Origin of the sequence: Catellatospora sp. NPDC049111 (genome assembly GCF_040648615.1) — a bacterium.
In the GTDB taxonomy this organism is placed as follows: Bacteria; Actinomycetota; Actinomycetes; order Mycobacteriales; family Micromonosporaceae; genus Catellatospora; species Catellatospora aurea.
This window is the reverse complement of the sequence record NZ_JBEZEB010000012.1, coordinates 1-223,157: the sequence shown is the minus strand read 5'-3', so window position 1 is coordinate 223,157 and position 223,157 is coordinate 1. Positions and strand designations below refer to the sequence as shown.

Annotated in this window: 210 protein-coding genes, 1 tRNA gene, 7 pseudogenes and 2 riboswitches; of the genes and pseudogenes, 93 read left to right on the top strand and 125 right to left on the bottom strand. The window is 70.4% G+C overall.

The window, feature by feature from the left end; all coding sequences use genetic code 11:
* Window positions 1-87: 87 nt before the first annotated feature.
* Together AB0B66_RS19750 and AB0B66_RS19745 are read right to left on the bottom strand one after the other, a co-directional pair.
* Window positions 88-504: a hypothetical protein gene (locus tag AB0B66_RS19750; protein WP_360531384.1), complete on the bottom strand. Its 417-nt coding sequence runs from the start codon at window positions 502-504 to the stop codon at window positions 88-90.
* 64 nt (window positions 505-568) lie between these two features.
* Entirely contained in the window at window positions 569-1,840 is a 1,272-nt protein-coding gene (locus AB0B66_RS19745) for a trypsin-like peptidase domain-containing protein (RefSeq protein WP_203691226.1), read from the bottom strand.
* An 81-nt stretch (window positions 1,841-1,921) separates the two neighbouring features.
* On the opposite strand from AB0B66_RS19745, the gene AB0B66_RS19740 reads away from it, so the two are divergent.
* Window positions 1,922-2,536, top strand: a complete 615-nt coding sequence (locus AB0B66_RS19740; protein WP_360531380.1) for an O-methyltransferase — start codon at window positions 1,922-1,924, stop codon at window positions 2,534-2,536.
* A gap of 134 nt (window positions 2,537-2,670) precedes the next feature.
* On the opposite strand, the gene AB0B66_RS19735 is transcribed toward AB0B66_RS19740, so the two are convergent.
* The gene (locus AB0B66_RS19735) at window positions 2,671-4,125 is read right to left on the bottom strand and encodes a leucyl aminopeptidase family protein (RefSeq protein ID WP_360531377.1); all 1,455 of its coding nucleotides are present in this window, start codon (window positions 4,123-4,125) and stop codon (window positions 2,671-2,673) included.
* A gap of 281 nt (window positions 4,126-4,406) precedes the next feature.
* Window positions 4,407-4,574, bottom strand: a complete 168-nt coding sequence (locus tag AB0B66_RS19730) for a DUF3117 domain-containing protein (RefSeq protein ID WP_120317235.1) — start codon at window positions 4,572-4,574, stop codon at window positions 4,407-4,409.
* A 288-nt stretch (window positions 4,575-4,862) separates the two neighbouring features.
* Between AB0B66_RS19730 and AB0B66_RS19725 the strand changes: the two genes are divergently transcribed.
* Together AB0B66_RS19725 and AB0B66_RS19720 are read left to right on the top strand one after the other, a co-directional pair.
* Window positions 4,863-5,654 carry a PaaX family transcriptional regulator C-terminal domain-containing protein gene (locus AB0B66_RS19725; RefSeq protein ID WP_360531374.1) on the top strand — a complete coding sequence of 264 codons (792 nt, stop codon included), beginning with the start codon at window positions 4,863-4,865 and terminating at the stop codon, window positions 5,652-5,654.
* Window positions 5,654-6,439 carry an enoyl-CoA hydratase-related protein gene (locus AB0B66_RS19720; RefSeq protein WP_360531371.1) on the top strand — a complete coding sequence of 262 codons (786 nt, stop codon included), beginning with the start codon at window positions 5,654-5,656 and terminating at the stop codon, window positions 6,437-6,439. Before AB0B66_RS19725 ends, AB0B66_RS19720 begins: the two co-directional genes overlap by 1 nt.
* Here AB0B66_RS19720 and AB0B66_RS19715 read toward each other — a convergent pair.
* Window positions 6,436-6,624 (bottom strand): annotated as a pseudogene (locus AB0B66_RS19715) (hypothetical protein); the annotation flags it as partial. The gene AB0B66_RS19720 and the pseudogene AB0B66_RS19715 sit on opposite strands and share 4 nt — an antisense overlap.
* 24 nt (window positions 6,625-6,648) lie before the next feature.
* The gene (locus AB0B66_RS19710) at window positions 6,649-7,230 is read right to left on the bottom strand and encodes a DNA-3-methyladenine glycosylase I (protein ID WP_360531368.1); all 582 of its coding nucleotides are present in this window, start codon (window positions 7,228-7,230) and stop codon (window positions 6,649-6,651) included.
* A 42-nt stretch (window positions 7,231-7,272) separates the two neighbouring features.
* On the opposite strand from AB0B66_RS19710, the gene AB0B66_RS19705 reads away from it, so the two are divergent.
* Complete coding sequence (locus tag AB0B66_RS19705) at window positions 7,273-8,166, top strand: sterol desaturase family protein (protein WP_360531365.1); 894 nt, start codon at window positions 7,273-7,275, stop codon at window positions 8,164-8,166.
* Between the two features lie 92 nt (window positions 8,167-8,258).
* Here the strand turns inward: AB0B66_RS19705 and AB0B66_RS19700 are convergent, their stop codons facing one another.
* The 3 genes from AB0B66_RS19700 to AB0B66_RS19690 form a co-directional block, all read right to left on the bottom strand.
* Window positions 8,259-8,735 (bottom strand): SRPBCC family protein, encoded by a 477-nt coding sequence (locus tag AB0B66_RS19700; RefSeq protein WP_360531363.1) that lies wholly within the window; start codon window positions 8,733-8,735, stop codon window positions 8,259-8,261.
* Window positions 8,732-9,289: a DivIVA domain-containing protein gene (locus tag AB0B66_RS19695; RefSeq protein ID WP_360531360.1), complete on the bottom strand. Its 558-nt coding sequence runs from the start codon at window positions 9,287-9,289 to the stop codon at window positions 8,732-8,734. The genes AB0B66_RS19700 and AB0B66_RS19695 overlap by 4 nt, the downstream gene beginning before the upstream one ends.
* A 139-nt stretch (window positions 9,290-9,428) precedes the next feature.
* A complete protein-coding gene (locus tag AB0B66_RS19690) occupies window positions 9,429-9,800 on the bottom strand; it encodes an NADH-quinone oxidoreductase subunit A (RefSeq protein WP_360531357.1) in 372 nt (123 codons plus the stop codon).
* 81 nt (window positions 9,801-9,881) lie between these two features.
* Here AB0B66_RS19690 and AB0B66_RS19685 point away from each other — a divergent pair, with 81 nt between their 5' ends.
* The 3 genes from AB0B66_RS19685 (at window position 9,882) to AB0B66_RS19675 (ending at window position 14,753) form a co-directional block, all read left to right on the top strand.
* Entirely contained in the window at window positions 9,882-11,639 is a 1,758-nt protein-coding gene (locus AB0B66_RS19685; protein WP_360531354.1) for a SigE family RNA polymerase sigma factor, read from the top strand.
* A gap of 257 nt (window positions 11,640-11,896) precedes the next feature.
* Window positions 11,897-13,729 (top strand): 2-oxoacid:acceptor oxidoreductase subunit alpha, encoded by a 1,833-nt coding sequence (locus AB0B66_RS19680; RefSeq protein WP_203691330.1) that lies wholly within the window; start codon window positions 11,897-11,899, stop codon window positions 13,727-13,729.
* The gene (locus tag AB0B66_RS19675; RefSeq protein WP_360531351.1) at window positions 13,722-14,753 is read left to right on the top strand and encodes a 2-oxoacid:ferredoxin oxidoreductase subunit beta; all 1,032 of its coding nucleotides are present in this window, start codon (window positions 13,722-13,724) and stop codon (window positions 14,751-14,753) included. Before AB0B66_RS19680 ends, AB0B66_RS19675 begins: the two co-directional genes overlap by 8 nt.
* Before the next feature lie 63 nt (window positions 14,754-14,816).
* On the opposite strand, the gene AB0B66_RS19670 is transcribed toward AB0B66_RS19675, so the two are convergent.
* Window positions 14,817-16,106 carry a hypothetical protein gene (locus tag AB0B66_RS19670; RefSeq protein ID WP_360531348.1) on the bottom strand — a complete coding sequence of 430 codons (1,290 nt, stop codon included), beginning with the start codon at window positions 16,104-16,106 and terminating at the stop codon, window positions 14,817-14,819.
* A gap of 160 nt (window positions 16,107-16,266) precedes the next feature.
* On the opposite strand from AB0B66_RS19670, the gene AB0B66_RS19665 reads away from it, so the two are divergent.
* Complete coding sequence (locus AB0B66_RS19665) at window positions 16,267-17,910, top strand: family 10 glycosylhydrolase (RefSeq protein WP_360531345.1); 1,644 nt, start codon at window positions 16,267-16,269, stop codon at window positions 17,908-17,910.
* Between the two features lie 85 nt (window positions 17,911-17,995).
* On the opposite strand, the gene AB0B66_RS19660 is transcribed toward AB0B66_RS19665, so the two are convergent.
* Together AB0B66_RS19660 and AB0B66_RS19655 are read right to left on the bottom strand one after the other, a co-directional pair.
* Entirely contained in the window at window positions 17,996-18,766 is a 771-nt protein-coding gene (locus AB0B66_RS19660; RefSeq protein ID WP_360531342.1) for a hypothetical protein, read from the bottom strand.
* Window positions 18,763-19,263 (bottom strand): SigE family RNA polymerase sigma factor, encoded by a 501-nt coding sequence (locus AB0B66_RS19655; RefSeq protein ID WP_360531339.1) that lies wholly within the window; start codon window positions 19,261-19,263, stop codon window positions 18,763-18,765. The genes AB0B66_RS19660 and AB0B66_RS19655 overlap by 4 nt, the downstream gene beginning before the upstream one ends.
* A gap of 196 nt (window positions 19,264-19,459) precedes the next feature.
* Here AB0B66_RS19655 and AB0B66_RS19650 point away from each other — a divergent pair, with 196 nt between their 5' ends.
* Window positions 19,460-19,993: a phospholipase gene (locus tag AB0B66_RS19650; RefSeq protein ID WP_360531336.1), complete on the top strand. Its 534-nt coding sequence runs from the start codon at window positions 19,460-19,462 to the stop codon at window positions 19,991-19,993.
* 85 nt (window positions 19,994-20,078) lie between these two features.
* Here AB0B66_RS19650 and AB0B66_RS19645 read toward each other — a convergent pair whose 3' ends face one another.
* Window positions 20,079-22,772 (bottom strand): adenylate/guanylate cyclase domain-containing protein, encoded by a 2,694-nt coding sequence (locus tag AB0B66_RS19645; RefSeq protein WP_360531333.1) that lies wholly within the window; start codon window positions 22,770-22,772, stop codon window positions 20,079-20,081.
* Window positions 22,773-23,200: 428 nt separating this feature from the next.
* Here AB0B66_RS19645 and AB0B66_RS19640 point away from each other — a divergent pair, with 428 nt between their 5' ends.
* The 4 genes from AB0B66_RS19640 to AB0B66_RS19625 all read left to right on the top strand — a co-directional run bounded on the left by AB0B66_RS19640 (window position 23,201) and on the right by AB0B66_RS19625 (window position 26,421).
* Window positions 23,201-24,145, top strand: coding sequence for a lytic murein transglycosylase (locus tag AB0B66_RS19640; RefSeq protein WP_360531330.1), 945 nt, complete (start codon window positions 23,201-23,203; stop codon window positions 24,143-24,145).
* Between the two features lie 101 nt (window positions 24,146-24,246).
* A complete protein-coding gene (locus AB0B66_RS19635) occupies window positions 24,247-25,323 on the top strand; it encodes a GNAT family N-acetyltransferase (protein WP_360531327.1) in 1,077 nt (358 codons plus the stop codon).
* 4 nt (window positions 25,324-25,327) lie between these two features.
* Window positions 25,328-25,543 carry a zinc ribbon domain-containing protein gene (locus AB0B66_RS19630; protein WP_191842465.1) on the top strand — a complete coding sequence of 72 codons (216 nt, stop codon included), beginning with the start codon at window positions 25,328-25,330 and terminating at the stop codon, window positions 25,541-25,543.
* Between the two features lie 389 nt (window positions 25,544-25,932).
* A complete protein-coding gene (locus AB0B66_RS19625; RefSeq protein WP_360531324.1) occupies window positions 25,933-26,421 on the top strand; it encodes a helix-turn-helix transcriptional regulator in 489 nt (162 codons plus the stop codon).
* Here AB0B66_RS19625 and hemB read toward each other — a convergent pair.
* The 8 genes and pseudogenes from hemB to AB0B66_RS19585 form a co-directional block, all read right to left on the bottom strand.
* A complete protein-coding gene (gene hemB, locus AB0B66_RS19620; protein WP_360531321.1) occupies window positions 26,418-27,401 on the bottom strand; it encodes a porphobilinogen synthase in 984 nt (327 codons plus the stop codon). The genes AB0B66_RS19625 and hemB overlap by 4 nt on opposite strands.
* A gap of 88 nt (window positions 27,402-27,489) precedes the next feature.
* Entirely contained in the window at window positions 27,490-29,070 is a 1,581-nt protein-coding gene (locus AB0B66_RS19615; RefSeq protein WP_360531318.1) for a uroporphyrinogen-III synthase, read from the bottom strand.
* Complete coding sequence (gene hemC / locus AB0B66_RS19610) at window positions 29,067-29,987, bottom strand: hydroxymethylbilane synthase (protein ID WP_360531315.1); 921 nt, start codon at window positions 29,985-29,987, stop codon at window positions 29,067-29,069. The genes AB0B66_RS19615 and hemC overlap by 4 nt, the downstream gene beginning before the upstream one ends.
* Entirely contained in the window at window positions 29,987-31,321 is a 1,335-nt protein-coding gene (locus tag AB0B66_RS19605) for a glutamyl-tRNA reductase (RefSeq protein WP_360531312.1), read from the bottom strand. The genes hemC and AB0B66_RS19605 overlap by 1 nt, the downstream gene beginning before the upstream one ends.
* Window positions 31,322-31,515: 194 nt before the next feature.
* Window positions 31,516-32,229: pseudogene (locus AB0B66_RS19600) on the bottom strand (redox-sensing transcriptional repressor Rex); the annotation flags it as partial.
* A gap of 395 nt (window positions 32,230-32,624) precedes the next feature.
* The gene (locus tag AB0B66_RS19595) at window positions 32,625-33,281 is read right to left on the bottom strand and encodes an HAD hydrolase-like protein (protein ID WP_360531309.1); all 657 of its coding nucleotides are present in this window, start codon (window positions 33,279-33,281) and stop codon (window positions 32,625-32,627) included.
* 56 nt (window positions 33,282-33,337) lie between these two features.
* Window positions 33,338-33,562 (bottom strand): glutaredoxin family protein, encoded by a 225-nt coding sequence (locus AB0B66_RS19590; RefSeq protein WP_360531306.1) that lies wholly within the window; start codon window positions 33,560-33,562, stop codon window positions 33,338-33,340.
* Between the two features lie 31 nt (window positions 33,563-33,593).
* A complete protein-coding gene (locus AB0B66_RS19585; protein WP_360531303.1) occupies window positions 33,594-35,102 on the bottom strand; it encodes an AMP-binding protein in 1,509 nt (502 codons plus the stop codon).
* Window positions 35,103-35,539: 437 nt separating this feature from the next.
* Here AB0B66_RS19585 and AB0B66_RS19580 point away from each other — a divergent pair, with 437 nt between their 5' ends.
* The 4 genes and pseudogenes from AB0B66_RS19580 to AB0B66_RS19565 all read left to right on the top strand — a co-directional run bounded on the left by AB0B66_RS19580 (window position 35,540) and on the right by AB0B66_RS19565 (window position 39,871).
* Window positions 35,540-36,454, top strand: coding sequence for an ECF subfamily RNA polymerase sigma factor, BldN family (locus tag AB0B66_RS19580; RefSeq protein ID WP_360531300.1), 915 nt, complete (start codon window positions 35,540-35,542; stop codon window positions 36,452-36,454).
* Window positions 36,455-36,587: 133 nt separating this feature from the next.
* A pseudogene (locus AB0B66_RS19575) lies at window positions 36,588-37,436 on the top strand (DUF5667 domain-containing protein); the annotation flags it as partial.
* Between the two features lie 432 nt (window positions 37,437-37,868).
* On the top strand, window positions 37,869-38,678 hold the full coding sequence (locus tag AB0B66_RS19570; RefSeq protein WP_360531425.1) for an HAD-IB family hydrolase: 810 nt from the start codon (window positions 37,869-37,871) through the stop codon (window positions 38,676-38,678).
* Window positions 38,675-39,871 carry a hypothetical protein gene (locus tag AB0B66_RS19565; protein ID WP_360531297.1) on the top strand — a complete coding sequence of 399 codons (1,197 nt, stop codon included), beginning with the start codon at window positions 38,675-38,677 and terminating at the stop codon, window positions 39,869-39,871. Before AB0B66_RS19570 ends, AB0B66_RS19565 begins: the two co-directional genes overlap by 4 nt.
* Before the next feature lie 2 nt (window positions 39,872-39,873).
* Here AB0B66_RS19565 and AB0B66_RS19560 read toward each other — a convergent pair whose 3' ends face one another.
* From AB0B66_RS19560 to AB0B66_RS19530, 7 genes are all read right to left on the bottom strand, one after another.
* Complete coding sequence (locus AB0B66_RS19560) at window positions 39,874-40,734, bottom strand: lysophospholipid acyltransferase family protein (RefSeq protein ID WP_360531294.1); 861 nt, start codon at window positions 40,732-40,734, stop codon at window positions 39,874-39,876.
* Complete coding sequence (locus AB0B66_RS19555; RefSeq protein ID WP_360531291.1) at window positions 40,731-41,819, bottom strand: NAD-dependent epimerase/dehydratase family protein; 1,089 nt, start codon at window positions 41,817-41,819, stop codon at window positions 40,731-40,733. The genes AB0B66_RS19560 and AB0B66_RS19555 overlap by 4 nt, the downstream gene beginning before the upstream one ends.
* Before the next feature lie 170 nt (window positions 41,820-41,989).
* A complete protein-coding gene (locus tag AB0B66_RS19550) occupies window positions 41,990-42,091 on the bottom strand; it encodes an AURKAIP1/COX24 domain-containing protein (RefSeq protein WP_007465623.1) in 102 nt (33 codons plus the stop codon).
* A gap of 100 nt (window positions 42,092-42,191) precedes the next feature.
* Entirely contained in the window at window positions 42,192-42,401 is a 210-nt protein-coding gene (locus AB0B66_RS19545; protein WP_120321539.1) for a helix-turn-helix domain-containing protein, read from the bottom strand.
* A gap of 158 nt (window positions 42,402-42,559) precedes the next feature.
* On the bottom strand, window positions 42,560-44,515 hold the full coding sequence (locus tag AB0B66_RS19540) for a hypothetical protein (RefSeq protein WP_360531288.1): 1,956 nt from the start codon (window positions 44,513-44,515) through the stop codon (window positions 42,560-42,562).
* A 128-nt stretch (window positions 44,516-44,643) separates the two neighbouring features.
* Complete coding sequence (locus tag AB0B66_RS19535) at window positions 44,644-46,155, bottom strand: hypothetical protein (RefSeq protein ID WP_360531285.1); 1,512 nt, start codon at window positions 46,153-46,155, stop codon at window positions 44,644-44,646.
* Window positions 46,156-46,204: 49 nt separating this feature from the next.
* On the bottom strand, window positions 46,205-47,158 hold the full coding sequence (locus AB0B66_RS19530) for a proline dehydrogenase family protein (protein ID WP_360531282.1): 954 nt from the start codon (window positions 47,156-47,158) through the stop codon (window positions 46,205-46,207).
* Window positions 47,159-47,278: 120 nt separating this feature from the next.
* On the opposite strand from AB0B66_RS19530, the gene AB0B66_RS19525 reads away from it, so the two are divergent.
* The 3 genes from AB0B66_RS19525 to AB0B66_RS19515 are packed head-to-tail and all read left to right on the top strand — an operon-like array spanning window position 47,279 to window position 49,300.
* Window positions 47,279-47,518, top strand: a complete 240-nt coding sequence (locus AB0B66_RS19525) for a hypothetical protein (RefSeq protein ID WP_230687110.1) — start codon at window positions 47,279-47,281, stop codon at window positions 47,516-47,518.
* Between the two features lie 6 nt (window positions 47,519-47,524).
* The gene (locus AB0B66_RS19520; RefSeq protein ID WP_360531278.1) at window positions 47,525-48,691 is read left to right on the top strand and encodes a glutathionylspermidine synthase family protein; all 1,167 of its coding nucleotides are present in this window, start codon (window positions 47,525-47,527) and stop codon (window positions 48,689-48,691) included.
* A gap of 18 nt (window positions 48,692-48,709) precedes the next feature.
* A complete protein-coding gene (locus AB0B66_RS19515; RefSeq protein WP_360531275.1) occupies window positions 48,710-49,300 on the top strand; it encodes a CGNR zinc finger domain-containing protein in 591 nt (196 codons plus the stop codon).
* A 136-nt stretch (window positions 49,301-49,436) separates the two neighbouring features.
* Here the strand turns inward: AB0B66_RS19515 and AB0B66_RS19510 are convergent, their stop codons facing one another.
* Together AB0B66_RS19510 and AB0B66_RS19505 are read right to left on the bottom strand one after the other, a co-directional pair.
* Window positions 49,437-50,240, bottom strand: coding sequence for a sugar phosphate isomerase/epimerase (locus AB0B66_RS19510; RefSeq protein WP_360531272.1), 804 nt, complete (start codon window positions 50,238-50,240; stop codon window positions 49,437-49,439).
* Window positions 50,241-50,260: 20 nt separating this feature from the next.
* The gene (locus tag AB0B66_RS19505) at window positions 50,261-51,187 is read right to left on the bottom strand and encodes a Ppx/GppA phosphatase family protein (protein WP_360531269.1); all 927 of its coding nucleotides are present in this window, start codon (window positions 51,185-51,187) and stop codon (window positions 50,261-50,263) included.
* Window positions 51,188-51,230: 43 nt separating this feature from the next.
* Between AB0B66_RS19505 and AB0B66_RS19500 the strand changes: the two genes are divergently transcribed.
* From AB0B66_RS19500 to AB0B66_RS19490, 3 genes are read left to right on the top strand one after another with little or no spacing between them, the layout of a single operon-like run.
* Window positions 51,231-52,061, top strand: coding sequence for a hypothetical protein (locus AB0B66_RS19500; protein ID WP_360531266.1), 831 nt, complete (start codon window positions 51,231-51,233; stop codon window positions 52,059-52,061).
* A 17-nt stretch (window positions 52,062-52,078) separates the two neighbouring features.
* Complete coding sequence (locus AB0B66_RS19495; RefSeq protein WP_360531263.1) at window positions 52,079-52,258, top strand: hypothetical protein; 180 nt, start codon at window positions 52,079-52,081, stop codon at window positions 52,256-52,258.
* On the top strand, window positions 52,255-52,638 hold the full coding sequence (locus tag AB0B66_RS19490) for a Fic family protein (protein WP_360531260.1): 384 nt from the start codon (window positions 52,255-52,257) through the stop codon (window positions 52,636-52,638). The genes AB0B66_RS19495 and AB0B66_RS19490 overlap by 4 nt, the downstream gene beginning before the upstream one ends.
* Window positions 52,639-52,661: 23 nt before the next feature.
* Here AB0B66_RS19490 and AB0B66_RS19485 read toward each other — a convergent pair whose 3' ends face one another.
* The 4 genes and pseudogenes from AB0B66_RS19485 to AB0B66_RS19470 form a co-directional block, all read right to left on the bottom strand.
* Entirely contained in the window at window positions 52,662-53,519 is an 858-nt protein-coding gene (locus AB0B66_RS19485; protein WP_360531257.1) for a hypothetical protein, read from the bottom strand.
* Complete coding sequence (locus AB0B66_RS19480) at window positions 53,516-54,040, bottom strand: SigE family RNA polymerase sigma factor (RefSeq protein ID WP_360531254.1); 525 nt, start codon at window positions 54,038-54,040, stop codon at window positions 53,516-53,518. Before AB0B66_RS19480 ends, AB0B66_RS19485 begins: the two co-directional genes overlap by 4 nt.
* Window positions 54,041-54,203: 163 nt before the next feature.
* Window positions 54,204-54,887, bottom strand: coding sequence for a response regulator transcription factor (locus AB0B66_RS19475; RefSeq protein WP_120317276.1), 684 nt, complete (start codon window positions 54,885-54,887; stop codon window positions 54,204-54,206).
* Window positions 54,888-55,005: 118 nt separating this feature from the next.
* Window positions 55,006-56,265 (bottom strand): annotated as a pseudogene (locus AB0B66_RS19470) (ATP-binding protein); the annotation flags it as partial.
* Window positions 56,266-56,494: 229 nt separating this feature from the next.
* On the opposite strand from AB0B66_RS19470, the gene phoU reads away from it, so the two are divergent.
* Window positions 56,495-57,133 (top strand): phosphate signaling complex protein PhoU, encoded by a 639-nt coding sequence (gene phoU, locus AB0B66_RS19465; protein WP_360531251.1) that lies wholly within the window; start codon window positions 56,495-56,497, stop codon window positions 57,131-57,133.
* Window positions 57,134-57,301: 168 nt separating this feature from the next.
* Here the strand turns inward: phoU and AB0B66_RS19460 are convergent, their stop codons facing one another.
* The 8 genes from AB0B66_RS19460 to AB0B66_RS19425 form a co-directional block, all read right to left on the bottom strand.
* Entirely contained in the window at window positions 57,302-58,213 is a 912-nt protein-coding gene (locus AB0B66_RS19460) for a DUF559 domain-containing protein (RefSeq protein WP_360531248.1), read from the bottom strand.
* 214 nt (window positions 58,214-58,427) lie between these two features.
* Window positions 58,428-59,357, bottom strand: a complete 930-nt coding sequence (locus AB0B66_RS19455; protein ID WP_360531245.1) for a carbohydrate ABC transporter permease — start codon at window positions 59,355-59,357, stop codon at window positions 58,428-58,430.
* 12 nt (window positions 59,358-59,369) lie between these two features.
* The gene (locus tag AB0B66_RS19450) at window positions 59,370-60,359 is read right to left on the bottom strand and encodes a sugar ABC transporter permease (protein ID WP_360531242.1); all 990 of its coding nucleotides are present in this window, start codon (window positions 60,357-60,359) and stop codon (window positions 59,370-59,372) included.
* Window positions 60,360-60,499: 140 nt separating this feature from the next.
* Complete coding sequence (gene ngcE, locus AB0B66_RS19445; RefSeq protein ID WP_360531239.1) at window positions 60,500-61,924, bottom strand: N-acetylglucosamine/diacetylchitobiose ABC transporter substrate-binding protein; 1,425 nt, start codon at window positions 61,922-61,924, stop codon at window positions 60,500-60,502.
* Window positions 61,925-62,142: 218 nt separating this feature from the next.
* Window positions 62,143-63,045: a MurR/RpiR family transcriptional regulator gene (locus AB0B66_RS19440; protein ID WP_360531236.1), complete on the bottom strand. Its 903-nt coding sequence runs from the start codon at window positions 63,043-63,045 to the stop codon at window positions 62,143-62,145.
* 220 nt (window positions 63,046-63,265) lie between these two features.
* Entirely contained in the window at window positions 63,266-64,636 is a 1,371-nt protein-coding gene (locus AB0B66_RS19435) for an MFS transporter (protein WP_360531233.1), read from the bottom strand.
* Between the two features lie 8 nt (window positions 64,637-64,644).
* Window positions 64,645-65,859 carry an MFS transporter gene (locus AB0B66_RS19430; protein ID WP_360531422.1) on the bottom strand — a complete coding sequence of 405 codons (1,215 nt, stop codon included), beginning with the start codon at window positions 65,857-65,859 and terminating at the stop codon, window positions 64,645-64,647.
* 19 nt (window positions 65,860-65,878) lie between these two features.
* Complete coding sequence (locus AB0B66_RS19425) at window positions 65,879-67,159, bottom strand: MFS transporter (RefSeq protein WP_360531231.1); 1,281 nt, start codon at window positions 67,157-67,159, stop codon at window positions 65,879-65,881.
* 146 nt (window positions 67,160-67,305) lie between these two features.
* Here AB0B66_RS19425 and AB0B66_RS19420 point away from each other — a divergent pair, with 146 nt between their 5' ends.
* Window positions 67,306-68,052: a phosphoglyceromutase gene (locus AB0B66_RS19420; RefSeq protein ID WP_360531228.1), complete on the top strand. Its 747-nt coding sequence runs from the start codon at window positions 67,306-67,308 to the stop codon at window positions 68,050-68,052.
* Between the two features lie 378 nt (window positions 68,053-68,430).
* On the opposite strand, the gene AB0B66_RS19415 is transcribed toward AB0B66_RS19420, so the two are convergent.
* A complete protein-coding gene (locus AB0B66_RS19415; protein ID WP_360531225.1) occupies window positions 68,431-70,146 on the bottom strand; it encodes a LuxR C-terminal-related transcriptional regulator in 1,716 nt (571 codons plus the stop codon).
* Between the two features lie 154 nt (window positions 70,147-70,300).
* Between AB0B66_RS19415 and AB0B66_RS19410 the strand changes: the two genes are divergently transcribed.
* The 4 genes from AB0B66_RS19410 to AB0B66_RS19395 all read left to right on the top strand — a co-directional run bounded on the left by AB0B66_RS19410 (window position 70,301) and on the right by AB0B66_RS19395 (window position 76,809).
* Entirely contained in the window at window positions 70,301-71,581 is a 1,281-nt protein-coding gene (locus AB0B66_RS19410) for a hypothetical protein (RefSeq protein WP_360531222.1), read from the top strand.
* Between the two features lie 225 nt (window positions 71,582-71,806).
* Window positions 71,807-73,516, top strand: a complete 1,710-nt coding sequence (locus AB0B66_RS19405; protein WP_360531219.1) for an FHA domain-containing protein — start codon at window positions 71,807-71,809, stop codon at window positions 73,514-73,516.
* The gene (locus tag AB0B66_RS19400) at window positions 73,513-75,120 is read left to right on the top strand and encodes a serine/threonine-protein kinase (protein WP_360531216.1); all 1,608 of its coding nucleotides are present in this window, start codon (window positions 73,513-73,515) and stop codon (window positions 75,118-75,120) included. Before AB0B66_RS19405 ends, AB0B66_RS19400 begins: the two co-directional genes overlap by 4 nt.
* A gap of 15 nt (window positions 75,121-75,135) precedes the next feature.
* On the top strand, window positions 75,136-76,809 hold the full coding sequence (locus tag AB0B66_RS19395; RefSeq protein WP_360531214.1) for a hypothetical protein: 1,674 nt from the start codon (window positions 75,136-75,138) through the stop codon (window positions 76,807-76,809).
* Window positions 76,810-76,924: 115 nt separating this feature from the next.
* Here the strand turns inward: AB0B66_RS19395 and AB0B66_RS19390 are convergent, their stop codons facing one another.
* Complete coding sequence (locus AB0B66_RS19390; RefSeq protein ID WP_360531211.1) at window positions 76,925-77,110, bottom strand: hypothetical protein; 186 nt, start codon at window positions 77,108-77,110, stop codon at window positions 76,925-76,927.
* Window positions 77,107-77,331 carry a hypothetical protein gene (locus tag AB0B66_RS19385; RefSeq protein WP_360531208.1) on the bottom strand — a complete coding sequence of 75 codons (225 nt, stop codon included), beginning with the start codon at window positions 77,329-77,331 and terminating at the stop codon, window positions 77,107-77,109. Before AB0B66_RS19385 ends, AB0B66_RS19390 begins: the two co-directional genes overlap by 4 nt.
* 211 nt (window positions 77,332-77,542) lie before the next feature.
* Here AB0B66_RS19385 and AB0B66_RS19380 point away from each other — a divergent pair, with 211 nt between their 5' ends.
* The 3 genes from AB0B66_RS19380 to AB0B66_RS19370 all read left to right on the top strand — a co-directional run bounded on the left by AB0B66_RS19380 (window position 77,543) and on the right by AB0B66_RS19370 (window position 79,182).
* Window positions 77,543-78,373: a helix-turn-helix transcriptional regulator gene (locus AB0B66_RS19380; RefSeq protein WP_360531205.1), complete on the top strand. Its 831-nt coding sequence runs from the start codon at window positions 77,543-77,545 to the stop codon at window positions 78,371-78,373.
* Between the two features lie 71 nt (window positions 78,374-78,444).
* On the top strand, window positions 78,445-78,645 hold the full coding sequence (locus AB0B66_RS19375) for a DUF397 domain-containing protein (protein WP_360531419.1): 201 nt from the start codon (window positions 78,445-78,447) through the stop codon (window positions 78,643-78,645).
* 15 nt (window positions 78,646-78,660) lie between these two features.
* On the top strand, window positions 78,661-79,182 hold the full coding sequence (locus tag AB0B66_RS19370) for an O-acetyl-ADP-ribose deacetylase (protein ID WP_360531202.1): 522 nt from the start codon (window positions 78,661-78,663) through the stop codon (window positions 79,180-79,182).
* A gap of 122 nt (window positions 79,183-79,304) precedes the next feature.
* Here AB0B66_RS19370 and cobC read toward each other — a convergent pair whose 3' ends face one another.
* The 4 genes and pseudogenes from cobC to mshA all read right to left on the bottom strand — a co-directional run bounded on the left by cobC (window position 79,305) and on the right by mshA (window position 83,412).
* On the bottom strand, window positions 79,305-80,333 hold the full coding sequence (cobC, locus tag AB0B66_RS19365; RefSeq protein WP_360531199.1) for an Rv2231c family pyridoxal phosphate-dependent protein CobC: 1,029 nt from the start codon (window positions 80,331-80,333) through the stop codon (window positions 79,305-79,307).
* Between the two features lie 314 nt (window positions 80,334-80,647).
* Window positions 80,648-81,562, bottom strand: a pseudogene (locus AB0B66_RS19360) (cobalamin biosynthesis protein); the annotation flags it as partial.
* The gene (locus AB0B66_RS19355; RefSeq protein ID WP_360531196.1) at window positions 81,559-82,107 is read right to left on the bottom strand and encodes a YbjN domain-containing protein; all 549 of its coding nucleotides are present in this window, start codon (window positions 82,105-82,107) and stop codon (window positions 81,559-81,561) included. The pseudogene AB0B66_RS19360 and the gene AB0B66_RS19355, both read right to left, overlap by 4 nt.
* A 15-nt stretch (window positions 82,108-82,122) precedes the next feature.
* Entirely contained in the window at window positions 82,123-83,412 is a 1,290-nt protein-coding gene (gene mshA, locus AB0B66_RS19350; protein ID WP_360531193.1) for a D-inositol-3-phosphate glycosyltransferase, read from the bottom strand.
* 102 nt (window positions 83,413-83,514) lie between these two features.
* On the opposite strand from mshA, the gene AB0B66_RS19345 reads away from it, so the two are divergent.
* From AB0B66_RS19345 to AB0B66_RS19335, 3 genes are all read left to right on the top strand, one after another.
* Window positions 83,515-84,261 carry an SDR family NAD(P)-dependent oxidoreductase gene (locus AB0B66_RS19345; RefSeq protein WP_360531190.1) on the top strand — a complete coding sequence of 249 codons (747 nt, stop codon included), beginning with the start codon at window positions 83,515-83,517 and terminating at the stop codon, window positions 84,259-84,261.
* A gap of 176 nt (window positions 84,262-84,437) precedes the next feature.
* Window positions 84,438-85,211, top strand: coding sequence for a class I SAM-dependent methyltransferase (locus AB0B66_RS19340; RefSeq protein WP_360531187.1), 774 nt, complete (start codon window positions 84,438-84,440; stop codon window positions 85,209-85,211).
* A gap of 107 nt (window positions 85,212-85,318) precedes the next feature.
* The gene (locus tag AB0B66_RS19335) at window positions 85,319-85,447 is read left to right on the top strand and encodes a hypothetical protein (RefSeq protein ID WP_360531184.1); all 129 of its coding nucleotides are present in this window, start codon (window positions 85,319-85,321) and stop codon (window positions 85,445-85,447) included.
* Between the two features lie 160 nt (window positions 85,448-85,607).
* Here AB0B66_RS19335 and AB0B66_RS19330 read toward each other — a convergent pair whose 3' ends face one another.
* Window positions 85,608-86,663: a UDP-N-acetylmuramate dehydrogenase gene (locus AB0B66_RS19330; RefSeq protein ID WP_360531182.1), complete on the bottom strand. Its 1,056-nt coding sequence runs from the start codon at window positions 86,661-86,663 to the stop codon at window positions 85,608-85,610.
* Between the two features lie 67 nt (window positions 86,664-86,730).
* Here AB0B66_RS19330 and AB0B66_RS19325 point away from each other — a divergent pair, with 67 nt between their 5' ends.
* Together AB0B66_RS19325 and AB0B66_RS19320 are read left to right on the top strand one after the other, a co-directional pair.
* Entirely contained in the window at window positions 86,731-87,489 is a 759-nt protein-coding gene (locus AB0B66_RS19325) for a maleylpyruvate isomerase family mycothiol-dependent enzyme (RefSeq protein WP_360531179.1), read from the top strand.
* Window positions 87,490-87,501: 12 nt separating this feature from the next.
* Entirely contained in the window at window positions 87,502-88,500 is a 999-nt protein-coding gene (locus AB0B66_RS19320; RefSeq protein WP_360531176.1) for a LacI family DNA-binding transcriptional regulator, read from the top strand.
* 168 nt (window positions 88,501-88,668) lie between these two features.
* Here the strand turns inward: AB0B66_RS19320 and AB0B66_RS19315 are convergent, their stop codons facing one another.
* The 10 genes from AB0B66_RS19315 to AB0B66_RS19270 all read right to left on the bottom strand — a co-directional run bounded on the left by AB0B66_RS19315 (window position 88,669) and on the right by AB0B66_RS19270 (window position 97,423).
* Window positions 88,669-90,546 (bottom strand): endonuclease/exonuclease/phosphatase family protein, encoded by a 1,878-nt coding sequence (locus AB0B66_RS19315; protein WP_360531173.1) that lies wholly within the window; start codon window positions 90,544-90,546, stop codon window positions 88,669-88,671.
* A 138-nt stretch (window positions 90,547-90,684) separates the two neighbouring features.
* Complete coding sequence (locus AB0B66_RS19310) at window positions 90,685-91,449, bottom strand: EI24 domain-containing protein (protein WP_360531170.1); 765 nt, start codon at window positions 91,447-91,449, stop codon at window positions 90,685-90,687.
* 81 nt (window positions 91,450-91,530) lie between these two features.
* Entirely contained in the window at window positions 91,531-92,421 is an 891-nt protein-coding gene (locus tag AB0B66_RS19305; RefSeq protein ID WP_360531416.1) for an alpha/beta hydrolase, read from the bottom strand.
* Between the two features lie 7 nt (window positions 92,422-92,428).
* Window positions 92,429-92,713, bottom strand: a complete 285-nt coding sequence (locus tag AB0B66_RS19300; protein WP_360531167.1) for a DUF2516 family protein — start codon at window positions 92,711-92,713, stop codon at window positions 92,429-92,431.
* 110 nt (window positions 92,714-92,823) lie between these two features.
* The gene (locus AB0B66_RS19295; protein WP_360531164.1) at window positions 92,824-93,333 is read right to left on the bottom strand and encodes a hypothetical protein; all 510 of its coding nucleotides are present in this window, start codon (window positions 93,331-93,333) and stop codon (window positions 92,824-92,826) included.
* Entirely contained in the window at window positions 93,330-93,794 is a 465-nt protein-coding gene (locus tag AB0B66_RS19290) for a helix-turn-helix transcriptional regulator (protein WP_360531161.1), read from the bottom strand. Before AB0B66_RS19290 ends, AB0B66_RS19295 begins: the two co-directional genes overlap by 4 nt.
* Before the next feature lie 305 nt (window positions 93,795-94,099).
* Entirely contained in the window at window positions 94,100-95,047 is a 948-nt protein-coding gene (locus tag AB0B66_RS19285; protein ID WP_360531158.1) for an asparaginase, read from the bottom strand.
* A gap of 29 nt (window positions 95,048-95,076) precedes the next feature.
* The gene (locus AB0B66_RS19280; RefSeq protein WP_360531155.1) at window positions 95,077-95,913 is read right to left on the bottom strand and encodes a 3-keto-5-aminohexanoate cleavage protein; all 837 of its coding nucleotides are present in this window, start codon (window positions 95,911-95,913) and stop codon (window positions 95,077-95,079) included.
* A 20-nt stretch (window positions 95,914-95,933) separates the two neighbouring features.
* Window positions 95,934-97,001, bottom strand: coding sequence for a folate-binding protein (locus AB0B66_RS19275; protein WP_360531413.1), 1,068 nt, complete (start codon window positions 96,999-97,001; stop codon window positions 95,934-95,936).
* Window positions 97,001-97,423 (bottom strand): transcriptional repressor, encoded by a 423-nt coding sequence (locus AB0B66_RS19270; protein ID WP_120321549.1) that lies wholly within the window; start codon window positions 97,421-97,423, stop codon window positions 97,001-97,003. The genes AB0B66_RS19275 and AB0B66_RS19270 overlap by 1 nt, the downstream gene beginning before the upstream one ends.
* Before the next feature lie 63 nt (window positions 97,424-97,486).
* Here AB0B66_RS19270 and AB0B66_RS19265 point away from each other — a divergent pair, with 63 nt between their 5' ends.
* The 3 genes from AB0B66_RS19265 to AB0B66_RS19255 are packed head-to-tail and all read left to right on the top strand — an operon-like array spanning window position 97,487 to window position 100,146.
* On the top strand, window positions 97,487-98,368 hold the full coding sequence (locus AB0B66_RS19265) for an aminotransferase class IV (protein WP_360531151.1): 882 nt from the start codon (window positions 97,487-97,489) through the stop codon (window positions 98,366-98,368).
* A gap of 31 nt (window positions 98,369-98,399) precedes the next feature.
* A complete protein-coding gene (locus tag AB0B66_RS19260; RefSeq protein ID WP_360531148.1) occupies window positions 98,400-99,575 on the top strand; it encodes a thiolase family protein in 1,176 nt (391 codons plus the stop codon).
* Entirely contained in the window at window positions 99,565-100,146 is a 582-nt protein-coding gene (locus AB0B66_RS19255; protein ID WP_360531145.1) for an NUDIX hydrolase, read from the top strand. Before AB0B66_RS19260 ends, AB0B66_RS19255 begins: the two co-directional genes overlap by 11 nt.
* A gap of 130 nt (window positions 100,147-100,276) precedes the next feature.
* On the opposite strand, the gene pstB is transcribed toward AB0B66_RS19255, so the two are convergent.
* The 7 genes from pstB to AB0B66_RS19220 form a co-directional block, all read right to left on the bottom strand.
* Window positions 100,277-101,068 carry a phosphate ABC transporter ATP-binding protein PstB gene (gene pstB / locus AB0B66_RS19250; protein WP_360531410.1) on the bottom strand — a complete coding sequence of 264 codons (792 nt, stop codon included), beginning with the start codon at window positions 101,066-101,068 and terminating at the stop codon, window positions 100,277-100,279.
* Window positions 101,069-101,130: 62 nt separating this feature from the next.
* Window positions 101,131-102,042: a phosphate ABC transporter permease PstA gene (pstA, locus tag AB0B66_RS19245; RefSeq protein WP_360531142.1), complete on the bottom strand. Its 912-nt coding sequence runs from the start codon at window positions 102,040-102,042 to the stop codon at window positions 101,131-101,133.
* A 55-nt stretch (window positions 102,043-102,097) separates the two neighbouring features.
* Entirely contained in the window at window positions 102,098-103,084 is a 987-nt protein-coding gene (pstC, locus tag AB0B66_RS19240) for a phosphate ABC transporter permease subunit PstC (RefSeq protein ID WP_360531139.1), read from the bottom strand.
* 89 nt (window positions 103,085-103,173) lie between these two features.
* The gene (gene pstS / locus AB0B66_RS19235; RefSeq protein ID WP_360531136.1) at window positions 103,174-104,220 is read right to left on the bottom strand and encodes a phosphate ABC transporter substrate-binding protein PstS; all 1,047 of its coding nucleotides are present in this window, start codon (window positions 104,218-104,220) and stop codon (window positions 103,174-103,176) included.
* Between the two features lie 193 nt (window positions 104,221-104,413).
* Window positions 104,414-105,979 (bottom strand): hypothetical protein, encoded by a 1,566-nt coding sequence (locus AB0B66_RS19230; protein ID WP_360531134.1) that lies wholly within the window; start codon window positions 105,977-105,979, stop codon window positions 104,414-104,416.
* An 83-nt stretch (window positions 105,980-106,062) separates the two neighbouring features.
* Window positions 106,063-107,004: a mycothiol synthase gene (gene mshD, locus AB0B66_RS19225; RefSeq protein WP_360531131.1), complete on the bottom strand. Its 942-nt coding sequence runs from the start codon at window positions 107,002-107,004 to the stop codon at window positions 106,063-106,065.
* A gap of 124 nt (window positions 107,005-107,128) precedes the next feature.
* Window positions 107,129-107,872, bottom strand: a complete 744-nt coding sequence (locus AB0B66_RS19220; RefSeq protein WP_360531128.1) for a response regulator transcription factor — start codon at window positions 107,870-107,872, stop codon at window positions 107,129-107,131.
* Between the two features lie 465 nt (window positions 107,873-108,337).
* On the opposite strand from AB0B66_RS19220, the gene AB0B66_RS19215 reads away from it, so the two are divergent.
* The 6 genes from AB0B66_RS19215 (at window position 108,338) to AB0B66_RS19190 (ending at window position 112,389) form a co-directional block, all read left to right on the top strand.
* A complete protein-coding gene (locus AB0B66_RS19215) occupies window positions 108,338-109,255 on the top strand; it encodes a hypothetical protein (protein ID WP_360531125.1) in 918 nt (305 codons plus the stop codon).
* Window positions 109,252-109,959, top strand: a complete 708-nt coding sequence (locus AB0B66_RS19210; protein WP_360531122.1) for a DUF2993 domain-containing protein — start codon at window positions 109,252-109,254, stop codon at window positions 109,957-109,959. The genes AB0B66_RS19215 and AB0B66_RS19210 overlap by 4 nt, the downstream gene beginning before the upstream one ends.
* A gap of 105 nt (window positions 109,960-110,064) precedes the next feature.
* On the top strand, window positions 110,065-110,142 hold the full coding sequence (locus AB0B66_RS19205; protein WP_330164811.1) for an Ms5788A family Cys-rich leader peptide: 78 nt from the start codon (window positions 110,065-110,067) through the stop codon (window positions 110,140-110,142).
* 248 nt (window positions 110,143-110,390) lie between these two features.
* A complete protein-coding gene (locus AB0B66_RS19200; RefSeq protein WP_360531119.1) occupies window positions 110,391-111,239 on the top strand; it encodes a sulfurtransferase in 849 nt (282 codons plus the stop codon).
* Window positions 111,240-111,244: 5 nt separating this feature from the next.
* Complete coding sequence (locus AB0B66_RS19195) at window positions 111,245-111,577, top strand: DUF1416 domain-containing protein (RefSeq protein ID WP_360531116.1); 333 nt, start codon at window positions 111,245-111,247, stop codon at window positions 111,575-111,577.
* 293 nt (window positions 111,578-111,870) lie between these two features.
* On the top strand, window positions 111,871-112,389 hold the full coding sequence (locus AB0B66_RS19190) for a hypothetical protein (RefSeq protein WP_360531114.1): 519 nt from the start codon (window positions 111,871-111,873) through the stop codon (window positions 112,387-112,389).
* A 90-nt stretch (window positions 112,390-112,479) separates the two neighbouring features.
* Here AB0B66_RS19190 and AB0B66_RS19185 read toward each other — a convergent pair whose 3' ends face one another.
* The gene (locus AB0B66_RS19185) at window positions 112,480-112,851 is read right to left on the bottom strand and encodes a DsrE family protein (RefSeq protein WP_360531405.1); all 372 of its coding nucleotides are present in this window, start codon (window positions 112,849-112,851) and stop codon (window positions 112,480-112,482) included.
* Window positions 112,852-112,891: 40 nt separating this feature from the next.
* Here AB0B66_RS19185 and mtfM point away from each other — a divergent pair, with 40 nt between their 5' ends.
* From mtfM to AB0B66_RS19170, 3 genes are all read left to right on the top strand, one after another.
* On the top strand, window positions 112,892-112,996 hold the full coding sequence (mtfM, locus tag AB0B66_RS19180) for a small membrane protein MtfM (protein ID WP_269059029.1): 105 nt from the start codon (window positions 112,892-112,894) through the stop codon (window positions 112,994-112,996).
* Between the two features lie 70 nt (window positions 112,997-113,066).
* The gene (locus AB0B66_RS19175) at window positions 113,067-113,660 is read left to right on the top strand and encodes an FABP family protein (RefSeq protein ID WP_360531111.1); all 594 of its coding nucleotides are present in this window, start codon (window positions 113,067-113,069) and stop codon (window positions 113,658-113,660) included.
* A gap of 138 nt (window positions 113,661-113,798) precedes the next feature.
* Window positions 113,799-114,764, top strand: a complete 966-nt coding sequence (locus AB0B66_RS19170; RefSeq protein WP_360531108.1) for a Gfo/Idh/MocA family oxidoreductase — start codon at window positions 113,799-113,801, stop codon at window positions 114,762-114,764.
* A 102-nt stretch (window positions 114,765-114,866) separates the two neighbouring features.
* Here AB0B66_RS19170 and AB0B66_RS19165 read toward each other — a convergent pair whose 3' ends face one another.
* The 4 genes from AB0B66_RS19165 to AB0B66_RS19150 all read right to left on the bottom strand — a co-directional run bounded on the left by AB0B66_RS19165 (window position 114,867) and on the right by AB0B66_RS19150 (window position 118,441).
* A complete protein-coding gene (locus tag AB0B66_RS19165; RefSeq protein ID WP_360531105.1) occupies window positions 114,867-115,919 on the bottom strand; it encodes an inorganic phosphate transporter in 1,053 nt (350 codons plus the stop codon).
* Window positions 115,920-115,952: 33 nt separating this feature from the next.
* Window positions 115,953-116,579 carry a DUF47 family protein gene (locus tag AB0B66_RS19160; RefSeq protein ID WP_360531102.1) on the bottom strand — a complete coding sequence of 209 codons (627 nt, stop codon included), beginning with the start codon at window positions 116,577-116,579 and terminating at the stop codon, window positions 115,953-115,955.
* 117 nt (window positions 116,580-116,696) lie between these two features.
* Window positions 116,697-117,665 carry a PPK2 family polyphosphate kinase gene (locus AB0B66_RS19155; RefSeq protein ID WP_360531099.1) on the bottom strand — a complete coding sequence of 323 codons (969 nt, stop codon included), beginning with the start codon at window positions 117,663-117,665 and terminating at the stop codon, window positions 116,697-116,699.
* A gap of 284 nt (window positions 117,666-117,949) precedes the next feature.
* Complete coding sequence (locus AB0B66_RS19150) at window positions 117,950-118,441, bottom strand: DUF402 domain-containing protein (protein WP_360531096.1); 492 nt, start codon at window positions 118,439-118,441, stop codon at window positions 117,950-117,952.
* Between the two features lie 253 nt (window positions 118,442-118,694).
* Here AB0B66_RS19150 and AB0B66_RS19145 point away from each other — a divergent pair, with 253 nt between their 5' ends.
* Entirely contained in the window at window positions 118,695-120,605 is a 1,911-nt protein-coding gene (locus AB0B66_RS19145) for an ATP-dependent DNA helicase (RefSeq protein WP_360531402.1), read from the top strand.
* Window positions 120,606-120,731: 126 nt separating this feature from the next.
* On the opposite strand, the gene AB0B66_RS19140 is transcribed toward AB0B66_RS19145, so the two are convergent.
* Both AB0B66_RS19140 and AB0B66_RS19135 read right to left on the bottom strand, forming a co-directional pair.
* Window positions 120,732-121,919 (bottom strand): DUF5685 family protein, encoded by a 1,188-nt coding sequence (locus AB0B66_RS19140; protein WP_360531093.1) that lies wholly within the window; start codon window positions 121,917-121,919, stop codon window positions 120,732-120,734.
* Window positions 121,920-122,124: 205 nt separating this feature from the next.
* Window positions 122,125-122,460, bottom strand: a complete 336-nt coding sequence (locus tag AB0B66_RS19135) for a co-chaperone GroES (RefSeq protein WP_360531399.1) — start codon at window positions 122,458-122,460, stop codon at window positions 122,125-122,127.
* Window positions 122,461-122,547: 87 nt separating this feature from the next.
* Here AB0B66_RS19135 and AB0B66_RS19130 point away from each other — a divergent pair, with 87 nt between their 5' ends.
* Window positions 122,548-123,807 carry an AI-2E family transporter gene (locus AB0B66_RS19130; protein ID WP_360531090.1) on the top strand — a complete coding sequence of 420 codons (1,260 nt, stop codon included), beginning with the start codon at window positions 122,548-122,550 and terminating at the stop codon, window positions 123,805-123,807.
* A 63-nt stretch (window positions 123,808-123,870) separates the two neighbouring features.
* Here the strand turns inward: AB0B66_RS19130 and AB0B66_RS19125 are convergent, their stop codons facing one another.
* The gene (locus AB0B66_RS19125) at window positions 123,871-125,352 is read right to left on the bottom strand and encodes a PrsW family intramembrane metalloprotease (RefSeq protein ID WP_360531087.1); all 1,482 of its coding nucleotides are present in this window, start codon (window positions 125,350-125,352) and stop codon (window positions 123,871-123,873) included.
* An 83-nt stretch (window positions 125,353-125,435) separates the two neighbouring features.
* A riboswitch (SAM riboswitch) is annotated at window positions 125,436-125,552 on the top strand.
* A 99-nt stretch (window positions 125,553-125,651) separates the two neighbouring features.
* On the opposite strand from AB0B66_RS19125, the gene AB0B66_RS19120 reads away from it, so the two are divergent.
* A complete protein-coding gene (locus AB0B66_RS19120) occupies window positions 125,652-126,926 on the top strand; it encodes an aminotransferase class V-fold PLP-dependent enzyme (protein ID WP_360531084.1) in 1,275 nt (424 codons plus the stop codon).
* A 68-nt stretch (window positions 126,927-126,994) separates the two neighbouring features.
* On the opposite strand, the gene AB0B66_RS19115 is transcribed toward AB0B66_RS19120, so the two are convergent.
* Both AB0B66_RS19115 and AB0B66_RS19110 read right to left on the bottom strand, forming a co-directional pair.
* On the bottom strand, window positions 126,995-128,608 hold the full coding sequence (locus AB0B66_RS19115) for a hypothetical protein (protein ID WP_360531081.1): 1,614 nt from the start codon (window positions 128,606-128,608) through the stop codon (window positions 126,995-126,997).
* 47 nt (window positions 128,609-128,655) lie between these two features.
* The gene (locus tag AB0B66_RS19110; RefSeq protein ID WP_360531078.1) at window positions 128,656-129,813 is read right to left on the bottom strand and encodes an FUSC family protein; all 1,158 of its coding nucleotides are present in this window, start codon (window positions 129,811-129,813) and stop codon (window positions 128,656-128,658) included.
* Window positions 129,814-129,870: 57 nt separating this feature from the next.
* Between AB0B66_RS19110 and AB0B66_RS19105 the strand changes: the two genes are divergently transcribed.
* A complete protein-coding gene (locus AB0B66_RS19105; protein WP_360531075.1) occupies window positions 129,871-130,500 on the top strand; it encodes a metal-dependent phosphohydrolase in 630 nt (209 codons plus the stop codon).
* A 174-nt stretch (window positions 130,501-130,674) separates the two neighbouring features.
* Here AB0B66_RS19105 and AB0B66_RS19100 read toward each other — a convergent pair whose 3' ends face one another.
* On the bottom strand, window positions 130,675-130,944 hold the full coding sequence (locus AB0B66_RS19100) for a DUF4031 domain-containing protein (RefSeq protein WP_360531072.1): 270 nt from the start codon (window positions 130,942-130,944) through the stop codon (window positions 130,675-130,677).
* A gap of 22 nt (window positions 130,945-130,966) precedes the next feature.
* Between AB0B66_RS19100 and AB0B66_RS19095 the strand changes: the two genes are divergently transcribed.
* Window positions 130,967-132,355, top strand: coding sequence for an FAD-linked oxidase C-terminal domain-containing protein (locus AB0B66_RS19095; protein ID WP_360531069.1), 1,389 nt, complete (start codon window positions 130,967-130,969; stop codon window positions 132,353-132,355).
* A 247-nt stretch (window positions 132,356-132,602) separates the two neighbouring features.
* On the opposite strand, the gene AB0B66_RS19090 is transcribed toward AB0B66_RS19095, so the two are convergent.
* Window positions 132,603-134,405 carry a glycerol-3-phosphate dehydrogenase/oxidase gene (locus tag AB0B66_RS19090; protein WP_360531066.1) on the bottom strand — a complete coding sequence of 601 codons (1,803 nt, stop codon included), beginning with the start codon at window positions 134,403-134,405 and terminating at the stop codon, window positions 132,603-132,605.
* Between the two features lie 70 nt (window positions 134,406-134,475).
* On the opposite strand from AB0B66_RS19090, the gene AB0B66_RS19085 reads away from it, so the two are divergent.
* Genes AB0B66_RS19085 through AB0B66_RS19075 form a run of 3 tightly spaced genes read left to right on the top strand, consistent with a single transcriptional unit; the run spans window position 134,476 to window position 139,451 of the window.
* Window positions 134,476-137,067, top strand: coding sequence for a S8 family serine peptidase (locus tag AB0B66_RS19085; RefSeq protein ID WP_360531063.1), 2,592 nt, complete (start codon window positions 134,476-134,478; stop codon window positions 137,065-137,067).
* An 11-nt stretch (window positions 137,068-137,078) separates the two neighbouring features.
* On the top strand, window positions 137,079-137,972 hold the full coding sequence (locus AB0B66_RS19080) for a GNAT family N-acetyltransferase (RefSeq protein ID WP_360531060.1): 894 nt from the start codon (window positions 137,079-137,081) through the stop codon (window positions 137,970-137,972).
* 57 nt (window positions 137,973-138,029) lie between these two features.
* On the top strand, window positions 138,030-139,451 hold the full coding sequence (locus AB0B66_RS19075; RefSeq protein ID WP_360531057.1) for a sugar porter family MFS transporter: 1,422 nt from the start codon (window positions 138,030-138,032) through the stop codon (window positions 139,449-139,451).
* A 320-nt stretch (window positions 139,452-139,771) separates the two neighbouring features.
* Here the strand turns inward: AB0B66_RS19075 and groL are convergent, their stop codons facing one another.
* The 4 genes from groL to AB0B66_RS19055 form a co-directional block, all read right to left on the bottom strand.
* On the bottom strand, window positions 139,772-141,394 hold the full coding sequence (gene groL / locus AB0B66_RS19070) for a chaperonin GroEL (protein WP_191843964.1): 1,623 nt from the start codon (window positions 141,392-141,394) through the stop codon (window positions 139,772-139,774).
* A gap of 188 nt (window positions 141,395-141,582) precedes the next feature.
* Entirely contained in the window at window positions 141,583-142,446 is an 864-nt protein-coding gene (locus AB0B66_RS19065; RefSeq protein WP_360531053.1) for a hypothetical protein, read from the bottom strand.
* Window positions 142,443-143,432, bottom strand: a complete 990-nt coding sequence (locus AB0B66_RS19060) for a hypothetical protein (protein WP_360531050.1) — start codon at window positions 143,430-143,432, stop codon at window positions 142,443-142,445. The genes AB0B66_RS19065 and AB0B66_RS19060 overlap by 4 nt, the downstream gene beginning before the upstream one ends.
* A gap of 161 nt (window positions 143,433-143,593) precedes the next feature.
* Complete coding sequence (locus AB0B66_RS19055; RefSeq protein WP_033342363.1) at window positions 143,594-143,797, bottom strand: cold-shock protein; 204 nt, start codon at window positions 143,795-143,797, stop codon at window positions 143,594-143,596.
* Window positions 143,798-144,119: 322 nt separating this feature from the next.
* Here AB0B66_RS19055 and AB0B66_RS19050 point away from each other — a divergent pair, with 322 nt between their 5' ends.
* The gene (locus tag AB0B66_RS19050; protein WP_360531047.1) at window positions 144,120-144,890 is read left to right on the top strand and encodes a hypothetical protein; all 771 of its coding nucleotides are present in this window, start codon (window positions 144,120-144,122) and stop codon (window positions 144,888-144,890) included.
* Between the two features lie 90 nt (window positions 144,891-144,980).
* Here AB0B66_RS19050 and paaN read toward each other — a convergent pair whose 3' ends face one another.
* Window positions 144,981-146,645, bottom strand: a complete 1,665-nt coding sequence (paaN, locus tag AB0B66_RS19045; protein WP_360531044.1) for a phenylacetic acid degradation protein PaaN — start codon at window positions 146,643-146,645, stop codon at window positions 144,981-144,983.
* A 98-nt stretch (window positions 146,646-146,743) separates the two neighbouring features.
* Between paaN and AB0B66_RS19040 the strand changes: the two genes are divergently transcribed.
* A complete protein-coding gene (locus tag AB0B66_RS19040; RefSeq protein WP_360531041.1) occupies window positions 146,744-147,193 on the top strand; it encodes a hypothetical protein in 450 nt (149 codons plus the stop codon).
* Between the two features lie 21 nt (window positions 147,194-147,214).
* Window positions 147,215-147,943 (top strand): TetR family transcriptional regulator, encoded by a 729-nt coding sequence (locus AB0B66_RS19035; RefSeq protein WP_360531038.1) that lies wholly within the window; start codon window positions 147,215-147,217, stop codon window positions 147,941-147,943.
* A gap of 4 nt (window positions 147,944-147,947) precedes the next feature.
* Here the strand turns inward: AB0B66_RS19035 and AB0B66_RS19030 are convergent, their stop codons facing one another.
* The 11 genes from AB0B66_RS19030 to AB0B66_RS18980 form a co-directional block, all read right to left on the bottom strand.
* Window positions 147,948-148,739, bottom strand: a complete 792-nt coding sequence (locus AB0B66_RS19030; protein ID WP_360531035.1) for a hypothetical protein — start codon at window positions 148,737-148,739, stop codon at window positions 147,948-147,950.
* Between the two features lie 74 nt (window positions 148,740-148,813).
* Window positions 148,814-149,791, bottom strand: coding sequence for a GNAT family N-acetyltransferase (locus tag AB0B66_RS19025; RefSeq protein WP_360531032.1), 978 nt, complete (start codon window positions 149,789-149,791; stop codon window positions 148,814-148,816).
* 301 nt (window positions 149,792-150,092) lie between these two features.
* Window positions 150,093-151,373 (bottom strand): threonine synthase, encoded by a 1,281-nt coding sequence (gene thrC, locus AB0B66_RS19020; RefSeq protein WP_360531029.1) that lies wholly within the window; start codon window positions 151,371-151,373, stop codon window positions 150,093-150,095.
* Window positions 151,374-151,383: 10 nt separating this feature from the next.
* A riboswitch (SAM riboswitch) is annotated at window positions 151,384-151,497 on the bottom strand.
* A gap of 222 nt (window positions 151,498-151,719) precedes the next feature.
* Entirely contained in the window at window positions 151,720-152,457 is a 738-nt protein-coding gene (locus AB0B66_RS19015; RefSeq protein ID WP_360531026.1) for a hypothetical protein, read from the bottom strand.
* A gap of 1 nt (window position 152,458) precedes the next feature.
* Window positions 152,459-152,743: a hypothetical protein gene (locus AB0B66_RS19010; protein WP_360531023.1), complete on the bottom strand. Its 285-nt coding sequence runs from the start codon at window positions 152,741-152,743 to the stop codon at window positions 152,459-152,461.
* A 251-nt stretch (window positions 152,744-152,994) separates the two neighbouring features.
* Window positions 152,995-153,888 (bottom strand): ABC transporter permease subunit, encoded by an 894-nt coding sequence (locus AB0B66_RS19005; protein WP_360531020.1) that lies wholly within the window; start codon window positions 153,886-153,888, stop codon window positions 152,995-152,997.
* A gap of 46 nt (window positions 153,889-153,934) precedes the next feature.
* On the bottom strand, window positions 153,935-156,775 hold the full coding sequence (locus AB0B66_RS19000) for an alpha/beta fold hydrolase (RefSeq protein WP_360531017.1): 2,841 nt from the start codon (window positions 156,773-156,775) through the stop codon (window positions 153,935-153,937).
* A 99-nt stretch (window positions 156,776-156,874) separates the two neighbouring features.
* Window positions 156,875-157,273 carry a DUF3263 domain-containing protein gene (locus AB0B66_RS18995; RefSeq protein WP_360531014.1) on the bottom strand — a complete coding sequence of 133 codons (399 nt, stop codon included), beginning with the start codon at window positions 157,271-157,273 and terminating at the stop codon, window positions 156,875-156,877.
* 154 nt (window positions 157,274-157,427) lie between these two features.
* Entirely contained in the window at window positions 157,428-158,414 is a 987-nt protein-coding gene (locus AB0B66_RS18990; protein WP_360531012.1) for an ABC transporter permease subunit, read from the bottom strand.
* A gap of 64 nt (window positions 158,415-158,478) precedes the next feature.
* Complete coding sequence (locus AB0B66_RS18985) at window positions 158,479-159,471, bottom strand: ABC transporter ATP-binding protein (RefSeq protein WP_360531009.1); 993 nt, start codon at window positions 159,469-159,471, stop codon at window positions 158,479-158,481.
* Between the two features lie 214 nt (window positions 159,472-159,685).
* Window positions 159,686-160,471: a DeoR/GlpR family DNA-binding transcription regulator gene (locus tag AB0B66_RS18980; protein ID WP_360531006.1), complete on the bottom strand. Its 786-nt coding sequence runs from the start codon at window positions 160,469-160,471 to the stop codon at window positions 159,686-159,688.
* A 187-nt stretch (window positions 160,472-160,658) separates the two neighbouring features.
* On the opposite strand from AB0B66_RS18980, the gene AB0B66_RS18975 reads away from it, so the two are divergent.
* The 5 genes from AB0B66_RS18975 (at window position 160,659) to AB0B66_RS18955 (ending at window position 165,384) form a co-directional block, all read left to right on the top strand.
* Window positions 160,659-161,534, top strand: coding sequence for a sugar isomerase (locus AB0B66_RS18975; protein WP_360531003.1), 876 nt, complete (start codon window positions 160,659-160,661; stop codon window positions 161,532-161,534).
* Between the two features lie 37 nt (window positions 161,535-161,571).
* On the top strand, window positions 161,572-162,513 hold the full coding sequence (locus AB0B66_RS18970; protein WP_360531001.1) for an ROK family protein: 942 nt from the start codon (window positions 161,572-161,574) through the stop codon (window positions 162,511-162,513).
* Complete coding sequence (nagA, locus tag AB0B66_RS18965; RefSeq protein ID WP_360531396.1) at window positions 162,513-163,598, top strand: N-acetylglucosamine-6-phosphate deacetylase; 1,086 nt, start codon at window positions 162,513-162,515, stop codon at window positions 163,596-163,598. The genes AB0B66_RS18970 and nagA overlap by 1 nt, the downstream gene beginning before the upstream one ends.
* A complete protein-coding gene (locus AB0B66_RS18960) occupies window positions 163,598-164,443 on the top strand; it encodes a class II fructose-bisphosphate aldolase (RefSeq protein WP_360530998.1) in 846 nt (281 codons plus the stop codon). Before nagA ends, AB0B66_RS18960 begins: the two co-directional genes overlap by 1 nt.
* 95 nt (window positions 164,444-164,538) lie before the next feature.
* Entirely contained in the window at window positions 164,539-165,384 is an 846-nt protein-coding gene (locus AB0B66_RS18955) for a pyridoxal-phosphate dependent enzyme (RefSeq protein WP_360530995.1), read from the top strand.
* 22 nt (window positions 165,385-165,406) lie between these two features.
* Here the strand turns inward: AB0B66_RS18955 and AB0B66_RS18950 are convergent, their stop codons facing one another.
* The 3 genes from AB0B66_RS18950 to AB0B66_RS18940 all read right to left on the bottom strand — a co-directional run bounded on the left by AB0B66_RS18950 (window position 165,407) and on the right by AB0B66_RS18940 (window position 169,004).
* Window positions 165,407-166,624, bottom strand: a complete 1,218-nt coding sequence (locus AB0B66_RS18950) for an APC family permease (protein WP_360531393.1) — start codon at window positions 166,622-166,624, stop codon at window positions 165,407-165,409.
* 211 nt (window positions 166,625-166,835) lie between these two features.
* A complete protein-coding gene (locus AB0B66_RS18945; RefSeq protein ID WP_360530993.1) occupies window positions 166,836-167,510 on the bottom strand; it encodes a phosphatase PAP2 family protein in 675 nt (224 codons plus the stop codon).
* 156 nt (window positions 167,511-167,666) lie between these two features.
* Window positions 167,667-169,004 carry a serine protease gene (locus tag AB0B66_RS18940; protein WP_360530990.1) on the bottom strand — a complete coding sequence of 446 codons (1,338 nt, stop codon included), beginning with the start codon at window positions 169,002-169,004 and terminating at the stop codon, window positions 167,667-167,669.
* A 122-nt stretch (window positions 169,005-169,126) separates the two neighbouring features.
* Between AB0B66_RS18940 and AB0B66_RS18935 the strand changes: the two are divergent.
* Window positions 169,127-170,332: pseudogene (locus AB0B66_RS18935) on the top strand (DUF4032 domain-containing protein); the annotation flags it as partial.
* A gap of 314 nt (window positions 170,333-170,646) precedes the next feature.
* Complete coding sequence (locus AB0B66_RS18930; protein ID WP_360530987.1) at window positions 170,647-171,411, top strand: phospholipase A2; 765 nt, start codon at window positions 170,647-170,649, stop codon at window positions 171,409-171,411.
* On the opposite strand, the gene AB0B66_RS18925 is transcribed toward AB0B66_RS18930, so the two are convergent.
* Complete coding sequence (locus AB0B66_RS18925; protein WP_360530984.1) at window positions 171,323-173,107, bottom strand: NAD-binding protein; 1,785 nt, start codon at window positions 173,105-173,107, stop codon at window positions 171,323-171,325. The two genes, AB0B66_RS18930 and AB0B66_RS18925, sit on opposite strands and share 89 nt — an antisense overlap.
* Window positions 173,108-173,272: 165 nt before the next feature.
* On the opposite strand from AB0B66_RS18925, the gene AB0B66_RS18920 reads away from it, so the two are divergent.
* A complete protein-coding gene (locus AB0B66_RS18920) occupies window positions 173,273-175,099 on the top strand; it encodes a hypothetical protein (protein ID WP_360530981.1) in 1,827 nt (608 codons plus the stop codon).
* Between the two features lie 66 nt (window positions 175,100-175,165).
* On the opposite strand, the gene AB0B66_RS18915 is transcribed toward AB0B66_RS18920, so the two are convergent.
* The gene (locus AB0B66_RS18915) at window positions 175,166-175,699 is read right to left on the bottom strand and encodes a GNAT family N-acetyltransferase (protein WP_360530978.1); all 534 of its coding nucleotides are present in this window, start codon (window positions 175,697-175,699) and stop codon (window positions 175,166-175,168) included.
* A 263-nt stretch (window positions 175,700-175,962) separates the two neighbouring features.
* Here AB0B66_RS18915 and AB0B66_RS18910 point away from each other — a divergent pair, with 263 nt between their 5' ends.
* Window positions 175,963-176,187 carry a hypothetical protein gene (locus tag AB0B66_RS18910; protein ID WP_360530975.1) on the top strand — a complete coding sequence of 75 codons (225 nt, stop codon included), beginning with the start codon at window positions 175,963-175,965 and terminating at the stop codon, window positions 176,185-176,187.
* Entirely contained in the window at window positions 176,184-176,945 is a 762-nt protein-coding gene (locus AB0B66_RS18905) for a DUF2637 domain-containing protein (RefSeq protein ID WP_360530972.1), read from the top strand. Before AB0B66_RS18910 ends, AB0B66_RS18905 begins: the two co-directional genes overlap by 4 nt.
* A 61-nt stretch (window positions 176,946-177,006) precedes the next feature.
* Here AB0B66_RS18905 and AB0B66_RS18900 read toward each other — a convergent pair whose 3' ends face one another.
* A complete protein-coding gene (locus AB0B66_RS18900) occupies window positions 177,007-177,216 on the bottom strand; it encodes a hypothetical protein (protein WP_360530969.1) in 210 nt (69 codons plus the stop codon).
* 204 nt (window positions 177,217-177,420) lie between these two features.
* Here AB0B66_RS18900 and AB0B66_RS18895 point away from each other — a divergent pair, with 204 nt between their 5' ends.
* Window positions 177,421-177,819 carry a hypothetical protein gene (locus AB0B66_RS18895; protein ID WP_360530966.1) on the top strand — a complete coding sequence of 133 codons (399 nt, stop codon included), beginning with the start codon at window positions 177,421-177,423 and terminating at the stop codon, window positions 177,817-177,819.
* Window positions 177,820-177,853: 34 nt separating this feature from the next.
* On the opposite strand, the gene AB0B66_RS18890 is transcribed toward AB0B66_RS18895, so the two are convergent.
* A complete protein-coding gene (locus tag AB0B66_RS18890; RefSeq protein WP_360531390.1) occupies window positions 177,854-179,092 on the bottom strand; it encodes an IS701 family transposase in 1,239 nt (412 codons plus the stop codon).
* Between the two features lie 167 nt (window positions 179,093-179,259).
* Window positions 179,260-179,856 carry a hypothetical protein gene (locus AB0B66_RS18885; RefSeq protein WP_360530963.1) on the bottom strand — a complete coding sequence of 199 codons (597 nt, stop codon included), beginning with the start codon at window positions 179,854-179,856 and terminating at the stop codon, window positions 179,260-179,262.
* A 346-nt stretch (window positions 179,857-180,202) separates the two neighbouring features.
* Between AB0B66_RS18885 and AB0B66_RS18880 the strand changes: the two genes are divergently transcribed.
* From AB0B66_RS18880 to AB0B66_RS18845, 8 genes are all read left to right on the top strand, one after another.
* A complete protein-coding gene (locus AB0B66_RS18880; RefSeq protein WP_360530960.1) occupies window positions 180,203-180,865 on the top strand; it encodes a hypothetical protein in 663 nt (220 codons plus the stop codon).
* A complete protein-coding gene (locus tag AB0B66_RS18875; protein WP_360530957.1) occupies window positions 180,862-181,431 on the top strand; it encodes a GIY-YIG nuclease family protein in 570 nt (189 codons plus the stop codon). The genes AB0B66_RS18880 and AB0B66_RS18875 overlap by 4 nt, the downstream gene beginning before the upstream one ends.
* A 124-nt stretch (window positions 181,432-181,555) precedes the next feature.
* A complete protein-coding gene (locus AB0B66_RS18870) occupies window positions 181,556-186,376 on the top strand; it encodes a type ISP restriction/modification enzyme (protein ID WP_360530954.1) in 4,821 nt (1,606 codons plus the stop codon).
* Between the two features lie 117 nt (window positions 186,377-186,493).
* Entirely contained in the window at window positions 186,494-186,973 is a 480-nt protein-coding gene (locus AB0B66_RS18865; RefSeq protein WP_360530951.1) for a hypothetical protein, read from the top strand.
* A gap of 361 nt (window positions 186,974-187,334) precedes the next feature.
* The gene (locus AB0B66_RS18860; RefSeq protein WP_360530948.1) at window positions 187,335-187,808 is read left to right on the top strand and encodes a hypothetical protein; all 474 of its coding nucleotides are present in this window, start codon (window positions 187,335-187,337) and stop codon (window positions 187,806-187,808) included.
* 222 nt (window positions 187,809-188,030) lie between these two features.
* The gene (locus tag AB0B66_RS18855; protein ID WP_360530945.1) at window positions 188,031-188,507 is read left to right on the top strand and encodes a macro domain-containing protein; all 477 of its coding nucleotides are present in this window, start codon (window positions 188,031-188,033) and stop codon (window positions 188,505-188,507) included.
* Window positions 188,498-189,157: a hypothetical protein gene (locus AB0B66_RS18850; protein WP_360530942.1), complete on the top strand. Its 660-nt coding sequence runs from the start codon at window positions 188,498-188,500 to the stop codon at window positions 189,155-189,157. Before AB0B66_RS18855 ends, AB0B66_RS18850 begins: the two co-directional genes overlap by 10 nt.
* Window positions 189,158-189,265: 108 nt before the next feature.
* Window positions 189,266-190,165: a hypothetical protein gene (locus AB0B66_RS18845; protein ID WP_360530939.1), complete on the top strand. Its 900-nt coding sequence runs from the start codon at window positions 189,266-189,268 to the stop codon at window positions 190,163-190,165.
* Window positions 190,166-190,460: 295 nt separating this feature from the next.
* On the opposite strand, the gene AB0B66_RS18840 is transcribed toward AB0B66_RS18845, so the two are convergent.
* The 7 genes from AB0B66_RS18840 to AB0B66_RS18810 all read right to left on the bottom strand — a co-directional run bounded on the left by AB0B66_RS18840 (window position 190,461) and on the right by AB0B66_RS18810 (window position 196,488).
* A complete protein-coding gene (locus AB0B66_RS18840) occupies window positions 190,461-190,721 on the bottom strand; it encodes a bZIP transcription factor (protein WP_360530936.1) in 261 nt (86 codons plus the stop codon).
* 171 nt (window positions 190,722-190,892) lie between these two features.
* Window positions 190,893-193,808: a hypothetical protein gene (locus AB0B66_RS18835; protein WP_360530933.1), complete on the bottom strand. Its 2,916-nt coding sequence runs from the start codon at window positions 193,806-193,808 to the stop codon at window positions 190,893-190,895.
* Between the two features lie 396 nt (window positions 193,809-194,204).
* Window positions 194,205-194,717 carry a hypothetical protein gene (locus tag AB0B66_RS18830; protein ID WP_360530930.1) on the bottom strand — a complete coding sequence of 171 codons (513 nt, stop codon included), beginning with the start codon at window positions 194,715-194,717 and terminating at the stop codon, window positions 194,205-194,207.
* 50 nt (window positions 194,718-194,767) lie between these two features.
* Window positions 194,768-195,091 carry a hypothetical protein gene (locus AB0B66_RS18825; RefSeq protein ID WP_360530927.1) on the bottom strand — a complete coding sequence of 108 codons (324 nt, stop codon included), beginning with the start codon at window positions 195,089-195,091 and terminating at the stop codon, window positions 194,768-194,770.
* On the bottom strand, window positions 195,084-195,401 hold the full coding sequence (locus AB0B66_RS18820; protein WP_360530924.1) for a hypothetical protein: 318 nt from the start codon (window positions 195,399-195,401) through the stop codon (window positions 195,084-195,086). The genes AB0B66_RS18825 and AB0B66_RS18820 overlap by 8 nt, the downstream gene beginning before the upstream one ends.
* A gap of 5 nt (window positions 195,402-195,406) precedes the next feature.
* Window positions 195,407-196,144, bottom strand: a complete 738-nt coding sequence (locus AB0B66_RS18815; protein ID WP_360530921.1) for a hypothetical protein — start codon at window positions 196,142-196,144, stop codon at window positions 195,407-195,409.
* On the bottom strand, window positions 196,144-196,488 hold the full coding sequence (locus AB0B66_RS18810) for a type VII secretion target (protein ID WP_360530918.1): 345 nt from the start codon (window positions 196,486-196,488) through the stop codon (window positions 196,144-196,146). Before AB0B66_RS18810 ends, AB0B66_RS18815 begins: the two co-directional genes overlap by 1 nt.
* A 312-nt stretch (window positions 196,489-196,800) precedes the next feature.
* Between AB0B66_RS18810 and AB0B66_RS18805 the strand changes: the two genes are divergently transcribed.
* Entirely contained in the window at window positions 196,801-198,216 is a 1,416-nt protein-coding gene (locus AB0B66_RS18805; protein ID WP_360530915.1) for a HEPN domain-containing protein, read from the top strand.
* Window positions 198,203-198,886, top strand: coding sequence for a hypothetical protein (locus tag AB0B66_RS18800; RefSeq protein ID WP_360530912.1), 684 nt, complete (start codon window positions 198,203-198,205; stop codon window positions 198,884-198,886). The genes AB0B66_RS18805 and AB0B66_RS18800 overlap by 14 nt, the downstream gene beginning before the upstream one ends.
* Here AB0B66_RS18800 and AB0B66_RS18795 read toward each other — a convergent pair.
* Genes AB0B66_RS18795 through AB0B66_RS18785 form a run of 3 tightly spaced genes read right to left on the bottom strand, consistent with a single transcriptional unit; the run spans window position 198,851 to window position 201,605 of the window.
* The gene (locus AB0B66_RS18795) at window positions 198,851-199,915 is read right to left on the bottom strand and encodes a S8 family serine peptidase (protein ID WP_360530910.1); all 1,065 of its coding nucleotides are present in this window, start codon (window positions 199,913-199,915) and stop codon (window positions 198,851-198,853) included. The genes AB0B66_RS18800 and AB0B66_RS18795 overlap by 36 nt on opposite strands.
* 44 nt (window positions 199,916-199,959) lie before the next feature.
* On the bottom strand, window positions 199,960-201,255 hold the full coding sequence (locus AB0B66_RS18790; RefSeq protein ID WP_360530907.1) for a hypothetical protein: 1,296 nt from the start codon (window positions 201,253-201,255) through the stop codon (window positions 199,960-199,962).
* Window positions 201,252-201,605, bottom strand: coding sequence for a hypothetical protein (locus AB0B66_RS18785; RefSeq protein ID WP_360530904.1), 354 nt, complete (start codon window positions 201,603-201,605; stop codon window positions 201,252-201,254). The genes AB0B66_RS18790 and AB0B66_RS18785 overlap by 4 nt, the downstream gene beginning before the upstream one ends.
* 239 nt (window positions 201,606-201,844) lie before the next feature.
* On the opposite strand from AB0B66_RS18785, the gene AB0B66_RS18780 reads away from it, so the two are divergent.
* On the top strand, window positions 201,845-202,702 hold the full coding sequence (locus AB0B66_RS18780) for a hypothetical protein (RefSeq protein ID WP_360530901.1): 858 nt from the start codon (window positions 201,845-201,847) through the stop codon (window positions 202,700-202,702).
* Between the two features lie 48 nt (window positions 202,703-202,750).
* Here AB0B66_RS18780 and AB0B66_RS18775 read toward each other — a convergent pair whose 3' ends face one another.
* Complete coding sequence (locus AB0B66_RS18775; protein WP_360530898.1) at window positions 202,751-203,701, bottom strand: hypothetical protein; 951 nt, start codon at window positions 203,699-203,701, stop codon at window positions 202,751-202,753.
* A 124-nt stretch (window positions 203,702-203,825) separates the two neighbouring features.
* Here AB0B66_RS18775 and AB0B66_RS18770 point away from each other — a divergent pair, with 124 nt between their 5' ends.
* Complete coding sequence (locus AB0B66_RS18770; protein ID WP_360530895.1) at window positions 203,826-204,452, top strand: hypothetical protein; 627 nt, start codon at window positions 203,826-203,828, stop codon at window positions 204,450-204,452.
* Between the two features lie 538 nt (window positions 204,453-204,990).
* Here AB0B66_RS18770 and AB0B66_RS18765 read toward each other — a convergent pair.
* Complete coding sequence (locus AB0B66_RS18765) at window positions 204,991-205,185, bottom strand: hypothetical protein (protein ID WP_360530892.1); 195 nt, start codon at window positions 205,183-205,185, stop codon at window positions 204,991-204,993.
* A 711-nt stretch (window positions 205,186-205,896) separates the two neighbouring features.
* Between AB0B66_RS18765 and AB0B66_RS18760 the strand changes: the two genes are divergently transcribed.
* Window positions 205,897-206,364, top strand: a complete 468-nt coding sequence (locus AB0B66_RS18760; RefSeq protein ID WP_360530889.1) for a hypothetical protein — start codon at window positions 205,897-205,899, stop codon at window positions 206,362-206,364.
* A 531-nt stretch (window positions 206,365-206,895) separates the two neighbouring features.
* Here the strand turns inward: AB0B66_RS18760 and AB0B66_RS18755 are convergent.
* Genes AB0B66_RS18755 through AB0B66_RS18745 form a run of 3 tightly spaced genes read right to left on the bottom strand, consistent with a single transcriptional unit; the run spans window position 206,896 to window position 208,884 of the window.
* Window positions 206,896-207,486, bottom strand: a complete 591-nt coding sequence (locus AB0B66_RS18755; RefSeq protein ID WP_360531387.1) for an HNH endonuclease signature motif containing protein — start codon at window positions 207,484-207,486, stop codon at window positions 206,896-206,898.
* On the bottom strand, window positions 207,486-207,803 hold the full coding sequence (locus AB0B66_RS18750) for a hypothetical protein (protein WP_360530886.1): 318 nt from the start codon (window positions 207,801-207,803) through the stop codon (window positions 207,486-207,488). The genes AB0B66_RS18755 and AB0B66_RS18750 overlap by 1 nt, the downstream gene beginning before the upstream one ends.
* Window positions 207,804-207,816: 13 nt before the next feature.
* Window positions 207,817-208,884, bottom strand: coding sequence for an AAA family ATPase (locus tag AB0B66_RS18745; RefSeq protein ID WP_360530883.1), 1,068 nt, complete (start codon window positions 208,882-208,884; stop codon window positions 207,817-207,819).
* 451 nt (window positions 208,885-209,335) lie between these two features.
* Here AB0B66_RS18745 and AB0B66_RS18740 point away from each other — a divergent pair, with 451 nt between their 5' ends.
* The 4 genes from AB0B66_RS18740 to AB0B66_RS18725 all read left to right on the top strand — a co-directional run bounded on the left by AB0B66_RS18740 (window position 209,336) and on the right by AB0B66_RS18725 (window position 211,346).
* Window positions 209,336-209,566: a hypothetical protein gene (locus AB0B66_RS18740; RefSeq protein WP_360530880.1), complete on the top strand. Its 231-nt coding sequence runs from the start codon at window positions 209,336-209,338 to the stop codon at window positions 209,564-209,566.
* Window positions 209,541-210,062 (top strand): DUF6879 family protein, encoded by a 522-nt coding sequence (locus AB0B66_RS18735; RefSeq protein ID WP_360530877.1) that lies wholly within the window; start codon window positions 209,541-209,543, stop codon window positions 210,060-210,062. Before AB0B66_RS18740 ends, AB0B66_RS18735 begins: the two co-directional genes overlap by 26 nt.
* 2 nt (window positions 210,063-210,064) lie before the next feature.
* On the top strand, window positions 210,065-210,910 hold the full coding sequence (locus AB0B66_RS18730) for a helix-turn-helix transcriptional regulator (protein WP_360530874.1): 846 nt from the start codon (window positions 210,065-210,067) through the stop codon (window positions 210,908-210,910).
* A 214-nt stretch (window positions 210,911-211,124) separates the two neighbouring features.
* A complete protein-coding gene (locus tag AB0B66_RS18725; protein ID WP_360530871.1) occupies window positions 211,125-211,346 on the top strand; it encodes a hypothetical protein in 222 nt (73 codons plus the stop codon).
* 465 nt (window positions 211,347-211,811) lie between these two features.
* On the opposite strand, the gene AB0B66_RS18720 is transcribed toward AB0B66_RS18725, so the two are convergent.
* Entirely contained in the window at window positions 211,812-212,096 is a 285-nt protein-coding gene (locus tag AB0B66_RS18720) for a helix-turn-helix domain-containing protein (protein WP_360530868.1), read from the bottom strand.
* A gap of 153 nt (window positions 212,097-212,249) precedes the next feature.
* Between AB0B66_RS18720 and AB0B66_RS18715 the strand changes: the two genes are divergently transcribed.
* Window positions 212,250-213,449, top strand: coding sequence for a site-specific integrase (locus AB0B66_RS18715; protein ID WP_360530865.1), 1,200 nt, complete (start codon window positions 212,250-212,252; stop codon window positions 213,447-213,449).
* Between the two features lie 59 nt (window positions 213,450-213,508).
* Here the strand turns inward: AB0B66_RS18715 and AB0B66_RS18710 are convergent.
* Window positions 213,509-213,584: transfer RNA gene (locus AB0B66_RS18710), tRNA-Thr, on the bottom strand.
* Window positions 213,585-213,849: 265 nt separating this feature from the next.
* Here AB0B66_RS18710 and ugpC point away from each other — a divergent pair.
* Window positions 213,850-214,941, top strand: a complete 1,092-nt coding sequence (ugpC, locus tag AB0B66_RS18705; protein WP_360530862.1) for a sn-glycerol-3-phosphate ABC transporter ATP-binding protein UgpC — start codon at window positions 213,850-213,852, stop codon at window positions 214,939-214,941.
* A 104-nt stretch (window positions 214,942-215,045) separates the two neighbouring features.
* On the top strand, window positions 215,046-216,437 hold the full coding sequence (locus tag AB0B66_RS18700; RefSeq protein ID WP_360530859.1) for a class II fumarate hydratase: 1,392 nt from the start codon (window positions 215,046-215,048) through the stop codon (window positions 216,435-216,437).
* Window positions 216,438-216,572: 135 nt separating this feature from the next.
* On the opposite strand, the gene rlmB is transcribed toward AB0B66_RS18700, so the two are convergent.
* Genes rlmB through AB0B66_RS18675 form a run of 5 tightly spaced genes read right to left on the bottom strand, consistent with a single transcriptional unit; the run spans window position 216,573 to window position 221,393 of the window.
* Complete coding sequence (gene rlmB, locus AB0B66_RS18695) at window positions 216,573-217,694, bottom strand: 23S rRNA (guanosine(2251)-2'-O)-methyltransferase RlmB (protein ID WP_360530856.1); 1,122 nt, start codon at window positions 217,692-217,694, stop codon at window positions 216,573-216,575.
* On the bottom strand, window positions 217,694-219,109 hold the full coding sequence (cysS, locus tag AB0B66_RS18690) for a cysteine--tRNA ligase (RefSeq protein WP_360530853.1): 1,416 nt from the start codon (window positions 219,107-219,109) through the stop codon (window positions 217,694-217,696). The genes rlmB and cysS overlap by 1 nt, the downstream gene beginning before the upstream one ends.
* 13 nt (window positions 219,110-219,122) lie before the next feature.
* Entirely contained in the window at window positions 219,123-219,929 is an 807-nt protein-coding gene (locus AB0B66_RS18685) for a hypothetical protein (protein ID WP_360530850.1), read from the bottom strand.
* A gap of 44 nt (window positions 219,930-219,973) precedes the next feature.
* Window positions 219,974-220,639, bottom strand: a complete 666-nt coding sequence (locus tag AB0B66_RS18680; RefSeq protein WP_360530847.1) for an HAD family hydrolase — start codon at window positions 220,637-220,639, stop codon at window positions 219,974-219,976.
* Between the two features lie 25 nt (window positions 220,640-220,664).
* Window positions 220,665-221,393, bottom strand: a complete 729-nt coding sequence (locus AB0B66_RS18675) for an HAD family hydrolase (protein ID WP_360530844.1) — start codon at window positions 221,391-221,393, stop codon at window positions 220,665-220,667.
* Window positions 221,394-221,435: 42 nt separating this feature from the next.
* Between AB0B66_RS18675 and AB0B66_RS18670 the strand changes: the two are divergent.
* Together AB0B66_RS18670 and AB0B66_RS18665 are read left to right on the top strand one after the other, a co-directional pair.
* Window positions 221,436-222,053 (top strand): annotated as a pseudogene (locus AB0B66_RS18670) (helix-turn-helix domain-containing protein); the annotation flags it as partial.
* Window positions 222,054-222,195: 142 nt separating this feature from the next.
* Window positions 222,196-223,092 (top strand): hypothetical protein, encoded by an 897-nt coding sequence (locus AB0B66_RS18665; protein WP_360530842.1) that lies wholly within the window; start codon window positions 222,196-222,198, stop codon window positions 223,090-223,092.
* The last annotated feature ends 65 nt before the right edge of the window (window positions 223,093-223,157 follow it).

Here is a 223,157-nt window from a genome sequence, read left to right as displayed (position 1 = left end):
GCCTCAGAAGCTCTCTGAGGCCGCGAGTCTTTAAGAGTTGTCGCAGTAAGGGCGGGGACGTCCCGGCGCCCGGTGGGACGGGGTGGGTCAGGTGGCGTCGTCGAAGCGGGCCGCGATGGGGGTCGCGGGGGTCGAGGATGCGCCGGTGGGGGTGGCGGAGGCCATGGCGTTGACGTTGGCCTTGGTCTCGGCGGCCAGCTTGCCGGCGTTGCTCAGCTCGCCCCGGAGCTCGTCGTACATGCCGGTCAGCGGCTTGCGGAGGGCGGCCTCGTCCTCCTCGCTGAGCAGGTGCTTGCGGACGAAGGCCTTCGGGTTGAGGTCCTCGAGCTTGATGTCGGTGCCGAGTTCCTTGCTCAGGTCGCCGGTGGCGTTGGTCGCCATGGCGCGCAGGCCGCGCAGCATCCGCATGCCGTCACTGATGACCTTGGGCAACCGCTCGCCGAAGATCAACAGCGCGAGCAGCAGGAGCGCAATGAACTCCGGTGTGCCCAGGTTCTCGAACACCGCTACCTCCCGACTGTGGCCGCCGTCGCAAGGGTACGTGTGCGACGGCCGGACAGGCCACCCCTCAGTCGGCGTCAGCGACGAGTGTCACGGCAGCGTTGTGGCTGGTAGAACCCCGTTTGTAGGTCACTTCGACCACCTCACCCGGTGCAGTTTTCCGCACAAGTGCGATGAGGTCCGTGGGCTCGCTGAGCGGCCGGCGGTCGAAGCTGGTCACCACGTCACCCGTGCGCAGGCCCGCCTCGGCGGCCGGTCCGGTGGCCGTGACCTCGCCCAGGCGCACCCCGCCGGCCGGGCCGCGGAACGACTCCTCGACCTCCGCGCCGATCACCGTACGGTGCGCCCGGCCCGCGGAGATGATCTCCTCGGCGACCCGGCGGGCGTGGTTGATCGGGATAGCGAAGGCGAGGCCGATGTTGCCGGCCGACTCCTCGCTGCCCGCCATCGATTTGATCACGGCGTTGATCCCGACGACCTGTCCCGCGGCGTCGACCAGCGGGCCGCCCGAGTTGCCGTGGTTGACCGCGGCGTCGGTCTGGATCGCGGCGTAGTACCTGGTCGTGCCGTTCTCGGCGTCCGTGGCGATGGGGCGGTCCAGCGCGCTGACGATGCCCGCGGTGACGGTGCCGCGCAGCGCCAGCGGTGAGCCGATCGCCACCACGGCGTCGCCCACCGCGACCGCGTCGGAGTCGCCCAGCATCGCCGGGTGCAGCTCCGGCCGCTTGACCTGGAGGACCGCGACGTCCGACTCGGGGTCGGAGCCGATCACCTTCGCCGGAGAGCTGGTGCCGTCGTCGAATATGACGCTCACCACCCCGGAACTGCCGGACACCACGTGGTCGTTGGTGATGATGTGGCCGTCGGCGCTGGCCACGAAGCCCGAGCCGAGCGACACGCTGCCGTCCACCGGCACCCGCACGGTGACCACGCTGGGCAGCAGCAGGCTGGCCACGGCGGCCAGCGACTCGGGGGCGCGCTGCGGCGGGGAGGCGGTCGAACCGAGGATCGAGCGGGCGGTCTGGCGGTCGTCGCTGAAGCGCACGCCCATCGCGCCGCCGAGCACCCCGGCCAGTACGCCCGCGAGGACGGCCGCTCCGGCGACTGTCCACAACGTACGACGTCGGGTATGGTCGGGCTCGGCCAACGGCTCCGGCTCGGGCGCGTGCGCGCGCTCGGCGGGTGGCACGAGCGCCACCGGCGAGTGCGGATCGCGCCACGGATCGTTGAGCGCATCGGACCACCAAAACGACGCCGGAGGTGCGACGGCCGGCGGCGTCTGCTGCGCTGCCGTCCAGTCGTCGTCATCCGGCCGGCGATAACCCCAGCCGTCGGTCACTGAACCAGCCCTCCGTCCCGTTCCCGGTTTCAGGATGGCACGGTTTCAACGTGAAAAATCACTGTTCACGGAAGGTGCCCCATGACGACGCTGCATCGCCAGCCCGGTAGCGCAGGCGACTTCATCGCGTCGTTCGTCCCCGAAGACGTGATCGCGCAGACGGCCCGCGGACTGGCCGTCGAGGTGGGTCTGCAGCCGGTCGCGCCGGCGGTCGGCGCGGCACTGCGCATGCTCGCCGGGGCCTGTGCCGCGAAGGCGGTCGTCGAGATCGGCACCGGCACCGGGGTCAGCGGCCTGTGGCTGCTGCGCGGGATGCGCGCCGACGGCGTGCTGACCACCATCGACCGCGAGTCCGAGCACCAGCGCATGGCGCGGCGGCTGTTCACCGAGGCCGGCTTCTCCGCCTCCCGGGCCCGGGTGATCACCGGCCGGGCGCTGGAGGTGCTCCCCCGGCTCGCCGACGGCGCCTACGACCTGATCTTCGTCGACGCCGACCCGACCGAGTACGCCGCGTTCATGGAGGCCGCCGCCCGGCTGCTGCGTCCCGGCGGCGTGGTGGTCCTGCACGGCGTCCTGACCAGCGGCCGCGACGTCTTCACGGTCCGCGACCTGGCGTACGCCGTCCGCGACAGCGACCTCTGGCACCCCGCCCTGCTCCCCCTGGGCGAGGGCCTCCTCTCCGCCGTCAAGGCCTGACGCCTGACCGACCCGTTTTGCATAGACGTTGGCCTATCACATCGAAAAATCGCTACTCGGATTCGATGTGATAGGCCAACGTCGATCAGAAGCGGGGTGCGGGCGCGGAGCGCGGGCGCGCGGAGCGCGGCGGGTCAGGAGACGGTGGTGAGCCAGCGGACGAGGGTGCGTACGCCCCAGCCGGTCGCGCCCTTGGTGAGTTCGGCGTCCGGGGACGCGGACCAGGCCGGCGACGACATGTCGATGTGCACCCACCGGTCGCGCAGGCTGCCCGCGAACTCGCGCAGGTAGAGCGCGGCCGTGATGGTCCCCGGGTTGCCCGCCGCGTTGTCCAGGTCGGCGATGTCGGACGACACGTCCCCGGCGTACTCCTCCGCCAGCGGCAGCCGCCACACCGGCTCCCCGGCCGCGGCACCGGCCGCGGTGAAGCCGCCGATCAGTTCCTCGTTGGCGCTGAACAGCGCGGCGGTCTTCTTGCCGAGCGCGATCCGGGAGGCCCCGGTCAGCGTGGCGAGGTCGATCAGCAGGTCGGGGCCGAGGTTCTCCACCGCGTAGGCCATGGCGTCGCCGAGCACGACCCGGCCCTCGGCGTCGGTGCTGCGCACCTCGGAGGTGAGCCCGCCGTAGTGGGTGACCACGTCACCGGAGCGCCAGGCGCTGCCGGAGACCATGTTCTCGGCCAGCGGGGCGAGCGCGGTGACGCGCACCGGCAGGCCCAGGTCGGCGACGGCGAGCAGCGCGCCGACGACCGCGGCCGCGCCGCCCATGTCCTTGCGCATCAGCTGCATGGCGTCGTTGGGCTTGATGTCGATGCCACCGGTGTCGTACGTGATGCCCTTGCCGACCAGCACCACGTGAGTCGTCGCGTCCGCGGGCGACCAGCTCAGCTCCAGCAGGCGGGGTTCGTTCACCGAGCCGCCGCCGACGGCGAGGATGCCGCCGAAGCCCTCGGCCTCCAGCTGCTCGCGCTCGCGCACGGTGACCGTCACGCCGTCGCGGGCCCGCTCGCGCACCTGGCGAACGAACCATTCCGGCGTCTTGGTCAGCGACGGGGTGTTGGTGAGGTCCCGGGCGAACCGGGTGTGCCCGGCCACGATGCGGGTGGCCGCGAGCGCGGCCGCCCGCTCGGGGGTGGCCTCGACGGCGACGACGACCTCGGCCAGCTTCGGCGCGGCCTCGGGCTTCTCCGCCGCGACGCGGAACCGGTACGACGCCAGCCACAGGCCTTCGGCCAGGCCGCGCAGCGCCGCGTCGGTCAGGTCGGCGGGAGCGAGCACGGTGAGCACGGACTCCTTGGCTGCGGCACGGGCCAGCGCGGCGCCGGCCGCCCGCCAGCCCGCCTCGTCACCGGAGCCGACCCCGGCCAGCAGCACCTTCGACGGCTCGCGCAGCGGCCGCGGCAGCGTCTGCAGGGCCCCGGCCGAGCCTTTGTGCTCGGTCGCGGCGAGGAATGCGTCCACCTCGGCGGCGACGTCGGAGGGCAGCACCGCGAGCGGTGTGCCCGCCGCGGACTCGCCCTCGGCGGTGCCCACCGGGCACGCGACGGTTCCGGCGAGATCCGCCGCGCCGTCCAGTCGAATCGAGATCATCCCTGCCCCTTCACTGGCTGTGCCGCCGACGCCCCACCGGCCGCCGACCGCCTGACCCTATCGCGCCACCTCCGGCGCCGACCGCGACGGAGGTGCGGCCCGTGCCGCCCCGGTGGAGCCGCGCCGCCGCGCGACATACCGGGGTCCAGGACACGTGCCCGCTGGTCAGGAGTGGGTGATGCAATGGGGGTGTGGTGGCTGCGCACCACGCGCGGGGCGTGGCACGTGATGCCGCGAGGGATGGGTTGGACGGCCGGGGTGGTGCCCGGCCGGTCCCGATGTCAGCCGACGGCCAGTTTGAGGGCCTCGCCGAGAGCGGTGGCCTCGTCTGGTGTCATCTCCACCACAAGCCGCCCGCCGCCTTCCAGCGGCACGCGCATGACGATTCCCCGGCCCTCTTTGGTGACCTCCAGCGGACCGTCGCCCGTCCGCGGCTTCATCGCCGCCATGTGTGTCTCCCCTCAGACTTGCCAGACCTGCACCCGGGTGGAATGCAAGACTTGGCGGGTCTCCCCGCCTGCTCCGCCGACGAAACCTCGCGACGGCTGCCGATGCAGCCTGCCCGCGACGCGCCGTCTTCGTACGCCGTCCGGCACACCGCGTGTGGTTGGGTGGGGCCACACGAACGGGTGCCGACCAATGATTTTCCCTGATGGACTCCGCTAAGCCCAAACCGGGCCGGTCACGGTGTGACATCATCTCGCCAGCACAGTTCACATCTGTCACAATCACCCCTCATGCAGGCCCGTTCCGCACTCTTCGACCTCTACGGCGATCACCTGCGGCAACGTGGTGGCCGGGCCACCATCGCGGCCCTGATCCGGCTGCTCGCGCCGCTGGGAATCGCCGCACCGGCAGTACGTACCGCGGTGTCCCGCATGGTGCGACAAGGATGGCTCGCCCCGGTGCGACTGCCCGCCGGACCGGGCTACCAGCTCACCCCGCGAGCCGTACGCCGCCTCGACGAGGCCGCCGCCCGCATCTACCGGACCGGCCGCAGCTCCTGGGACGGGCATTTCGACCTATTGGTGATCTCCGCCCCGGAAGCACGCACCGAGCGCGACCGCCTCGCCGCCGAGCTGACCTTCCTCGGCTACGGGCGGCTGGAGACCGGCGTCTGGCTGGCCGCCCGGCCCGCGGGCGAGGTCGACCAGTTGCTGGCCGACGCCGGGGTGCGCTTCGAGCGCTTCTCCGCGGCGCACACCGGCGGGGATACCGGCGCCCGCGAGCTGATCATGAGAGCGTGGAACGTGCCGGCCGTGGGCGCCTCGTACGCCGGGTTCGTGGCGCAGCTCACGCCGGTGGTCGGCGCGATCACCCGGCTGGCCGACGACCGCACCGCGTACGCGGCCCGGTGCGCCCTGGTGCACGCCTGGCGCGCGTTCCTGTTCCGCGACCCGCAGCTGCCCGCCTCGCTGCTGCCGCCGGACTGGCCGGGCACCGCCGCGGCCGCCTTCTTCGACCGGCAGGCCGCCCGGCTGCGGCCCGCCGCCGACCGTTTCGTCGACCACTGCCTCAGGGAGAGCTGATGTCCGCACCGCTGCTCGTCGACCGCGCCGAGGGCGTCGTCACCGTCACCATGAACCGCCCCGACTCCCTCAACTCGCTCGACATCGCGCTCAAGGAGGCGCTGCGGGAGACGTTCCTGGAACTGGCCGATGACCCGGCGTGCCGCGCGGTGGTGCTGGCCGGCGCGGGCCGGGGCTTCTGTGTGGGGCAGGACCTGCGTGAGCACATGGCCGCGATGGGCGGCAAGGCTCCCCTGGACACCGTCGAGAAGCATTACAACCCGCTGGCCCTGGCCCTGGCCGAGCTGCCCAAACCGGTGATCGCCGCGGTGCGCGGACCGGCCGCGGGCGCGGGCGCGGGCCTGGCGTTCCTGTCCGACCTGCGCGTCGGCGGCCCGTCGACGTCGTTCCTGATGGCCTTCGCCCGGGTGGGCCTGGCCGCCGACACCGCCGTGTCGTGGACCCTGCCCCGGATGGTCGGCGCGGCCAAGGCCGCCGAGCTGCTGCTGCTCGCCGAGCCGGTGAAGGCCGACGAGGCGCAGCGGCTCGGGCTGCTGACCAGGCTCACCGAGGACGACGAGCAGGTGCTGCCGGTGGCGCAGGAGCTGGCGGCCCGGCTGGCGGCCGGCCCGACGGTGGCGTACGGGCAGATCAAGCGCGAGCTGCTGCACGGCGCGACCGGCACGCTGGCCGACGCCCTGCTGGTCGAGCTGGCGGCGCAGCAGCGCTCGGGCGGCACCGCCGACCACCGCGAGTCCACCGACGCCTTCGTCAACAAGCGCAAGCCGGTGTTCGAGGGCCGCTAGTCCTCTTCAGGGTCGAGGGGGGCGACGCCGTCGGTGACGTACGCCGTCATCTGCAGCTCGTCCCCCGCCGGGGACACGTACGCGGGCAACTCGTCCGGGCCCAGCTCGGTGACATACCGCCAGTACTCCCGGACCGCCTCCTCCGCCGACTCCGCCTCGATCGGCAACGCCACACTGACCAGCCACTTCCCGCTCACCCGCTCATCCCATCACAGCGTTCGCGCGGCGACGTGGCAGCCTGCCAGGTGATCGTCGACCATGCCGGTGGCCTGCATGAGCGCGTACGCGGTAGTGGGTCCGACGAACCGCAGCCCGCGCTTCTTGAGGTCCTTGGCCATCGCCATGGACTCCGCGGAGGTGGCGGGCACGTCGGCCCGTCCGGCGGGGCGGGGGCGGCTGCCGGGCTCCGGGGCGTACGACCACAGCAGCGCGCTCAGGCCGCCAGGCAGCTCCAGCGCGACCCGCGCGTTGTGCAGCGTCGCCTCGATCTTGGACCGGTTGCGCACGATCCCGGCGTCGCCCAGCAGCCGCTCCACGTCGGCCGGCCCGAACGCGGCGACGCTCTCCAGGTGGAACCCGGCGAACGCCGCCCGGAACGCGGGCCGCTTGCGCAGGATCGTGATCCAGGACAGGCCGGATTGGAACGCCTCCAGGCTCACCCGCTCGAACAACGCGTCGTCGCCGCGCAGCGGGGTGCCCCACTCCTGGTCGTGGTAGGCGCGGTACTCCGGCGCTCCGGCCGACCACGCGCAACGCGCCAGCCCGTCCTCGCCCATGATGAGGTCGCTCACCCTCTTGCCCCCTTACTGGAACGCGAATAGCCTTCGGAACCCATGGAGCTCCCGGCCTTCCCACCGGTGGTGCTGTACTCGGTGCCGCTGTTCATTCTGCTCATGGTCCTCGAACGCGTGTCCTACTGGTTCCATCCCGACGACGACGAGGTCGGTTACGGCGGCAAGGACACCGCGACGAGCCTGAGCATGGGCCTGGGCAGCCTCGGCTGGGACGTGCTCTGGGGCATCGGCACCGCCGCCGCGACCAGCGCGATCTACCTGCTCACGCCGCTGCGCATCGAGTTCCACTGGTGGGCGCTGCCGCTGTTCCTCATCGCGCAGGACCTCTGCTACTACTGGTCGCACCGCGGCCACCACATGATCCGCCTGCTGTGGGCCTCGCACGTGGTGCACCACTCGTCGCAGACGTTCAACCTGTCCACCGCGCTGCGCCAGTCGTGGACCGGCTTCACCGGGTTCCTGTTCTACCTGCCGCTGGCCGCGGTCGGGGTCAACCCCGCGATCACCGCTTTCTGCGGCGGCATCAACCTGGTCTACCAGTTCTGGATCCACACCGAGCGCATCGACAAGATGTGGCGGCCGTACGAGTTCGTCTTCAACACCCCGTCGCACCACCGGGTGCACCACGCCTCGCAGGGCGGTTACCTCGACCGCAACTTCGGCGGCATCCTGATCATCTGGGACCGCCTGTTCGGCTCGTTCGCCCCGGAGACCGAGCGCCCGATCTACGGCCTCACCAAGAACATCACGACCTACAACCCGCTGCGCGTCGCCTACCACGAGTACGCCGCCATCTTCCGCGACCTGCGCACCCGCCGCGTACGCGAATGGCTGCCGACCCTGCTCCGCGGCCCCGGCTGGTCCCCCGGCGCGCTGCCCGCCCCGAGGCCCGTCCCCTCCCCGGCCGCCCCACGGGCCGTCCGGATCGAGTGACCTCTCAAGATCGTCCGACTTGCCGGGCAACCGTGCGTATCTTGGACGCCCATTCGCACACCTGCCAGGCAAGTCGGGCGATCATGGAGCCGTCAGGGCAGGCGGCCGGACTCGACCATCTTGGCGAAGCGCTTCAGGGCCTGCTTGAGGCTGACCTTGGAGCCGGGCCACAGCAGCGGCCAGGCCAGTCGGCCCGCGACGCCGCCGGGCAGGTGGAACCACTCGTGCCAGACCACCTGGGTGCGGTCGCCGGCCATCGGGGTGCACCGCATGACCCCGGGGCCCCGCAGCACCTTGCCCTGGTGCACGACCCGCACCTCGTACGGCGGGTCCACTTTGACCACGCGCATCTCGTCGCGCAGCACGGCCGGGCCGGCCACGGTGATCGCCTCGATCACGGTGCCCTCGCCGCCGTCGCCCTCGACCACCCGCACCTTGGTCAGCGGGATCCAGTCGCTCTGCCGCTCCCACGCCATGAACGCGGCGAACACCCGCTCCGCGGGCGCGGCCACGATGATCGTCGCGGTGACCTCACCCGCGCCGGGCGCGGCGGGATCGCCCGCCGTCACCGCCGGACCGGCTCGCCGGCCGGTGCCTCGCCCACCACGGCGGGGGCCGGGTCGGTCTCCTGGTCGACCTCGTCGGCGGGCTCGTCGCCGGTCTGCTCGGCGGTCGCGTCGAGCTCGGCCGGGGCGGCGTCCTCGACGGGGGTCTCGTCGGTGACGTCAATGGTGTTCTCGTCGACGGGGGTCGCGGTGACCACGCCCAGCGCACTGGCGCGGGCGCGGGCCAGCGTGTCGGCGTCCTCGACGCGGCCCTCGCGCAGCGCGGTGACCTCGGCTTCGAGCACCTGGATCAGCTCGCTCTTGTAGCCGATGTCGTACGCCAGCCGGCGCAGCGTCTGGTCGACCTGCGCCATCCGGTATCCGCGCCAGGCCGGGTCGAACGTCGCCCGGGACACGTCGCCCTCGACGAGCGGGCGGTCGGCGGGCAGCGGAGTGGCTCGCTCGTCCGGTTCGGCCGGCGCCAGACCTGGGTCACCCCCGGTGACCAGCGTCATCACCCCGAACACCACGGCGCCCACGGTGAGCGCGACGACGATCAGCAGCAGCACGTTGCCCATGCCCACGATCGTGGCACGAAGGGCGCTCCAGCGCGACCCTGCCACCCGAGCTGTCCGGCCCGTGGCACGGGATCCATCCGGCTCATTACCGGCGGGTAGCGCAGCGCTCGGCCGGGCGGATACCGAAATGCGCACGCGGTCAGAGCCAGCGCAGCGCGTTCTTCCGCCAGGCGTAGAGCAGGCCCAATGCCAGCACGGTCACGAACACGGCCATCTCCAGGACCACCGCGAGCCCCGCCTTGACATAGACGACTGCCCATGGGAACAGGAAGACCGCCTCGACGGCGAACAGCACGTACAGGTACGCGTAGACGTAATAACGAATCTGCATCTGCGCCCAGCCGCCCTCGACCGGGTCGAGGCCGCACTCGTACGTGTCGAGTTTGCCCTCGGCCGCGCTGGGCCGCGACGGGCGCAGCAGCCGGTTCGCCGTGTACGCCCCACCGATGATCAGCACACCGACGAGCAGCAGCAACGCCACCGTCGCGTACGCGTCGAGGTAACCGTTCACGACCGCAGCCTAACGTCTGGCGGTAACAGTTGGGATTCATGCAACCGGGCGGCGGGGCATCGTGTGTGACCCTGCATGACGATGTCCGTCCCGCCCCCGGCGACGCCCGCGCCGCTGTCTGCCCGCACGCCGCGACCCGCTGCCCGGCGTGCCCTCGACGCCGCCGACTTCGACGCCTTCTACCAGGCGCACTACGCCGGCACCGTGGCCGTCGCGTTCGGGCTGACCGGCGACCGGGAGCAGGCACAGGACCTCGCCCAGGAGGCGTACTGCCGCGCCTGGCAGCGCTGGGCCGAGATCTCCCGCTACGACAACCCGCCCGCCTGGGTGTACCGGGTGACCGTCAACCTGGCCCGGTCCCGCTGGCGCCAGCTGAGGGTGGCCGCCGCGCACCTGGTGCGCCAGCGTCCCGCTGAGGTGCCGGCGGCGGATCCGGAGCACGTGGCACTGGTGACCGCGCTGCGCGCGCTGCCGATGGACCAGCGCCAGGCGATCGTGCTGCACCACCTCGTCGACCTGCCGGTGGCCGAGGTGGCCCGGGAGATGGGCGTGCCCGCCGGGACGGTCAAGTCCTGGCTGCACCGCGGGCGCACCGAACTGGCGGCCCTGCTCGGCGAGCACTCGGGCGCCGGCGGCGAGCCCGTGCCCCCGCAGGACGTGCGGCAGCGCGGCGACCGGCAGCGCCGCCGCCGCCGTGGGGCGATCGCGACCGCGACCGCGGCCGCCTGCGCGCTGGTCGCGGTGTTCGCGCTGCAGGTGATCCGGTTCGGCGGGCACCAGCCGCCACCTCCGGCGCAGACCCCGAGCCCGAGCGTGAGCGTGTCCCTGCCCAGCGCGCCGCCGCCGAGCCCGGGACCGGTGCGCCCGGTCGACGCGGGAGACCCGATCCTGGACGTCGACTGGCGCACGGCCGTGGTGACCGTCCCGGCCTCACCCGGGTGCCCCTCCGGGCGGCTGACCTTCCGCGAGGTCGACGGGCGCACCGGGGAACCGGTCATCACCAGCGGCGGCGGCTGGCCGCAGCTTTACCTGGACCGCGAACCGGCCGCCTACGGCGATCTCACCGGGGACGGCGCGGCCGAGGCGGTGCTGCACGCCTACTGCCTGTCGGGCGAGGAGGACAGTGGCGACGGCTCCTCGCGCCTGCTGGTGGTGGAACGGGCGACGGACGGGGCGCTGCGCGCGCTCGGCCTGCCGGGCGAGCGGGGCGCATTGTTCACCAGCGTCTGGGTGGCCGACCAGGTGCTCTACACCGAGATGCACCCGTGGCACACCGGGCCGCGGGACTACCTGATGGGCATGGCATACGGGTTCCGCTGGACCGGCAAGGCGTTCGCCGGGCAGGACGTGTCGAGCCAATACCCGCCGGTCCTGCCGACGGTGGAGGGCCGCCGCCTGGACCTGACCGGCATCGCGGACCAGGTGGACTGCGCCGGGCTGCCCGCGCCCAGCGGGCCGGTGCGGCCGGTGTTCGACGCCGAGGGCATCGCCGCGGCCGGCGACCGCGAGTGGAGCCTGGTGCCCGGCACGCCCTCCAATGGCCCCTACCTGCCGCGGCTGCTGCCGGACCGGCGGCCGTATCTGGTGCTGCTGGTGGCATGCGCGCCCGACGACACGCCGAATGCCACGTCCGACGTGCAGCCGGGGCACAACCTCGTCGTCTTCGACACCGCCCCGGACGGCTGGCTGGCCGTGGCCAGGGTGCCGACCCCCGCCGGGCACACCGTCAGCCACTGGCGGGTGACCGCCGAAGGCCTGCGCGTCTCGTCGGGCCCGGCGTCCGGCGGCGTCGGCACGGACCGGACGTACGCGTGGAATGGCACATTGTTCGCCGAATAGCCGCTGCGATGCCACTCTGTGGGACGGACCAGTGATATGCGCGACCCGTCTCCCAAAGTGCTGTCGTCTTTATCACGTTCCGCATGGATTCACCGGGGGGGCCGTGTCAACGCTATTCCCTACCTCCGACGTAGGCTGACCTTAATCGAGACGTAACAGCACACCACCCCAGCAGGAGGTCGCGTCCAGTGGCCGAACATCGTGAGGGCGCCGGGCAGGCCGGTCAGCTCAGCGAGCACGGGCATCCCGCCAAGGAGATCCACCAGCTCGACCGGGTGGTGATCCGCTTCGCGGGTGACTCGGGCGACGGCATGCAGCTCACCGGCGACAGGTTCACGTCGGAGACCGCCCAGCTCGGCAACGACATCTCGACGTTGCCGAACTTCCCGGCGGAGATCCGCGCGCCCGCCGGCACGCTGCCCGGCGTGTCGAGTTTCCAGGTCGCCTTCGCCGACTACGACATCCTCACGCCCGGCGACGCGCCGAACGTGCTGGTGGCGATGAACCCGGCGGCGCTCAAGGCGAACATCGCCGACCTGCCCAAGGGCGGCACGATCATCGTCAACACCGACGAGTTCACCAAGCGCAACCTGGCCAAGGTCGGCTACGACAGCAACCCGCTGGAGGACGACTCGCTGGCCGGCTGGGACGTGCACAAGGTCGGGCTGACCAGCATGACCGTAGGCGCGCTGGCCGAGCACCCGGTGAGCAAGAAGGACGCCGAGCGGGCCAAGAACATGTTCGCGCTGGGCCTGCTGAGCTGGCTCTACTCGCGGCCGCACGAGTCCACGATGCACTTCCTGGAGCGTAAGTTCGCCGCCCGCCCCGAGCTGGTCGCCGCGAACAAGGCCGCCTTCAACGCGGGCTGGAACTTCGGCGAGACCACCGAGGGCTTCGCGGTGCGCTACGAGGTGCCGCCGGCGCAGATGGCCCCGGGCAACTACCGCAACATCACCGGCAACACCGCGCTCGCCCTGGGCCTGGTCGCCGCGGGCGTGAAGGCGAAGCTGCCGGTGCTGTTGGGGGCTTATCCGATCACCCCGGCGTCGGACATCCTGCACGAGCTGAGCAAGCACAAGAAGCTCGGCGTGACCACGGTGCAGGCCGAGGACGAGATCGCCGCGATCGGCGTCGCGCTGGGCGCGGCGTACGGCGGCGCGCTGGGCATCACCACGACCAGCGGCCCGGGTGTGGCGCTCAAGGGCGAGACGATCTCGCTCGCGGTGGCCCTGGAGCTGCCGCTGGTGATCGTGGACGTGCAGCGGGCCGGCCCGTCGACGGGTCTGCCGACCAAGACCGAGCAGGCCGACCTGAACATGGCGCTGTTCGGCCGGCACGGCGAGGCGCCCGTCGCGGTCGTGGCCGCGCAGTCCCCGGTGGACTGCTTCCACGCCGCGATCGAGGCCTGCCGGATCGCGCTGAAGTACCGCACCCCGGTCATCCTGCTGTCGGACGGCTACGTCGCCAACGGCTCCGAGCCGTGGCTGCTGCCGGAGATCAGCGAGCTGCCCGACCTGCGCGTCGAGTACGCGAGCGGCCCGAACGGCGAGGACGGCAAGTTCTACCCGTACCTGCGCGATCCGGAGACCATGGCGCGGCCGTGGGCCGTGCCGGGCACGCCGGGACTGGAGCACCGCATCGGCGGCCTGGAGAAGGCCGACAAGACCGGTGACATCTCCTACGACCCGGCCAACCACGACTTCATGGTGCGCACCCGGGCCGCCCGCATCGAGGCGATCGACGTGCCGGACATCGAGGTCGAAGACCCGTCCGGCGAGGCGAAGGTACTGGTGCTGGGCTGGGGCTCGACGTACGGCCCGATCGGGGCGGCGTCGCGGGCCCTGCGCCAGCGCGGGGTGAACGTGGCGCAGGCCCACCTGCGGCACCTCAGCCCGCTGCCGAAGAACCTGGGCGAGGTGCTGGCGTCGTACGACAAGGTGGTCATCCCCGAGATGAACCTGGGCCAGCTCGCCCACGTGATCCGGGCGCGCTTCCTGATCGACGTCGTCGGCTACAACCAGGTGCGCGGGCTTCCCTTCACCTCCACCCAGCTGGAGACCATGCTCGAGGAAGTGATCAAGAATGTCTAACGCGGTGCCGGTCCAGCTGTCGGCGAAGGACTTCAAGTCCGACCAGGAGGTGCGCTGGTGCCCGGGTTGCGGCGACTACGCGATCCTGGCCGCGATGCAGACCTTCCTGCCCGAGCTGGGCATCCCTCGCGAGCGCACGGTCTTCGTGTCGGGCATCGGCTGCTCCTCGCGCTTCCCGTACTACCTGAACACGTACGGCATGCACTCGATCCACGGGCGCGCCCCGGCGATCGCCACCGGCCTGTCGGTGTCGCGCCCGGACCTGACCGTGTGGGTGGTGACCGGTGACGGCGACGCGCTGTCCATCGGCGGCAACCACCTGATCCACGCGCTGCGCCGCAACGTCAACATCAAGATCCTGCTGTTCAACAACAAGATCTACGGTCTGACCAAGGGGCAGTACTCGCCCACCAGCGAGATCGGCAAGATCACCAAGTCGACGCCGACCGGCTCCTCGGACGCGCCGTTCAACCCGATCTCGCTGGCGCTGGGCGCGGAGGCCTCGTTCGTCGCCCGCACCATCGACTCCGACCGCAAGCACCTGCAGTCGGTGCTGCGTCAGGCGGCCGAGCACCAGGGTTCGGCGTTCGTGGAGATCTACCAGAACTGCAACATCTTCAACGACGGCGCGTTCGAGGTGCTCAAGGACCCCGAGACGCGCGACGCCTACCTGATCCGGCTGGAGCACGGGCAGCCGATCACGTTCGGCAAGGACGGCTCCCACGTGGTCACGCACCCGGCGGGCAGCTTCGGCCTGGCCGTGAGCGAGGCGGACAAGGTCGACGCGGGCGAGGTGCTCACACACGACGCCCACGCCGAGGACCCGGCGTACGCGTTCGCGCTGTCCCGGCTGGCCGGGCCGGACCTGCGGCACACCCCGGTGGGCGTGTTCCGCTCGGTGCGCCGCCCGTCCTACGACGAGCTGGTGCGCAACCAGCTCGACGCGGCGAAGGCGAAGGCCGGCGAGCCCGAGGCCGACCTGGCCGCCCTGCTCAACTCCGGCGACACCTGGACCATCCTGTAACCGGCTGACATGCGAAAACGCCGCCCGTGACCGATCGCGGGCGGCGTTTTCGTCTGCCGTGGTTCAGGACTCCGGCTCGGTCTTGGTCTCCAGCTGGCCGCGCTCGGCGGCGAACTTGGCCTTCACGTCGGCGACCTTCTTGTCGAAGTACATGATCGATCCCAGGCTGCCCTTGTCGGCCCAGACGCAGATGGCGACCTGGCTGCTGTCCATGGTCAGCGCCGCGCACTTGGCGATGCCGCCCAGCGGGCCTGGCTCGACCGCCACCCACTGCTCGGTGATCTTCGAGCCCTCCGTCATCGACTTGGTGAACTCGTCGAACGCCACGTCCGGCTTCGGGTTGATCATCGCCATGGCGAAGACCATCGCCATGTTCTTGGACTTCACGTCGCCGTAGAAGGCCGCCACGGAGGCGGTCGCCCCGGGCATCTCCTTGGAGATCTGGGTCTTCAGCTCGTCGGCCGCCTTCACCAGGTCGGGCTCGGCGCTCTTCTCCCGCCCGCCGAGCTGCGTCGGCTCCTTCACCGAGATGCTCGCGGCCTGCTCGACCGTGTCCGCGGCCTCGCTGATGAAGTCCTTGAGGAAGAAGTAGCCGCCGCCGGCTCCGCCGCCGCACAGCACCAGCAGCACCACGAGCGTGATCCACAGGCCCTTGCGGGACTTCTTGTACGGCGGATCGGGCTCGTAGCGGCGCTTGCTGCGCGGCTCGTGGCCGGCGAACGGATCGTCGTCGACGCTCACGTCGCCCAGGAAGCCGCCCTGCTGGGCGTAGCCGTCCTGGTAGCCGCCCTGCCCCGCGGGCCTGCCATAGGCCGCGGGCTGACCGTACGACTGCTGCTGGGGATAACCGCCCTGCTGCGGGTAGCCGCCCTGACCGGCCTGTGCACCGTACCCACCCTGCTGTGGATATCCGCCCTGGCCGTACCCACCCTGCTGTGGGTAACCATCACCATGCTGTGGGTAACCGCCGTCCTGGCGACCGTACCCACCCTGCTGTGGATAACCACCCTGGGCACCCGGCCGGTCCTGCTGCGAATAGCCCCCTGCCTGCGGATATCCGCCCTGGGAGGGGTATCCGCCAGGGCCCTGCTGAGCCTGCCCGCCGCCGTAACCGCCGGATCCGGCGTACCCGCCGTCCTGTGGATAACCTCCGGTCGGTGGATAACCCGACTGCTGTGGATAACCACTGTTTTGCTGGGGATAGCCGTATTGCTGGGGATATGTGCCATTGGTGCCGGAGGTCGGGGCCGACGGCGGCTGGCCGTGCCCGTCGTCCCCGCCCGAACGCCGCCACGGGTCCGTCGGGTGACCCTCCGGCTCGTCGCGCCGCGAACCGTAGTCGGAGTAGGACATGTCAACTCCCCACGTGTGGCCGGCGACACGCTGTCACCGTTCGCCAGATGGTAGCGGCAGATGAGAAGTCCTCGGGAACCGTACCCATCGAGCCACTTGCGTTCTTGGCCGGAGAATGAAAGTTTTCTTCGGACTGCACATTGCTACTGGAGGAATTCTCATGCGCATGAGACTGATCGCGGCCGCGGCCGCGACAGCGCTGCTCGGCGCGCTGCTGGTGCCCGGCGGCGCGCAGGCAGACCCGCTGTCCTCTGCGCCGGCGGCCGCGCCGGACGCGACGGAGTGCACGCTCAACCCCGCGCTGCCCAAGCGGCAGTTGCGGGCGATGTGGATCGCCAGCGTGGTCAACATCGACTGGCCGAGCGCCCCCGGCAAGGCCGAGGAGGAGCTCAAGGCCGAGTACCGCGGCTGGCTCGACCTCGCCCAGCGGCTCAACCACAACGCCGTCGTGGTGCAGATCCGCCCCACCGCGGACGCGTTCTGGCCCTCGCCCTACGAGCCCTGGTCGGAGTGGCTGACCGGCAAGCGCGACAACGTCGGGCCGGGCTGGGACCCGCTGGCCTTCCTGGTCGCCGAGTCGCACGCCCGCAACCTGGAGTTCCACGCCTGGTTCAACCCGTACCGCATCTCCATGCCGACCAGCGCCAGCGGTCTGGGCGCGGGCACCGACGTCAACAACCTCGCCCCCGGCCACCCGGCGCGGGTGCACCCGGACTGGGCGCTGGCCTACCCGGTCAACGCGGCCGGCAGCCGGCTCTACTACAACCCGGGCATCCCGGAGGTACGCCAGTACGTGCAGGACGCGATGATGCACGCGGTCGAGAACTACGACATCGACGGCGTGCACTTCGACGACTACTTCTACCCGTACCCGGCGGCCGGCCAGGACTTCCCCGACCAGGCCACCTTCGAGCAGTACGGGGCCGGCTTCGCCAGCAAGGCGGACTGGCGGCGCAACAACATCGATCTGCTGGTGCACGAGATGAGCCAGCGCATCAAGGCCGCCAAGCCGTGGGTGAAGTTCGGGGTCAGCCCGTTCGGCATCTGGCGCAACAAGGCCGCCGACCCGCTGGGCTCGGAGACCAACGGCACCCAGTCCTACGACGCCAACTTCGCCGACACCCGCAAGTGGGTCAAGGAGGGCTGGCTGGACTACATCGTGCCGCAGATCTACTGGAACATCGGGCTGGCCGTGGCCGACTACGCCAAGCTCGTGCCGTGGTGGTCCGACGTGGTCGCGGGCACGAACACGCAGCTCTACATCGGCCAGGCCGATTACAAGATCGCCACGGCCGGGCAGCCGGCCGCCTGGTTCGACCCGACCGAGATGAGCAAGCACCTCACCTTCAACCGCGACTACAACGTCGCCGGAAACGTGCACTTCAGCGCGGTGCAGGTGCGGGCCAACCGGATCGGCGCCACCGACGTGTACGCCGCCGACCACTACAGCAAGCCGGCCCTGGTACCGACCATGTCGCACCTGCCCAGCAAGCCGCTGCTGTTCCCGGTCGTCACCAAGGCCGACCGCGGCGACGCCGGGGTGGCGCTGAAGTGGCAGCCGCTGGCCGACGGGGCGGGCCCGTTCGGCCAGGCCGCGTCGTACGCGGTCTACCGCGTCAACGGCCTGCGGATCCTGCCGAGCGCCTGCGACTTCGCCGACGCGACGAACCTGGTCGCGACGACCCGGGGCACCGAGTTCACGGACACCACCGCGGTGCCCGGCCAGCGCTACACGTACTTCGTCACCTCGCTGGACCGGCTCTACAACGAGAGCCTGCCCAGCCCGGCCCGTTTCGTCCCCTGATCCGGGGGTAGCGCACGCACCCCTTCGCGTGCGCGTCAGTGAAGGGCGCCCGCCGAGACCCGGCGGGCGCCCTTTCCCGTATGGGTCAGAGGTGCAACGCCGGGTCCACCGCCACGGCCTTCCACAGCTCGATCCAGGGCAGCGTGTGCTTCTCCGGGTGCCCGACGAAGAACAGCGTCCCGTCCGGCTTCACCGCCTGCACCACCACCTCGCTGGCCATCACCGCCACGGCCGGCGCGCTGGGCACCCCCGCACCGCCACCGGGCAGTTTGCGCCCCAGCTCGGGCATCAGCTCCGGCTCGCCTGACGGGTCCTCGGCGGGAACCGCACCGACGTGGATGCGCACCGTCGTGGTGACCTCGCCGATGGTGAGCTGCCCCAGCCAGTCGAAGTTCTCCAGGCGCAGCCGGTGCAGCCTGGAATCGGCCGGGCAGGCCGTGTCGAACGTCGCGGCGTCGTAGGGTGCGAGCCTTGCGGGCGGCGTCGCACCCGGGCTGCACACGTGCATCTGCCGGCGCAGCGTCTCCAACCCCGTCACCCCGGGGGCCTCCCGGGTGATCGCCGCCTTGAGCACCTCCAGCAGCCGCTGCGCCCGCTGGTCCGGCATCTCCGCCGACGCGGGTGCGGAGGCTGCCGTGGAGGCCGCCACCGGCAACTGCGGCCCGTGCGCCGCCGGCCCGAGCAGACTGACCGTCGACAGGATCGCCGCCGCGGACAGGAGCAGGCCCCCCGAGGCGGCCGCGATCCGGCGGCCCCGCTGGGCCCGCCTGCCCCGGTGGACCAGGTCGTCGATGTCGATGGCGGTACGCGGGGCGGTGCCCGCGTACTCGTCCAGGGTGTCTCGGTAGTCGTTCATAGCCGTCCCTCTGCATTCGCCTCGATTGCCAGGCCACGCAGGGTCTCGAGCCCCCGAGCCGACTGGCTCTTCACGGTTCCCTCGGAGATGCCGAGCAGGCTCGCGGTCTGCTCGACCGACAGGTCGCAGTAGAAGCGCAGCACCACCACCGCCCGCTGCCGTGGACCGAGCGAGCGCAGCAGCCGGCCGATGCCGCTGCGGTCCCCCGGTTCGTCCGGTGCGGCCGCGACCTCGGGCAGTAACGCCTCCGGCCGCTCGCGCCGCCACGGCCGCCGCCGCTCGTCCAGCCAGGCGTTGGTCAGCATGCCGCGCACGTAGGCGTCGACGTTGTCCGCCCGGCGGACCCGCGACCAGGACCGGTAGAGCTTCAGCAGCACCGTCGACACCAGATCGTCGGCGGCGTGCCAGTCGTGGCAGAGCAGGAACGCGATGCGCCGCAGGCTCTCCAGCCGTGCCGCCACGTACTCCCGGTACTCCGGTTCGTCCTCGCGGTTCACGTCGTCCCTTCCCGTCGTCTCCAGGCAGGGGACGTAAGCGCCGGGCAGCGGGGTTGCATCCCCTTGCAGCGCCTGAAAAATCAACACTTCCGAAACATGGGCGCAACGACTACATTCAGCTCCACCGATGCTCACCCCCGCATCGGGCCACCGGCTCGTTGAACCCCTGACGAACCCTATTCGCCGAGGTGAAGCCATGTCCCGCCTGCGCATGCTGCTCGCCCCCGCAGCCGCGATGATCGCCGTTCTCGCGATCTCCTCGCCGGCCGCGGCGGTCACCCCCGCCGAGAAGCTCTCCGTGATGTCCAGCTGGAGCCAGACCAGCGTCAGCAGCTACAACGCGTGGAACAGCGCGCGGCAGAACCAGGGCGCGTGGGCGGCGTACGCCTTCGACTGGAGCACCGACTACTGCTCCAGCAGCCCGGACAACCCGCTCGGCTTCGACTTCAAGCTGTCCTGCCACCGGCACGACTTCAACTACCGCAACTACAAGGCGATGGGCCAGTTCTCGGCGAACAAGGCCCGCATCGACAGCGCCTTCTACGAGGACCTCAAGCGCAAGTGCGCGACGTACAACGTCGTCGTGCGGCCCGCCTGCACCAGCCTCGCCTGGACCTACTACCAGGCCGTCAAGCAGTTCGGCAGCGTCGGCGCGGTGAGCCAGACCGACATCGCCAAGGCACAGAAGCTCAAGGACGACGCGCTGCGCCGCGCCGCCGAGAACGACTGACGACGCCCGCTCCCGCGGTTCCTGCGCAGGCTTCCCGATCCGTCTCCGGGAAGGCTGCGCAGGACTGCGTCAGGGGTCTGTTTGTTCAGGAGCCGCTGGGCAGCTCGGCGAAGCGGCTGGAGTCCACCGCGAGATCGGGGTGCTCCACGGCCAGCGCCAGCGACGCCGTCTCCCCCAGCGACATCGCCGCGCCGCGGGCGTACGCCTCGTCGAACACCGCGTCGCCGAGCGCGGCCCGGGCGGCCTCCTGCTGCGCGGTCCAGTACGAGGCGAAGATGCCCGGCCCGCAGTGCAGCCGTACCGTCGTCGACTCGGCCGCCCCGAACAGCGTCGCCGCCGTCGTCGCGTCCCCGCCCTGCACACACCGGGCCGCCATCGCCTTGACGGCCACGCAGGCCCGCCCGTGGAAGCCGTACGCCATGCGCGAGCGCAGCGCCACGGTCAGGTGCTCGTGCGCGGCGACCAGGTCGCCCCTGCGCAGCGCCACCATGCCCAGCAGCAGGTCCAGGGTGCGCCGCCCGCGCTCGGCCGGGCGCAGCTGCTCCAGCTGGCGGGAGGCGGCCAGCAGAGTGGCGGCCTCATCGAGCGCGCCGCGCAACCACAGCAGCTCGGCCAGGTTGCACACCGCGAACAGCGCGTCCGGCGCTACGTCGTACCGGGTCGCCCAGGCGAGCACTTCACGGCAGGCCTGCTCGGCGTCGTCGGGCTTGCCCGCGTCGCGCAGCGCGCCCGATCGCCCAGCCAGCACCCGCGCCAGCAGGCCCGGATCCCCGGCCCGCCGGCCGGCGGCCTCGGCCCGGCGGCTGAACCGCAGCTCCTCGACGAACTCTCCGTCGACGGCGGCGTGGCCCGAGTGCGCGTGGTAGGCGCGGGCCAGCTCCGCGTCGGGAACCCGCTCGCCGGTCTCGGACAGGCGGGCGTACAGCCGGAACAGCCACAGCCGGCCTTCCCGGGCCAGCCCTCGCTCCCGCCACCACTGGTCGAGCCCGCAGGAGAGCTGCAGCCCGGAGCGGGCGCTGCCGCCCGTGCCGCACCAGCGCAGCGCGGCGCGCAGCTCGGCGATGAGCGGGTCGATCGAGTACAGCGACAGGGTCACCGGCTGCTCGTCCGGCCCGCGCCCGACCGCCTGCAGCGCGCGCAGCGCCCAGGCGACGTGCCGGTCCCGCGCGGCCGCCTCCTCGCCGTGCGCGGCCAGCCGCCGGGCGGCGTAGCCCCGAATCGGGTCGAGCATGCGGTAGGTCGTGCCGTGCGCGCCCGGCTCGGCCTGCACCAGCGACTTGTCCACCAGCACGGTGAGCGGACCGAGCGGGTCGCCGTCCATCAGCGACTCCACCCCGGCCAGGCCGACCGGCCCGGCGAAGACCGACAGCCAACGCAGCAGCCGCGCCGCGTCGTCCGGCAGGGTGCGGTAGGACCAGGTCACCGTGGCCTGCATGGTGGCGTGCCGGGCGTGCGCGCCCGAGTGCGGCGGCCCGGCGTCCAGGGCCTGCAGCGGGTCGCTCTCCTCCGCGGTCAGCTCGGCGTGCAGCCGGGCCGCCAGCTCACCGCCGGACAGCACCCGCAGCCGGGCCGCGGCCAGCTCGATGGCCAGCGGCAGCCCGTCCAGGCGGGCCGCCACCCGGGCCAGGTCGGCCAGTTCGGCCGGCTCGACCGCGCGCCCACCCCGGGCCGCCGCGGTGCGCTCGGCCAGCAGCGTGACAGCGTCGCTGACGCCACCACCCGCGGCGGGCGCCAGCGACAGCGGCGGGATGCGCCAGACCAGCTCACCCGCGATGCCCAGCGGCTCCCGGCTGGTGGCCAGCACGGTCACCTCGCGCGCGCCGGCCAGCAGCTGGGCCACCAGCGGCGCGACGACGCCCACATGCGCCTCGCAGGTGTCCAGCAGCAGCATCAGGCGGCGGGTCGAGGCATGCTCGACCAGCGTCTCGACGACCGGGCGGCCCGGCTCCGGGCGCAGCCCCAGCACCGTGGCGACGGTGAAGGCGAGCAGTCCCGGATCGGTGACACCGGCGATGTCGACACTCCAGATGCCGTCCGGATAGGACTCGATGAGGTCGTGCGCGACGGCCACGGCCAGCCGCGACTTGCCCGCTCCGCCCGCACCGACCACGGTCACCAGCCGGTGCGCCGACAGCAGGTCGGCCAGTTCGACGCGCTCCGGATGCCGCCCCACGAACGAGGTCAGCGGGCTGGGCAGGTTGTGCGGTGCGGTGCGTTCGGTGCGCGGGCGGGGGAAGTGCTGTTCCAGCTCGGGTGCGACGAGCTGGAACAGGCGCTCGCGGCCGTCGAAGCCGCGCAGCCGGTGCAGGCCCAGGTCCAGCAGCCAGGCCTGGTCGGGCAGGCGGGACGCGGCCTGCGCGGTCGACGCCGACAGCAGGATCTGCCCGCCGTGCGCCGCCGCGGCGACCCGGGCCGCGCGGTGCACCTCGGGGCTGGCGTACTCGCCGCCGTGCGGCTGCGCGAATCCGGTGTGGAGCCCCATCCGCACCTTGGGCTGCGCCTGCGGATCGGACCACGTGTGGGCTTCGAGCGCACGCTGCGCGCAGGCGCACGCCTCCACCGCGGTCGAGGCGTCGGCGAAGGCGAAGAAGTAGGAGTCGCCCTCGGTGAACAGTTCCACACCGCCCGCCGCCGCGAGCACGGCACGCAGCACCCGCCGGTGCTCGTGGAGCACCGGCCGGTAGCCGTCACCGAGCATCTGGGCCAGTCGGGTCGAGCCCTCGATATCGGTGAACAAGAACGTCACCTGCCCACGAGGCAGATGTGTACGCTGCTGCACGCGCGGATAACCTCCGCCCCCCTGGAAGTCGCGGTTCATGCTGCCGTACCCCCACCTGCACAGGACATCGTGAGAACGGGTTGATCGAGCCGTCCGAGGGTGTCGCCGTCCGCGAACGGTGAAGCCGATCAGTGCCGTGTCGAGCTTGCAACCGTCGTAACGACGACACCGCAGGGCGGATGTGGGCCTTGAGGTCACAACCGGATCACCCGAGCCGTCGCCGACGGACACGGCGTGCGCACGACAATGCGGCGCGCGCGAGGCATACTCGACCCGTGCGGGACGGGGAGGACACCACGGAAGCGGCGGCGCGGGCTCGGAAGCCGGCCGCCGAGGATGCTGTCGGCGCAGTGGCGCCGCAGGACGCGGAAACCGTTGCCGCGACAGCGGCCGAAGCCGACGGCGATGCCGTGACCAGGCCGGATACTGTGACCACGCCGGACACCGCGGACGCTGCGACCGCGCCGGACGCGGCGATCGCGCCGGGGGCCGAGGCGGCGCCCGCGATCTCGGTCGGGGTGGCGATGGTGCGGCTGCGTTCGGCGGCGATGGACGCGGGCCGCGTGGTCTGGCGGCAGTCGCGCCGCCCGGTCGGCCGGCTCACCACCACGGGCGTCACCCTCGCATTGCTGGTCGCCGCAGCCGGCGCGTCCGGCGCGCTGCTGATCCCTTCCCTGGTCGGAGCCAAGGCCGCGCCCGCGCCGTCACCTTCGGTATCGAGCGAGGCGCCCGCGAGCGCGACGCCGAGCCCCAGCTTCGAACCGCTCCCCACGGCCACCGCCGCGCCGAGCCCGGTGGCCCGGCCGGCCGCCGCGTTCCGCCGCTGGGCCGAGGCGACCTCGGCCAAGGTGAACGTCCCGGTGACGGCTCTGGAGGCGTATGCGTACGCCGAATGGGTGGTGACGTCGACCCGCCCGTCGTGCAAGCTGCGGTGGACCACCCTCGCCGCGATCGGCAAGATCGAATCTGATCACGGCCGCACCAAGGGCGCGAAGCTCGGCGACGACGCGAAGGCGCTGCCCCCGATCGTCGGGCCCGCCCTGGACGGCACCAAGAACACCAAGAAGATCAACGACACCGACGCCGGCCGGCTCGACCTCGACAAGAAGTGGGACCACGCGGTCGGCCCCATGCAGTTCATCCCGACCACGTGGACGACCTACGGGGTGGACGCCGACAACGACCAGCTCGTCGACCCGCACGACCTCGACGACGCGGCCCTGTCCGCGGCCTACTACCTCTGCGCGCCGAACAAGGACCTGACCGTCGTGGCCAACTGGAAATCGGTGGTCCTGTCGTACAACAACGTCGGGGTGTACCTGCAGAAGGTGTACGACACCGCGCAGGCGTACGGTCGTAGCAGTCAGACCTGATCCACCGGACGTCTCGCACAGTTCAGCGAAACGGCCCATAACACTACCGTCCGCCACTGCCTGCGTCGTTGAACGCCACTCAGAGTAATGGTTTGCATACGATGACAGGTGGGACCCTTCCGTTTCGGGGGCGCAGTGTGCAAGCTGGACAAGTGAAGGTGCGCGAATGGGATCCCCGTACCGCCGCCGCCACTGAGATCACCTCTCTGGTCGCACTCCTCAATGAGGTTTCCGCGGTCGACCTACCTGATGATCCCCTGTGGCAAGACGGCCGGATGCGCGACTACCTGGCGGTCACCATGCCCGGTGAACGCAAGATGATGTGGCTGGTCGAGGAGAACGAGGGCGACGCCGCGCGCGGTGTGGCCCCGCTGGCCGCCGGGAGCATCATCCTGCTGGGCGACATCGGCGTCGTCGAGATCCTGGTCCATCCCAAGGCGCGCCGGCAGGCCATCGGCCGCGCGCTGCTGACCGAGCAGGTGCGGGTCGCCCTGCGCAAGGGCTTCACCACGCTCGGCGTCGAGGTGGCCGGTGCCACGTCCGCCGTCGACTTCTACCAGGCGCACGGCTTCACCCTGGCGTTCACGGAGATCCGCAGCGTGCTGCGGCTCGACACGGTCGACTGGTTCTCCCTCGGCGACATGGCCGCGGGCGTCGGCGCCGGCTACCAGATCGAGTTCTACGCCGACAGGCCGCCCGAGCACCTGATCGCGCCGTACGCGGCCGCCAAGGCCGAGGTGCGTGACGACTACGACCTCGGCGACCTGGAGCTGCGTCCGAGCTCCTACGAGCCGGAGCGGCTGCTGGCCAGCCTGCACACCCTGGCTGCCCGGGGCCTGAAGCTCTACATCGTGGTCGCCGTCCAGGAGAAGACGGGCGAGGTCGCCGGCCTGACCGAGGTCGTGGTGCCCGCCCAGCGCCCCGGCCGTGCCGACCAGTACGACACCGTCGTCGTGCCGCGCCACCGCGGCTACGGCGTGGGCCGTGCCATCAAGGCCCGGATGCTGTTCGAGCTGCGCTCGGCCGAGCCGAACCTGACCGAGGTGCAGACCTGGAACGCGGCGGTCAACGAACCCCTCATCAAGGTCAACCAGGAGCTCGGCTTCGTCGCCGACCGCCAGTGGCTGGAGTACGAGGGCGACGTCGTGGAACTGGCCGCCAACCTCCGCATAAGCTGATCCGATGCCACGCTACGACTTCCGCTGCCGCGCCTGCGGCGACACGTTCGAGGTGAACCGGCCGATGGCGGCTGCGGGTGACCCCGCGCCCTGCCCGGCCGGCCACGACGACACCGTGAAGCTGCTGACCACCGTCGGCCTCTCCGGCCGCGGCGACGCGATCCCCGCGCCGTCCGGCGGTGGCGGCGGCGGCTGCTGCGGTGGCGGCTGCTGCAGCTGACGTCCCGCGCTGTCGGCCTCGGTGCGGGGTCATCATCGCCGTAGGCGTGCAGAACGTGAGGCCGAGCCAGACTTCGTGCCCCCAACTGGCGATCGCCTGTACGTTTCGCCGGTCCGTCCTTCCAGCTCAGGCCTACGCCCCGAACGCATTTGCTCTGCACCCATTTGCTTGCTCTGCACCCACATACGCAACGGGGTCGTCAACTTCCGGCTGTTGCGCCGATGGGTGCAGAGCAAGGCTTTGGGTGCAGAGCAAATGCGTTCGCCAGGGACACCTGAGCTGGGCGGATGAGGAGAACCGAGCCGCGGTTATCCACAGGGCCGGTGTTTGTCCACAGGTTCGGCGATCGGCGGTTGCAAGTCCCCGGTTTGGCGGTGAGGCTGGCGGCTATGCCGCGTCCTCGTAAGGAAAGCCTGCCCGGCACGCCGTTCCCGGTCGTGGGGCTGATCCGGGCCGCCCGCCGCCGCGCCGACCTGAGCCAGCGCGAACTGGCCAAAGGTGCGGGGTTGCACGCTTCGACGGTCGGACGGATCGAGGCCGGCGAGCTGTGGCCGAGCCTCGTCGCCTTCGCCAAGCTCATGGGGGCGACGGCGCACTATCTGACCGTGGTCGACGATGACGGGCACGTGCTGATGCCGATGAGCGACCGGCGGGACCAGGAGCTGCGCGACGGCGCGGAACGCCGCTACCCCTCGCACCTGGACCTGGTCCTCGATCCGCGGCCGGGCGAGTGGTGGGCCGATCAGTACGGGCTGGCCCGGCCGCCGGAGACGTTCCTGCGCGACCGGGCGCGGCGCGACGCGCAGCGGCGGCGCAGCCAGTGGGAGGTCCGGGTGAAGAAGTACCGCAACGACCCGGAGCCGCCCGAGGTGTATTAGAAGTCCGCGCGCAGGCGGCGGGCGGCGTCGGTGGCCCAGTAGGTCAGGATCATCTGCGCGCCGGCGCGGCGGATGGAGTGCAGGGTCTCCATCATGACCCGGTCGCGGTCGATCCAGCCGTTGGCGGCGGCCGCTTCGACCATCGCGTATTCGCCGCTGACCTGGTAGGCGGCGACGGGCACGTCGACCATGTCGCGGACCGCGGCGACCACGTCGAGGTAGGGCAGCGCGGGCTTGACCATGACGATGTCGGCGCCCTCGGCGACGTCGAGCGCGACCTCGCGCAGCGACTCCCGCAGGTTCGCCGGGTCCTGCTGGTAGGTGCGCCGGTCGCCGTCCAGCGACGACTCGACCGCGTCGCGGAACGGGCCGTAGAAGGCGGAGGCGTACTTGGCCGCGTACGCCAGGATCGTGGTGTCGCGGTAGCCGGCCTCGTCGAGGGCCCGGCGGACCACGGCGACCTGGCCGTCCATCATCCCGGAGGGGCCGACCACGTGCACGCCGGCGGCGGCCTGGGCCACCGCCATGCGGGCGTACGCCGCGAGGGTCGCGTCGTTGTCGACCGAGCCGTCGGGGCGCACCAGGCCGCAGTGGCCGTGCGAGGTGAACTCGTCCAGGCACAAGTCGCTCATGACCACGACGCTGTCGCCGACCTCGGCGACGACGTCACGGATCGCGACGTTGAGGATGCCGTTCGGGTCGATGCCGCCGGAGCCGACGGCGTCCTTCTCGGCCGGGATGCCGAACAGCATGACCCCGCCGATGCCGGCCTGCGCCGCCTCGGCGACGGCCTTGCGCAGCGACTCGCGCGAGTGCTGGAGCACGCCGGGCAGCGACTTCACGGGGCGGGGCTCGGCGAGGCCCTCCTTCACGAACAGCGGCAGGATCAGCTCGGCCGGGTGCAGCCGGGTCTCGCTGACCATCCGCCGCATCGCCGCGGTGGTGCGCAGCCGTCGCGGCCGCACGTTCGGGAAGGACATCACGCGCTCCCTGTCTTTGCTGTGATCGAGGTGTCCCCGACGCTGCTACAACGACGTCGAGGACACTTCGATCACGCGGTGCCGCGGCTCAGCGGAAGCGCAGGGCGGTGGGGCCCTGCACCTTCGAGCCGCGGCGCTGCTTGGCCGGCATCGCGGCGAGCCGCTCGCGCAGCTCGACGGCGTACATCGCGAGCGCCTCGACCAGGTCGGGGACGGACGCGTGCTCGGGCTGCACGTCGACGCGCAGACCGAACTCCAGTGCGGTCTCGGCCGTCTTCGGGCCGATCACCGAAACCACCGTACGCTGGTGCGGTTTGCCGGCGATACCGACGAGATTGCGGACTGTGGAGCTTGACGTGAAGAGGACCGCGTCGAAACCACCCGACTTGATGGCGTTGCGGATCTCCTCCGGCGGCGGCGCGGCGCGCACGGTCCGGTAGGCGGTGACGTCGTCGACCTCCCAGCCGCGCTCGGTGAGCCCGGCGGCGAGCGTCTCGGTCGCGATGTCGGCGCGGGGCAGCAGCACCCGGCCCACCGGGTCGAAGATCTCGTCGTACGGCGCGAACTCGGCGAGCAGGCCCTCGCTGGACTGGTCGCCCGCGGGCACCATCTCGGGCTGGATGCCGAAGGAGCGGACCGCCTCGGCGGTCGCCTCGCCGATGCAGGCGATCTTGACGCCGCCGAAGTGCCGGGCGTCGAGGCCGTGCTCGCCGAACTTCTCCCACACCGCGCGCACGGCGTTGGCGCTGGTGAAGATGACCCACGCGTACCGGCCGTCGACCAAGCCCTTGATCGCCCGCTCCATCTGGGCCGGGGTCCGGGGCGGCTCGACCGCGATGGTCGGCACCTCGCACGGGATGGCCCCGTACGCCCGCAGCCGCGCGCTCATCACGCCCGCCTGCTCCTTGGTGCGCGGCACCAGCACGCGCCAGCCGTACAGCGGCCGCCGCTCCCACCAGCCGAGCTTGTCCAGGTGCTGGACGCCGCCGCCGACGGTCACCACGACCCGGCCGGAGAAGCCCAGCGCGGCGGCGACGAAGCTGTCCACCGACGAGGTGGTCGTGTACTGCGTGTCGCCCGTGCCGTCACCGGTGATCGCCACCGGGGCGGTCCCGTCGACGCCCGCGGCCAGCAGGCCGTCGCGCACCGAGGCGAGGTCGCCGGCGTCCACGGCCAGCGCGACCGAGCCGTGCCGCACCGCGGCGGCCAGCCCGTCGAAGTCGAGCGTGGTGACGTCGTCGACGTCGGCGGCGGTGCGTACGCCGGTCAGCGGCACGCCCGCGTAGGTCGCCACACCGGCGGCCTGGGGCACGCCGGGCACGACGGCGAAGCGCACGTTGGTCCGGGCGACCGCCTGGACCTCCTTGACCACGGCGTCGTGGCCGAAGGGGTCACCGGTCACCAGGTGCACCGCGTTGCGGCCCGAACGCGCCTCGGACAGCAGCACCTTGGCCACGTCCCCGGGCACGCCCTCGGCGGGGCTGTATTCGGTCAGGTCGCCGGTCTCGGCCTTGAGCGTGTCAAGCAGCGCGTCGGGCACGCTGCGGTCGTACACGATGTGGTCGGCTTCGAGCAGCGTGTCGTACGCGCGGCGGGTGAGCAGTCCCGGGTCGCCGGGTCCAGCCCCGACGAACGCGACGTGCCCGGCGGGCTTACGGGTGCGGGTCATTCTGCACTCCCAAGTACATTCTCGGCACCGTCTTCGAGCAGGTCGGCGGCCAGGGCCCGCCCGATCTGCTCGGCCTCGGCGAGCGTTCCGGTGCGCGACAGCCGGAGGGCGAACCGCCCGTCCACGCTGATCACCGCACCGCGCAGGTAGATCTCGTCGTCTTCGGTTGTCTCGGCCAGCGCGGCGACGGGTGCGCTGCACCCTGCCTCCAGCGCGGCCAGCAGCGCCCGCTCGGCGGTGACCGCCGCACGGGTCGCCCGGTGGTCGAGGGCCGCGAGGGCCTCGACCAGGTCGGCATCTGCGGACCGGCACTCGACGGCCAGCGCGCCCTGGGCGGGCGCGGGCAGCATCAGCATCGGGTCCAGGATCTCGGTGACCTCACCGGCGCGGCCCAGCCGGGCGAGGCCGGCGCGCGCCAGCACGACCGCGTCGAGCTCGCCGTCGGCGACCTTGCGCAGCCGGGTGTCGACGTTGCCGCGGATCGGCACGGTGGTGACGGGCAGGCCCAGCGCGTTGATCTGCGCGATGCGGCGCAGCGCGCCGGTGCCGATGACGGCGCCGGCGGGCAGCTCGGCCAGGGTCAGCCCGTCCCGGGCGATCAGGGCGTCGCGCGGGTCGGCCCGCTCGGGCACGGCCGCGATGGACAGGCCGTCGGCGGGCGCGGTGGGCAGGTCCTTGTATGAGTGCACCGCGAAGTCGATCTCCTTCGCGGTCAGCGCGTCACGCAGCGCGGACACGAACACGCCCACGCCGAGCTGCTGCACGGGCGCGGACGAGCGGTCGCCCGCCGTCGCGATCTCCACCAGCTCGACCGGCAGCCCGGTCGCCGCGGTCACCAGATCCGCGACGGTCTGCGACTGCGCCATCGCCAGGGCGCTGCCCCGCGTACCCAGCCGGAGCACTCCGGTACGGCTCATCAGGCACCCCCCTTCAAATCTGGCACGTCGGCCACCGTCGTGTGGTCCGGCGATCCGGGGATCACCGACAGGTCGAACAGGTCGCGCAGCAGGCTGGCGTACGCCTCCCCGCCGGGCTCGGCGGCCAGCTGGCGCACCCGCACGGTGGGCTGGTGCAGCAGCCGCTGCACGATCCGGTGCACGGTGTGCGCCACGTCGGCGCGCTGCTCGTCGGTCAGGTCGCTGCGGCGCTGGGCGAGGCGGCGCAGCTCGGCGCTGACCACGTCCTCGGCCCTGGCCCGCAGCGCGGCGACCGTCGGCGCCACCTCGGCGCCCCGCAGCCAGCTCGCGTACGAGTCGACCTCGCCGGCGACGATCTGCTCCACGGCCGCGACCTCGCGGTCGGCGGACGAGCGGGGGCAGACCGGCGCGCCGGACGTGGCCGGGTCGAGCACGGTGCCCAGGCGCGCGACGTCGACGAGCCGCACCCCGGGAAGCTCGGCGACGGCCGGCTCGACATCGCGCGGCATCGCCAGATCGATGATAGTCAGGATCTTGGCGGACCCGGCGCGCGCCGCACCGACGTTGCCCGTGGTGAGTACGTGGCCGGTCGAGGCTGTCGCGGTGATCACGACGTCGGCGTCGACCAGCAGCTCGGGCAGGCGCTGCATCGGGGCGGCGGTGGCGCCGTACGCGTCGGCGAGCCGCTGCGCGCGGTCCAGGCCGCGGTTGACCACGGTGACCGTGCCCGCGCCGCGGCGGGTCAGCTCGGCGACGGCCAGCGCGCCCATCGCCCCGGCCCCCACCACGAGCCAGCGGTGGCAGTCCGCGGAGTTCGCGACGGCGTGGTCCAGCGCGGCGCTGACCATGCTGCGCGGCGCGTGGTCGATGCCGGTCTCGGCGTGCGCCCGCTTGCCGACCCGCAGCGCCTGCTGCAGCAGCTCGTGCAGCACCTTGCCGGCCGCGTCGGCCTCGGTGGCGTGCTGGTATGCCTCGCGGAGCTGGCCGAGGATCTGCGCCTCGCCGGCCACCATCGAGTCGAGCCCGGCGGCGACCCGGAAGACGTGGCGCACCGCGTCCTGGCCATGGTGCACGTACAGGGTGCTCGCGAGCTGCTCGGCGGGCACGCCGGACAGCTCGGACAGCACCTCGCCGAGGTGGCTCAGACCGGCGTGGAACGCGGGCACGGCGGCGTAGACCTCGACCCGGTTGCAGGTGGAGACCACGACCGCCTCGGCCAGCTCACCGCCGGCCAGCAGCCGGGGCAGCGCCTGCGGGCCTTCGACCAGCGACAGCTTCTCCAGCAGTTCCACCGGCGCGGTCCGGTACGACGCGCCGACCACGACGAGGTTCACGCGGCCACCTCTCCTCGTGCGGCCGGGCTGCCGTTCATGGCCCCGCCCGCCTCAGCGATCACACGAGCCACGCGGCCGCGGCCGACGGCGCGGGCCGCCGGGCGGGCCGGTTCGACCCCGTTGAGTGCCGCCGGGGCGGCAGACGCTGCCTGGTCTCCGGCCAGGGCGACCGCCTTGGCCAGTTCGGCCCCGCGGGCCGACTTGCGGTGCTCGTGGAACGAGAGGATCTGCAGCTCCACGGCGAGGTCCACCTTGCGGACGTCGACCTGCTCCGGGAGGTTGAGCACCACCGGGGCGAAGTTCAGGATGCTGGTGACCCCGGCCGCGACCAGCTGATCGGCGACGGCCTGGGCCGCCCCGGCGGGGGTGGCCAGCACGGCGATGGAGATCGCCTCCGACTTGACCACCTCGGGGATGTCGCTGATGTGCCGCACGGCGAGCCCGTTGATCAGCTCGCCGACGCGGGTCAGGTCGGCGTCGAACAGCGCAGCGATGCGGAAGCCGCGGCTGGCGAACCCGGCGTAGCCGGCCAGCGCGTGACCGAGGTTGCCGACGCCGACGAGGGCGACGGCACGGCGCTTGTTCAGGCCGAGGATGTACTCGATCTGGCCGACCAGGGGCTCGATGTCGTAGCCGACGCCGCGGGTGCCGTACGAACCGAGGTGGGAGAGGTCCTTGCGGAGTTTGGCCGAGTTGACGCCGGCAGCGGTGGCCAGGCCCTCACTGGAGACGGTGTCGTGCCCGGTCTCGGCGAGGTGATGCAGAGCACGCAGGTACTCGGGCAGGCGGGCCACCGTGGCCTCGGGCAGGTCCGGGAAATCCGGTTGGCTGCCGAGCGCCGCCGAAGGCGTGACCGCGCCGACACGGCCGGTGATACCGGCTTCGTGACCGGTGCGCTGCTGACTCATGAGACTCCGTGCCGAACAAGGCTTAGACCCCAGATCACATGGCCGTACGGCTCTGTGCTAGCGGGGAACGTCGAGGTAACAGACTAAGCGCTTGTGAACAGGTGCACAAATCGCGATCTTGAAAGCGCGCCCATCCGGGATCGCGAATCGGCCAGAATGCCCCCGCGGCATGTGTGCCCCCACTCTGGCCCGACGCCGCTCCGCCCGTCACGGAGAGTCGCCGAAAAGGCGGTTCGCGACGGACGTCCGGATGGGCGCTGCTCCGCGATTATGTCGCAACAGCGACAATCACTCCCAAAACACGCCCGCCTGATTCGCCTCAAACACACGCAAAAGGAGCTAACCACCCAAAGCGGTTCCCAGTGACTTCGGGTGCCGTCATCCAGAGACGAACGTCACGCCGCGAGCGCGACCGCCTCCAGCAGGCTGTCCGCGACCGGCACTCCATACGTGCGCAGTTTGGCCGGGTCGGTGAAGCCGCCGGTGTAGAGCACGCAACGCGCGCCCACGGACGCCGCCGCGTCGGCGTCGTCGATCGAGTCGCCGATCAGCACCACGTCAGCGCCCTCCAGTCGCAACTCGGCCAGGTGCCGCTTCAGGTGGCCGGCCTTGTGCGCCTGCTCCCCGCCCAGCCGCTCGGGCAGCCCGTCCACCCGGATGAAGTGCGACGTCAGCTCGTACCGGGTGACCGTCGGGACCAGCTCGTCGTGGAACCACATGGACAGCAGCGACTGCGTTCCGGTCCAGCCCCGCAGCGCGTCCCGGGCTCCGGCTGACAGGGCCAGCTCGGCCAGGCCGGTGCGGTAGGCGTTGTGGAAGATCTGGTCCAGCTGGACGAATTCCGCCTCGGTGACCGTGCGGCCCAGCACCGAGCCGTAGTACTCGCTGATAGGGCGGCGGAAGTCGCGGCGGTGCTCGTCTGCGGTGACCTTGACTGACAGGCCGGGCGCGGCCGCCTCGAACGCCACGTTGGTGGAGTTCACGACCAGGTGCAGGTCGTCGACGAGGGTGCCGTTCCAGTCCCAGACAAGGTGCTTCGCGCCGCGCTTCATCGCGCCAGATTACTCGTGTGAGCGCTGCTCAGGGCACCCCGCCCCGGCCGCGGAGATCAGGCCGCGAGGTCGCGGCGCAGCCGCTGCTCCTCCACCCGCCAGTAGCCGTGCTCCCGGCCGTCCAGCATGATCACCGGGATCCGGTCGCCGTACTCGGCCTCCAGCTCGCGGTCGCCCGAGATGTCGACCTCCTCGAACGGCTCGCCGATGCGCTCCAGCACCGCCACCGCGTCCTCACACAGGTGGCAGCCGGGCCGGGTGTACAGGGTCAGTCGGGTCACGGCGTCATTCTCGCGGACCGGGCTCCGCGTATCACAGCAGGCCCTTGCGCACCTTGCCGATGACCGAGTAGGGCAGGGCCTCCGCGAACTCGATCTCGCTCGGGCACTTGAACCTGGCCAGGTTGCGTGCGCAGTGCGCGGCCAGCTCCGCTGCGGTGACCTCGCCCCGCTGGGCGGGCACCACCACCGCGCGGACCTGCTGCCCGGTCATCGGGTGCGGCGCGCCCAGGACGGCCGCCTGGGCCACGCCCGGGTGCGCCAGCAGCACCTGCTCCACCTCGGCCGGGTACACGTTGAAGCCGCTGACCAGGATCAGCTCGCCGAGCCGGTCGACCAGGAACAGGTCCCCGTCGCCGTCGGCGTACGCCACGTCGCGGGTGGGCCACCAGCCGTCGGCGTCCGGGCCGCCCCGGCCGTCGGGCCAGTACCCGGCGAACAGGTTCTCCCCCCGGGCCACCACCTCGCCGGGATCGGTGCCCGGCGAGTCGGGCACGTCGAGGTCCAGGTCGTCCTCCTCGGCCGCGCCGAGCGGCTCCCCGCCCCGCCACACGTCCTCCCCGGCCCGGTTCACCAGGCGCAGCTCGACCCCGGGCAGCGGCCGGCCGATGGAGCCCGGCTTTGCCGACGGGGCCGCGACGGTGGAGGCCAGCACCGGTGCGGTCTCGGTCAGCCCGTAGCCGATCTGCACGGTGTGCCCGGTGAGCGCGGTGAAGCGCGCCGCAGCGGCAGGCTCCAGCGCTGCCGCGCCGCACACCGCCAGCCGCACCGAGCGCAGCCGCTCGCCGATGTCCGGCACCGCGCTCCAGGCCAGGAACATCGGCGGCACGCCGACCAGCACGCTCACCCCGTGCTCGGCGATCAGCGCGGCGGAGGCGGCCGGGTCGAAGTCGGCGAGCAGCACGCCCGCCGCGCCGTGGAACAGCACCGAGCCGAGGCCGGTGTTGAGCCCGTACGCATGGAACAGCGGCAGCGCCAGCAGCACCGTGTCGTCCGGGCCGACCAGCGGCGGCTCCACGGCGGCCAGCTGCCGGTGGTTGGCCAGCAGCGCCGTGTGCGGCAGCATCGCACCCTTGGGCGCGCCCTCCGTGCCCGAGGTGTAGAGCAGCAGTGCCAGGTCGTCGCCGGGGCCCTCAGCGGGCAGGGCGGCGTCGGCCACCGGCACCGTGGTCAGCGGGTGCGCCACCGCACCCTCCACCCCGACCAGCAGCTCCTGCGGTGCGACCAGCACCTGTGCGCCGCTGTCCGCCAGCACGTGGCGCAGCTCGCGCGGGGTGAACCCGGGGTTGCAGGGCACCGCCACCAGGCCGGCACGCAGCACGGCCAACAGGGTCACGGCGAAGTCGAGGCCGTTGGGCAGGGCGATCGCGACACGCGCGGGATGCCCGGCCGAGGCAGCAAGTGCCAGCGCCGCCAGGCCGCACGCGGCGGCGTCGACCCGCGCGTCCCAATCCGCCCAGGTCAGGCTCTCCTCGCCCGCGCGCAGCGCGATGCGGTCCGGGGTCGCGGCGGCGTGCTGGCGCAGCAGTGTGGCGAGGTTCACGGAGGCTGAGTTTTCCACAGCGCGGCCCGCGCGCCCACCCCTCGCGTTCACCGTCCTGACACGACGTCGCCACGGACGTGACATCGGCATCACCCACCCGGGTGAGCGGGTCCGAAACTTTCGGTCAGTACACGGACCAGCGCACAACGTGTGCGACGACACCTACGGGTGCCGGTGCAACATTTCGGTCCGGCGTGTAACTGACTCCACACCGCGGGGTGAGTTGGGGCCTTTATAGTCCTCAGGGTCGGCTCACCCTTTTTGCCATGAGACGACACCCCTCAGCCAGAGGAGGCCTTTGTGCCGTTTATCGCACCGAACGAGTACCTCATGGGTGTTCAGCGGCTTATGGTGGAGATTGCCCGGTATGCCGGAGGTCGTACGCGCCCTCCGCAGCACCGGGACGGATCGGTCTGGGGGCACGCGGAGGTGGCGGGATGAGTTCTGTGTTGTTCGGCGATGATGTGGTCACCAGCGAGGTGGCGGCGGCCCGCCGGGCCCTGGTCGACGGCCTGACGCTGCTCCGTACTTCGCTCAACGACATGCTGGCCACAGCGGTACGTGGCGACGGCGGCACGCAGCGGATCCGCACCCGGCAGAGCAACGACGCCGCGGTCCGCCACCAGCCACCGGGCACCAAACCCGTGGGCGGGCGGGTCAACGGGCGCAGCGCCCCCACCCAGGCCGGCGGCTCCACCGTCGAGAGCGGCGAGACCCAGGTCCTGCCGTCCGTCGAGGAGGGCGGCTCCGGCGGCACCGGCTATCCGGACCGGCCCGATCCCAGCGACGCCGCACACGAGGTGTGGACGCTGGTCGAGCGGGCGCAGCAGGGCGACGCCGAGGCGTTCGGGCTCATCTACGACCGGTACGTCGACACGGTGTTCCGGTTCATCTACTTCCGGGTCGGCAACCGCCCGCTGGCCGAGGACCTGACCTCGGACACCTTCCTGCGCGCGCTCAAGCGCATCAGCAGCTTCACCTGGCAGGGCCGCGACCTGGGCGCGTGGCTGGTCACCATCGCCCGCAACCTGGTCGCCGACCACTTCAAGTCCGGCCGGTACCGGCTGGAGGTCACCACCGGCGACGTGCTGGACGCCGACCGCGAGGACCGCGGCCCCGAGGGCAGCCCCGAGACGGCCGTGGTGGACCACATCACCAACGTGGCGCTGCTGACGGCGGTCAAGCAGCTCAACCCCGAGCAGCAGGAGTGCATCGTGCTGCGGTTCCTCCAGGGCTTCTCGGTGGCGGAGACCGCGCAGGCGATGGGCAAGAACGAGGGCGCGATCAAGGCCCTGCAGTACCGCGCCGTGCGCGCGCTCGCCCGCCTGCTGCCCGAGGGGTTCCAACCGTGAACGTGACTCACCTCACTCCGGGTGCCCCGTCACCCTCGACGGCCGTAACTGATCGTGCCCTGGCCCCGTTTGACCGGGTGCGAGCGGCATTCTCAGCGTTCGCCGTAACCATCACCGCGATCAGCGAAGGGGGGTGCCCGCGGTGAACAACATTTCCCTGTTCGATCGTGGGCGTGCCGAGCGCTTCGCCCAGTTGCTCGACGAGGCCAACGGCGGCCGCCGTCACCACACCCGGTCCCGCCTCGACGGCCAGCTCACAGAGCTGGTCACCGTCGGACAGCAGCTGCGCACCGTGGCCCTGCCCGGCGCGCCCGAGGCCAACTTCAAACGGGATCTGCGCGCTCAGCTGATCGCCACCGCGGAACGCGAGGGCATCGGCGTGACCGCCCGGACCGACGTCGAGGACCAGCGCGCGGCGGCGCCCTGGACCGCTCGCACACCCGGCCGGGCGCGCGCCCGCGGGGCGATCGTCATCGGCATCGCCGCCGGCACGCTGGCACTGTCCGGCGTATCGGTGGCCAGCGGTGAGGCGATCCCCGGCGACGCCCTCTACGGCGTCAAGCGGCAGACCGAGAAGGCGCAGCTCGCGCTGGCCGGCTCGGACCTGTCCCGCGGCCGGCTCTACCTTGAGTTCGCCCGCACCCGCCTGTCGGAGGCGCACGCCGTGCGCACCGACGCCACCGGGTTCGGGGCCGCGCTCACCGACATGGACAGCGACACCACGCAGGGCATCCGGATGCTGATCACGTCCGCCATGGCGCGACGTGACACCTCCGCCCTGGACGCGGTCGACCGCTTCGTCGCCGACCAGCGCATGCTCGTCGGGCAGCTGCTCGACAGCGGCACCGACCGGGAGAAGGTCACCGGCTCGCTGTCCCTGCTGGACCGGATCGAGAAGCGCTCCGCCGCCGCCCGCACGGCGCTGGCCTGCGGCGCGGGTTCCAACGGCAGCGACAAGCTCGGTTCCGTGCCCGGCGCGTGCGCCAACGCGGTCACCCAGCCCTCGCGGCCGGAACAGCAGCAGCAGCAACAACCGGCGGAGACCAAGGAGAACGCCAAGCCGGGCAGCAACGGCACCACCCCCGCTGCCCCGCAGGCGTCGGCCAGCCCGAACGTCTCGGCGTCACCCGCGGCTCCCGACGGCGAGACCGAGCAGGCGCAGGACGACGGCCTGCTCGACGAGCTGGGACGGATCCTCGGCGGCCTGCTGGGCTAGCCCGACAGAGGAAACACGGGGGCGCGGTGCCGGTAACGGCGTCGCGCCCCTACTGTGTGCGGCGGCCTGCGGCGCATACGCTCTAGCGGTCGCGCGCACCGCGATCCGCAGAAGGAGGGCCCGATGGCACGTCGTCGCAGTCCGGCGCAGCCGACCGCCACCACGGCCGGGCCGCTGATACCACCGGCCATCGTGCCGATGCCCCTGACCGAGCCGGCCGCACCGGTCGCCGACCGCACCGGGGCCGCGTTCTTCGACGTCGACAACACGATGATGCAGGGCGCCTCGCTGTACTACTTCGCCCGCGGCCTGGCGTCCCGGCGCTACTTCACCACCATCGACCTGGCCAGGTTCGCCATCAGCCAGGCGAAGTTCCGGCTGCTGGCCGCCGAGCACTCCGGCGACATCGCGCAGGCCCGCGAGGCGGCGCTTGCCTTCATCGAGGGCTGGCAGGTCGACGACGTGCAGCGGCTCAGCGAAGAGATCTTCGACGAGCTGATGGCCGACCGGATCTGGTCCGGCACCCGCGCGCTCGCCGACCAGCACCTGGCCGCCGGTCAGCGGGTCTGGCTGGTCACCGCGGCCCCCGTCGAGCTGGGCCGGGTCATCGCGGCGCGGCTCGGCCTCACCGGCGCGCTGGGCACGGTCGCAGAGATCCGCGACGGGGCGTACACCGGCCGCCTGGTCGGCGAGATGATGCACGGCCCCGCCAAGGCGCACGCCATCGAGGCGCTGGCCGCCGCCGAAGGGCTCGACCTGACCCGGTGCACCGCGTACAGCGACTCGATCAACGACGTGCCGATGCTGACCAGCGTCGGACGCGCGGTCGCCGTCAACCCCGACAGCGCGCTGCGCCGGATGGCCCGTACCCAGGGCTGGGACATCCGGGACTTCCGATCCGGGCGCAAGGCCGCCAAGGTCGCCGTGCCTGTCGCACTCGGCGCAGGCGTGCTGGCCGGCGCGGTCGCGGGCGGCGTGGTGCTGAGCCGCCGCCGGAAGAAGACGTGACGCTGCCCGGACGGCGCACCACCCCACCGCCGGCCGATGACCCGACGACACCCGCCCGCCGCGGCACCTCGCCCGCGGCGGACCCGGAGCCGCCCGGACCGCACCGGCACACCGCCACCCTGCCGGTGCCCCGTGCCGTCGCGCTGCTGCTCGCCCTGGGCGCGGCGGGCTTCATGCTCGCGCTGAGCCCGCGGCAGCCCGCCCCGCCCCGTTCGGCCGAACCGGCGCTCGCGGAGGCGTATCCGGGTGCCGTCGCCCAGGACACCCCCGGCACGCTGGCCGACGGGTCGGCGTACACCCCGGTCTACTTCCTCAGCGCGACCGGGTCCGTCGGCACAGCGCTGTCGCCCGGCGGCGACGACGTGCGGCTGTTGCTGCGTGACCGGGGCGTCGAGCGCGAGCTGCGCCGCATGCCCCAGGACAGTGCCGCCGAGTTCGCCGGGTTCACCAGCGACGGCACGATCGTGGCCTGGGTGGAGCTGAGCAGCGACGCCGACGGCGCGGGCCGCAGCGGCGTCTGGACGGCCCGGCTCGACGGCGGCGCGCCGCACCTGGTCACCGAGGACACCGGCCTGGTGATGCTCTTCGACAAGCAGGGTGACCTGGTCCTGCACGACGGGCAGCTGAGCTGGATGGCCGACGTCGGCAAGCCGGGCGTCTCCGCGATCTACACGGTGCCCGTGGCCGGTGGCAGGCCCGTCGTGCGGGAGCTGACCGGCGGGTACGCCATCAGCGCCTGGCCGTGGCTGGTCAGCGAGCCGGTCGCCGACGCGGGCTCGATCGAGCTGACCAACCCGCAGACGTCCGAACGTGTCCTGGTCGGCGTACAGAGCGGCGAGCTGATGAGCTGCTCGGCGGCCTGGTGCCGGTCACTGATCATCGGCAGCACCGAGGCCTCCACCGTCATCGAGCTGCTACGCCCCGACGGCTCCGAACGCGTGCGCACGGTGACCGGCGCGGTCTCCTCGGCCATCGCCGACGTGGCCGTCCTGGACCGCTTCGAGGTGTACACCCGCTCGGCTCAAGGCCTCACCACCACCCGGGTGATGCTCTACGACCTCAAGACCCGCACCCTGTCCCTGGTCACCGCCAACGCCGGCCGGATCGCCTCGCGCGGCGGCGTTCTCTGGTGGTCCACCGGCGACAACGAAACCCTCACCTGGCACGCCATAGACCTGCGCGAGCTCCCCTGACCTCAGGGGGCGAAGGGGTCGGGGCGCAGTTCGAGGGTTTCGTGGAGCATCGTCTGGATGGTCTCGCGGACCTGGTCGGCGAGGTTGAAGACGACCGCGGGATCGTCGGCGGCGTCGGCGTACGGCGTGGTGTCGATGGGCTCGCCGAAGCGGATCAGCCACTTGCTCGGCAGCGGGATCAGGCCCAGCGGCCCCAGCCACGGGAACGTCGGGGTGACCGGGAAGTACGGCGCGCCGATCAGGCGGGCCAGCGGCTTGATGTTGCCGAGCAGCGGGTAGATCTCCTCCGCCCCGACGATGGCCACCGGCACGATGGGCTTGCCGGTGCGCAGCGCCGCCGACACGAAGCCCCCACGCCCGAAGCGCTGCAGCTTGTACCGGTCGACGAAGCGCTTGCCGACGCCCTTGAACCCCTCCGGGAACACGCCGACCAGCTCCTCGGCCAGCAGCAGCCGCTCCACGTCCGGGTTGCACGCCAGGGTGGCCCCTGACTTACGGGCCAGCTCGGAGACGAACGGCATGCGGAACACGAAGTCGGCCCCGAGCAGCCGCAGGTGGCGGTGGGCCGGGTGCTCGTCGTGGCAGGCCACCGACAGCATCACCGCGTCCAGCGCGACGGTGCCCGAGTGGTTGCCGACGACCAGCGCACCGCCCTCGCCGGGCAGGTTCTTGACGTCGATCACCTCGGTGCGGAACCAGCGGTGGTAGAGCTGCCGCAGCACCGGCTGGAAGACCTGCTCGGTCAGCTCGGGATCGAACCCGAACTCGTCGATCTGATACTGCCCGGACAGCCGGCGGCGCACGAACGCCAGGCTCGCGGCGACGCGCTCGTCGAACTCGTCGTCGTACTCAGGGACGTTCACCGGCCGGCCCTCCGCTGCTTCTCCCGCACCGACCTGATCATGTCGAGCAGCCGCTGCTCGGTCGCGGCCACCCGGGCGGGGGTGATGACCGCGCCGGGCTCCTGCGCTCGTACGAAGTCGTCGAAGGCGTCGGCGGTCGAGCGGGGTGTGAAGCCATACTCCCGCACGAGTTTCGCGGTGTCGACCACGCGGCCGTGCACGAACAGGTCAACCTGGTCCAGGCTCAGCCCGGCCACCCCGCGGCCGAACGAGGCGGCGGCGTGCATGGCGGGCTCCAGCACCGGCAGCGCGACGCGCCCGGACCGGCGCACCGCCTGGGACAGGGTCAGCGTGCCCGGACCAGCCACGTTGAAGGTGCCCTGGTGGTCCTCCAGCACCGAGCGGCGCAAAATCTCCAGCGCGTCGTCGACGTGGATGAACTGCAGGCGCGGGTCCCGCCCGAGCACCGTCGGCACGGCCGGGCGGGCCAGGAACTTCAGCAGCGCCGTGTCGGCCTGCGGGCCGATGAACGGGGCGAAGCGCAGCACGGTGGTGGTGACGTCGGGCCGCCGGCGGCGGAAGCCGCGCACGTACGACTCGATGTCGAGGATGTCGCGCCCGTAGCCGCCGCGCGGGGCGTCCCGGGGTTCGGTGTCCTCGGTGAACACGGCCGGGTCGCGGAACGAGACGCCGTACGCCGCCGTCGAGGAGCGCAGCACGAGCCGGCGCAGCGACGGCATCTGCTGGCAGGCGGCCAGCAGTTGGAGCGTGCCGATGACGTTCTGGTCCTTCATCGCGGCCCGCCCGCCGGCGTCCGGGTCGGGCGAGGAGACCACGGCGAGGTGCACGAGCGCCTCGGCACCGAGCTTGACCAGCGAGGATGCGCCGCCGGTCAGGTCGACCCGGCGCACCGCGACGTCGCTGAGCAGCGGCGCGAGCTCGGCGGGCGGATCCACCCGGTCCACGCCGACGACCTTGCGGACCCGGGGGTCCGCGGCGATCCGGGCGGCGATGGTCGCACCGAGGAACCGGCTGACGCCGGTGACGATGACGACCCGGGGAGCGCGTGCGCGATCGGCGGCGGAGCCGTTGGCGACCGCGGTCATACGCGCCTCCCCGGGGCGGCGAAGAATGAAGAGGAGCACCGCGAACCCCGCGAGCCGTTCGGCCCGCCACAGGGTTTCGCGGGACCACGCCCAGGCCTGAGCCCGTCGTTACGCATCCGCCAGTGGTACGCGGGCGGATCGGACGGTCAGCTCAGCGCCGGGCGCGAGCCTCACTTGCCGAGACGGCGACGCTGGACGCGGGTCTTGCGCAGCAGCTTGCGGTGCTTCTTCTTCGCCATACGCTTGCGGCGCTTCTTGACCACGGAGCCCATACGGCATCCCCTCGAAGTTGACGGTGGTGGAACCCGTTCAGGGTAGCCGAGCAGCCGCGAGCCCGCTGCCAGGGGGCACCGTCAGGGTGAGCCGCGATACCTACTGCTCCGAGAAAGCGCCCCGCAGGTACTCCTGAACCGCCTGCTCAGGGACCCGGAACGAGCGCCCCACCCGGACGGCGGACAACTCCCCCGAGTGAACCAGGCGGTAGACCGTCATCTTCGACACCCGCATCAGGGTCGCCACCTCGGCGACGGTGAGGAATCTGACCTCCGCCAGCCGTGCGTCCTGTCGTGTCGATCCGATCATGAGCAGGCCCACCTCCTCCGGTACAGGCCGCGCCGCGGGGCGGCGGGTCGCGGTCGCGGTAGAGGTCGCGAACGCAAATTCCTGTGTATTGAGTACGGTACCGGGACGGTTGTTACCGATGCGAGCCTTTCCCCAAGATCGGGCTGATCAGGGCATGATCAGCGCACGCTGTCCCGGACGAAGGCGGCGCAGTCGCGCTCCAGGGCGGCCCACTCCACGCCCAGCGTCTCCCGCGCCGCCACGGGCACCGTCACGCCGTCGTGGACCACCCGGTGGAAGAACTCGACCAGCCGGGCCTCGCCGAACCGCTCGGCCATGTGCCGCACGGCCAGCGCGCTCACGCCGTACCGGGCGGAGACGATCCAGCCCTTGGTGCCCTTGGGCGGGTCCTTGAACTCGATGTCGCCGTTCCAGCCGTCCGCGACGAACTGCCGGATGGCGGGCATCCGCAGGTAGTCGCGCACCCGGGCCCCGTCCATCAGGGCGTACTCGGCCAGGCCCTCGTGCAGCCACCACATGGTGTCGCTGTCCTTGAACGGGCCGGCCAGCGACGCCGCGTGGGTCAGCTCGTGGCGCAGCACCCCGCCCAGCACCTCCGGCGTGATGTTGTCGTCGTAGAGCATCAGCTCCCAGCGCTCCACGCTCACCCGCAGCGCCACCCCGGACACGGTGTCCCCGGGATTCCAGGTGAACCAGCGCCGCCACTCCTGCGGCCCCGCGTAGTAGACGACGTACCGCGACGGCGTGGCGCCCGTACGGGCGAACCGGTCGGCGACCTTTGCCGCCTTCTCCGCCTCGGCCAGCAGCTCGGGCAGCTTGCCCGCGAAGTCCGGCGTGGTCGCGACGACGGTGCGCTCCCCCGCGTCGGCGACCAGCTCCGCGACCTGCCACGGGTGCGGTGACGGCTGGGTGGCGACCGGCTGCCACTCGAACAGCCAGGCCCGCCCGTCCCGGATCCGCCACCGGGTCTGCGCCTTCGCGCCGGCCTTCGCGCAGGTCGGCGTCACGAAGCAGGGAGTGCCGCGCAGCTCGGTCGACCACTGCTCGCCGCCGTCGGCGGACACCGGGGTCGGGTTGCTCGGCTCGTCGGTCCACCCCGCGACCCGCATCGCGCGCAGCGACCGGAACTGCGTACGCATGCCGTCCAACACCTGCGGCGCGGCCGGATCGACCACGGACAGATAGGCCGCCTCGTCACCGGCCAGCAGCGCCCGGTGCTGCTCGGTCAGCGCCGTCCCGATCCGGTCCTTGATCCACGCCTGGCGGGCGGCGAACGGGGCGTTCGCTCCCGGGCTCGGCGCGCCGGTCGGTTCCGGGCCGGAGATCCGTTCCTTCAGCCACGGGAACGCCAGCACCGCCAGCCCGCCCGCGACCAGGCACACCACCACCAGCACCACGACGACGAACGCCAGCACGCGCCCCCAGCGCCGCCGGGGCCGCGGCGGCGGCCACCCCGCAGGATGACCGCCCGGCATTCCGGACGCGGGAAACTGCGGATACCCGGCAGGAACGCCCGACACCGGGTATCCGGGCACACCGGACACCGGCGGCACCGGGTGCGTGCCGCCCGGCGCACCGGCGCTCGGGTAGCCGCCCGGCGCACCGGACGCGGGGTAGCCGGCGGGCATCGCCGAAGCCGGGTGGGCGGCGGGGACCGCCGAAGCCGGATGGCCGCCGTGTGCGGCCGAAGCCGGGTATCCGGGAACCGTGGTGGGCGCCTGAGCTGCCGGTGCCGGGTAGCTGGCCGGCGGCATCGGCGCGGGCGGCGGCACGAAGGTCGCGTCCGCCGCCGCCTGCTGGGCGTATCCGGCGTGCGGCAGCGTAGGCGGGTCTGCCGGAGGCCCCGCGAACCCGGCCAGGGCCGCGGTCGGCGGCTCCACCGGGGACGGCGCATACCCGGCCAGCGGCGCGGTCGGCTGCTCGTCGTCGGGCGGCGCGGCGGAGTGCGCGGCCGCGATCACCGCGGCCGGGGTGGGGTCCTCATCGTCGAGCGGCAGAAGGTCGGGAGCGGTCCGCGCCCAGGGGTCGACGGCCCCCGTGCCGGTCTCGTCGGGCGAGCGTCGATCGGCGGGCGGGGGCCAACCGGCGGAAGGGGTCTCGTCCTCGGGGGGCACGGACGTGGAGGCTACCAACGGGTTGCGGCGACGGGTAGGGCTCGCGGCAGTCGAATCCGGTATGAGCGGCATGGGCGATCCAAGCGGTGCGCCCGTTTCACCCTCCTTCGACGTCGTCGGGCCGCCGCTCAGCGGGCGGTGCGCCGCACGTAGTCGACCAGATCCCGTTCCACCGCCGCCCAGCTCACGCCGAGCTGCTCCGGGGCCGCCAGCGCCACCTCCTTCCGCAAGTGCAGCACGGACTTGAAGAACGCCATCGCCTTGGCGAACCCGAACCGGGCGACCAGGCGGTGCACGGCCAGGTAGGCGACGCCGTAACGGCCCGCCACCTCCGACTCCGGGGTCTTCTCGCCGGGCGCGGCCAGCTCGATGTCGCGGTTCCACTTCTTGACGAACCGGCGCACCTCGGCCATCGCCGGGTACGCCGCAGGCTTGGCCCCGTTCGCCCCGGCCTCCTCGGCCAGCCCTTCGACCAGCCACCAGGAGCCGTAGCCGCCGCCGGCCCCGGCCAGCGAGGAGGCGTGCGCCAGCTCGTGCCGCATCAGCTCGCCCAGCCCGGCCTGCGTCAGGTAGGCGCCGTTGAGCACCAGCTCGTAGCGCTCGCGCGTCACCGGGATGGCGACGCCGCCGGCCCAGTCCGGCGGGTGGCCGCCGTACCAGCGCTCCCACTCGCGGCTGTCCGCGTAGTACACCGGGTAGCGGGTGGGCGGGGTGCCGACGGCGTACCGGTCGGCGACCTTCGCGGCCTTCTCGGCCTCGCGGAGCAGCATGGGCAGCTCCCGTTCGAAGACCGGGGTGGTCGCGACCACGGTGCGCGCACCTGCCAGCGCGACCAGCTCGTCGGTCTGCCAGGGCGCGCCGCCGTCCTTGTCGCCCGGCTCCCAGTACAGCAGCACCGCCCGGCCGTTCTCGATGCGCCAGCGCATGAACGACGGCGTCCGGGACTCGTTGCACACCGCGACGACGAAGCACGGCGTGCTGCTCAGCCGCACCTGCCACTCGTCGTTCGGGCTGGGACTCGGCTGGTAGCCGCGGTCGGTCCACGCCGCCACCTGCATCGCCCGCAGCGAGCGGAACTGGATCCGCAGCCGGTCGAGGGCATCGGTGGCGGTCGGTTCGACCACCGACAGGTAGGCCTTCTCGTCCCCGGCGAGCAGGGCCTCGCGCTGCACGGTCAGCGCCGCGTCGATGCGCTCCTTGACCCAGGCCTGGCGCACGCTCAGCTTGTCGTCCGGCCGCGGGCTGGGCGCGGTGCCGGGGGTCTGCGTGCCCGCCGCGGCGAGCTGGTCGAGCACCGGCGGGACCAGCACCACCGCCAGGCCGCCGGCGGTCGCGCAGGCCAGCGTCAGGCCCGTGGCGACCAGCGCGATCACCCGGCCCCAGCGGCGGCGCGGCCGGTGCAGCAGCGCCGGATCCGGCCAGAGCGTGGGGTACGGGTGGAGCGTGGGGTACGGGTGGAGCGTGGGGTACGGGTGGGGCGCCCCGAAACCGGGCGGCGGGCCCGGCACCGGCTGCGGACCCGGGACCGCGTACGACACCGGGTACGGATCCGGCTCGGCGCGCTGCGCCGGAACGAGGTGTGCGGTCGGGACGGGCGGCGAGGATCCGTCGGTGGAATGGGCGGCGTCCTCGGCGATCACGGACGAGGACGCTACCCACCTGAGTGGCCGAGGTGATTCGGCCGGACGGTCACTTCTTCGAGATCAGCGCCCGTCCGAAGAAGGCGAGGTTGGCGGGGCGCTCGGCGAGCCGCCGCATCAGGTAGCCGTACCACTCGGTGCCGTAGGGCACGTAGACGCGCACGGTGTGCCCGGCGCGGGCCAGACGGGTCTGCTCCTCGGGGCGGATGCCGTACAGCATCTGGAACTCGAACTCGTCCGGCGCGCGGTCGAACCAGCGGGCCCGGTCCTGCGCGATGGCGATCAGGCGGGGGTCGTGGGTGGCCAGCATCGGGTAGCCCTCGCCCGCCATGAGGATGTTCATGCACCGCACGTACGACTTGTCCACTTCCAGCGGCGCCTGGTAAGCGACGTGCTCGGGCTCCTTGTACGCCCCCTTGCACAACCGCACCCGGGACCCGGCGGTGGCCAGCTCCCGGCAGTCGCCCTCGGTGCGGCGCAGGTACGCCTGCAGCACCGCGCCGGTGCCCGGGTGGTCGCGGCGCAGCCGGGACAGGATGTCCAAAGTCGAGTCGGTGGTGGTGTGGTCCTCCATGTCCAGGGTGACCGTGGTGCCCAGGGCCGCGGCGGCCTCGCAGATCTCGCGGGCGTTCTTCTCCGCGAGCTGCTCGTCGAAGGCCTGGCCGAGTGCGGACAGCTTCAGGCTGACCTCGGCGGTGGCCACGGTGACCCCGCCGCCGCCCTCCTTCGGTGCGGTCAGCCCGGCGTGGCCGAGCGCGGCGAGCAGCTCCAGGTACGCCTCCTTGGTGGCGTTGGCCTGCTCGGCGGTGAGGGTGTCCTCGCCCAGGTTGTCCAGGGTGATGCAGAGGCCGGCGTCGGCGAGCTGCCGGGTGGCGGCGAGCGCCTCGCCGGTTCCGGAGCCGGCGACGAAACGCTTGACGACGTCCCGGCTGACCGGGGCGGTCTCTACGAGCCGTTCCACCTTCTGGGATCGGGCGGCGGCGAGGATCACGGAGCGAAGCATGATGGCAGCGTAACCCGCCTGCACCGAAGGGCTCACGGGACTCCTGCCCGTTGTATACAAGAACACTGCTCGATATCTCGGTGAAGGGAGGGTTGTGTGCGTCGGCTACAAACTTCAGCTGTGAACTCGAACCCGCTCCGCTCCCCCGCCGTGATCATCGGTGGGGTCGTGCTGCTCGTCGCCGGCCTGGCCTGTGCCCTGGACGACGATGACGACGACTGCTGGGGTCAGCCCGACCCCCAGCAGACCGTGTTCGCCGCCGGCAGCTCCGGCATCCGGCTGGCCGAGCCCCCCGCCCCCACCGAGGCGCTGCCCGATTCGGGCGGTTTCGGCACCCACCTCGCCTCCTGCGGCGGCTGACCGCCGGTGCAGCGTCATCAGATCGAACCGCGCCCGGACTGGCGGGAGAAGGTCCGGGCGCAGGGCATGCTCTACGCCGACACCAAGCTCGACGACGGCGCCACCACCCCGTACTGGGACGAGTCAGCCTGCTACTCGTTCACCCTGGACGAGGTGCTCCGGCTGGAGGAGGCGACCGAGGAGCTGCACCGGATGTCGCTCGCGGCCGCCAAGCACGTCGTCGAGCAGGACCGGTGGGCCGACTTCGGCATCCCGGCCTGGGCCGTGGACGAGGTGCGCCGGGTGTGGCGCGAGCAGCCGCCGACGCTGTACGGCCGGTTCGACCTCTGGTACGACGGCAGCGGCCCGCCGAAGATGCTGGAGTACAACGCGGACACGCCCACGTCGCTGCTGGAGGCGGCGATCATCCAGTGGTTCTGGCTCACCGACACCCGGCCGGACTCCGACCAGTGGAACAGCCTGCACGAGCGCCTGATCGCCGCGTGGCGCCGGCTCGGCCCCCAGTTCGCCGCGGGCCCGGTGCACTTCGCGTGGTCGAACCTGGAGGAGACGTTCGAGGACCTGATGACCGTCGGCTACCTGGCCGACACCGCGCACCAGGCCGGGCTGGACGTGCGGGTCACCCCGATGCTCGACATCGCCTGGGACGGGCGGCGCTTCCGCGACAGCGGCGGCGACCCGATCAGCACGATCTTCAAGCTGTACCCGTGGGAGTGGATGGTCGCCGAGCCGTACGGGCGGCTCGCGCTGGACCCGGGCACCCCGACGACGTGGATCGAGCCGGCCTGGAAGCTGCTGCTGTCGAACAAGGCGCTGCTGGCCGTGCTCTGGGAGCTGTACCCGGACCACGAGCTGCTGCTGCCGGCATACCTGGACGGCCCGCGGGACCTGGCCGAGTACGTGGCCAAGCCGCTGCTCGGCCGCGAGGGAGCCAATGTGCGGATCGTCACTGCCACAGGCGAGCAGGTCACGGACGGTATCTACGACGCCGGCGGCCACTGCTTCCAGGAGTTCCGTGCGCTGCCTTCGTTCCAGGGCAACCACGTGGTGCTGGGTTCGTGGATCGTCGATGGCGAGTCGGCCGGACTGGGACTACGGGAGAGCACCAGTCTGATCACCGACGGTCACGCTCGCTTCATACCCCACTATGTTGACACCCCACGCACGCCGTAGGTGCACTACCTTTGTCGGGTGAACTTCGATGCGTACGCCCGAACGGCTGTTGATCTTGTCAACGCGCCGCTGGACGACCTGAGCCAGCTCCGCGCTGTCCTGCCGGGGCCGGACTGGATGTGCGAGGACGCCACCGAACGCGACCTGCAGGTGTTCCGCAAGGCACAACGGCGGCTGCGCGAGGTGTTCGAACACGGCGCGCACGGCCGCGAACGCGAGGCCGTCGAAGAGCTCAACTCGCTGCTCGAAGCCCATCCGGTGCACCCCCGCATCTCCGGCCATGAGTCCGGGAACTGGCACATCCACGTCACCAGCCGCGGCTCCGCGGTCAGCGCCGAATACCTGGCCGGCGCCGTCTGGGGCCTGTCCGTGTGGCTCTGCGAGTACGGCAGCGCCCGGTTCGGTGTCTGCGCCGACGACCGCTGCGGCAACGTCTACCTCGACACCTCGTCCAACAACTGCCGCCGCTTCTGCTCCGAGCGCTGCGCCACGCGCTCGCACGTGGCGGCCCACCGCGCCCGCAAGAAGGCCGCGGTCACCGAGCTGGCCCACAAGGCCCAGCTCAAGCCCACCGTCCCCCAGCAGCCCAGCCTGACGTCGGTCGGCTGACGCCGCCCCCACCACCAAGGGCCGCTCCCCTCCGGGGAGCGGCCCTCTGCCATGCAAGGAAGGGCACCTTGCAAACCACATACGTAGAGGAAGGGCACCTTCCAAACCGCCGTAGGCCGCGACCAGCGACGGGTGGTTAGGAGCGAGTGGGGGCGACGCCGGCGGCCAGGTGGGTGCGGGCGAACGCCAACGCCTCGGCCAGGTCGGCCTCGCGGGCGGCGCGGCTGCCGGCCTTGCGGGTCGCCACCTCCATCGCCACCGAGCCGGTGAACCCGCGCCGCTCCAGCCCTTCCAGCAGCCGCGCGCACGGCTGGGTGCCGCGGCCGGGCACCAGGTGCTCGTCCCGGCCCTCGCCGGTGCCGTCGCCCAGGTGGATGTGGGCCAGCCCCGGGCCCATCGTGTCGGCCATCTCCAGTGCGTCGGACCGCGACGCCGCGCAGTGCGACAGATCAAGGGTGTACGAGTCGTACCCGGCCTCGGTCGGATCCCAGCCCGGGTGGTACGGCACGACCTGGCGGCGTCCCATCCGCACCGGGTACATGTTCTCCACCGCGATGCGCACCCCGGTGTGCCGGTGCGCCAGCTTGCCCACCGTGTCGGCGAAGCCCCGGGCGTAGTCGCGCTGCCAGGTGAACGGCGGGTGCACCACGACCGTCGGCGCGCTCAGCGTGTCGGCCAGGATCACCGCACGGCGCAGCCGCTCCTTCGGGTCGCTGCTCCAGACCCGCTGGGTGACCAGCAGGCAGGGCGCGTGGATCGACAGCACCGGCACGCCGTAGTGCCGGGACAGCCCGCGCAGCGCGCCGGCGTCCTGGCTCACCGCGTCGGTCCACACCATGACCTCGACCCCGTCGTATCCCAGCGACGCCGCCAGCTCGAACGCTGCGGCGGTGGGCTCGGGAAAGACGGACGAGCTGGACAGGAGCACGGGAACGGACACGTTGTCCAGGGTAGCCCCGGTCACCCCGCGGAGAGCTGATCCAGGCGCGTCAGGATGACGCCCTCCCGCAATGCCCAGGGGCAGATGCGCAGCTCATCGATGCCCAGTCGGCGCATTGCGGCCTCCGCCACAACCGCCCCGGCGAGCAGCTGATGGGCGCGGCTGGCGCTGACTCCGTCCAGTTCGGCCAGACCGGCCGACGGGATGCGCTGGATGAAGCCGCGCACCTGGTGCAGGCCCTGCAGGGTGAGCGCGCGAGGGGCCCAGAGCCCGTCGCCGCTGGGCGCGGCGCCGGCCAGCCGGGCCAGCGAGCGGAACGTCTTCGAGGTCGCCGCGGCGATCTCCCAACCCTTCAGCCCGTCCAGTTCCCGGTGCATGAGCTGCTCGTCCACGTAGGACTGCAGCGCGGCCAGCTCCGCCGCGCCGGGCGGGTCGGCCCGCAGCCAGCGCCGGGTCAGCCGGCCCGCGCCCAGTGGCAGCGACACCGCCACCGTGGGCTCCTCGTCGATGCCCGCCGCGATCTCCAGCGAGCCGCCGCCGATGTCCAGCACCAGCAGCCGGCCCGCCGACCAGCCGAACCACCGGCGTACGGCCAGGAAGGTCATCCGGGCCTCGTCCTCGCCGGAGAGCACCCGCAGCTCGACACCGGTCTCCTCGTACACCCGGCGCAGCACCTGGGCGGAGTTGGTGGCATCGCGGACCGCGGAGGTGGCGAACGCCATCAGCTCCTCCGCGCCCTGCTGCTCGGCCGCGGTCTTGGCCTGCTCGCAGGCCTTCACCAGCGCGTCGGCCCCGGCGATGGTCAGCTCCCCCGCCTCGCCGAGCTGCTCGGCCAGGCGCAGCCGCTCCTTCTGGGAGTGCGCGGGCCACGGGTGCGCACCGCGGTGCGCATCGACCACCAGGAGATGAACTGTATTGGATCCGACATCGAGGACACCAAGCCGCATGCGCCTACGTTATCGGTGCCCGCCGTCGCCGTAGGCTGGGATCGTGGACCATGAGGGCGAGACTTCGCTGGACTTCCCGCGGGAGTGGATCGAGTTCGCTGACCCGGCGGATCCGGCCCACCTGATCCGTGCCGACCTGACCTGGCTGCTGTCGCGCTGGACGTGTGTGTTCGGCAGCGCCTGCCGGGGCATCATCGCCGGGCGGGAGGAGGAGGGCTGCTGCTCGCACGGCGCGTTCTTCACCGACGCCGACGACGTCAAACGGGTCAAGGCCGCGGTCAAGCGCCTGGACAAGGACACCTGGCAGCACCACGTACGCGGCTTCGAGAAGTGGACCGAGCTGGACGAGCTGCACGACGAGAAGCCGGCTCGGCGCACCGCCATCCAGCACGGCCCCGACGGCGAGGAGGGCCCCTGCGTCTTCCTCAACGACGCCGACTTCCCAGGCGGGGGCGGCTGCGCCCTGCACGCCCAGGCGCTGCGCGACGGGGTGCACCCGCTGACCTACAAGCCCGACGTGTGCTGGCAGCTGCCCGTCCGCCGGGACCAGCAGTGGGTCAAGCGCCCCGACGACACCAAGATCCTGGTATCGGTCATCGGCGAGTTCGACCGGCGCGGCTGGGGCGCGGGCGGCCACGACCTGCACTGGTGGTGCACCTCCTCACCGGACGCGCACGTCGGCACGGAACCGATGTACGTCAGCTACGCCCCCGAACTGACCGCGCTGGTCGGCGAGCAGGCGTACGCCCGGCTGGCCGAGATGTGCGCCGAGCGCGACAAGCGCGGGCTGGTCGCCGAGCACCCCGCCACCGTCGAGGCGCGCCGGCGCACGCCGCTCAAACTGATTGCACGCCCGGCTAACCTCGATTCATAAGCGTCAGAGGAGTGGACATGAGCGAGGAGCAGCTGCGCGGGCGGCAGGCCGCCGTCCCGCCCGCGGTCGACCACGAGGAGCGCCTCGCCGCGCTCGACGACGTCGACGAGATCGAGCCCGGCCCGGAGGGCTTCGGCGCGGCCGTCGACGAGATCATCGCTGCGCACACCGACCTGCTCGCCCGGCTCGCCCAGTGAGCGAGGTCTACGTCCCGACGTACGCCGACGTGCTGGCGATCGCGGACCGGCTCGGCGTCGCCGTACGCGATCCCGGGCTGGTCGAGTCGGCGGTGGCCCGCCCGCGCAGCAGCGTTTTCGGCGCGGACGCCTACCCGGACCTGTGGACGAAGGCGGCGGCCCTGCTCCAGTCGCTGACCCGCAACCACCCCTTCGTGGACGGCAACAAGCGCATCGGCTGGATCACGGCCACCGCCTTCCTCACCGTGAACGGCGCGGTGACCCGCCGCCGCCTCGCCGCCCTCGACCAGGACGCGGCGTACGACCTGGTCATCTCGGTGTGCACGGGCGAACTCCGCGACATCGACGAGATCGCGCAGGCGCTGCGCGCGCTCTACTGAGCGCCCGCAGCGCCTGACCGCGCCTACACGGGGCCGTCGACCGGCGGAAGCTCCCGCTGCGTGTACCCGCTCGGAATGGTCACCGCCAGCGGCTTCAGCGACTCCGCGGTGCGCGGCTGCCACGCGAAGTCCATCCGGTTGAGGGCGTCGCCGTCAGGGGTGTGCTTGACCGTCTCCCGGCGGACCGCCCGGTAGGTTTCGGCGTCCACCCACAGTTCGTCCGAGCCGTCCTCGAAATCGAGGCGCAGGTGCAGCACCGCCCGGCCGTCCAGGTCGACGGGGCCGACCAGGGTGTAGCCGTCGCCGCGCCGCAGGGCCGCGCGCAGCTCCTCGGGGGTGCCACCCGCCGGGCCGGCCGGCCGCTCGCCGTTCAGCGCCCGGTCGAGACGCAGGAAGCTCCGGTCCTGGTGGAAGACCTGCGTCATGGTGAGCGTGTCGTCGCGTACCAGCTGCCAGAGGTCCATCGTCGCCGCGCCGCCGGGTGCCGACAGGTGGGTGATGCGCGAGTCCCCGGTCGTCCGGTCGAACCACCACTCGCCGTGCTCGGTGGTGCCGCGGTAGGTGGTGGTCGAGACGATGTGCTGCACGTCGTCACCGGCCAGCGCCGCCACGGCCCGCTCGGACACCATGCCGACGGTCAGCAACTCCGGCGCGGATCGCGGCCCCGGGTCGGCGGTCGGGGCGGCGGGGCTGCCGCCCAGCGCCGTCATCGCGACCGCCACCACGGCCGCCAGGCCGAACACGCCGGTGCCGACCGCCCTACCCGCGGTTCGCCGACGGTTGCGGCGGGCCGCCCGGTCCAGCAGGTCCGGGCTCGGCCGCAGGTCGGCGGTGTGCTCCCGCATCCCGGCCGCCAGCTCGTCTTCCAGTGAGATGTTCATGAAGGTGCTCCGATCCGCAGTGGGGATTCGTCGAGAGCCCAGGCCGCCGTGATCTCGCGCAGCCGGGCCAGGCCGCGCGAGGCGCTCGATTTGACCGTGCCGACCGAGCAGCCGAGCACCGCCGCGGCCTCGGCCTCGCTGAGCTGCTCCCAGTAGCGCAGCACCAGCACCGCCCGCTGCCGGGGCGGCAGCTGCGCCAGCGCCTGCACCAGCGCGTGGCGCAGGGCGAGCCGGTCGGTGCCGTCGGAGTGCGCGGGCGGCTCGACCGTCGCGACGACCTCCCGCCGCCGCAGTCGCAGCCGCCAGCTGTCCACGGCCAGGTGGTACATGGTGCGGCGCAGGTAGCCCTCGGGGTCGCCGTCGATGCGGCGCCAGGCCCGCATCATCCGTTCCAGGGCCGCCTGGAGCAGGTCCTCTCCGGCGGTACGCCCGCCGCTGAGCAGGGTCGCCGTGGCCAGCAGGGCCGGGCCGCGCGAGGCGACCAGGTCCGCCAGTCCGGCGTACGCGTCTCGTGACCGCACAGGCTCTCCTTTCGTCGCCCACCAAGGACGACGCGGTACGGCCGAAGGTTGACAACAACACGAAAGCGCCCGCTCTGCGGCCTTAATCGGCCAGCAACCGCGGGCGCCTTTGTCATCCTGCGCTGCGCTCCGGATGACGGCGGTGGTTCAGTGGTCTGGTCGCCTAGGGCTCGAACTTGTAGCCCAGGCCGCGGACGGTGACGAGGTAGCGGGGCGTGGACGGCTCGGGCTCGATCTTCGAGCGCAGCCGCTTCACGTGCACGTCGAGGGTCTTGGTGTCGCCGACGTAGTCGGCACCCCATACCCGGTCGATCAGCTGGCCGCGGGTCAGCACCCGGCCCGCGTTGCGCAGCAGCAGCTCCAGCAGCTCGAACTCCTTCAGCGGCAGCTGCACCGGCGCGCCGTCGACGGTCACCACGTGCCGCTCGACGTCCATCCGCACCGGGCCGGCGGCCAGCGTGCCGCCCGCCACCTCGACCACGTCGGTGGTCTGCCGGCGCAGCACCGCCCTGATGCGGGCGACCAGTTCGCGCGGGGAGTACGGCTTGGTCACGTAGTCGTCGGCCCCGATCTCCAGGCCGACCACCTTGTCGATCTCGCTGTCCCGCGCGGTGACCATGATGATCGGCACGTGCGAGCGCTGGCGCAGCTGGCGGCAGACCTCGGTGCCGGACATCTCCGGCAGCATCAGGTCGAGCAGCACGATGTCCGCGCCGGTGCGGTCGAACTCGGTGAGCGCGGCGGTGCCGGTGGCCGCGACGGACACCTCGAAGCCTTCCTTGCGCAGCATGTACGACAGCGCGTCCGAGAACGACTCCTCGTCCTCGACGACCAGTACGCGGGACATCACGCCCACCTTTCGCAGTTGCCAGTCAGCCGGTCTGTGCCGGTCGTGCGGGGTTCGCAGCGGCCGCGGGGGTCGCGTCCTGCGCTGCGAGGTTCAGGGGCGCGGGGGCGTCGGGCACCGGCGCCGCATCGATCTCAAAGGAGGCGGGTAGCGGAAGCATCGCCTCCGGTGGTCGGGCAGGTAACCGGAGGGTGAACGTCGAGCCTCCACCCAGGCGGCTGCGCACGTCGACGCGGCCCCCATGGTTGGTGGCGATGTGCTTGACGATGGCCAGGCCGAGGCCGGTGCCGCCGGTCGCCCGCGAGCGGGCCTGGTCGGCCCGGTAGAAGCGCTCGAACACCCGGTCCAGGTCTCCCGGCCCGATGCCGATGCCCTGGTCCGACACACTGATGTCGACCCGATCCCCCTCGGCCAGCGCGCTGACCACGACCGCGGAGTGCTCGTGCGAGTACGCCACGGCGTTCTCGACCAGGTTGCCCAGCGCCGTGGCGAACTGGTTGTCGTTGCCGTACACAGTCAGCCCGCGAGTGCCGACGACGACGAGCTCGATGTGCTTGGCGGCCGCGTTGGTGCGGGCGCGGTCCAGCGCCTCGGCCACCACCGCGTCCACCGCGACCGGCTCGGGGTCGGGCAGCCGCTCGGCGCCCTGCAGCCGGGACAGCTCCAGCAGCTCCGACACCAGCCGGCCGAGCCGGGTGCTCTCGCGCTGTATGCGCTCGGCGAACCGCCGGCTCGCCACCACGTCCTCGGCCGCCTGGGCCGCTGCGGCCTCCGGGTCGGCCGGCTGCTCGTCCGGCGGCTCGGTGGCGTCCAACAGCGCCTCGGCCAGCAGCTGCAACGCACCGATCGGGGTCTTCAGCTCGTGGCTCACGTTCGCCACGAAGTCGCGGCGCACCCGCTCCACCCGGTGCGCGTCGGTGACGTCGGCCGCCTCCACGCAGACCAGCCCGCCGCCGACCGCCACCGCGCGCAGGTGCACGCCCAGCGGCTGCGACTCGCCCAGCTCGCGGCCGCGCGGCAGGTCGAGCTCCACCTCGCGCGGCACGCCCGTGTGGCGCACCTGCCCCGCGAGCGTACGCAGGATCGGGTGGGCGGCGATCGTGCCCGGCACGGCGCTGGCCCGCAGCATGCCCATGGCCCGCGCCGACCGGTTGGCGAGCACGACCTGGTCGGTGCCGTCGAGCAGCACCACGCCCACCCGCAGCGCGTCGAGGCTCTTGCGGCCCAGCCCGGCCAGCGGGTCGCCGACCGGCGGCGCGCCCAGCCCGGACGGCCCCAGCGCGTTCACGGCACGCGCCGCACGCCGGTGCGCCTGGTAGCGGGCCAGCAGGAGGCCCGCGGCGAGGCCGAGCACGACGCCGACGGCGATCGCCAGCATGAGCGTGCCGCCGTCGGGGGGCGCTGCCAGTACCTTCACGTTGCGATCGTAGGTCAGATCATTCAGCCAACGTTCTCGTACAAATCATCTGTAACCTGGCCATATACGGCATTGGTTGCACAGTGTTCACCGTCGCGCCCGCTCCCGTTCACCGGCGTTCACCTTCCGGCCGTGCGCGCCACCTACCGTGGTGCGGACCAGAGCCCCCCATCGTTACTGGAAGTGATCAATGCGCGAGGAGTTCCGTGCCGACCTGCTCGAGGTCGGCCGCCTGCTGGTCTCCATGGCCGAGGCGGTCCGCACCGCGATGAGCGCGGCGACCACCGCCCTGCTCAGCGCCGACAAGGAGGGCGCCGAGCGCGTCATCGCCCGCGACGAGGAGATCAACGCCCTGTTCCGCGCGGTGGAGGAGAAGGTGCTCCGGCTGCTCGCGCAGCAGGCCCCCGTCGCCTCCGACCTGCGCATGGTGATCACGTCGCTGCACATCGGCACCGACCTGGAGCGCATGGGCGACCTGGCCGAGCACGTGGCCAAGTCGGCGCTGCGCCGGCACCCGGCGGTCTGCGTGCCCGCCGAGCTCGCCGGGGTCTTCGGCCAGATGGCCAACATCGCCGACCGCATCGCCGGCAAGATCACGCTGGTGCTCGCGTCCCGCGACATCGAACGCGCCGCCGAACTGGAGCGCGACGACGACGCCATGGACGAGCTGGAGAAGGCGCTGTTCGAGAAACTGCTCAACTCGGAGTGGACGCACGGCGTGGAAGCCGCCGTGGACGCCGCCCTGCTGGCCCGCTTCTACGAGCGCTACGCCGACCACGCCGTCAACGCCGGCCGCCACGTCATCTACCTGGTCACCGGCGAATCCTGACCACCGACCCCCTCCCCTCCGCCAGGCCCCGCTTTACATAGACGTTGGCCTATCTCATCGAATCCGAGCGCCGGATTTTCGATGAGATAGGCCAACGTTTATGAAAGTTGGCGCACCCCGACGCCGTTCGGCGGGTCGCCGGGTGAGTGGGAGTTCGCCGGCAGGGGGTCAGGCGCGTCGCGAACGGTGGGACATCATCTGAGCCACCTCCGCGCGTACGGCATCAGGCTCGCGCCGCAGCCTTGCCCCGGTGAACCGCACGACCGTGAAGCCCAGCGCGGTGAGCGCCGCGTCCCGCCGGAGATCACGCTCCCGGTCGCGGGGTGAGGAGTGGTACGCCGCTCCGTCCAGCTCGATGTCGAGCCCCGTCGCCTCATCGAGAATGTCCAGGTAGACGGCGTGCCCACCCACCATGACCTTGACCTGCCGGCGAAGGCGGGCGAACGCCCGCCCGCCGAACACCCGGTCATGTCCCCACAGCTCGAGCGGACTGCGGCAACCCGCTGCCAACCGCTCCAACAACTGCACCAGATGGCGGCGGCCGGCCAGGCGCGGCGTACGCTCCAGCTCCTCACGAAGCCTGCCCGGCGTGGTCATCCGGTCCGCGACGGCCGTGATCGCCGGGGCCCGCTTGGCGTCGCCGTCGAGCAGCGGCCAGCTGTCCACGATCGCCGTCTCCAGGCGAGTGACCGGGATCCCGGCCCGCGTGACCACGTGTGGCGGCTCAGGAGTGAAGTCCTCCCGGCGGTGAACCCTGACACCGGGCGCACCGCGCAGGTGACGGGATTGACCGGTGAGCAGGTGGATCCACGAGTCGTCCGGCACCGGCAGCCCCCAGATCCGCAGCGCGGAGAGATGGCTCACGGCCACCGGCTGACCCGCGTACGACAGCGCGGCGCGCAGCACGGTGTCCCAGTCGTCCAACACATCCGGCAGCAGAAACGTCCGTGGCAGCGGTCGCGCCAGGTGCCCGGCCTGGACCGCGTACGCGAGCACGTGGTCGGGGACGACGGTGGTCACGCCGGCCCGGTCGGCCAGGCCGCCCCGAGCAGACATCGCGTCACGCAGAGCCGGTCGCATTCCGGCAGCGTCAACGATCACCGAACCCGAATCCACCGGCCCTCGGCCACCTGTGGACGACACGCCCCTTATCCACAGAGCCCCACCCGTCTCCACATACACATTGGCCTATCTCATCGAAAATCCGGCGCTCGGATTCGACGAGATAGGCCAACGTCTACATAAAGCGGGGCGCGGCCGCGGCCGCCGGCGCGGGCCGGTTGGGGTGGGTGGGTTACTTCAGCGTCGCGCCGGTCAGGCCGGACTGGACCTGGCGGTGGAAGCCCAGGTACACGGCCAGGATGGGGAGCATCGCGATGGTCATGCCCGCGAACAGCCGCGCGAAGTCCGTCTCGTAACGGGCGTTCGTCGCCAGCTCCAGCAGACCCTGGGTGAGCATCTTCTTGTCGGAGTCCTTCATCAGCACGGTCGGCAGCAGGAACTGGTTCCACTGCCCGATCACGTTGAAGATGCCGATGCTGATCAGACCCGGCTTCGCCATCGGCATCATGACCTGGAAGAACAGCCGCACGTGCCCGGCCCCGTCCACCGACGCGGCCTCCGCGATGGTGGTCGGCAGCGTCCGGAAGAAGGCGTGCAGGAAGAACACCGTGAAGGGCATGGAGTACGCCACGTACACCAGAATCAGCCCCAGGTGCGTGTTCAGCCCGATGACCTCTTCCAGGCCAAGCGCCTTCGACATGTCCTGCACCAGCAGGAACAGCGGCAGGATGCCCAGGTAGATGGGCAGCGTCAGCCCGGCGACAAACATCCAGTACACGGCCCGGTTGCCCCGGAACGGGTAGCGCGCGAGCACGTACGCCGCCATCGCGCCGAACAGCATGGTCAGCGTCACGCTGCCGAGCAGCACGATGATCGTGTTCAGGAAGAACTCGCCGATGTTGCCCTTGGTCCAGGCGCGGCCGAAGGCGCCGAAGAGCCACTGCTCGGGCAGGCCGAGCGGGTCGTGGATGATCTCGTCGTCGGTCTTGAACGACTGGATCACCGCCCAGATCAGCGGGATGGTGACCAGCAGGCCCCAGACCGCGAGGAAGATGTGGGCGAAGGCGTTGGCGGCGTATCCCTCACGCTGCTTGACCGGCGCGGCGGGCGGCGCGGGGGGCGCGGCCGCGGCGGGGGCGTCTGCGGTAACGGTGGTGGCCATCTCGTATACCTCTCAGAACTCAAGCTTGTCGCGGCTGCGGGTGAGCCGGAACTGCACACCGGCCAGCAGCATCGTCAGCAGGGCGATGGACATGCCCATCGCGCAGGCGAACGCGAAGCCGTCGTAGCGGCTGCTGCGGAAGGCGCTGGTGAGCATCCACGAGCTCATGACCTCGCTGGCGTTGTTCGGGCCGCCACCGCCGGCTCCCGGGGTGAGGCCGATGACCAGCGCGTAGAAGTCGAGTGCGGCGATGCCGAGGTAGATCCAGGCGACGGAGACGTGCTCGCGCAGCAGCGGCAGCGTCACGCGGAAGAAGGTCTGCACGCGGGTCGCGCCGTCGAGGGTGGCGGCCTCGTAGATGTCCTTCGGGATCGACTGCATGGCCGCCGAGAAGAGCACCAGGTAGAAGCCCACGCCGCCCCAGATCGCGACGCCGATGAGGCAGATCAGCACCACGGGCGCATCGAGCGTGAACGCGCCGAGGTGGATCGGGGGGATCACCGAGTCGGATTCGGCGAGGAACAGCAGCGGCTTGTCCTCGTCGACCAGGCCGAGCGACATCAGCACGGCGTTGATCATGCCGCCGTCGTTGCTCTGGAACACGCGGCGCCAGATCACCGCGACGATGGCGATCGACAGCACCTGCGGGAAGAAGAAGATGAACTTGTACAGCGACGAGCCGCGCACGCCCCGGATACCGGCCTTGTCGCCCCGGCCGCCGACGTTGAGCATGAAGGCGAAGAACAGCGCCAGCAGGATCGTCACGATGGGGAACACCGTGAGCACGACCGCGTTGTGGCCGATCGCGCGCAGGTAGACCTCGTCCTTGAGGAGTTCCAGGTAGTTGCCGAGGCCTACGAAGCCGTACTCGGGGCTGAACCCGTTGAAGTCGGTCAGCGAGAAGTAGGCCGTACGCACGTAGGGGATGAGGACGTACACCACGTAGAGCAGGACCGGGGCGAAGAGGAATCCTGCAATGAAAGGCGCTCTGCCGTTCCGCATGATCAAGTTCCTTTGCTGACAGCTGCGAGGGGAACGGGCGGGTTGCCGGGGCAGCCACAGACCAGGTGAGCCGCGTTCCGCGGGGGTGGGGCCGGCCGGGCCGGCCCCACCCGTGATCGGGAGACCCGATCACCGGACGATCAGGCGGTGCGCTTCTGCTTGACGATCTTCTCGTCCTTGGCCACCTCGTCGGCGACCTTCTGCACGGCGGCCATGAAGGCGTCCGGCGTGGACTTGCCCGCCAGCAGGTCGGTGGCAGCGTTGCCCACGGCCGTCACCAGCGGGGCGTACCAGCCCTCGTAGCGCCAGCTGATGACCTCGGGCGCGGCCGCGGCCACCTTCGAGGCGGACGTCAGGGCGTTGGAGATGGTCAGGCCGTCGGCGGCGCCCTTGACGACCGGCAGGGACTTGGTGAGCTCGGCGAACTTGCGCGCCTGCTCCTTGCCCAGCATCATGCGCAGGAACTCCAGGCCGCCGGCCGGGTTCTTGCTCCGGCTCGGGACGATGAAGCCCTCGCCCGGCGCCGCGTGCACGGTGCCGTACTTGCTCTTGTCCGAAGCGGAGATGTTCCACGGCGGAGCCACGGCCAGCTTGACCCCGGCCGGGATGGTCTTGGCCATCTCGCCCTCGAGCCACGAGCCGCACCAGATGAACAGGGCCTTTCCGTCGAGCACGGCCTGCTGCGTGGTGGTGTGGTCCAGACCGGAGGCGCCGGCCTGCACCCAGCCCTTGGCGGCCATCTCGGCGAGGCGCTCGGCGGTCAGCTTGACCGCGTCCTGCTTCCACGCGTTCGGCTCAAGGTTGTCGATCTTCATGAAGGCGTCGAGGCCACCGGCCATCCAGATGAACTCGTTCACCACGTTGAAGATGTACCAGGGGTGGACTCCCTGGAACGTGAAGGCCGCGATCTTGTCGGCCTTCGCCTTCTCCGCCAGCGCCGCGAACTCGTCCCAGTTCTTCGGCACGGTGTAGCCCTTGGTGGCGAACAGCGTCTCGTCGTACCACATGCCATAGATCGAGTACGCGTAGTTCAGGGTGTACGGCTTGCCGTTGAACAGGCCCGACTCGACCGTGCCGGCGACCAGGGTGTCCTTGACCTTGACCTTCGGGTCGTCGTAGCTGGGCGCGTCGAGCAGCTCGGTGAGGTCGCGCAGCTGGTTGCCCTGGATGACCGGGCCGACCGGGATGGTCTCGGGGGACGAGTTGTTCAGCAGGTCCGGCGGGTTGCCGCCGTAGAAGCGCGGCTGGTAGTCGGTGAGGATCAGCTTGGAGAACTTCAGGTCGACCTTGCTGCCCGGCCACTTGGCCTCGTAGGCGGCCACGTCGAACTTGGCGTAGTCCTCGCCGAAGCCGCCGTTGAAGAACGCGACCTCCAGCGGCTGCTTGTCACCGACGCCGAACGGGTTGGCCTCGGTCTTCTCGCCGGTGGTGCCACCGTCGCCGTCCTCGCTGGCGCACGCGGCCAGGGCGCTGATGGCGGGGGCGGCGAGCAGACCGGCGGCAGCGGCCCGGCGCAACACGGTGCGGCGGTTCAGCTCCGACGGGCTGTCGGGGGTTACGGTCATGACAATCTCCTCGTACGAGATATCGCGGCGCGTCGGGCCCATCCGGCGCGTCGCTGCACTTCGATCTGGGGTTGCGCTTCCCCGGGGAGACCGGGAAACGTCACGCCGCGAGGCGTGACCAGATACCGCAGCGGTGCGTCGTTCGACGTCGCCGCGTCTACCGGCACAGATGCGCCGGAGTTCATGTGACGGCCCGGGGCCGTGCGGGTGGACATCGCTCACACCACCTCCCGGAGGCGGTGGCCGGCGACCGCCTGGGCGGTGCGCTGGAACGCCGCGTGCGCACGCTCGTGGGTGCGCTGCGCGACGGCGATGTACAGCAGGTCGAGCACGACCAGCTGTGGGTGCCGGGCCGAGAGCGAATCCGGCCGGAACGTGGTGGCCTGCGTCGCCGTGGTGAGCACGACGTCGGCGACGTCGGCCAGCGGCGAGCGGGGGAAGCTGGTGAGCGCGACCGTGATCGCGCCGCGGCTGCCGGCCTCGGCGACCATCTCGATGGTCTCCCGGGTCTGGCCGGAGTGCGAGATGCCCAGCGCGACGTCACCGGCGCTCAGCAGCGCGGCGCTGGCCAGGCCGTTGTGCACGTCGGGCCAGGACCAGGCGGCGATGCCGATGCGGTGCAACGAGAACTGCATCTCCGCGCCGACCAGGGCGGAGCCGGAGGCCCCGTAGATGTCGACGCGGTCGGCGGCGGCGATGGCGTCGGCGGCGCGCTCGACCTCGACCAGGTCGGTCATCGCGGCGGTGTCCTGCATGGCCCGGGTGTCGGCCGCCATGATCTGGCCGAGCACGCGCTCCAGCGGGTCGCCCGGCTCGATCTCGCGTCCGATGTCGACGACCCAGCCCGCGGAGCGGGCGGCGCGGCCGGTCTCCCCCGCGATGGCCAGCCGCAGATCGGCGTATCCCTCGAAGCCGACCGCCCGGCAGAACCGGGTGATGGTGGCGGGCGAGGTGTGCGAGCGCTCGGCGAGTTCGACGATGGTGGCGCGCGAGGCGCCGGAGGGATCGGTGAGCACCTGTTCGGCGACCCGCCGCAGAGCGCCCGTGAACTCGGGAAGCTTGGCGCGCAAACGGGCGAGCACGCTGTCCGTGCCGGCCGTCGGGTACGCGCCTCGTTCCACGTTCGTCAACCTCTTTTAGGAAGGAGTGTTAACTGTATGTGGAAAGAATTCTTACTTAATTTGGCGCTGTGTCAACAGTCACGTCGGTCGTTTTCAAACCGTTACTTTGCGACATCCTTCGATAGGATGAGCGCACGATCGGCCATTCGGTGGAGTCGATGTCACCCGGTTATCACGCGACTGCGGCTCACGCCGACGGTGCGTCGCGATCCCATGCCGATCAGGCGAAAGCGGGCTCGACCGTCTCTTGTGGGGCGATCTCCGCCGCCCGGATCGACGCGGCCCGCGCCTCGCGCCGGCGGGCCGTCCACAGGTGACCCGCCGCGCCCAGCAGACCCACCGCGCCGCACACCAGCCAGTGCCACGGGCCGAGGTGCTGCAGGCTCCAGCCGCCCACCGACGGCGCGACGAACCCGGCCGCCGGGAACACCAGGAAGAAGACGCCCTGGTAGCGACCACGCAACGCGGTCGGGGCCAGCTCCGCGATGATCGAGGCGTTCGGTGGTGCGGCCAGCATCTGGCCGATCGTCCACACCGAAGCCGCGGCCACGTAAACCCAGAGCCGGTCGGCCAGGAAGACCGTGCTGTATCCCAGCGCGAGCAGCGCGAACGCCGCCGCCAGCACGACCGCGTGCCGGCGTGCCCCGATCAGCCGCGGCACGAACAGCTGCCCCACCACGATCATCGCCCCGCCCAGCGAGACGACCAGTCCGTACGCGGACGGGCGCAGCCCGTCGCCCTCCATCGCCAACTGCAGGATCGACTGCCCCTGCACGGTGAGCAGGGCCAGCAGGAAGGTCAGCCCGACGAAGGTCAGAAACACCCGATCCCGCACCACAACCCCGAGCCCACCCCGCTCACCGAACCGATCCACAGTCCGCGCTCGGCCGATCCGCAGCCGCCAGAACATCGACGTTGGCCTATCACGTCGACTGGGGCCGCCTGATTTTCCATGTGATAGGCCAACGTCTATGACGGGACGGGCGGCGGCCGGACCGGTCGCGACGCGTTCGCGGCGCAGGGTCTCGGGCACCAGCCGCCAGACCAGCAGTGCGGTCACCGCGGTCATGCCCGCGTCGATGAGGAACAGGGCGAGGAAACTGAACTCGGCGATCACCCCGGCCAGCGCCGCGGCGATCGCACCGCCCATGTTGAACGCCCAGAACTGCAGGTTGAAGGCCCGCGAACGGTCGGCCTCGGGCAGCACGTCGACGATGGCGGCGACGGTGGCCGGGCCGGGCAGCGAGTGCGCCAGGCCGACGGCGGCGGCCAGCACCGCGATGAGCCAGATCGGCCGGGCCAGGCCGAGCCCGACCATCAGCGCCGCGGCCGTGGTCGTGCCCGCGAGGTACGTCGCCTTGCGGCCCCACCGGTCGGCCAGCACCCCGCCCAGCAGGGTGCCGCCCGCGCCACCGGCTCCGTACGCGCCGACCACGAGGCCGGCGACGGCGACGGACGCGCCGCGCGCGGTGGTCAGGTAGATCGGGAGCAGCAGCATGCCGAACGCGCCCACCCGGTTGACGAGCATCGCCGAGAAGAGCATCCAGAAGGTGCGCGGCAGCCCGCTCACCGACTCCCGTACGAACCGCATACCCGTCCTCACACCGCCTGGAGCGCCTCGGCCCGCCGCTCGCGGGCCGGGCCCGACCAGAGCTGACCGGCCGCCGCGACGATAGCGATCACACCGCAGCCCAGCCACAGCGCCTCGTCCCCGAGGTGCTGCTGCACGTACCCGCCGAGCACCGGGGCGGCGAATCCGGCCACCGACCAGGACAGCGACATCACACCCTGGTAACGACCCCGCATCGCGGCCGGCGACAGCGCGGCGGTCAGCGTCGAGTTCGACGGGGAGTTCAGCATCTCGCCGACCGTCCAGATCAGCACGGTCAGCGCGTAGAACGCGGCCGAGTCGGCGAACGCGGTCAGCCCGAAACCGACCCCGATGATCAGCGCCGCCACGGCGAGCACCCGCGAGCGGTCGTACGACCTGATCAGTTTGGGGATGAACAGCTGCCCGGCCACGATGAGCACGCCATTGAGCGCGATGACCAGGCCGTACTGCTGCGCGGGGATGCCGTCGCCGGTCATCGCGATGGGCAGCGTGGACAGGTGCTGCATGAACACGAACGAGATCAGCAGGTTCACCGCGACGAAGCCGAGGAACACCCGGTCGCGCAGCACCGTGCCGATACCCGCCCGCTCGACCGGTGCGTGCGGTGCCGCCGCGGGCCGCTCCCGCTTCGGCTCGCGCACCTTGAGCAGGATGAACAGGAACGGCGCGAGCGCGGTCGCGGCGTCCACCAGGAAGATCAGCTTCGGGTCGGCCGCGGCGGCCAGCCCGGCCAGCGTCGCCGCCACGGCGAAGCCCACGTTGACGGCCCAGTAGTTGAGCGTGAACGCGCGCAGCCGGTCCTTCTCGGGCACCACGTCCACCATGAGCGCCTGGAAGGCCGGTCGCGACGCCTCGCCGACGAGCCCGAACAGGAACGTCAGCGGCGCGATCATCCAGAAACCCTGGGCGAAGGCCAACGACACCAGCAGCACCACGCCGCCCAGGTGCGCCACGAGCAGGGTGATCCGCCGCCCGATCCGGTCGGCCGCCACGCCGCCCGCCATGGTGCCGATCGCGCCACCCGCCGCCCACAACCCCAACACCAGGCCGGATTGCGACGGCGAGAAGCCCTGCACGGTGGTCAGGTAGATCGTCAGGTAGACGATGACGAAGCCGCCGGCCCGGTTGATCAGCGACCCGGTCCACAGGTACCAGTACGTGGCGGGCAGCCCGCCCACGGTCTCGGCGAACCAGCGCCGCACCCCACCCGGGCGGTCGGACTCACGCGGCGACGGGGGCAAGGTCCGCTCCTTCCACGGTCGGCTTGGGCTCGGCCAGGGCGCGGGCGCGGCGCTCGCGGACCGGGCCGCTGAGCAGCTGACCGACCGCGACGACGACGCCCAGCAGGGCCAGCACCAGCCACAGCGTGGCGGGCGGGGCGTACTGGAGCAGCGCGCCACCGGCGACCGGGGCGACGAAGTTGGCGGCGGTGAAACCCATCGAGGCGACGCCCTGGTAGCGCCCCCGCATCGCGGGCTGGGACAGGTCGGCGATCAGCGTGCCGTTGACCGGGGCGTTCAGCATCTCGCCCGCGGTCCACACGACGACGGTCAGCATCAGCATGGGCACCGTGCCGGCGATCGCGGTCGCACCCATGCCGAAGCCGACGAGCAGCGCCGACAGCGCCAGCACCCGGCTGCGGTTGCGGCCCGCCAGGAGCTTGGGCACGAACAACTGGAAGGCGACGATCATGATGCCGTTGACGGCGATGACCGTGCCGTAGTCGGCCGCGTCCATGCCCCGCTGGTGCATCGCGATGGGGATCAGCTTGCAGGACTCGATGATGATCCAGAGTCCGAGGTTGAGCAGCACGAAGGTCATGAAGACCCGGTCGCGCAGCACCGTCGCGATGCTGCCCTCGACCGGCACGCGTACGGCCGCGGCCCGCGCCCGACCGCCCGTGCCCGGCAGCGCGGCCTTGACCGGCTGGGTCTCCGGCACCCGCCAGAACACGATCGCGGCCATGGTCAGCTGGGCCGCCGCGTTGAGCAGGAACACGGTCAGGTGCGGGGTGCGCGCCAGCACGCCGGCCAGCACCGCGGCACACGAGAAGCCCAGGTTGATGGCCCAGTAGTTGAGGTTCATGCCGCGCATGCGCAGGCTCGGGCCGAGCACGTCGACCATGGTCGCCGAGAAGGCGGGACGCCCCAGCCCGTTCCAGAAGCCGTACACCGCGGCCAGCGCGGCGACCGCGACCGGCTGGAACACGAAGCCGAGCACCACCGCGGTCGCCGCGAGAGCGACGTTGGACAGCAGCAGCGAGGAGCGGCGGCCCCAACGGTCGGCCAGCACGCCGCCGGCCAGCGAGCCGAGCGCCATGCCGCCGCCGAACAGGCCGAGCACGAGACCGGCGAAGGTCGGCGAGAAGCCGTACTCGACCACCATGTGGATCTCGAGATACAGCATCACGAACGCGCCGGTTCGGTTGATCAGGGTGCCGGTCCACAGATACCAGAAGATCTTCGGCAGTCCGCCCGCCGTCTGCGCCAACCAGCCCCGCACACCGCACCCCTGTAATGCTCGCAACCCCACTCGGTGCCTTACAACCTAGGGCGCGGACACGACGGAAGTCACCTCGGATATCACGTGGTGGTCGTCACGTGGGGCTGGTCACAGGCCCTTGACGCCCATCGGGAAAGATGGCGGGCATGGTTGGAACACTGGTGCTGCTGCGGCACGGCTACAGCGAATGGAACGCCAAGAACCTCTTCACCGGCTGGGTCGACGTGGACCTGAACGCCCAGGGCGAGGCCGAGGCGCGCCGCGGCGGCGAGCTGCTCAAGGAACACGCACTGCTGCCCGACGTGGTGCACACCAGCGTGCTCAAGCGCGCCATCCGGACCTCCGAGATCGCGCTCGGCGCCGCGGACCGGTCCTGGATCCCGGTGTCGCGCAGCTGGCGGCTCAACGAGCGCCACTACGGCGCGCTGCAGGGCAAGGACAAGAAGCAGACCCTCGACACGTACGGCGAGGAGCAGTTCATGCTCTGGCGCCGCTCGTACGACACCCCGCCGCCGCCGATCGCCGACGACGACGAGTTCTCGCAGGTGGCCGACCCGCGCTACGCGCAGCTCCCGGACGAGCTGAAGCCGCGCACGGAGTGCCTCAAGGACGTCGTCGGCCGGATGCTGCCGTACTGGTACGACGCGATCATCCCGGACCTGCGCACGGGCCGCACGGTGCTCGTGGTGGCCCACGGCAACTCGCTGCGCGCCCTGGTCAAGCACCTGGACGGCATCTCCGACGAGGCCATCGCCGCCCTGAACATCCCGACGGGCATCCCGCTGCGCTACGACCTCGACGAGAACCTTCGCCCGATCACCAAGGGCGGCACCTACCTCGACCCCGCCGCGGCCGCCGAAGCCGCCGCCGCCGTCGCCAACCAGGGCCGCTGACCCGCCACCGCGCGGCCGCATGATCGTCGAACTTGCCTGGCACATGGGCGTATTCGCGCTCAACATACGCACACGTGCCAGGCAAGTCGGGCGATCTTGAAGGGGTCGCGGGGCTGGATGTGCCGGTGGCCGGCGGCGACGCTCACCCCCGTTAGCGTCGCCGGCCGGCCGACCGGTCTCAGGTGGCGGCCGTCCCCCAACGGCGTGGTGCCACCCATCCCCCGGCGCATCCGCTCGGCGCCACAACCGATAAATGATCAGCTGGGCCATCCCCCGGGTTTCATCGAGCGATGCGCTTGAAAGAGACGCTACGCCGCTGGTCAAGTGGCCGTCCAGTCATTTGCGAATCTCATTCGTCACACTTGGTAACCGTCGCCTCTACGGTGGGCTACCGTCTCCCCATTTCTTGATCAACTCGATCCGGGTCCGTACCCCGAGCTTGCGGTAGATGCTGGCCAGGTGGGTCTCCACGGTCCGCTCGCCGAGCACGAGGGCGCTCGCGATCTCCTTGGCGGGCGCGCCGCGCAGGGCCCAGGCAAGCACCTCGCGCTCGCGGGCGGTCAACCCGCCCGGCCCGGTGTCCGCGCCGGACCAGTCCCGCAACGCCCGGTCCGCCACCTCGGCCGCGGCCGGGTCGACGAGCCGGCCGGCGGCCAGCGCCCGGTCGGCCGCCGCCGGGTCAGGACGGCCGCGCAGGGCGGCCAGCTCGGCTGCGGCCCGCAGCGCGTACCAGCGCACCAGCGCCGTGGGGCGGCCCTCGCCGAGCGCCGCCGTCTGGGCCAGCAGCGCCGCCGCGCGGGCCTTGTCGCCCCGCCGAAGCGCGTCGGCCGCCGCCAGGTCGTATGCCCTGGCCTGCAGCTCGGCGTCGCCCAGCGCGGCGGCCTCGCGTACCACCTGGTCCAGCCGGTCGCCCACGACCAGCAGCGCCTCCGCGACCGCCCGTGGGTCCCCGCCCGCGCGGGCCAGGTCCAGCGCCCGCCGCGCCAGCTCAGCCTCCCCCAGCTCGTCGGCCAGCCGGGCCATGAGCCGCGCCGCCGCCGAGTGCTGCTCGGGCGGCAACCCCGCAGCGGGCAGCGCCGCACAGGCGTCCCGCAGAACGCCGACCCGCACCACGTCCACCGGCACCGAACCCGGTCCCCCGCCCCCCACCGCGCCCGACGTGCCCGCAGTCGCAGGCGAACCCGTTCCTGCCCGCACCATCCCGGCTCCGGCCAGCGCGCCCGCGCTCGGGCGGGGGCCCAGGCCCAGCGCGGCCGCCGCGATCAGGCCGACGTCGCCCGCGCGTAGGCCCAGCCGCAACGCGCCGGTCAGCGAAGCCCGGCCCGCCTCGCGGGCTGCAATGCTGCCCGCCCCGCGCAGCCGCGCCGTGCCGGAGGCGGCGAGCAGCCGTCCGGCCTGCGCCGGAGTCCACCCGGCCCGGCCCGCGAACAGCGCGGCCTGCGCGTAGTAGCCCGCGGCCAGGTCGTAGGCGCCCTCCTCGTCGGCGGCGGCCGCAGCGGTGGCCGAGGCGGCCACGGCGGCGTCCAGTCGGGCGGCCCCGCCCAGCGCCGCCGCCTCGGCGGTGTGGTGCGCCAGCTCCGGCAGGGTCGCCGCCCGGGTCCCGCCGAGTGCGCCGAGCCTGGTCAGCACCGCCGCGACGCGCTCGTGCAGCGCCGCGCGAGCCCGTGCGCCGAGCGTGTCGTAGCAGACCTCGCGGTCCAGCGCGCGCACGAAGCCGTACACCTGAGGGCCCTGCTCGCGGACCAGCCCGGCTTCGGCGGCGTCGTCCAGGCCGCTCAGGACGTCGACGTCGGGGCAGGCGCCCTCCAGGATGGCCAGGTCGAACTCGCGTCCGATCACGGCGGCCGCGGTCACCGTCTCGCGGGCCTGCGGCGTCAGCGAGCGCAGCGCTGCCCGCACCGGCTCGGCCAGCTCGTCGGGCCAGCGCAGCGGCAGCCGGTGCAGCCCGTCCCCGTCGGTGTCGACCTGGTCGGCGATCGCCGCCAGCACTGTCGGGTCCGCGTCGGTACGCCGCAGCAACTGCTCCACGAGGCGGGGCGCGACGGAGCGGCCGGTGCGCTCCCGCAGCAGCTCGGCGGCCTCTCGTCGGTCCACGACGCCTCCCCTCTCCGGGTCGGTACGCAGGCACCCCCGGTGCAGAAGTTACGTACTCGCCGCGATGTGCGCAGTCCCCTAGCGGACCTAGCGTGAAGTCACCTCGCAACGCCCCCGCCCCGAACGCCCCCCTCCCACCGAAAGGGAGCCTCCGATGTCCCAGTTCCGCGATCTCATCGCCAGGATGGCGGTGGACCCGGAGTTCGCCCGGCACGCACGGGCCAACCCGGACGCCGTCGCCGCGCAGTACGGCCTCGCCCCTGACGAGACCGACCAGCTGCGCGGGCTCGCCGACGCCTCGGCCGGCGCCGGGCCCACCGCGCTCGGCGTACGCCTGTCCAAGTCCGGCATCGGCACCGGCGGCCTCGGCAGCCTGATTTCACCCGCCGACCTGACGCCGGCCATACCCGAGCTGCCGGACCTGCCGGAGCCCCCGGACGACCCGATGCCCCCGCCTCCGCCGCTCACCCCGGTCGACCTGATCCCGATCGCCCCCGAGGACCTCACCCCGGAGCCCGAGGACGAGCCGCTGCCGCCGCCCCCGCTGCCGCTGCCCGACGCCATCCACCTGCCCCCGGACCTCGAACTCACGCCGCTGGAGCCGGACCCGGAGCCGGAGCCGCTCATTCCGCCGATCAAGCTGCCGCCGGACCTGGAGCTGCCGCCCCTGGTGCCGGACCCCGAGCCGGACCCGATCGTGCCGCCGATCATCGAGCTGCCGCCGGACTTCGAGCTGCCGCCGCTGACTCCCGACCCGGACCCCGAGCCGCTGGTGCCGCCGATCATCCACCTTCCGCCGGACTTCGAGCTGCCCCCGCTGACCCCGGACCCCGACCCGGGTCCGTGGATCCCGCCGATCCACCTGCCCCCGGACTTCGACTTCCCGCCGCTGGACCCGGACCCCGAGCCGGAGCCGCCGGGCCCGTGGATCCCGCCCATCCATCTGCCCCCGGACCTCGACCTTTTCCCGGCCGACCCCGACCCGGAACCGGCCGAGCCCGCGGAACCGGCCGAGCCCGCGGAACCGGCGGAACCCGCCGAGCCCGCGCCCGCGCCGGAGCCCGCCCCCGAGCCTGCCCCGGCACCGGAACCGGCTCCCGCGCCCGACCCCGCTCCGGCCCCCGCGCCCGCCGCGGACCCGGTGCCCGCGCCGGTCGAGGAGTCCGGCCCGGTCGTGGTGGTCGTGCAGTCCGGCGACCCGACCGCGACCCCGGGCACCGCCGACCCGGCCCAGCCGGGCTCGGCCGCACCGGCCGTGCCGGCCGATCCGGCGGCCGCCGCGAGCGACAGCTCGGACGGCATCGGCACCGAGGAGCTGCTCATCGGCGGGGCCGGCCTGGCCGCGGGCGCGGTCGCGGGCGGCGTCGCCGGCGCGGTGGCGGGCAAGGTCTTCAAGTCCGACGAGGACGGTACGCAAGCCTCGGCGACCGCCTGACCATCCGCACCAGACACCGGGCAGCAGGGGTGTGCGCCCCCGTCGCACCTCTGCTGCCCGGCAGCCGCTCCACACATAGACGAACCGCCTGAACGGATCACCGTCGTAAAGCAGTCAGCCGAGAGCGTGCGGCCGTTCGGACGCCTATGATTCGGCTCGCCGCACAGCTCCATACCCCGGAAAGACCCCTGGAAAGGCCGAACGATGTTGTGCCACGCCTGCCATGTGCACCTGCGGCGGGACTACCCCTACTGCCTGCACTGCGGCACTCTCCGCAAGGGCGCTGTGGTGGAGTCCTACGCGGCGCCGGAGCTGCGCTGGCACGACGCCGCAGGTGAGCGGGTGCACCCGCTGGTCAAGCCGCACACCACGATCGGCCGGGCCCCCGACAACGACATCGTGCTCGACGACGCCAGCGTCTCGCGCCACCACGCTCGGGTCGTCCGCAACGCCGAGGGCTTCCACCTGGAGGACCTCAACTCGTTCAACGGCACCACGATCGGCCGGCGCACCTTCCACGGCGACTGGGCCCCGCTGCCCGACGAGTCCGAACTGCACATCGGCGACATACCGCTGCGATTCGCGCAGCCGCGCTCGGCGGCGATCGGCTCCAAGACGATGGTGCGCGGCGTCGAGCACAGCATCCTGCTCCCGGCCGGCCAGCCGGAGACCGCGCCGACGGCCACCGGCCCGCTGACGGCCCGGCCGCGGCGGCGCAGCGGCTGGGCCCTCAAGCAGGTGCCGGACATGCGCGGCGACCAGCAGTGGGTGCTGCGCAACACCCGCACCGGGCAGTACTTGCAGCTCGACGAACGCGACGTGTTCCTGTGGCACCAGCTCGACGGCGAGAACACCGTCCGCGACCTGCTCTTCGCGTACGCCCAGCGTTATGGCGAGCTGGCGCTGCCCCGCATCGAGCGCACGCTGCGCACGTTCGCGGCGCTGGAACTGGTGCGCGGCGTGCACGGCCAGCGCGAGGCCGAGAAGCCCCCGCTGCTCAAGCGGTTCGGGCAGGCGGTGCTGAAGCTGCTGCTGCGCACGGAGGTCTCGGTCAAGGGCCTGGACGGGGTGTTCACGAAGATGTACCGGTCGTTCGGCTGGCGCTTCTTCACCCGTACCGGCGTGGCCGGGCTCTGGTTCTGCATCGTCGGCGGCATCTACGCGATGACCGTGGCGAGCGGCAGCCAGAACCTGTTCGACATCAACGGCGCGGGCATCCGGGGCGCGGTGATCATCGCCGCCGGCTACCTGTTCGCGCTGATAGTGCACGAGTCGGCGCACGCGCTGGCGGTGAAGTCCTACGGCCGCACCGTCACCCGGGGCGGCTTCATGCTGATGATGGGCATGCCGTTCGCCTTCGTGGACACCTCGGACATGTGGTTCGGCAGCCGCTGGTCGCGCATCGTGGTGACGCTGTCCGGGCCGCTGTCCACCGCGGCCATCGCCGGGATGCTCGCCGCGGTCGCCGCCTGGGTGCCCGCGCCGCAGGTGTCCGGCATCGCCTACCAGCTCGCCTTCGGCCTCTACCTGAACACGCTGTACAACCTCAACCCGCTGATGCCGCTGGACGGCTACCAGGCGCTCGCGGACGGGCTGCGCCTGCCGCGCCTGCGCGAGGAGGCCTCGGCATACTTCACCAAGGGCATCTGGTCCGACATCAAGGCCGGCCGCAAACCCGGCATCAAGCAGATAGGCATGGCGGCGTACGGCTTCACCGCCGTCGTCGGCACCGGCCTGTTCGTCCTGCTGGGCTTCCTGGCCTGGCGCGACCGGCTCGGCGGGCTCGTCGAGGAGTACCTGCCGCCCGGCATCGACGTGCTGGTCATCGCCCTGGGCATCGGCCTGATCATGTTCCCGATCTGGTACCGGCTGTTCCGCAAGCTGACCGGCTTCATCAAGTCCCGCAAGGCCGCGACCGCGGAGGTGACGGCATGAGTCAGCCGAACATGTGGACTGTGCCCGGATATGTTGAGATCCGCGAGCTGGGCCGCGGCGCGTCCGGGCTGGTGGTGCTCGCCGAGCACGAGGCGACCCAGGTCAAGGTCGCCATCAAGTACCTGGCCGAGCACCTGCGCGACGACGAGAACTTCATCCGCGCGTTCCGGGCCGAGGCCCGGGTCATGTCCGAGGTGGAGTCGCCGCAGGTCGCGCGGCTGTACGAGTACATCGAAGCGCCCGGCGGCGCGGCGATCGTGATGGAGCTGGTCGACGGCGTCGCGCTGCGTGCGATCCTGCGCGAGCAGGGCCCTACCGAGCCCGAGGCCGCCCTGGTGGTGCTCAAGGGCTCGCTGCTCGGCCTGGCCGCCGCCCACGACCGCGGGGTCGTGCACCGCGACTACAAGCCCGAGAACGTGCTCGTCAACGGCGAGGGCCAGAGCAAGCTGGCCGACTTCGGCATCGCCGCGCGCAGCGGCCGCCAGGGCCCGCTCGCGGGCACGCCCTCGTACATGGCCCCCGAGCAGTGGGCCGGCGCCCCCGCCAGCCCGTCCACCGACATCTACGCGGCCACCGCCACGTTCTTCGAGTGCCTGGCCGGGCAGCCGCCGTTCCGCGCCCCCGGCGACATCCAGGGCCTGCGCCGCCAGCACGAGCAAGCGCCCGTCCCGGTGGAGCTGGTGCCCGAGGCGGTACGCGGGCTGGTGCGGCGCGGCCTGGCCAAGGACGCCAAGCAGCGCCCCAAGGACGCCGCGACGTTCCTGCGCGAGCTGGAGGCCGTCGCCGGAGCCGGGTACGGGCCCGAGTGGGAGGAGGAGGGCCGCAGCAAGCTGGCCCGCCGCGCGCTGCTGCTGGCACTGCTGTTCCCGCTGGCCGCGGTGCAGGCCAACGCCACCGCGATCGGCACCACCATCCTCGGCATGTCCCGCAAGGCGTTCACCACGGCCGCCAGCATCACCGCGCTGGTGCTGGTCCTGGGCGGCGCGGGAGCCGCGGCGCTGTGGCCGCCGAGCCCGGCGAGCAACCCGACCGTGCTTCCCAGCGCGACCGCAGGCGAATCCCCGCTGCCCAGCGAGTCGCCGACACCCTCGCCCAGTCCTTCACCCTCGCCGAGCCCGTCGGCGGAACCGTCGCCCTCCCCGTCGGAGGAGCCCGAGCCGAGCCCGAGCAGGAAGCCGTCGCCGTCGCCGTCTACCTCCCCGGCAACCCCGGCCGCGCCGATCGTGGCCTTCCTCCGCCCGAGCACGTGCTGGCTGGTCAAGGGGATCTGCAACGGCACCACCCAGGACAAGGCGGGCAAGGACTCCCGCACCACGGTGATCGTCAACACCGAGAACGCCGGTCGGTACCGCTACACGCTGCGGTTCACCGTGATCAACTACAACAACCAGCCGATCGACAACATCTCGCCGAAGACGTATGTCGTCGAGGGCATCACCGACGGGACCAGCAAGACGGTCTCCACCACCGTCGACATGACCGGCCTGCTCTACTGCAACACCCAGATCCAGGTGACCATCGAGACCACGCGGGGCGGTCCCGCTATTCCCACGAAGGTCTACTCTGCACCCATCATTCAGAACGCCAACTGCATCATCGGCTGAGAAGGACGCGCTGCGGTGACCGACACCATCGGTGGCAAGTACACCCTGCTGGATGCGGGGCGGGCCGGACGGCTCGGCACGTGGCACACGGTGTCCACAGCGGAGGGCAAGCAGCGCGGTGCGCTGCGCATGGAGGACCGGGGTCTGACCGACCCGGCCGCCGCGCGGCGGCTCGCCGACGCGGTCGGCGCCCAGGCCCGCCTGCGCGTGCCCGGCCTGCTCAACGTCATCGACCAGGTGACCGAGGGCCGGCACAGCTGGCTGATCACCAACGCGGCACCGTCGCCGACAGTGGCGCAGGCGCTGGCCGCCGGGGTGACCCTGCCGCCCGCCGTCGCCGCGCTGATCGCCACCGACACCGCGCAGACCCTGCTCAAGCTGCACCAGGGCCAGCTGGCCCACGGCGAGCTGAACGCGCACGGCGTGGTCGTCAGCGCCGGTGGCGCGGCGCTGCTCGCCGAGGCCGGATACGGGCACGCGGTGCTGGGCACGACGCCCGGCCCCGGGCACGACGCGGCCGGCTGGTCCCGGTTGCTGGCCCAGCTCGCCGACGCCTGCCACGACGCCGACACCCAGCAGCTGCTGCGCCAGGCCGGCCAGCAGGCCGAGGCCGTCGGCGGCAGCGCGGGCCTCACCGCCGCGCTGACCACGCTCAGCACCGCAGCCCAGCGCATACCCGGCTTCGGCGACCGCGCCGCGCTGAAGGCGCTCGCCGCGCAGATGCACCCGCTCTCCGCCGCGCCTGTCTCGGCCCCACCGGTATCGGCCCCACCGGTATCGGCTCCGCCCATCTCGGCCCCGCCCGTCTCCGCGCCCCCGGTCTCGGCTCCCCCGGTCTCGGCTCCTCCGGTCTCCGGCGCACCCACCGCGCCCGCACCCGGGTCGCCGACGGCTCCGGCGTTCCCGCCTCAGCAGCCGTGGGCCGCGCCGCCCGGTCATCAGCCCGCCGGTGCTCCCGGTGCCGAGGAGACCGTGCAGCTGGCGGGGGGTTCGCACTCCGGACCGCCGTCGGTGCCGCCGCAGACGCCACGGACCGCGCCGCCCACCGCCGTCATGCCCGTGGTGCCGCCGGACGGCGCGACCCGGCTCGGCAACCGCGCCGCCGAAGAACAGCGCAAGTCCGGCGCGTACCAGGTCGGGCGCGCCGCGCCGCCCGCCGTGCACCAGCCGCAGCCGGACGTGAACCTGCGCTTCGGGCAGGGTGTGCCGCCCGCGCCGCCCGCCTGGCAGATGGCCGCCGCGCAGGCCGCCCCGGCGCGGCCGAAGAAGACGATCGGCAAGCGCATCGCCGCGTTCTTCAGCGCGCTGACCACGGTCGCGCTGCTGGTCATCGCCGGGTACGTCGGCTGGAACTGGTGGCAGGAACGCAACAACGCGGTCCAGGTCACCAAGGTCACCGTCACGCCCGTCGTCCCGCCGGTCACCGCCGAGTGCAACGTCAACGTCGACGTGGTCGGCCTCATCGAGACCGACGGCCAGGCCGGGCTCATCACGTACGAGTGGCTGCGCAACGACGGCGAGACCTCGGGCATGCTGGAGCAGGCCGTCAAGAAGGGCGAGCGCAGTGTGCAGGTGCACCTGTTCTGGCGCTTCCAGGGCAAGGGCAGCCGGGAGGCCGAAGCCACCCTGCGCATCCTGGAGCCGAGCGTGGTCCAGGGCTCGTCGAAGTTCACGTACTCCTGCAAGTGACCTGGATCGACCCCGTCGCCAAGATCGCTCGATTTGCCCGGCACCTGTGCGTATCTTGCGAACGCATACCCACAGGTGCCGGGCAAGTCCGATGACCTTGGGCCGCCGCCGACGGTCAGCGGTCCAGTAGGTCGGCCAGGATGAGCTGCTCTACGGCGTACGCCCACTCGGGGCAACGGCTGCGCCGACAGTGCACGCACATGTCGGTCGCCGGGTCGTCACCGTGGACCACGACGGCCTCCCAGTACCGTCTCGCCAGGTCATCCGGAATCGGGGCGTGGCCCTGCGGAGGACTGCTCACCCGGACACCGCCCCAGCGTCGACCCGGTGCCGGACGGACGGCGGCGGGGTGCGCATGAACTGCTCGCGCATCACCCGGTGCGTGCACGCACCGCAGATCGCGCCGACAGCGCCGCCGCAGTGCGCGCACCAGTTCGCCGCATACCCGCGCAGTGCCCAACCTGCGAGCATGGCCAGGAGAACGACCGCGCCGAGCCCGGCGACGGCCACGTAGACTGCCATCAACCACCTCCTTGTGGAGTTGTGGGGAGGCGGGGCGCGCCGGGACCAACCAGACTGCCCCGCCTCCGGCATTTTCAGCACACCAATTGATGCGCCGTCTGTTGCATGTGGATAGTTAACCTAGTCTTGCGCATGTAATCTGCAGGGGCAACGGGTTGAGCCTTGTTCCTTTACAGACAGTGCATCTTCCCTGCAAAATGTCCTCGTGCCCATGAGTCCGACCGCCATCCGACGACGCGTCGGCTACAGACTGCGCGAGTTGCGCGGCAAGGCAGGGATGACCACGATCGAAGCCGCAGCGGTCATCGGCAGCTCCGACGCCAAGATCAGCCGCCTTGAACGCGGACTGACCCCGGTTCGCCCCGGCGATGTCCAGCTCCTGCTCGATCGATACGGCGGGACTGACCACGCCGAGCGAGATCTGCTCGTGCGGCTCGCGGGCGACTCCGGTCGGCGCGGCTGGTGGCAGGCTTACGAGTTGCCGGAATGGTTCAACCTATACATCGGCCTGGAGAGCGCGGCTTCGTCGATCTGCAACTTTGAGACGCTGCTGATCCCGGGTTTACTTCAGACGGCCGATTACACCCGTGCTCTGGTCCGCCAGGCCCATCCCACCGCAACCGCAGAACGCGTCGAGCGCATGGTGGACGCACGCCTCAAGCGCCAGGATCGGCTGTCCGGCAATGATCCGCTGAAACTCCGCGCAGTGGTGGGTGAAGCAGCCCTGCACTGCACGGTCGGCACGCCGGACGTGATGCGGGCTCAGTTCACCCACCTCGCCCGGATGAGCGAATCGCCGAACATAGAGCTCCGCCTCGTCCCCTTCAGCTCGCTCGCCTACGCACCGCACGGGCGTCCCGTTGTCATACTCGACTTCCCGGAACCAGGCGACCCAGGACTTGTTTACTTCGATCACCTCGGCAAGGGCGTGTACGTTGAAGACGAAGCGCACATCGCCATCCACCGGCAGGCGTTCGAACTACTGGTGGGAGGTGCGTTGACCACGGAGGACTCCGCCCGGCACTTCGCTGATCGAGGATGATGGACGTGTTCGAGAACGTCACTTGGAAGAAGAGCACCCGCAGCGACGGTCAGACCGGCAACTGCCTGGAAATGGCAGTCGCAGACCGCGCGACATGGCGAAAGAGTTCCCGCAGCGACAACAACGGCGGCCAATGCGTTGAGGTCGCGATGGCGGAGGTCGCCGTCGGTGTCCGCGACAGCAAGGACCCGAACGGCGCCGTCCTCGTCTTCACCGCTGACGAGTGGACCGCTTTCCTCTCCGGAGCAAAAGCCGGCGAGTTCGACCGCTGATCTTTGGAGCAAGTCATGCAGGTGAACCTCATCCAGGGGGATATCACCCAGCAGGAAGTGGACGTCATCGTCAACGCGGCCAACTCGTCACTGCTCGGCGGTGGCGGGGTGGACGGGGCGATCCACCGCAAGGGCGGGCCGGAGATCCTCGCCGAGTGCCGGGCGCTGCGCGCGTCCCACTACGGCCGAGGGCTCGCCACCGGCCAGGCCGTCGCCACCACAGCGGGCAAGCTGCCCGCGCGCTGGGTGGTGCACACCGTCGGACCCGTGTACAGCGCCACCGAGGACCGGTCCGAGCTGCTGCGCGACTGCTACCGCAATGCGCTGCGGGTGGCCGGCGAGCTGGGCGCGCGTACCGTCGCTTTCCCGCTCATCTCGTCAGGCGTATACCGCTGGCCGGTCGACGACGCCATCCGCCAGGCCCTGGACGTGCTGTCCTCCGCCGAGACCACGGTCGAGGGGGCGACGCTGGTTCTGTTCGACGATGCCACCCACCGGACCGCCCTCACGGTTCGAGCCGAGGCCTTCCCCTCCTAAGATCCGTTTTTGTGGACGCTGGGTGCCCCTATAGGGGCGTCTATCGTCCACAAAAACAGATCTTGAGGAGTACACAACGGCCGACGCTGCAGCAGCGCCGACTTGCAGCCGCTGGCCGGCGTTCAGGCCACGGTTGCGCGCAGGGCGGTCACGAAGGCGTCGGTGGTGGGCTCGTCGCGGACGGCTACGCGCAGCCAGTCCGGGCCCAGCCCCGGGAAGGTGTCGCCCCGGCGCACGGCGTAGCCCGCGTCGCGCAGGCGGCCGCGTACGCCCAAGCCGTCGTTGACCTTGAGGAGCACGAACGAGCTGGCCGGCGTGCCCGCGACGACCACCGCGGGCAGCCGCCGCAGGGCGCTGAGCAGATGTTCGCGGCGCGCGGCCAGCTCGTGGGCGATGTCTTCCTCGGCGGCGACGGCGTAGGCGGTGGCGCAGGCGGCCGCCGCGGCGAGCGCGGGCGTCGACACCGGCCACAGCGGCTGTACGGCAGCCAGCCGGCGCACCAACTCCGGTGCCGCCAGCAGGTAGCCGACGCGCAGCCCGGCCAGTGCCCAGGTCTTGGTGAGGCTGCGCACCACCACGAGGCCGGGCAGGTCGCGCCGGGCGGCCAGGGAGTGCGGCTCGCCGGGGATCGTGTCGGCGAACGCCTCGTCGACGACGAGCACGCGGCCCGGCCTGGCCAGGCTCGCGACCGCGTCGGCGGGGTGGGCGACCGAGGTCGGGTTGGTGGGATTGCCGAGCAGCACCAGGTCGGCGTCGGCCGGCACGGCGTCCGGGTCGAGGGTGAACGGCGCGGGCAGCAGCACCCGGTCGACCCGGTGCCCGGCGGCCAGCAGCGCCGCCTCCGGCTCGGTGAACTGCGGGTGCACCACGACGGGCCGCCGCGCGTCCCGCAACCCTTGCGCGAGCAGCGTGAACGCCTGCGCCGCACCGGCGGTGAGCAGCACCTCGTCCGGGTCCCGGCGGTGCCTGGCCGCGATCGCGGCACGGGCGGCGGTGCCGTCGGGGTACGCGTCGAGGTGGTGTAGCGAGTCCCGGATCGGTTCGGCGAGCCAGTCCGGGAGCGGAGCCTGGCGTACGTTCACGGCCAGGTCGATCAGCCCCGGGCCGACCTCGACGTCGCCATGGTGCCCGAGGTCGAAGCCGCCCGTCACCGTTTCGACCCGTTTCGCGCCGCCACACTGCGACGCGCCTCCGGATCTAGAAGAGTTGTGGTCGCCCTGGCGACCAGAAATCTTCTAGATCCGCCCGTCCCGGATCCGGAACCGGCCGTCGCGGGGCGGGACGGCCTCGCCGACCCGTCGGCCGCCGCCGGCCCCCACCGCAACCACGAGTCGAACCGGCTGCTCAAGCCACGGCGACCATTATGAAGGTGCCCTTCCTCTACGGATTCCGTTAAGAAGGTGCCCTTCCTTCGCCCGACGCGCCCGACGCGGTCGGGGCGGCCGGGGCGGCCGAAGCGGGTGAGGGCGGCGAGGGTGGCGGTGGCCAGGCCTACGGCGGCGGAGAGGGTGGCGGCGCGGCGGATGTCGCTGGCCAGGGGTCCGGGACCGTCGCCGAGGTGCGGGCGGGTCTCGGAGCGGCCGAAGTAGACGTTGGTCCCGCCGAGGCGTACGCCGAGGGCTCCGGCGAAAGCGGACTCGCACTGCCCGGAGTTGGGGCTCGGGTGGGCGTCACCATCGCGGCGCCAGGTCCGGGCGGTACGCGCGGGCGAGCCCGCCACCAGCGGCGCGGCGGCCACGGCCAGCGCGGCGGTGAGGCGGGACGGGAGCAGGTTCGCGGCGTCGTCGAGGCGCGCCGAAGCCGTGCCGAAGCGGGCGTAGCGCGGCGACCGGTGCCCGACCATGGCGTCCAGCGTGTTCACCGCCCGGTAGCCGACCAGGCCGGGCAGCCCGGCCAGCGCGCCCCAGACCAGCGGCGCGACCTCCGCGTCGGACGAGTTCTCCGCGATCGACTCGACCGTCGCCCGCGCCAGTTCCGGCTCGTCCAGGGTGGACGGGTCACGGCCGCACAGGTGGGACAGGCGGGCGCGGGCCGCGGGCAGGTCGCCGCGTTCCAGCGCCCCGGCCATCAGCCCGCCCTCGCGGCGCAGGCTGCGCCCGCCGAGCACGGCCCAGGTCCCGGCCGCCGTCAGCACGCCCCGCAGCACCGGCCGCTGCCGGGTCGCCCGGTGCGCCAACACCGCCGCCGCCACCGGAACGCCCACGGCCAGCGTGGTGAACAAGGCCCCGGCCCGCCGCGAGTCGGCGTACGTGTACCGCTCCACGACCTTCGCGAAGTTGCCGAACCCGGCGACCGGGTGCAGCCGTCGCGGGTCGCCGAACGCCGCGTCGAGCGCCACTCCGGCGAGCAGGCCGAGCGCGTCGGCGCGCCGGGGGTTCACCGGCCGGGTTCCGGGAGCACGTCGGTCCCGGTGTCGAGAACGGTGTCGTCGGCGGCGGTCTCGTCGTGCATGAGGTGGCGGAAGGCGCGCAGGTTGTCGGTGGGTTCGCCGCGGCTGATCCGCCAGCGCCACTCGCGCTTGATCGCGGTGCTGAAGCCCAGCTCCAGTAGCGTGTCGAAGGACTCGTCGGCGGCGGCCAGCACCGCGCCGAGCAGCCGGTCCAGCTCCTGGGGGTTGACCGCGGCCAGCGGCAGGCGGCCGGTCAGGTACACGTCGCCGACGGCGTCGACGGTGAACGCGACCCCGTACAGCTTGGCGTTGCGGCGCAGCAGCCAGGCCCAGACGGCCTCGCGGTTCTCGTCGGGCTGGCGGACCACGAACGCCTCGATGCGCAGCGCGTGCTCGCCGACGATGAGGTTCACGTTCGTCTTGAGCTTGTGCGTGCCCGGCAGGGTCACCACGTACGAGTTTTCGCCGGTGCGGTCCAGGGGCAGCTCGGCGCAGGCCTGCTCGATGAGTTCGCAGGCCTCGGCGACCGTGGTCATGAGGCTCCTAGCGGGTCACCACCGGGCGCAGCCGGCGAGTTCGAGCTGCCGGCGGGACCGGTGCTCGGTCATCGCCTCACGATAGACGTCGAGCAGCCGGGCGGTCGTGTGGTCCCAGGAGAAGTCGTACGCGTGCTTGACCGCGCCCAGGGCCAGCTCGTCACGACGGCCGGGCTCGGCGAGCAGCCGGTCGAGCACCCGGGCCCAGTCTGCGGCGCCGTGCCCGTCGACGAGCACGCCGCTGACCTCGTCGCGTACCGCGGTGACGAGGCCGCCGACGGCGGCCGCGACGACGGGTGTGCCGCAGGCCTGCGCCTCCAGCGCGACCAGCCCGAACGACTCGTTGTGCGAGGGCACCGCGACTAGGTCGGCGGCCCGGTACACGTCGGCGAGCCGGTCCCCGGACTGCGGCGGCAGGAAGCGCACCCGGTCGCGTACGCCCAGCGACTCGGCCAGTTCGATCAGCGAGGTCGGGCGGTCCAGGCCGGAGCCGCTGGGCCCGCCGACGATCAGCGCGATCGCGTCTGGGTCGCGCAGCTCGGCCAGTGCCCGGATGAGCACGTCGGGGGCCTTCAGCGGCTGGATGCGGCCGACGAAGGCGACGATCTTGGCGGATGGCGGCAGGCCCAGGCGCGCGCGGGCGGCGAGCCGGTCGCCGGGGCGGAAGCGCTCCAGGTCGACGCCGGGCGCCACCACGGCGACACGCTCCAGCGGCGCGTTGTAGAGGTCGATCAGCTCGCGGGCCTCGGTCGGGGTGTTCGCGACGAGCCGGTCCGACTGCTCGACGACCTGCTCCTCCCCCACGACGCGGCCCATCGGCTCGGCCCGGTCGCCCTCGGCGAGCTGCCGGTTCTTGACCTTGGCGAGGGTGTGCGCGGTGTGCACCAGCGGCACGCCCCAGCGGTCCTTGGCCAGCCAGCCGACCTGGCCGGACAGCCAGTAGTGGGAGGCCACCAGGTCGTAGTGACCGGGCGGGCGGGCCGCCTCGATGCCGAGCACGCCGTGCGTGAACGCGCACAACTGCGCGGGCAGGTCCTCCTTGGCCAGGCCCTCGAACGGGCCGGCGCTGATGTGCCGGACGGTCACCCCGGGCGCGAGTTCGGCGCGCGGGGGCAGGTCGCCGCCGGTGGTCCGGGTGAGGACCTCGATCTCGATCCCGGCCTTGGCCAGGCGTTTGGACACCTCGACGATGTACACGTTCATCCCGCCCGCGTCGCCGGTGCCCGGTTGGTGCAGCGGTGACGTGTGCACGGAGAGCGTGGCGATCCGCCTGGGCAGCCCCTGGGGGAGGGAACGAGAGCTCACAGGTCGATCAACATCGCCCGGGCCGGGTGTCTTCCCGACCCGGGGCGTGATGCGCGTCGCAGCCCGGATGATGGGACGTCACGCCGCCTAGGATTACTGCTCATGTCGTACCAGAAGATCGCTGTTGTCTCCGGGGCGTCCAGCGGCATCGGCGCCGCCACCGCCCGACGCCTGGCCGCCGCGGGCTACCACGTGCACGCGCTCGCCCGCCGCACCGAGCGCGTCGAGGCGCTCGCCAAGGAGATCAACGGCACTGCCGTGACCTGCGACGTCACCGACGACTACGCGGTCGCCCAGTACGCGGCGACGGTCGAGCGGGTGGACCTGCTGGTCAACAACGCGGGCGGCGCGGTCGGCGCGGACCCGGTGGCCACCGCGAGCGTCGCCGACTGGCAGGCGATGTACGACGTGAACGTGCTGGGCACCCTGCGCCTGACCAAGGCCCTGCTCCCGGCGCTGATCGCCTCCGGCGCGGGCACCGTGGTCACCATCAGCTCCACCGCCGGGCTCATCGTGTACGAGGGCGGCGGCGGCTACGCGGCGGCCAAGCACGCCCAGACCGCCCTGGTCGAGACCCTGCGCCTGGAGCTGTGCGGCGACCCGGTCCGCGTCGTCGAGATCGACCCCGGCATGGTCAAGACCGACGAGTTCGCCCTCAACCGATTCGCCGGCGACGCCGCCCGGGCCGCCTCCGTCTACGCCGGTGTCGCCGAGCCCCTCACCGCCGACGACATCGCCGAGTGCGTCACCTGGTGCGCCGAACTCCCCCACCACGTCAACATCGACCGCATGGTCGTCCGCCCCCTCGCCCAAGCCGCCCAACACAAGGTCCACCGCGTCGGCGTCTAGCGGCACGCGGCCACACCCCCGCCGTGTTGATCATGAACCTAAGGACGTGTTCGGCGGCGTGCCGCCACCCCAACACCGTGATCGTCGGGCAGCCCGTAGGTGATCACGGCGCCAGGGTGGCGACACGCCGTCCAGCACGTCCTTAAGTTCATGATCAACGCAGAGGGGAGGGGGCGGTGAAGCCGCAGGGGGAGATCACCAGGGGGACCACGAATCCGAACCGGCTGCGGCGGGTGGATCGGTGGATCGGCTGGTGGTGCACTCGCGCGCTGGCCGACGCGACCGATCCGCTGGTGGTGGACCTCGGGTACGGCGCTACGCCGATCACGGCGGTGGAGTTGCGGGCGCGGCTGGCCCGGGTGCGGCCGGACGTGCGGGTGACCGGATTGGAGATCGATCCGGCGCGGGTCGCGGCGGCGCAGGTCGCCGCGGACCCGCCGGGGCTGACCTTCGCGCGGGGCGGGTTCGAGCTGGCCGGGCTGCGGCCCGTCGTGGTCCGGGCCTTCAACGTGCTGCGGCAGTACGACGAGAGCGCCGTCCCCGCCGCCTGGACCACGATCACCGGCAACCTGGCCCCGGGCGGCTGGCTGATCGAGGGCACCTGCGACGAGCTGGGCCGCCTCGGCAGCTGGGCGGCGCTGCCCGCGGGCGCGTCCACCCCGGCCACGCTGACGCTGGCGGCCAAGCTGTCCACCCTGGAGTCCCCGGCGACCTTCGCCGAGCGCCTACCCAAGGCGCTGATCCACCACAACGTGCCGGGCGAGCCGGTGTACGACTTGCTGCGCACGCTCGACGAGGCCTGGCGGCACGCCGCCCCGCTGGCCGTCTTCGGCCCGCGCCAGCGCTGGCTGGATGCGGTGTCCCGGCTCAAGGCGGCGGGCTGGCCGGTCCTGGACCGCTCGGCCCGCTGGCGGCTCGGCGAGGTCACGGTCGCCTGGCCGACCCGCTGACCTGCCTCGGACGCCGGACCGGCGGTGCGCCGCCGTGGGAGCGATGATCCCTTCCGGCGGTGCAGGTCGTTACGTCCGTTATGAACCTTATCGGGGAGTTTCCCGCCTTGCTGGCGCACGGCCAGCAGCTCACCGTTCGCGCCAGCCCGCCGTTCCTGCTCGGCGTCGGGCTGCTGCTGCTCGGCATCGTCATGCTGATCGTGGCGTTCGTGCTGGCCCGACGGTCCGCGGAGTGAACCGCGGCGACCTGATCCGCCTGGTCGTCCTGTTCATCGTGTGCGGCGGCCTCGGCTGGCTGGCGGGCGGCAGGCGCCGCCCGCACCACTGACCCGCACGGGGGGCCGGTCTCGGCTCCGCCGCAGGTTCAGAGTTCGCGCTCGGCTCGGGCCACCGACCTCAGAGTTCGCAGCCGACCAGGACCGGCTCCGGGCGCAGCGTAACCCCGAACCGATCGTGCACCCCGTCCCGGATCTCGGCGGCGAGTTCCAGCAGCTCACCGGTGGTGCCGCCGCCCAGGTGCGTCAGGGCGAGGATGTGCTTGGACGAGATCGCCACCGGCCCGCGCGTGTAGCCGCGGGTGAAGCCGGCCCGCTCGATCAGCCACGCCGCGCTCACCTTCATCACCCCGTCCGCGCCCGGCCAGGCCGGCGGTTCCGCGCCGTCGACCCGCCGTCGCAGTTCCGTGTACGCCGCGGCGCTCAGCACCGGGTTGGTGAAGAACGAGCCGACCGAGTCGGTGTCCGGGTCACCCGGGTCGAGCACCATGCCCTTGCTCCGGCGCAGCTCCAGCACGGCCTCCCGGGCCGCGGCCGACGGCACCCGGTCGTTCTCCCCGACCCCGAGCACGCGGGCCAGCTCGGCGTGCCCCACCGGGCCGGTCAGCCGATCGCGGCGCAACCGGAACGTGACGTCGAGGACGACCCAGCGGTCGCTGTACTTGAACATGCTGTTGCGGTACTCGAAGCGGCAGTCGGCCGGGGTGAACACGTCGATCTCGCCCTCGGTGCGGTCGTACACCGTCACCGACTCGATCGTCTGCGACACATCCTGGCCGTATGCCCCGACGTTCTGGATCGGCGTGGAGCCGGTGGCACCCGGGATGCCGGCCAGGCACTCCATGCCGGAGAGCCCGTCGGCGACCGTCTGAGCGACGCAGTCATCCCACGGATGACCCGCGGCTACGCGCACCGACACGGTGTCGCCGTGCTCGTCGACGACCTCGACCCCGGAGGACCGGATCAGCAGCACGGTGCCGGGGAAGCCGACGTCGCCGATGACGACGTTGCTGCCCCCGCCGAGGACCAGCAGCGGCTCGTCGGCGCGGGCGGCCTCCTGCACGGCCGACACGATGTCGTCCGCGGACTCGGCCGTGACCAGCCGCCCTGCCGGGCCCCCGAGCCCTAGGGTGGTCAGGTCGGCGAGCGCGTGGCGGGCGGGACTATTGTCAGACACGTCACCACACTAGTGCCGCCACTGATCCCGAATGACCAGGTGGGGAAGACGCGATGAGGACGAGGCCATGAGAGCTCACGGCAGCAAGGAACTCTGGCTGGACTCGCTGCGCGCCGACGCGGCCGCGTTCCGTGCCGTGGCGGGCGAGGCCGAACTGACCGCGATCGTGCCCACCTGTCCGGACTGGACCGTGCTGAACCTCGTGCACCACCTGGGCGGGGTGTACCGCTGGGTGCGCAGCTTCGCCAGCCGCGGGATCACCAGCGCGCCCGACCCGGCCGCCCGCCGGCATGACTACCCGGGCGCGGACGAGACGCTGACCTGGTTCGACGAGGAGTGCAAGAGCCTGCTGGAGCTGCTCGACGCCCTCGACCCGCACATGCCGGCCTGGAACTGGGCCCCGCAGGCGAAGACCGCCGACTTCTGGCACCGCCGGATGGCGCATGAGACCGCCGTGCACCGCTGGGACATGCAGATGTCGCAGGGCATGGCCGAGCCGCTGGACGACCGGCTGGCCGTCGACGGCATCACCGAGGTGCTGGACAGCTGGCTGCCCGCGGGCCGCCGCAAGGGCCCCACCGACCGGTACGGCGTCGTGCAGCTCACCGCGCCCGAGGAGGGCCAGGAGTGGTTCGTCCGGCTGCGCGGGGAGGGCATCGCCCTGCTCGACACGGACACCCTGCTCGACGCGGACGGCCCGGACACCCGCGTGCATGCGGCCGGCCCGGCCAGCGATCTCATGCTCGCCCTGTGGGGCCGGATCGGGTTCGACACGCTCGAGGTGAGCGGCGACGAGTCGCTGCTGGCCTGCCTGCGTACCGGCTGAGCGGCGGCGTCGATGCCCCGGCCGACCCTCGAACAGGTCGCGCAGCGGGCCGGGGTGTCCCGGGCCACCGTGTCGCGCGTCGTCAACGACTCCCCCACCGTCGCCGAGTCGATCCGCACCGCGGTCCGCCGCGCCATCGACGAGCTGGGGTACGTGCCCAACCAGGCCGCGCGCAGCCTGGTCACCCAGCGCACCGACTCGTACGCGCTGATCCTGCCGGAGAGCCCGTCCCGGGTGTTCTCCGACGACCAGTTCTTCCCCGGCATCATCCGCGGCGTCAGCCAGGAGCTCGACTCCGCGGACAAGCAGCTCGTGCTGATGGTCGCGGGCTCGCAGGCCAGCCACGACCGCATCGAGCGGTACGCGCTGGCCAGGCACATCGACGGCGTGCTGATCGCCTCGATGCACGGCGCCGACCCGCTGCCCGGCACGCTGGCCCGGATGGGCATCCCGGTGCTGTGCGGCGGCCGCCCGCTCGGGCCGGTGCGCGTGCCGTACGTCGAGGTCGACAACGTCAACGGCGGCCGGATGGCGGTCCGGCACCTGCTGGAGACCGGCCGGACCCGGATCGCCACCATCGCCGGCCCGCAGGACATGGTCGCCGGCATCGACCGGCTCACCGGCTACCGCGAGGAGCTGCGCGGCTCCGACCGGCGCTCGATCGTGGCCGTCGGCGACTTCACCCGCGACTCGGGCGCGGTCGCCATGCGCCAGCTCCTGGAGGACGACCCCGACCTCGACGCCGTCTTCGTCGCCTCCGACCTGATGGCCCACGGTGCCCTCCAGGCCCTGCAGGCCGCCGGCCGCCGCGTGCCCGACGACGTCGCCGTGATCGGCTTCGACGACATCGCCCTGGCCCGCTACACCGAGCCGCCGCTGTCCACGGTCCGCCAGCCCATCGTCGGCCAGGGCCGCGAGATGGCCCGCCAGCTCCTGCGCCTGGCCGCCGGCGAGTCCATCGCCGACAGCGTCATCCTCCCCACCGAACTCGTCATCCGCGGCACCACGTGAGAAAAGAAGGGCACCTTCACAACGCTCCGCGTTGTAGAAGGTGCCCTTCTTAACGCCAAACAGGCCTTGACCAGGAGCGCGAGCATCCGCCCGCAGGCGTTCAACGGGCGCCGCAGCCGGGCGCTGCGGATGCTGTGGCCACCGCAGTTGCAACGGAGGCAGAGCGGGTCAGCGCAGGGTGAGGGTGGCCAGGACCGGGAAGTGGTCGCTGGCGGTGACCTGGTCGAGGACGGCGAAGTCGGTGAAGGCGACCTGCGGGGAGCCGAAGACCCAGTCCACCCGGTTCGTCGGCCGGTCGGTCGGGGAGGTCCAGGCCGCGCCGTGGCCCAGGACGTCCTGCGCCGAGACCCAGCCCGCGCTCGTGAACGAGCGCAGCTCGGGCCAGCTCGGCCAGAAGTTGAAGTCGCCCGCGATCAGCGTCGGAGCCGCCGGGTCGACCTGCGCGAGCAGCCCGTCGATCTGCGCCAGCCGGGTCGGCGTGTTCGGCTTGCGGTGGGTCAGGTGCGCGGTGACCACGTCGAGGCTGCGGCCGCCTTGCAGGGTCACCGTCGCCTTCAGGTACGACCGCCACATCGGCCCCTGCCCGTACGGCAGCCGCCCGGTGCGCACCCCGCTGACCGGCAGCCGGGTCAGCAGCAGGTTGCCGAACTGCCCGTCCGCGGCCGGTGACCACGTGAACGGCATGCCCAGCTCCCGGGACAGGTACTCGGCCACGTCCACTCCGCCGCCGATCGCCCAGCCCCGGCTGACCTCCTGCAGCACCACCACGTCCGGGTCCGCCGCCCGGATCGCCTCGGCGAGCTGCCGCGGGTCCACCTGCCCGGTGGCGTCGTCCCGGCCGTACTTGACGTTCCAGCTCAGCACCCGCAGGCCGGTCGCGCTCGTATCGTCCGCCGGAGCGCTCGGCCGGGTGACGTGCATCAGCGCCGGGACCGCCAGCAGCAGCGCGGCGACCCCGGTGACCAGGGCGGGCCGTGCCACGAGCCCGCGCAGGTCGAAGCGCCAGCCACCCGGGTGGAACGGCCGCCGGCCCATCCCGGCGAGCCCGACGGCGACCGCGAGCGCGATCAGCAGCCACCGGTTGTCGAACGGCAGCGGCATGTCGTAGTGCACCTGGAACAGCAGCACAGGCAGGACCCAGACCAGGCCGTACGCCCAGTCGCCCCGGTCACCGGCGGCCGCGGTGGCTCGCGCGACCGCGATCGTGGCGGACAGTTGCGTCAGCGCGATGCCCAGCAGCACCCATGGTCCGGCACCCCACCAGGCCAGGGCGAGGCCGCCGGCCATCCCGGCGAGCGCCGCCGAGCCCGCGATCCAGTGGTCGGGCTCCGCGATGGCGTTCGTGCCGCCGTGCAGCGTCAGCCGGCGTACCAGCTCGATCGCGACCAGCAGCACCCCGATCAGGGCCGCGAGGCACAGCTGCAGCGCGACCCCTGACTGCGACGCGGCGAAGGCCGCGTTGCCGAGCGTCGTCGTCCACAGCGCGAGGTATCCGCCCAGCGCCCAGGTGCGCCCGTTGGCAGCGGGCGCGACCTCGGGTGTCCGCGGCAGGCACAGCAGCACCAGCGCGGCCAGGATCATGGTCGGCACCAGCAGCCCGGTGAGGTCGCCGCGGTGCCACAGCCCGTCCCAGGTCACCGAGAACGACCGCACCGCCAGGTCGAGCGCCCCACCGGCCAGCAGGCCGACGGTCACCGTCACCGGGTCGCCGAGCCGACGCACCGCACCCGCGAGCGCGACCATCGCGAGCACGGCCCCGAGCGCGACCACGGCCAGCGTCGGCTCCAGGTACGGCTCGCCTCCGCCGACCCGGACCACCGCCAGCAACCCGACCGTGATCGACAGGTACGGCATCCGGCCGGTGCCGGCCCGGCCAGTCACCTTCAGCAGCAGACCCGGCACGGCGAAGATCGCCACCGCGATCAGCGCCGCGTTGACGATGCCGACCGGACCCGCCACCTGGTCGAGCAGCGGCCCGCAGGCGCGCAGCGACTCGGCGGTGACGGCGAACAGCAGCGCGATGATCGCGATCGGCCGCCAGGTCACGAACCCGCCTGCCGGGCCGGTATGCGCGTTCGCCGGGAGCACGCCGGGCGTGGCACCGCGCGGCCTGGGGGTCTCGGAAGCGTCAGCCGGTGCGGCACCGGACGTGGGGCTGTCGGGGAGGGCTCGGCTGGACATGGGCTACTGCTCGATCGAGAGGCCGAGGGAGCGGCGGGCGAGCAGCGTGCCACCGGCGACCGCGGCGGGCATGATCAGCACCGCGCCGAGCGGGATCAGGAAGCAGCAGAACACCGCGACGCCGAAGCCGAGCGCGCTGGCCCGGTGCTTGCGCAGCGCCACCCGGCGGTCGGGCAGCCGCAGCCCGCGCCGGTTGAAGGCGACCGCGACCATCTCCAGCGCCAGGAACCAGCCGCCGACGAACGCGCCCAGCACCGGGATCACCGTCTGGCCGACCACGGGGATGAAGCCACCGGCGAACAGCGGGATCGCGATCATCACGGACACCGCCAGCAGCCGCAGCGCGTCGAAGATGCTGCGCCGCAGCTCCTGGTGCCAGGGCAGGTCGACCGCGTCGGGCACGCCGCCGAAGTCCTCCTCGACCGCCGCGCCGATCGCCTCGTAGAACGGGTCGCCGATCAGCAGCGTCACCGCCGTGTACGACACCACGGCGACCAGCCCGCTCACCCCGACCAGGGCGATCCCGGCGAGCAGGCGCACCGAGTCGCGCAGCCCCTTGGCCCAGTCGTCGGCGAACCAGGTGACCTCGGCCGACAGTTCGTCGAGGTAGACGAACAGCAACGTGAACAGGCCCACGAACAGCAGCAGGCTGAGCACCGCGGGGATCAGCCCCAGCAGGATCAGCTTCGGGCTGCGTACGTAGCGCCCGATGCCCCGCAGGAGCAGCCGTACGCCGACGAAGAATTCTGAGACCGCTCGACCTGCCACGAACCGGGAGCCTAGTGGACGCCGGTGGGAAGTCGTAGGGGTCGGCCGCCCGGCCGGACCGCCGGGACGAGCCGCCGCCGGTCAGCCGTTCAGGAAGCCGGAGATCCGTTCGCGCAGGTCGGCGCGCTCGTGCCAGAGCACCGACGGCCGGTTGTAGATGTGCAGGGTCGCCGTCGGCAGGACGGCCGCCAGCTCCTCGGCGACCGACGCGGGGTGCAGGTCGTCACCGATGCAGCCGATGACCAGCACCTGGGCGCTCACGTCCCGGAGCAGGTTGACGTCCGGGACGGGCACCTGGTCGGGCAGCGTGAGCAGGCCGCTGCTCAGCCCGGTGTTCATGAGCGTGTTGAGGCGCTGGCGCACGTACGCCCAGCCGGACGCCCCGTTGCGGGCCGACGGCGGGATCTCCTCGACCACGGCGTTGGCCACGGTCGGCAGGTCACCGCTGTTGATCGCCTCCAGCAGGTTGACCAGTCGGCGGCGGGCCGCCTCGGGCCGCGGGCGGTCGAGCACGGCGGGCAGGAACAGGACCACCTTCTCGAACCGGTCGGGCGTCTCGGCCAGCAGCCGGCACAGCGCACCCGCGCCCAGGCTGACCCCGAGGGCCCTGGTCGCGCCCGTCATGTCGGCGATGGCGCGCAGGTCACGGGCCAGGTCGCCGTAGTCCCAGGTGCCGCGCGGCGAGCTGGACTCGCCGTGGCCGCGGAACTGGAAGAAGACCCGCTTGCCGGCGACGGCGCTGCCCAGCGGGCGGGTCTCGGCGATGCCGTGGCCGAGCCCGTGCGCGAACACGGTGACCGGCTCGCCGACACCGGTGCTGAGCCGCTCCAGCTGCACGCCGTGCGGGGTGTCGACGATCTCGGTGGGCAGCGCGGGCGGGGCGGGGCGGCCGGTGTTGGGGGCGGAGTTGCGCGGCTTGCCGAGGCGTCGGGGGAATCCGTCCGGCGGGGGCGGCCAGCGCAGATCGTTGATCACCAAATCACCAGGGTCCCTCGGTGGCCTCGCGCAGGCCGCGGCGCAGATCCAGCAGGTAGTACGCGGCGACGCCGGCGCCGACGAAGCCGAACAGGCCGAGACCGGTGAAGTAGGTCAGCACGACCAGCAGCGCGATCACGAGCAGCCAGCCGGCCTTGGGCATGGTGCCGATGGCGGGGAACGCCTCCTTGCGCCGGATCAGGCAGTCGACGAAAGCCCAGAGCAGGATCCCCAGTACGAAGATCGTCAGGATGGCGTCGATCCAGATCCGGACAGTGATGGCAACCATGGCTCACAGCTTAGAACCATCGAGCGCGGCATCCCAGCCGCGACGACGCGGATACGACTCGTCGCGGCGTACCGACCGGTCGATCGGCACGCCGCGACGAGATCGCGCGGTCACTTCGCGGCGCGCGGCGGCTTCTTGGCAGCGGGCTTGGCGGCCGGCGGCACGTCCTCACCCGTCTTGGCCTCGGCCTTCGCCGTGGGCGCGGACGTGCTCTCGGACTTGGCGTCGAAGCCCGGCGTCGCGGGCTGCTCCGTGAACGCCTGCTCGCCGCGGGCGACCAGGGTGTCGTAGAACTTCGTCGCCTTCTCCGCGGCGGTCTGCGTGCCCGCGACGATGCTGTCGCGGATCTGCGCCGCGTCGACCTTCGAGGTGAGCTCGGCGGCCTTGCTGGTGGCGAAGGCGCCGTACTCGTTGGCCTTGGCCTTCCACTGCGGCATGTCGGTCTTGGCGGCCTGGTCGGCGAACTCCGCCGCCTTGTCGCGCAGCTTGTCGGCCAGCTCGGGCAACTTGCGCAGCTGCTCGTACGCCATGTCGCCCACACCCGCCGCAGCGTAGAACGCGCTCGGGTAGGTGCGCTCGTCGGACTTGCCGGACTTGCTCGACGTCTGGGTCATGGTCACTGTTCCTCCTGTGCCTGCTGGCGCACGGCCTTCTTGACCGCCTTCTTGCCCGTCGGCTTCTTCGCCGTGGCAACGGTCGGCTCCGCCGGGGCCGCCGCGGGGGCGGACTCCGGAGTCGCGGTTTCTTCGGCGCGTGCGTTCTCGCGTACGAACGTCTCGTAGATCTGCGTGAGTGATTGTTTCTGCGCGACCGTCAGCAGCGGATCCGCCGCGATCGCGGTCGGCACGCCGTGGTGGTCGTCAGACCCGAGCAGCCCGGCCTTGAGGTACATGGCCGGGGTGGAGACCCGCAGCGCCGCAGCCAGCTGCGCCAGGACCTCGGCGGACGGCTTGCGCAGCCCGCGTTCGATCTGGCTGAGGTACGGATTGCTGATGTTGGCCTGCTCGGCCAGCTGCCGCAGGGAGATGCGGGCGTTCTCCCGCAGATCCTTGATGAAGGCGCCGATGTCGGGACTCTGCACGCCCACCAAGCTACCCACGACCGCTAGCAAGAGCAAGCATATTGCTAACTCTCCGCTAGCGACCTACGCCACGCCACAAACCGCCCCATTCCCGACCCACCCCAGCCCAGCCCCCACCCACCCACCCACCCACCCACGCCGCGTTGATCATGAACTTAAGGACGTGTTGGGCGGCGTGTCGCCACCCCGACACCGTGATCGTCAAAGTGGCGCCCAGTGATCACGGCACCAGGGTTGGGACACACCGCCGAACACGTCCTTAAGTTCATGATCAACGCGGCAAAAAAAGGGGGCGGGGCTTGGGGCTACCAGAGGGGGTGGAGGGCGCCTACGCGGCGGCCGCCGCCGAGGAGGGCGGGTTCGGCGAGGGTGGGGACGGTGACGGGGACGCCGAGGCGGTGCAGGGCCGTGATCATGATGGGGCCGCGGGCTCGGGCGGCGCCGTCATCGATCTTGATGGCTACCGCGCCCTGGCCGGGGACGGCGGCGGCCCAGACGCCTTCCGCGCCGACCTTGCTGACCAGGCCGGGTACGGCGCGCATGAGCTGGGCGTCTTCGCGGTTGGTGCCGCTGACCAGCTCGGGGTACGCCCGCATGGCGTCAGCGACCGAGCGCTCCAGCGACCCGGGCACCCCCTCGGCGAGCCGCCGGAACGCGGTGGCCAGCCCCGTCAGCGACAGCGCGAGCACCGGCGCACCGCACCCGTCGACGCCCATCGCCGCCGCGGACTCGCCCGCGAACTCCTCGATCGTCTCGTTGAGGCGGTGCTGCAGCGGGTGGTCGGGCTGGAAGTAGTCCTCCACGGCCCAGCCGGCGGCGCGGCAGGTGAGCAGCATGCCGGAGTGCTTGCCGGAGCAGTTCATGTAGACGCGCTGCGGGGTGCCGCCGCTGGCGATCTTCGCGGCGTCGTCCAGGGGCAGGTCGGGCGGGCAGCGCAGGGCGGCCTCGGTGAGCCCGCCGCTACGCAGCAGGGCGCGTACCCGGGAGACGTGGAAGTCCTCGCCGTAGTGGCTGGCGGTGACCAGCGCCAGGTCCGCCGGGTCGGCCAGGCGCAGCCCGGCCCGCAGCATGCCGATGGCCTGCATGGGCTTGTTGGACGAGCGCGCGAAGATCGGCCCGGTGACGTCACCGGTGGACGCGACCGGGTTTCCGGCCGCGTCCAGGACGATCACCGACCCGCGGTGCCAGCCCTCGATGAACCCGCTGCGCTCCACCTCGACGAGCGGTACGCCGCCCTCGTAAACCTTGCCCATGGTAAGGAACGCTACCGGGGTTTCACATTTCAGCGCGGCGGGATCCCCAGGAGGTTGCGTGCCTCACCCGGGGTCAGCGGCGGGCGCTGCGCCAACCGGGCGAATGCGGACGCGCGGGCGACCAGTTGGGCGTTGGACTCGACCGGCTGGCCCTTGGCGTAGGTGACCGTGTCCTCCATGCCGACCCGCAGGTGGCCGCCCGAGCCGAGCGAGGTGAGCAGCACCGGCAGGGTGAACCGGCCGATGCCGGTGGCCGAGAACGTGGTGCCCTCGGGCAGCTCGCGCAGGGCCTGCTGGCAGGCGACCAGGGCGGCGGCGGTGCCGGGCATGCCACCGGGCACGCCCATCACGAAGTCGACGTGCACGTGGCCGCCGGCGGGCAGGCCGTACTTGTCGAGCAGGCGCTGCAGGGCCCACAGGTGGCCCAGGTCGAAGATCTCGTACTCCGGCACGACGCCCCGTTCCTGCATCCGGGTGTGCAGGTCGACGATGAACTCCCAGCGGTTCATGAACACGTCGTCGCCGAAGTTGACGGTGCCCATGGTGCAGCTGGCCATGTCCGGGCCGGCGTCGAGCACGGCCAGGCGGGCGGACTCCGGGTCGTGCACCGAGCCGCCGCTGGACAGCTGCACGATCAGGTCGGTGCTCGACCGCAGCGCGGCGACGGTCTCGCGCAGCCGGACCGGGTCCAGGCTCGGCTTGGCCTGGTCGTCGCGGATGTGCACATGGATCACGCTCGCGCCGACGGCCTCGCACTCCTTCGCGGTCGCGACCAGCTCGTCGAGCGTCACCGGCAGGGCGGGGACGTCAGCCTTGGCGGATTCCGCGCCGGTGGGCGCGACGGTGATCAGAGTGCCGTTCGTCATGCGCGCATCCTGTCATATTTCTAGTCAGGGTCGATAGAGGCCGTAGATTCTCCCGCGGTGAGGGGGGTGTCGCCGGAAATATTGCGCTTGAGGACCGCGAGCGCGATCGGTCCGAGTTCCGCATGCCGGGCCGCGGTGCCGATGAATCCGACGGTACGGCCATTCGCCGTGATCTCGGTGCCACGCGCCGGTAGCTCGTCGGTGGCGATGCCGTCCAGGTGCAGCAGGCGCAGCGCACGCGGCGGCTTGCCGAGGTGGTGCACCCGGGCCACCGTCTCCTGACCCCGGTAGCAGCCCTTCTCCAGGTGCACGGCGGCGGCGGTGAGGTCCACCTCCGACGGCAGCGTCCGGTGATCGGTGTCAACGCCGACCCGCGCCTGCTTCGCGGCCGCCCGCACGGCTTCGTACGCCCACAGTCCTGCGGGCGGCAGCTCCAGCCCCGCCAGGGTGGCCCCGGCGGTCTCGGCGGGCAGCAGTAGGTCCAGCACCGGCACGTCGCCGAGGGAGTGCCTGCGGACGAAGCCACCGCCAGGCAGCGCGACCAGGGCGTAAACCGTCGTCGGTCGTGGCAGGACCGCGCCGGTGGCGAACTTGGGCCCCGGCACGTCCAGCACGTCCGGCTCGGCGGGCACGGCCACGCCCAGCTTCGTGGCGGCGGCCAGGGCGCCGGGACCGACCAGGCTGTGTACGACCAGGTCCGCGGGTTTGATCTCGACCTGGGTGAAGAAGCGCATCCGGGTCAGGAAGGTCACCAGGTCGTCGACCGTGCCCGGCTCGACGTCGACCCAGAGCGTGCCGCCGAGCTCGGACACCCACAGCTCGTGCTCGATGTGCCCGTGCGGGGACAGCACCAGCGTGCGGGTGCCCTGGCCGTCGGCCAGCTCGGTCAGGTGCTGCGAGGTGAGGTTGTGCAGGAAGCTCAGCCGCTCGGGGCCGGTCAGCGCCAACACCCCGCGGTGCGAGCGGTCCACCAGCCCGGCCGCGGTGAGCAGGGTCCGCTGCTCGCGGTTCGGGTCGCCGTGGTGCGCCGGGACGGCGGCGTCGGCGGAGTCGGGGTCGAAGTGACCCACCAGCACGGTCGTACCCATCATGCACAGCTCCCGCAGAGTCCGAACAAGGCCACGTGCCCGATGTCCATCCGGAAGCCGCGCTGCGTCAGCAGCCGCTCCGCGAGCGGGGCCAGCTCGCTCTGCTCCAGCTCGGTGACCGTGTCGCAGTTGCGGCACACCAGGTGCACGTGCTGCACGACCGCCGCGTCGTGGTAGGTCGGCGCGCCGTGCGACAGGTGCACGTGGGTCACCAGCCCGAGCTCCTCCAGTAGCTCCAGGGTCCGGTACACGGTGGTGATGTTCACCCCCGAGGCCACCTCGCAGACGGCGGCGTGCACCTGTTCCGGGGTGGCGTGGACGAGCTGGCGCACGGCGTCGAGCACCAGTTGTCGCTGGGGGGTGAGCCGCAGGCCGCGGTCCCGGAGGAGTTCGGCCAGCTCGGCGGAGCCTTGTTCGGGCATCGTCCGATCATAGTTCGCCCCGCCGCAGCGGCTGAGATCTCGGGGCCGCGTAGCATTCCGCCCGTGGTGCAGCCTGTTCTCGTGGTCCAGGGCCTCGGCGTGGTGCCGGCCGACACTCCCGTGCTCCGTGCCGACGACCTCGGCGTGCTGCGCGGCGACGGGGTCTTCGAGACCATGCACGTGCGGCCCGACGGCCGCGGCGGCGTGCAGCCGTGGCTGATCGGCGAGCACCTTGCCCGGATGGTCCGCTCGGCCGCCCGGATGGAGCTGGCCCTACCCGCCGAGTCCGCGCTGCGCGAGCTGGCCGCGACGGCCTGCGCGCAGTGGCCGGCCGAGCTGGAGGGCGCGCTGCGCCTGGTCTGCACCCGCGGCGCGGAGGCGACCGCGGCGACCGGCGGCCCGGTGACCTGCTTCGCCACCGTGAACCCGATCGGCGCGGCGACCCTGGCCGCGCGCCGCGACGGCATCACCGTCACCACGATCTCGCTGGGCTACCCGGCCGACGCGCGCACCTCGGCCCCGTGGCTGCTGGGCGGCGTGAAGTCGCTGTCGTACGCGATCAACATGGCCTCGCAGCGCTGGGCCCTGGCACAGGGCGCCGACGACGCCCTGTGGGTGTCCGCGGACGGCTACGCGCTGGAGGGCCCGACCTCGACGCTGGTCTGGCTGAACGGGGACACGCTGCACACCGTGCCCGCGGAGACCACCGGGATCCTGCCCGGCACGACCGCGCGCCATCTGCTCGACAATGCCGGCGACCTCGGCTGGACCGCCGCCGAGCGCATGGTGACCCCGGCCGAGCTGAGCACCGCCGACGGCGTGTGGCTGCTGTCCAGCGTGCGCGGCGTCGCCGAACTGCGGGCGATCGACGGCATCGCGTTGCCCTCGTCGGCGCACACCGAGAAGCTGCGCGCGTACCTGGGCTTCACGAACCTGGGTTACTGAACGATCACTCAGGTGACGTAGCCTGCGGAGCATGACCTCGCAGGCGTTTCTCATCGACGCGGTCCGCACCCCGTTCGGCCGCCACAAGGGCGGGCTGTCCGGCGTACGCACCGACGACCTCGCGGCCGCGCCCCTGGTCGCGCTGCTCAAGCGGCACCCCGAGCTGGACCCGGCGCTGATCGAGGATGTCATCCTCGGCGACGCCAACGGCGCGGGCGAGGACAACCGCAACGTGGCCCGCATGGCGGCGCTGCTGGCGGGCCTGCCCGTGACCGTGCCGGGCGTGACCGTCAACCGGCTGTGCGCGGCGGGCGCCGAGGCGATCGTGCAGGCCTCCCGGGCCGTCCGCGCGGGCGACAACGACCTGGTCGTCGCGGGCGGCGTGGAGAGCATGAGCCGCGCCCCGTTCGTGATGGCCAAGCCCGACACCGCGTTCCCCGGCGAGGCGAAGCTGTGGAACACCCAGCTCGGCTGGCGCATGGTCAACCCGCTGATGCCCGACGACTGGACCGTTCCGCTGGGCGTGGCAGCCCAGCAGGTCGCGCAGGAGTTCGGCATCGGCCGCGAGGCGCAGGACGCCTGGGCGCTGCGCTCCCAGCAGCGCGCCGCCGCGGCCTGGGCGCAGGGCCGCTTCGACGACCGCGTGGTCGAGGTCGCCGGGGTGACCCGCGACGAGTCGGTGCGCCCCGACACCAGCGCCGCCGCGCTGGCCAAGCTGCGGCCCGCGTTCACGCCGGACGGCACCGTCACCGCCGGCAACTCCTCACCCGTCAACGACGGCGCCGCGGCGACCCTGATCGGCTCCGCCGCGGCGGTCGAGCGCCTCGGCGTGCAGCCGCTCGGGCGCATCGTGGCGAGCACCGTCGCGGGCGTCTCCCCCGAGCGCTTCTCCACCGGCCCGGTCCCCGCGATCCGGGCCCTGCTGGCCAAGGCGAAGCTCGGCTTCGGCGACATCGCCGCCTGGGAGCTGAACGAGGCGTTCGCCGCGATGGTGCTCAGCTGCCTGCACGAGCTGCCGGAGATCGACCCCGAACTGGTCAACGTCGACGGCGGCGCGATCGCGTACGGCCACCCGCTCGGCGCGTCCGCGCCCCGGGTCGTCGTCGACCTGTGCCACACGCTGCGCCGCCGGGGCGGCGGCTACGGCATCGCGGCGGCCTGCATCGGCGTCGGCCAGGGACAGGCGGTGCTGGTCCATGTCGAATAACCCGTTCGACCTGCTGCCGCCCGAGCAGCGGGCCCGCTTCGAGACACTGGCCCGCGAGTTCGCCGAGTCCGGCGCCGAACCCGCGACCCCCCGCGAGGCGTCGACCGTGGTCCTGATCCGCCCCGACCGCACGATCTTCCTGATCCGGCGGATGCGGGCGATGGCGTTCGGCGGCATGTGGGCGTTCCCCGGCGGCTCGCTGGAGGCCGGTGAGACCCCCGCCGACGCGGCGGTACGCGAGATCGAGGAGGAGACCGGGGTGACCCTGCTCCCGGCCGCGCTGACGCCGTGGCACCGCTGGCTGACCCCGGTCTTCGAGCCGCGCCGCTTCGACACGTGGTTCTTCCTGGCCGCCATGCCCGACGGCCAGGAGGCCGCGCTGCCGGAGTTCGAGGCCGACCGGGCCCGCTGGCTGACCCCGGAAGAGGCGATCACCGAACACGAGTCCGGCGACCTACCGATGCTCCCACCGACCCTGGTCACCCTGCGCGAGCTGTCCGCGTACCCCACGGTCGCGGACATGCTCACCACCCACCGCGACGTGAGCACCCCCTACATGCCCACCCTCTGAAAGCGCGCCGGCCCGGCCGTCAAGATCGTTCGACTTGCCAGGCACCTGGGCGTATCGACGCTCAAGATACGCACAGGTGCCAGGCAAGTCCGATGACCTTGGCGGCCGGGCCGCGAGGGGGGCGGGCCGGTCAGCCGAAGCGGCCGGTGATGTAGTCCTCGGTGCGCTTGTCGGTGGGGTTGGTGAAGATGCGGCCGGTGTCGTTGAACTCGACCAGGCGGCCGTGGCGCACGCCCGCCTCGTCCAGCTCCGCGGTGAAGAACGCGGTGTGGTGGCTGACGCGGGCCGCCTGCTGCATGTTGTGGGTGACGATCACGATGGTGTACGTGCCCGCCAGGTCGTGCATCAGGTCCTCGATCTTGCCGGTGGCGATCGGGTCGAGCGCGGAGCACGGCTCGTCCATGAGGATCACCTCGGGCTTGACCGCGATCGCCCGCGCGATGCACAGCCGCTGCTGCTGACCGCCGGACAGGGCCAGGCCGCTGGTCTTCAGCTTGTTCTTGACCTCGTCCCACAGGGCCGCGCCGCGCAGCGCCTGCTCGACGCGGTCGTCCATGTTGTCCTTGATGCCATTGATCTTCAGGCCGTACGCCACGTTCTCGTAGATGGACTTCGGGAACGGGTTCGGCTTCTGGAAGACCATGCCGATGCGGCGGCGCACCTGGATCGGGTCGACGTCCGGGGCGTACAGGTCCTGACCGTGGAACGTGATCTTGCCGGCCACCCGGGCGCCTGCCACCAGGTCGTTCATCCGGTTGAGCGAGCGCAGCACGGTGCTCTTGCCGCAGCCCGACGGACCGATGAGCGCGGTGATCTGGTGCTCGCGGACCGCCATGGTGGTGCCGCGGACGGCCTCGTAGTTGCCGTAGAAGACGCTGACGTTCTCCAGCTGCATCACCGGCGGTGCGGACGCGACGGGCATGGCGGGCACGGCTCCCGGAAGAAGGGTGGACAGGGTGAAGTCGGTGCTCATGGTGGTCATCCTCAACGTTCCTTGATGGCGAAGCGGCTGGAGATCAGGCGGGACGCGACGGTGAACAGGAGCACGATCACCATCAGCGTGAGCGCTGCGCCCCACGCCCGTTCCTGGGCCGCCGGGAACGGCTCTCCGGCGTTCTTGAAGATCTGCGCGGCCAGGGTGGTGTTGGCCCCGTCCAGGCTCCAGTTGGAGGTGAAGATCGTGCCGGCGACCAGCACGACCGGCGCGGTCTCGCCCGCGGCTCGCGCGATGGCCAGCATCACGCCGCTGACGATGCCGGAGATCGCCGCGGGCAGCACCACGGAGATCGTCGTCTTCCAGCGCCGGGCGCCGAGCGCGGCGCTGGCCTGGCGCAGCTCGTCCGGCACCAGCCGGAGCATCTCCTCGGAGCTGCGGATGATCACCGGGAGCATCAGGCAGCCCAGGGCGAGCGCGGCCGCGAAGCCGGACTGCTCCTTGACCACCAGCACGTACGAGACGTAGATGAACAGGCCCATGACGACCGAGGGCACGCCCGTCATGACGTCCGACATCGTCCGGATGAGCCGGGCCAGCGCGTTCTGCTTGCCGTACTCGTTGAGGTAGATCGCACCGAGCACGCCGAGCGGGATCGCCATGGCGGCCGCGGCGCCGGTGATGACCAGCGTGCCGGCGACCGCGGGGCCCATGCCGCCGCCGGCCCGGCGGGCCGAGTTCGGGATGTCCTCGATGAGGAAGTCCCAGCTGATCAGTGCCAGGCCCCGGCTGGCCACGTGGAAGATGACCAGGCCCAGCGGGATCAGCGCGATCATCAGCGCGAGGCCCATGAGCGACTTGCTGAAGCCGTCGGTCAGGCGTCGGCGCAGCGGCAGCGCGGAGCGGCGCAGATCCGCCGGCACCGGAGCGGCTGCCGCGGGACGGGTGGCGGTCGTGGTCATGCCCGGTCCTCGCTTCGTACGTCGGCGCCGCTCACCGGCGCGATCACTTGCCCGCTCATGCCGCGGCCCCCCGCATCCGGATCTCCGCCCGGCGCACCACGAAGCGGGCGATCAGGTTCACCACGACGGTGATGACGAACAGCACCACGCCCATGCCGATCAGGGCGGCGGTGAAGTCGCCGGTGGACTCGCCCCACTGGTCGACGATGATGGCCGGCAGCGCGTAGCCGCCCTCGAACAGGTTCGCGGCGATCTGCACCGAGCTGCCGATGACCAGGGCGACCGCGATGGTCTCGCCCATCGCGCGGCCGAGGCCCAGGATGACCGCGCCGACGACGCCGCCGAAGCTGTGCGGCAGCACCGCACCCTTGATCATCTCCCAGCGGGTGGCGCCGAGCGCCCAGGCCGCCTGCTTGTCGGAGTCGGGCACCGTCGCGAAGACCTCGCGGGCGATCGACGTGATGATCGGGACGATCATGATGGCGAGGATCAGGCCCGCGGTCATGAAGCTGCGGCCGCTGCTGCGCGGCTCGCCGAACAGCGCGCCGAGCACCGGAACCCCGCCGAGCACCTCGTGCAGCCAGTTGTAGACCGGCGTCATGGCCGGCGCGACGACGAGGATGCCCCACAGGCCGAACACCACCGAGGGCACCGCCGCCAGCAGGTCGATGAGCGTGACGATGGCCGACCGGATGCGGCGCGGGGCCAGTTCGGTCAGGAAGAGCGCGATGCCGATCGAGACGGGGACCGCGACGATGACGGCGATGGCGGAGACCACGAGCGTGCCGTACAGAAAGGCGAGGGTGCCGTAGACCGGCTTGGCCGGGCCGTCGCCGTCGGGGTCGTTGGGGATCCAGGTCGAGCTGGTGAAGAACTCGGACGAGAAGGCCGGGTAGGCCTCCTTCACCATGGTGATCAGGATCAACGCCAGGATCACCAGCACCGCGAAGCCCGCGGAGACGCACAAGGCCCAGAAGAGCCGGTCGGCGTGCCTGCCGCGGTCCTTCCGGGTCAGCTGAGCGGATTTGTCTAGGACTGTCATCTCTTCTCCGAGGGGTGGCCTGGCGAGGCCGGTGCGGCGGGTCCGGGGAGGACCCGCCGCACCGGGGTGGTGCTCAGGTCAGATCAGCTTCAGCTGACCTTGTCCAGCTGGGCGAGGGCCTTGGTCTGCAGGTCCGCCGGCAGCACCGCGTAGTTCACCTCGGCCGCGATGGCCGCGCCGTCGGTCAGCAGGTACTTCACGAAGCCCTTGACCAGCTCGGCCTTCTTCGGGTCGTCGTACTTCGGCTTGACCAGCAGGTAGGTCGGGGCGGTGATCGGGTAGGTCGCCGCACCGGCCGCGTTCAGCGGGTTGAAGGTCAGGTCATCCTTGAGCTCGGCACCGGCGAGCGCGGCGGTGGCGCCCTCCAGCGTCGGGAGCACGAACTGGCCGTCCTTGTTCTTGATCGCGGCGAACGGCAGACCCGAGTCCTTGGCGTCGCTCAGGTCGACGTAGCCGATACCGCCGTCGGCGGCCTTGATCAGCTGCGCCACACCGGTGTTCTTGGCACCGGCCTGGGTGTCGGCCGGCCACGCGACGGTGTCGCCGCTGCCCAGCTTCCAGGCGGCGCCCGCGGCGGCGACCAGGTACTTGGTGAAGTTGTTGGTGGTGCCCGAGCCGTCCGAGCGGTGCGCCACGGAGATGGCGGTGGCCGGCAGGGTCACGCCCGGGTTGTCGGCGGCGATCTCCGGCGCGTTCCAGGTCTTGATCTCACGCTGGAAGATCTTGGCAAGGGTGACCGGGCTGAGCTGCAGCTTGTCGACGCCCTTGAGGTTGTACGACACGGTGATCGGCGCGGCGACAGTCGGGATGTAGAGGTAGGAACCGGCCGGCACGCCGTCGGTGTCCTTGACCGTGCTGTCGGTGCCGGCGAAGTCGACCAGGCCGGAGCCGAACTCCTTCTTGCCGGTGCCGGAGCCCACCGAGTTGTAGGTCACCTTGAAGTTCGGAGCGGCATCCTTCAGGGAGAGGATGACCTCCTGGTAGTAGGTGTTCGGGAAGCTGGCGCCCGAGGCCTTCAGCTCACCGGAGAGGGCGGCCACGCCGCTGGCGGCGCTGGCGGAGGGGTCCGCGGTGGTGTCGCCCTTCGAGGAGCAACCGGCAAGAGCAAGCGCAGCGATCGCGACGCCCGCAAGCACGCGCCGAGAGAGCACGTTACGGTTCACTTCAGGGGTGCCTTCCTAGTCAGGGATAACGGCCGTCGCCGGCCTGACCCCGACATTGCACGGCCCAGGTAGACGGTTCTCCCGTCTCAGGTGAACGCAGGGTGAACAGGCAAAACAGGACCGGTGTCGGTCCCCTCAGCAGGATGTGGCCGGAAGGTGAACGGGGTCACACGGCCCCGTCCAGGTCGGCCAGCGACAGCCCGCCACCCGAGGCCACCGTCGCCACCAGCGCGAGGCTGCCGTCGCGTACGTCCCACACCAGCACCCGCTGGTTCACCCCGGGCGTCGCGCCCGATCCGGCGCCGCAGCTCAGCAGCACCCGCCGCCGGTCCAGCCAACCCAGCAGCGTCAGGCCGCCGGTCACGTCGGCGTCCGCCACCAGCAGCCGCCGCACCCGGGCCGCGCCGGGATCCAGCACGGCCACCGCTTCGGCGGGCCGCCAGTCGGCGCGTACCGGCAGCCCCATCGGCTCGCACATCCGCGCGACCAGGTCTCCCCCGCCCGCGACCGCGAACCCTGGGCCGAGGAACCGGCCCAGCCGCCCCGCGCCCGGCCCGGTCACCGCGACCGTGCCCTCGCTGTGGTAACGCCCGTCGAACTCCCAGGTGCGCACCCGCGGCGGAGCCGTGATCGGGTCCCCGGCCGAGAGCAGTTCCAGCACCGTCGACGGCGCGTCCGTCCCGGCCGCGCGGCGGGGGGCGATCGCGTCGCGCGCCCCTGTCGGCACCGGGAGCAGCGCACCGGTGCCGACGTCGAGCAACTGGTCGGCCGCGACCAGCAGGTGCCGCGGCCCTAGCCAGACGACGACGGGCGACTGCGGCACGGCGTCGTACTTCCGCGCCCGGCCGGTGGCCGACTCGACCACCCACAGGTCGTCCGCGGTGACCACGGCCATCCGGGTGCCGTCCGGGGCGAGCGCGCCCGGTGACAGCAGCGCGGCGGCCGCCGCCGGGAGCTTGTCGACCCGGCGCCAGCCGCCGTCCTCGCCCAGCACCAGCAGCGGGCCCGTGGCACCACCGCCGGTCGCGGCGTCGAGCACCGCGAGCGCCCGCGGCGTCGGCCGTGCGCTCAACGCGGGCAGCCGCGCCGGATCACCGGGCGCGAGTTCTCTCGGCAGCTTCGCGACCAGCGCCGCGGGCAGTGTGAGCTGCCGCGCCACCGCCGGCACCTCGTCCACCCCGTCGAGCGGGGCCGGGCCGGTAGGCAGGGCGGGCAGCGGTGCCGGGCCCTCGTCGCGCCCGGTGGTCAGCGCCCTGATGCCGGCCGCGCCCAGCGCCACCGCGCCGACCGCGCCCCCGATCAGCAACCGGCGGCGTGTGGTGGCCCGGCCGCGCTGCCACAGCGCGGCTGCCTCGTCCTCGGCGGTCGTGGGCAGCGCGCGGCCAGGACGGCGGGCGGGCGGGGTGCGGTTCAGGTCCAGCCGCACCCGGTGCTGCGGCATGGCATCGGCGGCCTCCCGCGCGAACAGCCGCTGCAGGAGCCGGTCCGCCGCCGCGCCGGGCGGGGCATGGTGCTCCGCGTCGTTGGCGCGCAGCCTCGGCCAGCGCATCGCGACCAGGCCGAGCAGTTCCCGGGCGAGCGCGGCGGCCTGCGCGTCGTCGCCGGTGAGCTGCCGGGCGGCGTGCTCCAGCGGCGGCAGGCGGCGGGCCACCCAGTCGGTGAAGTCGGCGGGCGCGGCCAGGGCCGGTGCAGGGTCGCGCTGCGACAGCACGTCGGGCGGCTCCTGCTCCATGACGCCGCCTCCCACCCGTCGCCGCCGACCGAGGGCGCACCCTTAGATGGTGATGGATCTCACAGGATTGCGGAAGGGGGTGTTCAGGCCCGCTGGAACAGCACGTCGGTGGACCAGCGGGCGAAGCCCAGCCGCTGGTAGAGCGCTGTCGCGGCGGTGTTCGACTCGTCGACGTACAGCATGACCTGGTCGAGTCCCTGGGCCCGCAGGTGGCGCAGCCCGGCGGCGGTCAGCGCACGGCCCAGGCCGGAGCCGTGCGCCGACGGGTCGACGCCGAGCACGTACACCTCGCCGATCGGGTCGTGGTGGTGCGCGTCCTCGGCGTCGCGGCGCAACTCGCCGTGCACCTTGGTCCAGTGGAACCCGGCCAGCACGCCGTCGCGCTCGGCGAGCAGGAAGCCCGCCGGGTCGAACCACGGCTCGGCCATCCGCACGTGCAGGTCGCGCAGGGTCCACCGGCCCTGTTCCGGGTGGTCGGCGAAGGCCCGCGCGTTGAGCGCCAGCCAGGCCTCGTCGTCCTCGCCCGGCCGGAACGGGCGCAGCAGCACGCCCGCGGGCAGGTCGGGCTGGGGCACCTCGGCGAACAGCGAGCGCCGCATCTGCCACAGCACCCGGGCCCGGCGGAAGCCCAGCGACAGCGCCAGCGCACCGGCCGACGGGTGGTCGCCATGCGCCCACAGCCGCAGCCGGCCCGCGGGGTCGGCCTCGGCCGCCGCCTCGATGGCCGCCTTGACCAGGGCCCGGCCCAGGCCGTGGCGGCGGCGCAGCGGGTGCACGACCAGCTCCGCCGAGGGCCCGTCCACCGCGTCGGTGGTGTCCACGTGGGCGTAGCCGGCGAGTTCGCCGTCGGGGGTGCGGGCGATGAGGTGCACCGCGGGGGCCTCACCGCCGTGCCGCAGGTGCAGCACGGTGTGTTCGGACAGCGGGTATGCGCCGTCGGTGTCCCCCGCCGCGCGTGCCAGCTCGACCACGGCGGCGACCTCGTCCGGCGTGAGCCGGTCGCGCCGCTCGGCATACCCGATCATGGCGTCAGCGTAGCCGGGAGCCTTTAAAACGCTTCATGCCCGCGCTGTGAATCGGGTCGCGGCTCGCGCCGGGCAGCAGATCGCGCCCGTGGCCGGAGCCACGGGCGCGACATGTCGGAGCGGGTCAGATCGAGGGCAGGTCGGCGAGCAGCTGCTCGGCCGCGTCGGTGAGCGGGCGCTCGGCCAGCTGCTGGCGCGAGGACGGCACCACGAACTTGTAGCCGACCTGGCGGACCGTGCCGATCATGGCTTCGTACTCCGAGCCGAGCTTGGCGCGCAGGCGCCGCACGTGCACGTCCACGGTGCGGGTGCCGCCGAAGTAGTCGTAGCCCCACACCTCGCGCAGCAGCTGGTCGCGGGTGAAGACCCGGCCCGGGTGCTGCGCCAGGAACTTCAGCAGCTCGAACTCCTTGTACGTCAGGTCCAGCGGGCGTCCCTTGAGCTTGGCCGCGTAGGTGTCCGGATCGATGGTCAGCTCGCCGCCCCGGATGAGGCCGCCTGCGGCGGCGGTCGCGGAGTTGAGCCGGCCGACCGACACCCGCAGCCGCGCCTCGACCTCGGCGGGACCGGCGGTGGCCAGGATGATGTCGTCCACGCCCCAGTCGGCGTTCATCGCGACCAGGCCCGCCTCGGTGACCACCGCGAGCAGCGGCACGCCGAGACCGGTCGCGTGCAGCATGCGGCAGGTGGCCCGCGCCTCGGACAGTTCGGTGCGCGCGTCGACCAGCACTGCGTCAGGGCTGGGGGCCGACACCAAAGTGCGCACGTCGCGGGGTGCGGTGCGCACGGTGTGTGGGAGCAGGTCGAGCGCGGGAAGCACAACGGATGGTTCGCCGGCGCGTGCGGTCACCAGGAGCAGAATTTCCACGGATCGCCTCCGTCCTCGCGGCTAGGGCCGCGCGAGCAGCACATGGGGGGCGTGGCTGGCCTCACGTCGGTCCCGGCGTCGCTGACGGGCGGGTAAAGCATGAGCATAGTCGAGAACAATAGAAATACCAGCACCTCATGGCTTTGTCACTCACCGGGCGTGATCGCGAGGCAATGTTTCGGTCAGTTTTCGCGCGTGTTTCGCGCGCCGCGCCCGTGCCGCACAGGTTCCCACCCCGGTGAGGTGCGCTCTTGGGGGGTGAGGTGGCACGATCGTTGCGTGCTCGGTTCCCCTCCCGACGACAGCGTCCGTAATCGCAGGTCATCCGGCCCCCAGTTCGACGGGCCGCACCGGCCCGGCCCTGGCCCGGCCGGCCGTGGCCCTGCGCCCGTTCCCGTGCCCGCGAGCCGCGGCGCCGCCGAGCGGGGCGCCGAGCCCGGCGCACGTTCGCGCCGGGACGAGGCGGTGAAGACGAAGGACCGGCGGCGCGCCCGCGGTGGCGACGCCGAACCCGAGGACGACGGCCAGGACGGCCCCGAGGCCGAGATCGTCCCGGTCCGGCGGCTGCTGTCGGCGGCCGTGGCCGGCTTCGCGCTGCTGCTCGGCGTGGGCCTGGTGATGGGCGCGCAGACCGCGGGCGTGGGCACGGGCCGCATCCCGTACGCCGTCGTGATCTTCGGTGCGCAGCTGCTCTACGTCTTCGCCACCACCATGGCGATCCGCCCGCCCGGGGTGAAAGTGGTCGCCACGGTGGGCGTGCTCGCGGCGCTCGCCGCCGACGTCGCCGCGATCGTGAGCGACGTGGCCTCGGTGGCTCCGCTCGGCCTCATCGCGGCAGGCGGCCTGGTCGCCGGCGTCGTGGGCCAGATGGTGCGCCCCGAGGGGCGGATGCACGTCTCGGAGTCGCTCGGCTCGACGGTGGTCATCGTGCTCGGCGTGGTCTCGTTCGCCACGCTCATTGTTTTGACCCGCCTTCCCGCGGGCACACAGGCCATTGTGGTCTGTCTCATCGCCAGCGGCATCGCGTTGGGCGTCGCCCGCCTGACCGACGTGTTCGCGCCGTACCCGCGCCTGGCCGACCAGGTGCCGCGCGGCTCCGCGGGCATCGTCATCGGCGCGATGCTGGGCACCGGCGTGGCCGCCGTGATCGGCCGTTACCTGGTGCCGTTCACTCCCAGCCAGGCGGCGATGATCGGCATGGCCGCGGCCGGGGCCGCCGTGCTGGCCGACCTCACCATCGGCTTCGCCGAGGCGGGCCGGGAGCAGTCCGGCGAGGCGCCAACCATGTGGCTGGCCCGGCACATGCAGGGCCCGCTGGCCGGCTTCGCGCTGGCCGCGCCGGTCGCGTACGTCATCAGCGTGTTCTTCCTGGTGCCCGCATGAAGAAGTTCCTCACGGTCACCGCGGTCCTGCTCGTCGTCCTGGGGGTGCTCGTCGCGGTAGCCGACCGGGCCGGCGCGCACTTCGCGGAACGTGAGATCGCCGCGCGGGTCTCCGCGCGGATGCAGGACCAGGGCATCACCTCGACCCCACCGGAGGTCGAGATCCAGGGCTTCCCGTTCCTGACCCAGGTCGCGGCGGGCCGGTACACCCAGATCGACATCACGATGCGCGACCTCAAGGGCGGCACGCTGCCCCTGCCGCTGCTCAACGTGGCGGCCCACGACGTCGAGGCGGAGCTGTCTCAGCTCATGGACGGCACCGCGCGGCCGGTGGCGGCCCGGGTCGACGGCGACGCGACCGTGTCGTACGCCAGCCTGGTCGAGGCCAGCGGCCTGAGCGGGATCACCCTGACCTCGGCCGGCCCGAACGACGTCCGGGTCAGCGGCAAGGTGCCGCTCATCGGCGAGGTCACCGGCACCGCCGAGGTCACCGTCGTGGACGGCAGCCACGTGCGGCTGCGCGTCACCTCGCTCAAGGGCGCCGCCGGCTCGATCAGCCAGACGATCCTCAACACCTACAAGGACCGGCTCGCGGTGACGCTGACCCTGCCGAAGCTGCCCTTCAACCTGGAGCTGACCGACGTCCAGACCGAGTCGACCGGCCTCGTCGTGTCCTTCACCGCCAAGGACGTCGAGCTGGCCTGACGGCCGAGTGGATCACTTTCCGCGATCTCGGAGGGTGATCCACCGGTCCCGGATGGTGGACGACACATTCCCGAAATCACAGCGCTGCTGGTAGGGTCACCAACTATGAGTCCGCTGCTTACCAAGCGGCGCGCGGTCGACCTGTGCCGCGTGGCCACGTGCCTGTGTTGCCCCGTCCTCTGACGGCGGCACAGTTTGCGCACCTCGATCGCGCTCCCGTGATCGTTTAGCAGCTCTGTCAACTGACTCGCATCGCCCGCTCATCGCAGAGCCGGCCGCCCCCGCAAGTCAGCCAGCCGCCGTCGCCCTGTACCCGGTGAACCCCCTGTGGACCCGTACGCGGCGACGTTTTTCTTTCTCCCGCTCGCGCTCCCGGTGGCGTCACCCGCACCAGACGTTCATCCACCAGCCACATCTCAAGGGAGAACTCCATGAGTCGCGAATCCGCCCTCGTCTCGGCCGACTGGGCCGAGAAGAACATCGCCGCACCCGGCGTCGTGTTCGTCGAGGTCGACGAGGACACCACCGCCTACGACGGTGGCCACATCGCCGGCGCGATCAAGCTGGACTGGCGCCAGGACCTGCAGGACCCGGTGCGCCGTGACTTCGTCAACAAGGAGCAGTTCGAGGCGCTGCTGTCCTCGCGCGGCATCGCCAACGACGACACCGTCGTGCTGTACGGCGGCAACAACAACTGGTTCGCGGCGTACGCGTACTGGTACTTCAAGCTCTACGGCCACGGCGACGTGAAGCTGCTCGACGGCGGCCGCAAGAAGTGGGAGCTCGACGCCCGCCCGCTGTCCAAGGACGAGGTCAAGCGCCCCGCCACCCAGTACGTGGCCCAGGACCAGGACCTGAGCATCCGCGCCTTCCGCGACGACGTCGTCAAGGCGATCGGCGTGCAGAACCTGATCGACGTGCGCTCGCCCGACGAGTACGCGGGCCGCCTGCTCGCCCCCGCCCACCTGCCGCAGGAGCAGGCGCAGCGGGCCGGCCACATCCCCACGGCGCTCAGCGTGCCGTGGTCCAAGGCCGCGAACGAGGACGGCACCTTCAAGTCCGACGCCGAACTGACCGAGCTGTACGCGGCCGCCGGCATCGATGACAGCAAGGACACCATCGCGTACTGCCGCATCGGCGAGCGCTCCTCGCACACCTGGTTCGTGCTGCAGGAGATCCTCGGCAAGGCGAACGTGAAGAACTACGACGGATCCTGGACCGAGTACGGCTCGCTGGTCGGCGTGCCGGTGGCACTGGGCGACGAGCCCGGGAAGGCGTGATCACCATGACCGCACAGACTGCTGCTTCCACTGTCGCGGCCGGTTGCGCCGCCCCCGATCAGGCCGCCCCGCTGCCGCTCAGCGTCGACCTGGAGAAGGAGACCGTCATCACCGGCGTCGTGCAGGCGGCCGGTGACCCGGTCGCCGGGGCGTACGTGCGCCTGCTCGACCGCAGCGGCGAGTTCACCGCCGAGGTCGTGACCTCGCCGGCGGGCCAGTTCCGCTTCTTCGCCGCGCCGGGCACCTGGCAGCTGCGGGCCCTGTCCCGCTTCGGCAACGGCGATGCCACCGTCGACGCCGCCCGCGGCGTCAACGAGGTCTCCCTCGCCGTCGCCTAGCTCGCTCTTGCTCGAAGGAAGGGCACCTTCTTAACGCTCCGCGTTATGGAAGGTGCCCTTCTTAACGCCTGCCGCCTGGCGGCGCAGGCGGAGGCGGGGAGGGGTGTGCGGGTGCGGGTGCGGGTGGCGATCGCTGTTTCGGGGCGTGAAGTGAGGTCTGGCCTGACATTCCGTCCGCAAACGCCGATCTTCGTCCGCGGGCGGCGCCCAGGAGGACCGCCGCCTCGGCCAGGGCTGTGCCTGGGCGGCCACCGCGACACGCCCGCGGGCACACACGTGGCAGCATGAACGGCGTGACCATCGACGCGCCCGCACCCGAGGCCGCCCCGCCGCCCCAGCCGAAGCCGGCCGCCCGCCGCTACCTGTGGCCTACCCTCGTCATCGGTTGGGCGCTGCTGCTCCTGGGTCTTGCCGTCTGGTCCGCCCGCAACGACCCGCCGTCGCTGCGCGACCAGACCACCGCCGCCTCGGCCAAGGCCACCATCGACGAGGTCGTCGGCCAGGTCACGGCACGCGTCCCGGCCGGGGCGACGATCCAGGACAAGGGGTACGCCGAGAAGGCCTGCAGCCTGTCCGCCGCCCGCGACGGCGTCTCGGTGGTCCGCACACTGATCGTCTCCGGCCCGACCGGCGGCGAGTCCGCCATGATCGAGGCGCTGGCGTCGGCGCTGCCCGACGCCGTCACCCGGCCCGCTGACGGCCCCAAGGAGGGCTTCTTCTACGACGCGGGCAACTACGTGGCGGTTCGCGGCAAGGTCTCCGGCGAGGGCATCGTGACCGTCGACCTCAACTCCGGCTGCCGCGTCCCCTGACCGGCCCCCGCCCAGCCCGCCGGCACCGCAGGGTTTGGAAGGGCACCTTCTACAACGCGGAGCGTTGTGAAGGTGCCCTTCCTTCGCTCGCTAGTAGACGAGGGCCTGGGTGTCTTCGGAGAGGGCTTCTTCGACGAAGACGGCGGCGCCGGCGATGCGGATGCCCGGGAGGACGTCGGCAGGGGTGATCTCGCGGCGCGCGGCGCACTGGGTGCACAGGGTGACGGTGCCGGCGGCCAGGATCGCGTCGAGCAGATCGGGCAGCGGCGCGGAGTGCGGCAGGTCGAACTCGGCGGCGCGGCCGGGCAGCGCGAACCAGCTCGCCTCTCCGGTCAGCCACAACGACACCTGCGCACCGGCCGCCGCAGCGGTCGCGGCCACGGTGAACGCCTGCGCACACCGCTCCGGCGCGTCGGCTCCGGCGGTCGTCTTCACGATGAGTTTGCGTGCCACGTCCGACAGCTTATGCACGGCCGCCGGGCGCGCCTCATAGGATCTACCCGTGGTCACCGAGATCGGGTTCGTCAGCCTGCTGGTCGCCGGATTCGGCGCGCTCGCCGGCGGCCTGGCCTATGTGGCCGTCAAAATCTCGCGCGGCCGCTGGTGAGAGTGCCTGCCCGCACCAGGGCCGGGGTCGGCGAGTTCCGCAGTCGTGAACAACGAAGAGGGTTGAAACGGTGAGTACTGAAGAGAATCCGCTGCAGCCGCCGCCGTGGCTGAACGCGCCGCCGGTCGACCCGTACCCCTACGAGGAGACCCACGATCTGCGCACCGGGCCGGACCTGCACCCGGACCTGCTGGACCTGCTGCCCTTCGTCGGGGTGTGGCGGGGCCGCGGCCGGGGCGGCTATCCGTCGATCGAGGACTTCGACTACGCGCAGGAGATCCGGATCAGCCATGACGGCCGGCCCTTCCTGTTCTACGAGTCGAAGGCGTGGATCCTCGACGCGGAGTCCAAGCCGGTGCGGCCGGGTGGGCGCGAGGTCGGCTGGTGGCGTCCGGCGGGCAAGGACGGCGACGAGCTCGAAGCGATCATGACGAACCCGACCGGGATCATGGAGCTGTACCTCGGCAAGGTCGAGGCGAACCCGCCCCGGATCGAGATGGTGACCGACTTCGTGGCGCGTACGTCCACCGCCAAGGAGGTCACCGCAGGGCACCGGCTCTACGGCATCGTCGAGGGCGCGCTGCTGTACGCCCAGGACATGGCCGCGGTCGGCGAGGGCCTGACGCCACACCTCAGCGCACGCCTGATCCGCGTCGGCGGCTGAACTGCGACACGCGGAGCCCGCAACACAACAGGCGGAGCCCGCTCCGCGGCCTTAACCGGTCGTCCATCCTGCGCTGCGCTCCGGATGGACACCGGGCGGCCGCTCCGACGGGCTCCTTAACCGGTGTAGCTTCGGGTCGTGACTGATCAGATTCGTTGGGGCGTTCTCGCCACGGGCGGGATCGCCGCACGCTTCGCACGTGAGCTGGGCCAGGTGCCGGGCACGGAACTGGCGGCGGTGGGCTCGCGGACGGCGTCGTCCGCGCAGGCCTTCGCCGCCGAGCACGGCGCGGCGCGATCCCACGGCTCGTGGGAGGCGCTGGCCGCCGACCCGGACGTGGACATCATCTACATCGCGACCCCGCACTCCCACCACCACGCTGCGGCTTCGCTGTGCCTGCGGGCCGGCAAGCCGCTGCTGGTGGAGAAGGCCTTCACGCTCGACTTAGCGTCGGCCCAGGACCTCGTCACCATCGCCCGGGAACGCGAGCTGTTCCTGATGGAGGCGTTCTGGACGCGTACCCTGCCGTCCACGCTGAAGATCCAGGAGCTGATCGCCGACGGCGCGATCGGCGAGCTGGTCGCGGTCCAGGCCGCGTTCGGCATCGGCCTGGACCCGGACCCCTCGCACCGCCTGCGCAACCCGGAGCTGGGCGGCGGCGCACTGCTGGACCTGGGCGTCTACCCGATCGGCTTCGCGCAGCTCCTGCTCGGCGAGCCGAACCAGGTCCGCGCCTGGGCGCACCTGTTCCCGGAGGGCACCGACGAGCGCACCACCATCTCGCTGGGCTTCCCGTCGGGCGCGGTGGCGTCGCTGTACTGCGGCGTCAACGGCGACGTACGCAACGCCACGATCGTCGGCACCCGGGGCCGCATCGAACTCCCCTGGGGCTTCCACGCCGCCGAGCGCTTCGTCCTGCACCGCCACGGCGCCGACCCGCAGGAGTTCGAGACCGCCCCGTCCGGCCTGCACTTCGAGGCCGCCGAGGCGACCCGCTGCCTGCGCGAGGGCAAGCTCGAATCCGACCTGATCCCCCTGTCCTCCACCCTCTCCGTCATGAGCACCCTGGACGCCGTCCGCGCCCAGATCGGCGTCACCTACTGACACCAAAAGCGACGATCTTGCGCGTACTGCGGGTACGACCCGCCCCTTCCGGGCGTATCACCAACAGTTCGCGCAAGATCGTCGCGATCTTGGCTGGAGAACTCAGAAGATGGGGCGGACCAGGACGTAGGCGATGATGGCGGCCAGGGCCGCGCCGGGGAAGGTGAGGACCCAGGCCATCACGATGTTGCCGGCGACGCCCCAGCGGACGGCCGAGAACTTCTTGGTGGCGCCGACGCCCATGATCGCCGAGGTGATCGTGTGCGTGGTGGAGATGGGCAGGCCGTAGGCCGCGGCGGTGAAGAGCACGCCGCTGGCGACGCTCTCGGCTGCGAACCCGGCCATCGGGTCCAGGTGGATGACCCGGCGGCCCAGGGTGCGGATGATGCGCCAGCCGCCCGCGTACGTGCCGAGCGCCAACACGGTGGCCGAGGTCCAGAACACCCACTCCGGGATGTGCTCGTTCGAGCTCTGGAAGCCGCCCGTGTAGAGCGCCAGCACGATGATGCCCATGGTCTTCGCGGCGTCCTGCATGCCATGGCCGACGGACATGGCGACCGCCGACAGCGACTGCATGATGCGGAAGAACCGGTTGAGCGGGGTGGGGTGGAAGAACCGCCCCGTCTTCTTCTTCGCGGTCGCCTTGGCCAGCAGGTACACCGCCCAGAGCAGGGCCAGCATCAGGAGCGCGCCGAGGATGAAGCCGGTGGCCGGGGACGCGATCATCGGGATGACGACCTTCTCCACGATGCCGCCCCAGAGCACCTCGCCCTGCACGCCGAACGCGATCGCGCCCAGCATCGCACCGACCAGGCCGCCGATCAGGGCGTGCGAGGACGACGAGGGGATGCCGAAATACCAGGTCAGCAGGTTCCAGGCGATGGCCCCGACGACGCCGGCGAACACGATGCCCAGACCGGCCTCGCCCTCGGGCGGGGTGATGATGCCGCTGCCGACGGTCTTGGCCACCTGGGCGCCGAAGTGCGCGCCGACGAAGTTGCCCAGCGCGGCGATGCCCAGCGCGATCCGCGGGGTCAGCGCCCGGGTGGAGACGCTGGTGGCGATGGCGTTCGCGGCATCGTGGAAGCCGTTGGTGTAGTCGAACACCATGGCCGCGATGATGACCGCGAGCACCGGGATGAGGAGTTCGTTCACGTCAGGCTCCCCGGCCGGCGATGAGGCCGCGCATCAGGACTCCTTGACGGCGATGGTCTCGACGGTGTTCGCCACGTGCTCGAAGGCGTCGCAGGCGGCCTCCAGCTCGTCGGCGACCTCCTTCATCTTCAGGACGGTCAGCGCGTCGTACTCACCGCTGAACAGCCGGACCAGCAGCATGCGGTAGGTGCGGTCGCCGTCGTTCTCCAGGCGGTTGCACTCGACCCAGTAGTCCTTGAGGCCCTTCATCTGCTTGAGCCGCGGCATGGCCAGCGCGGTGACCTTGGCCTGCTGGTCCAGCACGTCGATCATCTCGATCATCTCGCGCGGCAGCGCCGGGAGCTTGGTCAGGCCGTACAGGTAGACCAGGTTGCCCACGGCCTCCAGGTGATCCATGACGTCGTCGAGCCCGGAGCCGAGGCGGTAGATGTCCTCGCGGTCGAACGGCGTGATGAAGGTTGAGTTGATCTTGTTGTACAGCTCATGCGTGATCTTGTCGCTGTCGTGCTCGACCTCGGCCAGCCGCTCGCTGATCGACTGCACGTCGGCGCCGGGCAGCGCCAGCTCGGAGAGCAGCTCCGTGCCCCGCACCAGATTCTGGGCGGCACGGGAGAACATCTCGTAGAAGGCGCCCTCTTGGGGGCGGAGTGAAAACTTCACCGCAAGCACCTTTGGTTTGGTGGTGTCATCCGGACGGTCTGGTCGGGGGAATGCTAAGCACTGTTACCCGGCGTTCGTGACCCGGTCACCCAGCGCCTTCTTCCCTTCATGGCCCGTTCACCTGCCGTTCACCTTCGGCGCGCTGCCCGTTTCCTCACGTTCCAGGCGCTTCGTCTCGGCTCGCGGGTCGAAGTCGGCCGGCGGATAGCTCAGATCCAGGCGTTTCAGGGCATCGAGGATGAGGTGTGCCACCGCCCAGTCGCGGTACCACTTCCGGTCCGCCGGGACCACATGCCAGGGGGCGTGATCAGTCCCACACCGCTGGATCGCGTCCTGATAAGCCTGCTGGTACGCGGGCCAGTAGGCGCGGTTGTCGACGTCGTCCGGGTTGTACTTCCAGTACTTCGTGGGGTCCCGCAGGCGTTCCAGCAACCGGCGGCGCTGCTCCTCGTAAGAGATGTGCAGCATCACCTTGACCAGGGAGAACCCGCTGTCGACAAGCTCACGTTCGAAGCTGTTGATCTTCTCGTACCGGGGTTTCCACACCCGGGGCGGCGCCAGCCGGCGCACCCGCACGACCAGCACGTCCTCGTAGTGCGACCGGTTGAAGATGCCCAGGTATCCCGGCAGCGGCAGCGCCCGGCGGATCCGCCACAGGAAGTCGTGCTGCCGCTCCTCCGCCGTCGGCGGGCCGAACGCGGTGATCCGCAGACCCTCGGGGTTCATCGTGCCGGCCACCTTCTTCACGGTGCCGTCCTTGCCCCCGCAGTCCATCGCCTGCAGCACCAGCAGCACCCGCCGCTGATCGGCCGGGTTGACCTTGGCGTTCGCGAACAGCATCTCCTGCTGCCGAGCCAGCTCCTGCCCCAGCGTCACCAGCTCGGCCCGCGCCCACCCCTTCGGATCACGCCGCACACCCTTGCGATCCGGCAACCCAGGCGTCCCCGCCGGATCGATCGCCCCAAGGTCCACCCCCGACCCGACCCGCAGCAATCCGGACACATCCGCCACATCTCGATCATCGCCCAAAACCCACCCCCACACCGCCCATCCCCAACTTCCGCCCACCCCTACCCCGTTGATCATGAACCTAGGGACGTGTTGGACGGCGTGTCGCTACCCCGCCGCCGTGATCAACAATCGCGGGCGGCACGGTGGCACGGCGGCACGGCGAGGTGGCGGCGGGATGACGGCGGAGTGGCACCACGGGGTGGGGGTGCGGCAGAGCCCGGCCGAGCCAGGCAACGCGGTGATGCGGCGAGCGGGGTAGGCCCGCGGGTCATCCGGTGATCACGGCGGCAAGGTGGCGACACGCCGTCGACCACGTCCCTAGGTTCATGATCAACCCGGGAGAGGGGCGGGGTGGGGGGTTAGGGGGAGACGTGGGCTAGCCAGCGGTGGAAGTGGGTGGTGAAGGGTTCCTGGTTGGTGCGGACGGCGTCGAGGAGCCACTGGGCGGCGGCGCGGGCCTGCTGGACGACTTCTTCGGGGTAGCCGAACTTGGTCTGGTGGGCGGCGAACTCGTCCTCATCGACCAGCTGGACCTCGCCGGTCAGGCGGATCTTGCGTACGTCGAGGTCGAGGTCGGTGACGGTGACGGTGTCGTCGTTCCAGGTAGCGGGGGTGGTGATGTCGCAGTAGAGGGAGGTGTTGCGGGGGGCGGCGTTGAACATGGCCGTCCACCAGCCGGTGTGCGGGACGAGGACCACGCCGGGGATCTCGTACACCTTGCCGGTGTCGCTGACCGTGCCGCTCGGGATGCCCAGCCAGGTGCCGTGCTCGTCGCGGCCGAGCAGAGTCGCCGGGAAGGCCCGGTGCGCGCTGCCGTCGAACTTGCGGATCTCGACCCGTACGACGCCCATCGACTACCTCGTTTCACGGCGGTGGCGTACACCCTCGCACCACCGCGCAACGATGCGGGGGTGACGCGGGTCGCGCCCACAATGCGCCATAGTCCCAAATCCGGCGGCGCGGTGGAAGACCGTCGGTGCCAGCCGGTACGGTCAACCGGTGCCGCCGAAGAAGAAGCGAACACGTGACCACAGCGCCCTCGACCTGCTAGAGGCCGCTGTAGGCGCGGTGCCCGGCGGCTCGGCGCGGCCCGGCCAGCAGGCCATGACCGCGGCCATCAGCACGGCCATCGAGTCCGGCGACCACCTGCTGGTGCAGGCCGGCACCGGCACCGGAAAGTCACTGGCCTACCTCGCCCCGGCGCTGACGGTGGACGGACCTGTCGTCATCTCTACGGCCACGCTCGCGCTCCAGTCGCAGCTGGTGGAGAAGGACCTGCCCCGCATCGGCAAGGCGATCTCCCCGCTGCTCGGCCGTGAGCCGACGTTCGCCCTGCTCAAGGGCCGCCACCACTACGTGTGCCTGGCGAAACTGGAGCACTCCGACGAACAGGACCCGCAGGACTCCCTGTTCGACGCGGGCAGCAGCGGCAGCGGGGTGAAGTGGCTCGGCGAGTCCGGCCGGCTGGGCAAGCAGATCGAGCGCATCCGCGACTGGGCGATGGAGAGCGACACCGGCGACCGTGACGAGCTCGACCCGGGCGTCGACGACACCGCCTGGCGTTTGGTGTCGACCCCGGCGCGCGAGTGCGTCGGCGCGGCCCGCTGCCCGTACGGGCCGGACTGCTTCGCGGAGCTGTCGCGCGCCCGCGCCCGCGAGGCCGACGTGGTGGTCACCAACCACTCGCTGCTCTCGGTCGACATGATGGCCGGGCGGCACATCGTGCCCGAGCACAAGCTGCTGATCATCGACGAGGCGCACGAGCTCGCCGACCGGGTGTCCAGCGCGGCCCAGGCCGAGCTGACCCCGGACGCTGTGGACCGCACCGCCCGCGCCGCCCGCCCGTTCGTGGAGGGCGAGGAGTACCAGTCCCTCGTCGAGGCGGCCGACGCGCTGACCGTCGGGCTGGCCGAGACCCAGGCCGGGCGCATCACCGGCAAGCTGCCGACGGGCATCGTCGAGGCGTGCACGCTGCTCGACGGCGCGACCCGCCGTGGCCTGAGCCGAATCGGCGAGATCAAAGCCGAGGACCCCGATCCGGTACGCAAACAGCAGGCCAAGGCGCTGCTCGACGAGGTGTCCAAGACCGCGCAGCGGCTGCTGGAGGACAACGAGCACGACGTCGTCTGGGTGGAGCACGAGCCGCGCCGGGCCCTGGTGGTCGCGCCGCTGTCGGTCGCCGGGCTGCTCGGCGAGAAGCTCTACGAGGACCGCACCGTCGTCGCCACCTCGGCCACGCTTACCCTCGGCGGCAACTTCGACACCCTCGCCCGCTCGCTGGGCCTGCCGGTGAGCGCCAAGGCTCCCGCCAAGCCGGGCACGCAGCCGGAGCCTGCGTCCGGGCCCGGCTGGAAGTCGCTCGACGTCGGCTCCCCGTTCGACTACCCGAAGCAGGGCATCCTCTACGTCGCGGCGCACCTGCCCCGGCCCGCCGCGTCCGGCCTGCCGGATGCCGCCGGGGCGGAGCTGCTGGCGCTGGTCGAGGCGCTCGGCGGGCGTACCCTCGGGCTCTTCTCCTCCCGCAAGGCCGCGCAGCAGGCCGCGGAGCTGCTGCGCGCCAAGACGAACCTGACCGTGCTGCTGCAGGGCGACGAGGCGTTGCCGCTGCTGGTCCGCAAGTTCCGCGAGGACCGCAACAGCTGCCTGCTCGGTGTCATGTCGCTGTGGCAGGGCGTGGACGTGCCCGGGGACGCGTGCCAGCTGGTCGTCATCGACCGGCTGCCGTTCCCCCGCCCGGACGAGCCGCTGGCCTCGGCCCGCTCGGCGGCGGTCGACGCGGGCGGCGGCTCGGGCTTCGCCGCGGTGAGCGTGCCGATCGCGGCCATCCGGCTGGCCCAGGGCGTGGGTCGGCTGATCCGGTCCACCTCGGACAAGGGCGTGGTCGCCGTGCTCGACTCCCGCCTGGAGACCGCCCGCGGCTACGGCTCGTTCCTACGCGCCAGCCTCCCGCCCTTCTGGTACACCACCAAGCAGGAGGTCGTCCTCAAGTCCCTGAAACGCCTCAGCGAGAGCTGACCCGCGCCGCGCCCGGTCGCGTCAAGATCGCTCGACTTGCCTGGCACCTGTGCGAATCACTGCTCAAGATACGCACAAGTGCCAGGCAAGTCCGATGATCGAGGCGCGGCGGGCGGCCGGGCAGCGTCAGCAGTCGCAGGAGCAGTCGCAGCAGTCGCAGTGTTTGCAGATCTTGCAGCAGTTGCAGACGTCGCAGCAACTGCCGCAGTCGCTGCCGCAGTCGCAGTTGGTGCACCAGCCGTCGCGGGGCAGCCCGCTCCACGGACCCGGATAGGGGTCGCGGCAGCAGACCTGGCAGGTGCAGCACATCCAGCTCGCCACCGCGCACCCGAAGATCGGCCCACGGGTGACCGGCGGCAGCTCCACCTGCGGCCACCAGCACGAGCCGCTGCCCGAGGGCTTGGGTGCCTTCGGCCGGCGGCCCTTCTTGCCCGGCTGGACGACCGGCGGGTAGTAGTCCGGGTCGGAGCCGGCGAAGGTGCGCTCGATGGCGTGCTCGACCTCGTGCACCAACAGCCGGTGCACCAGCTTCCGGTCGTCGAAGGCCACCTCGTCCAGGGCCAGCCGGATGCCCGCCGCGGCGTCCCGGGCCAGCACCCCGGCCTGCGCGACCGACGACCCGGTGGCGAGCAGCGGGTTCCACGCCCCGGTGGCCCGGTCGGCGGCGAGGTCCTCGACCGCGTCGAGCAGGTGCGCGATCCGGCCGAAGAAGCGGCCCGCCTCGGCCAGCGGCTCGGCGTTGCCGGGTCGGCCCGCCAGCACCGCCGTGTGCGCGAACGCGGCGGCGGTGGCGAGTTCGGTCGGCTCGGTGACGGTGAGCAGCGATCCGCCGAGGGTGATCGCCCGTTCCACCTCCCGCTGGCCGTGCACGGCGGTCAGCAGCACACCGGTGTCCAGGCCCAGGTCCAGCCCGGACCGGTGGGCCCGGGTGGCCCAGCGCCGCGCGAGCAGGCGGGCTCCGGTGGCGACCGGGCGGCGAGCGTACGCGCCGTCGCCGTCGGCGGCGTGGTCGGACAGCTTGGCCGACGCCAGCACCAGGGAGACCGTCGCGGCCAGCCGCGCACCCACTCCTTCTGCCACCGGTGCGGTGCGCATGCCGCGCAGCGGGCACGGCCCGGCGGTACGCCGGTGCACGGTCGCCTGCTGCGCCTGGGTCAGCACGGAGATGATCAGGCCGTCGTAGTTGGTGACGATGCGGGCCGCCTGGCCGTGCTCGTCCCGCAGGGCCAGGCAGAGCCCGCACAGGTGGCCGAGCCACTCGCTGTGCAGCCGCTCGGACAGGCTGTGCGCGCAGGGTCTGATGATGCCGAACACGCGCGGCAGCCTAGATCACGCTGTCATCCCGTGCCCGGGTCGTGTCGCCGAGCCGACCGATCCCGTCCGGCCGCCACCGGCAGCCGCTTGACGGCACGCTGGCGCTTCGGCGGGGGCGAGGGCGGGCTGGGTCAACCGGGCAGGCCGCCGCCGCGTGGCGCGACAGCGAGGCGGCGGCGCGGCTGGGGTCAGTCGCACGCGAGGGTCAGAGGTAAAGGCCTGTGGCGTCCGGCTCGACGCGGGAGGCGGCGACCGCGTGCACGTCGCGCTCGCGCAGCAGCACGTACGCCTCGCCGTGCAACTCCACCTCGGATCGCTCGTCGGGATCGAACAGCACCCGGTCGCCGACCTGGATCGCGCGCACATGCGGGCCGACGCCGACGGCGGTGGCCCAGGACAGCCGCGTCCCGACCGAGGCGGTGGCCGGGATCACCAGGCCCGCGGACGAGCGCCGCTCCCCCTCGGACGCCTCCTGCTTGACCAGCACCCGGTCGTGCAACAGACGGATCGGCAGGCCGGTCTCGGCGGTGTCTGCGTTCAGTGTCACGCCGGTCAGGGTACTTCCCCGATGGAGCGGTGGCCGCAGGCGACTAACGTGGTGGCGTTGCCTGTCCACGGGAGGACACCAGTGGGTCGTTTGGACAACTTCAAGGCGAATGTGCGGCGGGCCTACGAGGCCAGCCGTGCCAGCGCCCGCGCCAAGCGTGAGCAGGAGGAGCGCGAGCGCCGGGAGGCCGACCAGCCGCTGCCCGAGCCGAGCGAGCCTGAGATGCTGCACCACTCCACGGCCAGCCGCGACGACGTCGACGTGCCGTACGCGTTGCGCATCGGCGGGGCCTGGGCCTGGCGCATCATCGTGCTCGGCTTCGTGCTCGTGTACCTGTTGCAGTTCCTCGGAAAGATCAGCATCGTGGTCGTGCCGGTGCTGATCGCGATGCTGCTGGCCGCCCTGCTGGGCCCCGCGGTGCGTTGGCTCAACCACGTCCGGGTGCCCCGTTCGCTGGCCACCGCGATCGTGGTGGTGGCCGGGCTGGGTGCCGTCGCCGGCACGTTGACCCTGGTCATCAACCAGTTCGTCAACGGCCTGCCGGATCTGACCAAGAACGCCGCGGAGGGCGTGCAGCAGATCCAGACCTGGCTCAAGAACGGCCCGCTGCACCTGACCGACGCGCAGATGAACAGTGCGATCGGCGAGGTCACCAAGACCATCACCACGAACAAGGACGCGCTGACCAGCGGCGCGATCACCACCGCGACCACCGTCTTCGAGGTGCTCAGCGGCCTGTTCCTGGTGATCTTCACGTTGTTCTTCTTCCTGCGGGACGGCCGGGTCATCTGGCGCTTCCTGCTGCGCCTGGTGCCCAACCAGGCCCGCGAGCCGCTGGACCGGGCCGGGGTCGCCGCATGGGCGTCGCTGGGGGCGTACGTGCGGGCCACCGTGCTGGTCGCGTTCATCGACGCGGTCGGCATCGGCATCGCGCTGGCGGTGCTGAAGGTGCCGTTCGCGGTGCCGCTGGCCGCGCTGGTGTTCCTCGGCGCGTTCATCCCGATCGTCGGCGCCACCCTGTCCGGCGCGGTCGCGGTGCTGGTCGCGCTGGTCAACAACGACCCGCTGACGGCGCTGCTGGTGCTCGCCGCGGTCATCGCCGTGCAGCAGATCGAGGGCCACCTGCTCCAGCCGCTGATCATGGGCCGTGCGGTGGCCATCCACCCGCTGGCGGTGATCATCGGCATCGCCGCGGGTGTGGTGCTGGCCGGGATCGTGGGCGCGCTGATCGCCGTACCGCTGATCGCGGTCCTGAACACGGCGGTCCGGTCGCTGGCCGAACGCCCGCAGCCCGAACCGGACTCGGTGATCGTCAAGGCGCCACCCGCGCCCGCCGCCTGAGGCACGAAACGAGAGGGCTCCGCCGGTGTTCCGGCGGAGCCCTTCTTCGTCGCGGCGGTGGCGTCAGGACGCCTGCGGCGGGTGGTACGGCTGCGGCGGATACGGGTACCCGGGCTGCGGGGCGTACACCGGCGGGGGCAGCAGCACCGGGACGGGCACCACTGGCTCCGCGGGCATCGGCACGGTGCGGGCCACACCGTCCGGGAAGGTCATCCGGTACACCGCCCCGTCGAAGAAGGCCGGCGGCACCTGCGGATCGCGGCCCACGAACACCGCCCGCGTGGTGCTGAGCACCTGCAGCAGGTCACGCTCCTCGGTCGCGCTGCGGGCCCGGTCGGCGTCGTACTCGTCGAGGCCGCGGTTCATGCCGTCGCGTACCAGCGCCAGCCGCGTGGCGGCGAACTGGAACTCCTTCATCGCCCGGCGGCCCGGCTCCCCGGCGACCCGCTTCGCCCAGACCCGGGCGGCGTGCCGGCGGGCGAGCGTGCCCATCGCCGCCACCTCGGGCGGGGTGAGCCAGCCTGCCGTGGCGTACGCGGGCAGCACCTGCAACGCCAGCCGGCCCTCGCGGGCGCGCACCCACAGCGCGACGCCGATCATGGACAGGAACACCGGCACCATGACGGCGATGTAGCCGTACAGGAAGAAGTAGGGGCTGATCGAGGCGGACAGCGTGGCCATCAGGTTCCACGAGCCGTGCAGGATCATCGCCAGCAGCAGCCCGCCCACCGGCGCGCACCAGCGCACCCAGCTGCTGGCCGAGCGTGCGGCGATGCCGATGCCGATGCCCGTCATCGAGGTGAACAGCGGGTGGGCGAACCCGGAGATCAGGATGCGGCCCAGGAACATGCCGAAGACCAGCTGCGCCCCGGAGTACGGCCCCCACTGCTCGTTGCCCGCGTAGAAGCCGTGCCCGCCCAGGTAGAGGATGTTCTCCACCATCGCGAAGCCGACCCCGGACAGGCCGCAGTAGACGATGCCGTCGGTGATGCCCGACAGCTCGCGGCGACGCCGCCACAGGATCCACAGCGGGAACGCCGCCTTGCCCAGCTCCTCGATGAACGGCGCGACGACCGTGGCCACCACCGCGTCGGGCAGGGTGACCACGTTCAGCCAGCCGGTGAAGAACGAGTTGACGCCCAGCGCCAGCAGCGTCGCCGGGAACGCGCCCCACAGGAAGCTGATCACCAGCAGTCGCGGCGGTTCCGGCTCGTACCGGTCGAGCCAGAGGAACGCGGCGACGAGCACCGGCACCGGCAGCAGCGCCGCGGACAGGCCGACCGCGAACGCCAGTGGCCCGATCCGCCAGCCCAGGTAGCCGAGCATGGCCAGGGCCGAGCCGCCGACGACGACGATCGCGAGCAGCAGCGGCAGCCAGCGCCGGGGGCGCTTGAGCGGCAGCGACGGCTCCGGCAGCGCGGGCGGCAGGCCGAGCCCGGCCGTGCCGACCGGCAAGGGCTGGGCCGGCGTGGGCGGCGACGGCGCGCTGTAGGGGCCGGCGTCGGCCCTGCCGGGTTCGGTCCCAGGAGTCGGGAGGTCGGACATGGGCGCAGCCTACCTCCGCTATGCTCGGCGAAAGGTCACGAGTGTCAGCCGCTCTCACATTCACCTGCGCCAGCGGGCGAATGTGTCGAAAGATAGAGCAAAGCCCCGGCTTGCTGACCGGCAACCCTCTGTAGTTCGCGGTGGGGTGCCCCGGGTGATGACCGGGCCCAGCCCGTTGTCGTGCTGGGCAAGCGCGGACCTTTGCCTCCGCTTGTGGCTCGTCCCGACGACCCGCCCGAACGGCGGTTCCGAGGACTCCCACCAGCGGTCCAGGGGTCCCCTGACCCCGGAGGTGCCCCATGACCGCGATCGCCCAACGACCCTGTAGCGCCGTCGAGACGGCCGACGTGACAGCCGTCCGCGTGGCCGAGGCCGAGCTGTCCGTGCTCGGCGTGCCCGGCCAGATCAATCTGGACTACGCGGCGACCGCGCCCTGCCTGAAGGCCGCCGCCGACGCGGTCACCGCACTGCTGCCCTGGTACGGCTCGGTGCACCGGGGCGCGGGCGCGCTGTCGCAGCGCTGCACCCTGGAGTACGAGCGCGCCCGGCAGACCGTCGGCGACTTCGTCGGCGCACGCGAGGGCGACCACGTGGTGTTCACCCGCAACACCACCGACGCGCTGAACCTGCTGGCGCACGCGCTGCCCGCGGGCACCACGGTGATCACGTACGCCGGGGAGCACCACGCCAACCTGCTGCCCTGGCCCAACGCGGTGCGCCTGCCGGTGCCGGGCTCGCCCGACGCCGCGGTGCGCTACCTGGCCGCCGCGCTGGCCGAGGTGCGCCGGGGCAACGCCGACGGCGAGGTCCTGGTCGCCGTCACCGGCGCGAGCAACGTCACCGGAGAGCTGTGGCCGGTCGCGCAGCTCGCGCTGATCGCGCACCGGTTCAACGCGCGGGTCGTGCTCGACGCCGCGCAGCTCGCCCCGCACGTGCCGGTCGACGTGTCCACCCTCGACGTCGACTACGTGGCGCTGTCCGGGCACAAGCTCTACGCCCCGTTCGGTGCGGGCGTGCTCGTCGGCCGGGGCGACTGGCTCGACGCCGCGCGGCCGTACCTGGCCGGTGGCGGGGCGACGAGCGGGGTCGGCGACGCCACCCACGACGTACGGTGGACCACCGGCCCGGCCCGGCACGAGGCGGGCACGCCCAACCTGCTCGGTGCGGTGGCGCTGGCGGCGGTGTGCGCCACCCTGGAGGCCGCCGACCGGTACGCGCTGCACGCCGAGGAGCAGCGCCTGCTGGCGAAGCTGCGGGCGGGGCTGGCGGAGCTGCCCGACGTCGCCGAGCTGCGCACCTTCGACGCCGACGCGGCCCGCATCGGCGTGGTGTCCTTCGCCGTACGCGGCCGCGACTCCGCCGAGATCGCCCAGCGGCTGGCCCGGGAGCACCACATCGGCGTACGCGACGGCCTGTTCTGCGCCCACCCGCTGGCCCGCCGCCTGCTCGGCGAGGCCTCGGTGCGGGCGGGCTGGGACGGCGTGCCGGCCACCGCGCTGCGCGCCAGCATCGGCATCGGCACCACGGACAGTGACGTGGACACGTTCCTCGGCGCGCTGCGCGCCGTCGTCTGAGCCCGCGAACGACGACAGCGGCCGGTGACCCCTGACGGGTCACCGGCCGCTTCGTGCTACCTCGACGATCAGGCCTGGGCGTCGTCTCCGACGACCTTGCGACGGCGCGTCACCAGGAACAGCAGCGCACCGAGGACCACGACCCCGCCACCGATGCCGGCGATCAGGGCCACGTTGACACCCGTGACGGGCAGGCCGCCGCCGTTGCCACCGTTGTTGCCGCCGGCCGGCGGAGTTCCGATCTTGATGACGACCTTGGCGGTGTCGTTCTTGGGGTTGGTGTCCTTGCCCACCGACGTGGTCGTCTTTGCGCTGCCGTCGTTGCCGATGGGCGCGGAGTCGATGTGCACCAGCAGTTCACGGGTCAGCGAACGGCCCGGCTGCAACTCCGACTCGAATCCGCAGCTGATCTCGGTCTCGCCGGTGTAGTACGCGGGGATCTGCCCCTTGCCCTCGCACCAACCGACGGACGGCAGCGAGTCGGGCGCGACGAAGGAGGTGCCGGAGGGCGCCTTGATCGAGAAGCCCGGTCCGGTGCTCGCCTTACCGACGTTGCCGACCGAGACCTTGATCTTCACCGTGTCGCCGACCTTGCCGTATGCCGTGGTCACGCTGATGGCCTGGTCGACCGCGACCGGGGCGGCCACGTGCACCGCGAACGAGGCGTCATCGTCGGCCGGGTCGACGTCGCCAGCCTCGCCCGCGTTCGACACCGCATCCTTCAGCAGGCCTTCGACGATCTGCTCGAACTGCTCCTCGGTCACCTTGTCGGCGACCTCGAACCCCTCGACCTTCGTCACGACCCGTCCGGCGGGCTCCTGGGCGGACGTCTTGATGGCCTTGGCGCTCACCAGGCCGCCGGGCAGCGCCCGCGGCCCGTCGACGAAGCCCGGCAGGACGTACAGGTAAGCGAGGGACGTGGGCGTGAAAGCGCCGCCGGGCGGGATCACCAGGTCGGGAGCCGAGCATTTGATCACGGACAGGTCCTGCTCGACACCGCACCACCCGGGGAAGTCTCCGCCGCCGTCGTAGACGGTGTGGGGCGGCAGCGTGATGCTGAACTCCAGGCCGTGCACGTACTGGTCGCCGTTGTTGTGGATGCCCCACGCCAACGGCGCGTTCTCGCCGGGCTTCACCGGAATGACCTTGCCGTCGGCGGTGTAACCGGCGACCACGTCGAACGCGAAGGACATCAGGTCCGCGCCGCTGTCGACGACCTGCACCGGCACGGTCACGCTGTTGTTGGCGGTGTCGACATCACCGGCCGCGGTGAACGACACCGAGAACGAGCCTGCGGCGCCCGCCGTCTTGCCGACGTTACGCAGGTATACCGCATCGATGTAGGACTCACCGGGAGCGAAGCCGTAGAGCCCGCACTTCGCGATCTTCCCAGTGATGTCGCAACCCGACTCCTCCAGGAAGGAAAGGTCGGCGGCGACGAGGGAGCTGGTCAGACCGCTGAAGTCGTAGGTGAGCAGGGCGTCGCCGGACGCGGCGGTGCCGATGTTGGACAGGTCTACTCGGAAGCCCTTGCCCTCGGCCTCGACCGCGATCTTGCTGGCGGGGACGTTCACGGCCAGGTCGATTCCGGTGGCCGCGTGGGCCGGTGTGCCGAGCACAGCGGAGAGCCCGCCGGCGAACAGCAGCGAGGCGCCCGCCGCCAGGGCGGTGCGGATCTTCATTTGTGTTGCCCCCGTGGATTGATGAGGAGTCGATCAACGGAGGGACGTTACCCAGCTTGTTCAGAGCTTCCACCAGCCGAACGGGTGGAACCCGACTGGTCGATCCGACCAACCGCGCGTCTGACCTGGCGTTCTGCGTCCTCCCGGGGCAGGCCGGCGGCCAGCAGCAGGTCCGTCGCGGTCGAGCGCACCTGCGCGAACACCACCTCGCCGGAGAAGTCCAGGCCGGCCTGGTGCGCCTGGCTGGCCTGCCGCACCGCCCGCGCGGCGGCCTCCGCCGCCTGCTCCGGCTCGACCGCGTCGGCCAGCTCCCGGCGCAGCGACGACACCGACTGCGCGAGTGCGTGCACGGCCTCGACCAGGGAGGCGGGCACCGTTTCGCGGTCACGGATCATCGACACGATGCGGCGTACCAGCACCCGGCTGTTACGCAGCGCGCGCGCCAGATGGTCGGCGGCCTCGATGTACGCCTGGAGCAGGCCGTGCTTGCCCCAGTGCAGTGGGGCGATCGTCGCCAGCTCCTTGCTCGCCTTCAGCGACTCGCCGAACGCCCGCAGGTGCGACTCCGCCTCCCGCATACGGTCCAGCGCGTCCTGGGCCGCCGCCGCGTCACCGTGCGCCAGCGCGTCGGCCGCGTGGTTCAGCCCGTCGGCGAGTGAGTCCATCAGCGGCCCGACCGCCCGCTTCACCTCGGTCAGCGGGTTCAGCGGCAGCAGCAGCGCCATCACCAGCAGCGCGATGCCGCCGCCGACGACCGCGTCGACGAAGCGGCTCAGGTAGTAGTCGCTGGTGATCGGCAGCAGCGTGGCGACCAGGATGCCGGACGAGGCCGCCTGGGTCACCAGCGAGGCCGAGCCGCCGATGAAGATGGCCAGGTTGATCGCGAGCAGCACCACCAGCGACACCTGCCAGGCGCCCCGGCCGATGACCAGGATGAGCAGCTCGCCGAGCAGGATGCCGACCGCGTTGCCGGCCACGATCTCCGCCGCGCGCCGCATCCGCTGCCCCACCGAGATCGCCAGCGTGACCACCGCCGCGATGGGCGCGAAGAACGGCTGCACGTGGCCGAGCAGGACGTGCGCCACGTACCAGGCGAGCCCCGCCGCGACCGCGGCCTGCACGGACAGGATGAGGCTGCCGCGCACCCGCCGCACCCGGTCGCGCAGCGTGATCCGCGTGCGTCGGCCCAGCTCGGCGGCGTCCACCACCTAACTGTGGCGCACCCGGCACCGCGCGCCCGTCGGATGCGCCAAGATTTGGCCATGACCAGTCTGCTCACCCCCGACCGGTTCGCCGCCGCCGCGCGGGCCGCCGGAGCCACCGCCCCGGACAGCGTGCTGGCCGAGGTCGGCACCGAGCTGATCAACCGCTGGTCCGAGCCGCAGCGCTTCTACCACACGGTGGAACATCTGGCGGCCTGCCTGGAACTGGTCGGCGACGAGCCGGCGGTCGCGCTGGCGGTCTGGGGCCACGACGCGGTCTACGACCCGACGGCCGCCGACAACGAGGAACGCAGCGCCGTGCTCACCGCCGAACTGCTGACCGAATGCGAGGTGCCGGTCGCGGTCATCGAGGAGGTGACCCGCCTGATCCGCCTCACCGCCGGCCACGCCGTTGCCCCCGGCGACCGCAACGGCGCCCTGCTGGCCGACGCCGACCTGGCCATCCTCGCCGCTCCGTGGCCCGACTACGTCCGCTACGTGGCCGCCGTCCGAGCCGAGTACTCCCACGTCCCCGACGACCTCTGGCGCATCGGCCGCAGCACCGTCCTCCAGTCCCTACTCGCCCTCCCCACCCTCTACCACCACACCCCCGCCCTCGAATCCCCAGCCCGCACCAACCTCCACCGCGAACTCTCCTCCCTCACCCCCACCCCACCCCCGCCGCGTTGATCATGAACCTAAGGACGTGGTGGACGGCGTGTCGCCACCCCACCGCCGTGATCACTCCCGCGGGGCTGATCGATCACGGTGCCAGGGGATGGACACGCCGTCGAACACGTCCTTAGGTTCATGATCAACACGGCGGGGCGGGCCGCAGCCGGTGGAGCCGTGGCGGGGCGGGGGTCAGTGGGGGCGGGTGAGGTGTTTGGGGATGCGGAGGCCGGCGGCGCGGAGCAGGCGGGCAATGTCGCGGGAGGTGGCGTGGTGGGCGCCTAGCCAGCGGGCGACCGGGACGCGCTCGGCGGGGATGTCGTAGTGGTCGCGGTCGAAGCCGCGGCGGGGCGCGCCGAGCAGTTCGGCGAACGCGTGCAGCTCCGCGAGGGACACGTCGCTGACCAGATGCGCCCACAGCCGCCCGTGCGCGGGCCAGACCGGGCTGTCGACATGGATCACGCGTCCACGCTAGCGTGCGAACGTGACCTTCCTCGACGAGCTGACGGCTGCTCTGGGCCCCGACCGCGTGATCACCGATCACGACCTGCTGATCTCGTACCGGCGTGACGAGGCCGACCTCTGCGAGGCGGGTACGCCGCTGGCGGTCGTACGCCCGGAGGAGACCGCGCACGTCGCCGCCGCGGTCGCGATCGCCGCGCGGCACGGGGTGCCGGTGGTGCCGCAAGGCGCGCGGACCGGGCTCGCCGGCGGCGCGAACGCGATCGACGGCTGCCTGGTCGTGTCGATGCTGGCCATGAACCGCATCGTCGACCTCGACACCGCCAACCGGATCGCCACCGTCCAACCGGGAGTCGTCAACGCGGTGCTGGCCCGCGCCGCGCTCGCCGAAGGCCTGCGCTACCCGCCGGATCCGGGCTCGTGGGAGTCGAGCACCATCGGCGGCAACGTCGCCACCAACGCGGGCGGCATGTGCTGCGTCAAGTACGGCGTCACCACCGAGTACGTGCTCGGTCTGGAGGTCGTGCTCGCCGACGGCCGGGTGCTGCGCACCGGTCGCCGCACCCCGAAGGGGGTCGCCGGATACGACCTGACCAGGCTTTTCGTCGGCTCCGAGGGCACCCTCGGGATCATCACGGAGATCACCGTGGCGCTGCGGCCGGCCGCCGAGGAATCGCTGACCATGGTCGCGGTCTTCCCGACCACGGCCGCGGCCGGCGACGCGGTGAACCGGATCTTCGCGGCCGGACTCGCCCCGAGCCTGCTGGAGCTGCTGGACCGGGTGCACCTGGAGGCGCTGGAGGCGTACCGGCCGATGGGGCTGGACACCACTGCCGCCGCACTGCTGCTGGCCGCGGTGGACACCGGGTCGCGGGCTGCCGCCGATCTGGAGGCGATCGCCGAGCTGGCCCGGCAGGCCGGCGCGGGCGAGGTGTGGCAGGCCACCGACGCGATGGAGGCCGCCGAGCTGCTGCAGGCGCGGCGGCTCGCGCACCCGGCGATGGAACACCGGGCCCTTTCGCTGTACGAGCACGGCGGGCTGATCATCGACGACATCGCGGTGCCGCGTACCCGGCTGGCAGAGCTGCTCGACGACATCGTGGAGATCGCCGCCAAGCACGACGTGCCGGTCGGCGTCGTCGGCCACGCGGGCGACGGCAACCTGCACCCGAACATCGTCGTCGACCGCGCCGACCCGGCCAGTGTCGCGGCTGGCCAGCGGGTCTTCGACGAGATCATGGAACGCGGCCTGGCCCTGGGCGGCACCTGCACCGGCGAGCACGGCGTCGGCCTGCTCAAACGCGACTGGCTCGCCACCGAACTCGGCGAGGTGGGCGTCGACGTCCAGCGCGCGATCAAGTCCGCCCTCGACCCCGCCAACCTCCTGAACCCCGGCAAGGTCCTGCGCTGATCCACCGGCCGTGTGGACGCGCCCGCGCGATGATCGCTGTTTCTGGTCATGATCTGCAGTCTGACTGCAGATCATGACCAGAAACGCCGATCATGACCGGCGACCCGGCCGGCCCTGACCGCCGAAACCCGGCCCTGACCGCCGAAACTCGGCCACCCGCCTGGCGCACGGCAGCTCCCGGCCGTGCCGCGTTAAGAAGGTGCCCTTCCTCTACCCAGAGCGATGGGAAGGTGCCCTTCCTTCGCTCTCAGACGGCGGTGAGGCGGGTGGTGTTGGCGGCGGCGTCGTCGGGCATACGCTGGGATTCGCGTTCGGCGTCGACGCGGGCGAGGTAGGTGGTGATCTCGGCTTCTGTGGTGGTGGGAGACCAGCCGAGGGCGGGGGCCATGAGTTCGGCGGTACGGCGGGCGGTCTGGACACCGCGGTGGGCGGTCTCGATGGAGATGCGGGTACGCCGGGCGAGCACGTCGACGACGTGCCGGGCGCCCTCGTGGCGGGCCGCGTAGACGACCTCGGCCGACAGGTGCTCGGGTGCGCCGGGCAGCGGGTCGGCCAGCGAACGGTCCGCGTCGATCAGGGCGAGCAGCTCGGTGGTGAGCGTGCCGTAGCGCTCCAGCAGGTGCTCCACCGCGCCGACGCTCAGCTCGTGGCGGCGGGCCAGGTCGGCGCGGTCGCGCCACATCGCCTCGTAGCCGTCCGCGCCGAGCAGCGGTAGGTCGGCGGTGCCGCTGTGCCGTACTCCCCCAGTGGCTCGTCCCGGCGGCGCGCCAGGACGGCGGACCGCCGAGGACTCCCCACCGGCGACCCCGAGCCGCCGGACCGCCTTGTCGATCACGTCCTGGGCCATCACCCGGTACGTGGTGAACTTGCCTCCCGCGACGAGCAGCAGCCCGAGCAGCGGCTCGACCACGGCGTGCTCGCGGGACAGCGCCGACGTCGAGTCGGACTCGCCGCGCAGCAGCGGCCGCAGTCCCGCGTACACGCCCTCGATGTCGCCGCGCGCCAGTGGCCGGTCGAGCACCTCGTTGACGTGCGACAGCAGGTAGTCGATGTCCTTTGCCGACGCGGCGGGGTGGGCGCGGTCCAGTTCCCAGTCGGTGTCGGTGGTGCCGATGATCCAGTGCCCGCCCCACGGGATGACGAACAGCACGCTGGACGCGGTACGCAGGATCAGGCCGACCTCGCCGGTGATCGCCGAGCGGGGCACCACCAGGTGCACGCCCTTGGAGGCCCGCACCCGGAAGCCGACCCGCGCGTCGGGCAGCCACGACGACACGTCGTCGCTCCACACGCCGGTCGCCGCGACGACGGTCTTCGCGCGTACGTCGAACTCCTCGCCGTCGGCGCTGACGCGCACACCCGTCACCTGGCGCGCCTGCCGCAGCAGGCCGACGGCCTTGGCCCCGGTGACCACGGCCGCGCCGAGGCTGGCCGCGGTGCGGGCCACCGTCACCACGAACCGGGCGTCATCGACCTGCCCATCGTAGTAGCGGATCGCCCCGGCCAGGCCTTCCTCGCGCAGCGACGGGAACAGCCGGCGCGCGCCGGACTGGGTCAGGTGCCGGTGCAGCGGCATGCCCCGCCCGCCCCCGACCAGGCCCGCGAAGGCGTCGTACAGCGCTACGCCGGCCCCGTAGTAGAGCCGGTGCCAGGCTCGCTTGGCCACCCCGACGACGCCGGGCGTCTCGGCCGGCAGCGGCACCAGAAACGGCACCGGCCGCACCAGGTGCGGGGCCAGCCGGGTGGCGAGCAGGCCGCGTTCCCGCAGCGCCTCGTGCACCAGCGGAAACTCCAGCTGCTCCAGGTAGCGCAGGCCGCCGTGGATGAGCTTGGACGAGCGCGAGGACGTGCCCGCGGCGAGGTCGCTCGCCTCGATCAGGGCCACGCGCAGGCCGCGCGAGGCGGCGTCCAGCGCCGCGCCGACACCGGTCACCCCGCCCCCGACGACCAGGACATCGAACTCTTCGTCGCGAAGCCTGCGCAGGTCGGCTGCGCGGCGCTCCGGGGACAGAGCACCTGCGGCGAAGCGGGACACGCTGCGGTCACGCATTCCACCAAGGTACCGTGCGGCTGTGCTCCCACACGGTGACCGCCAGGGTGTTCCACCTCATGTTCCGACCGTGCCCCCATCCGCGCACGCGGATGCCGCACCGCGCTCGCCGGTCGGCGCGATCGTCGCTGCCGTCCTGGTCGGAGTGTGGGCGGTCGTCGTCGCCGTGCTCTCCCAGTACGGCCTCGTGCTCGCCGCGCAGGTGCTGCTCCAGCTCGGTATGCAGCTGCCCGGCTTCCTCTGGCCGCTGGCGGGTCTGGTCGTCGCGCTGCTGGTCGGCCTGCCTGCGCTGCTGCTGGCCCTGCTGCCCAAACACGAGCCGGTACGGGCGACCGGCCGCGCCTTCTTCCTGGGCGCGCTGGCGCTCGGCGGGGGCAGCGCGCTGCGCCTGATCCCGGCCACCTCCAACGAGCTCTACCTGCTGGTGTACGCGCTGCTGGCCGGCGCAGCCGCCTTCCTCCTCTACCGCCGCGCCACCCTCCAAGCCGTACCCATCGAGGCACCCGGCTCCGCGCCCGGCGCCTCGGTCGGCGAGGAAGGCCTCAGCACGGAAGGCCCTGGCGAGGACAGTCCCGGCAAGCAAGGCCTCGGTGCTGTGGCACCCGCGGCGGGCGACCCCGCCTCGCTCGGCTGGGCGGTGATCGCTGGAGTGCTGGTGCTGGTGCCGTACCTGTGGGCGGGTGCGCTGGGCGGGTTCACCGAGTCCATCGCCGCCGCGCTGGCGGCGCTCGCCACGGGCGCGCTGGCCATGGCGATCCTGGGACCGGGCCTGTGGCGGCACTTCACCGACCGCGGGCGGCCGACCCTGGTGCTGTCCGGCGGCCTGGTGGCCGGGGTGGTGCTGGCGCTGCTCGCGGGCGGCGCCGGAGCAGCCGGGGCGCAGGTGCTGCTCCTGCTGGTGCTGCCGCCGCTCGGGTTCGCGGTCGCCGCGCTCGTGCCCGGCTCGCCGCGCGGCTGGACCACGCTGATCATGGTCGCGCTCGCCGCGTTCGGGCCGCTCGGCTACGTCGACCCCGACGAGATGAACCTCGGCCTGATCGGCCGCGACGTGCCGTACTACGCCGTGCTGGCCGCCCTGATCGCCTGGCTGGTGGCGCTGGCGCTCGGCGTCGCGTACGGCGTCGGCCTGCTGCGCACCGTGCGCGACCCGGCCGCCGCGCCGGAGACACTCGGCCCGCCGAACCAGTGGCCCGGCGCCCGGCCGGCCGGGACCACCTGGCCCGGTGCGCAGCAGCCGTGGCCGGGCACTCCCGCCCCGGTTGTCCGCGAGCGCGCGCAGGTCGTGCCGCGTACCGGCGGACGGGCGCTGGCGGCTGGGCTGGCCGCCGCGGTCGCCCTCGGCGCGGGGGTCTACTACCTGACCGCGGGTCAGCCGGGCTTCTTCGGCGACCAGCTGTTCGTGGTGATGAAGGAGCAGGCCCCGCTGGCCGGGCTGCCCACCACGACCGGCCTCGGCACCGGGCGCGATCAGCGGGTGGACGCCGTCTACCGGCGGCTCGTCGAGCACGCCGACCGCACCCAGGGCGCGCTGCGCACCGAGCTGGACCGCTGGAACCTGTCCTACCAGCCGTACTACCTGGTCAATGCGATCCTGGTGAACGGCGGCCCGGAGGCGCGGGTCTGGCTGGAGTCCCGGTCCGACGTGGACCGGGTGCTGACCGACCAGCGGCTGCGCCCGCTGCCCGCCGAGATCCCCATCCAGCGCGGCCCCGTGCGCCAGGCGCCGACCACCGCGCAGTGGAACCTGAAGATGGTCGGCGCGCCGGACCTGTGGCAGCGCGGCGTGACCGGTAAGGGCATCGTGGTCGGGTCTTCCGATTCCGGGGTGGACGGCTCGCATCCCGCGCTGGCGGCGAACTTCCGCGGCGGCGACGACTCCTGGCTCGACCCCTGGTCGGACAGCCGCACGCCGATCGACCACAACGGCCACGGCACGCACACCACCGCCACCGCGGTGGGGCGCGACCTGGTCGGCGTGGCCCCGGACGCCCAGTGGATCGGCTGCGTCAACCTGGAACGCAACATGAGCAGCCCGTCCCTCTACCTGGACTGCATGCAGTTCATGCTCGCGCCATATCCGCACGGCGGGAACCCGTTCACCGACGGCCGCCCGGCCCGCGCCCCGCACGTGCTCAGCAACTCGTGGAGCTGCCCCCCGCTGGAGGGCTGCGACGCCACGGTGCTGCAGCCTGCCACGTCCGCCCTGGCCGCGGCCGGGATCGCGTTCGTCGCGGCGGCGGGCAACAGCGGGCCGCAGTGCGGTTCGCTGGACACCCCGCCGGCCACGGATCCGGCGGCGATCACCATCGCCGCGGTGGACCGGACCCGCCGAATCGCCTCGTTCTCCAGCCGGGGACCGGCCGGCCCGAAACCGGACCTGGCCGGGCCGGGTGAGGCGGTGCTGTCGGCGATGCCCGGCGACACGTACGCCGAGCTCAGCGGCACCTCGATGGCGACGCCGCACGTCGCCGGGGTGATCGCGCTGCTGTGGTCGGCCCGGCCCGAACTGGTCGGCGACCTGCCCCGCACCCAGCAGTTGCTGCGCGACACCGCACAGCCGGCGCTGCTGGCCAACGCCGCGCCCGCCTGCGCGACCGTGGCCGCTCAGGCGGGGGCGGGCATCGTCAACGCGGCCGAGGCGGTCGTCGCCTCCGCCAGGTAGGCTTCCCCTCCATGATCACCCCTTACGAGCCGCTGCACCGGGCCGCCGTGGTCGATCTCCTAGACCGGTCGCTGCTGCCCGAGGACGCGGCCGAGGCGGCCGACATCGTCGAACTGCTGAGCGGATCGGCGGGTTTCGTGGCGATCGACGGCGACGCGATCGACGGTGACGTCGTGGGGGTCGCGCTGGCGTCCACGGGCCGCAAGGACCCGTCGGTCGGCCACCTGGACCTGCTGGTCGTGGATCCCGCGTTCCGGCGGCAGGGCCTGGCCCGCGAGTTGGTCGGCGCCGTCGAGGGGCAGTTGCGGGCGCGCGGGCTGACCGCGGTGCGGGTCGCCGGCAATCCGCCCACGCACGCGTGGCCAGGCGTGGACGTGCGGTACACCCCGGCCGTGTGCGCGCTGACGGCGCTCGGGTACGCCCACGACCGTACGGCCTGGAACATGACCGCGGACCTGGCCGAGGGCTCGCCCGCGCTGCGGGAGACCCGGGCCGCGCAGGAACGGCTGGCCGCCGCGCACGTCGTCGTACGCGCGGCGACGACTGACGACCTGCGGGAGCTGCGGCCGCTGATCGCCGCCGAGTGGGGCCCGGCCTGGGTGGCCGAGGTGGAACGAGCCGTCGGCGGGACCGGTGGCTGCCATGTGGCCATCCGCGACGGGCAGCCGATCGCGTTCGCCGCGTGGGGCGGCTGCCGCCCGAGCTGGTTCGGCCCGATGGGCACCCTGCCCGCCGCGGCGGGCCTGGGCATCGGTGGCGTCCTGCTGCGACGGTGCCTGCGCGACCAGGCCGACCGCGGCATCACCCGAGCGCAGATCGGCTGGGTGGGACCGGTGCCGTTCTACTCCGGAGCGGCCGGCGCGGTCATCGAGCGGGTCTTCTTCCTCTTCCACAAATCGCTATGAGTTGGGCTTTTTTCGCATTTCAGATTAGAACTGGTGGTTTCGGGGCACCATGAGGATGTGGCAGCCCCGACCAGCCCCATAGCCGAACCCCACGAGACCAAGGGCGCGGCGATCATGGTCGCCGCCGCGGCGGCGGTGGGCGGTTTCCTTTTCGGGTACGACACCGCGGTCATCAACGGCACCGTCGACGCTCTGCGCAACACCTTCCACCTGGGCTCGGTGGCGCTCGGCTTCGTCGTGTCGGCGGCTCTGCTGGGCTGTGCCGTCGGCGCCTGGTTCGCCGGCCCCCTGGCCGACCGGCTCGGCCGGGTGCGGGTGATGCTGATCGCCGCGGCGCTCTTCATCGCCAGCTCGATCGGCTCCGGCCTCGCCTTCAGCCCCGTCGACCTGACGTTCTGGCGGATCGTCGGCGGTCTCGGCGTGGGCGCGGCCAGCGTCATCGCGCCCGCGTACATCGCCGAGGTGTCGCCCGCGCACATCCGCGGCCGGCTCGGCTCGCTGCAGCAGCTCGCCATCGTCAGCGGCATCTTCGTCGCCCTGCTGGTCGACTACCTGCTGGCCGACGTGGCGGGCGGTGCGATGGAGGCGGTGCCGTGGGGCGGCGCGGCCTGGCGCTGGATGTTCGCCTCGGCCGCCGTGCCCGCGGTGATCTACGGGGTGCTGGCGCTGCAGATCCCGGAGTCACCCCGCTACCTGGTACGCCGCGGCCGCCTGGCCGAGGCCCGCGACGTGATCAAGCGGCTGATCGGCGGCGACGTCGAGAAACGCATCACCGACATCAAGCGCACGGTGGCGGGCACCACCGAAAAGGTCCATCTGAACGTGCTCAAGGGCCCCAAGTTCGGGCTGCTGCCCATCGTCTGGGTCGGCATCCTGCTCTCGGTGTTCCAGCAGTTCGTCGGCATCAACGTGATCTTCTACTACTCGTCGGCGCTGTGGGCGTCGGTGGGTTTCAGCGAGTCCGACGCACTGCTGATCACGGTCATCACCAGCATCACCAACATCGTCACCACGCTCATCGCGATCGCCCTGGTCGACAAGGTCGGCCGCAAGCCGCTGCTGCTCGTCGGCGCGGCCGGCATGGTGCTCACCCTCGGCACGATGGCCTGGTGCTTCTCCACCGCCGCCCAGACGGTCGGGCCCAACGGCGAGACGCTGACCACGCTCAGCCCCGCGATCGGCAAGGTCGCCCTCGTCGCCGCCAACCTGTACGTGGTCGCCTTCGGCATGAGCTGGGGCCCGGTGGTCTGGGTCCTGCTGGGCGAGATGTTCAACAACAAGATCCGCGCCACCGCGCTGGCCGTCGCCGCCGCCGCGCAGTGGATCGCGAACTGGCTGATCAGCACCACGTTCCCGGCCCTGTCGAACATCGGCCTGACCTTCGCCTACGGCCTGTACGCCCTGTTCGCCCTGCTCGCCTTCGTCTTCGTCTGGAAGGCCGTCCGCGAAACCAAGGGCCGCGAACTCGAAGCCATGTGACCCGCCCACGGCCGGCGCGGCCGGTTCGGTCCGCCCACTCACCATGATCGTTCGACTTGCCCGGCACCTGTGCGTATCTTGAGCCCGCTTTCGCCCACCTGCCTGGCAAGTTGAACGATCATGGCGGCGCGGCACAGCGCGGCACAGCGCGTGGGAGGGCGCGGCACAGCGCGGCGGCGGGGCGGGGCGCGGGGCGGGGCGAAACGGGGCGAAACGGGAAGGCCCCCGAGCCGGAGCTCGGGGGCCTTCGTCGTGTTCAGGTGTTGCGGTGGATCTGATCCGGACGGATCAGCCCTGATACCGCTTCTGATCCTGACGGATCAGAAGTCCATCTCGCCACCGCCGGGGCCGGCCGGCGCAGCGGCGGCCTTCTCCGGCTTGTCGGCCACGACGGCCTCGGTGGTGAGGAACAGGGCCGCGATCGAGGCCGCGTTCTGCAGCGCCGAACGGGTCACCTTGGCGGGGTCGAGGATGCCGGCCTTCAGCAGGTCGACGTACTCGCCGGTCGCAGCGTTGAGGCCCCAGCCGGGCTCCAGGTTGCGCACCTTCTCCACCACGACGCCACCCTCGAGGCCCGCGTTGACGGCGATCTGCCGCAGCGGGGCGTCGAGCGCGACCTTGACGATGTTGGCACCGGTGGCCTCGTCGCCCGAGAGGTCCAGCTTCTCGAACGCGGTCTTGCCGGCCTGCACGAGCGCGACGCCGCCACCGGCGACGATGCCCTCCTCGACGGCCGCCTTCGCGTTGCGAACGGCGTCCTCGATGCGGTGCTTGCGCTCCTTGAGCTCGACCTCGGTGGCCGCGCCGACCTTGATGACCGCGACACCGCCGGCCAGCTTGGCCAGGCGCTCCTGCAGCTTCTCACGGTCGTAGTCGGAGTCCGACTTCTCGATCTCGGCACGGATCTGGTTCACCCGGCCGTTGATCTGGTCGGCGTCACCGGAGCCGTCGACGATCGTGGTCTCGTCCTTGGTGACCACGACCTTGCGGGCGCGGCCCAGCATGTCGAGACCGGTGCTGTCGAGCTTGAGGCCGACCTCCTCGGACACGACCTGGCCACCGGTCAGGATCGCGATGTCCTGCAGCATGGCCTTGCGGCGGTCGCCGAAGCCCGGCGCCTTGACGGCGACGGACTTGAAGGTGCCACGGATCTTGTTGACGATCAGGGTCGCCAGGGCCTCGCCCTCGACGTCCTCGGCGATGATCAGCAGCGGCTTGCCGCTCTGCATGACCTTCTCGAGGATCGGCAGCATGTCCTTGACGTTGCTGATCTTGCCGTTGACGATGAGCAGGTAGGGGTCCTCCAGGACCGCCTCCATGCGCTCAGGGTCGGTGATGAAGTAGGCCGAGTTGAAGCCCTTGTCGAAGCGCATACCCTCGGTGAGCTCCAGCTCCAGCCCGAAAGTGTTGCTCTCCTCGACGGTGATGACGCCTTCCTTGCCGACCTTGTCCATCGCCTCGGCGATGATCTCGCCGACGGTCGGGTCAGCCGCGGAGATCGAGGCGGTGGAGGCGATCTGCTCCTTCGTCTCGACGTCCTTGGCCAGCTTGGAGAGCTCCTCCGCCACCGACGCGACGGCGGCCTCGATGCCCCGCTTCAGGGCCATCGGGTTCGCACCGGCGGCAACGTTGCGCAGGCCCTCGCGGACCAGCGCCTGGGCCAGGACGGTCGCCGTCGTCGTGCCGTCACCGGCGACGTCGTCGGTCTTCTTGGCGACCTCCTTGACCAGCTCAGCGCCGATCTTCTCGTACGGGTCCTCGAGCTCGATCTCCTTGGCGATGCTCACACCATCGTTGGTGATGGTGGGGGCGCCCCACTTCTTCTCGAGCACGACGTTGCGGCCCTTGGGGCCGAGCGTCACCTTTACGGCGTCAGCGAGGACGTTCATTCCCCGCTCGAGGCCGCGGCGAGCCTCCTCGTCGAACGCGATAATCTTGGCCATAACGGCGTTGTCCTCCTGGACAATCCGAGGTCGGAGAGCTGGCCCGCGACGACCGGCTGCCACCATTCGGCAGCCCCGCAACTCCGACTTCTGGTCTCGTATTGGCACTCACGCGAGGAGAGTGCCAATCACCTGTTTAGCACTCTCGCCCCCCGAGTGCAAGCGAACACGGGATGATCACAGGTGGTTCACCAGGTGCGGCCGAGTTCGATGACCACCGGTTCGGAGCCGTCCGGCGCGGGATCGGCGGAGGGCGGGCCGGGCGTCGTCGACAGGGCCACCCGGTGCAGGTAGGCGACCGTGAGCGCGGTCATCGTCACGGCCGACGTCAGCACGCCAAGGATCGAGTCCGCCACCAGCTGCAGGTTCCGCGCCAACATGAACGGCATGTCGACCTGCACCGCCTTGGCCAGCGCGACGCCGGCCAGTTCGTCGGCGGCCCAACCGAACGCCAGCAGCGCGACGATCTGCCCGATCGTCGTCGCACGGCTGTGCGCCAGCAGCCATGCCCGCCCCGGTCCACGCCGTTCGAACAGCACGACCAGCGGCAGCAGCGCGGTGGCGAAGGACAGGTACCAGCCGCCGACGGTCATCACGGTGGAGAAGGTCTCGAACGACGAGATCGAGTACGGGTAGTCCGTGAACCTGTAGAACACGTAGAAGCTGGCCGCGGCACGGATCAGGCCGACTCCGGCCAGCCACAGAGCCAGTCGGCCGCACCGCCGCACCCCCTGTCCCAGTGCCACGCCGACCCGCACCCGGCGGCCCTCGCCGGCCCCGCGGAGCACCTCGACCGCCGCCGCCCACGCCCAGGCGGTGCACGCACCCGACAGCACGGCGGGCAGCACGTAGACGCCGACGATGTAGACGGGTTCGTCCAGATCCAGCCCCGGGCTGGGTCCGAAGGTGGCGAACAGCAGCAGCCCACCGACGGCGAGCAGGGCGACCGCCTCGGTGACGACGCTGATCGCGAGCACTCGCCACCAGCAGGCTCGCAGCAGGTTCAGGGTCTCGCGAAGCCAGGACGACCGGGCCGGGATCTGCTCGATCACCGCGCGGCCAGCTCGTCGACGAGCCGTCGGGTGGAGACGGTGTCCTCGGCCCCGCGACGCTCGGCGTACGTGATGAGGATGCCGCTGAACAGCACCATCGTCAGCGGAATCTCGATGACGGCACCGAGCAGGGTGGTGGCCCCGGTCATCGCCACGGCCATGGCGGTGTCACCCGGCGGCACGACCGCGGTGCCGATCGCGCTGAGCATCCGCTCGATGACAGAGCCGGCGAACAGGGTGAGGCCGAGCAGCAGCAGCCGTCCGGTGGTCGGCCAGAACGCGTTGTGCAGCAGCGTGCTGGACCGGCGCAGCGGGCTGCCGCGCTCGAACAGGAACGCCGGGCCGAGCAGTGCGATCACCAGCATCAGGTATCCGCCGACGAGCAGCACCGGGATCACCCCGATCAGCGAGGCGATCTGGACGCAGCACGCGGCGACGGCGACGACGCCGAGGCCGACGAGCAGGTAGGCCAGCACGTGCCAGAGGGTGAGGCCGAGCATCCGGCGCAGCCCGTAGCGCATCGCCTCGCCGACGGTCACCGGCAGCCCGGCCGCCTGCCGGGTGGCCAGGTGGGTGGCCGCGGCGTAGCCGAGCATCTGCAGCAGCAGCACGACCACCACGTACGCCGCCACGGTCGCCAGCAGCGTGGCGATCAGCTCCTCGGCCATGTCCGAGCGGCCGAGGATGCTCAGGTCGAAGCCGCCGCCCGCGATCACACCGGCGACCAGCAGCACGCCGAACACGACGGTCGGCAGCAGGTGGGTCAGCGCGAAGATGACGAGCAGCTGCGACCACCCGCGCCGCAGCACGCCGCCCACCCGGTAGGTCCACCCGCTGAACCCCTGCACGGCCGGGTTGACCAGCGGGTCGTGCTCCGGACCGAAGTCCGGCGTCGCCACGCGGTATGCCTCGTCGGGCGGCCGGAAACCCTGCTCGGACGGCAGCGGCTCGCCGGCGTCGTAGGGGTTCGGGGTGGACTCGGACATGTGCTGCTCCAGGTCGGAGGGAGGGGCCGCCCAGTGTGGCACGCCCGCGCCCACGCCGCTGTCCCCTGCGGCCCGACGCCGTATCCGGAAAAGGCGGAAGGGCCCCGATCCTGTGGGATCAGAGCCCTTTCCGTATTACTCAAGCTTTGATGGCCAAGCGGTCAGGCGATGACCCGGACCTTCTCAGCCTGGGGGCCCTTCTGGCCCTGGGCGATTTCGAACTCAACGCGCTGACCGTCGTCGAGCGCCTTGTAGCCGTCCATCTCGATCGCGGAGAAGTGGACGAATACGTCCTGCCCTCCGTCGACCGCGATGAAGCCGTAGCCCTTCTCGCTGTTGAACCACTTGACGGTGCCCTGTGCCACGGTGCACTTCCTCACTTCTGTAAAGCTGGGCGGTCCTGTAGCGGGCCACCCCCGGCTGGTGTTGTCAGCCGTCCTCGCACGCTACACGAGCACCGGTACCCTCGCACAGCCCCAAAACGGACCTGTAATGCTCCCATTACAGTTCGACAGTCGGCAATCTGACCATGAGCGCGCTCTATCGCGTGACCGGGCGGGCCACCCGGGGGTTGGGTGGAACGTGGACAACCGCCGCCGCATCCGTTCGCGCCGCATTCCGGCCGCCTTCATGCCCGTCATCGCCACCTCCTTGTGCGCCGTCGCCTTACTCGTCACGGGCGCGGTCATGCAATGGGCACTGCACTACGGAACGAACGCGGCGCCGCGTCCGGGAGCCTCCCGCGACCGCGAATCAGCGTCACCCGCCCGGCTGGAACTTCCCCCCGTACGGCTGGACACCGAGGGATTCGCCAGTTGGGCGATGCTGGACCGGCGCACCGGCCAGATCGCGGGCTCCTCCAACCTGGACGCCCCGAGCGACACCATGTCCCTGGTGAAGGTCTGGCTCGCCGCCGACTTCCTGCGCCGCACCGACTACCCGGACGAGCGCAGCCTGAACCGGCTGATCATCATGATCCGCGACTCGGACAACAAGGCCGCGTACGAGTTCTACGAGCGCAACGGCGGTCGAGCGGGCATCGAGCGCATGGTGCAGATCTGCGGCCTGACCGAGTCGAAGCCGTACAAGATCGACGGCTACTGGTCGAACACCGAGGTGTCCGCGCGCGACGTGGCGCGGCTCGGGGTCTGCCTGGCCGACGGCCGAGCCGCGGGGCCGCACTGGACGGACTGGCTGCTCACCCAGATGCGCCTGGTGCGCGGGGTCGGCGACTTCGGGCCGCGGGCCGCGTTCCCGCCGGAGGTCGCGGCCACCATCGCCATCAAGAACGGCTGGCTGCTGCGCACCGAGGACAAGCTGTGGCACATGGCCTGCCTGGCGGTCACCGAGCACTGGAGCATGAGCGTGCTGCTGCGCTATCCGGCCCGCTACGGCTTCGACCACGGCCGCGACCTCTGCGCGTCCGTCGCCGAACAACTCAAACCCGCCCTCCCCTGAGAGTGAAAGGAAGGGCACCTTCACAACGCTCCGCGTTGTAGAAGGTGCCCTTCTTAACTATCCAGCGCGCTGAGCTGCGCGCCCGTCGCGCTAGGCCGCGGCGACCGGGCGGCGGGACTGCACGATGCGGAAGCGGCTCGCCACGAACGCGCCGTCGGTCAGCGCAGCGTTGGCGGCCGGGTTCGCACCGGAGGCGTGGAAGTCGGAGAAGGCCGCCGACTGGTTGACGAAGATGCCGCCGGTCAGGTTCGCCGACAGGTGCACACCCACCTCCATCGCCGCCTGCTCGACCGCGTCGAGCACGGACTCGTCGGTGCTGTACACCGCCGCCGTGATGGCGCCCTTCTCGCCGACCGTCTCCCGGAAGATGTCGATGCTCTGCGCGGTCGACGCGGTCGGCACCGCGAAGGTCACCGGGCCGAAGCACTCGCTGCCGTAGCCGTCGGTCACCTTCACGATCATCGGGGTGCGCACCACCGCGTCGGCGTACGCCGGGTGGGCCAGCTCGGCCGAGTCGAGCACCACGTCGCCCATCTTGCGGGCGGCCGCGATGCGGTCCACCACGTCGTCGTTGACGATCGCGCCGGTGAACTCGACGGCCTTGGCCGGGTCGGCGGTGATCGCGCGGACCGCGCCGGCGATGCCGTCGACGACCTCGTCAAAGCTCTTGTGCCCGGCCTCGGTCTGGATGCCGCCGGCCGGGATGAGCAGGTTCTGCGGGGTGGTGCACATCTGGCCGCTGTACAGGGTCAGCGAGAAGCCCAGGTTGCGGCACATGCCGGCGAAGTCGTGGGTCGAGTCGACGACGACGGTGTTCACACCGGCCTTCTCGGTGTACACCTGCGCCTGCCGGGCGTTGGCCTCCAGCCAGTCACCGAAGGCGGTGGAGCCGGTGAAGTCGATGAGCCGGATCTCGGGCCGCAGGGCCAGGTCCTTGGCGACCGGCGCCTCGCGGGTGTCGACGGCGAGCTGCACCGTGTTCGGGTCGAGCCCGGCCTCGGCGAGCACCTCGCGGGCGACCTGCACGGTGATGGCCAGCGGCAGCACCGCGCCCGGGTGCGGCTTGACCAGCACCGGGTTGCCGGTGATCAGCGAGGCGAACAGGCCCGGCCAGGAGTTCCAGGTCGGGAAGGTGTTGCAGCCGATGACCAGGCCGATGCCGCGCGGCACCAGGTGGTAGGTCTTGGCCAGCGTGTCGGCCTTCTTGGTCCACACCACGGAGCCGACCTGCCGGGTCTGCTCGGCGTAGCCGTAGGCGACCGCCTCCAGCGCGCGGTCGAGCGCGTGCGGGCCGCCGGCCTGGAAGGCCATCACGAACGCCTGGCCGGTGGTCGCGTGCACCGCGTTGGCCAGCTCGAACACGCGCCTGTGCAGCCGCGACAAAATCTCCAGGCACACCCCGGCGCGCATGCGCGGCCCGGCGTCGCGCCACGAGGGCAGCGCGGCCTTGGCGGCGGCGATGAGGGCGTCCGGGCCGGTGCGGGGGTATCGCACCCCGAGCGGGATGCCGAACGGCGAGCGCTCCGGGCTGACCCACTCGTCGGCGGGCTGGTCCAGCGGGAAGTCCTTGCCCAGCAGGGCAGTGAAGGCGGCCTTGCCGTCGGCGGCGGCGGTCTCGCCGTACACCTTGGGGCTCGGCGACTCCGGATACGCCGACCAGTAGCCGCGCTCGGTGATCGCCCGCAGCGCGCTGTTCAGCAGCTCCTCATGGGTGGCGAAGAGGTCCGTGGTGGTGACAGTCATGCCCCTCATCATGCCCGACGGGGTGAGCGGAGCCACAGTTGAACACGTTCAAGTCTTGTGTCAGCATGAGGAAGTCCGAAAGTTGAACACGTTCAAATCGGAGTTGGGACATGGACCCGAAGCTGGCCGTATACCTGGCCTACGCGGTCGCCACCCTCGCGCTGACCCTCTGGGTCGGCCACACCCTGCAGCGGCACGGGCAGGCGTTCCTGCGCGACGTGCTGCCCACCGGCGAGCTCGCCGCCGCCGTCACGAAGTTCCTCGTCGTCGGCTTCTACCTGCTCAACCTCGGCTACATGGCGATCGCCATGAAGACCTACGACGAGGTGACCGGCCCCGTCGACGCGGTCGAGACGCTCGCCACCAAGATCGGCATCATCACCCTCGCCCTGGTGCTGGTGCACCTCGGCACCGTGCTGCTGCTCGGCCGGCTGCGCCGGCCGATGCAGGGGCAACCGACCAGGGTGTACGCCGTGCCCGCCGCCGCGCTGACCCGGCAGCCCGCCGACACCCCGGCGGACCGGACGGCCGACCCCCGCCACCTGACCCCCGCCGCCTGAGCCGCCGCTAGCGTGGGCAGCGTGACGCACACCGACAACGGCTCGTCCCCCGCCGCTCCGGCGGCCCGGGGACGGGCCGCTGACACGTCCCGGGGCGAGCAGACCCGCCAGGCCATCGTGACCAGCGCGATCCGGCTGTTCGGCGAGGCCGGGTACGAGAAGACGACCATGCGGGCGATCGCCGCCGACGCCGGGGTCTCGGTCGGCAACGCCTACTACTACTTCCCCGCCAAGGAGGCGCTGGTCTCCGAGTTCTACCTGGAACTCCAGCGCGAGCACCTGGCCCGGGTCGAACCGATCCTCAGCAGCGGCACGTCGTTCGGCGACCGGCTCGCCGCCATCCTGCGCGAGGGCATCGAGGTCTGGGCTCCGCACCACGCGTTCGCGGGCCGGTTCATCGGCATCGCGGCGGTGCCCGGCTCGCCGGTGAGCCCGTTCAGCGAGGAGTCGACGCAGGCCCGCGAGCTGGCGACCAGCATCTTCCACCGGCTGGTCGACAGCACGGAGACGAAGATGGACCCGCAGCTGCGGGCGCGGCTGCCGCAACTGCTGTGGCTGGCCCAGCTCGGCCTGGTCGTGTACTGGGTGCACGACACCACGCCGGGCCAGCGCCGCACCCGGGCCGTGGTGGACCTGGCCGTGCCCTACCTGGAGTACCTGGTCGGCGCGTCCCGTATGAAGATCTTCAAGCCGCTGACCACCCGCGGCCTGGCCCTGTTGGAGACCCTCTGGCCGCACGCCGCCCGCTGAGGCTTCAGCACTTGCGCGGCTTGGCCCCGTCGAGCAGCCGGACGTACGCGTGGGACAGGTAGATGCCGTCGCCGACCCGGTTCCACAGGTCGGTCGTGCGTACCGTCCCCTTGACCTTGTCGCCCTTGACCTGGCACCGGATCGGCACCTGGGCGTATTCGCCCGCGCCGCCGCGCAGGGCGGCCTTGACCTTCGGCGCCGAGCGCACCCGCAGCCACTCGCCGTCGTCGGTGTCGACGACGCCCCGGTCGCCCTCGCCCGTCCACAGGAAGGTGACGTGCACCCAGTCGTTGTCGTCGAGGTCGAGGCCGTCCCAGAACGCGCCGTCGGCGATGTCGATGCCGGCCGGGTTGAGCACCTCGCGGCCGAACTCGTCCTCGCCGTCGTTGTGGTCGTCCTGGTACGCCGCCTGCGCCTGGGGCTTGCCGCGCGGCAGCTTCTCCCACATGTGCCGGTCGTCGGCCCAGTAGTCGTCCTTGGTGTTCCACGGGCCGACGTCCCACACCGGCAGGAACACGCACCGGTCGTTGCCGTCGTGGCAAACCCGTACGCTCTTGTCGCCCTCGCCGCGGTCGGACAGCCCGCGCCACGAGGGCAGCGCCGCGAACCAGTCCCGCTTGGTGATTTTGTGGCCGTTGGCGGTCTTCCAGCCGACCAGGCCCTCCCGGGTCGCGAAGACCTTCGTGGTGAGGGTGCCGCCGCCCGGCGGAGCGAGCGCCACGGCGGGGGTGGCGACCAGGGTCGCCGGCACGATGGTGAGGGCTGCGATCAGGGACACGAGCAATCGGGGCCTCATGTCCCTGATCAACGATCACGACACCCGCAGGGTGCCGGGCATACGGCCAGTCCGTTTTAGGCAAATAGACCTTTTTATGCCGCCGGTTCGGCCGGGCCCTCCAGCTCACGCTGCCAGTTCTGGAAAGCGGCGATCCGCCGGAAGCCCATCTGCTCGTTGATGGAGATCATGAAACTGTTCTCCGCCGCGTTAAAGGTGTCGATGACGGTCACCTCAGGCTCCGCGGCCCGGAAGTGGTCCAGGTTCGCCACCTTCACCAGCGCGCCCAGCCGGTGCCCCCGGTGCTTCGGGTCCACGATGGTGATCTGCTGCCAAGCGTGGCCCGGCGTCTCGGCCCCCGTGGAGATGGTGGTCCAGGCGACCAGATCGCCGGTGTCCTCGTGCACCGCCCCGGTGTGGTACAGCCGCCGCCCGCGCCCCGCGAGCACCGCCTCGATCCGGCGCATCCGCGCCACGTCCGGCTGCTCCGGCTCGACCTGCATGTCACCCATCGGCGCATCGGAGATCAGCCGCGAGTCGAGGTAGGCGACCCGCTCGGCCAGCTCCGGCGGGGCACCATCCCGCCACTGCACCACCCGGTATCCGACGGCCTTCTCCCGAGCCGCCGCCGCCATGTCCGTCAGCAAGTCGTCGTCGATGTCCGCGACCACCAGCCGCCGCTGCACCTCCGGCAACGTGCTCGTGAACCCGAGCGCCGCCGCGAACCCCGCCGGCGCCTCATCCGGCGCGGGCAGCCCGTCCTTCGACAGCGAACTCCCGGTCAACAGCACCGTGCGCCCCTGCTCCCCCGCACACTCCAGCACCCTGCCGTACAGCGCCCGCCCCACGCCCCGCCGGCGAAACCGCGGCACGACCTCCAACGTGAAGAACAGAACCTTGAGGTTCTCCTCGGTCATCCACGACGTCTCCAGCCGCCCCACCGGCTGCCCGTCCAGCCACGCCACGTGATGCTCGATCCCCCGCGCCGGGAACGGGTGCCGCAGCATCGCTTCCCCCGCCCGCCGCGTCACCCGCGGGAAATGCGCGAACTCGTGCACCCGCACCTCGTCCATCACCCGCACCCACGCATCGACGGACGCAGGATCGCCAACGCTGACGGGACCGATATGCAGACTCATCCCGCCAGCGTCCCCCTCCCCCACCCCCTCCCGCACCCCCTTTTTTCCGAAGGAAGGGCACCTTCACATCGTTATCGGTAGAGGAAGGGCACCTTCTTAACACGACACCTGCAGTGGCCTGCGCAAACACAACAGCAGCCGAGCATCGGGCATGGCGTGGCGTGGCGCGACGCGAACACGAAAGGCGCCCCGGCCGCGCGAGCGGCCGGAGCGCCCTGACGAGCAGAGCCGGGGATCAGCCCAGCAGACCGGCCTCGCGGGCGGCCTTCAGCGACGGCTTCACCCGGTAGGTCGGGCCGACCAGTTCGGCGACCGCGTCCAGCGTCTTCAGGCCCTCGCCGGTGTTGAAGACGACCGTCTCCAGGTCCGGGTCGAGCTTGCCGGAGGCGACCAGCTTCGCGGTCACCGCGGTGGTCACGCCGCCCGCGGTCTCGGCGAAGACGCCGGTCGTACGCGCCAGCAGCCGGATCGCGTCACGGATCTCGTCGTCGGAGGCGTAGTCCATCCAGCCGCCGGTACGGCGCACCGCCTCCAGCGCGTACAGGCCGGCGGCCGGGTCGCCGATGTTCAGCGACTTCGCGATGCCGGTCGGCTTCACGGGCGTGATCACGTCGGTGCCCGCGTGCAGCGCGGTGGCGATCGGGTTGCAGCCCAGCGACTGCGCGCCGAACACCTTCCAGCCGCCCTCGGGGGCGACGGCCAGGCCCGCCGAGACCAGCTCCTCGAACGCCTTGTCAATCTTGGTGAGCAGCTCGCCGGAGGCCATCGGGATGACCACCTGGGCCGGGATACGCCAGCCGAGCTGCTCGGCGACCTCGTATCCCAGCGTCTTGGAGCCCTCGGCGTAGAACGGCCGCACGTTCACGTTGACGAACGCCGTGTCCTCGAACTCGTCGGTCTCGACCAGCTCCGAGCACAGCCGGTTGACGTCGTCATAGGAGCCCTCGATGGCGACGAGGTCACCGCCGTACACCGCGGTGGTGATGATCTTGCCCGGCTCCAGGTCGTGCGGGATGAACACGATCGAGGGCACACCGGCGCGGGCGGCGTGGGCGGCGACCGAGTTGGCCAGGTTGCCGGTGGAGGCGCAGGCGTAGCGGGTGAAGCCGAGCGCCTTCGCGGCGGTCAGCGCCACCGACACCACGCGGTCCTTGAACGAGTGCGTCGGGTTGGCCGAGTCGTCCTTCACCCACAGGGGAGCCCGCAGGCCGATCTCGGCGGCGAGCGCGTCGGCGCGTACCAGCGGGGTCAGGCCCGGGTTCAGGGTGACCCGGTCGGCGGCCTGCTGGCCGACGGGCAGCAGGCCGGCGTATCGCCAGATGTTCTGCGGACCCGCCTCGATCTGGGCGCGGGTGACCTTGGCCAGCGAGTCCGCGTCGTACCAGACCTCGAGCGGGCCGAAACACTCGTAACAGGCGTGCTGGGCGGCGAGCGGGAAGCGGGCGCCGCAGCCGCGGCACTCCAGGCCGCGAGCGGGGGAATCGACACCGAGGGGCGCGATGACGGCAGACGTCATGAGATGTTTCCTCTCATCTTCCCGGCGTCACCGATCTGGCCCGCCGGACGGAGTTGGCACCTGCCATCGATGGTGGTTGCCGGAGCGTCGTCGGGCCGTGTCCCTCAGCTCCTCTGGATGAGGTATTCAGTTGTGCTTTGCAGTTAATCAGAACCGAGATCGCCGTTTCCAGCGTTCCCAGCGGATGAGATGCACGCCTCACACCCCCTCGCCGCCGAGGCGCCGCGGGCCCGAGCCGGTGGGGAGACCGGTCCGGGCCCGCGGAAGTCCAGCTCACCGCCTTCCGGCGGTTAAGAAGGTGCCCTTCCTCTACGTATGGCGATGGGAAGGTGCCCTTCCTTCGGGCCTAGGGCTTGAGGAGGGTGCGGAGGGCTTTGGCGTCGGCTACGGCGGCGCGCAGGTGGGTGCGGGCGGTGCGGACGTCGGTGCGGGCGGCGGCGGTCTTGGCCTTGATGGCGGCGGCGTCGGGGCCGGGCTGGACGGCGAGCAGGTCGTCGGCGAGGCCGGACAGGGCGGACTCTGTCGCGTCGAGCTCGGACTTCAGGTGTGCCAGCTTCGCCTCGGCGTCGCCGACGTCCTTGCCCGCGGACTTGGCCGCCGCGACGGCCTGGGCGAGCTTGTCGTGCAGGGTACGCAGGCGGGCCAGCGCGGCCGATTCCACGTCGGCCGCGACGGTCAGGTGGACCTGGGGGCGGACCAGCAGGTACACGCGGTAGTCCTCGACCATGCTGCGCGCGTCGGCGCGGACGGCCTCGGCCGTCGTCTCGGTGGCGACCTTGGCGCGCAGCTCGGTGAGACCGGCGATGTCCGCGTCGATGATCTTCTGCAGCGCCGCCTGGTGGGCGTCGGTCAGGCGCGCCGCGTTACGGATCGCGACCCCCTCGGCGCGCAGCAGGGCGAGCCGGCCGTCGATGCGCACGGTCGTCAGCTTCTTCGCGTTGGCCAGGTTCGCGGCCTGGTCCGCCGCCTGCACGGCGACCCCGGCGACGGCAGGCGCGCCCTGCGCGGGCACCCCGGCGGCGGCGGCGAGCGCGGCGGCGGTCAGGGTGGTGGCGGCGAACAGCAGGCCGCGTCGGATCAGCATGTCAGTCCTCATCGTTCGGGCTCTCCTCTGCCTTCTTCAGCTGCCCGTCCAGTTCCGCCAGCAACTTGTCGAGTTCTGCCAGGTCCTTGTCGGCCTGGTTCACCGCGGCGGCCGCGTCCACCGGGGCGGCGGTCTTCGGCGCGGGCGCGGGGGTGGTGGCGACGGTGCTGCTCCCGGTGTCCGTCCCGGCCGGCGGCAGCGCGTCCCGGTTGCCGCCTCCGCGGCACCCGGTCAGCGCGACCCCGAGGGCGACCGCAAGGGCCGTCATGGCGATGGCACGTCTCATGAGGGGCACTCTGCCCACGCCACGTCAGACCGGCGCACCCGCCATGTAAGCGCAACGTCAGGATCCGTCCGCGCAGGCCCGCGCCACGCACGCCACGCGTCCCGCCCGAACCCCCGGCTCAATGGACGTTGGCCTATCACATCGACTCCGGCGCACGGATTTTCGATGAGATAGGCCAACGTCTATGACAAATCGACGTGCCCCGTCCCGCGAGCCACCCTGCGACAGGCAGGGCGACGCGCGGAGCCGGTCTAGGAGACCACGTCCTTGCGGGAGAAGCGGTAGAAGGCCAGGGCGCAGAAGGCGGTGAAGTAGCAGACCGCCGAGATGGTGCCCTTGATGATGTCGTCGAACTGCATCGGTGTGGTGAGCAGGCCCAGATATGCCTGAGCGAAGTGCGTCGGCAGGAAGTTGCGCAGTTCGCCCAGGGCGGTGATCTGGTCCAGGATCGAGGAGACGATGTACAGCAGGACCGCGCCGCCGACCGCGCCGAGCGGGGCGTCGGTGAGCACCGAGAGCAGGAAGGCCAGGCCGGCTACGACCAGCATGTTGATGCCGAGGAAGCCGGCGGTGGCGAGCAGGCGCAGCATGCCCTCGCTGGGCGGGATCTCGGCGGCGATGCCCGACTGGAGCGGGTGCCAGCCGTAGCGCAGCGTGCCCAGCAGCAGCGCCGTGCCGAGCAGGGTCAGGATCGCCAGCGCCGAGTAGCTCAGCGCTACCGCCAGCTTGATACCGAGCAGGCGGGCTCGTGGCACCGGCACCGCCAGCAGGTAGCGCAGGCTGCCCCAGCTCGCCTCGGAGGCGACCGTGTCGCCGTGGAACAGGGCCACGACCACGACCAGCAGGAAGCTCGCCGAGACGAACAGCGCGAACATGGCGAAGTTCAACCCGCCGGAGATCGCCGCGTCGGACAGCTGGGAGAACTGTCCCCGGCCCGAGCGGCCGTCGTCGTCGGATCCGCCCAGCTCGAACGCGAGCAGCAGGATGATCGGCAGCACCACCATGAAACCCAGCGCGAGCTGGGTGCGCTTGCGCCGCCACTGCCGCGCGAACTCGGTGGCATAGGTCAGCGTGCGACCCGCGCGGTATCCCGCAGCCGCCCCGTCGGCCTGTGCCGCACCCCGCTCCACGACTTCCGTACTCATGCCTTCTCCTCGCTACGCTCGTCGGCGGCACGGGTCTCGAACTCGCTCATCGGTCACCACTTCCCGCTGTCGAGTCGCCGACCAGGGCCAGGAACGCGTCCTCCAGGCGTCGCCGGGGGGTGACCCGGTCGATGCCGACCCCGGCCCGGACCAGCGCGGACACCGCATCGGTGCGGCTGACGTCGCCGAGGTCGACGACGAGGGTGCGCTCGCCGTCGACGGCGTACCCGGTGACGCCGTCGATGCGGTCGAGGGTCTTGCTGGCCAGGTCGATGTCAGTGACGTCGAGCAGCGTCGTCGGGCTGTCCCCGACGATCTCGTCGACCCGGCCGGAGGCAACGACCCGTCCCTTGTGCACCACGACCGCGTGGGTGCAGGTCTGCTCCACCTCGGCGAGCAGGTGGCTGGAGACCAGCACCGCCCGGCCGTCGGAGGCGTATCGCTGCAGCACCCGGCGCATCTCGGCGATCTGCGGCGGGTCGAGCCCGTCCGTGGGCTCGTCGAGCACCAGCAGTTCCGGCAAACCGAGCATGGCCTGGGCGACGGCGAGGCGCTGCTTCATACCGTGGCTGTAGTTCTTGACCTTGCGCTTGACCGCGTCGCCGAGGCCCGCGATGGCGAGCGCCTCCTCGAACCGGGCCTCCTCCCACGGCCGCCCGGTGGCCCGCCAGTACGCGGCGAGGTTCTGCTCGCCGGACAGGTGCGGCAGGAAGCCGGGGCCCTCGACGAGCGCGCCGATCCGGGACAGCACCGGCGCGCCCGGGGCCAGCCGGTGCCCGAAGATCAGCACCTCGCCCGCGGTGGCCTGGGTGAGCCCCATCAGCACGCGCAGGCTGGTGGTCTTGCCGGCGCCGTTCGGGCCGAGCAGGCCGACCACCTGCCCGCGCTCGACCGTGAAGTCGATGCTGTCCACGGCCACGAAGTCGCCGTACGTCTTGCGCAGCCCGCGCACCCACAGCGGGGTGTCGGCGTGCTCGGCGGAGACCGAGTGGTCCACCTTCCGGTGCCGCCGCCGGGCCACGAAGATCACGATCGCCAGGCCGACGGCCAGCAGCGCGAGCAGGCCGAGCAGCACGTACAGCCAGAGCGCGTCGGCGGTCGCGATGGGGGTGCCGGGAACCGTGGGCAGGGTGACCGCCCCGCCGCCGGAGGCCGGGCCGACGGCCACGGTGTAGTCCATCGGCGCGGCCAGGCCCAGGTAGGACTGGTCGGCGGTGGCGATGGTGACGCGCACGCGGTGCCCGGCCTCGAACTCGCGCACGATGCCCGGCAGGGTCACCTGCACCGGCTGCGCCTGGTCGATGTTCTTGGGCAGCCCGGTCAGCCGCACCGGCGCGATCAGGCCCATGCTCAGCGCGGCGGAGCCGTTCGGGTCGACGTCGTACAGCTTGACGAACAGCACCGCCTCGCCCGTCGGCGACGCCGCCCGGATGGTGACGGTCGGCGTGCCGACCACGCTCACCGCCTGCTCCAGCGGCGCGGAGTCGAAGCGCGCGTGCTGGCCGGGCAGGTCGCTGACCACCCCGTTGACGAAGCTCGACAGCGCGCCCGAACCCGTGCCGGGCAGCGAGGACAGCGCGGCCGGGGTGCCGTTGGGCGGGTTCGCGACGGTACGCGGAGCGCCGCTCACCGGCACCTGCACGGTGCTGCCGCCGGTCAGTCCTGGGTAGTCGGTGACCTGGTAACCGGTGGCCATGGTGCCCCGGTCCACCGCGTCGAGCCCGGTGATCCGCGAGTACGTGAAGCTGTTCGCCGGGGCCGCACCGTTGCCCTTGAGGTAGTGGTCGAACCACTGCGCGGTCAGGAACTTCAGCCGGTCGGAGTCGGACTGCGGGCCGTCGCCGCCGTCATGGCCACCGGTGAACCAGGCGACGCGCACCGGCGTGCCGTTCGCGGCGATGCCGCGCGCGTTGGCGTCGGCCTCGCTCAGCGGGAACAGCGAGTCGGCCAGGCCCTGGATGAGCAGCGTCGGAGCCTTGATCTGGTTGAGCACGCCGGCGGGGCTGCGCTGGGCGAGCTGCTCGCGCGACGCGGCGTCGAGCCGCCCGGCGGCGGCCACCCGCAGGTAGGTCTCGCAGATGTCGGCGGCCCAGCGGCCGCACTGCGGGTTGGCGTTCGCCGGTCCGCCCGTGCCGTCACCCGGCGCCCCACCGCCCGCGCCGTTCCCGCCGAGCGACTCCAGGTCCAGCGCGCCGCCGCCACCGCCGCCGCGTCCGCCGGACAGGCCGGAGCTGAAGAAGACACCGGCCCAGGCCTGCTTGAACACGCCGTCGTCGGTGGTCGCCGCGGACTGCGCGAACAGCGACTTGCCGAGGTCGTTCCACGTGATCATCGGGACGATCGCGTCGACCCGCTTGTCCTGCGCCGCGAGCAGCAGCGACAGCGCGCCGCCGTATGAGCCGCCGAGCACGCCCACCCGGGGGTCGCCGGCGGCGTCAAGCTGGATGTCGTCCCGCTTCGCAAGGTGGTCCAGCAGCCGCTGGGCGTCGCGGACCTCGTAGTCCGGGGAGTTCAGGTGGATCTGCCCGGTGCTCGCGCCGAAGCCCTGCGCGGTCCAGGTGAGCACCGCGTACCCGAGCCCGGCCAGGTCCTGCGCGTCGAGGACGACACTCTCCTTGGTCCCGCCGAACCCGTGGGCCAGCAGCAGCGCCGGCACCTTCTTCCCGGCGGACGCGCCGTCGGGCAGGTAGAGCCGGGTGTCGAGGGTGACGTCCTGATCGCCGAGCGGGCCGGTGCGCACCGCCACCCGCTCGTCGACCGTGCGGTAGGCGAGGTCGGCGGGCGACACCGCCCAGGCCGCCAGCCCGGCCAGCACCACCAGGCCGACGCCTCCGGCGATCCACCGTTTGTTGAGCTTCGCCCGTACCCGGGCCGCGAGCGCGCGCATGTCCGCCACAGTACGACGAGTCACCCGGGGACCCATCGGGGACAACCCCCACGCAAGCTGAGAGTTCTTTCAGCCGGCGTGCGGGCGGCGTTCAGCCTTCTACCGTGTGCTGCGGGTGCGGGCCCGGCTGCCGCGCAGCCGCCGCAGGCGGCCGACGAGCACCGGGTCGTGCGCGAGCGCGGCCGGGTTGTCGAGCAGCGCGTTCAGCAGCTGGTAGTAACGCGTCGCGGAGACCTCGAACTGGTCGCGGATCGCCTGCTCCTTGGCCCCGGCGTGCCGCCACCACCGCTGCTCGAAGGCGAGGATGTGCCGCTCGCGCTCGGAGAGCGCCTCCTCCTCGGTGACCACCGCCGCCGCGGGCAGGTCGGAGTCGATCTCGTCGTCGCGCTCGGCGGGCGAGGTGAGGTCAGCGGCCGGCTCGCGCCGGGGGATCGGGATGAGGGGCAGTTCTTCGAGGTCGCTGCCGTCGGCTCGCGAACGCTGTCTGATCTGCTCCATTTTGTCCCCTCCCCGCGGGCCACGTCCCACGAGTCTAGGTGCGCTGTCGAGATCAACGAAAGATCTGTGATCAGGGTTGCTGTGCCACAAAAGCGACCGGGCGGCCGGGGTATCCGATACCCCGGCCGCCCGGCCGTATGCCTACTTCCGCGAGTCAGCTGATGTCGCGGCGGCGCATCTGCCAGAAGGCGAGCAGGAGCACCACCACGACCAGGCCCAGCGCGATCGAACCGCTGTCCTGCCAGGTGATCAGCAGCTCCGGCGGGTTGCAGTTGCCCGCGTTGTCGCAGACGGTCTCCGGCGAACTGAAGTCCGTCAGCTTCACCTCTTTGCTCATCCACGCGAAGATGTGCACCGGCACCAGGTACTGCTCCCAGAACGGCACTCGGACCATCTGGAACAGGATGCTCAGACCGACCTGTCCGACGATCACCACGGCCAGCGCCGCGCCCAGCGCGAGACCGGTGTGCCGGCCGATCGAGGCCAGCCCGAAGCCGAGCGCCGCGAACGCCAGGATCATGCCCATTCCGCGCAGTGCGGTCAGGCCGAACGACTGCCACACCCCCGGGGTCAGACCCTCCGTGGTGCCGCGCAGCTCACCGGCCGCCCACAGGATGCCGGTCCAGACGCCCAGCGCCAGGATGGACAGCGCGGTCACCGACAGCAGCAGCACGCCCAGCTTGGTGCCGAGCACCTTCATCCGTTTCGGCTGCCAGGTGAGCAGGTTCATCATCGAGCCGGACGCCCACTCCGCCCCGACGAACGACGCCCCCAGCAGGAACGCGATCATCGCCATGATGGCGGCCCAGACCAGGAACAGCTCGCCGTACATCGCCTTGAAGTCGAACGACGGCGGCATGAAGTCCTCGGCCCGGAAGTCGGACCGCTGCGGTCCGGTCCAGCCGTCCTCGGGACACTTCTCACCGCACTCGCGCTTGTACTGCTCGTAGTAGCGGACCTGCTCCTGGTACACCGCCTCGGCCGCCGCCTCGCCCTTGGCACGGGCCTCGGCGGTCGGCTTGGAGTGGAACGCGAACAGGATCGACGCGATCGTCACCAGCAGCAGCAGGCCGATCGGGAACACCCAGCGGGTCAGCCGGCGCTTGAAGAACCGCCGCCGCTCAGCACGCACCAGACTCATGCCTTCTCCTCGCTGCGCTCGTCGGCGGCATCGCCGAGCCCACTGATTCGCTCGCGAAGCTCGCTCATGCCCCCACCCCGTTCTGCGGCGTGAGCTCCGGCCGCACGCTCTGATCGACCGAGCGGACCTGGCCGGGCACCGGGGCGGTGCCGGTCAGCTCCAGGAACACGCTTTCGAGATCCGCGGTGACCGGGGTCAGCTCGCTGACGTACAGCTGGCGCTCCGCCAGCAGCCGTGCGATCAGGGCCGGCTTGTCCACCCCGGACAGGGTGAGGTGGTCCGCGTTCGCCTGCAGCTGGAAGCCCGCCGCGATCAGCACCTGGGCGGCCGCGGACAGGTCCGCGGGCGTCTCCAGGGCGACCTTCACCTGACCGGACGAGTGCGCCTGCAGCACCTCGGCGACCGGGCCCGCCGCGACCCGGCGGCCCAGCGAGATGATGGTGACGCTGTCGCAGATCAGCTGGATCTCGCCGAGGATGTGGCTGGACAGCACCACGGTCATGCCGCCGGCCGACAGTGTGGCCATCATGTCGCGCATCTCGCGGATGCCGCCCGGGTCCAGGCCGTTGGCGGGCTCGTCGAGGATCAGCAGTTTCGGCTGCTTGAGCAGCGCCGACGCGACGGCCAGCCGCTGCTTCATGCCCAGCGAGTACGTCTTGACGCGCTCCTTGGCCCGCTCGCGCAGGCCGACCAGCTCCAGCGCCCAGTCGACGCGCTCCTTGGGCAGGCCGCCCGCGTCGGCCAGCAGGGAGAGCGTGTCGCGCGCGGTGAAATGGGCGAAGAACTGCGGGCTCTCCACGATCGCGCCGACCTGGCCGACCACGCTGGGCAGGTGCCGCGGCAGCTCGTGACCGAGGATGCGCATCTCGCCGCTGTCCGGCTTGATCAGCCCGAGCAGCGTACGCAGGGTGGTGGTCTTGCCGGAGCCGTTCGGCCCCAGGAAGCCGTGTACCTGTCCGGCCTCCACATACATCTCGAAGCCGTCCAGCGCCCGACGGGGACCACCCCGGGCTCGGTACGTCTTACGCAGGCCTTGGATCTCCAAGACAGCGGTCACGAGCGACCTCCTAGGTATCAGTGACCCCCGCACCCTACGGCGTATGCACCCCCCACGCAGCCCGGATCTTCCCCGATTCTTCACAACCCCACCGCGTGTCGCGACGGTCACCGAAGGTCATCCGATTTGCCTGGCACATGGGCGAACGCGGCCTCAAGATACGCAGACCTGCCAGGCAAGTCCGACGATCCCCGGGGCGCGGGCGGCAGGATGTTCAGGCGACGATGACGTTGAGGCCGGCGTCGCGGAAGGCGGAGACGGCGGCGGGGTCGGCGTTGGAGTCGGTGACCAGGGTTTCGATGCGCTCGACCGGGCAGATGCGGGCGAACGCGTGGCTGCCCAGCTTGGACGAGTCCGCGATGATCGCGACGCGCTTGGCGCGGGCCACCATCAGCGAGTTCATCGCCGCCTCGCCCTCGTGGTGGGCGGCCGCGCCGAGGGTCACGTCGATCGCGTTGACGCCGAGCAGCACCAGGTCGAGGGTGACCTCGCGCAGGATGCCGCCGCCGAGCGGGCCGACCAGCTCGAACGACTGCGGACGTACCACACCCCCGGTCACCACAATCTTCATGCGGGAGCGGACCAGCAGCTCGTTGGCGATGTTGAGCGCGTTGGTGACGACGGTGAGCTGCGCGCCCTCGGAGACCGAGTTCAACTCGGGACGCACGGCCAGGGCGCGGGCGACCTCGGTGGTGGTCGTGCCGCCGTTGAGGCCGACGACCATGCCGGGCTGCACGAGCGACGCCGCGGCGGCGCCGATGCGCTGCTTCTCGGCCGAGTGCTTGGCGGTCTTGTAGCGCAGCGGCAGGTCGTAGGAGACGCCGCTGGCAACGGCCCCGCCCCGGGTACGTGTGATCATCTGCTGCTGGGCGAGCTGGTCGAAGTCGCGGCGGATGGTGGCCTGGGAGACGTCGAGCCGCTCGGCGGCCTCCTCGACGGTCACCCGGCCGGAATCGGTGAGCAGTTCCAGCAGCGCGTTCCAGCGGGCGTACCGGTCCACCGATCCTCCGTTTGCGCGATTTCTGAGCGGATGCGTGCACACTAGTGCGCGAAACCCGCCCATGCAACGCGATGTGCTGCGCGTATGTGACGCTTGAGTTGCCATCGTCCGAGGCGTCGCGCAGAATAGCGCGCGAAAACCCTTACTTTCGAGCCGTTACGCGCACGCCTGCTTGGAGGGCCCACCCATGACGTACGTCGCCGAAGAGATCGACAGCCAGCCCGAGCTCTGGCGACGGGCCGCGGCACAGGCCGCCGAGGCGACCGGGGCACTGCCCCGGCCGGGCGAGCGCGTCGCCGTCGTCGGCTGCGGCACCTCCTGGTTCATGGCGATGGCGTACGCCGCGCTGCGCGAGGCCGCCGGACAGGGCGAGACCGACGCCTTCGCGGGCAGCGAGTTCCCTGTCGACCGGCCGTACGACCGGATCATCGCGATCACCCGGTCCGGCACCACCACCGAGGTCCTCGACATCCTGCGCAAGGCCGGTGACCGGTCCACGGTGCTGGTCGGCGACGTGGACACCCCGGCGGTGAACCTGGCCCGCGACGTGATCGCGCTGCCCTGGGCCGACGAGCGCTCCGTGGTGCAGACCCGCTTCGCGACCAGCGCGCTCACCCTGCTGCGCGCGTCGCTCGGCGAGGATCTCGCCAAGGCCGCCGAGGACGCGCAGCGCGCGCTCGAACTGCCGCTGCCGCTCGACCCGGCGAGCATCGAGCAGGTCACCTTCGTCGGCCGGGGCTGGACCAACGGCCTGGCCCAGGAGGCCGCGCTCAAGTGCCGCGAGGCGGCGACGTTCTGGACCGAGGCGTACCCGGCGATGGACTTCCGGCACGGCCCCATCTCGATCAGCACCACCGGCCGCGCGGTCTGGGCCTTCGGCGAGGTCCCGCCCGGCCTGCGCGAGGACGTCGAGGCGACCGGCGCGACCTTCGTGCACGACCCGGCGATCGACCCGGTCGCGCACCTGATCGTCGCGCAGCGCTTCGCGGTCGCCCTGGCCGAGCACAAGGGCCTCAACCCCGACACCCCGCGCCACCTGACCCGCTCGGTAGTGCTGTCATGAATCAGCCCGACCCGATCGCAGGTTCAAAGGAGCAGGCATGACCGCGCACCAGCCTGACGACGTCGTCGTCTCCATCGACGTGGGCGGCACCGGCATGAAGTGCGCCCTGGTCGACGTCGCCCACCGGGTACGCCACACCGAGCGCCACGCCACCGGCCGCGAGCGCGGGCCGCAGGCGGTGCTCGGCACCATCCTCGACGTCGCCGCGGGACTGGCCGCGACCGCCACCGAGCGAGGCTGGCGGCCCGTCGGCGCGGGCGTGGTCGTGCCGGGCATCATCGACGAGGCCAACGGCATCGCGACGTACTCGTCGAACATCGGCTTCCGGGACGTGCCGCTGCGCCGTGAGATCGCCGATCGGACCGGTCTGTCCACCGCGGTCGGCCACGACGTGCGGGCCAGCGGCCTGGCCGAGGCCCGGCTGGGCGCGGGCCGGGGTCGCCGGCACGTGCTGGTGGTGCCGATCGGCACCGGCATCGCCGCCGCGCACGTGGTCGACGGCACGGTCATGGCGGGCGCGCACGGCGCGGCCGGGGAGATCGGCCACATCGTGGTACGCCCCGGCGGCCCGCTGTGCGGCTGCGGCCTGCGCGGCTGCCTGGAGGCGCTCGCCTCGGCCAGCGCGGTCGAGCGCCGCTACACCGAACTCGCCGGCAGCCCCGCCACCGCGGCGCAGGTCGCCGCGCGGCTGACCACCGACCCCCACGCCGACCAGGTATGGGCGGAGACCGTCGACGCGCTGGCCGACGGGCTGCTCACCGGCCAGGCCCTGTATGACCCGGAACTGGTCGTCATCGGCGGCGGCCTGGCCGAGTCCGGCGAGGCCCTGCTGGCACCGCTGCGCGACGCCCTGGGCAAGAAGGTCACCTTCCACCGCGTGCCGGAGATCGTGCGCGCCGAGCTGGGCGACGAGTCCGGCTGCCTCGGCGCGGGCCTGATCGCCCTGGACCTGATCGAGCGCACGGAGGAGAAGGCGTGATCAACGGACGGATCGTCACCCCCGAGGGTGTCGTCGAAGGCTCCCTCCACCTGGACGGAGATCGCATCGCTTCCATCGAGGCCGGCACACCCGCCGCGGACCGGTGGATCCTGCCCGGGTTCGTGGACATCCACAACCACGGCGGCGGCGGGTTCACCTTCACCACCGGCGACGCCGCGGCGGCCCGGGAGGCGGCCGCGTTCCACCTGGGCCATGGCACGACCACGCTGCTGGCGAGCCTGGTCTCGTCGCCGTTCGAGCTGATGCGCGACGCGGTGCTCGCGTACGCGCCGCTGGTCGCCGAGGGTGTGCTGGCCGGCGTGCACTTCGAGGGGCCGTACCTGTCGCACGCGCGCTGCGGCGCGCAGAACCCCGAGTTCCTGCGCGACCCGTCGCTCGACGAGCTGACCGAGATCATCAAGCTCGCCGACGGCGTGCTGCGCATGGTGACCATCGCACCGGAGCGGCCAGGCGCGCTCGACGCGATCAGGCTGCTGGCCGAGCACGGCGTGGTCGCCGCGGTCGGGCACACCGACGGGTCGTACGCCGAGGTCATGGCCGCGGTCGAGGCCGGCGCGACGGTCGGCACGCACCTGTTCAACGGCATGCGCCCGGTGCACCACCGCGAGCCGGGCCCGATCGTGGCGCTGCTGGACTCCCCCACCGTCGTCTGCGAACTGGTCGCCGACGGCGTACACCTGCATGACGGCACCCTGGCCTTCGCCGCGCACAGCGCGGGCAGCGCCCGGGCCGCGCTGATCACCGACGCGATGACCGCGGCGGGTATGCCCGACGGCGAGTACGACCTGGGCGGCCTGGCCGTGACCGTCGCCGACCGGGTGGCCCGGCTGGCCAACGGCAGCATCGCCGGCAGCACGCTGACCATGGACGCCGCGGTGCGCCAGGCGCTCGGCGCGGGCCTGCCCATCACGGATGTGGCCGCGATGGCCGCGACCACCCCGGCCCGGGTCCTCGGCCTGGCCGGCGAGCTGGGCGCACTGCGCCCCGGCCTGCGTGCCGACCTGGTCGAACTGGACGCCGACCTGCGCGTGGTCCGCGTCATGAAGTCGGGAGCGTGGAACTGATGGCCCTGGTCCCCACCGGGAAGCTGGTCGCCGAGGCGGCCGTCGCCGGCACCGGCGTCGCCGCGTTCAACGTCATCACCCTGGAGCACGCCGAGGCGATCACCGCCGGGGCGGCGGCCGCGGGCCGTCCGGTGATCCTGCAGATCAGCGAGAACGCCGTGAAGTTCCACGGCGGGCAGCTCGGCCCGATCACCGCCGCCGCGCGGGCGGTCGCCGAGCTGGCCTCGGTCGACGTGGCGCTGCACCTGGACCACGTGGAATCGGTGGCGCTGCTGAGGCAGGCCCCCGAGCACGGCTTCTCGTCGGTCATGTTCGACGCCTCGACCCTGCCGTACGCGGAAAACGTGGCCGCGACCAGGGCCGCGGCGGAGTTCTGCCACGAGCACGGCCTGTGGCTGGAGAGCGAGCTCGGCACCGTCGGCGGCAAGGACGGCGCACCGCCGCTGGGCGCGCACGCTCCCGGCGCGCGCACCGATCCCGCCGAGGCGGCCGCCTACGTCGCCGAGACCGGGGTGGACGCGCTGGCCGTCGCGGTGGGCTCCTCCCATGCGATGACCAGCCGGGACGCCGCCCTCGACCACGACCTGATCGCCGCCCTGAAGAACGCGGTCACGGTCCCCCTGGTGCTGCACGGCTCGTCCGGCGTCGGCGACGCCGAACTGCGCCGCGCGGTCACCGGCGGCCTCGTGAAAATCAACATCGGCACGGCCCTGAACATCGCCGCGACCGGCGCCGTCCGCGAGACCCTCACCACCGACCCGAAACTCGTCGACCCGCGCAAATACCTCCGCCCCGCCCGCGACGCCATGTCCGCCACGGTCCAACACTTCCTCACCCTCCTCTGACCCCGCAGCGGCGATCTTGCACGGGTGTCCCCCACGACACGGATGAACCAGTCACGGAAGGGCCACTCGTGCAAGATCGTCGCGGTGAGCCGGTCGTGAAGGAGTTACGCGACGAGCGGCTCGGGCGGGTCGGGGTGGCGCTGGTGGTGGTGCGCGACGATCTGGTGGACCCGCAGCTGCCGGGGAACAAGGCGCGGAAGCTGAAGTACACCCTGGTGGAAGCGCGGGAGCGGGGCTTCGGCACGCTGTTGACGTTCGGTGGGGCGTACTCGAACCATCTGCGCGCGGTCGCGACGGCCGGTCGCCGCCGCGGGTTCCGGACCGTCGGCATCGTGCGCGGTGAGGAGCACCTGCCGCTCAACCCGTCCCTGGCGTACGCCGCCGCGCAGGGCATGACCCTGGCCTACCTGGACCGGGAAACGTACCGCCGCAAGCACACCGACGCCGTGCTCGCCGAGCTGAAGCAGACCTGGGGCGACTGCTACGTGATCCCCGAGGGCGGCAGCAACGCCCTCGCCGTACGCGGCTGCGCCGAGCTGCCCGCCGAGATCGACGCCGAGTACGACGTGCTCTGCTGCCCGGTGGGCACGGGCGGCACCCTGGCCGGCATCGCGGGCGGGCTGACCGGCGACCGGCGGGCGCTCGGGGTCGCCGTGCTCAAGGGCGCGGGCTTCCTCGTCGACGAGGTCACCGAGCTGCAGCGCCAGGCGTTCGGCACCCCCACGGCCAACTGGCGGATCGACCTGGACCACCACTTCGGCGGGTACGCCAAGCGCACCCCGCAGCTCGACGCCTTCGTCGCCGACTTCCACCACCGCCACGGCCTCGCCCTGGACCCGATCTACACCGGCAAGCTGCTCGCCGCCCTCTTCGACCTCGCCGAGCAGGGCGCGTTCGCACCGGGCACCCGCCTGGCAGCGGTCATCACGGGCTCCGGTTGACGCTCCACCTGGTGGTGCACCGTCAGCCCTTGCGGCGCGCGACCGCGTACGCGAGCACGCCGGCCGCGAGCAGACCCGCCCCGGCCAGCACCGTCGGCTCGGGCAGGGTCATCGCGAGCACGACGCAGCCGATCAGCCCGAGCGCCGCCACCGCGCGCAAGTGTCTCGGCCCGCCCAAGCTCCACGCGGCCGCGTTGGTGATCGCGTAGTAGGTCAGCACCGCCACGCTGGAGAAGCCGATCGCGCCGCGTACGTCCGCCGCCAGCACCACCGCGATGATCACCGCGGCGACGGCCAGTTCGGCCAGCCACGGGGTCGCGTGCCGGGCGTGCACCGCGGACAGGCGCGCCGGCAGGTCGCTGCGCCGCGCCATGGCCAGGATCGTCCGGCCCACCCCGGCCAGCAGGCTGAGCAGCACCCCGCACACCGCGACGCCCGCCCCGATCCGCACGACCGGAACCAGGCCGGGCGCACCGGCGGCGGCGACGACGTCGGCCAGCGGCGCGGTGGACCTGGCCAGCGCGGGCATGCCGAGCACGGACAGGCAGACCAGCGCCACCGCGAGGTAGACGAGCAGGACCACCCCGAGCGCCACGGGCACGGCCCGCGGAATGGTGCGCTCCGGGTCGCGGACCTCCTCGCCGAGCGTGGCGATCCGGGCGTACCCGGCGAACGCGAAGAACAGCAGCCCCGCCGCCTCGAACGGCCCCGCCGGACCGGCCACGCCGGCTTCGGCCGCCGCGCCGCCCCACAGCCCGACGCCCACTGCCGTGACCAGAACCAGCAGGGTGATCGCGACGAGCACCCGGGTGGCGACGGCCGTCTTCGTGACGCCCCGAATGTTGATCAGAGTCAGCACCACGACCGCCGCGACCGCGACCGGCCGGGCGTACGCGGGCCACAGGTAGTACCCGATCGTCAGCGCCATCGCCGCGCAGCTCGCCGTCTTGCCGATGACGAACGCCCAGCCCGCCAGGAACCCGGTGAACGCCCCGAGCTGCTCGCGCCCGTACACGTAGGTGCCACCCGACTCCGGATACCGCGCGGCCAGCCGTGCCGACCCGGTCGCGTTGCACGCCGCCACCACCGCCGCGATCAGCAGCGCCAGCAGCAGCGCGCCGCCGGTCCCCGCAGCGGCGGCCGCCGGTCCCCACACCACGAACACACCGGCGCCGAGCATCGCCCCCAGCCCGATGACGACGGCGTCGCCGAACCCCAGCCGCCGCGCCAACGTCGAGATCACGCCCGCAGGCTAGCCCGCCCGCGTTGAGGAAAGGAAGGGCACCGTCGGCTCGCGTCAGCGAGACGAGCAGAAGCTCTGCTTAACGCTATGTGTATAGGAAGGGCACCTTGTTAACCTTCGACCTGCGGAGCACCAGGTCAGCGGCGGTTTCCGAAGCCCGGCACGCGGCTGGACCGGGTCACCGGCGGGCCTGGCGCGGGCGGCCGGGTCAGCGGGCCGGCGGCAGGATCGCGTCCCAGTCGATCCGGTGGATGATCCGGTCCAGCAGCAGGCCCAGGGCCAGTGCGGCCAGCCCGTCGGTGACCCAGTGGTGCGACAGGTACGTCGTCGTGCACAGCACGATCGCCGGCGGCGCGACCCTCATCCAGCGCACCAGCGTCGGCGGCAGCCGCCACAGCCGCGAGGCCAGGATCACGATGATGCCCCACCACACGATCGCGTTGACGACGTGCCCGGACGGGTACGAGTTCGAGTATGTCACCGCCAGCGGGTTGAACAACTCCACCGCGTTGGGCAGCGCACTGCTCGGCGCGTCCCGGTGCGTCCACAGCTTCAGCGGCCCGATGGTGAGGTACGTGAGCAGGAAACCCATCACCCCCGGCAGCAGCACCCGCCAGTCCCGGAAACGCACCAGCATCGTCACCGTGAGCCCGCCCGTGATGATCCACATCACCAGCCAGCCCTGCCCGAGGTAGTTCAGCGCCCGCGCGACCGCGTGCGCCCAGCCCGGCTGGTGGCTCTGCACCCAGTCGCGTACGCCCAGGTCCAGCCCTTCGGTCGCGCCACGCGCCGCCAGCACCGTGATCAGCGCCAGCACCGCCACCAGGGCGGCGTCCCACCACCAGCTGTCGAACCGGCTCAGCCGCCGCGTCGGAATCCGCACCGGCCCACTATGCCTGACCGGCCCCGCGACCCGGCATTCCTGCACCGCCCCACCACACAGGCGCCACATCACCCCCACCTCAGGTGATCATGAAGTTGGGGTAGCGACACACCGCCGAACACTGCCTTAAGTTCATGATCAACCCACGATAGCGGGTCAGAGCAGGGTGCCGAGTTTCCTGGCGACCAGTTCCATGCGGACGCCGGAGTTGGGGCAGCCGCCGAAGTGGTGCAGGGCGATCACCTTGTTCGTGCGGCGGGACAGGACCGGGGAGCCGGACGAGCCGCCCTCGGTGTCGCAGTAGTAGGAGATGTCGGTGTCGTCGGCGTAGCCGTCGTAGTCGTTGCTCTCCACCGCGCAGTTGCCCGCCCGGTCGCGGTCGCTGCTGATCGCCACCATCGCCGGCGCACCGGCGGGGTGCTGCGGGATGTAGAGTTCCTCGCCCTTGGCCGGGCGGCGCAGGTCCAGCTCCAGGTAGCCGAACTTCTCCACCAGCGGGAAGTCCGTCACCGAGAACAGGCTGAAGTCCAGCGTCTTGTCCGTGGTGATCAGCTCGCTCAGCCACACCTTGGTCGGCCGGAACACGTCGTACCCGCCGCATTCGGCGCACTGGTAGTTGAACCACACCTCGACGTCATTGGTCTCGCTCTTGTCCGCGACGCAGTGGTTGTTGGTCAGCAGCAGGTTGCGCGGCCCGACCCGCCAGGCGGTGCACAGCTCGACGCCGCCGATCAGCATCCGGGCCACGGCCTTGGCGCGCCGGTAGACCACCGGCTCGGTGGTGCGGTAGCAGACCGCGTCGGCCTTCTGGTCGGAGCCGCAGATGGTCTCCTCCCGGCCCGTGCGCGCCTGCGCCCGCTTTGCCTTCTGGTACGACTCGGACGCCGTGGTCCGCTCCGCCTCGGTGTGCCCGCGGCTCACCTTGTCGATCACCACGCCGAGCCGGGCGACGGTGGCGCCCAGCCCGAGCAGATCGAGGTCCGAGCTGTGCAGCTCGACGAGGGCGGTGTCCCCGGTCACCGACATCGCCCAGCGTCCCGCGCTGCCCAGCACCGAGCCGACCGCGTCGCCGTCGATCCGGTGCACCTCGGTGCGCTTCGGGTCGCTGACCGTCAGGTAGTCGCCGGGAAGCAGCAGCAGCTGCGAGAAGTGCACCTTGACGTACTCGGCCCCCGGGTAGCGCAGCGTCGTGCTGCGGTCCGCGTCCAGGTAGCCGAGCACCGCGTGCGCGGACTCGACCCGGCCCGCCTCGGCCCGCCCGGTCCGGTGCGGGCTCGCGTCCTCGCCGCCCTTCGCGGTCACCGGAGCGACGGCCCCGGCACCGGCTGTCGGCGCGGCCGCCTGCTCGGCCTCCTGAACTGCGGTGACCATCGATCGGGCGTCATCCGGCCGAGCGGCGGGCGGGGCTCCTCCACCGAGCACCGCGGCGCCTGCGGCCGAGGTGAGCGCCAACACGGCAGAGATTCCCATCACCAGCGCGACCGTACGGCGCATGCGACCAGCCTCCTGAACGACTCCGGACAAGCTCCCTACGTGCAACGACGCAGCACTGTGGCCGGTGCCTCGGCCGAAAAGAGGATTCGCGGCAGCTGTATGCGAATCCGTAGGCTGTTCGGGTGCGGATCACCTCGGCCCTCGTCGACCCAGCCCTGATCGATCTACCCTGGTCAACTCCACTGGAGGAGTGGCCGGCCGACCACCTGGTCGCGCTGCCCCAGGGCATCTCCCGGCACGTGGTCCGCTTCGTCAAACTGCAGGGCACCGTGTACGCGGTGAAGGAGACCCGAGAGAAGATCGCCGAGCGGGAGTACGACCTGCTCCGCGCCCTCGAACGGATCGACGCCCCGGCCGTCGAGGCGGTCGCGATCGTCGCCGACCGGGTCGCCGCCGACGGCGAGCACCTGGAACCGGTGCTGGTCACCCGCCACCTCAAGTTCTCCCTGCCGTACCGGGCGCTGTTCTCGCACACGCTGCGCCCCGACACCATGAACCGGCTGCTGGACGCGCTCGCCGCGCTGCTGGTGCGCATGCACCTGCTCGGCTTCTTCTGGGGCGACTGCTCGCTGTCCAACACCCTGTTCCGCCGCGACGCGGGCGCGTTCGCCGCGTACCTCGTCGACGCCGAGACGGGCCAGCTGCACCTGCGGCTGTCCCCCGGCCAGCGCGGCGAGGACCTGGAGATCGCCCGGACCAACATCTTCGGCGAGGCGCTGGACCTGCAGGCCGCGGGCCTGCTGCACGAGGGCATCGATCCGGAGCACGTCTCCGACGAGGTGGTGCGCCGCTACGAGACGCTCTGGCACGAGCTGACCCACGAGCAGGCAGTCGAGACCGACACCCGCCGCCAGATGGACAAGCGCATCCGCCGCCTCAACGAACTCGGCTTCGACGTCGAGGAGGTGGCGATGTCCGTCGTCGAGGAGGGCGGGCACCGCAGCATCATGCTGCGCCCGAAGGTCGTCGACGCCGGCCACCACACCCGCCGCCTGCTCCGCCTGACCGGCCTGGACGCCGAGGAGAACCAGGCCCGCGCGCTGCTCAACGACCTCGACGCGTACCGGGCCGAGTCCGAGGACCTGCCCGACGAGGCCCAGGCCGCGCACCGCTGGCTGACCGAGGTGTTCGAGCCGGTGATCCGCGCGGTGCCGCCGCACCTGCGCGGCAAGCTGGAACCGCCAGAGCTGTTCGTGCAGATCATCGAGCACCGCTGGACGCTGAGCGAGAACGCGGGCCGCGACGTCGGCCTCGCCCCCGCGGTGCAGTCGTTCCTCAACAACGTGCTGGTGCACCGCCCGGACGAGCAGGCCGTCCTGGGCTACGACCCCGACGAGGAACCCGACCCCGACCTCATCCCCGACGACGACATCGTCGAGGACGACGACCTCGCCGCCCGCTGACCGTTCACGTCGACGCCGTCCACCGCTCGCCGCCCCGCCCGTCATCGACGTTGGCCTATCACATCGAATCCGAGTCACGAATTTTCGATGTGATAGGCCAACGTCTATTCAACTCGGGCGGGTGAAGAGGCTGGGCGATCGGTAAAACCGCAGGTAGCGTGGCTGTCCGGTCCGGGCGCACCGCTCTGCCGAGCGGGGTGGCACCCCGTCGGGCCGCGCACAGCGAAAGGGTCGCGACGATGCGATCACGGCCGCGCCTGGCCGCCCTCGCCAGGCTCTCCGCCGAGCGGGCCGGACCCGACGGCCGGAATCGACGCCTGCCGTCCGCTGGGCGGCGGCCGCTGCGGGGCTGGCTGCGTTCGCTGCTGGTGCTCGGCGTCGGCATCGCCGCGGCGCTGACCGTCGCGACCCCCGGCAACGCGCAGGCCGGCGCGGACGCCGCCGCGACCCGCATGATCCACGCGCTGCCCGCCGGTGACCTCGCCGCCCTGCCGGAGGACTTCCCGCAGGTCATGCACTACACCCCGGGCACCGCCCGGCTGGCCGACGGCTCGCTCCGCGTGATCAACCCGACCGGCTCCTGCTCGGTGCCCGGTGAGGGCCGCCCATTCGACTTCGCCACGGCCTGCAAGGCCCACGACTTCGGCTACGACCTGCTGCGGTACGCGCAGCGCCGGGGTGCGCCCCTGGACCCGACCGCCCGTGCCGACATCGACCTGCTGCTCGACCACGACCTGCGGGTGCAGTGCGTCGCCGACTCGACCCCGGCCAGCTGCGACGCAACCGTGGCCCTGTTCGCCGCGGGGGTGGGCTTCAACTCCTGGCGTCAGGTCTCCGGTCCGCCCGTGGACACGTCCGGGCTGCCGCGCACCGCGGGCCTGGTGCTGCTGGCCCTGGCCGGTGGCGGCTGCCTGGTCACGGCGCGCTCGCGCCTGCTCCCTGCGCGATCGGGTCCGCGTCGTCGTCCGCGCCGTTTCCGGCTGCCTGGCGCATCAGCCGGCTGAGCCCGTCGCGGCTGGCGACCACCGTGATCCGGTCACGCGCCTGGAGCACCCGGTTGGGCGCGGGCCGCCACAGCGGGCGGGGCTCACCGAACTCGGCCAGCGCGATCACGCGTACCGCTCCGGCCAGGTCCGCGACGGCCACCCGCTGCCCGGCGAGCTGCGAGCCGGTGCCGACCACGACCTCGGCGACGAGCAGCACCCGGCGTTCGACCGAGATGGTGCCGATCACCTCGCGTTCCATCAGCGCCTCGGCGAAGGCCGGTGCGGCGAGGTAGGACACGCTTCGGGTGAACCGGATGCTGAACGTCTTGCGTACCCGCGCGGCGAGGTCGCCGTCGAACAGCCGGACCAGCACCCGCAGCTGCGGCTGGAGGTTGCGGCCGTGCAGCGCCGCCTCCAGGTTGATGACGTCGTTGCTGGCCAGCGTCATCAGCGCCCGGCAGTTCTGCACGTGCGCGGAGCGCAGCGTGCTCTCCCGGCTCGCGTCGCCGATGATCAGCGGCACGCCCAGTTCGCGGGCCAGCGGCACGCCACGTGCCTGCTCCTTGATGTCGATCGCGACCACCGGGATGTCCCGGTCGTAAAGCAGCCGCAGCACCCGGGTGCCGACGTTGCCCAGCCCGACCAGCACGACGTGGCCGTCCTCGGGCAGCCGCAGCCGCCCCTGCGCCACGGCCAGCCGGGCGTTGACGGTGCCCTCGACGACCATCGCGGTGATCAGCGGCACCAGGGCGAGCCCGGCCAGCGCGACGAGCAGTTGCAGCACCTGCTGCCAGCCGGGGATGTCCGCGTCGAGCTGCGGTCCGCCGAGCGCGTTGACCAGCGTGACGTACACGCCGTCCCAGAACGAGGCGACCTCCGGCCGGGTGCGCGCGAACGCGAAACCGGCACCGATCAGGATCAGCAGCACCACCGCGACCGCGATGCGGAACTGGCGCGAGATCAGCGTCTTCGCCGTGTCGACGACCGCGGGCAGCCGCCAGCGGCGGGCGTTGCGGCGCACGGTACGCGCGACGGTGGTCACCGTGTCGGCGACGCTGTCGGCGACCCCGCTGCTCACCCGCGCCTCGGCCAGCACCAGGTCGGCTCGGCCCGGGTCGGCGGGCAGCAGGTCCGGCGCGGTGCCGCCGGTGGTGGTGTCCACCAGCCCGCAGACCACGTCGTCGGGCGACACCTCGGCCCGCCGGGCGACCACGAGGGTACGCCCGCCGACCGGCAGTGGCACCGCGTTGACCTCGTCGAGCGCGATCGCGACCAGGGCCGGCGACGCGATCTCGGCGTCGGACAGCACCCGGGCGTTGCCGAGCAGTTCCTCGATGCCGCGGCCGAGATGCGAGTTGTACATCCGGACCACCAGCCGCAGCCCCGGCACCAGGTCACGGGCCTGCAGCGCGACGTGGATGTTGCCGACGTCGTCCTGCACCGTCAGCGCCAGCCCGATCGCCGTGGCGACGTCGGCCTTGACCAGGGCACGTTCGTCCACCCGATCGACCACCACCACGCGCACCCGCGGCAGCTCACCGAAGTCGCGCGCGTCGCGCCTCTGATCGGGGGTCATCAGCACCACCACGTCCACGCCGTAGCGCGTGGTCAGCTGCTCGGCGAGGCGGTAGGCCAGGCCGTCCGAGCCGTTGATCACGAAGTGGTTGTTGCGGGCACGGCGGAGGTTTGCCACGACCGTGGAGGGGGTCAGCACGCCCGGATGCTATCGACCACGCACCACCCGTACCACCCCTGAGGGATCGCCAGACATGCCTTTCCCGCGACGATATGCCCCTTTTGGTCGTTGCTCCATCAGACGAATGCACCAAGCAGCACCCTGCGGTTCGGGGTGCATCGGTCAGCAATCGAATGGATGGACATGAACAAGTGGTTCTACCGTGCCGTCGGCGCCGTGGGCGTGGCGGGCGGCGTCATGCTTCTCGGCAGTGGCGTCGCGCACGCTGAAACGGTCACCGAGGCCCAGCCGACCGCCGATCTTCAGGCCATGCGAGGGCTGGTCGCCGATCTCCTCTCCCCGACGGGCGGCCTGAACAACCTCGGCCTGTCGATCGACATGCCCGATACGAGGCTGAACGCGGGCCTGCTCGCCGACGGCCCGCTTTCGATCACCCGCGGCACCGGAGACCTCGGCGTCACCGCGTACGCCCCCGGGGTGCAGGACATCTCACTCACCGGCAAGGCCCCGGACCTGACCCGCGCGCTGCCGAGCACCGGCCTGCTCACCAGCACCGGCCTGCTCAACGGCGTCGGCAAGGAGGAGGGACTGCCCGGCCTGGACAGCGTCACCGGCATGCTCTCCGGCGGACCGCTCGGCGGCCTGCTCGGCGCCCAGCCCGGTGGCAGCCCCATCGGCGGCCTCTCCAACGGGCCGCTCGGCGGCCTGACCACAGGCCTGATGGGCGGCCCTGACGGCGGCGGCACCCTGGGCGGCCTGCTCGGCGGAGACGGCGGCCCGCTGGGCAGCCTCACCGGCGGTGGCGGCCCGCTCGGTGGACTCACCGGCGGCGACGGGCCGCTCGGCGGCATCACCGGCAGCCTGGGCGACCTGACCGGCGGACTCAGCGGCGGACTCAACGGCAGCGCCAAGGCCGCCGACCCGCTCGCCAGCCTCACCGGCGCGCTCGGCGGCGACGCCCTGGGCGGACTCACCGGCGAGCGCAACGACCTGTCCGGGCTGCAGCCCGCGCCGCTGCCCGCCCCGGCCGGCCCGTCCGTCGGCACCCCCCAGGACAGCTTCGGCGAATGGCTCGGCGAGACGCCCACCGGTATGCCGTCCGGCATGCTGGCACGCCAGATCGACCCACTGCTCGACACCGACGCGCTCGACCCGTCCGACGCCCAGGGCATCACGCTCGAACCGGCGCTGTCCCAGCAGGTCGCCGACGCGACCTCGCAGATCGTGCCGGCCCTCATCGCCGACGCGATGGGCCAGCCGGGCAACGACGACCTGCTCGCGACCGAGGGCCTGCCCACCGCCGAAGGCCTGCCCTTCGTCGACAAGCTGCCCATCCTCGACGGCGTGCTCGGCAACGGCGGCCCGCTGGACAGCATCCTGGTCGTCGGCGACATCGCCAAGCAGGTCCCCGGCGTACGCGACCTGGCCAGCGGCAAGCTCAGCCTGGACACCGTGACCAAGCTCCCCGTCGTCGGCGGCATGCTCACCGGCGGCATCGTCCAGGGCGGCAAGCCCGGCACCGCGCTGCCCGTCGTCGGCTCGCTGCCGATCGTCGGCGACGCGCTCGGCAAGATCACCGGCGGGCTGTCCGGCATGAGCCCCGGCCGCGGCGCCAACCTGCTGAACCCCGAGCCGAGCCTCGACACCCAGCTGCCCGTCGGCCAGCAGATCTCCGCCCCGGCGCCGCAGCCCCAGCACGTCGGCCGGCACCGGGCCACCGAGCGCCCGATCGCGGGCGAGGACGCCGAGTACGCGGAGTCGGCCACCACCGAGGCCGGCCTGCCCGGCCTGCCCAACCTGGGCGAGCTGCCGCTGCTGGGCAGCCTGACCGGCGGCGCCGGCGCCGGCGCGGGCGGCCTCGGCGTGGGCAGCCTGCTGGGCCAGCTGCCGCTCGTCAACGACCTGCCGATCCTGGGCAACATGGCCACCTCCATGGAGGTGCTGCGCGCCCTGCCGGTCGTCGGGACCGCCGCGGGCCTGCTGCCGCTGGAGAGCGACACGCTCATCTGACAGGCGTACACGGCGAGGGGGCGGATGCGAAACGCATCCGCCCCCTTGTCGCTGCGCAGAGCTCTGTCAGAGCGGTCGCGTGGTGAACAGAGTGGTTCCGCGGACCGGGTCCACCACCGTCTGGTCGGTCTCGGTGAACCCGAGCTTGGCCAGCACCCGGCGGGAAGCGGTGTTCCAGTCCCAGACCGTGGCCCACAGGCGCTCGTAGCCGGACGATCGCGCCCAGTCCAGCACCGCCAGCGAGGCCTCGGTCGCGTACCCCTGACCCCAGACGCGGTGCAGCAGCTCGAACGCCAGTTCCGGCTCCCCCTGCGGTCCCCGTCCGTCGACCAGCCCGCAGTAGCCGATGACGTCGCCCTCCGCCTTGCGCTCGATCGCCGGCAACCTGGTCGCCCAGAGCTCGTCGGTGCGGATCGAATTCTCCAGCTCCGCGAGGGTGGGGTGTCCGTCGGCGTCGATGCGGCGCTGGGGCGGCACCCGCGGATCACGTTCGGTCCACAGCTCGCGCTGAACGGCTGCTTCGGCCACCCGCCAGGGTCTAAGCAGCAGGCGATCGGTCTCGAGCATCAACTCGCGGTCCGGAGTCGCTGAAGCCGTCATGACGACGACTCTCCCACGGGCGGACATGCTGTCGTGGCACGGGGCTGAGCTGGGGCGTTGGAGCCGACCAGGGGACTTGAACCCCTAACCTTCCGATTACAAGTCCAACATCGTAAGTGTGGGCAAGGACAGTTCTCTGCGTTATCGCAGGTAAACCCACATGTCTTCAGGACCTGAATCGGGCACAGGTGCATCCTGGTCCAGGCGGTGTGTGACACGCGAGTGACACGCGCTCCGGGGGTCTCCCAGCCCGAAGGGGAGACATGAACATCGAACCGCCGGACGACTCCGGGGCCGTACTGCCCGCCGGACGGACCACGCCCGAAGACCGTGAAGCCGCTCTGCGTCACTGCCTACGAGGCGTCGATCTCGACGCGCACGACGACCGAGTCGTCCGCTGGCTCTCGCGCATCCTCGACGACTGGACCGTCCGCACCCTGCTGAGCTTGTTCGACCGCGTCCGGCAGATCTCCAGGGGTGCGGCGTGAACCGGGCCGCATCGCTACGTGCGCTCAACGTGGCCCTTGGCGTCCTTGCTGGCGTCGTGGTTGTGGTCGGCTTCGTCGCGGTAGTAGGAGCGGGCTTCGCGTTGTCCTACGACGCGCTGAAGGCCGTTGCCGTGGGCGCGCACATGCGAGCTGACCTCGCGTGGCTGTTCCCGGTCACGGTCGATGGCGCGATGGCCGTGGCGACCATCGTCGCCATCGTCATGAAGAAGATGGAGAAGTCGACTTGGTACCCCTGGACCGTCGTCATCGTCGGCGCGGTCATCTCCGTGGTCTGCAACGCATTGCACGCCACGACAGCAGGCGGCGACGGAATCGCCATGGCGGTGTCCGCCGTGCCGCCCTTCCTGCTGGCCTTATGCGTGCATCTTCTGATGTCCCTGGTCGAGTCGATCGGGGTCACGGTCGCCGAGGCTGCTGAAGAGGCCGCCAAGCCGGTGCCCGTCCGCAAGGCTGTCCGGCCGAAGCCCCAGCCGGCCTCTTCAGGTCCTGAAAACGAAGAGGTGGGCACGGGTACACCGGAGGCTCCGGGGGCCGCGGACTCCAAGCGTCTTCAGGAGGTGAAGAACACCCGCGACAAGCCGGGCAAGAAGAGGCGGGAACCGGCCGAGCTGCTGAACGCGGTACGCGAACTGGAGGCCGCCGAGCCCGGCATCACCAGGGAGGAGCAGGCGAAGCGGCTGAACGTGAGCGACCGACGCATCCGTCAGGTCATCAAGGAGCAGTTCGGCACGGCGTAGGTAACGGCAGGGCCGGGTTCCTCACCCGGCCCTGTCTATGGTCGTTACCGCCTCAATCGGCTCACGGCACCAATTCAGGTTTGGAGCTGAGACGAACAACAGGCGGCTCCGCGTTCGCCTCCCACTTGCGCTCGTAGTAGCGGTGTAGATGCTCAAGCATGCCGCCCGGAACCTCATGCCAACGCAAATGCGGCATAAACGCTGATGGGTCAGCGAGATAGAAGCTCGAATAACCCTTCACGCGAACGCCGCCATGCAGGTAAAGGTACATAGGGCTGCCAGGGAGATCCGCGTACGTCCGGACCTCGAACGAACCATGCGAACTAGCCCTAGAGATTCGAGCAGCAGCCGCTTGAAGAATACGCAGCTCTTCCCGGATCTTCTCCGCGAAATGAGGCGGACTAATACGGCAGCGGCATGTGGTCGGCCAAGCGCTCGGCAGGTGTATCCGCCAGCGTTGTGGCAGCATGGCTCCGTGCTGTACATCCGTTTCGAGTCTGCCGAAGCTGACGAGCACGGAAGGCGGACGGGCATCTTCGGGCTCGCGAACCGGTTGGCGAGGTCAGGTGCGTTGAGCCCTGAGGACTGGACCTGGTGGCGAACGAACAACGACTGGTTCGATGCCGCCTACCCCGATCCGGGCAAGGTGGACCCGACGCTGTTCGACAAGTCGATCTACCCCCACGCGACCTGCTGGTTCAAGGACACTGCCGTACATCTTCTCGACCGCGTGCCGGGATATCTGGCCCTGTTGGATCGTTACAAGATCCGCTGGAGTGAGGCGCGCTCAACCGACCCCGGCGTCGTTCTATACGAGGATGCGGATCAGGTGGTCGTCACGCCGCCGGGTGCTCCTCGCCTCATGTCCCGCTGACGCCCGACCGCGCTACGGAAGCAGCGCGTAGCGCTTATACGCTGGTAGAGGGCTCGGAGCGTCGTCGGTAGTGGCTTCGTTTGGCGCTGGCTTGGTGACGTCGTCGCCATCGTGACCAGGCCAGTACGGCAGCCTGGGTCGCGGCGGTGGGCAGGGCGGTAGCGATCAGGCGTCGGGTCTCAGCGAGGGTCAGGTCGATCAGCTCGGGGCTGCTGGTTGAGGAGCGATGCGCGATGGTGACAACGGTCAGCAAGGCCAGGGCGATCATGGCCAGGAGCGTGAACCGGTGCCAGGCCCGCCAGCCCCGGCACTGATACTGGTCAAGTCCGACCTGCCCTTTCGCGGTCTGGAACGACTCCTCGATGGACCACCTGCTACCCGCGACGGTGACCAGCCGCACCAGCGGCACCGACGCCGGGGTCCAACACAAGTAGTAGGCCAACTGCCCGTCGCTGCCCCGGCGCACGAGCAGGCTGTGCCGGCCTTCGCCCTGGTCGTGGATGGTGACCCACGCCCAGTCGTAGAGACGTTGTCCCTTGGAGCCCGGCCCGGCCGAGCGGGTCTGCCACGCCTGCTCGGGCAGGAGCGCAGCGACCCGGTCGACGCGTTCGCGCTGCACCGGGGTGGTGTTGACCAGAGTGTTGCAGGCCACGGCCAGGACGTAGGCCATGCCGCGTTCACGCAGCCCGGCACGCAGCGCGGGGTCGAGGCCGTACGCCTCGTCGGCGGTGAACCAGCCGGCCGGGACCCCGGCGGCGATCGCCGTGTCGACCATGGCCAGGGCCAGCTCGGGCTTGGTCGCGAACAGCACCTCGTCGGGTACGCTGGCCGCGGTGCAGCGGCGTTCGTCGTCGGACCAGCTGCGCGGCAGGTACAGCCGCCGGTCCAGCAGCGCCCGCCCGCGTGGGGACACGTACGCCAGGAAGACCCCTATCTGGGAGTTCTCGACCCGGCCAGCGGTGCCGGAGTACTGCCGTTGGACGCCGACCGAGCAAACGCCCTTCTTGAGGTAGCCGGTCTCGTCTGCGACGAGGATCCCGTCGCGGTGGCCCAGGTGCTCGACCACGAGGTCACGCAGGTCGCCGGCGACGGCGTCGGTGTCCCAGACCGCGGTGCGCAGTAGGCGCTGCATCCGGTCGGGGCTAGCATGACCGGCCTGCTCGGCCAGCCACCATCCGTTCTTGCGCTCGATCGGCGCCAGCAGCCCCAGCAGCAGCTCACGCACCGTGCGGCGAGGCTCCGACCTGGCGAACCGAGCACCGATCCGGGCCAGCACACCGTCGAACACCTGCCACCACACGGCAGCATCTACGCTATGGCCAGCGGCCACCGCGACGTTATTCGGTTTGTCCACAACAGACGATGATCTCGCGGTGGCTGTCTTGTGCTCATTGACGGTCGCGCCCCACCACGATCCAGATCAGGGCAGGTCAGACCACCTCAGCTACGTGCCGCTGCCGTACTAAACTCTTCTTGAGTCTCGATTTCGAGCGCACGCAGGTTTGAAGGGACCGAGTCGGGTTCGGCAACCAGCATTTTGACCGAAGCTCCCCGCTGAACCGCACTTACAAGGGCGTCACGGTACTTGATGCCATCTGGACAGAAATTGTTCAGCCAGAGAAGCTCGTCACCGTTATCGAGGCGGTCGAAAACGGCGGCGTAGTTGAAGCTTCGCTCGAAGCCACTCAACCCCCACACGCCAGCCTGCTGAACATGAGTTTCCAGCCAAGCGCGAAGCTCGCTTTCGATGCGGCCGTGCAACTTCGTATCGTGATCGTTGATTAGCACGAGCATTGACGGTCCGGTGAGCACGTCTTGCAGGCTCACGAGGGTGTCAGCGGCGTGCTTCTCACGAAGGAAGTAGTCATACAAGAAGCTAACAAGCACGGCTGTAGCTACAAAGGTTCCCAGGTGTTCAAGCACGTCTCCTACTACGCCCAGCTTTACAAGCTTTCCCGCTAGGAAAGCCGCTACGCCTCCGAGAAGTACGATGATCGCGCCAGCCACGCGGAGCTTGTCCCTCTTCGACCTCGACACTTGCGGCTCCCACCACTGACGAAGGTTGCGGTAGAGCAGACTATAGACATTCCGAACGCACGCTGAAAGCGATCAACTTGAGGCCAATTCCGCCATGAAGCGATCTCCAACACAATCGGCATGCCCACCTAGCTGCACGAGTTGGCAGGCAACCTCAGACCAGTTGCGCTCGACCGGTAGGCTCCCGCACTACGGGCAATGGCATGTCTTAACCGAACGTTTGACCGGATCGACACCCCCGGATGGCAGCGGAGATCGCAACAGGCGATTGTGACCAGCCATCACGTTTAATACGCCGCCGTCTTGGCGGCTGGTCCCAAAGCTCGCTCCGGCTTACCCTTCCGGCGTGAAAGACCCGTGGTCAGTGGTTCTGGGCGCTGCGCTCGCGCTCATCGGCACCGCGCTCGTGCAGGCGTGGCTCGTGCCGAAGACGCAGGTGAAGATCAGGGAGCGGGACCGTTGGGAGAAGGATCTGCGTGAGCTGGCAGATCTGCTGGCGAAGAAGGTAGTGCCGTCGGTGACGGAGTACCACCTAGCGGCGCGCATCGTTGCCGTCGTCGAGCACAGCGCTCGGACCGGAAAGTCCGACTTTCAACGAAAAGATGAAGAGTGGTTCAAGCAGACGGTGGAGACCCGTAATCGATTGGCGACGGAGTTCGACGACCATATGGACTTGGTCAGGATCCTCGTTGGGCGGCTCCAGCATCTGAACGAACACGCTGACACCTGGATCGAGCTTCGCAACTCGCACTGTGCGCTTCAGGAGGCTTGGCGTCGGTATTACCTCCATGACACGCGTGGCACCGGCTGGCCGAGTCCGGATGAGTTCGATGCCGCCTACAACGAGTTGCGTAGTAGGGCGTTGAGGCTGTCGCAGTGGATCGAGAGTCTCGCGAGAGAAAACAGACCCCCGAAGCAGCGCACAGTCCGCCGGATGTGGCGGCAGGTTCGTGGACTACGTCTACAAGAAAAAGCCATGTCACACGTCGTCGGGAAGATGTTTGTATGACCTCGCCGCTGGAGCCGAACGCCCTTCAGGCCGCCACGACTGCTCTGAACACCGCACCATTAGCCCTGGGAGAGGCCGTAAGCCTCGTACCGAGTGCGGTCGGCATCTACGCGTGGTGGGCCGCACCCACGATCTTCGCTGACCTTCCTGGCACCGCGAACGGCAGCGATCCCGCTGTGCGCCTCTTGTACCTCGGGATCGCCGAGAGGAAGAGCGGACTGCGTACGAGGATCGTCAAGGAGCACCTAGCCCGATCGGGTAGCTCAACGCTGCGTCGCACCCTCGCCGGTTTGCTGATGTCCACCGAGCGCTATGAGACTGCCTGGACCGACCGCGTGGTACTTGTCGCAGCCGACGAACTTCGCCTCACAGCGTGGATGCACGCCAACCTTCGCCTTACCTGGTTCGCCTGCGAAGACCCCGAACAGCACGAGAAGAATTTGATCACTAGCCTTCGGCCACCGCTAAACCTGAAGCAGGCTGTGCCGAGCGCCGCCCTCACGACCGTCAAGGCCGCGAAGGTTGCCTACACGAAGAGCGCTGGACCCCGGCCGCTTGCGCCATAGCGGAGGGCCGCAGTGCCCTAAAGTCGATCGTCTCCTACCGAATGTCCGGCTTCCAGACGGACAGCTCGCTCCCCTAGGCTGACTCTCTTGCCGTACTGGCGTTGAGAGCGGGGAGCTGGCACACGTGGCGACTACTATCCACGAAATCCTGCACGAGCTTCAGGTCACCTCGACCGATGAGCGCGACAAGGGTGACAAGTTCGAGCGCCTGATTGCCGCGTACCTCCGCATGGACACCTCGTGGTCCGACCGATTCAGCAACGTCTGGCTGTGGGCTGACTGGCCGGGCCGAGCCGGCAAGCCCGACACCGGCATCGACCTCGTCGCCGAGGAACGTGAGACCGGTGCCTTGACGGCGATCCAGTGCAAGTTCTACGACGCCTCCCACACGCTCCAGAAGAGCGACATCGACTCGTTCTTCACCGCGTCAGGCAAGGCTCCGTTCACCGGACGCATGATCGTCTCCACGACTGACAAGTGGAGCACACACGCCGAGGACGCCCTCGCCGACCAGCACATCCCGGTCACGCGCCTACGCGTGCAGGACCTCGACGAGTCGAGCATCGACTGGTCGCAGTTCAGCCTGAAGCAGCCCGATGTGATGACGCTCCGGGCCAAGAAAGTACTTCGCCTCCACCAGACGACGGCGCTGGAGAAAGTCCGCGAAGGCTTCCAGGCGCACGACCGCGGCAAGCTCATCATGGCCTGCGGCACCGGTAAGACGATGACCTCGCTCCGCATCGTCGAAGACCAGGTGGCCCTCGGCGGCACGGTGCTGCTGCTCGTCCCCTCGATCTCACTGCTGTCGCAGACCCTCAAGGAGTGGACCTCCGAGGCTGAGGTGCCGCTTCGTCCCTTCGCGGTGTGCTCTGACGTACGTGCGGGACGACGCACCGATAGCGAGGACATCTCGCCTTACGATCTGATTTTCCCCGCCACCACCGACCCCAAGAAGCTGCACGGTCAGGTGAGCGAAGGCCAGCACGGCGACAAGATCACGGTCATCTTCTCCACGTACCAGTCACTGCCCGCCGTGGCTGCGGCGCAGAAGGCCGGTCTGCCGGAATTCGACCTGATCGTCTGTGACGAGGCGCACCGAACTACAGGTGTAACCCTGGCCGGCGAGGACGAGTCGAACTTCGTCCGCGTGCACGACCAAAAGTTTGTCAAGGGTGCGAAGCGCCTGTACATGACGGCAACGCCGCGCATCTACGACGACGGCAGCAAGTCGAAGGCTGATGAAGGTTCGGCAGTACTCGCGTCGATGGATGACGAGGCGATCTACGGGCCAGAGTTTCACCGGCTCGGGTTCGGCGAGGCCGTCGGCAAGGGCCTGCTTGCCGACTACAAGGTCTTGGTGCTAGCAGTCGACGAGCGTGCCGTCAGCGCCACGTTCCAGCAACAACTCGCGGACGAGGACAACGAACTCGGCCTCGACGACGCCGCGAAGATCGTGGGCTGTTGGAACGGCCTGGCCAAGCGGGGAACCGCGGAGTCTGGTTTCGGAAACGACCCACGCCCGATGGCCCGTGCCGTCGCGTTCGCGCGTTCAATCGAGGACTCGAAGAAGTTCACCCAGCAGTTCACGCGCATCGTCGATCAGCACGTCAAGTCCCTCATGCTGGAGGAGGACGACGGCACGGACGAGCCGCTGCTGCGCTGCGAGGCCCAACATGTGGATGGCACCTTCAACGTGCTGCGCCGTAGCCAGAAGCTCGATTGGTTGAAAGCGCCCGCCGAGCCTGACTCATGCCGTGTCCTGTCCAACGCCCGCTGCCTCTCCGAAGGCGTGGATGTACCCGCGCTCGACGCGGTGATGTTCCTGAACCCGCGAAACTCGGTCGTCGATGTAGTGCAGTCCGTCGGCCGGGTCATGCGCAAATCAGACGGCAAGCAGTACGGGTACGTGATCCTGCCCATCGGCATCCCAGCCGAGATGACGCCAGAACAGGCGCTGACCAACAACCAGAAGTACAAGGTCGTCTGGCAGGTACTTCAGGCGCTGCGCGCGCATGATGAGCGCTTCAACGCGATGGTCAACCAGATCGAGTTGAACAAGACGCGGCCGGACCAGCTTCAGGTCATCGGCGTTGGTGGCTTCGAGGGTGAGCCTGGCGAACAGAGCAACCGTCCGCAACACGTCCAGCCGGCCTTCGACTTCCCGCATATCGGTGAGTGGCGCGATGCCATCTACGCCAAGATCGTGCAGAAGGTCGGCAGCCGCCGCTACTGGGAGGACTGGGCCAAGGACGTATCCGTCATCGCGGAGCGACACACGACGCGCATTAAGGCTCTGCTGGGCGACCCGACTCTCCACCTCAACGCCACGTTCGAAGACTTCCTCAACGGTCTCCGCGCGAACCTGAACGACGGCATCACGCGAGACGACGCCATCGACATGCTCGCCCAGCACCTGATTACGCGTCCAGTCTTCGAGGCGCTGTTCGACGGCTACTCATTCGCCGAGAACAACCCGGTTTCCAAGGTGATGCAGGGAATGCTCGATGCGCTCGACGAGCAGAACCTCGACACCGAGACCGAGACGCTGGACAGGTTCTACAGCAGCGTCCGCCTGCGGGCGGAGGGTATAGACAACGCTGAAGGCAAGCAGAAGATCATCACGGAGTTGTACGAGAAGTTCTTCAAAATTGCGTTTCCTCGTGCGGCGGAGTCTCTGGGCATCGTCTACACCCCGGTCGAGGTCGTAGACTTCATCATCCGCAGTGTTGAAGAAGTGCTCCGCCGGGAGTTCAACGCCTCAATAAGTGATCGTGGCGTGCACGTGCTCGACCCCTTCACTGGCACGGGCACGTTCATCGCCCGACTCCTACAGAGCGGAATCATTCGGCCCGACGACCTCCTGCACAAATACGCCCAGGAGCTGCACGCAAACGAGATTCTGCTGCTGGCGTACTACATCGCGGCCATCAACATCGAAGCCACCTTTCACGGAATCGCGGGCGGCGAGTACGTACCGTTCAACGGTATCGTCCTGACGGACACGTTCCAGATGGCCGAGGACGGCGACCCCATGGACGAGTTCATCTTTCCGCAGAACAACGAGCGTGTAGCGCATCAGAAGGGCCTGGACATCCGGGTCATCATCGGGAACCCCCCCTACTCCGCTGGCCAGACAAGCCAGAACGACGGCAATCAGAACCAGAAGTACCCGACGCTGGATGCCTCCATCGCCGATACCTACGTAGCTCGTTCAACGGCAACCCTCAAGAATTCTTTGTACGACTCGTACATTCGGGCCATCCGCTGGGCGTCAGACCGCATCGCCGCGTCGGAACAAGGCGGCATCATCTGCTACGTCTCCAACGGTGGCTACATCGATTCCAACACCGCCGACGGCCTACGCAAGAGTCTCGCCGAAGAGTTCCACGCGATCTACTGCTTCAACCTGCGCGGCAACGCGCGCACCGCAGGCGAGCTGAGGCAGAAGGAAAAGGACAACATCTTCGGACAGGGCAGTCGCAGCACCGTCGCGATTCTGCTACTCGTCAAGAAACACGGTGCTGTCGAGGGGACGAAAATTCGTTACCGCGATATCGGCGACTACCTCACTCGCGAGCAGAAGCTTGACATCGTCGCGAAGAGTTCGATTGAGGCAGTCGACTGGCAGGTCGTCGAGCCCAACGAGGCTGGAGACTGGATCAACCAGCGCAACACGGACTTTGCAAGCTTCACCCCCGTCAGCAAAAAGTCGGAGCAAGACAAGCACCAGATTTTCGGCCTTCAAACTAGTGGCCTGATGACGAACCGCGACGGTTGGGTTTACAACTACTCCCGTGCTTCCGTGCACCAGAACGTCGAACGCATGGTTGACCACTACAACAATGTCCTTGACGCTTTCGACGTGCACTGCAAGCAGAACGAGGTCGCGGACCGGCAAGCGGAAGCCGAGGGGTACATCCACTTGGATTCGACCAAGTTCGCCTGGGATCGCTCGGACAGGGCTCGGTTCGTGCGTGGCACTCGGCACAGGTTCGATCCGGAGTCGGTAGTCGTCGGCATGTACCGACCCTTCTCCAAGACTCATGTCTGCTTCGATCGGAAGCTCAATAACACCGTCTATAAACTGCCGGCCGTCTACCCCGATCCTTCACGAGCAAATCTGGGCATCTATGTGGTCGGTATGGGATCTGCTGTGCCGTTCTCGGTGCTGATGACAGACATGCTTCCTGACCGGCACTTGACGGGTGCTGGGAGCGGCGGCCAGTACCTTCCCCGGTACAGGTACGTCGAATCGACAGGCGAAGCCGACCTGTTCAGCGCTCACGAAGAGAGCACCCTCGAACGGGTCGACAACATTACCGACCGCACGTTGGGCGACTTTCGCTCGGCGTACGGGGGCCTCGTCACGAAGGACGACATCTTCTACTACATCTACGGACTGCTTCACTCCCCCGTGTACAGGAGTGAGTTCGAGGCCGATCTGAAGAAGATGCTGCCACGCATTCCGAAAGTTGCCACGAGCGAGGACTTCCATGCCTTCGTGGCCGCGGGACGGGAACTAGCGACACTTCATGTCGGCTACGAGCATGTCGAGCCCTTCCCTCTCGAAGAGGTCACGCGCCCGAGTGCGAACCCGGCAAGTCCCGACTTCTACCGCGTGCAGAAGATGGCCTTCGGCAAGGTCGGCAAGAACGCGGACAGGTCCACGGTCATCTACAACAGCAACGTGACGCTCAGGGGCATCCCCGCCGAAGCTCACACCTACATGCTCGGCTCACGGTCTGCTGTCGAGTGGATCGTCGAGCGGTACCAGGTGAAGACCGACAAGGCCAGCGGCATCGTCAACGACCCGAACGACTGGGCGGCCGAGGCGGGGGACCCTCGTTACATCATTGACCTGCTGAAGCGCATCGTGACCGTCAGCGTGGAGACGGTGCGGATCGTGAACGAGCTGCCGGCCCTGAAGGTCGACGCAGCGCAGTAGACCATCTGCCAGCCTGCGGGCATGTCTAGTGCCCGCAGCCTGGCCGCTCGGGATGGGGCTTTCCATGGATCACCCGCACTCGTCCAGCGGGGCGTCTGTTCCGCTACGGTCGCTGCCGTGACTGCGTATCTTGTGATCCTCGGCCACCGTGACGCCATTCGCTGGGTGTTGGCCGAGCAACGTATGGCGTTCCCTAGTACGCCGCGGATAGAGGTACGTGCTCTAGTAGCGGGCGACCGGCTCTACCTGTACGCCACACGTGGTGCCTGGCGGAACCCAACCCGTGACCGTGGACGCATCATCGCCAAGGCAACCGCTGCGTCTGCTGTATGCGCACTGGACGAGCCCGTGACGTTTGCAGGCAGAGACTTCATCTCAAGCTGCCCCTTAGCCGTTGAAGGCGTTGCGCCGTATCCGAGCGGCCTAGAGCTACAGCCCCTGGTCACCGAACTCGATGCCTTCCCCAAGCCACATGCTTGGAGTGCATACATGCGCCGCCCCCTGCTGCGACTCACCGACGATGACGTAGCGCTCATCGATGGGCACCTGAAGCCGATGCTCATGCGTCGCGAGGAAGCGCTCGCAACGTACCTTTAAGCACCAACTGCATCCGAAGATGCGTCCGTGAGGTCGATTCACAGGATGGCGTCGTCTCGCTTGACTTGACCGCGTGTCTTCTCGCTCGGTATCGGCATCGCTCGCTGTGGGAGCCGTGTTGCTGCTCGGCTGCGGATACGAAGCCACCTCCCCTGGCCTGTCGGACGGGCACTCGGCGGCCACCCCCAGCCGGCCAGCTCCCACGACAAACCCACCTGGACCGGCACGGACGCCGCCAGCAAGCGCCGACGTACCGCATGTCCGGTGGGCGGGACCGCTCGAGGACGAGCCCAGTCTTGTGCGACTACCACCGCTTCCGAAAGCCCGGCCGCTTCTCAACCGCCAGAACTCGGAAGGCTCCGTGTACGGCGGCTTCGCCCGCATCACTGTTCGCGGAGCGTGGAACGGAACTTCGACGTGGGATGTAGCGGACCGCCAGGTTCAGTGTCAGTGGCACAGCGGCGAGGTGCAATGGAAGGTCGGCGGACAACTCCTCGGCGAGTACCCGGCCGCGGCGCGGGACGGCCTCTCCGTTGAGATCTCCGAATGGCACAGCCTTCGCAACGATCCCGCCAAGGTGACCAAGACCCTGCTCTCGCTCTCGATCGAGGACGCGCAGGGCACTTCCCACGAGGGGTACGCCGTCTACCCCGACGCCATCCGCTCTGACAGACGGTCCCTGATCACGAAGGTCAGTCGCGACCGAAGGCAACTTTCGGCAACAGCCTTCATGGTCGCCCACCCGACGATCATGGGGACCCGTGACGATCGGATCGGTTGGATAACAGTCACCGTTCAGATCAGCTGTGATGGCAAGCCGCCCCTTGGCTTCTGACATTCTGACTGCCGTTAACCCGCCAGCTGACGACCAGGGCAAGAACTTGCCGTCTCGACACCTGAGTGACTAAGTCGTAGGCTGGCACCGGAGTGCGAGCCATGGGAGCGCCCCGCCTTCTTCCTACGAGGGCGGGGCGGTTTCGTCTTCATTACCTGAAGTGGGACTGCTCGTTGACCGCTGACAGCGTTGATCGCGAACGACTCACAGCAGACTGATGCCATGCCCGCGCTTACCGCTGTCGTCGGAGACGTCACGAAGCAAGCCGTTGACGCCGTCGTCACCACCGCGAACAACGCCCTGCGCATTGGTGGCGGCGTGAACGGCGCGATCCACCGCGTCGGCGGAACAGAGATCCTGCACGACTGCGTGACGCGGTTCCCCGATGGACTCGCTACGGGCGATGCCGGCTGGACAACTGCGGGAGACCTGCCCGCGAAGTGGGTCATCCACACGGTCAGCCCCAACCACAGCGCCGGACAGACCGACCGTGCACTACTCGCGTCCTGCTACCGGCGTGCACTGGAGGTTGCCGACGAACTCGGCGCATGCACTGTTGCGTTCCCTCTCATCAGCTCCGGCGCCTACGGATGGTCTCGGCGGGACTTCGTCTTGGAGGCGAAGCACCGCCCGGCTGACGTACAGATCTCGCTGTTGTACTCGTCGGCTCGCACACCTAGCCTGATTCGATGCTCCTAGCTGAGTCGCCGAACATCACCGACTGGCTTCAGGCTGTCGGCAGCATTATGGGGAGCTGCGTGGCCGTACCTGCCGCGGCGTTCGCAGGTCTCCTCCTCATGCACGAGCGGAAGGTGCGCAGGGAGGAGGAGAGCGACCAGGAAGCCGCGCAGGCACGCCTTGTAATCGGTCGCATCACGAACGTGACCTTCAGCAGGGGCCTATCTTCGAGTGGGCGTCCCACGTACTCGGTCAGCTGGTCCGTGCACAACTTCAGCGGACAGCCCGCTATGTTCGTCAATGTGGTGGTACACGATCAGGTGGATGGCGAGGACTACCTGCACCACAACCTCTGGGACCTCCTGGATCCCGCTGGAAAGGTCGGGGGCGAGGCCATCGTTACGTTGGCCGACGATGGAGATGGCGAAGTTGAACAGTCCCGGTTTCGTGTAGACCTGATGTACACAGACGCGGCTGGTAGCACCTGGAGACGCGCCGGCGACCAACAACCCCGACGTCTCAGGCAGCATCCTGAGCGTGGCTGGATCAAGGAAAATCCCCCGCCAAAGGGTGCTTGGGGTTGGGCGGTCGAACGCATCAGGGGTCCGAGGCTCCAGGCATACGAAGCGCGCGAGGACGGGCAGGACCCGTTCCACCTGCGCGACGAGTAGGTCACGCCAAGTCCGGATGGACTTTCCCGCCCGGACGCCACTTAATCGACGACATGCGGCGGATCCTCACACCCCCACGCATCTTTCTACCGTTGACACCATGTGACCTTGACCCACGAAGAGATCGACGGTTTGCTCAAGCCTGCACGCGATCTAATGATGGAACTGCGGTGCCACGTCCAAGCCGACACAGAGCGCCTCGATGAGCGCATCCTCTCTCCTGTCGACTCACAGTTGCGCAAGGAGATCATCGCAGCGCGTGATGAAGTTGGGTGCGAAGGCCCGTGGGATGCGCGCGTAGTACTGGACGAGCTGCTGATCTCGGCTGGCACTGTTCAGACCCTCTCGTACCAGGTTTACTCGATAGGCCGCTTGCTGCACGCGCCGGTGTCGATGCGAGCAGTCCAGGCGCTGGTACGAACTGCCTTGGAAACGGCTGCCCGAGCGTGGTGGTTGCTTGACCCGGCCCTAACGATTCGCCAGCGAGTCACGCGATCGATAGGTGTGACACTTCAAAGCATGAGAGACGAACAACGAGCGTGGAAAAAGTTGGGTGAGGCTGGTCCGCTGAAACGCTCAAATGAGCAGATTAACCACTTGGTCGAATGGGCTCGATACATAGGTTTAGCGATTACCGCCGATAAACTTGGCCAGCCGAGGTTGGCCGAGTTCACACCGAGCACTGCCTCGGAGATGGTCGCCAAGCTGGGAGACGAGGCCGGGGGAAGTCTTGGCGGTTCAGCCCTCTACAGCTGGCTTAGTGCGTCCACGCACGGCGCAGCGTTACACATGGTGCCATTTACGGATGGCGTTCCGCAGGTACCGCGTACCAACTGCCGCGAGTTGGCTTGGGTACTCAAGCCAGCCGTAATCTCTCTGCGCGCGACGCACTTGCGGCTGGCCGAATATGTCGGAGCGTCGTCCGTACATCGATCACGACCGTATGATGCCTTGCTGCGCGAACTTCACAGCAAGCGGAGCGACAAGACTCCGGTCGGCGTCTTTTGATCGGCTCTCCAGGGCCTTGGAAGGTAGCGGAACTAATCTGACTCGCCTTACTACGGGCTACAACTCGTGCAGCAAGCACGATGTGTTACACGGTCCGCGATTTTGTGATGACTGGGGACTTAGCACCCCGACACTCATACATACGTATCCGCTGGTAACGGGAAATTGTTCTTGCTCGGCGCGCTCTACTTTTGGTTACAGTCCAGTCAACCTGAGTTGACATAATTTCTTGTCGGCTTCAGGGCATGAAGAAGTCCGGGCGGCATCAAGCCACCCGGACTCCAGGTCTCCCTGCTCAGAAGAGCGCCGGCACTCCTGCAGCGCCGTCGTCCCCGCCCGTCTCGCCCACCTCTGCCTGGTCGGCCGTCGGTGCGTCGCCGTGGGAGTGCGGGTGGCCGTGGTCTGGGGCCTTCGCGAGCTCGGCACGCAGGTACAGGACCTCGTGCTGGAGCTGGTGCACCCCGGCGTTGAGGCGGACGTTCTCGGTGGTCAGGTCCGCGACCTTCTGCTCGTAGTGCGCCACGAGCACGCTGGGGTCGAGCTGCATCTGCTGCATACCGGTTTCTCCTTGAAGATATGTGTGGCCACGAAGAGCCGAACTGAATGTGGTCGAACGAATGCTATTTGCGGACCGGCGAGATTCATGTTGTCGTGGTCCCATTGGCCGTTGCGCTCAACGGATGAAGTCGCCTCGCCTAGAGAAAGCTGAACGACCTCATCCGTTGAATCAGGCAGCAGCGAGTTGCGTGACAGTTCCGTTGGATCCCCTGAAGAACAGAGCGCCGGCGTTGACGTAGACGACCCCGCCAGCGGTCGGGTTAGCAGTCGGCACCGTCGCTGCGTCGGCGATACCGAGGACACCGACACCACCGCCAACGCTCGTGGTGTTCAGCAGGAGGTTGATGTCGGCCCGGAAGCTGTCGTTGGTCCGCAGCCGGTCTGCCGCATCGCGGAAGAGGTTCACGTCCTTGGCGTTGGTGCCGTCGCCCCACTGCATCGCACCGGTAGCGGTAACCAGCCAGCGGGACGCGGCATCTCCTGTGGCCCGCGTCGTCAGCATCAGGCTGGTCGCCGTAGCCGACTCCAGACGTAGCAGCGGAGCCTGGGTGTTGCCCCCAGCGACGTTGTTGGTAAGGCTCATGGCGTTGGTGTCGGTGCTCTGAAGGATCGTCACCATGTCCGAGCCGCTGGGCGTAGTGCCGACGGACAACGCGCCCTGCACGGTGAAGTTGCCGTCCGTCTTGAGACGGCCAGCCGCCACGCGGTGCAGGTTCACGTCGCGGGTCGTGCCGTCGCCCCACTCCTGCTTGCCGTCGGCGTAAACGACCCACCGGCGCGATGCGTCTCCCGCGACGGCGGATTGGTAGGCGCGATCGGTCGTCGCCGTCATCTGCGCATCGAAGCCCGCTGCGGCCCCTGGGCTCGACGAGGGCTGGACAGAAACGCCGTGGGTACCCGGTGTACCCCAGACGGCTGCGATACGGGCGCTACGGCCGCCAGGGGCCGCGCCGAACGACAGGTTGCCCGTCGCACGCTCGACGCCGATCGCTGTACCGAGCACCGTGCCATCGTCGGCGTACCGCAGCACCTGCCAGTCGGTGCCGACGTTGCTGCCGCTCTCCGTGGTGTTGTTCGCACGGATGACCCAGCGGCGAGCCGTCGTCCCCATGTCCGACGAGTTCGCGAACACGATGTTCTTCTCGACGCTGTTGTTGCCGCCGATGCGGAAGCACGTATACCCCTGGCCGGTGTAGTCGCCAGCGGTGATTGCCTGTGCGCGCACGCTGAGGTCGGCCAGGTTGGTGCGGATGTTCGTGTACGCGATACCGATGACAGCGCCGTCGAGCTGTCCGTTGGACGCGCCGTACCCGCCACCCTTCGACTGGTCGATGAACGGGATTTCCAGCCGGCCCTGGAGCTGACCGTTCTCGTCGGCGACCTCCAGCTCCCAGTGCGCGTGGATGGTGCCGTGGCTGTTCGCTTCGTAGTGCGCGCCCTGCCACACGACGGGTTTCCACGAGACGCCGGTCGCTTTGGGGTCGCGGGTGGCGGGGTCGTACCCGGCGTACTTGGTGCCGGTGGACGCGACAGGCATGTAGAACGCCTGCATCGTCTTGGCGTCCGAGCGCATCAGGAAGTGCCGGATGCTCTCGCCGAACGACCCGGCGTTGGCGCGCTGGTATGCGTACAGGTTGAGGCGGCCGGTGGAGTCGGTTCCGATCCCATCATCGTCTCCGCCGCTGTAGGAGCTGCCGATGACAATGCCCGCGTTGTTCGAGCGGTTCGCCACACCCTTGGGCAACGCTGCGTACGCCGTCGTGCTGTACGTGCTGTTGACGACCAGACGGTCATCGGTGGTGAGGATGTTCGCTGCTTCGCGATACAGGTTCGTGTCCCGGCCGTCAGGTCCACCGCCGCCGAGTTCCATCCGGCCGGTGCCGTAGAGGACGAAGCGTGCCGAGGAGTCCGCGGCTCCCCGTACGTCGACCGCCCGGTTGGCGGTGTTCCCCAGCACCGCGCCGAAGGTGGCGTAGTTGACCGCGGAGGCGGTGCTCTGCTCCGCACGGATCGTGTGGCGGGCGCCGGCCTCCAGGACGTCGAGCTTGGCACTGACCGCAGGTGTGCTCGTAGCCGTCAGCCCACCGATGCCGACGACACCTGTATCGCGCTTGATGAACAGCGCAGTTCCCTGGAAGTCGCCCGCGTCGTTCAGCCGGTTGATGCGGAAGTCCGTGCCTGAGTTCGACCCGTTCTCCGCGGTACTGTCCGCCTGGATGCCCCAGCGTCGACCAGCGCTGAGCCCGTGACTGTTGTTGTTGAAGTACATGTTCTTGGCAGTACCGGCGGACGCCGCGACGTGGAGCGCTCCGTTGTCGGCCCCCACGACGAAGCGAGCGTCGCTCGTCTTGATGAGGGCCTGGTCGACGCCGACGTTGCCGTCCTCGTCGACGAACCGGACCTCGAAACGCGTCTGGATGAGCCCTTCGGAGTCGGGCACCTCGATGGACAGGTGACCGTGAACCTCGGCCTGTGGATCGTTCGGCAGGTAGTGCCCGACGATCGCGGCCAGCGTCGTGGGGTTGTCGGGATCGGTGTACTTGTCCCGCCACGCGATGACCGCCTTGGCGTTGTCCTTGCGCAGGTTCAGCCGGACGAGTTCGCCGTAGTGAGCCTCGTCGGGATCGCCAGCCTGGTTGTGCTTCTGCCACCTCTGGTAACTCTCCAGCTCGATGCGCGAGGTGGAGTCGAAGTTGTTCTCGCCCCCGGCCGCCGTGGAGATGAGCCGAAGAGATCGTGAGCCCTGAGCGTCGGTCGTGCCTACGGTGAGGTTCTTGTTCACCTGGACCGTGCCGCCAACGGTCAGGCTCGACGTACCGCCGGACAGGTTGAGCGAGCCGGTGAGCGTGCCGCCGGTCAGTGGCAGCTTCAGCGTCAGGCCGTCGTCCACGTACTTCTTCGTCGCTGCGTGCAGGTCCAGCGTCGGCGCTCCGGCAAGCGTCAGCGGACCGGTGAGCGTGCCGCCGGTCGTGTTCAGCATGTTGGGGTGAACGTGGTTCCAGTAGGCGTACGTCTGTGCAGGGCTGCCGACCGCCTTCGGTATGTCCGCAAGCTCCAAGACGGTCTCCGAGTACGGCACGACCATCTTGAAGTCGTCGGACAGCTCCTGGGTGGCGATACGCACGCGGTAGACCCAGCCGAACGGGACCACGTCAGGCGAGTCCGTAGCCGGTAGCTCGACAGTGAACTCGCCCTGTGCGTCTAGGTGCACCAGGAACGCTTCAGCCGCCATGATGACGTGTCCCGCTGTGTCGCGGAGGTCGCCGGGCATCGCGAACTGGACCCAGCCTTTGGCCGCGTTTCCCGCAGCCGTAACGATCTTCCCGTGAATGGTGCTCGTACGCACTCCGGGCGGAAATGGCATTGCACACCTACCTGTAGCCGCGCTTATCAGTTGAGAGATTTTCTCATCGCGGCGGCAGCATTAACGGCCTCCATGAAGATGGAGCAAGCCATCTTCAGACTATAAAGAGCTGCTGTTCTAGTTCGTGAGACGGGATGCTGGGGGCGCGGAATCACTCTCAGACTGAAGGCGTTCTTCACCGATAACGGCAGTACGGACCGTGCGCCGGTAATCGTTTATCAGCCGGGTCCACACCTCCTGGTCGAAGGTGGCCGGGTCGGCGCTGCTGGCATCGATGTAGTGGATGAGGGCCCACGCAGTGGTGTTGACGCTGTCATGCCCGAACAGCTCGATCGGTATGCAGGCGTAGAAGACGAGGTTGCGCTTCTCCCACAGCCGTTCTCGAAGATCGGCGTTTGCTGGCTCGCGAGAGTAGAACTTCAATGCGCGTAGCGCGTCGCTCGCCATGACGTGGAAGTGCGCGTAGGCGTCAACTCGCTCCTTGTGAAGCCGGAATCTGTCCTCCCGCGCGTGCAGCTCCGCTCGGACCCGCGAGGCTGTCCTCTCCTGTAGCCGAGATCCCACGACCCCGGCGAGTATCGCGATCACCCCGCCGAGCGCCGCGAGAAGGATCGACTCCCACAGATCCATGGCACCTCGCTCTTGGAGTGGGAACGCCACGTGGCTGTGCTCACATGGCTCTAACGGAGAAAGACTGCGGACGCCCCGAGAAAGACCACGAATCCCGCCAGGAACGCGGCACCAAGCTTCCAGGCTGGGGAACGTGAATCGGCGGGAGACTTGGCACGGTAAATCTGAACGGCGTAGTACAGGCCGACGGTGAACAGCGCTGCCGGGATACCGAAGACGACGAGCGCGATAGCAAGCTCGCTGCCAGTACGGTCGCCGCGCACCGTCTGGATCAGCAGACCGATCATCGGCACCAACCCAAGGAGGAACCAGAAGCCGATCGCTCCCCACGCCAGGGTTCGCCGGAAGCCGTGAGCGCTGGGCGGCTCACTCATGCCGAGCCTCCTCATCAAGAGCCTGCTGGAGCTGGTGCCTGTACACCTCGGCATAGTCGGTCATGCGTTGGAACATCTCGTCAGGGCACTGTTCCCGGAACTGCACGAACCGCTGAGTGGCATCCTGCAACGGTCCCGCAAGCTGCGACGTGCGGGCCAGGTCGTGCAGCTGTCCCCGGCCTGCCAGGAGATCGGTGGCCATCTCGCGGAGCGCTGGCGATGGGTTCGACGCCTGGATCTGCTTCAGCGCCGACGCCAAGAGGGCTCCAGTCACCGGATCATCATGGAGCCGCGGACCATGCTCGGTCATCACGCTCACCTCACCATCGGGTGGTCGTAGGGCTTACCGAGAGCAGGGATCGGACCCAAGTCCTCGATCTCCTTCAGGATGCCCACCAGCGTCGAGAACCCGGTCTGGAAGGCCATGTTCGCCATCTGCACGATCTTCGACGCCTTATTGATGGTTTGAAGAAGTTTCGCCAGTTCCGCGGCGGCAAGGGCGTAGCCTGCGACCGCTCCGATGACCGTCTCGCACAGGGCCGTGCCGGCTGCTGTGTAGATGAGGAACAGCAGGCCCTGGTCGACGATCGACTGCAACAGGCCCTTGAGAGCTTCGTGGAAGTGCCAGACGTCCAAGGCGAGCGCCTGGTACTGCTTCGCGGCACGGTCGAGCGCGTCAGCGTGCATGGTCAGCGACTTGCTGGTCGCGGTGAAGTACAGATGCGCCGCGTCCGCCGCGTTGCCGTTCCAGTGGAAGTCGAGGTCGGTGGTGGCTGCTCCGACATTCCCAGCGATCCCGCGCAGGCACTGGGACATGTTCGCCAGGGTGCTGCCGTAGGTGGAGACCTTCTCCCAGTCTCCGGAGAACGGCTCGACGATCGACCCGATGACGTCGTAGTCCGTAGCCCCCTTGATGGCCTCGTTGAGCCAGGCGGTCAGGCTTACCTGGTCGAGCAGTGAAGTCACGTTCACGAAGCCCGCGCTGACCGAGTCATCCACAGGCTGTGGGGTAACCAGGTGAACCGTGGGGTCGTAGGCGGTAGCGGCGCTCATCAGCGACCTCCGAAAGGCGCCGGTACGGTGTTCCGCGGAACTTCCGGGTATGTGGCGTCGAGCTTGCCCGCCGAGGCTTGGTCCGTCGTCGTGTACGCCTGCGCTGCCGCCGCCAGCTCCCGCGAACTTCCGGCCAGCGCCTGCACCGCGTTTGCCAGCCTTTCGCTCATCAGCCGCTGGAAGGCGTGATGGTCGTTGTTCATCGCGACGATGAAGCCGGTGCCAAGCAGCCCGAAGTCGACATGCCTGCCGTGGTAGTCCGCGGCTGCCCCCAGATGCTCGCTGCTGTCCTCGTACTTCCGGGCGGCAGTACGCACCGCTTCCGGCTCGACCCGGAACGCCATCCTGTTTCCTCCCCGTCTACAGAGCGCGTTCGTGCCGCCACGCTATCGAAGTTCCTTCACCCCCGGCAGCCCCTGTGGATAACTTCCGGGAGGCGGAAGCGAGTCGTACTTCCGCCTGCCCTTGAGCGCTACTTCCGGGTCAATCAGCCCGCATGAGCTGCGGTACTTCCGGGCAGAGCTTCCCCCTGAAACTCGGATGCGCAGTGAAGCAGGCGGAAGTCACTGTTGAGGCGGGCACCGAGCCGGCCGTGGCGATGGGCGGAAGCTTTGCCGTCGTCATCCCCTGGACTGCACCCTGAAGGAGACCCGGAAGTGCAGCGCTACGAGAAGACCGGAAAGTTCTGGGTCGTCAACGAACATGGAGCGCAGCAGGGGGAAGTTCGGGGCGGAAGGCTGACGTTCGACCCGGCGGAAGGCGGGATGCTGGAGGTAGGTGACAACTTCCGGGAGGAGGACGACTTCAGCGACCGGAAGTTGGTCGTGTGGGGGAAGGTCGGCTTCACCGGACTACCGGTCACGCTGCTTCACGTCTACGCCCTGCAAGACGGCCGGTACATCGTGAACCAGATTCTCGACGGGGGCCACTTCCAGGAGGCGGAAGTCTTCACGGAAGCAGTCGTACGCATCAGCGACCTTCCGGACTGGGTGTCGGCGGAGGCCATCAACATCGACGTGAAGAATGCGATCGGCGAGGACCGCCGCGCAATGTCCCTGGAGGTCGTCCTGCCGGAAGCGCAGGCTGCGACCTTCGCCCGCGGGACCTTGACGCTGCGCTTCACCTGGGATTACCACCCTGTCGAGTACGGTCGCGTCACGGTTGACCAGTGGCCACAGTTCGAGCTGGCGTACGATGAGCCGACGCCGTACACGACCATCGTCGATGACGTCGGCAACATCCTCGATCTGATGTCCCTTTGCGTCGACCGGCTTTGCGACGTAGACGAGCTGTACTTCCGTCGCGACGACCTTCCCGAGCGGTCCCTCGCTGGCACTTCGTTCCCTGGCACCCGACGTCGCATCGGCTTCCTGGCGGGCCGGAAGCAGCACGTGCCCATCGAGGAGCGCCAGCAGCGCAATCGAGTCCACATGCTGGCTTCATACGATGAAGTCGGCGGCATTGACGTGATCGCACGCTGGCTCGATACGGCTCCCGACCTGCATCCGATTCTCGGCTTCCTCAGCTCGATGAGGTTCACGAACGGCATCTACCCGGAGAACCGCTTCCTCAATGTGTGCTCCGCCGCCGAGGGCTACCACCGGATGCTCAGGCCCAAGCAGACGTACATGGATCCTGCGCAGTTCAAAGCCTTGCTCAAGTCGCTGAAGCAGCTCGTCCCCGATGAGCATCGACGATGGTTCGCCGAGGCCACCAACCATGCCAACAGCGCCAGCCTGGCCGAACGCCTGACCGACATGGCCATGGCGGTCTCCGATGTGAGCACAGCACTGGTGGGCGACACGAGCACCTGGGTCAAGGTGGTGAAGACGGTCAGGAACGAACTTACGCACCTCGAAGGAGGTCGCCCGCACTACGACGGTGACGACCTCCGCTGGCTTGCGGAGAGCGTCTACACGATTACCCGCGTCTATCTGCTGCTCCAGGCCGGTATGAGCATGGACTCCGTGGGCAACATCGCCAGGCGCGGGCCTGTCTGGTCCGTGAGGGACGCGATCAGGGCAGCCATCACCAACGTGGCGAAGCAGAGGGAATCTCATGGAACTGCATGAGCAGGCCGAGCGCCTGATCGCCCACTTCGATGCGCTCGGGCTGCAACCGAACACGGCGAAGCGCGGCTGGGACCACATGGGCGGGGTGCTGTCCGACGCGGCGCTGCAACGGCGGGCGAAGTATCACCGAGTCGTACTACCCCGTGTACGCGACCTCATCAGCGCCTGGCCCGACGCCGACACGGTAACCGGCTTCAGGCGGCGGATGGAGCACGACAGCCTCGCCGAGGTGCTGCGCTGGACTCGGCCCGCGAAGCTGCAAGTCATTGCCGACCTCACGGACGCGATGACTGACCTTCGGGTCGACACCGTCACCGACCTCCGCGACCTCCTGACTGACGACCAGCTGCGCCCGAGTGCGGTCCAACGCCTGCGCGTGGTGCACAACGTCGGCCCCAAGACAGCCGATTACCTCGCTATCCTGGTCGGCTCCGACGACCACATCGCGATCGATGTGCACTTGTTCAACTTTGCGGCACAGGCCGGGGTTCCCATGGGGTCGTACGACGGCCTACGCCGCGTCATGACCGAGGTGTCCAAGCAGAGAGGCTGGACGCTGGCGTCGCTTGACGCCGCCATCTGGCAGCACATGAGCGCGGCTAGCCAGGGTGCCCGCCGAGCCCAGCGACGTACGTCACGAGCTTCTACGCCGCCGAGCGAACACCCATAGAAGCACAGCTCCGAGCCCTACAAGGACAAGACAGCCCACGCCGATCGTGACTGCGATACCCACGGGGAACTCCGCGCCAGGCGCAGCAAGCCGTGATGTGCTCACCGGCGCCGGGGTGCTCACGGTGCCCCCTGGTTCAGAGCTGGCGACAGGAGCGGTCAGCGCAGCAACGAGGTTCGGCACACCGAAGCCGTACTGCGCGTCCCTTCCTGCCCCTCCCTTGTCCGTCGCTGTCGACGTCAAGCGCCGGATCACCTCGGATGCGCGCATGTCTGGGTACTTCGACCGGATGAGCGCGACCATGCCCGCGACGAGCGCCGCGGAGTTCGACGTTCCGTCTCCCACGGAGCGCCGGCCGCTGAGGTCCGCAGCGCTGATCCGCTCGGCAGGAGCTGCCAGCTGTACGGCTTCGCCCGACACTGATCCGGTCCAGAACTTGCCGGTCTTGTCGAGCCCCGACACCGCGACCACACCGGGATAGGCGGCCGGGTAGACCACGCGACTGTCGTTGGCGTTGTTGCCCACGCTGGCGACCACGACCACATCCTTGGCAATGGCACGCGAGATGGCCTGCTGAAGGACCAGGTCGTCGGTCTCGTGCCCGCCCGAGATCGAGATGACTTTGATGTCGTGGTCGACGGCCCAGCGCACGGCAACGCCGATCGCTGTCGCCGAGCTACCCAGCTTGTCCGACGTCTTCAGGGACACCACAGTGGCCTTGGGCGCGATCCCCTTGATCTGCCCGTGACCAACGATGAGGCTAGCCATCGCGGTGCCGTGGCCGTGCCCGTCGGTGAGACCATCGCCGGACATGCCGGAGCGGAAGTCGCCACCGGCTACGACCGAGCCCTTGAGGTCAGGATGGCTGGGGTCTACTCCAGTGTCGATGAGCCCGACCTTGACGCCCTCGCCCTGACTGACCCTGTGTGCCGCCGCGACGTCGAGGAACTTCAGGTACCACTGCCCGTCTGAGATCGCGTCTGCGGCAGAAGCTGGAGCAGCGAACAGCGCACTAGCGGCAGTGACCACACCGACTGCTGCGATGGACAGCGTTCGTCGAGTAGGAACGAGACTCACGTTGGCTGATCCGATCGTCGGGTGATGCTGACCTTGAGCCCGTCTGACCACGGCGTCGCCACCTTAGCGAACCAATCGGCGAACGCGGCGTCCTGAGCGGCGAGGGGCGGCCCGTCCGTCACGGCGTCCGCGTCGACAGTTCTGCTTCGCCCAGGTGTTCCCTCGATGACCGGCGGCACGCCTTTGGCGACCTTCCAGATTTCGTCACGGCGGCCGTCACGCTGACCGCCACGGCCTTGCTGACCGGGTGCTCCGGCAGGGGTTGCGAACGGCATCATGCCCGCCGCTGCGCCCATACCTCCAGCACGTGCTCCAGCAGCTGCCCCTGTGGCGCTGTTCGTGCCACCGACTCCGGCAGGCATCGGCATCGGGGCGATCCAGCCGCCACGGCCCACGCCTGGCCCCGGAAGTATGTAGGCACCGCCATTGGGCGCGTACGGGCTTCCTGGGGGCACCGGAAGCACGGATATCGGCGACCCTGGAACCGCAGGCACCGGCTGCGGCATGCCCTGTAGGTCCGGACCGGGGATGAGCACAGGGTCGTAGCCAGGTACAGGCGGTGGCGGGTTAACCGGCGCGGTCGAGACACCCGAGGGCCGGCTAGGACCGCGTCCGCCGGTCCCGCCGGTACCCGTTGTGTCCGGCACTGGGGTGGGGTCGCCGAGACGGTCTCGGTCGTCGCCGAAGTCGTACTTCTCCGGGATGACGATCCGACGCCGGTAGTCCTCAACTGCCGACTCAGCCTGGGTCATGGTCTGGCGAGCTTCGTTGTTCAGTTCGTCCGCAGCGCCGTCCCACCACTCAGGTACCCAGTCGGTCGTGACGTTGTCCCACTTCTCCTTCAGCGGCCCGACCTTCTCCTTCGCGGCTTTCAGGGCCTGAAGAACTCCGTCGAGCCCCCGTGCGGTCGACGCCGACGAGTAGGCGTTCTCCCGCATGACGTAGATAAGCCGATCGAGAACCTGCATGAACATGCCCGCGGACTTCGAGCGCTGCGGGTCCCACACCTCGACGAGTTCGTTGCGCAGCGTCGCCAGCCGGTCGTGATGGTCGGCCAGCAGTTGCCCGAGCCGCTCCCAACCGAGCATCTGCTTCCACGCTTCGGGGTCGTCCTCGTTACGTACGGAGTCCCACATACGCGGCACGTCGTAAGAGTTCCAGTCCGTACAGAAGGCGATGAAGTCAGGTTGCGGCGTGAAGACGGTCTGCACCGGGCCGATGAACCTGCCGCGGACCACGTCGGAAACCATCGGCACCGGAGCTGGAGCCGATGCCTGCTTCTCGTCGGTCACTGCGGCACCGATCCGGTGGGCGGCAGCATCACCTTCTCGGCAGCGGTGATCGCGTCGAGCAGAGTCTTCTCGACCGTGGCGATCTGACCGGCAGACGCGGTGTCGGCGCTGGCGTAGTTGGCGAGCACCTTCTCCATCGCGGCGATCAGGATCTCGGCGGCCTCGACCTGCTTCGCACCGTTCTCGCGAGCGCGTTGTAGCGAAGCTGCCATCGCGTCCCGCGCAGCTACGACCTCTCCGCCTGCGGTGTTCGCGCCGAACCGCAGTCCGGTCTGAACCTCTGCTTCGGCACGCGCGATACCTGGCTTTAGGCCGTTGGTGACGTCCGTCTTCATGACGTTGGTGAACATGCGCAGTCCACCGAGGTCGACAGAGATCTGCGAAGCCTGCTCACTACTTCCCATGACGGCCCTCCCCGTGTCGGCATGAGTAGCAGGGAGCGTATCGAAGATTACGGTTGGTGTCGATCTTGGTTGAGTAGGGCGACTAGGTCTTTGACCTTTCGACGCCAGAGCCGCCACGCGGGCCTACTTGCGATCCGTCCGAGCGGCCGGTAGCGCACTCAGTCTCAGTGCCTTAGTTTGCGCCCGTGAGCCTGGTTGTTGCGCAGATCCACGACGGACGCATCTCGCTTGTAGCGGACACGAAGATCACGGACTACAACGACGTGACAAAGACCCGTCGCGTGCTCACCAACGCCGTGCCGAAGATCCTCATCCTTCGCGAGCGAGTCGCGGTCGGTATAACCGGTGATAACCACCACCTGGTCCTACAAAAGCTGGTCGAGATACGCGACGAGCCGCTAGCCGTGCTACGAGAGCAGATGCATGAGATAGCCGTTCGATGGGATTCCCATGGTTCCGTCGTGTCGTTCGTCCTGGCGGGAATGGAACCGGAGGCTCAGCTGTGGGAAATCGGTCCTGATACCGCTGAGGAGCGCACCGCTTACAACCGAGCGTGGGCTGGCGACCTTGCTGCGTATAACTACTTCCGACAGCGATTCGATGAGTCCGCCACAGGCTACTACTCAAGCGACATGGGCTGGCGGCTGCTGTCGTCCATGCAGTGGCTCACCAGCTTCAACGTCGTTGAATCGGTTGGCGGTTTCGTAACACGAGCATGCTTCACCGGCGAGTCGTTCAAATTCATAGGTGACTTTGCAATCGTCGGCCCTTGGTTGATGGAGATGATCAGGGAAGAAACGCCGGAGGGAGCCAAACTTGCTCTTCGGCCACCCCGAGGGATTGACCCCAGGGGGTACCAGGTATTTACCGCAACAGGACGGACACCGACGATCAGTGCGCTCGCATATTTCGTGCCACAGGCCCGTCGAGCTTGGCTGTTCCGTCATGAAACTCCGTGGGAGTCAGTTGGCCTCAACGTCTCCTCACTGGCCGAACTACTGGCCGTTGGCGCAAGCGAGTATGGGCAAAACCTGGACGGATAAGACAACCAACGTGTCACCTGTGCTGTTTGCCAGATGGATCCGCCCTTGCTATAGACGGCCAACTGAACGCATTCTCGATGCCGCGTACCCGTTCATGAATGTATCCATCGCCTCACGTCGACGTCTATAGAGAACCAGCTTCGGCTCCGGGTCGTGACCCATATACCGGCCGAAAGCTGAGAGGACCACTTCCGCGCTGGCAATGGCTGAGATTACCGCTGCACCTGTCGTGTACGCATCTCCGGCGTACACAACCGCCTCACCCCCGTCCTCGGGAAGGCGTGCATTGTCGTCGAGCATCCAGGACATGCTGTGCGCCACCCCTGACCCCATCTGGTACAGCGCTGGGTAGTCGGCGAAGGTCACGCGCACAAGGTCCGTGACCTTTGCCGGCGGAACGGAGCGGTAGCTAGCTGTTGTTGTCCATCGGATGCCCGACGGCTGGCGGCTCACCGGCTGCACCTTGACGTCCAGCCCTGAGCGGGTCACCTGCTCCACGAGCTTCGCAAGCCGCTCCTCGACACCATCGGCGACACCGGGATAGCGATCTACGGGAAGCTCGCGGGTCGCCTTGACCTCATAGTGGAAGCTCTCCATGAGCAGCGCGGCTGCGCGCAGGAATCGCTCCTCTGGGTCAACGGACGTGTCGAGCAGGTATCGCAGTCCCGTTGCAGCCTCCACCGCGACGCGCGCCAGAGATGTCGGTGAGTACGGCCGTAGTGGGTCGAGTTCGAGCACGCTGGCGATAGCGGCAAGGTGGTCCACGACGTTCGCCATCTTGTGCGAACAGTGCTGCATGCTTGCGTGGAGGATGCGGCTCCGCGGCACGCGCTGCTTGTGTAACGCACCGGCCGCCCACGACTTGTCTTCCTCGTACGTACTGCCTCCAGCTCCAGGCATGAAGCTGGAGAGATCACTCGGCAGGTTCTCCGCAGCCGGCCTCAGAGCGTTGCGGTAACGGCGGACTACACGCTGCTCAAGGTCGGGCTGTGCAGGCACCCTGGCTCCTTCACGGCTTCGTTCCTCATGGCGACCCTCAGCATCGCTGCCAGCGGCTTACCCAGCAAGCCAGTAAGCACAGAGTGCAGTAGACGGTGGCCGCCTATCTCCGTAGGGTCACCGCGTGGAAGCGTTCGAGTCGTTCGTCGCGGTCGCCATGGAGTCCGAGGGTTTCGTCGTGGCTGGCCCGGTGAAGTTCCCAGTCTCCCAGGTGACCCAGAAAGCTGCACGCGAGGAAGTACAGACCCATGGCTTCGAGGTCGACCTCGTAGGAGCCCGTGCGGACCGCCTGGTACTGGCGTCGGTCAAGTCGTTCTTCGGATCACGCGGAGTCGTCGCCAGCCATGTGAACGGCACGACTGCGGACGACAGAGCCCGGAAGCTGTACCGCCTGCTGAACGATGTTCCGATCCGGCAAGCCGTGATCAAGGGTGCAGCTGAGCGGTACGGGTACGAGGTCTCCCAGGTACGGCTCCGCCTCTACTGCGGTAGGTTCGCCGGCCCGAAGCAGGGTATCCACGAGAAGGAGATCCGGGAGTGGTGCGCTGGCCAGTTGGCAGGCGGCGGCCCGATCGAGGTGTTCGGCGTTGACGACGTCCTTGCAGGGGTCCGTAAGGCCGCGGCCAACAAGCAGTATCGCGACCACCAGGTGCTCGTCACTATGAAGGTTCTGGAAGCCGCGGGGCTTCTCAGGCTTGAACTGCCCGACGATGTAGGCGTGGGCGACGATGATCAGAGCGCGGACCTATAAGCCGAGCGGAGGTGCCCGGAAGGACCAACTTCGCACTCGACGAGTCACTTCAGCAACCGTCCATCGATAGTTCTGTCGTGGCTAACGCTGCGCAGCGAAGCCACGCCCTTGCCTGATACGAGCACCTGTGGAGACACATGGCCGAACCCCACCAGGTCGACGACGCCGGACCTCTGGTCCCTCGTCGTACCCGCCAGCACACCCTGCCGACCGGCACCGCGCCTGCCGGTCCGCTACTGCAGAAGAGATCCAAGACCGAGATAGCCATCGAGGAAGCCGCTGCCCGGCTCGCTGCCGAAGCTCCGCCGCTGAGCAACGCACAGCGGAGCCGCCTCGCAGAACTGCTCGCATCTGCCGTCAACGCAACTAGACATCGATAGCGCGCAAGCCTCACCGACGTCGACCAGGGCATCATCGGGCGCGCGTACCTGTTCGCGATCCTGCGCGAACCCCGCATAGCTTCGTGACGACCTAAGCCCCAGCTTCGGGGCCTCACTTCACTAACGCGAACGCTGGCATTGTGTACGTCCAATGATCGTCAGTCATCGACGTCATCTGCATCTCCCTGTATGCAGCCGAGGCCATCACAGACGGGGCAGGTGCCCGACACGGAGTAGCGCTCGTCTTCATCATCCGGGACGTTCACCGTGCCATCGCCCTCGCACTCGTCGCACTCGAACCAGTACTCGTCCGGGCTGTCACCTGGACCGTCGATGTTGACCCGCTTGCCCACTAACCCTCGTTCCTTCGCAGAACTGGCGCGACCCGCGCCAGGCCGCAGGTTAATACGTGCCGGAACCTGAGCCAAGCAATCAGCGCTAGCTGAGGTTGCTCCGTCCCGTCGCTGAGCACTTGGTCGCCTGAATGCCAGCAACGGGACGGTCTAGACCCTGAGTGGACCTTTGATGGTTACGGCTGACGCCGTCGCCTACTTGGGCCGCGGCGTCCTAGCCACGCAGGGGCCGCGCCGGCCACCACACCGCTAATGACGGTCGCCACGACACTTGCGCGTTCGAGCGGCAGCCAGAGTAGAAGGATGAGTACGCCGCCAACGAACAGCGAGATGGATACGCGGGCAGCAGTTCCGCGATGATGGGTAGGCGATGGTCGCCGACGCATCGGTTCTCCTTCGTGCTGATGCCGTCCCTACCCTGCTGGATTCACGCCCTGGGGTAGGGACGGCGCATCGACTTCCGCCTCCAGGTACTGGACACGGGCGGCGTGCCGGAGGACACCGCAAATCCATGCTGACCTGCCGCGACGGGTCCTGTTTGTCGTGAGGCGACCTCAAGTTTTCGCCGAGGTGATGCCTTGGCGAAGGTAGTCAGAGTGATGCTTACACTGGGCAACGCGTGGAATGCCCAGTACATCCTGGACCACCGAGAGGCCGATGATGCCGCCGCGTTTGACGAAGCCGACGAAGGTGCCTAGCCACCGTCAGCCCTTGAACGACGCGCTATGGCGCTTCTACGTGGCGGCCGGAAGGCCGTCCACGCGCAAGGTGGCGGAGACGATCCAGTCATGGGACGAAGAAAGGCGTACCGGCTCGGCCAACCACGAGACCGTTCGACGCGCGCTGAAGGACGAGGCTGTGGGCGCATGGCTAACCGTTGAAGTGATCTTCTTGGCCCTCTGCGAGCTCGCGGATGTCGACCCGGACGACAGCGACGATGACGACGGCTGGCGAGATAAGTACACGCATCGGGAGAACTTCCATCGGTACTGGCATGAGGCGGTCGACGAGGCTCCGATGCCCCATATCCCGAAGACGCGGGGTGAACGCGCAGCAGAACGGGCCGCTGCCGAAGCCCAGCGAGCACGCGTCAACGGCTACCGGTCGGATGATCCCTGGGCGACGGCTGGTTCGGCAGGCGGTTCGGGTGGCAACTTCGACGACGAGCCGCCGTTCTGAGGTGCCAGCTACCCGAGCCGCCCCAGGGACATCCCAGGGCGGCTCCGGATGCTGAGACGTTTACGCCTTCAGCGCGGTGATGACTCCAGCTACCCCGGTGAGCACGGCAGCGGCACCGAACAGAGTCTGAGGCAGGGTCACGACGAACTTCGATTCGGGCTCAGTGCCCGGATCTTCGGCACTGTCCGAACGTCGCCGCATGAGGGTCGTAGGGCCGTCTGCGGCGTTGTGCCGACCGGTCTTGAAGCCGGGCACGGTGAGTCCTCCTGGAGTGATGGGACAGGGAGTTCGGAGCAGTGGCCACTGCGCTCGTTCTCCAGGGAACACCGGCAGCTTTCCCAGCCGCAAGGGAGACTGGCGAGTGCTGACCGGATTCCAGCCCGACAACGTGCGTACGACGGTTCGTGGACCTACCGGCGTACTACGCCGAAGCTGCGAACGATGTCAGCGGACCCCAAAGTTCACCCCGCCATGGGCCAGAAGGATGAAGCCGCCCCGAGATGTCTCAGGGCGGCTTCAGGAGGTGAAGTTCTAGCGGAGAGTGCCGGCCCCGTCAACCGCACGGATGATCGCGCGGAGGTCAGGTCGGCCGAACCTGCGCTCCTGATGCCGAAGCGCCTTACGCAGGCTCACCCCGTTGTTCTTCGCGTAGCCCCTCGCCAGCACGCAGGTCTTGCAGCTACGACGCCCGCCTTTCTGCTTGTAGGTGTTGCGCTTCGTGTAGCGGTGCCACCGTGGGCAGTGCGTCTTCTTCACCCGGTGCTGCTTCGCCAGCGCCACGTTCTCGCCGTGGGTGACGACCTGAAGATGGCTCGGATTGACGCATGCCCGCACGCGGCACTTGTGGTGCAACTCCATCCCCTCGGGCACAGCGCCGACCCACTTCAGCCAGAAGAACCGGTGAGCAGGCCGAGTGGTCTTCGTCGAGTGGGTGCGGTCGTTGACCAACCCGTACCCATCTCGGTCCTTCGCTCCTTGGTAAATCCAGCAACTGGTCGCCTCGTCGATCTCGTAGCTCTTCCGCACCCTCCCCGTGGGAGTCGGCATCACCACGCCGTGCGGCCATAGCTCCGGCTCCACGGGCTTGACGCGCCGTGAGAGCGTCCGCCTCTTCAGCGCCATCACGACCTCAACTCCCCGAGCCCGATGCTCAGCAGCGCCCACGCGCAGGCGAACAGGGCGATGGTGCCGACTGTGCGCATGAAGCGAGCCTTCCTGGCCTTGCTCCAAGGCCGCCGGACCACGGGGATCAACCCCACTCCCGGCACCCGGTACCAGACGACGTGCGCGGGGTTTACGTACCGAACTTGCTGCTTGCTACGGTTGTGCTGATGCATCTCTGCTCCTTCTTCGCGGTTGGTGGGGAGTTGCACTGGGCGGTTGGCAGATTGGGTCTGCTGGCCGCCCGCCTTGTCTTCAGCCGTCGGTGTCGTCTTCAAAGCTGGCAATGATCTAGGCGGCATCGGTGCGCTTGGTGTCCTTGTTGCGGGGGAGGAGCTTCTTAGGTTTGCGCAGCCCCGCGCGCCGAATGTTCACGCCCTTCGGGGCAGCGGGGGCGACGGGCGGCATCCCGAGTTCTTCACGAACTGAATCGGTCAGCGCGTACTGCCCGTACGCGGGGTTCAGCAGCTCGCCGTAGCTCACCATGCGGCGCAGGTACGTGCGCAGAAGGACAAGTTCGATCTTCGTCCCGTTCGCGATCTGCATCGGAGACTGCGGGGTCTCCTTGCGTGCTAGGTATTCGATGACCTTCTGCCGAACTTCGGGGCGGTTGTTCTTCTCTTCTCCGTCGACTTCGCCCACGTAGTCCCAGCGACCCGTCTCCTGGTTGTGCTTGATGCGGAGAGTGGTTTCGTTGAAGTCCTTCGGGGCCATGTGCAGTTCTGCCTCCGCCTGTCCCCGCTTACGGCGCATCACGATGACGATGTCGGGGACAGCGGTCATGCCGGTGGTGTCCTGGACCTCGTCGATGAAGTCCTCCCGGACTGCCTTCGTCGTGTGGTAGACGAGCACGATGGCGATCCCCTTCTTGTGTGCCAGCTTCTGGAGCTTTTCGCCGAAGTCGTAATCCTGGTCGTAACCCTGTCCCATCCCACTTCGGGACTTACGGATCTTCTTCAGGGTGTCGATGATGATGAGGCGGGGGTTCTCTACCTCGGCAATCCAGTCCTTCATCTCTTCGTACGCAGTGTCGGGGGTGATCTGCGACCCAACCGCTTCGATGTCGAGGCGGTGGGTGATCTCGTCGTCCCCGACGAGCTGGATGGCACGAGTCTTCAAGCGCTCCTCAGAGTCCTCCAGCGCCCAGTACAGGACATCGCCTTCAAGGGTCACCCGGTCCAGGAAGTTGCGTCCCGACGCAACTGAGATGGCGAGATCGAACACCATCCAGGACTTGCCCAGCTTCGGGCGGGAAGCCAGGAGCGTGAGCCCCACGGGGATCACCTCCGACACGACGTGCCGCGCAGGCTTGATCTGCTTGGTCATGAGATCCCCGATCTCCATGCGTTGCTCGGTCACCTAAATACCCCTGTCTGTTTTGTCATTCTGTCACTCTGTGTCGTCGTGTGGGTGGCACTAGACTACAAGAATAACAGTAGTTGTAAAAAGTAGCAGAACTACAAAACAGACAGTAAGTCTTACTAGGATTAGATGATCGAGAGACCAAAGAAGCCCGACTTACCTGTGTTTTCAACAGTTGAAGTCGGGCTTCTTCGAACCTGCACCGCGCGGTCGACACAACCAGATGGGTACGAATAACAGAATAACAAAACAGACAGTGCTATAGAATGAGGCGGTGCATGTGTACGCACAGTGCTCAGCCTGTGGGTGGTACCTGCCACAACGGCCGCGCCTTCCCCGCTCCCGTCAACGGTGTTGCCCGAGATTGCGCGTGATCACTTCTGGCCCGTTCACGCTGTTAGCGTGCTTCGGGAAATCCCGAGCAATCCAAGTTCACAGGGAGGTAGCCATGGCACTAACGTTCCTCGGCAAGGACCCGGACAGCCCCGTCAACAACAGCCCGACCGTGTGGGACGACGGGGACAGCTACGTGATCCAGGGATGGCGCATCACCGACCCGGCTGAACTAGCCGAGATCGGCGACGTTCCCGCACACGAAACCGTCCTGCGCATCCCGAAGCGCATGATGCAGTTCTTCCCGGAGGTTAAGAGCAGTGGCGGAGCAGCCGACGTTCGCTGAACTGCTGGCTGCAAGCCAGTCCAGCGCCGTACACCTGGAGATGCGTGACGGGTACATGCTGGACGACCCGGAGCTGAACAGGTGGCGGGAGGGGCACCGGCTCGACCTATCCCGCCCGGAGCCGTGGTGGCAGACGTGGCACGACATGCTCACCCCCGCTCTCGAACGTGGTGTCCAGGTGCGCCGTGCCCGCGTCGTCAGCGAGCCGATCAGCGAGTACATCCGCTACGAGTACGACGTGACCGATGTCGTCAACATCGCGGCGGGGGAAGCCGTCCGATGGCTCCCGCGCCGACACGCCACGGACCTACTGCTCCCCGGTAACGACTACTGGGTGTTCGACGACCACACGGTTCAGGTCATCCACTTCGACGGGGAAGGCTCGTTCCGGGAGCACGAGGTCATCAGGGACCACGATCTCGCCGAACGCTGCATCGTCGCGTTCGAGGCCGTATGGGAACGGGCCACCCCGCACAAGGACTACAAGCCGAGCTGACCGTGCCCACTTCGTCATCGAGCAGTCAGCAGGCTCTCGAAGCCCTCGGGCTCCGCCTACGCGAAATCCGGCTTCTTGCCGGCCTGACGGGGCGGAGCCTGAGCGCTCGTGCGGTGTGGCTGCCGTCGAAGGTCAGCAAGATAGAGCATGGCAAGCAGGCGCCCTCGCATGACGACATCCGGGTGTGGTGCCGCGTGTGCGGTGTGCCCGAGCAGATCCCCGAACTCATCGCGTGCCTACAGGCTGTCGAGGGCATGTTCGTGGAGTGGCGACGGATGGAGCGCACCGGCTTGAAGATGGCGCAGGAGTCGGTGAAGACGCTGTTCGAGCGGACCAAGCACTTCAGGGCCTACAGCGCGTGGAACATCCCTGGCCTGTTCCAGACGGCCGCGTACACGAAGGCGGTCCTGTCCACGCTCGTACAGCGCCGCGGACTCATCGACGACTCCGACGAGGCCGTGCAGGTGCGCATGGAGCGCGCACAGGTGTTGACGAAGGGCAACCACCGCTTCGCCGTCGTCGTGGAGGAGTCGGTACTGCTGAACAAGCTCGGCGGGGCTGAAGTGATGGTGGAGCAGATGCACCACCTGATCGTGCTGGCATCGCTGTCCAGGGTCAGCTTCGGCGTCATACCGCAGCACGCCGACCGCACCGCGATGTGGCCCGTGGAGTCGTTCTGGATGTACGACGAGGGCCGGGTTCAGGTCGAGCTGGTGTCGGGCTGGTTGAACATCACGCAGGCCCACGAACTGGCGGCCTACTCCCAAGCGTTCGCCGACCTGGCCGCAATCGCCGTGTACGGCTCCCAGGCGCGAGAACTCATGATTCGGGCTACACGGACCTACTGACGGGCGTCCTGATCAGCCAGATTCGCTCTCAGGGCTGACCGCGAAGCAATCCCGAGCAACTTCGTTGAGCGAGGTCTACGCCGGTCTTTAGCGTCAGGCAGTCACCCACGGACGGTTCCATCCGAGCGTGTGCCAGGGCATCCATCTCCCGGCTCGCACCCTGGGAGAGCCCGCCGCCCGTGGGTGACATCAACACCCCGACGAAAGGTGCGACGTGTCCGGGCAGCAGCCATACCCGCAGTACCCGCCACATCCCCCGCAGGCCCCGCCGTACGGCTACCCGCAACGCCAGGTGTCGAAGTCCGGTATCTCCGCGATGGGCACGGCTACGCACCTGGTGCTGACCGTCTTCACGTGCGGCTGCTGGGGCGTCGTCTGGTTCCTCCACTGGCTGATGACCCAGAACAAGACCGTCACGACCACCCGGCCCTACTGACCCGGACGGAGGTCGAGATGCAGGCTAAGGACGCAGCGCTCGTGGATCTGATGACGGAGATGCCGCCGGAGTCACGATGGGTGCAGCGGATGAACAGGACCCACCGATGGGACACGTCCACGGAGACGGTGCAGCGCATCTACGACTTCCTCACTGACAACAGCGAGGAGTTCGTAGATGTCTAGCTCGACGAATTGGGTGGACACGAGCGGGGAGATGGTGTCGATCGGTGACTACGTGGCTGTCGACCTGGACAGTGATGCCGTGGGGCAGATCGTGGCCGTCTCAGATGACCACACAGGCCGTCCGGTGGTCCAACTGACAGAAGGACACCGGGCGGGCCGGAAAGTGGCTGTGTGGCCCTCTCAGGTGCTTTTCCGGGTTCGTAGATAGGCAACCCCAGGGGTGGGGTTAGAAAGAGGGCGGGGCACCTGCGCTACGACGCGGTGCCCCGTCTTCTTGTCTTCACTTCTTCCGGCGGCGTAGTCCGCTGGGCTTCTTCGGCGCAGTAGCCTTCTTCGACTTCGGCCGTTCCTTCGGAGACTCGATCGGTTGTGCGGGGATGGACATACCTGCCATGTCCATCAGCAGGCTGGTGGCGATGCGCGTGGTACGCGGCCCCAGGCGGATGGCCGGGATCAGACCCTGGCGGATGTCCCCGTACAGCTTCTCCCGACTGATGCGCAGGAACTTCGCTGCTTCCGCGACGTTGAGGAACGGTTTGAGTGTGGGGTTCAATGCGACTGTCACACGATTTATTAAACCACTGTTGTAGGGTTAAGCCGGGCTAGCTGCACAGCCCACAGAAAGCGATGTAGTGCCTTCTACACCAGGGCACTACATCGCTTTTCATCTGTTGAAACACTCCATTCTTATTCAACTCCTGAAAGAAGGAGGACAGCGGTGGCCCGCAAGCCGGACATCATCAAGAAGGTGGTGCTCAAGAACGGCGCGACGCGGTACAGGTTCCGGCTCGGCCTTGGCATCAAGCCCAACGGCAAGGTGGACCAGCGCACCTTCACGTTCGACACGCTCAAGGAGGCGCAGAACGAGCTGTCGCGGCTGCGCACCGAGAACTCGCAGGGCACGCTGGTCATGCCCAACCGGAAGCTGACCGTCGCCGAGTACATGACGGAGTGGCTAGAGACGAAGCGGAGCAAGAAGCCCAGCACACACCAGGGCTACGTGGACGCTCTCGCGATCGTCATCGAGCACTACGGGAACCTGCCGTTGCAGTCGCTGGACAGCCCGCACCTGGAGAAGGTGAAGGCCGACATGCTGTCGGGCAAGGCACGCAAGGTGGGCACGAAGGGCAAGCCTCTGGCGAACCGCACGGTGAACCTGATGCTGACGCTGGTCACGATGGCGCTGAAGGTCGCCGTGAAGCGCCGCCTTGTCCCCTACAACGTAGGCGAACTCGTCGACAGGCTGCCGCTGGACCACACGGCCGCCGAGGAGCGTGGTGCATGGCAGACGGATGACGCGCTGATGTTCCTGCGGCACGTCCGGGAAGACCGCCTGTACGCCGCGTGGCTACTGGCGCTGCTGGGGCTGCGTCGTGGCGAAGTCCTCGGACTGCGGTGGGAAGACGTGGACTTCACGGGAGACAAGGCGAAGCAGCGGAAGTTGCCACCCGGTACGCCTTCGCTACGCGTGGCCCAGAACCGCGTCTACGTCCGGGGGACGGTGCACACCGGCACGCCGAAGGGACGCGGGCGAAGCCGGAGCCTGCCCATGCCGGAGGTAGTCATCACAGCGCTGAAGGAACACCAGCGACGGCAGGAGGAAGAGAAGAAGACAGCGGGACGCGACTACTTCCAGACGGGCCTGGTGTTCGTCAACGAGATCGGCGAGGGCTACAACCCTGACTCGCACAGCGACCGCTTCAACGTGCTGACGAAGGAGGCCCCTGTCCCCCGCATCCCGCTGCACGGTGCCCGCCACTGCGCGGCATCGCTACTGGGCGACATGGGCTTCCCCGATGTAGTGGTCGCCGCGTGGCTCGGACAGTCTCAGATCACCGTGACCCACGGGTACCAGCATGCGATGGCCGAACGACTTCGTAGCGCTGGCGATGCCCTGGGGGAAGCCCTGGCAATCTGAGCAGCGCAAGGCCCATGTGATACGTATGTGACATTCTGGCCCCCGAAGAAGCCGGATCATGGAGCCGACCAGGGGACTTGAACCCCTAACCTTCCGATTACAAGTCGGGTGCGCTACCAATTGCGCCAGGCCGGCATGCACGGCTCAGGAGCGGCCGTACCCAGCGATGGTACGCGCCGTACGTATCAGGTCCGCTACCGGATTCCCCGGAGTTTCGTACCGATCATCACCATAGCGTCCGTTTTGCCTGGCAGACGCGTTCCACATGATGATCCACGGGCTTGTTTACCGGCCGTAACGCGGTTACTTTGGCGAACGCCGGGTTCGTGAAAACGTGGCCGGCACTTCACTTTCACTCGGATCGTCCGGCACGTTCCTGCCGGTGGAAGGACACACCCCCGTGGCTACCGTCACCTATGCCAAGGCGTCCCGGATCTACCCGGGCACCGACCGCCCCGCCGTCGACCAGCTCGACCTCCAGATCAACGACGGCGAGTTCCTCGTCCTCGTCGGCCCGTCCGGCTGTGGCAAGTCCACCAGCCTGCGGATGCTGGCCGGTCTCGAGGACGTCGACCAGGGCGCGATCTACATCAACGACAAGGACGTCACGAACCTCCCGCCGAAGTCGCGGGACATCGCGATGGTCTTCCAGAACTACGCCCTCTACCCGCACATGACGGTGTACGAGAACATGGCGTTCGCGCTCAAGCTGCGCAAGACCCCGAAGTCGGAGATCGACGTCCGGGTCAAGAAGGCCGCGCAGATGCTGCAGCTGGAGGAGTACCTCAACCGCAAGCCGAAGGCGCTCTCCGGCGGTCAGCGCCAGCGTGTCGCCATGGGCCGCGCCATCGTGCGTGAGCCGCAGGTCTTCCTCATGGACGAGCCGCTGTCGAACCTCGACGCCAAGCTGCGCGTGCAGACCCGTTCGCAGATCGCCACGCTGCAGTCGCAGCTGGGCATCACCACGGTGTACGTCACGCACGACCAGGTCGAGGCCATGACCATGGGTCACCGGGTGGCCGTGCTGCTCGACGGTGTGCTGCAGCAGTGCGACACCCCGCGTGCCCTGTACGACCGGCCGTCGAACGTGTTCGTCGCGGGCTTCATCGGCTCGCCGGCCATGAACATCAAGACCGTGCAGCTGACCGACGCCGGCGCGGTGTTCGGCCAGATGGTGCTCCCGCTCACCCGTGAGCAGGTCGCCGCGGCGCAGGCCGAGGGCGGCAACGGCCAGGTCACCGTGGGCTTCCGCCCCGAGGACTCGGACCTGGTGGGCGCCAGCGAGGGCGGCATGCCGATCGTCGTCGACCTGGTCGAGGACCTGGGCGCCAACGCCAACGTGTACGGCCACGCCGCGATCAACGGTGGCGAGGAGCGGTTCGTGGTCACCACGACCCGTCAGGCGATGCCGAGCCTCGGCGACACCGTGTTCGTCAAGCCGGTGGTCGGTAGCCACCACGCGTTCCACGCCGCCTCCGGCGTGCGCATCTGACGCAGGCAGTAAGCAGGAAGGGCGGGACCGGAAACGGTCCCGCCCTTTTGTGATGTGCGTGCCGATCTTCGGTTACCCGTGCTCCAGGGGGTAAGCATGGAGCCATGACGGAGTATCGAGTCGAGCACGACACGATGGGCGAGGTGCGGGTGCCCGCCGACGCCCTGTGGGGCGCGCAGACCCAGCGGGCGATCGAGAACTTCCCGGTGTCGGGGACGGTCCTGCCGTACCCCCTGATCATCGCTCTTGCCCAGATCAAGGCGGCGGCGGCCGAAGCCAACGCGGCCACCGGCGACCTGGACGCGCAGACCGCGGGCGCGATCGCCTCGGCCGCCCGGGAGATCGTCGAGGGCGACTTCGCGGAGCACTTCCCGCTCGACGTGTACCAGACCGGTTCGGGCACCTCGACCAACATGAACATGAACGAGGTGCTGGCCCGCCTGGCCGGGCAGCGCCTGGGCCGGACGGTGCACCCGAACGACCAGGTGAACGCCTCGCAGTCCAGCAACGACGTGTTCCCGTCGGCGATCCACCTGGCCGCGCTGCGGCTGGTGGCGTACGAGCTGCGCCCCGCGCTGCTGGAGCTGGAGCAGGCGCTGTCGCGCAAGGCGCGGGAGTTCGCGCACGTGGTGAAGTCGGGGCGCACCCACCTGATGGACGCCACACCGGTGACCCTGGGCCAGGAGTTCTCCGGGTACGCCCAGCAGGTGCACCGCGCCGCCGAGCGGGTCGCGTCGACCTTGCCGCACGTCGCCGAGCTGCCGCTGGGCGGCACCGCCGTCGGCACCGGCGTGAACGCGAGCGCGGAGTTCCGCCGCGAGGTGTACCGGCGGCTGGCCGCCGACACGGGGCTGCCGGTCAAGGAGGCCGAGAACCACTTCGAGGCGCACGGTGCCCGGGACGCCCTGGTGGAGCTGTCGGGTCAGCTCCGCACGACCGCGGTCAGCCTGTACAAGATCGCCAATGACATCCGGTGGATGGGCTCCGGACCCCGGGCGGGCCTCAGCGAGCTGCGCATCCCCGACCTGCAGCCCGGTTCGTCGATCATGCCGGGCAAGGTGAACCCGGTCATCTGTGAGTCCGTTCGCCAGGTCTGCGCGCAGGTCATCGGCAACGACACCACGGTCGCCTTCAGCGGCTCGCAGGGCGACTTCGAGCTGAACGTCATGCTCCCCGTGATGGCCCGCAACCTGCTGGAGTCCATCACCCTGCTGGCCAACGCGAGCCGCCTGCTGGCCGTCAAGTGCGTGGCGGGACTCCAGGCCAACGAGGAGGTGGCCCGGCTGTACGCCGAGGGCTCTCCGTCGATCGTGACGCCGCTCAACCGCCACATCGGGTACGAGGAGGCGGCGGCCGTCGCCAAGCAGGCCCTGGCGGAGAACAAGACCATCCGCCAGGTCGTCGTGGAACGGGGCCACGTGGAGGCCGGCAAGCTGACCGAGGAACAGCTCGACGCGGCCCTCGACGTGCTCGCGATGACCCGCCAGCCCGACTGACCGGCGGCCCGGCCGGCGCGCCGCCGCACCCCGTCCCTCGATAGACGCTGGCCTATCACATCGAGTTTCCGTGGCTCGGAGTCGATGTGATAGGCCACCGTCTATGCGAAGAAGCGCCGCGCGAACGCGGCCAGGTCACGCCGCCCGGCGGCGGGCCACCTCGGCCAGGGCCACGGCCGCGGCCACGGACGCGTTGAGCGACTCGACCTCGGACACGATCGGGATGCTCACCCGCATGTCGCAGGTCTGCCCGACGAGCCGGCCGAGACCGCGCCCCTCCGAGCCGACCACCACGACCAGCGGCCCGACCGCGGCCTCCAGCTGGTAGAGGTCCGTCTCCCCGTCGGCGTCCAGCCCGACGACCACGAAGCCCTCCGACTGCGCCTGCTTGAGCGCGCGGGTCATGTTAGTCACCTGCGCCACCGGCAGCCGCGCCGCCGCGCCCGCGCTGGTACGCCACGCGGTCGCGGTGATGCCCGCGGCCCGCCGCTCGGGCACGAAGATGCCCTGCGCGCCGAACGCCGCCGCGGAGCGGATCACCGCACCGAGGTTGCGCGGGTCGGTGACCCCGTCCAGCGCCACCAGCAGCGGCTCCGGGTGCTCGATCGAAGCGGCGAGCATGTCGTCGAAGGTCTCGTACGCGTACGGCGGCACCTGGATGCCGATGCCCTGGTGCAGCACGCCGCCGGTGAGCCGATCGAGCTCGGCGCGGCTGACCTCCAGGATCGGGATGCCCCGGTCGCCCGCGGTGCGCACGACCTCACTGACCCGCTCGTCGATGTCGATGCCCTGGGCCACGTAGAGCGCGGTCGCGGGCACGTGCGCGCGCAGCGCCTCGTTCACCGGGTTGCGGCCGACGAGCAGCTCCGGCGCGTCCTTCGGGGTCAGCGACTTGCGGCCGGGCGCGACCCGCGGGCCGCTGCGCACCGGAGCGCCGCCGCGGCCGGCCGGGGTGCGCTTGGTCGGGGTGCCCTTGCCGCCGCTGCCGCGGCCCCAGGTGGTGTCCTTGGTGCCGGGCTTGCCGATCTTCGGGGCACGCCCCTCGGCCGCGGCGGCCTTGCGCTCCTTGTCCTGCTTCCAGGCGGTCTTGGAGGGCAGCTTCTCGGTGCCCGAGTAACCCTTGTGCCACGGACGCTCGTCAGCGGGCAGCGTCTTGCCCCGGCCCTTCAGGGTGTCCTTGCCCTTGCCGCCCGTCCCCTTGACGGCGGTCTTCTTGCTGACCTGGCGTATGTTCCGGCGTTGCGAGTTGCCCGGCATTACAGTTCACTTCCGATCGTCCAGCGTGGACCGTGCGGGGTGTCCTCCACCACGACTCCGGCCTGTTTGAGCTGATCCCGCACAGCGTCCGCGGCGGCCCAGTCCTTGCGTCCTCGTGCGGCCGTGCGCTGCTCCAGGGCGAGCGCGACCAGCGCGTCGACCGTGCTGCGCAGCCCGCTGCCGCCCTTGCTCTCGGCCCAGGCCGCGTCGAGCGGGTCGATGCCGAGCACCCCGAGCATGGCCCGGACGCTGCCCAGCGCGCCCGCGGCGGCCTTGTCGTTCCCGGCGGCCAGGGCGGTGTTGCCCTCGCGCACCACCTCGTGCAGGGCCGCGAGCGCGGCCGAGGTGTTGAGGTCGTCGTCCATGGCGGCGGTGAAGTCGGCGCACAGCATCGTCGGCTCGACGACCCCGACGAGTTCCACGGCCCGCTGCACGAAGCCCTCGATGCGGCGGTACGCCGTGGCGGCCTCCTCCAGCGCGCCCCAACTGAAGTCGATGCGGGCCCGATAGTGCGGGGACAGCATGTAGTAGCGCAGGTCGACGGGCCGGATGCCGTGCTCGACGACCGCGTCGAGGTCGATGACGTTGCCCAGCGACTTGCTCATCTTGGCCTCGCCGAGGTTGAGCAGGCCGTGGTGCACCCAGAACCGAGCGAACGCCAGCCCGGCGGCGCGCGACTGCGCCTGCTCGTTCTCGTGGTGCGGGAAGACCAGGTCGAGGCCGCCGCCGTGGATGTCGAACTCCGCGCCCAGGTAGCGCTTGGCCATCGCGGAGCACTCGATGTGCCAGCCGGGCCGGCCGCGGCCCCACGGCGAGGGCCACTCGGCGTCGTCGGGCTCCTCGGTCTTGGCGCCCTTCCACAGCGCGAAGTCGCGCGGGTCGCGCTTGGCCCGCTCCGGGCCGTCGGGCGCGGCCAGCATGTCGTCGGACCGCTGCCCGGACAGGGCGCCGTAGTCGGCGAAGGAACTCACGGAGAAGTAGACGTCGCCGCTGCCGTCGTTGCTCGGGTACGCGTTGCCGCGCTCGATCAGGTCGGTGATCAGCTCGTGCATCTCGGGCACGTGCCCGGTGGCGCGCGGCTCGTACGTCGGGGCGAGCACGTTCAAGGCCCGGTACGCGGCGGCGAGCGTCACCTCGTTGGCGTACGCGATCGACCAGAACGGGCGACCCTGCTCCAGCGATTTGGTGAGGATCTTGTCGTCGATGTCGGTGATGTTACGCACGAACACGACGTCGTAGCCCGAGTGGATCAGCCAGCGCCGCAGCACGTCGTAGTTGACGCCCGAGCGCAGGTGGCCGATGTGCGGGCCGGACTGGACGGTGAGACCACACAGGTACACGGAGGCCTGACCGGGAACGCGCGGCACGAAGTCGCGCACCTGTCGGGTCGCGGTGTCAAAGAGTCTCAACGTCACCGGACAAGGATAGTCAATGCGGGGCGGTCCATCGCGACTGCAACCACCGCAACGCCTCAAGCTCATCCGGATCGACGGCGATTCGATACTCACGGCCATCGGTGCCGGTGACGCCGATCACCGCCAGGTCTCCGATCGCCACCCGGTCCGCCTTCGTCGACGGGGTCTCCGGCAGCGCCGATCCCCCGAGCACGGGGATGGCCCGGCGGGCGACTCCGTCGGCCTGCGAGATGCTCAGCGAGACCTCGTCGGCCCGCAGCCACCCGCTCAGCCACCCGTTGCGGGCGTAGGACGAGGTCGTGCCGTACACCTGGCCCTCGATCTCCAGGGGCTCGCCGGACTGCACCAGCCGCAGCGACTCCTCGCCCCACACGGCGATGTCGGCCTGCTCGGCTGAGACCGGCGCGCCGAGCGAGCGCGGCTCGCCGTACCGCTCGATCTCGGCCCGGACCTCGTCGATCAGCGCCGTCCCGGCCCGCCAGCCGCTGACCTTGCCGTAGTAGCGCCAGCGGCGGCCCTCCGCGGACCTGCCCCGGGCCACGATCAGCCACGGTGCGCCGAACAGGACCCGGGCGAGCACCCACAGCGGCAGCAGTAGCAGCGCCAGTAGCCACTCGGCGGCGAGCAACACCACCAGAAGGAGCACCGGCACGAACAGCAGGACCCCCAGGATCACCAGGCACCCGAACTCCCCGCCGGCCAGGGGCAGCAACTCGCCCACGACCTCGCGCGCGCCGCGCCGGCGGGCCGGCTGCCAGGGCAGCCAGCGCCGCCCGACCCACCACTGCCGGCCATCCGCCCCCGTAAGCTTCCCCGCCACGCCCGGCATGGTGCCAGAGCGCGGCAAGCGGACGGGGCGCTGCGTCAGCCGTTGAGCGAAGCCACCGCGTCGGGCAATTCGGTCAGGTCGGTGATCACCACGTCGGCGCGGACCGGTCCGGGCGCGGGGGCTCCCGACCGGTTCAGCCAGACGGTACGCAGGCCCGCTCCCGCCGCCCCGGCGACGTCGTGGTCGTAGGAGTCGCCGACGTACACCACCTCGTGCGGCTGGGCCGACGCCGCGGCGAGCACCGCGTCGAAGAAGCCCCGGGCCGGCTTCTTCGGCACCCCGTTCTCCAGCGCGTACAGCTCGAACGCGAAGCGCCCGCCCAGCCCGCACCGGGCGGCCAGGCTGTTGGCGTTTGTCGCGTACCCGAGCCGGTAGTCGCGGCTCAGCTTGTCCAGCACCGCCGCCACCCCGTCGAACGGACGCGAGTTCGCGAACCGCACCTCGAAGAACAGCTCCAGCCATCGGTCCAGCTCGCGCTCGCGACCGGCCCGGGCCAGGGTGTGCCGCATCGCGGCGGCCCGGATGTCGCGCGCGGGCCGGTCGGCCAGCAGCGTCCAGTGGTCCTCGGCGTCGGCGGCGAACAACTCCAGGGTCAGCGCGGGGTCGGCCACCGCGGCGGTGACCGCGCTCAGGCCCGCGGTCACGGCGGTGCGGATGTCCACCAGCGTGTCGTCGGCGTCGAAGGCGACAGTTGTGATCATCGGTACACGTTAGCGGAACCGCAGGTCAGCGCCCTGCACCGTCACTCGCAGGGGGTACGTCGTCCCATGTCGCGGGACGTCGGGTGAGCCCACCCAACCTCTCCGGAAGCTGCGCCAGGCGCTCGACCGTCAGGTCCGGCACGACGGGGCCAGGCAGGTCGCGACCGGCGCGATTCACCCAGACCGTGCGCATCCCGGCCGCGGCCGGAGCCTCGACATCGTGGTGGTAGTTGTCGCCGACGTAGACGATCTCCTCCGGCTTCGCACCGGCGGCCGCGACGACCGCGGCGAAGAACTCCGGCGCGGGCTTCTTCGGCAGGCCGTCCTGGTGGGCGTACAGCTCGAAGGCGAACTCGCCGCCCAGCCCGCACCGATCCGCCGTCGAGTTGCCGTTGGTCGCATAACCCAGCAGGTACGCCGCCCGCAGATCGGCCAGCGTCGCCAGCGCGTCCGGGAACGGCCGGGTGTGCTCGTACCGGTGCCGGAAGAACAGCTCGTAGTGATCGTCGAGGTGCCGTTCCAGGCCGAACCGCTCCAGCGACCGGCGCAGCGACTCGCGCCGGATATACGGGACGGGCGCTCCCGGGTCCTCGGCGAACACCTCCTGCCAGCTCTCCCGCAGGTGCTCGCGGGTCAGCGCCAGGCCCGGCTCCAGCGCGCGCAGGCTGCCGAGCACCTGCTCCAGCGCATAGTCGACCGCCGGCCGCAGATCGAGCAACGTCTCGTCCGCGTCGAACACCACCGCCTTGATCACTCCGCCACTCTAGTCATCCCGGTCGACGCCTAGGCTTGGCGCGTGGACACCGCACAGACGCTCGATCGCGGGCTGCGCCTGCTGACCCTGGTCGCGGACACCCCCGGCGGACTCACCGTCACCGAGGCAGCCAACCGCCTCGGCGTCGGCCGCGCCGTGGTGTACCGGCTGGTCACCACACTCACCGAACATTCCCTGGTACGCCGCGACTCCGGCGGGCGGCTGCGGCTCGGCGTCGGGCTGCTGCACCTGGCCCGGCGCGCCCAGCCGCTGCTCGCCGACGCGGCCCTGCCCGCCCTGCGCCGCCTCGCCGACCAGGTCCACGCCACAGCGCACCTCACCGTCGCCGACGGCGACGAGGCCGTCGCGATCGCCGTCGTCGAACCCAGCTCGACCATGTTCCACGTCGCCTACCGCACCGGCTCCCGGCACCCGCTCGAGTCCGGCGCCGCGGGCCGCGCCATCCTCTCCGACGCCGAAGGCTGGACCGTCTCCTCCGGCGAACTCCAACCCGGCGCGTACGGCATAGCCGCCCGAGTCCACGCCGTCGAAGGCCTCCGCGCCTCCGTCGGCGTCGTCGCCCTGGCCCCCCTCGACGCCCCCACCGTCGGCCCCCTCGTAGTAGCCGCCGCCACCACCATCACCACCGCCCTCTCCTGACCCCCTCTGCCGCAACTCTTAAAGACTTGCGGCCTCGGTATCCCCAGGTAGCCGCAAGTTATCCACAGTTGCGAACGGGGTTGTCCACACGGTTATCCACAGGGCTTCCACAGGAGGTGTGGATGGCGTCAGGCTGACGGTCATGCCACGTAGGCCCTATCGCCCACCGGAACTCGTCGGCCGGCTCTTCCGCCGCTCCGACGTGCTGAGGCACGGTGTACTCACCGCCCACCAGGTCCGCTCCAACGCCTGGATCCGGCTCCGCTACGACGTGTACGCCGACGCCCGGCTCACTCGCGACCACGAGCTGATCACCCGATCGGTGCTGATGGGGCTCCCGCCGGACGCCGTCGTCGCCGGTCCTTCCGCGGCATACCGGCTCGGCGTGCGGCACGCCGCCGCATTCCACGACGACGTCCACGTCATCACCCATCCGAAGGCCGCCATGCTGCGCCAGCGGGGAGTGCGCTTCCACGAGACCGTTCTCGAACCCGACGAGACCATGGAGTTGGACGGGCACCTGTACACGACACCGCTTCGGACCGCCTGGGACCTGGCGGGCTGGCTCGACGTGGTCCGCGCCGTGACCGTGATCGATTCGATGCTCGGCAACGGCCTGGTAGAGGTCGCCCAACTCGCCGTACTGGTCCGCGCACGGCAGGGTCGACGTGGCAGCGCCTTGGCCCGGCGCGCCTTCGCGCTCGCCGACGGCCGCTCGCAATCCCCGCCGGAGTCTCAGCTGCGGGTCCGCATCGTCCTCTCGGGCCTGCCCCGCCCACAGGCGCAGCTCGCCGTACCGGTGCGCGGCCGTGTGCTGCACCCCGACCTGGCCTGGCCCGAATACCGGGTCGCGGTCGAGTACGACGGAGAGTGGCACGACGATCCCGACCAGTTCCACCTCGACCGCCGCCGGTTGAACCTGCTCGTCGCCGAGGACTGGATCGTCCTACACGTGACCAGCCGCCGACTCCGCGCCGACCTCCCTACCGTCCTCACCGAGATCCGCCAGGCCCTCCACTCCCGCGGCTGGCGCCCCTGACCGGCCCCGCCCCGCGCAACTCTTAAAGAGTCGCGGGGGGGGGGTGGGGGGCGGGCGCGCCGGCC

What these genes read in the sequence shown, in the direction of transcription:
- AB0B66_RS19665 (WP_360531345.1), top strand. Translation starts at nt 16,267, where the DNA reads ATGCGCATGAGACTGATCGCGGCCGCGGCCGCGACAGCGCTGCTCGGC.
- AB0B66_RS18700 (WP_360530859.1), top strand. Translation starts at nt 215,046, where the DNA reads ATGACGGAGTATCGAGTCGAGCACGACACGATGGGCGAGGTGCGGGTG.
- AB0B66_RS18680 (WP_360530847.1), bottom strand. Translation starts at nt 220,639, where the DNA reads ATGATCACAACTGTCGCCTTCGACGCCGACGACACGCTGGTGGACATC.
- AB0B66_RS19155 (WP_360531099.1), bottom strand. Translation starts at nt 117,665, where the DNA reads ATGATCAACGGGGTAGGGGTGGGCGGAAGTTGGGGATGGGCGGTGTGG.
- AB0B66_RS18975 (WP_360531003.1), top strand. Translation starts at nt 160,659, where the DNA reads ATGACGTACGTCGCCGAAGAGATCGACAGCCAGCCCGAGCTCTGGCGA.
- AB0B66_RS19205 (WP_330164811.1), top strand. Translation starts at nt 110,065, where the DNA reads ATGAGTCCGCTGCTTACCAAGCGGCGCGCGGTCGACCTGTGCCGCGTG.
- AB0B66_RS19580 (WP_360531300.1), top strand. Translation starts at nt 35,540, where the DNA reads ATGAGTTCTGTGTTGTTCGGCGATGATGTGGTCACCAGCGAGGTGGCG.
- AB0B66_RS18995 (WP_360531014.1), bottom strand. Translation starts at nt 157,273, where the DNA reads ATGGAGCAGATCAGACAGCGTTCGCGAGCCGACGGCAGCGACCTCGAA.
- hemB (WP_360531321.1), bottom strand. Translation starts at nt 27,401, where the DNA reads ATGTCCTTCCCGAACGTGCGGCCGCGACGGCTGCGCACCACCGCGGCG.
- AB0B66_RS19595 (WP_360531309.1), bottom strand. Translation starts at nt 33,281, where the DNA reads ATGAAGCGCGGCGCGAAGCACCTTGTCTGGGACTGGAACGGCACCCTC.
- AB0B66_RS19725 (WP_360531374.1), top strand. Translation starts at nt 4,863, where the DNA reads ATGCAGGCCCGTTCCGCACTCTTCGACCTCTACGGCGATCACCTGCGG.
- AB0B66_RS19420 (WP_360531228.1), top strand. Translation starts at nt 67,306, where the DNA reads ATGGTTGGAACACTGGTGCTGCTGCGGCACGGCTACAGCGAATGGAAC.
- AB0B66_RS18990 (WP_360531012.1), bottom strand. Translation starts at nt 158,414, where the DNA reads ATGAGTCTGGTGCGTGCTGAGCGGCGGCGGTTCTTCAAGCGCCGGCTG.
- AB0B66_RS19120 (WP_360531084.1), top strand. Translation starts at nt 125,652, where the DNA reads ATGACCGCGATCGCCCAACGACCCTGTAGCGCCGTCGAGACGGCCGAC.
- AB0B66_RS19115 (WP_360531081.1), bottom strand. Translation starts at nt 128,608, where the DNA reads ATGAAGATCCGCACCGCCCTGGCGGCGGGCGCCTCGCTGCTGTTCGCC.
- AB0B66_RS19105 (WP_360531075.1), top strand. Translation starts at nt 129,871, where the DNA reads ATGACCAGTCTGCTCACCCCCGACCGGTTCGCCGCCGCCGCGCGGGCC.
- pstC (WP_360531139.1), bottom strand. Translation starts at nt 103,084, where the DNA reads ATGACAGTCCTAGACAAATCCGCTCAGCTGACCCGGAAGGACCGCGGC.
- AB0B66_RS19325 (WP_360531179.1), top strand. Translation starts at nt 86,731, where the DNA reads ATGAGAGCTCACGGCAGCAAGGAACTCTGGCTGGACTCGCTGCGCGCC.
- AB0B66_RS19410 (WP_360531222.1), top strand. Translation starts at nt 70,301, where the DNA reads ATGTCCCAGTTCCGCGATCTCATCGCCAGGATGGCGGTGGACCCGGAG.
- AB0B66_RS18940 (WP_360530990.1), bottom strand. Translation starts at nt 169,004, where the DNA reads ATGCGCCGTACGGTCGCGCTGGTGATGGGAATCTCTGCCGTGTTGGCG.
- AB0B66_RS18930 (WP_360530987.1), top strand. Translation starts at nt 170,647, where the DNA reads ATGCGATCACGGCCGCGCCTGGCCGCCCTCGCCAGGCTCTCCGCCGAG.
- ngcE (WP_360531239.1), bottom strand. Translation starts at nt 61,924, where the DNA reads ATGACCGTAACCCCCGACAGCCCGTCGGAGCTGAACCGCCGCACCGTG.
- AB0B66_RS19060 (WP_360531050.1), bottom strand. Translation starts at nt 143,432, where the DNA reads ATGTCCGAGTCCACCCCGAACCCCTACGACGCCGGCGAGCCGCTGCCG.
- AB0B66_RS19735 (WP_360531377.1), bottom strand. Translation starts at nt 4,125, where the DNA reads ATGATCTCGATTCGACTGGACGGCGCGGCGGATCTCGCCGGAACCGTC.
- AB0B66_RS19450 (WP_360531242.1), bottom strand. Translation starts at nt 60,359, where the DNA reads ATGCGGAACGGCAGAGCGCCTTTCATTGCAGGATTCCTCTTCGCCCCG.
- AB0B66_RS19705 (WP_360531365.1), top strand. Translation starts at nt 7,273, where the DNA reads ATGGAGCTCCCGGCCTTCCCACCGGTGGTGCTGTACTCGGTGCCGCTG.
- pstA (WP_360531142.1), bottom strand. Translation starts at nt 102,042, where the DNA reads ATGACCACGACCGCCACCCGTCCCGCGGCAGCCGCTCCGGTGCCGGCG.
- AB0B66_RS19460 (WP_360531248.1), bottom strand. Translation starts at nt 58,213, where the DNA reads ATGCGACCGGCTCTGCGTGACGCGATGTCTGCTCGGGGCGGCCTGGCC.
- AB0B66_RS19660 (WP_360531342.1), bottom strand. Translation starts at nt 18,766, where the DNA reads ATGAACGACTACCGAGACACCCTGGACGAGTACGCGGGCACCGCCCCG.
- AB0B66_RS19455 (WP_360531245.1), bottom strand. Translation starts at nt 59,357, where the DNA reads ATGGCCACCACCGTTACCGCAGACGCCCCCGCCGCGGCCGCGCCCCCC.
- AB0B66_RS19615 (WP_360531318.1), bottom strand. Translation starts at nt 29,070, where the DNA reads ATGACCCGCACCCGTAAGCCCGCCGGGCACGTCGCGTTCGTCGGGGCT.
- AB0B66_RS19495 (WP_360531263.1), top strand. Translation starts at nt 52,079, where the DNA reads ATGAGCGAGGAGCAGCTGCGCGGGCGGCAGGCCGCCGTCCCGCCCGCG.
- AB0B66_RS19485 (WP_360531257.1), bottom strand. Translation starts at nt 53,519, where the DNA reads ATGAACATCTCACTGGAAGACGAGCTGGCGGCCGGGATGCGGGAGCAC.
- AB0B66_RS19040 (WP_360531041.1), top strand. Translation starts at nt 146,744, where the DNA reads ATGGACCCGAAGCTGGCCGTATACCTGGCCTACGCGGTCGCCACCCTC.
- AB0B66_RS19650 (WP_360531336.1), top strand. Translation starts at nt 19,460, where the DNA reads ATGTCCCGCCTGCGCATGCTGCTCGCCCCCGCAGCCGCGATGATCGCC.
- AB0B66_RS19505 (WP_360531269.1), bottom strand. Translation starts at nt 51,187, where the DNA reads ATGCGGCTTGGTGTCCTCGATGTCGGATCCAATACAGTTCATCTCCTG.
- AB0B66_RS19080 (WP_360531060.1), top strand. Translation starts at nt 137,079, where the DNA reads ATGATCACCCCTTACGAGCCGCTGCACCGGGCCGCCGTGGTCGATCTC.
- AB0B66_RS19720 (WP_360531371.1), top strand. Translation starts at nt 5,654, where the DNA reads ATGTCCGCACCGCTGCTCGTCGACCGCGCCGAGGGCGTCGTCACCGTC.
- AB0B66_RS19435 (WP_360531233.1), bottom strand. Translation starts at nt 64,636, where the DNA reads ATGCGGTTCGTACGGGAGTCGGTGAGCGGGCTGCCGCGCACCTTCTGG.
- AB0B66_RS19555 (WP_360531291.1), bottom strand. Translation starts at nt 41,819, where the DNA reads ATGACCGCGGTCGCCAACGGCTCCGCCGCCGATCGCGCACGCGCTCCC.
- mshD (WP_360531131.1), bottom strand. Translation starts at nt 107,004, where the DNA reads ATGATCGGGTATGCCGAGCGGCGCGACCGGCTCACGCCGGACGAGGTC.
- AB0B66_RS19385 (WP_360531208.1), bottom strand. Translation starts at nt 77,331, where the DNA reads ATGGCAGTCTACGTGGCCGTCGCCGGGCTCGGCGCGGTCGTTCTCCTG.
- AB0B66_RS19255 (WP_360531145.1), top strand. Translation starts at nt 99,565, where the DNA reads ATGTCGAATAACCCGTTCGACCTGCTGCCGCCCGAGCAGCGGGCCCGC.
- AB0B66_RS19670 (WP_360531348.1), bottom strand. Translation starts at nt 16,106, where the DNA reads ATGTCCTACTCCGACTACGGTTCGCGGCGCGACGAGCCGGAGGGTCAC.
- AB0B66_RS19260 (WP_360531148.1), top strand. Translation starts at nt 98,400, where the DNA reads ATGACCTCGCAGGCGTTTCTCATCGACGCGGTCCGCACCCCGTTCGGC.
- AB0B66_RS19280 (WP_360531155.1), bottom strand. Translation starts at nt 95,913, where the DNA reads ATGACGAACGGCACTCTGATCACCGTCGCGCCCACCGGCGCGGAATCC.
- AB0B66_RS18920 (WP_360530981.1), top strand. Translation starts at nt 173,273, where the DNA reads ATGAACAAGTGGTTCTACCGTGCCGTCGGCGCCGTGGGCGTGGCGGGC.
- AB0B66_RS19740 (WP_360531380.1), top strand. Translation starts at nt 1,922, where the DNA reads ATGACGACGCTGCATCGCCAGCCCGGTAGCGCAGGCGACTTCATCGCG.
- AB0B66_RS19675 (WP_360531351.1), top strand. Translation starts at nt 13,722, where the DNA reads ATGTCTAACGCGGTGCCGGTCCAGCTGTCGGCGAAGGACTTCAAGTCC.
- AB0B66_RS19015 (WP_360531026.1), bottom strand. Translation starts at nt 152,457, where the DNA reads ATGCTGATCCGACGCGGCCTGCTGTTCGCCGCCACCACCCTGACCGCC.
- AB0B66_RS19730 (WP_120317235.1), bottom strand. Translation starts at nt 4,574, where the DNA reads ATGGCGGCGATGAAGCCGCGGACGGGCGACGGTCCGCTGGAGGTCACC.
- AB0B66_RS19270 (WP_120321549.1), bottom strand. Translation starts at nt 97,423, where the DNA reads ATGCCCGAACAAGGCTCCGCCGAGCTGGCCGAACTCCTCCGGGACCGC.
- rlmB (WP_360530856.1), bottom strand. Translation starts at nt 217,694, where the DNA reads ATGCCGGGCAACTCGCAACGCCGGAACATACGCCAGGTCAGCAAGAAG.
- AB0B66_RS19200 (WP_360531119.1), top strand. Translation starts at nt 110,391, where the DNA reads ATGAGTCGCGAATCCGCCCTCGTCTCGGCCGACTGGGCCGAGAAGAAC.
- AB0B66_RS19370 (WP_360531202.1), top strand. Translation starts at nt 78,661, where the DNA reads ATGCAGGTGAACCTCATCCAGGGGGATATCACCCAGCAGGAAGTGGAC.
- AB0B66_RS19210 (WP_360531122.1), top strand. Translation starts at nt 109,252, where the DNA reads ATGAAGAAGTTCCTCACGGTCACCGCGGTCCTGCTCGTCGTCCTGGGG.
- thrC (WP_360531029.1), bottom strand. Translation starts at nt 151,373, where the DNA reads ATGACGTCTGCCGTCATCGCGCCCCTCGGTGTCGATTCCCCCGCTCGC.
- AB0B66_RS18815 (WP_360530921.1), bottom strand. Translation starts at nt 196,144, where the DNA reads ATGAGCGCCGCTACCGCCTACGACCCCACGGTTCACCTGGTTACCCCA.
- paaN (WP_360531044.1), bottom strand. Translation starts at nt 146,645, where the DNA reads ATGATGAGGGGCATGACTGTCACCACCACGGACCTCTTCGCCACCCAT.
- AB0B66_RS18970 (WP_360531001.1), top strand. Translation starts at nt 161,572, where the DNA reads ATGACCGCGCACCAGCCTGACGACGTCGTCGTCTCCATCGACGTGGGC.
- AB0B66_RS18850 (WP_360530942.1), top strand. Translation starts at nt 188,498, where the DNA reads ATGCTCCTAGCTGAGTCGCCGAACATCACCGACTGGCTTCAGGCTGTC.
- AB0B66_RS18820 (WP_360530924.1), bottom strand. Translation starts at nt 195,401, where the DNA reads ATGACCGAGCATGGTCCGCGGCTCCATGATGATCCGGTGACTGGAGCC.
- AB0B66_RS19090 (WP_360531066.1), bottom strand. Translation starts at nt 134,405, where the DNA reads ATGCGTGACCGCAGCGTGTCCCGCTTCGCCGCAGGTGCTCTGTCCCCG.
- AB0B66_RS18855 (WP_360530945.1), top strand. Translation starts at nt 188,031, where the DNA reads ATGCCCGCGCTTACCGCTGTCGTCGGAGACGTCACGAAGCAAGCCGTT.
- AB0B66_RS19635 (WP_360531327.1), top strand. Translation starts at nt 24,247, where the DNA reads ATGACAGGTGGGACCCTTCCGTTTCGGGGGCGCAGTGTGCAAGCTGGA.
- AB0B66_RS19355 (WP_360531196.1), bottom strand. Translation starts at nt 82,107, where the DNA reads ATGACCACGGTCGCCGAGGCCTGCGAACTCATCGAGCAGGCCTGCGCC.
- groL (WP_191843964.1), bottom strand. Translation starts at nt 141,394, where the DNA reads ATGGCCAAGATTATCGCGTTCGACGAGGAGGCTCGCCGCGGCCTCGAG.
- AB0B66_RS18840 (WP_360530936.1), bottom strand. Translation starts at nt 190,721, where the DNA reads ATGCAGCAGATGCAGCTCGACCCCAGCGTGCTCGTGGCGCACTACGAG.
- AB0B66_RS19030 (WP_360531035.1), bottom strand. Translation starts at nt 148,739, where the DNA reads ATGAGGCCCCGATTGCTCGTGTCCCTGATCGCAGCCCTCACCATCGTG.
- AB0B66_RS18740 (WP_360530880.1), top strand. Translation starts at nt 209,336, where the DNA reads ATGGCACTAACGTTCCTCGGCAAGGACCCGGACAGCCCCGTCAACAAC.
- AB0B66_RS19010 (WP_360531023.1), bottom strand. Translation starts at nt 152,743, where the DNA reads ATGAGACGTGCCATCGCCATGACGGCCCTTGCGGTCGCCCTCGGGGTC.
- AB0B66_RS18915 (WP_360530978.1), bottom strand. Translation starts at nt 175,699, where the DNA reads ATGACGGCTTCAGCGACTCCGGACCGCGAGTTGATGCTCGAGACCGAT.
- AB0B66_RS18755 (WP_360531387.1), bottom strand. Translation starts at nt 207,486, where the DNA reads ATGGCGCTGAAGAGGCGGACGCTCTCACGGCGCGTCAAGCCCGTGGAG.
- AB0B66_RS19550 (WP_007465623.1), bottom strand. Translation starts at nt 42,091, where the DNA reads ATGGGCTCCGTGGTCAAGAAGCGCCGCAAGCGTATGGCGAAGAAGAAG.
- AB0B66_RS18825 (WP_360530927.1), bottom strand. Translation starts at nt 195,091, where the DNA reads ATGAGTGAGCCGCCCAGCGCTCACGGCTTCCGGCGAACCCTGGCGTGG.
- AB0B66_RS19005 (WP_360531020.1), bottom strand. Translation starts at nt 153,888, where the DNA reads ATGAGTACGGAAGTCGTGGAGCGGGGTGCGGCACAGGCCGACGGGGCG.
- AB0B66_RS19685 (WP_360531354.1), top strand. Translation starts at nt 9,882, where the DNA reads ATGTCCGTCCCGCCCCCGGCGACGCCCGCGCCGCTGTCTGCCCGCACG.
- AB0B66_RS19025 (WP_360531032.1), bottom strand. Translation starts at nt 149,791, where the DNA reads ATGGACGAGGTGCGGGTGCACGAGTTCGCGCATTTCCCGCGGGTGACG.
- AB0B66_RS19630 (WP_191842465.1), top strand. Translation starts at nt 25,328, where the DNA reads ATGCCACGCTACGACTTCCGCTGCCGCGCCTGCGGCGACACGTTCGAG.
- AB0B66_RS18900 (WP_360530969.1), bottom strand. Translation starts at nt 177,216, where the DNA reads ATGTACCTTTACCTGCATGGCGGCGTTCGCGTGAAGGGTTATTCGAGC.
- AB0B66_RS19625 (WP_360531324.1), top strand. Translation starts at nt 25,933, where the DNA reads ATGCCGCGTCCTCGTAAGGAAAGCCTGCCCGGCACGCCGTTCCCGGTC.
- AB0B66_RS18835 (WP_360530933.1), bottom strand. Translation starts at nt 193,808, where the DNA reads ATGGTCGTGCCGTACTCGGAGACCGTCTTGGAGCTTGCGGACATACCG.
- AB0B66_RS19300 (WP_360531167.1), bottom strand. Translation starts at nt 92,713, where the DNA reads ATGGTTGCCATCACTGTCCGGATCTGGATCGACGCCATCCTGACGATC.
- AB0B66_RS19570 (WP_360531425.1), top strand. Translation starts at nt 37,869, where the DNA reads ATGCCCCTGACCGAGCCGGCCGCACCGGTCGCCGACCGCACCGGGGCC.
- AB0B66_RS19320 (WP_360531176.1), top strand. Translation starts at nt 87,502, where the DNA reads ATGCCCCGGCCGACCCTCGAACAGGTCGCGCAGCGGGCCGGGGTGTCC.
- AB0B66_RS18785 (WP_360530904.1), bottom strand. Translation starts at nt 201,605, where the DNA reads ATGTTCACCAACGTCATGAAGACGGACGTCACCAACGGCCTAAAGCCA.
- AB0B66_RS18960 (WP_360530998.1), top strand. Translation starts at nt 163,598, where the DNA reads ATGGCCCTGGTCCCCACCGGGAAGCTGGTCGCCGAGGCGGCCGTCGCC.
- AB0B66_RS18800 (WP_360530912.1), top strand. Translation starts at nt 198,203, where the DNA reads ATGGAACTGCATGAGCAGGCCGAGCGCCTGATCGCCCACTTCGATGCG.
- AB0B66_RS19530 (WP_360531282.1), bottom strand. Translation starts at nt 47,158, where the DNA reads ATGCTTCGCTCCGTGATCCTCGCCGCCGCCCGATCCCAGAAGGTGGAA.
- AB0B66_RS19230 (WP_360531134.1), bottom strand. Translation starts at nt 105,979, where the DNA reads ATGGAGCAGGAGCCGCCCGACGTGCTGTCGCAGCGCGACCCTGCACCG.
- AB0B66_RS19125 (WP_360531087.1), bottom strand. Translation starts at nt 125,352, where the DNA reads ATGTCCGACCTCCCGACTCCTGGGACCGAACCCGGCAGGGCCGACGCC.
- AB0B66_RS19285 (WP_360531158.1), bottom strand. Translation starts at nt 95,047, where the DNA reads ATGGGCAAGGTTTACGAGGGCGGCGTACCGCTCGTCGAGGTGGAGCGC.
- AB0B66_RS19400 (WP_360531216.1), top strand. Translation starts at nt 73,513, where the DNA reads ATGAGTCAGCCGAACATGTGGACTGTGCCCGGATATGTTGAGATCCGC.
- AB0B66_RS19475 (WP_120317276.1), bottom strand. Translation starts at nt 54,887, where the DNA reads ATGTCCCGCGTACTGGTCGTCGAGGACGAGGAGTCGTTCTCGGACGCG.
- phoU (WP_360531251.1), top strand. Translation starts at nt 56,495, where the DNA reads ATGCGCGAGGAGTTCCGTGCCGACCTGCTCGAGGTCGGCCGCCTGCTG.
- pstB (WP_360531410.1), bottom strand. Translation starts at nt 101,068, where the DNA reads ATGCCCGTCGCGTCCGCACCGCCGGTGATGCAGCTGGAGAACGTCAGC.
- AB0B66_RS19695 (WP_360531360.1), bottom strand. Translation starts at nt 9,289, where the DNA reads ATGGGCAACGTGCTGCTGCTGATCGTCGTCGCGCTCACCGTGGGCGCC.
- AB0B66_RS19145 (WP_360531402.1), top strand. Translation starts at nt 118,695, where the DNA reads ATGACCGCGGCCATCAGCACGGCCATCGAGTCCGGCGACCACCTGCTG.
- AB0B66_RS19380 (WP_360531205.1), top strand. Translation starts at nt 77,543, where the DNA reads ATGAGTCCGACCGCCATCCGACGACGCGTCGGCTACAGACTGCGCGAG.
- AB0B66_RS19545 (WP_120321539.1), bottom strand. Translation starts at nt 42,401, where the DNA reads ATGATCGGATCGACACGACAGGACGCACGGCTGGCGGAGGTCAGATTC.
- AB0B66_RS18910 (WP_360530975.1), top strand. Translation starts at nt 175,963, where the DNA reads ATGAACATCGAACCGCCGGACGACTCCGGGGCCGTACTGCCCGCCGGA.
- AB0B66_RS18665 (WP_360530842.1), top strand. Translation starts at nt 222,196, where the DNA reads ATGCCACGTAGGCCCTATCGCCCACCGGAACTCGTCGGCCGGCTCTTC.
- hemC (WP_360531315.1), bottom strand. Translation starts at nt 29,987, where the DNA reads ATGAGCCGTACCGGAGTGCTCCGGCTGGGTACGCGGGGCAGCGCCCTG.
- AB0B66_RS19375 (WP_360531419.1), top strand. Translation starts at nt 78,445, where the DNA reads ATGGCAGTCGCAGACCGCGCGACATGGCGAAAGAGTTCCCGCAGCGAC.
- AB0B66_RS19345 (WP_360531190.1), top strand. Translation starts at nt 83,515, where the DNA reads ATGTCGTACCAGAAGATCGCTGTTGTCTCCGGGGCGTCCAGCGGCATC.
- AB0B66_RS19050 (WP_360531047.1), top strand. Translation starts at nt 144,120, where the DNA reads ATGCAATGGGCACTGCACTACGGAACGAACGCGGCGCCGCGTCCGGGA.
- AB0B66_RS18830 (WP_360530930.1), bottom strand. Translation starts at nt 194,717, where the DNA reads ATGGATCTGTGGGAGTCGATCCTTCTCGCGGCGCTCGGCGGGGTGATC.
- AB0B66_RS18810 (WP_360530918.1), bottom strand. Translation starts at nt 196,488, where the DNA reads ATGGCGTTCCGGGTCGAGCCGGAAGCGGTGCGTACTGCCGCCCGGAAG.
- AB0B66_RS19000 (WP_360531017.1), bottom strand. Translation starts at nt 156,775, where the DNA reads ATGCGCGCGCTCGCGGCCCGGGTACGGGCGAAGCTCAACAAACGGTGG.
- AB0B66_RS18875 (WP_360530957.1), top strand. Translation starts at nt 180,862, where the DNA reads ATGACCTCGCCGCTGGAGCCGAACGCCCTTCAGGCCGCCACGACTGCT.
- AB0B66_RS19150 (WP_360531096.1), bottom strand. Translation starts at nt 118,441, where the DNA reads ATGGGCGTCGTACGGGTCGAGATCCGCAAGTTCGACGGCAGCGCGCAC.
- AB0B66_RS19195 (WP_360531116.1), top strand. Translation starts at nt 111,245, where the DNA reads ATGACCGCACAGACTGCTGCTTCCACTGTCGCGGCCGGTTGCGCCGCC.
- AB0B66_RS19275 (WP_360531413.1), bottom strand. Translation starts at nt 97,001, where the DNA reads ATGGGTACGACCGTGCTGGTGGGTCACTTCGACCCCGACTCCGCCGAC.